At 68.3% G+C, this 214955-nt stretch carries 206 protein-coding genes, 4 tRNA genes, 1 other RNA gene and 1 pseudogene (1 of these 212 cut by a window edge); 91 read left to right on the top strand and 121 right to left on the bottom strand.

Going from position 1 to position 214955, the window contains the following annotated elements; genetic code table 11:
- Window positions 1-272: 272 nt before the first annotated feature.
- From ACZ7KI_RS09160 to ACZ7KI_RS09135, 6 genes are all read right to left on the bottom strand, one after another.
- On the bottom strand, window positions 273-1541 hold the full coding sequence (locus ACZ7KI_RS09160) for a serine hydroxymethyltransferase (RefSeq protein WP_470272635.1): 1269 nt from the start codon (window positions 1539-1541) through the stop codon (window positions 273-275).
- 111 nt (window positions 1542-1652) lie between these two features.
- The gene (locus tag ACZ7KI_RS09155; RefSeq protein ID WP_470272634.1) at window positions 1653-2072 is read right to left on the bottom strand and encodes a CGNR zinc finger domain-containing protein; all 420 of its coding nucleotides are present in this window, start codon (window positions 2070-2072) and stop codon (window positions 1653-1655) included.
- A complete protein-coding gene (gene rplK, locus ACZ7KI_RS09150) occupies window positions 2069-2500 on the bottom strand; it encodes a 50S ribosomal protein L11 (RefSeq protein ID WP_470272633.1) in 432 nt (143 codons plus the stop codon). Before rplK ends, ACZ7KI_RS09155 begins: the two co-directional genes overlap by 4 nt.
- 34 nt (window positions 2501-2534) lie before the next feature.
- Window positions 2535-3056 (bottom strand): gamma carbonic anhydrase family protein, encoded by a 522-nt coding sequence (locus ACZ7KI_RS09145; protein ID WP_037318393.1) that lies wholly within the window; start codon window positions 3054-3056, stop codon window positions 2535-2537.
- An 86-nt stretch (window positions 3057-3142) separates the two neighbouring features.
- The gene (locus ACZ7KI_RS09140; protein WP_470272667.1) at window positions 3143-4369 is read right to left on the bottom strand and encodes a M14 family metallopeptidase; all 1227 of its coding nucleotides are present in this window, start codon (window positions 4367-4369) and stop codon (window positions 3143-3145) included.
- A 115-nt stretch (window positions 4370-4484) separates the two neighbouring features.
- Window positions 4485-5072, bottom strand: coding sequence for a TetR/AcrR family transcriptional regulator (locus ACZ7KI_RS09135; RefSeq protein ID WP_470272632.1), 588 nt, complete (start codon window positions 5070-5072; stop codon window positions 4485-4487).
- A gap of 123 nt (window positions 5073-5195) precedes the next feature.
- On the opposite strand from ACZ7KI_RS09135, the gene ACZ7KI_RS09130 reads away from it, so the two are divergent.
- Window positions 5196-5660 (top strand): GreA/GreB family elongation factor, encoded by a 465-nt coding sequence (locus tag ACZ7KI_RS09130; RefSeq protein WP_470272631.1) that lies wholly within the window; start codon window positions 5196-5198, stop codon window positions 5658-5660.
- Window positions 5661-5730: 70 nt separating this feature from the next.
- Here the strand turns inward: ACZ7KI_RS09130 and ACZ7KI_RS09125 are convergent, their stop codons facing one another.
- From ACZ7KI_RS09125 to ACZ7KI_RS09100, 6 genes are all read right to left on the bottom strand, one after another.
- Window positions 5731-7263, bottom strand: coding sequence for a PstS family phosphate ABC transporter substrate-binding protein (locus ACZ7KI_RS09125; protein WP_470272630.1), 1533 nt, complete (start codon window positions 7261-7263; stop codon window positions 5731-5733).
- A gap of 72 nt (window positions 7264-7335) precedes the next feature.
- On the bottom strand, window positions 7336-8826 hold the full coding sequence (locus ACZ7KI_RS09120) for a flavin-containing monooxygenase (protein ID WP_470272629.1): 1491 nt from the start codon (window positions 8824-8826) through the stop codon (window positions 7336-7338).
- Window positions 8823-9308, bottom strand: a complete 486-nt coding sequence (locus tag ACZ7KI_RS09115) for an NAD(P)/FAD-dependent oxidoreductase (protein ID WP_470272628.1) — start codon at window positions 9306-9308, stop codon at window positions 8823-8825. Before ACZ7KI_RS09115 ends, ACZ7KI_RS09120 begins: the two co-directional genes overlap by 4 nt.
- Complete coding sequence (locus tag ACZ7KI_RS09110; protein ID WP_465506269.1) at window positions 9305-10234, bottom strand: ferritin-like domain-containing protein; 930 nt, start codon at window positions 10232-10234, stop codon at window positions 9305-9307. Before ACZ7KI_RS09110 ends, ACZ7KI_RS09115 begins: the two co-directional genes overlap by 4 nt.
- Window positions 10234-11058, bottom strand: coding sequence for an SDR family NAD(P)-dependent oxidoreductase (locus ACZ7KI_RS09105; RefSeq protein WP_470272627.1), 825 nt, complete (start codon window positions 11056-11058; stop codon window positions 10234-10236). Before ACZ7KI_RS09105 ends, ACZ7KI_RS09110 begins: the two co-directional genes overlap by 1 nt.
- Window positions 11058-11984, bottom strand: coding sequence for an alpha/beta hydrolase (locus ACZ7KI_RS09100; RefSeq protein WP_470272626.1), 927 nt, complete (start codon window positions 11982-11984; stop codon window positions 11058-11060). Before ACZ7KI_RS09100 ends, ACZ7KI_RS09105 begins: the two co-directional genes overlap by 1 nt.
- Before the next feature lie 44 nt (window positions 11985-12028).
- Between ACZ7KI_RS09100 and ACZ7KI_RS09095 the strand changes: the two genes are divergently transcribed.
- Entirely contained in the window at window positions 12029-12667 is a 639-nt protein-coding gene (locus ACZ7KI_RS09095; protein ID WP_470272625.1) for a TetR/AcrR family transcriptional regulator, read from the top strand.
- An 82-nt stretch (window positions 12668-12749) separates the two neighbouring features.
- Here ACZ7KI_RS09095 and ACZ7KI_RS09090 read toward each other — a convergent pair.
- Window positions 12750-12823 (bottom strand) — tRNA-Thr (locus ACZ7KI_RS09090).
- Window positions 12824-12963: 140 nt separating this feature from the next.
- Between ACZ7KI_RS09090 and ACZ7KI_RS09085 the strand changes: the two genes are divergently transcribed.
- Window positions 12964-14649 (top strand): hypothetical protein, encoded by a 1686-nt coding sequence (locus tag ACZ7KI_RS09085; protein ID WP_470272624.1) that lies wholly within the window; start codon window positions 12964-12966, stop codon window positions 14647-14649.
- A gap of 360 nt (window positions 14650-15009) precedes the next feature.
- On the opposite strand, the gene ACZ7KI_RS09080 is transcribed toward ACZ7KI_RS09085, so the two are convergent.
- From ACZ7KI_RS09080 to topA, 7 genes are all read right to left on the bottom strand, one after another.
- Window positions 15010-16218 carry a DNA polymerase III subunit delta' gene (locus tag ACZ7KI_RS09080; RefSeq protein ID WP_470272623.1) on the bottom strand — a complete coding sequence of 403 codons (1209 nt, stop codon included), beginning with the start codon at window positions 16216-16218 and terminating at the stop codon, window positions 15010-15012.
- Window positions 16215-18269: a bifunctional MFS transporter/dTMP kinase gene (locus ACZ7KI_RS09075; protein WP_470272622.1), complete on the bottom strand. Its 2055-nt coding sequence runs from the start codon at window positions 18267-18269 to the stop codon at window positions 16215-16217. The genes ACZ7KI_RS09080 and ACZ7KI_RS09075 overlap by 4 nt, the downstream gene beginning before the upstream one ends.
- Before the next feature lie 146 nt (window positions 18270-18415).
- The gene (locus ACZ7KI_RS09070) at window positions 18416-19030 is read right to left on the bottom strand and encodes a hypothetical protein (RefSeq protein ID WP_470272621.1); all 615 of its coding nucleotides are present in this window, start codon (window positions 19028-19030) and stop codon (window positions 18416-18418) included.
- 13 nt (window positions 19031-19043) lie between these two features.
- Window positions 19044-20267, bottom strand: coding sequence for a hypothetical protein (locus ACZ7KI_RS09065; protein ID WP_470272620.1), 1224 nt, complete (start codon window positions 20265-20267; stop codon window positions 19044-19046).
- Between the two features lie 35 nt (window positions 20268-20302).
- Entirely contained in the window at window positions 20303-21076 is a 774-nt protein-coding gene (locus ACZ7KI_RS09060) for an ESX secretion-associated protein EspG (RefSeq protein WP_470272619.1), read from the bottom strand.
- Window positions 21069-21875 carry an ESX secretion-associated protein EspG gene (locus tag ACZ7KI_RS09055; RefSeq protein ID WP_470272618.1) on the bottom strand — a complete coding sequence of 269 codons (807 nt, stop codon included), beginning with the start codon at window positions 21873-21875 and terminating at the stop codon, window positions 21069-21071. The genes ACZ7KI_RS09060 and ACZ7KI_RS09055 overlap by 8 nt, the downstream gene beginning before the upstream one ends.
- A 201-nt stretch (window positions 21876-22076) precedes the next feature.
- Complete coding sequence (topA, locus tag ACZ7KI_RS09050) at window positions 22077-24989, bottom strand: type I DNA topoisomerase (RefSeq protein WP_470272617.1); 2913 nt, start codon at window positions 24987-24989, stop codon at window positions 22077-22079.
- Between the two features lie 269 nt (window positions 24990-25258).
- Between topA and ACZ7KI_RS09045 the strand changes: the two genes are divergently transcribed.
- The gene (locus ACZ7KI_RS09045; protein ID WP_470272616.1) at window positions 25259-26071 is read left to right on the top strand and encodes a S1 family peptidase; all 813 of its coding nucleotides are present in this window, start codon (window positions 25259-25261) and stop codon (window positions 26069-26071) included.
- 82 nt (window positions 26072-26153) lie between these two features.
- On the opposite strand, the gene ACZ7KI_RS09040 is transcribed toward ACZ7KI_RS09045, so the two are convergent.
- The 4 genes from ACZ7KI_RS09040 to ACZ7KI_RS09025 all read right to left on the bottom strand — a co-directional run bounded on the left by ACZ7KI_RS09040 (window position 26154) and on the right by ACZ7KI_RS09025 (window position 30407).
- The gene (locus ACZ7KI_RS09040; protein WP_470272615.1) at window positions 26154-26765 is read right to left on the bottom strand and encodes a hypothetical protein; all 612 of its coding nucleotides are present in this window, start codon (window positions 26763-26765) and stop codon (window positions 26154-26156) included.
- A 34-nt stretch (window positions 26766-26799) separates the two neighbouring features.
- Window positions 26800-27384: a hypothetical protein gene (locus ACZ7KI_RS09035; protein ID WP_470272614.1), complete on the bottom strand. Its 585-nt coding sequence runs from the start codon at window positions 27382-27384 to the stop codon at window positions 26800-26802.
- 91 nt (window positions 27385-27475) lie between these two features.
- Window positions 27476-28030 (bottom strand): hypothetical protein, encoded by a 555-nt coding sequence (locus ACZ7KI_RS09030; protein ID WP_470272613.1) that lies wholly within the window; start codon window positions 28028-28030, stop codon window positions 27476-27478.
- Window positions 28031-28145: 115 nt separating this feature from the next.
- The gene (locus tag ACZ7KI_RS09025; RefSeq protein ID WP_470272612.1) at window positions 28146-30407 is read right to left on the bottom strand and encodes a sodium-translocating pyrophosphatase; all 2262 of its coding nucleotides are present in this window, start codon (window positions 30405-30407) and stop codon (window positions 28146-28148) included.
- A 317-nt stretch (window positions 30408-30724) separates the two neighbouring features.
- On the opposite strand from ACZ7KI_RS09025, the gene ACZ7KI_RS09020 reads away from it, so the two are divergent.
- Window positions 30725-33196 (top strand): DEAD/DEAH box helicase, encoded by a 2472-nt coding sequence (locus ACZ7KI_RS09020; protein ID WP_470272611.1) that lies wholly within the window; start codon window positions 30725-30727, stop codon window positions 33194-33196.
- A 23-nt stretch (window positions 33197-33219) separates the two neighbouring features.
- On the opposite strand, the gene ACZ7KI_RS09015 is transcribed toward ACZ7KI_RS09020, so the two are convergent.
- From ACZ7KI_RS09015 to ssd, 8 genes are all read right to left on the bottom strand, one after another.
- Window positions 33220-33846 carry a bifunctional DNA primase/polymerase gene (locus tag ACZ7KI_RS09015; RefSeq protein ID WP_470272610.1) on the bottom strand — a complete coding sequence of 209 codons (627 nt, stop codon included), beginning with the start codon at window positions 33844-33846 and terminating at the stop codon, window positions 33220-33222.
- Between the two features lie 409 nt (window positions 33847-34255).
- Window positions 34256-34612: an Rv3654c family TadE-like protein gene (locus ACZ7KI_RS09010; RefSeq protein ID WP_470272609.1), complete on the bottom strand. Its 357-nt coding sequence runs from the start codon at window positions 34610-34612 to the stop codon at window positions 34256-34258.
- Window positions 34609-34977, bottom strand: a complete 369-nt coding sequence (locus tag ACZ7KI_RS09005; RefSeq protein WP_470272608.1) for a TadE family type IV pilus minor pilin — start codon at window positions 34975-34977, stop codon at window positions 34609-34611. The genes ACZ7KI_RS09010 and ACZ7KI_RS09005 overlap by 4 nt, the downstream gene beginning before the upstream one ends.
- Window positions 34977-35150: a DUF4244 domain-containing protein gene (locus tag ACZ7KI_RS09000; RefSeq protein WP_465460094.1), complete on the bottom strand. Its 174-nt coding sequence runs from the start codon at window positions 35148-35150 to the stop codon at window positions 34977-34979. The genes ACZ7KI_RS09005 and ACZ7KI_RS09000 overlap by 1 nt, the downstream gene beginning before the upstream one ends.
- A 16-nt stretch (window positions 35151-35166) precedes the next feature.
- The gene (locus ACZ7KI_RS08995) at window positions 35167-35745 is read right to left on the bottom strand and encodes a type II secretion system F family protein (RefSeq protein WP_470272607.1); all 579 of its coding nucleotides are present in this window, start codon (window positions 35743-35745) and stop codon (window positions 35167-35169) included.
- On the bottom strand, window positions 35739-36479 hold the full coding sequence (locus tag ACZ7KI_RS08990) for a type II secretion system F family protein (protein WP_470272606.1): 741 nt from the start codon (window positions 36477-36479) through the stop codon (window positions 35739-35741). The genes ACZ7KI_RS08995 and ACZ7KI_RS08990 overlap by 7 nt, the downstream gene beginning before the upstream one ends.
- Window positions 36476-37618: a TadA family conjugal transfer-associated ATPase gene (locus ACZ7KI_RS08985; RefSeq protein ID WP_470272605.1), complete on the bottom strand. Its 1143-nt coding sequence runs from the start codon at window positions 37616-37618 to the stop codon at window positions 36476-36478. The genes ACZ7KI_RS08990 and ACZ7KI_RS08985 overlap by 4 nt, the downstream gene beginning before the upstream one ends.
- A complete protein-coding gene (ssd, locus tag ACZ7KI_RS08980; RefSeq protein ID WP_470272604.1) occupies window positions 37615-38688 on the bottom strand; it encodes a septum site-determining protein Ssd in 1074 nt (357 codons plus the stop codon). The genes ACZ7KI_RS08985 and ssd overlap by 4 nt, the downstream gene beginning before the upstream one ends.
- Before the next feature lie 599 nt (window positions 38689-39287).
- On the opposite strand from ssd, the gene ACZ7KI_RS08975 reads away from it, so the two are divergent.
- The 7 genes from ACZ7KI_RS08975 to nicT all read left to right on the top strand — a co-directional run bounded on the left by ACZ7KI_RS08975 (window position 39288) and on the right by nicT (window position 49081).
- Entirely contained in the window at window positions 39288-40085 is a 798-nt protein-coding gene (locus ACZ7KI_RS08975) for an HAD family hydrolase (protein WP_470272603.1), read from the top strand.
- Between the two features lie 619 nt (window positions 40086-40704).
- Window positions 40705-42510 carry a glycoside hydrolase family 3 protein gene (locus ACZ7KI_RS08970; RefSeq protein WP_470272602.1) on the top strand — a complete coding sequence of 602 codons (1806 nt, stop codon included), beginning with the start codon at window positions 40705-40707 and terminating at the stop codon, window positions 42508-42510.
- Window positions 42507-43787, top strand: coding sequence for an exo-beta-N-acetylmuramidase NamZ family protein (locus ACZ7KI_RS08965; protein WP_470272601.1), 1281 nt, complete (start codon window positions 42507-42509; stop codon window positions 43785-43787). Before ACZ7KI_RS08970 ends, ACZ7KI_RS08965 begins: the two co-directional genes overlap by 4 nt.
- A gap of 184 nt (window positions 43788-43971) precedes the next feature.
- A complete protein-coding gene (locus tag ACZ7KI_RS08960) occupies window positions 43972-45747 on the top strand; it encodes a serine hydrolase domain-containing protein (protein ID WP_470272600.1) in 1776 nt (591 codons plus the stop codon).
- A 210-nt stretch (window positions 45748-45957) separates the two neighbouring features.
- The gene (locus tag ACZ7KI_RS08955; RefSeq protein WP_470272599.1) at window positions 45958-46956 is read left to right on the top strand and encodes a MurR/RpiR family transcriptional regulator; all 999 of its coding nucleotides are present in this window, start codon (window positions 45958-45960) and stop codon (window positions 46954-46956) included.
- 17 nt (window positions 46957-46973) lie between these two features.
- A complete protein-coding gene (locus ACZ7KI_RS08950; protein ID WP_470272598.1) occupies window positions 46974-47903 on the top strand; it encodes an N-acetylmuramic acid 6-phosphate etherase in 930 nt (309 codons plus the stop codon).
- A gap of 74 nt (window positions 47904-47977) precedes the next feature.
- The gene (nicT, locus tag ACZ7KI_RS08945) at window positions 47978-49081 is read left to right on the top strand and encodes a Nickel transporter NicT (protein ID WP_470272597.1); all 1104 of its coding nucleotides are present in this window, start codon (window positions 47978-47980) and stop codon (window positions 49079-49081) included.
- Window positions 49082-49177: 96 nt separating this feature from the next.
- Here the strand turns inward: nicT and ACZ7KI_RS08940 are convergent, their stop codons facing one another.
- Window positions 49178-50347 carry an MFS transporter gene (locus tag ACZ7KI_RS08940; RefSeq protein ID WP_470272596.1) on the bottom strand — a complete coding sequence of 390 codons (1170 nt, stop codon included), beginning with the start codon at window positions 50345-50347 and terminating at the stop codon, window positions 49178-49180.
- A 51-nt stretch (window positions 50348-50398) separates the two neighbouring features.
- Between ACZ7KI_RS08940 and ACZ7KI_RS08935 the strand changes: the two genes are divergently transcribed.
- Window positions 50399-50704 carry an ArsR/SmtB family transcription factor gene (locus tag ACZ7KI_RS08935; protein ID WP_470272595.1) on the top strand — a complete coding sequence of 102 codons (306 nt, stop codon included), beginning with the start codon at window positions 50399-50401 and terminating at the stop codon, window positions 50702-50704.
- Here the strand turns inward: ACZ7KI_RS08935 and ACZ7KI_RS08930 are convergent.
- On the bottom strand, window positions 50681-51535 hold the full coding sequence (locus ACZ7KI_RS08930) for an extracellular catalytic domain type 1 short-chain-length polyhydroxyalkanoate depolymerase (protein ID WP_470272594.1): 855 nt from the start codon (window positions 51533-51535) through the stop codon (window positions 50681-50683). The genes ACZ7KI_RS08935 and ACZ7KI_RS08930 overlap by 24 nt on opposite strands.
- A gap of 119 nt (window positions 51536-51654) precedes the next feature.
- Here ACZ7KI_RS08930 and ACZ7KI_RS08925 point away from each other — a divergent pair, with 119 nt between their 5' ends.
- Both ACZ7KI_RS08925 and ACZ7KI_RS08920 read left to right on the top strand, forming a co-directional pair.
- Window positions 51655-52929 (top strand): tannase/feruloyl esterase family alpha/beta hydrolase, encoded by a 1275-nt coding sequence (locus ACZ7KI_RS08925; RefSeq protein WP_470272593.1) that lies wholly within the window; start codon window positions 51655-51657, stop codon window positions 52927-52929.
- A gap of 5 nt (window positions 52930-52934) precedes the next feature.
- Complete coding sequence (locus ACZ7KI_RS08920) at window positions 52935-53519, top strand: nitroreductase family protein (RefSeq protein WP_470272592.1); 585 nt, start codon at window positions 52935-52937, stop codon at window positions 53517-53519.
- On the opposite strand, the gene ACZ7KI_RS08915 is transcribed toward ACZ7KI_RS08920, so the two are convergent.
- The 5 genes from ACZ7KI_RS08915 to ACZ7KI_RS08895 form a co-directional block, all read right to left on the bottom strand.
- A complete protein-coding gene (locus ACZ7KI_RS08915; RefSeq protein ID WP_470272591.1) occupies window positions 53497-55332 on the bottom strand; it encodes a helix-turn-helix domain-containing protein in 1836 nt (611 codons plus the stop codon). The genes ACZ7KI_RS08920 and ACZ7KI_RS08915 overlap by 23 nt on opposite strands.
- Entirely contained in the window at window positions 55329-56645 is a 1317-nt protein-coding gene (locus ACZ7KI_RS08910) for an MFS transporter (RefSeq protein ID WP_470272590.1), read from the bottom strand. Before ACZ7KI_RS08910 ends, ACZ7KI_RS08915 begins: the two co-directional genes overlap by 4 nt.
- Before the next feature lie 23 nt (window positions 56646-56668).
- Window positions 56669-57427, bottom strand: coding sequence for a 3-hydroxybutyrate dehydrogenase (locus ACZ7KI_RS08905; RefSeq protein WP_470272589.1), 759 nt, complete (start codon window positions 57425-57427; stop codon window positions 56669-56671).
- Window positions 57428-57519: 92 nt separating this feature from the next.
- Window positions 57520-58251, bottom strand: coding sequence for a Fic family protein (locus ACZ7KI_RS08900; RefSeq protein WP_470272588.1), 732 nt, complete (start codon window positions 58249-58251; stop codon window positions 57520-57522).
- Entirely contained in the window at window positions 58248-58745 is a 498-nt protein-coding gene (locus ACZ7KI_RS08895; RefSeq protein WP_465460075.1) for a phosphoribosyltransferase, read from the bottom strand. The genes ACZ7KI_RS08900 and ACZ7KI_RS08895 overlap by 4 nt, the downstream gene beginning before the upstream one ends.
- A gap of 115 nt (window positions 58746-58860) precedes the next feature.
- On the opposite strand from ACZ7KI_RS08895, the gene ACZ7KI_RS08890 reads away from it, so the two are divergent.
- The 3 genes from ACZ7KI_RS08890 (at window position 58861) to ACZ7KI_RS08880 (ending at window position 62185) form a co-directional block, all read left to right on the top strand.
- The gene (locus ACZ7KI_RS08890; protein WP_470272587.1) at window positions 58861-59439 is read left to right on the top strand and encodes a GNAT family N-acetyltransferase; all 579 of its coding nucleotides are present in this window, start codon (window positions 58861-58863) and stop codon (window positions 59437-59439) included.
- Between the two features lie 100 nt (window positions 59440-59539).
- A complete protein-coding gene (acs, locus tag ACZ7KI_RS08885) occupies window positions 59540-61510 on the top strand; it encodes an acetate--CoA ligase (RefSeq protein ID WP_470272586.1) in 1971 nt (656 codons plus the stop codon).
- A gap of 168 nt (window positions 61511-61678) precedes the next feature.
- Complete coding sequence (locus ACZ7KI_RS08880; RefSeq protein WP_465506225.1) at window positions 61679-62185, top strand: DUF6319 family protein; 507 nt, start codon at window positions 61679-61681, stop codon at window positions 62183-62185.
- Between the two features lie 104 nt (window positions 62186-62289).
- On the opposite strand, the gene ACZ7KI_RS08875 is transcribed toward ACZ7KI_RS08880, so the two are convergent.
- The gene (locus ACZ7KI_RS08875) at window positions 62290-63588 is read right to left on the bottom strand and encodes an MFS transporter (RefSeq protein ID WP_470272585.1); all 1299 of its coding nucleotides are present in this window, start codon (window positions 63586-63588) and stop codon (window positions 62290-62292) included.
- Between the two features lie 108 nt (window positions 63589-63696).
- Between ACZ7KI_RS08875 and ACZ7KI_RS08870 the strand changes: the two genes are divergently transcribed.
- A complete protein-coding gene (locus tag ACZ7KI_RS08870) occupies window positions 63697-64377 on the top strand; it encodes a DUF2848 domain-containing protein (RefSeq protein ID WP_470272584.1) in 681 nt (226 codons plus the stop codon).
- On the opposite strand, the gene ACZ7KI_RS08865 is transcribed toward ACZ7KI_RS08870, so the two are convergent.
- Window positions 64341-65123 (bottom strand): tRNA(His) guanylyltransferase Thg1 family protein, encoded by a 783-nt coding sequence (locus ACZ7KI_RS08865; RefSeq protein ID WP_470272583.1) that lies wholly within the window; start codon window positions 65121-65123, stop codon window positions 64341-64343. The genes ACZ7KI_RS08870 and ACZ7KI_RS08865 overlap by 37 nt on opposite strands.
- Window positions 65120-65572 carry an AAA family ATPase gene (locus tag ACZ7KI_RS08860; protein WP_470272582.1) on the bottom strand — a complete coding sequence of 151 codons (453 nt, stop codon included), beginning with the start codon at window positions 65570-65572 and terminating at the stop codon, window positions 65120-65122. The genes ACZ7KI_RS08865 and ACZ7KI_RS08860 overlap by 4 nt, the downstream gene beginning before the upstream one ends.
- A gap of 112 nt (window positions 65573-65684) precedes the next feature.
- On the opposite strand from ACZ7KI_RS08860, the gene ACZ7KI_RS08855 reads away from it, so the two are divergent.
- Window positions 65685-66413 carry a VIT1/CCC1 transporter family protein gene (locus ACZ7KI_RS08855; protein ID WP_470272581.1) on the top strand — a complete coding sequence of 243 codons (729 nt, stop codon included), beginning with the start codon at window positions 65685-65687 and terminating at the stop codon, window positions 66411-66413.
- Between the two features lie 101 nt (window positions 66414-66514).
- On the opposite strand, the gene ACZ7KI_RS08850 is transcribed toward ACZ7KI_RS08855, so the two are convergent.
- Window positions 66515-67975, bottom strand: a complete 1461-nt coding sequence (locus ACZ7KI_RS08850) for a peptide MFS transporter (RefSeq protein ID WP_470272580.1) — start codon at window positions 67973-67975, stop codon at window positions 66515-66517.
- A 207-nt stretch (window positions 67976-68182) separates the two neighbouring features.
- Here ACZ7KI_RS08850 and nhaA point away from each other — a divergent pair, with 207 nt between their 5' ends.
- From nhaA to ACZ7KI_RS08835, 3 genes are read left to right on the top strand one after another with little or no spacing between them, the layout of a single operon-like run.
- Complete coding sequence (gene nhaA / locus ACZ7KI_RS08845; protein WP_470272579.1) at window positions 68183-69385, top strand: Na+/H+ antiporter NhaA; 1203 nt, start codon at window positions 68183-68185, stop codon at window positions 69383-69385.
- Window positions 69386-69436: 51 nt separating this feature from the next.
- Window positions 69437-69931: a phage holin family protein gene (locus ACZ7KI_RS08840; protein ID WP_465506217.1), complete on the top strand. Its 495-nt coding sequence runs from the start codon at window positions 69437-69439 to the stop codon at window positions 69929-69931.
- Window positions 69932-69946: 15 nt separating this feature from the next.
- Complete coding sequence (locus ACZ7KI_RS08835; RefSeq protein WP_470272578.1) at window positions 69947-70864, top strand: alpha/beta fold hydrolase; 918 nt, start codon at window positions 69947-69949, stop codon at window positions 70862-70864.
- A gap of 28 nt (window positions 70865-70892) precedes the next feature.
- Here ACZ7KI_RS08835 and ACZ7KI_RS08830 read toward each other — a convergent pair whose 3' ends face one another.
- From ACZ7KI_RS08830 to nth, 4 genes are read right to left on the bottom strand one after another with little or no spacing between them, the layout of a single operon-like run.
- Window positions 70893-72077 (bottom strand): MarP family serine protease, encoded by a 1185-nt coding sequence (locus ACZ7KI_RS08830; RefSeq protein WP_470272577.1) that lies wholly within the window; start codon window positions 72075-72077, stop codon window positions 70893-70895.
- A 6-nt stretch (window positions 72078-72083) separates the two neighbouring features.
- Window positions 72084-72791, bottom strand: a complete 708-nt coding sequence (locus tag ACZ7KI_RS08825) for an NUDIX hydrolase (RefSeq protein ID WP_465506214.1) — start codon at window positions 72789-72791, stop codon at window positions 72084-72086.
- Window positions 72788-73384: a TlpA family protein disulfide reductase gene (locus tag ACZ7KI_RS08820; RefSeq protein ID WP_470272576.1), complete on the bottom strand. Its 597-nt coding sequence runs from the start codon at window positions 73382-73384 to the stop codon at window positions 72788-72790. Before ACZ7KI_RS08820 ends, ACZ7KI_RS08825 begins: the two co-directional genes overlap by 4 nt.
- On the bottom strand, window positions 73381-74064 hold the full coding sequence (gene nth / locus ACZ7KI_RS08815) for an endonuclease III (protein WP_470272575.1): 684 nt from the start codon (window positions 74062-74064) through the stop codon (window positions 73381-73383). The genes ACZ7KI_RS08820 and nth overlap by 4 nt, the downstream gene beginning before the upstream one ends.
- Window positions 74065-74301: 237 nt before the next feature.
- On the opposite strand from nth, the gene ACZ7KI_RS08810 reads away from it, so the two are divergent.
- From ACZ7KI_RS08810 to dnaN, 4 genes are all read left to right on the top strand, one after another.
- Window positions 74302-74553 (top strand): hypothetical protein, encoded by a 252-nt coding sequence (locus ACZ7KI_RS08810; RefSeq protein WP_005166943.1) that lies wholly within the window; start codon window positions 74302-74304, stop codon window positions 74551-74553.
- Between the two features lie 160 nt (window positions 74554-74713).
- Window positions 74714-75388 carry a Crp/Fnr family transcriptional regulator gene (locus ACZ7KI_RS08805; protein ID WP_003081747.1) on the top strand — a complete coding sequence of 225 codons (675 nt, stop codon included), beginning with the start codon at window positions 74714-74716 and terminating at the stop codon, window positions 75386-75388.
- 682 nt (window positions 75389-76070) lie between these two features.
- Window positions 76071-77345, top strand: a complete 1275-nt coding sequence (locus tag ACZ7KI_RS08800; protein WP_470272574.1) for an MFS transporter — start codon at window positions 76071-76073, stop codon at window positions 77343-77345.
- 9 nt (window positions 77346-77354) lie between these two features.
- Window positions 77355-78419, top strand: coding sequence for a DNA polymerase III subunit beta (gene dnaN, locus ACZ7KI_RS08795; protein WP_470272573.1), 1065 nt, complete (start codon window positions 77355-77357; stop codon window positions 78417-78419).
- A gap of 67 nt (window positions 78420-78486) precedes the next feature.
- Here dnaN and ACZ7KI_RS08790 read toward each other — a convergent pair whose 3' ends face one another.
- The 7 genes from ACZ7KI_RS08790 to ACZ7KI_RS08760 all read right to left on the bottom strand — a co-directional run bounded on the left by ACZ7KI_RS08790 (window position 78487) and on the right by ACZ7KI_RS08760 (window position 82846).
- The gene (locus ACZ7KI_RS08790; RefSeq protein WP_470272572.1) at window positions 78487-78738 is read right to left on the bottom strand and encodes a glutaredoxin domain-containing protein; all 252 of its coding nucleotides are present in this window, start codon (window positions 78736-78738) and stop codon (window positions 78487-78489) included.
- A complete protein-coding gene (locus ACZ7KI_RS08785) occupies window positions 78735-79505 on the bottom strand; it encodes an MBL fold metallo-hydrolase (protein WP_470272571.1) in 771 nt (256 codons plus the stop codon). Before ACZ7KI_RS08785 ends, ACZ7KI_RS08790 begins: the two co-directional genes overlap by 4 nt.
- Entirely contained in the window at window positions 79502-80314 is an 813-nt protein-coding gene (locus ACZ7KI_RS08780) for an NUDIX hydrolase (protein ID WP_470272570.1), read from the bottom strand. Before ACZ7KI_RS08780 ends, ACZ7KI_RS08785 begins: the two co-directional genes overlap by 4 nt.
- A gap of 86 nt (window positions 80315-80400) precedes the next feature.
- The gene (locus ACZ7KI_RS08775) at window positions 80401-81549 is read right to left on the bottom strand and encodes a hypothetical protein (protein ID WP_470272569.1); all 1149 of its coding nucleotides are present in this window, start codon (window positions 81547-81549) and stop codon (window positions 80401-80403) included.
- Between the two features lie 38 nt (window positions 81550-81587).
- On the bottom strand, window positions 81588-82217 hold the full coding sequence (locus ACZ7KI_RS08770) for a hypothetical protein (RefSeq protein WP_037318589.1): 630 nt from the start codon (window positions 82215-82217) through the stop codon (window positions 81588-81590).
- Window positions 82217-82672, bottom strand: coding sequence for a RidA family protein (locus tag ACZ7KI_RS08765; protein WP_044853655.1), 456 nt, complete (start codon window positions 82670-82672; stop codon window positions 82217-82219). Before ACZ7KI_RS08765 ends, ACZ7KI_RS08770 begins: the two co-directional genes overlap by 1 nt.
- Window positions 82673-82684: 12 nt before the next feature.
- Entirely contained in the window at window positions 82685-82846 is a 162-nt protein-coding gene (locus tag ACZ7KI_RS08760) for a DUF4177 domain-containing protein (protein WP_005166970.1), read from the bottom strand.
- Window positions 82847-82975: 129 nt separating this feature from the next.
- Here ACZ7KI_RS08760 and ACZ7KI_RS08755 point away from each other — a divergent pair, with 129 nt between their 5' ends.
- The 4 genes from ACZ7KI_RS08755 to bagB all read left to right on the top strand — a co-directional run bounded on the left by ACZ7KI_RS08755 (window position 82976) and on the right by bagB (window position 86445).
- Window positions 82976-83920, top strand: coding sequence for an esterase/lipase family protein (locus tag ACZ7KI_RS08755; RefSeq protein WP_470272568.1), 945 nt, complete (start codon window positions 82976-82978; stop codon window positions 83918-83920).
- A gap of 119 nt (window positions 83921-84039) precedes the next feature.
- A complete protein-coding gene (locus tag ACZ7KI_RS08750) occupies window positions 84040-84288 on the top strand; it encodes a hypothetical protein (protein WP_470272671.1) in 249 nt (82 codons plus the stop codon).
- A gap of 22 nt (window positions 84289-84310) precedes the next feature.
- A complete protein-coding gene (gene bagA, locus ACZ7KI_RS08745) occupies window positions 84311-85315 on the top strand; it encodes an ATPase BagA (protein ID WP_470272567.1) in 1005 nt (334 codons plus the stop codon).
- Window positions 85315-86445 (top strand): ATPase BagB, encoded by a 1131-nt coding sequence (gene bagB, locus ACZ7KI_RS08740; RefSeq protein WP_465506203.1) that lies wholly within the window; start codon window positions 85315-85317, stop codon window positions 86443-86445. The genes bagA and bagB overlap by 1 nt, the downstream gene beginning before the upstream one ends.
- A 63-nt stretch (window positions 86446-86508) precedes the next feature.
- Here the strand turns inward: bagB and ACZ7KI_RS08735 are convergent, their stop codons facing one another.
- Window positions 86509-86826 carry a WhiB family transcriptional regulator gene (locus ACZ7KI_RS08735; RefSeq protein WP_470272566.1) on the bottom strand — a complete coding sequence of 106 codons (318 nt, stop codon included), beginning with the start codon at window positions 86824-86826 and terminating at the stop codon, window positions 86509-86511.
- 350 nt (window positions 86827-87176) lie between these two features.
- On the opposite strand from ACZ7KI_RS08735, the gene ACZ7KI_RS08730 reads away from it, so the two are divergent.
- From ACZ7KI_RS08730 to ACZ7KI_RS08720, 3 genes are all read left to right on the top strand, one after another.
- A complete protein-coding gene (locus ACZ7KI_RS08730) occupies window positions 87177-89345 on the top strand; it encodes a transglycosylase domain-containing protein (RefSeq protein ID WP_470272565.1) in 2169 nt (722 codons plus the stop codon).
- 284 nt (window positions 89346-89629) lie between these two features.
- Entirely contained in the window at window positions 89630-90556 is a 927-nt protein-coding gene (locus ACZ7KI_RS08725; RefSeq protein ID WP_470272666.1) for a metallophosphoesterase, read from the top strand.
- Between the two features lie 28 nt (window positions 90557-90584).
- Window positions 90585-90658 (top strand) — tRNA-Pro (locus tag ACZ7KI_RS08720).
- 425 nt (window positions 90659-91083) lie between these two features.
- Here ACZ7KI_RS08720 and ACZ7KI_RS08715 read toward each other — a convergent pair.
- On the bottom strand, window positions 91084-91785 hold the full coding sequence (locus tag ACZ7KI_RS08715) for a class I SAM-dependent methyltransferase (RefSeq protein ID WP_470272564.1): 702 nt from the start codon (window positions 91783-91785) through the stop codon (window positions 91084-91086).
- A 39-nt stretch (window positions 91786-91824) separates the two neighbouring features.
- Between ACZ7KI_RS08715 and ACZ7KI_RS08710 the strand changes: the two genes are divergently transcribed.
- On the top strand, window positions 91825-93669 hold the full coding sequence (locus ACZ7KI_RS08710) for a S9 family peptidase (RefSeq protein ID WP_470272563.1): 1845 nt from the start codon (window positions 91825-91827) through the stop codon (window positions 93667-93669).
- Window positions 93670-93739: 70 nt separating this feature from the next.
- On the opposite strand, the gene ACZ7KI_RS08705 is transcribed toward ACZ7KI_RS08710, so the two are convergent.
- The 6 genes from ACZ7KI_RS08705 to ACZ7KI_RS08680 form a co-directional block, all read right to left on the bottom strand.
- Entirely contained in the window at window positions 93740-93925 is a 186-nt protein-coding gene (locus ACZ7KI_RS08705) for a 2-hydroxymuconate tautomerase (RefSeq protein WP_181775136.1), read from the bottom strand.
- A gap of 9 nt (window positions 93926-93934) precedes the next feature.
- A complete protein-coding gene (locus ACZ7KI_RS08700) occupies window positions 93935-94561 on the bottom strand; it encodes a TIGR03085 family metal-binding protein (RefSeq protein ID WP_470272562.1) in 627 nt (208 codons plus the stop codon).
- Window positions 94562-94623: 62 nt separating this feature from the next.
- A complete protein-coding gene (locus tag ACZ7KI_RS08695; RefSeq protein ID WP_470272561.1) occupies window positions 94624-95997 on the bottom strand; it encodes a glutamate decarboxylase in 1374 nt (457 codons plus the stop codon).
- A gap of 124 nt (window positions 95998-96121) precedes the next feature.
- Window positions 96122-96598, bottom strand: a complete 477-nt coding sequence (gene dps, locus ACZ7KI_RS08690; protein WP_470272560.1) for a DNA starvation/stationary phase protection protein Dps — start codon at window positions 96596-96598, stop codon at window positions 96122-96124.
- Between the two features lie 54 nt (window positions 96599-96652).
- Window positions 96653-97075, bottom strand: a complete 423-nt coding sequence (locus tag ACZ7KI_RS08685) for an organic hydroperoxide resistance protein (RefSeq protein ID WP_470272559.1) — start codon at window positions 97073-97075, stop codon at window positions 96653-96655.
- 138 nt (window positions 97076-97213) lie between these two features.
- Window positions 97214-97795: an NADPH-dependent FMN reductase gene (locus ACZ7KI_RS08680; RefSeq protein WP_470272558.1), complete on the bottom strand. Its 582-nt coding sequence runs from the start codon at window positions 97793-97795 to the stop codon at window positions 97214-97216.
- Between the two features lie 148 nt (window positions 97796-97943).
- Here ACZ7KI_RS08680 and ACZ7KI_RS08675 point away from each other — a divergent pair, with 148 nt between their 5' ends.
- Window positions 97944-98990, top strand: coding sequence for an alpha/beta hydrolase (locus ACZ7KI_RS08675; RefSeq protein ID WP_470272557.1), 1047 nt, complete (start codon window positions 97944-97946; stop codon window positions 98988-98990).
- A gap of 104 nt (window positions 98991-99094) precedes the next feature.
- Here the strand turns inward: ACZ7KI_RS08675 and ACZ7KI_RS08670 are convergent, their stop codons facing one another.
- Together ACZ7KI_RS08670 and ACZ7KI_RS08665 are read right to left on the bottom strand one after the other, a co-directional pair.
- Window positions 99095-99625 (bottom strand): hypothetical protein, encoded by a 531-nt coding sequence (locus ACZ7KI_RS08670; RefSeq protein WP_470272556.1) that lies wholly within the window; start codon window positions 99623-99625, stop codon window positions 99095-99097.
- Between the two features lie 410 nt (window positions 99626-100035).
- Window positions 100036-101478, bottom strand: a complete 1443-nt coding sequence (locus ACZ7KI_RS08665; RefSeq protein WP_470272555.1) for a catalase — start codon at window positions 101476-101478, stop codon at window positions 100036-100038.
- A gap of 193 nt (window positions 101479-101671) precedes the next feature.
- Here ACZ7KI_RS08665 and ACZ7KI_RS08660 point away from each other — a divergent pair, with 193 nt between their 5' ends.
- Window positions 101672-102814: an MFS transporter gene (locus tag ACZ7KI_RS08660; protein WP_470272665.1), complete on the top strand. Its 1143-nt coding sequence runs from the start codon at window positions 101672-101674 to the stop codon at window positions 102812-102814.
- A gap of 72 nt (window positions 102815-102886) precedes the next feature.
- On the opposite strand, the gene ACZ7KI_RS08655 is transcribed toward ACZ7KI_RS08660, so the two are convergent.
- Window positions 102887-103258 carry a hypothetical protein gene (locus tag ACZ7KI_RS08655; protein WP_470272554.1) on the bottom strand — a complete coding sequence of 124 codons (372 nt, stop codon included), beginning with the start codon at window positions 103256-103258 and terminating at the stop codon, window positions 102887-102889.
- Window positions 103259-103319: 61 nt separating this feature from the next.
- Window positions 103320-104510 carry an RtcB family protein gene (locus ACZ7KI_RS08650; RefSeq protein ID WP_470272553.1) on the bottom strand — a complete coding sequence of 397 codons (1191 nt, stop codon included), beginning with the start codon at window positions 104508-104510 and terminating at the stop codon, window positions 103320-103322.
- A gap of 239 nt (window positions 104511-104749) precedes the next feature.
- Between ACZ7KI_RS08650 and ACZ7KI_RS08645 the strand changes: the two genes are divergently transcribed.
- On the top strand, window positions 104750-106249 hold the full coding sequence (locus ACZ7KI_RS08645) for a M48 family metallopeptidase (RefSeq protein ID WP_470272552.1): 1500 nt from the start codon (window positions 104750-104752) through the stop codon (window positions 106247-106249).
- A gap of 12 nt (window positions 106250-106261) precedes the next feature.
- On the top strand, window positions 106262-107368 hold the full coding sequence (locus ACZ7KI_RS08640; protein ID WP_470272551.1) for a DUF4034 domain-containing protein: 1107 nt from the start codon (window positions 106262-106264) through the stop codon (window positions 107366-107368).
- Between the two features lie 1514 nt (window positions 107369-108882).
- Here ACZ7KI_RS08640 and ACZ7KI_RS08635 read toward each other — a convergent pair.
- Window positions 108883-109920 (bottom strand): aspartate-semialdehyde dehydrogenase, encoded by a 1038-nt coding sequence (locus tag ACZ7KI_RS08635; RefSeq protein WP_470272550.1) that lies wholly within the window; start codon window positions 109918-109920, stop codon window positions 108883-108885.
- Entirely contained in the window at window positions 109920-111185 is a 1266-nt protein-coding gene (locus ACZ7KI_RS08630; protein ID WP_470272549.1) for an aspartate kinase, read from the bottom strand. The genes ACZ7KI_RS08635 and ACZ7KI_RS08630 overlap by 1 nt, the downstream gene beginning before the upstream one ends.
- Window positions 111186-111411: 226 nt before the next feature.
- Between ACZ7KI_RS08630 and ACZ7KI_RS08625 the strand changes: the two genes are divergently transcribed.
- Complete coding sequence (locus ACZ7KI_RS08625) at window positions 111412-112008, top strand: nitroreductase family protein (RefSeq protein WP_470272548.1); 597 nt, start codon at window positions 111412-111414, stop codon at window positions 112006-112008.
- Here ACZ7KI_RS08625 and ACZ7KI_RS08620 read toward each other — a convergent pair.
- Complete coding sequence (locus ACZ7KI_RS08620; protein WP_470272547.1) at window positions 111969-113438, bottom strand: MFS transporter; 1470 nt, start codon at window positions 113436-113438, stop codon at window positions 111969-111971. The two genes, ACZ7KI_RS08625 and ACZ7KI_RS08620, sit on opposite strands and share 40 nt — an antisense overlap.
- Before the next feature lie 104 nt (window positions 113439-113542).
- Between ACZ7KI_RS08620 and ACZ7KI_RS08615 the strand changes: the two genes are divergently transcribed.
- The gene (locus ACZ7KI_RS08615; protein WP_470272546.1) at window positions 113543-114382 is read left to right on the top strand and encodes a helix-turn-helix transcriptional regulator; all 840 of its coding nucleotides are present in this window, start codon (window positions 113543-113545) and stop codon (window positions 114380-114382) included.
- 9 nt (window positions 114383-114391) lie between these two features.
- Entirely contained in the window at window positions 114392-114985 is a 594-nt protein-coding gene (locus ACZ7KI_RS08610; RefSeq protein WP_470272545.1) for a hypothetical protein, read from the top strand.
- On the opposite strand, the gene ACZ7KI_RS08605 is transcribed toward ACZ7KI_RS08610, so the two are convergent.
- Window positions 114978-115871 carry an ANTAR domain-containing protein gene (locus ACZ7KI_RS08605; protein WP_470272544.1) on the bottom strand — a complete coding sequence of 298 codons (894 nt, stop codon included), beginning with the start codon at window positions 115869-115871 and terminating at the stop codon, window positions 114978-114980. The genes ACZ7KI_RS08610 and ACZ7KI_RS08605 overlap by 8 nt on opposite strands.
- A 136-nt stretch (window positions 115872-116007) precedes the next feature.
- On the opposite strand from ACZ7KI_RS08605, the gene ACZ7KI_RS08600 reads away from it, so the two are divergent.
- Complete coding sequence (locus ACZ7KI_RS08600) at window positions 116008-116772, top strand: ANTAR domain-containing protein (protein ID WP_470272543.1); 765 nt, start codon at window positions 116008-116010, stop codon at window positions 116770-116772.
- A 14-nt stretch (window positions 116773-116786) separates the two neighbouring features.
- Here the strand turns inward: ACZ7KI_RS08600 and ACZ7KI_RS08595 are convergent, their stop codons facing one another.
- From ACZ7KI_RS08595 to ACZ7KI_RS08585, 3 genes are read right to left on the bottom strand one after another with little or no spacing between them, the layout of a single operon-like run.
- Complete coding sequence (locus ACZ7KI_RS08595) at window positions 116787-118640, bottom strand: CheR family methyltransferase (protein ID WP_470272542.1); 1854 nt, start codon at window positions 118638-118640, stop codon at window positions 116787-116789.
- Complete coding sequence (locus ACZ7KI_RS08590; protein ID WP_470272541.1) at window positions 118637-119239, bottom strand: chemotaxis protein CheB; 603 nt, start codon at window positions 119237-119239, stop codon at window positions 118637-118639. The genes ACZ7KI_RS08595 and ACZ7KI_RS08590 overlap by 4 nt, the downstream gene beginning before the upstream one ends.
- A gap of 45 nt (window positions 119240-119284) precedes the next feature.
- A complete protein-coding gene (locus ACZ7KI_RS08585; protein WP_470272540.1) occupies window positions 119285-119650 on the bottom strand; it encodes a hypothetical protein in 366 nt (121 codons plus the stop codon).
- Window positions 119651-119894: 244 nt separating this feature from the next.
- Here ACZ7KI_RS08585 and leuA point away from each other — a divergent pair, with 244 nt between their 5' ends.
- On the top strand, window positions 119895-121652 hold the full coding sequence (leuA, locus tag ACZ7KI_RS08580; RefSeq protein WP_470272539.1) for a 2-isopropylmalate synthase: 1758 nt from the start codon (window positions 119895-119897) through the stop codon (window positions 121650-121652).
- Between the two features lie 128 nt (window positions 121653-121780).
- Here the strand turns inward: leuA and ACZ7KI_RS08575 are convergent, their stop codons facing one another.
- Window positions 121781-122407, bottom strand: coding sequence for a peroxiredoxin-like family protein (locus tag ACZ7KI_RS08575; RefSeq protein WP_470272538.1), 627 nt, complete (start codon window positions 122405-122407; stop codon window positions 121781-121783).
- A 58-nt stretch (window positions 122408-122465) separates the two neighbouring features.
- Here ACZ7KI_RS08575 and ACZ7KI_RS08570 point away from each other — a divergent pair, with 58 nt between their 5' ends.
- Window positions 122466-123071 carry a TetR/AcrR family transcriptional regulator gene (locus ACZ7KI_RS08570; protein WP_470272537.1) on the top strand — a complete coding sequence of 202 codons (606 nt, stop codon included), beginning with the start codon at window positions 122466-122468 and terminating at the stop codon, window positions 123069-123071.
- Here the strand turns inward: ACZ7KI_RS08570 and ACZ7KI_RS08565 are convergent.
- Complete coding sequence (locus tag ACZ7KI_RS08565) at window positions 123028-123966, bottom strand: LysR family transcriptional regulator (RefSeq protein ID WP_470272536.1); 939 nt, start codon at window positions 123964-123966, stop codon at window positions 123028-123030. The genes ACZ7KI_RS08570 and ACZ7KI_RS08565 overlap by 44 nt on opposite strands.
- Window positions 123967-124052: 86 nt before the next feature.
- Here ACZ7KI_RS08565 and ACZ7KI_RS08560 point away from each other — a divergent pair, with 86 nt between their 5' ends.
- Complete coding sequence (locus ACZ7KI_RS08560; protein ID WP_470272535.1) at window positions 124053-124976, top strand: EamA family transporter; 924 nt, start codon at window positions 124053-124055, stop codon at window positions 124974-124976.
- Here ACZ7KI_RS08560 and erm read toward each other — a convergent pair.
- Entirely contained in the window at window positions 124879-125688 is an 810-nt protein-coding gene (gene erm, locus ACZ7KI_RS08555) for a 23S ribosomal RNA methyltransferase Erm (protein WP_470272534.1), read from the bottom strand. The genes ACZ7KI_RS08560 and erm overlap by 98 nt on opposite strands.
- A 182-nt stretch (window positions 125689-125870) precedes the next feature.
- A complete protein-coding gene (locus tag ACZ7KI_RS08550; protein ID WP_470272533.1) occupies window positions 125871-126569 on the bottom strand; it encodes an SDR family oxidoreductase in 699 nt (232 codons plus the stop codon).
- An 88-nt stretch (window positions 126570-126657) separates the two neighbouring features.
- Here ACZ7KI_RS08550 and ACZ7KI_RS08545 point away from each other — a divergent pair, with 88 nt between their 5' ends.
- On the top strand, window positions 126658-127221 hold the full coding sequence (locus tag ACZ7KI_RS08545) for a CGNR zinc finger domain-containing protein (RefSeq protein ID WP_470272532.1): 564 nt from the start codon (window positions 126658-126660) through the stop codon (window positions 127219-127221).
- On the opposite strand, the gene ACZ7KI_RS08540 is transcribed toward ACZ7KI_RS08545, so the two are convergent.
- The 12 genes from ACZ7KI_RS08540 to ACZ7KI_RS08485 all read right to left on the bottom strand — a co-directional run bounded on the left by ACZ7KI_RS08540 (window position 127214) and on the right by ACZ7KI_RS08485 (window position 140566).
- Entirely contained in the window at window positions 127214-127855 is a 642-nt protein-coding gene (locus ACZ7KI_RS08540) for an SDR family oxidoreductase (RefSeq protein ID WP_470272531.1), read from the bottom strand. The two genes, ACZ7KI_RS08545 and ACZ7KI_RS08540, sit on opposite strands and share 8 nt — an antisense overlap.
- A 196-nt stretch (window positions 127856-128051) precedes the next feature.
- A complete protein-coding gene (locus tag ACZ7KI_RS08535; RefSeq protein ID WP_470272530.1) occupies window positions 128052-129170 on the bottom strand; it encodes an ABC transporter ATP-binding protein in 1119 nt (372 codons plus the stop codon).
- Window positions 129167-130162 (bottom strand): ABC transporter ATP-binding protein, encoded by a 996-nt coding sequence (locus ACZ7KI_RS08530; protein ID WP_470272529.1) that lies wholly within the window; start codon window positions 130160-130162, stop codon window positions 129167-129169. The genes ACZ7KI_RS08535 and ACZ7KI_RS08530 overlap by 4 nt, the downstream gene beginning before the upstream one ends.
- A 6-nt stretch (window positions 130163-130168) precedes the next feature.
- Window positions 130169-131104, bottom strand: a complete 936-nt coding sequence (locus tag ACZ7KI_RS08525) for an ABC transporter permease (RefSeq protein WP_470272528.1) — start codon at window positions 131102-131104, stop codon at window positions 130169-130171.
- Complete coding sequence (locus tag ACZ7KI_RS08520; protein ID WP_470272527.1) at window positions 131101-132102, bottom strand: ABC transporter permease; 1002 nt, start codon at window positions 132100-132102, stop codon at window positions 131101-131103. The genes ACZ7KI_RS08525 and ACZ7KI_RS08520 overlap by 4 nt, the downstream gene beginning before the upstream one ends.
- Window positions 132103-132188: 86 nt before the next feature.
- Window positions 132189-133862 carry an ABC transporter substrate-binding protein gene (locus ACZ7KI_RS08515; RefSeq protein ID WP_470272526.1) on the bottom strand — a complete coding sequence of 558 codons (1674 nt, stop codon included), beginning with the start codon at window positions 133860-133862 and terminating at the stop codon, window positions 132189-132191.
- Window positions 133863-134454: 592 nt separating this feature from the next.
- On the bottom strand, window positions 134455-134970 hold the full coding sequence (locus ACZ7KI_RS08510) for a uridine kinase family protein (RefSeq protein WP_470272664.1): 516 nt from the start codon (window positions 134968-134970) through the stop codon (window positions 134455-134457).
- A gap of 29 nt (window positions 134971-134999) precedes the next feature.
- On the bottom strand, window positions 135000-135437 hold the full coding sequence (locus tag ACZ7KI_RS08505) for a DUF2304 domain-containing protein (protein WP_470272525.1): 438 nt from the start codon (window positions 135435-135437) through the stop codon (window positions 135000-135002).
- A gap of 12 nt (window positions 135438-135449) precedes the next feature.
- Window positions 135450-136151, bottom strand: coding sequence for a glycosyltransferase family 2 protein (locus tag ACZ7KI_RS08500; RefSeq protein ID WP_061985814.1), 702 nt, complete (start codon window positions 136149-136151; stop codon window positions 135450-135452).
- Between the two features lie 59 nt (window positions 136152-136210).
- A complete protein-coding gene (locus ACZ7KI_RS08495; RefSeq protein ID WP_470272524.1) occupies window positions 136211-138181 on the bottom strand; it encodes a DUF6541 family protein in 1971 nt (656 codons plus the stop codon).
- A gap of 73 nt (window positions 138182-138254) precedes the next feature.
- Window positions 138255-139553: a polysaccharide biosynthesis protein gene (locus tag ACZ7KI_RS08490; RefSeq protein ID WP_470272523.1), complete on the bottom strand. Its 1299-nt coding sequence runs from the start codon at window positions 139551-139553 to the stop codon at window positions 138255-138257.
- The gene (locus ACZ7KI_RS08485) at window positions 139550-140566 is read right to left on the bottom strand and encodes a glycosyltransferase family 2 protein (protein ID WP_470272522.1); all 1017 of its coding nucleotides are present in this window, start codon (window positions 140564-140566) and stop codon (window positions 139550-139552) included. Before ACZ7KI_RS08485 ends, ACZ7KI_RS08490 begins: the two co-directional genes overlap by 4 nt.
- Window positions 140567-140627: 61 nt before the next feature.
- Here ACZ7KI_RS08485 and ACZ7KI_RS08480 point away from each other — a divergent pair, with 61 nt between their 5' ends.
- The gene (locus ACZ7KI_RS08480) at window positions 140628-141740 is read left to right on the top strand and encodes a UDP-N-acetylglucosamine 2-epimerase (RefSeq protein ID WP_037320298.1); all 1113 of its coding nucleotides are present in this window, start codon (window positions 140628-140630) and stop codon (window positions 141738-141740) included.
- A 37-nt stretch (window positions 141741-141777) separates the two neighbouring features.
- Here the strand turns inward: ACZ7KI_RS08480 and recR are convergent, their stop codons facing one another.
- Both recR and ACZ7KI_RS08470 read right to left on the bottom strand, forming a co-directional pair.
- On the bottom strand, window positions 141778-142374 hold the full coding sequence (gene recR, locus ACZ7KI_RS08475; RefSeq protein WP_061981975.1) for a recombination mediator RecR: 597 nt from the start codon (window positions 142372-142374) through the stop codon (window positions 141778-141780).
- A 1-nt stretch (window position 142375) separates the two neighbouring features.
- Window positions 142376-142732 (bottom strand): YbaB/EbfC family nucleoid-associated protein, encoded by a 357-nt coding sequence (locus ACZ7KI_RS08470; RefSeq protein ID WP_007035126.1) that lies wholly within the window; start codon window positions 142730-142732, stop codon window positions 142376-142378.
- Between the two features lie 100 nt (window positions 142733-142832).
- Between ACZ7KI_RS08470 and ACZ7KI_RS08465 the strand changes: the two genes are divergently transcribed.
- Window positions 142833-143669 (top strand): N-acetylmuramoyl-L-alanine amidase, encoded by an 837-nt coding sequence (locus ACZ7KI_RS08465; RefSeq protein ID WP_470272663.1) that lies wholly within the window; start codon window positions 142833-142835, stop codon window positions 143667-143669.
- An 80-nt stretch (window positions 143670-143749) separates the two neighbouring features.
- Here the strand turns inward: ACZ7KI_RS08465 and ACZ7KI_RS08460 are convergent, their stop codons facing one another.
- Entirely contained in the window at window positions 143750-145819 is a 2070-nt protein-coding gene (locus ACZ7KI_RS08460; RefSeq protein ID WP_470272521.1) for a DNA polymerase III subunit gamma and tau, read from the bottom strand.
- A gap of 30 nt (window positions 145820-145849) precedes the next feature.
- On the opposite strand from ACZ7KI_RS08460, the gene ACZ7KI_RS08455 reads away from it, so the two are divergent.
- A complete protein-coding gene (locus ACZ7KI_RS08455; RefSeq protein ID WP_470272520.1) occupies window positions 145850-146683 on the top strand; it encodes a spermidine synthase in 834 nt (277 codons plus the stop codon).
- Window positions 146684-146693: 10 nt separating this feature from the next.
- On the opposite strand, the gene ffs is transcribed toward ACZ7KI_RS08455, so the two are convergent.
- Window positions 146694-146788: signal recognition particle sRNA small type (ffs, locus tag ACZ7KI_RS08450), an RNA gene on the bottom strand.
- A gap of 46 nt (window positions 146789-146834) precedes the next feature.
- Here ffs and ACZ7KI_RS08445 point away from each other — a divergent pair.
- On the top strand, window positions 146835-147725 hold the full coding sequence (locus ACZ7KI_RS08445) for a serine/threonine dehydratase (protein ID WP_470272519.1): 891 nt from the start codon (window positions 146835-146837) through the stop codon (window positions 147723-147725).
- A gap of 12 nt (window positions 147726-147737) precedes the next feature.
- Here ACZ7KI_RS08445 and ACZ7KI_RS08440 read toward each other — a convergent pair whose 3' ends face one another.
- Both ACZ7KI_RS08440 and ACZ7KI_RS08435 read right to left on the bottom strand, forming a co-directional pair.
- The gene (locus ACZ7KI_RS08440) at window positions 147738-149225 is read right to left on the bottom strand and encodes a sensor histidine kinase (RefSeq protein ID WP_470272518.1); all 1488 of its coding nucleotides are present in this window, start codon (window positions 149223-149225) and stop codon (window positions 147738-147740) included.
- On the bottom strand, window positions 149203-149952 hold the full coding sequence (locus tag ACZ7KI_RS08435) for a response regulator transcription factor (RefSeq protein WP_470272517.1): 750 nt from the start codon (window positions 149950-149952) through the stop codon (window positions 149203-149205). The genes ACZ7KI_RS08440 and ACZ7KI_RS08435 overlap by 23 nt, the downstream gene beginning before the upstream one ends.
- Window positions 149953-150115: 163 nt before the next feature.
- Between ACZ7KI_RS08435 and ACZ7KI_RS08430 the strand changes: the two genes are divergently transcribed.
- Window positions 150116-150763 carry a hypothetical protein gene (locus ACZ7KI_RS08430; RefSeq protein ID WP_470272516.1) on the top strand — a complete coding sequence of 216 codons (648 nt, stop codon included), beginning with the start codon at window positions 150116-150118 and terminating at the stop codon, window positions 150761-150763.
- On the opposite strand, the gene ACZ7KI_RS08425 is transcribed toward ACZ7KI_RS08430, so the two are convergent.
- On the bottom strand, window positions 150757-151830 hold the full coding sequence (locus ACZ7KI_RS08425; protein ID WP_470272515.1) for an AAA family ATPase: 1074 nt from the start codon (window positions 151828-151830) through the stop codon (window positions 150757-150759). The genes ACZ7KI_RS08430 and ACZ7KI_RS08425 overlap by 7 nt on opposite strands.
- Window positions 151831-151882: 52 nt before the next feature.
- Between ACZ7KI_RS08425 and ACZ7KI_RS08420 the strand changes: the two genes are divergently transcribed.
- The 3 genes from ACZ7KI_RS08420 (at window position 151883) to ACZ7KI_RS08410 (ending at window position 153991) form a co-directional block, all read left to right on the top strand.
- On the top strand, window positions 151883-153058 hold the full coding sequence (locus tag ACZ7KI_RS08420; protein WP_470272514.1) for a sensor histidine kinase: 1176 nt from the start codon (window positions 151883-151885) through the stop codon (window positions 153056-153058).
- A complete protein-coding gene (locus tag ACZ7KI_RS08415) occupies window positions 153055-153711 on the top strand; it encodes a response regulator (protein ID WP_465460000.1) in 657 nt (218 codons plus the stop codon). Before ACZ7KI_RS08420 ends, ACZ7KI_RS08415 begins: the two co-directional genes overlap by 4 nt.
- Window positions 153712-153778: 67 nt before the next feature.
- Window positions 153779-153991, top strand: a complete 213-nt coding sequence (locus ACZ7KI_RS08410) for a hypothetical protein (protein WP_470272513.1) — start codon at window positions 153779-153781, stop codon at window positions 153989-153991.
- A 1101-nt stretch (window positions 153992-155092) separates the two neighbouring features.
- On the opposite strand, the gene ACZ7KI_RS08405 is transcribed toward ACZ7KI_RS08410, so the two are convergent.
- Window positions 155093-155539, bottom strand: a complete 447-nt coding sequence (locus ACZ7KI_RS08405) for a nitroreductase family deazaflavin-dependent oxidoreductase (protein ID WP_470272512.1) — start codon at window positions 155537-155539, stop codon at window positions 155093-155095.
- 116 nt (window positions 155540-155655) lie between these two features.
- Here ACZ7KI_RS08405 and ACZ7KI_RS08400 point away from each other — a divergent pair, with 116 nt between their 5' ends.
- Complete coding sequence (locus ACZ7KI_RS08400) at window positions 155656-156345, top strand: TetR/AcrR family transcriptional regulator (protein ID WP_470272511.1); 690 nt, start codon at window positions 155656-155658, stop codon at window positions 156343-156345.
- Here ACZ7KI_RS08400 and ACZ7KI_RS08395 read toward each other — a convergent pair.
- Window positions 156329-156949 carry a TetR/AcrR family transcriptional regulator gene (locus tag ACZ7KI_RS08395; protein ID WP_470272510.1) on the bottom strand — a complete coding sequence of 207 codons (621 nt, stop codon included), beginning with the start codon at window positions 156947-156949 and terminating at the stop codon, window positions 156329-156331. The two genes, ACZ7KI_RS08400 and ACZ7KI_RS08395, sit on opposite strands and share 17 nt — an antisense overlap.
- A gap of 9 nt (window positions 156950-156958) precedes the next feature.
- Window positions 156959-157150, bottom strand: coding sequence for a hypothetical protein (locus tag ACZ7KI_RS08390; RefSeq protein WP_470272509.1), 192 nt, complete (start codon window positions 157148-157150; stop codon window positions 156959-156961).
- Window positions 157151-157320: 170 nt separating this feature from the next.
- On the opposite strand from ACZ7KI_RS08390, the gene ACZ7KI_RS08385 reads away from it, so the two are divergent.
- Window positions 157321-158844: a 3-hydroxyacyl-CoA dehydrogenase gene (locus tag ACZ7KI_RS08385; RefSeq protein ID WP_470272508.1), complete on the top strand. Its 1524-nt coding sequence runs from the start codon at window positions 157321-157323 to the stop codon at window positions 158842-158844.
- A gap of 73 nt (window positions 158845-158917) precedes the next feature.
- On the opposite strand, the gene ACZ7KI_RS08380 is transcribed toward ACZ7KI_RS08385, so the two are convergent.
- The 5 genes from ACZ7KI_RS08380 to ACZ7KI_RS08360 all read right to left on the bottom strand — a co-directional run bounded on the left by ACZ7KI_RS08380 (window position 158918) and on the right by ACZ7KI_RS08360 (window position 168035).
- The gene (locus ACZ7KI_RS08380; RefSeq protein ID WP_470272507.1) at window positions 158918-161740 is read right to left on the bottom strand and encodes a PQQ-dependent sugar dehydrogenase; all 2823 of its coding nucleotides are present in this window, start codon (window positions 161738-161740) and stop codon (window positions 158918-158920) included.
- Window positions 161741-161828: 88 nt separating this feature from the next.
- Entirely contained in the window at window positions 161829-164648 is a 2820-nt protein-coding gene (locus ACZ7KI_RS08375) for a PQQ-dependent sugar dehydrogenase (RefSeq protein ID WP_470272506.1), read from the bottom strand.
- A gap of 103 nt (window positions 164649-164751) precedes the next feature.
- Window positions 164752-165402, bottom strand: a complete 651-nt coding sequence (locus tag ACZ7KI_RS08370) for a L,D-transpeptidase (RefSeq protein WP_470272505.1) — start codon at window positions 165400-165402, stop codon at window positions 164752-164754.
- Between the two features lie 94 nt (window positions 165403-165496).
- Window positions 165497-166381, bottom strand: coding sequence for a serine/threonine-protein kinase (locus ACZ7KI_RS08365; RefSeq protein ID WP_470272504.1), 885 nt, complete (start codon window positions 166379-166381; stop codon window positions 165497-165499).
- Window position 166382: 1 nt separating this feature from the next.
- Window positions 166383-168035, bottom strand: coding sequence for an N-6 DNA methylase (locus ACZ7KI_RS08360; RefSeq protein WP_470272503.1), 1653 nt, complete (start codon window positions 168033-168035; stop codon window positions 166383-166385).
- A 77-nt stretch (window positions 168036-168112) separates the two neighbouring features.
- Between ACZ7KI_RS08360 and ACZ7KI_RS08355 the strand changes: the two genes are divergently transcribed.
- From ACZ7KI_RS08355 to ACZ7KI_RS08330, 6 genes are all read left to right on the top strand, one after another.
- Window positions 168113-168859, top strand: a complete 747-nt coding sequence (locus tag ACZ7KI_RS08355) for a PP2C family protein-serine/threonine phosphatase (RefSeq protein WP_470272502.1) — start codon at window positions 168113-168115, stop codon at window positions 168857-168859.
- 72 nt (window positions 168860-168931) lie between these two features.
- Window positions 168932-169016: transfer RNA gene (locus ACZ7KI_RS08350), tRNA-Ser, on the top strand.
- Window positions 169017-169156: 140 nt separating this feature from the next.
- On the top strand, window positions 169157-169417 hold the full coding sequence (locus ACZ7KI_RS08345) for a hypothetical protein (RefSeq protein WP_037320341.1): 261 nt from the start codon (window positions 169157-169159) through the stop codon (window positions 169415-169417).
- Between the two features lie 2 nt (window positions 169418-169419).
- Window positions 169420-169665 (top strand): hypothetical protein, encoded by a 246-nt coding sequence (locus tag ACZ7KI_RS08340; RefSeq protein WP_037320343.1) that lies wholly within the window; start codon window positions 169420-169422, stop codon window positions 169663-169665.
- A gap of 15 nt (window positions 169666-169680) precedes the next feature.
- Window positions 169681-172461 (top strand): FtsK/SpoIIIE domain-containing protein, encoded by a 2781-nt coding sequence (locus tag ACZ7KI_RS08335; RefSeq protein WP_470272501.1) that lies wholly within the window; start codon window positions 169681-169683, stop codon window positions 172459-172461.
- Complete coding sequence (locus ACZ7KI_RS08330) at window positions 172454-172825, top strand: hypothetical protein (protein WP_465499891.1); 372 nt, start codon at window positions 172454-172456, stop codon at window positions 172823-172825. Before ACZ7KI_RS08335 ends, ACZ7KI_RS08330 begins: the two co-directional genes overlap by 8 nt.
- A 94-nt stretch (window positions 172826-172919) precedes the next feature.
- Here the strand turns inward: ACZ7KI_RS08330 and ACZ7KI_RS08325 are convergent, their stop codons facing one another.
- Window positions 172920-175397 (bottom strand): endonuclease/exonuclease/phosphatase family protein, encoded by a 2478-nt coding sequence (locus ACZ7KI_RS08325; RefSeq protein ID WP_470272500.1) that lies wholly within the window; start codon window positions 175395-175397, stop codon window positions 172920-172922.
- Between the two features lie 194 nt (window positions 175398-175591).
- Here ACZ7KI_RS08325 and ACZ7KI_RS08320 point away from each other — a divergent pair, with 194 nt between their 5' ends.
- Window positions 175592-176929: a BNR-4 repeat-containing protein gene (locus ACZ7KI_RS08320; protein ID WP_470272499.1), complete on the top strand. Its 1338-nt coding sequence runs from the start codon at window positions 175592-175594 to the stop codon at window positions 176927-176929.
- A 276-nt stretch (window positions 176930-177205) separates the two neighbouring features.
- Here the strand turns inward: ACZ7KI_RS08320 and ACZ7KI_RS08315 are convergent, their stop codons facing one another.
- Complete coding sequence (locus tag ACZ7KI_RS08315) at window positions 177206-177652, bottom strand: limonene-1,2-epoxide hydrolase family protein (protein ID WP_470272498.1); 447 nt, start codon at window positions 177650-177652, stop codon at window positions 177206-177208.
- 91 nt (window positions 177653-177743) lie between these two features.
- On the opposite strand from ACZ7KI_RS08315, the gene ACZ7KI_RS08310 reads away from it, so the two are divergent.
- Together ACZ7KI_RS08310 and ACZ7KI_RS08305 are read left to right on the top strand one after the other, a co-directional pair.
- Window positions 177744-178298, top strand: coding sequence for a DUF305 domain-containing protein (locus ACZ7KI_RS08310; protein ID WP_470272497.1), 555 nt, complete (start codon window positions 177744-177746; stop codon window positions 178296-178298).
- Window positions 178299-178340: 42 nt separating this feature from the next.
- Window positions 178341-178428 (top strand) — tRNA-Ser (locus ACZ7KI_RS08305).
- 46 nt (window positions 178429-178474) lie between these two features.
- Here the strand turns inward: ACZ7KI_RS08305 and ACZ7KI_RS08300 are convergent.
- From ACZ7KI_RS08300 to ACZ7KI_RS08290, 3 genes are all read right to left on the bottom strand, one after another.
- Complete coding sequence (locus tag ACZ7KI_RS08300) at window positions 178475-178681, bottom strand: CsbD family protein (protein ID WP_007035155.1); 207 nt, start codon at window positions 178679-178681, stop codon at window positions 178475-178477.
- Between the two features lie 84 nt (window positions 178682-178765).
- Window positions 178766-179218 (bottom strand): nucleoside deaminase, encoded by a 453-nt coding sequence (locus tag ACZ7KI_RS08295; protein WP_465460233.1) that lies wholly within the window; start codon window positions 179216-179218, stop codon window positions 178766-178768.
- 23 nt (window positions 179219-179241) lie between these two features.
- Window positions 179242-179724, bottom strand: a complete 483-nt coding sequence (locus tag ACZ7KI_RS08290; protein ID WP_465459980.1) for a tRNA adenosine deaminase-associated protein — start codon at window positions 179722-179724, stop codon at window positions 179242-179244.
- Window positions 179725-179800: 76 nt separating this feature from the next.
- On the opposite strand from ACZ7KI_RS08290, the gene ACZ7KI_RS08285 reads away from it, so the two are divergent.
- The 8 genes and pseudogenes from ACZ7KI_RS08285 to ACZ7KI_RS08250 all read left to right on the top strand — a co-directional run bounded on the left by ACZ7KI_RS08285 (window position 179801) and on the right by ACZ7KI_RS08250 (window position 186760).
- Window positions 179801-181030 (top strand): M20 metallopeptidase family protein, encoded by a 1230-nt coding sequence (locus ACZ7KI_RS08285; protein WP_470272496.1) that lies wholly within the window; start codon window positions 179801-179803, stop codon window positions 181028-181030.
- Window positions 181031-181456, top strand: a pseudogene (locus ACZ7KI_RS08280) (heme-degrading domain-containing protein); the annotation flags it as partial. It lies immediately after the preceding gene.
- A 385-nt stretch (window positions 181457-181841) separates the two neighbouring features.
- Complete coding sequence (locus tag ACZ7KI_RS08275) at window positions 181842-182807, top strand: dihydrodipicolinate synthase family protein (RefSeq protein ID WP_470272495.1); 966 nt, start codon at window positions 181842-181844, stop codon at window positions 182805-182807.
- A gap of 407 nt (window positions 182808-183214) precedes the next feature.
- Window positions 183215-184267, top strand: a complete 1053-nt coding sequence (locus ACZ7KI_RS08270) for a fatty acid desaturase family protein (protein ID WP_465499898.1) — start codon at window positions 183215-183217, stop codon at window positions 184265-184267.
- Window positions 184264-184443 carry an RGCVC family protein gene (locus tag ACZ7KI_RS08265; protein WP_470272494.1) on the top strand — a complete coding sequence of 60 codons (180 nt, stop codon included), beginning with the start codon at window positions 184264-184266 and terminating at the stop codon, window positions 184441-184443. Before ACZ7KI_RS08270 ends, ACZ7KI_RS08265 begins: the two co-directional genes overlap by 4 nt.
- A gap of 9 nt (window positions 184444-184452) precedes the next feature.
- Window positions 184453-184611 carry a DUF6307 family protein gene (locus tag ACZ7KI_RS08260; RefSeq protein ID WP_465459974.1) on the top strand — a complete coding sequence of 53 codons (159 nt, stop codon included), beginning with the start codon at window positions 184453-184455 and terminating at the stop codon, window positions 184609-184611.
- Between the two features lie 142 nt (window positions 184612-184753).
- Window positions 184754-186097 (top strand): diaminopimelate decarboxylase, encoded by a 1344-nt coding sequence (gene lysA / locus ACZ7KI_RS08255; RefSeq protein WP_470272493.1) that lies wholly within the window; start codon window positions 184754-184756, stop codon window positions 186095-186097.
- 168 nt (window positions 186098-186265) lie between these two features.
- Window positions 186266-186760, top strand: a complete 495-nt coding sequence (locus ACZ7KI_RS08250; protein ID WP_061981942.1) for an Lrp/AsnC family transcriptional regulator — start codon at window positions 186266-186268, stop codon at window positions 186758-186760.
- 81 nt (window positions 186761-186841) lie between these two features.
- Here the strand turns inward: ACZ7KI_RS08250 and helR are convergent, their stop codons facing one another.
- On the bottom strand, window positions 186842-189046 hold the full coding sequence (gene helR / locus ACZ7KI_RS08245) for an RNA polymerase recycling motor ATPase HelR (RefSeq protein WP_470272492.1): 2205 nt from the start codon (window positions 189044-189046) through the stop codon (window positions 186842-186844).
- A 190-nt stretch (window positions 189047-189236) separates the two neighbouring features.
- On the bottom strand, window positions 189237-191051 hold the full coding sequence (locus ACZ7KI_RS08240; protein ID WP_470272491.1) for a LamG-like jellyroll fold domain-containing protein: 1815 nt from the start codon (window positions 191049-191051) through the stop codon (window positions 189237-189239).
- 77 nt (window positions 191052-191128) lie between these two features.
- Here ACZ7KI_RS08240 and ACZ7KI_RS08235 point away from each other — a divergent pair, with 77 nt between their 5' ends.
- Window positions 191129-191686 carry a hypothetical protein gene (locus tag ACZ7KI_RS08235; RefSeq protein ID WP_470272490.1) on the top strand — a complete coding sequence of 186 codons (558 nt, stop codon included), beginning with the start codon at window positions 191129-191131 and terminating at the stop codon, window positions 191684-191686.
- Here ACZ7KI_RS08235 and ACZ7KI_RS08230 read toward each other — a convergent pair whose 3' ends face one another.
- Window positions 191687-192151, bottom strand: coding sequence for a DUF6328 family protein (locus ACZ7KI_RS08230; protein ID WP_470272489.1), 465 nt, complete (start codon window positions 192149-192151; stop codon window positions 191687-191689).
- On the bottom strand, window positions 192096-193058 hold the full coding sequence (locus tag ACZ7KI_RS08225; RefSeq protein ID WP_470272488.1) for a DMT family transporter: 963 nt from the start codon (window positions 193056-193058) through the stop codon (window positions 192096-192098). The genes ACZ7KI_RS08230 and ACZ7KI_RS08225 overlap by 56 nt, the downstream gene beginning before the upstream one ends.
- 84 nt (window positions 193059-193142) lie before the next feature.
- Here ACZ7KI_RS08225 and ACZ7KI_RS08220 point away from each other — a divergent pair, with 84 nt between their 5' ends.
- On the top strand, window positions 193143-193691 hold the full coding sequence (locus ACZ7KI_RS08220) for a superoxide dismutase (protein WP_470272487.1): 549 nt from the start codon (window positions 193143-193145) through the stop codon (window positions 193689-193691).
- 9 nt (window positions 193692-193700) lie between these two features.
- Here the strand turns inward: ACZ7KI_RS08220 and ACZ7KI_RS08215 are convergent, their stop codons facing one another.
- Window positions 193701-194102 carry a TIGR03667 family PPOX class F420-dependent oxidoreductase gene (locus ACZ7KI_RS08215; protein WP_470272486.1) on the bottom strand — a complete coding sequence of 134 codons (402 nt, stop codon included), beginning with the start codon at window positions 194100-194102 and terminating at the stop codon, window positions 193701-193703.
- A gap of 43 nt (window positions 194103-194145) precedes the next feature.
- Complete coding sequence (locus tag ACZ7KI_RS08210; RefSeq protein WP_470272485.1) at window positions 194146-196116, bottom strand: DUF2339 domain-containing protein; 1971 nt, start codon at window positions 196114-196116, stop codon at window positions 194146-194148.
- 406 nt (window positions 196117-196522) lie between these two features.
- Here ACZ7KI_RS08210 and ACZ7KI_RS08205 point away from each other — a divergent pair, with 406 nt between their 5' ends.
- From ACZ7KI_RS08205 to phoU, 7 genes are all read left to right on the top strand, one after another.
- Window positions 196523-196900, top strand: a complete 378-nt coding sequence (locus ACZ7KI_RS08205) for a hypothetical protein (protein ID WP_470272484.1) — start codon at window positions 196523-196525, stop codon at window positions 196898-196900.
- 38 nt (window positions 196901-196938) lie between these two features.
- Complete coding sequence (gene dusB / locus ACZ7KI_RS08200) at window positions 196939-198084, top strand: tRNA dihydrouridine synthase DusB (RefSeq protein ID WP_034314478.1); 1146 nt, start codon at window positions 196939-196941, stop codon at window positions 198082-198084.
- A 290-nt stretch (window positions 198085-198374) separates the two neighbouring features.
- Window positions 198375-199208 carry an alpha/beta fold hydrolase gene (locus tag ACZ7KI_RS08195; protein WP_470272483.1) on the top strand — a complete coding sequence of 278 codons (834 nt, stop codon included), beginning with the start codon at window positions 198375-198377 and terminating at the stop codon, window positions 199206-199208.
- 58 nt (window positions 199209-199266) lie between these two features.
- Complete coding sequence (gene idi, locus ACZ7KI_RS08190) at window positions 199267-199878, top strand: isopentenyl-diphosphate Delta-isomerase (RefSeq protein ID WP_470272482.1); 612 nt, start codon at window positions 199267-199269, stop codon at window positions 199876-199878.
- Between the two features lie 65 nt (window positions 199879-199943).
- Window positions 199944-200681, top strand: coding sequence for a GGDEF domain-containing protein (locus tag ACZ7KI_RS08185; protein WP_470272481.1), 738 nt, complete (start codon window positions 199944-199946; stop codon window positions 200679-200681).
- Between the two features lie 846 nt (window positions 200682-201527).
- Window positions 201528-202925 carry an LCP family protein gene (locus ACZ7KI_RS08180; RefSeq protein ID WP_470272662.1) on the top strand — a complete coding sequence of 466 codons (1398 nt, stop codon included), beginning with the start codon at window positions 201528-201530 and terminating at the stop codon, window positions 202923-202925.
- Between the two features lie 92 nt (window positions 202926-203017).
- Complete coding sequence (gene phoU / locus ACZ7KI_RS08175) at window positions 203018-203680, top strand: phosphate signaling complex protein PhoU (protein ID WP_470272480.1); 663 nt, start codon at window positions 203018-203020, stop codon at window positions 203678-203680.
- Window positions 203681-203830: 150 nt separating this feature from the next.
- Here the strand turns inward: phoU and pstB are convergent, their stop codons facing one another.
- From pstB to ACZ7KI_RS08145, 6 genes are all read right to left on the bottom strand, one after another.
- Entirely contained in the window at window positions 203831-204607 is a 777-nt protein-coding gene (gene pstB, locus ACZ7KI_RS08170; protein ID WP_037320403.1) for a phosphate ABC transporter ATP-binding protein PstB, read from the bottom strand.
- 10 nt (window positions 204608-204617) lie between these two features.
- On the bottom strand, window positions 204618-205535 hold the full coding sequence (gene pstA / locus ACZ7KI_RS08165) for a phosphate ABC transporter permease PstA (RefSeq protein WP_470272479.1): 918 nt from the start codon (window positions 205533-205535) through the stop codon (window positions 204618-204620).
- Window positions 205536-205537: 2 nt separating this feature from the next.
- Window positions 205538-206455, bottom strand: a complete 918-nt coding sequence (gene pstC / locus ACZ7KI_RS08160; RefSeq protein WP_470224386.1) for a phosphate ABC transporter permease subunit PstC — start codon at window positions 206453-206455, stop codon at window positions 205538-205540.
- Window positions 206456-206666: 211 nt separating this feature from the next.
- On the bottom strand, window positions 206667-207794 hold the full coding sequence (gene pstS, locus ACZ7KI_RS08155) for a phosphate ABC transporter substrate-binding protein PstS (RefSeq protein WP_470272478.1): 1128 nt from the start codon (window positions 207792-207794) through the stop codon (window positions 206667-206669).
- A gap of 229 nt (window positions 207795-208023) precedes the next feature.
- Complete coding sequence (mshD, locus tag ACZ7KI_RS08150; protein WP_470272477.1) at window positions 208024-208899, bottom strand: mycothiol synthase; 876 nt, start codon at window positions 208897-208899, stop codon at window positions 208024-208026.
- Window positions 208900-208965: 66 nt separating this feature from the next.
- Window positions 208966-209718, bottom strand: a complete 753-nt coding sequence (locus tag ACZ7KI_RS08145; protein ID WP_465499918.1) for a winged helix-turn-helix transcriptional regulator — start codon at window positions 209716-209718, stop codon at window positions 208966-208968.
- Window positions 209719-209861: 143 nt separating this feature from the next.
- Between ACZ7KI_RS08145 and ACZ7KI_RS08140 the strand changes: the two genes are divergently transcribed.
- The 8 genes from ACZ7KI_RS08140 to ACZ7KI_RS08105 all read left to right on the top strand — a co-directional run.
- Entirely contained in the window at window positions 209862-210758 is an 897-nt protein-coding gene (locus ACZ7KI_RS08140) for an LmeA family phospholipid-binding protein (protein ID WP_470272476.1), read from the top strand.
- A gap of 21 nt (window positions 210759-210779) precedes the next feature.
- Window positions 210780-211202, top strand: coding sequence for a TlpA family protein disulfide reductase (locus ACZ7KI_RS08135; RefSeq protein ID WP_470272475.1), 423 nt, complete (start codon window positions 210780-210782; stop codon window positions 211200-211202).
- A 241-nt stretch (window positions 211203-211443) separates the two neighbouring features.
- Complete coding sequence (locus ACZ7KI_RS08130; protein WP_470272474.1) at window positions 211444-211878, top strand: DUF4395 domain-containing protein; 435 nt, start codon at window positions 211444-211446, stop codon at window positions 211876-211878.
- A 21-nt stretch (window positions 211879-211899) separates the two neighbouring features.
- Complete coding sequence (locus tag ACZ7KI_RS08125) at window positions 211900-212736, top strand: sulfurtransferase (RefSeq protein WP_465499922.1); 837 nt, start codon at window positions 211900-211902, stop codon at window positions 212734-212736.
- A complete protein-coding gene (locus ACZ7KI_RS08120; RefSeq protein ID WP_061981918.1) occupies window positions 212736-213047 on the top strand; it encodes a DUF1416 domain-containing protein in 312 nt (103 codons plus the stop codon). Before ACZ7KI_RS08125 ends, ACZ7KI_RS08120 begins: the two co-directional genes overlap by 1 nt.
- 238 nt (window positions 213048-213285) lie before the next feature.
- Window positions 213286-213912 carry a heme-binding beta-barrel domain-containing protein gene (locus ACZ7KI_RS08115; RefSeq protein WP_470272473.1) on the top strand — a complete coding sequence of 209 codons (627 nt, stop codon included), beginning with the start codon at window positions 213286-213288 and terminating at the stop codon, window positions 213910-213912.
- Window positions 213913-213921: 9 nt separating this feature from the next.
- Entirely contained in the window at window positions 213922-214533 is a 612-nt protein-coding gene (gene pxpB, locus ACZ7KI_RS08110; protein ID WP_470272472.1) for a 5-oxoprolinase subunit PxpB, read from the top strand.
- Window positions 214530-214955, top strand: the 5' end (the start) of a protein-coding gene (locus ACZ7KI_RS08105; protein WP_470272471.1) for a 5-oxoprolinase subunit C family protein. Its footprint extends 450 nt past the window's final position; 426 of the gene's 876 nt are visible here — the first part of the coding sequence; it begins with the start codon at window positions 214530-214532; its stop codon lies off the right edge, out of view. Before pxpB ends, ACZ7KI_RS08105 begins: the two co-directional genes overlap by 4 nt.

The raw sequence follows: 214955 nt of genomic DNA, 5'->3' as shown, positions 1-214955 counted from the left end.
CTTGTGTTTTTCTTTGTCGGCGTTTTGTGTTTTTTTTTTTTTTTTCTCCCCCCCCCCCCCCCCCCCCCCCCCCCCCCCCCACCACCCGGACCCACCGCCTCCGGTACTTGCGGTCTTGCTCGCGTGGAGTACGTGAAGGTCGAGTTTCCTCGGCTGGGTCTCGTGAGGGTCTTTCGAACGGGTGAGGGGAACTTTGAGGGACTCTGGGTCCCTCAAGGAGTCCTTCACGGACCGGCCGCTACGCCGAGCTCACCGGCCCACCCGCGCGAGCCCTAGGCCGAGTAACCCGGGATCGGGAAAGGCGAGAGGAATTCGCGGATCTCGGCGGCGATGGTGTCCAAAGCGGACTGTTCCTCGGCCGCCGCGGCGGTGATCGTGCGGTCGATCCAGTCCGCGACCTGCACCTGGTGCTCCGGCTTGAGCCCGCGGGTGGTGATCGCGGAGGTGCCGAGCCGGATGCCCGACGGGTCGAACGGCTTGCGCGGGTCGAACGGCACGGTGTTGTAGTTCAGTTCGATCCCGGCGCGGTCCAGCGCCTGCGCGGCGGGTTTGCCCGGCACGTTCTTGTTGGTCAGGTCGATCAGCAGCAGGTGGTTGTCGGTACCGCCGGACACGAGGTCGTACCCGCGTTCGGTCAGCGCCTCCGCCAGCGCCTTCGCGTTGGCCACGATCGCGTGGGCGTACTCGGCGAACTCCGGCTTCTGCGCCTCGCCGAGCGCCACCGCGATCGCCGCGGTCGTGTGGTTGTGCGGGCCGCCCTGCAGACCAGGGAACACGGCCTTGTCGACGGCCTTCGCGTGGTCGGCGTCGGAAAGGATCATCGCGCCACGCGGACCGCGGAGCGTCTTGTGCGTGGTCGTGGTGATGACCTGCGCGTGCCCGACCGGCGACGGGTGCGCGCCGCCCGCGACGAGCCCGGCGATATGCGCGATGTCGGCCACCAGGACGGCGTCGACCTCGCGGGCGATCTCCGCGAACGCCGGGAAGTCGATGGTGCGCGGGATCGCGGTACCGCCGGCGAAGATCAGCTTCGGCCGGTGCTGGAGCGCGAGTTCGCGCACCTGGTCGAGGTCGACACGGCCGGTCTCCTTGCGGACGCCGTAGCGGACCGGGGTGAACCACTTGCCGGTCGCGGACACGCTCCAGCCGTGCGTGAGGTGGCCGCCGTCCGGCAGCGCCATGCCGAGGACGGTGTCACCCGGCTGAGCGAAAGCGAGGTACACCGCGAGGTTCGCCGGGGAGCCGGAGTACGGCTGGACGTTGGCGTGGTCGACGCCGAAGACCGCCTTCGCGCGCTTGATGGCGAGGTTTTCGACCTGGTCGATGAGCTGCTGGCCCTCGTAGTACCGCTTGCCGGCGTAGCCCTCGGAGTACTTGTTGGTGAGGACGGTGCCGGTCGCCTCCAGCACCGCCTGGGAGACGTAGTTCTCGGACGCGATCAGGCGGATCTTGTCGTGCTGGCGTTTCGCCTCGTCCTCGACCAGTCCCGCGATCTGCGGGTCGGCGGCGGCGAGCGCGGAAAGTTCGGGCTGGTGTGTCATCGGACGTACTCCTGCCAGAGACGGCCGGACCCAGGCGCGCGGTACCGGCCTTGTCGTCGCTTCCCGGTGGTGCTCCACCTCAAATGGCGCCAGTCGCTGGTGCGCACAAGACTAGTGCACTTCGCTCGCGCGGGGCTCGGCGTGCGGCCGATGCCCGGCGCACCAACGGCGGCTGCAGCCCGCCGTGCGATCACAGAACGCCTGTGCGCAGACGGCGCAGCGTTTGATCCGCCGCCAGCCGCCGAACACGACCAGTTCGGCCAGCCCGGAAGCGGCCGCGACCAGGTCGCCGCAGCCCGGCCACGACGTCACCGGCACCACGCGCCAAGCGTTTCCGCTGTGGGAAAGTCGCGGCGCCGCCCCCGTCGCCGCCAGTATCCGGTTGAGCCGGTCCGCGGCCGCGTGTTCGTCGGGCAGCGCCGCCACCACCCCGGCGAGCCACGGATTTCCCTGTGCCAGCAGCCTTTCCGCGACCTCCAGTTCCGGGTCGAGGTCGCGGAAAGGCGGGACGATCACGTGCTTGCGCGTCACGGTTCTTCGATCGCGACGCCCATCGAGCGGGCGGTGCCCGCGATCGTGCGCATGGCCGCCTCGATGTCGCCGGTGTTGAGGTCCGGCAGTTTCCGCTCGGCGATCTCGCGCAGCTGTTCCTGGGTCAGCTTGCCGGCGACCTCGTGCCCCGGCCGGCCGGATCCCTTGCCGCCCAAGGCCTTCTTGATGAGGAACGACGCCGGCGGGGTCTTCAGCCGCAGTTCGAAGGAGCGGTCCTCGAACACCGACACGACCACCGGGACGATGTCTCCGCGCTGCGAGGCGGTCGCCGCGTCGTAGGCCTTCTTGACCTCGACGAGGTTCACGCCGGTCTGGCCGAGCGTCTTGCCGAGGTCGACCACCGGCGCGTTGCCCGCGGTCAGCTCGAGAGTCGCCTGGTGTGTCTTCTTCTTCGACTTCGGTGCCATGCGGCCGAAGCTAAGGTCTCCAGTTACTGGAGAGTCAATCGATCTGCTTGACGCTTTCCGCGTGCCTGCGTGCCAGCTCCTGGTAGATCGCCGCGTTGTGCTCGACCCAGCCGCGGGCGGTGCCGTCGAGCGGGACGTGCTTCTTCGCCGGGCTGCCCATGGCGACGGTCTCGGGCGGGATGATCATGCCGGGTGTCACCGTGGCGCCGGCCGCGACGAGCGCCTTCGCCCCGATCTGCGCCTTGTCGAGCACGGTCGAACCGTTGCCGATCAGCGCCTGCTCACCGATCGTGCAGTCGTGCACGAGGCACTGGTGCCCGACGGTGACGTTCTTGCCGACCTCGGTCACGCCGCCGTTGACGTGGATGACCGAGTTGTCCTGGATGTTGGCGCCCTCGCGGATGAGGATCCGCCCGAAGTCGGCGCGCAGGACGGCGCCGTACCAGACGGAAGCGCCCTTCTCGACGACGACGTCGCCGATCAGGGTGGCGGTGGGGGCGATCCACGCTTCGGGATCCACCTGGGGACGGTGTCCCTCGAATTCGAACATCGGCATGCCTCGCACCTTATGCCGAAAGTCCGTGAAGGCCTCCTTCCCTACCTTGAGAGTAGGGAAGGAGGCCTTCACGGAACGCTGAAGCGTCAGCCGATGGCGGTGTTCAGCAGGAGGTCCACGGCCTTGTCGTTACGCGTGGTCTCCCGGACGATCACCTCGTCGGGCGGGTAGAAGCCGGGGTTGGAACCCCGCGGGTACATCTCGAAGGTGAAGCTCAGGATCTTGTGCGTGCCCCACATCCAGTCGTCGATCGTCCCGTCCGTGATGTACAGGTCGCTCGACTGCTGCGGCGTGTAGCCGTTGGTCGCGGCCAGCTGCCTGCCCAGCGTCTGGAAACGCTGTGCCTCGGCCGCGGTCATCCCGGGCGCGGTGTCGTTGTAGGTGAAGCCGAACGGCCACAGGACGAGCTCCGAATAGGTGTGGAAGTCGATGCTCGCCTTGATCTGCTGGACGCCGCCGATCTTGCGCGAGTTCACGAAGTTGGACACCGCCTTGGTCTCCGGCGCGGAGAAGGCGGAGGGACCGCGGTAGGTCTCACTGGTCGTCGAGCCCGACGAACCGCCGCAGCAGCCCCAGTTGTAACCCCAGTTGCGGTTGGGGTCGGTGCCGTTGCCCTGCCGGTTCTTGCGCCAGTACTTGTAGCTGCCGCCGGAGATGTCGTACTCCGAGCCGTCCGGGTTGACGTTCGGGATCACGTAGATCTCGGTGCTGTCGACGAAGCGCTTGATCGCCGGGTCGGACGCGTAGCCCTGGGTGAACCGGTTCACGATCCGCAGGCACATCTCGGTCGTGAGGTGCTCGCGCGCGTGCTGGTTGCAGGTGAAGAGGACTTCGGGCTCGTTCTCGTCGGTCGCGACGTTGTCGCTGATCTTGAGCATGTTCAGCGCGCGGCCCTGATAGGAGTTGCCGACGCTGCTCAGCCGCGCGATCGAACCGTAGTTGGTCTGCGCGTTGCGCAGTTCCGTCGTGACCTCGGCGTAGTTGTGGAAACCGGAGTCCGACGGCGGGAAGTCGTTGATCGCGTTCGTGCTCACGCCGGGCGAACGGTCGACGACGCCGCGCTGCTCGACGCGGAAGCCGAGCGAGCGGACCTTCGCCGCGTCGGCCGCTTCGCCGATGAACGTCGTGGTGCCGCCCGCGGAGCCGAGGACGTCGACGCCCAGCCGGGAGATCTGCGTGCGCTGCTGCGCGGTGCCGGTCCCGAAGACCTCGTAGATCTGGACCTGCGCGTCTTCGGCCTGCTGGTCGGCGGTCGCCGGACTCGCGGCGACCGGGATGGTGAACGCCGCGACAGCCGCGATCGCCGCGGCCATGCACCGTCTTATGCGCATCGTCGTCTCCTAGCTTGGGGCAGGGGAAGGGAACCCCACCATGGCCGGAGCCGGACGGACCGAACAATCCGTAACGGTACGGATCTAATGCGTATTTCTAGCCGTAGTTCGCGAAGCAGAGCGCTTCGATGTCGCCGCGCAGTGCGGCGAACGGCCGCCGTCGGACGCGCTGCTGGACGATCGCGCCGAGCAGATAGGACAGCAGCGCCCTCGCCCGTGCCCGTGGGTCCTCCACGTCCAACGGCGCGAGCAGCTCCGCGAGCAGTTCGGTGATCGACGTCAGCATGACGTCGATGGCCTGCGGATGCTGCGCGCGGCCGGCGGCGATCCAGTACTCGAACCAGAGGAAGGCCGCGTTCGGGCGGCCGGAGAACTCGGCGAGGAACGCTTCCAGAACGGCGAAGAGCCGCTCATCCGGGTGATCGTGCTCCGCCGAGATTTTGCGCAAATCGGCCGTGAACGTTGTGATGTGCGCCGCCATCGCGCGGTCGATCAGGACGTCGATGTCCGCGAAGTAGTAATGAATCGCACTCTTCGTGAGCGGCCCGGCCTCCGCGATCGCGCGAACGGTGCAGCCGGCGAGCCCGTCCCTGGCCAGCACGATCCGCGCCGCTTCGACGATCTGTTCCTGTTTCTGCAGCTGATTGGGGGAAAGCCGCGGGCTGCGGCCGGGAACGGCGGTCACGAAGTTCCTTACACCAAGTAGTCAGGACACGGGCCCTGAAGCTTAGGGCAGCCGTCCTGGCCGATCACAGCGGGTGAAAAATCGAGGTGGCTCACGGCCGATCTGTAGCGGACAATGCGCGGCATGGTGACCACAGGGGACAACGGGTTCAGCCCGGCGGCACGCCGGCAGCTGGAAAAGGAACTCGCCGATCTGCGTACGCAGCGCGACGCGATGGCGCCGCTCGTCGGCGAACAGGAACGGACCGGCGACGCGGCCGATCAGGCGGAGGTGCTGGACCGCGCGGAGGCCGCCGCCTACCTCGACCGGCGCATCGCCGACGTCGCCGCGAAACTCGAGCACGGCGGGCGCAACAGCAAGGGCCTGCTTCCCGACGGCACCACCGTGACGCTCAGGTTCGCCGACGGCGACGAGGACGAGCTCCACATCGTCACGATCCCCGGCGAGGACGCCGACGCCGCCACGGTCACCTCGGACAGCCCCCTCGGCCTCGCGCTCGTGGGCGCCAAGGAGGGTGACGAGATCAAGTACCGGACGCCGCGCGGCGAGACCAGCGCCACCGTCGTCACCCTGAAGCCGCCTGCCTGACCTCGTTCGCGCGTGAAAGCCCCCTTCCCTCGGCTCCGGTTTTAGCTGACCAGCCGCGGGAAGGGGGCCTTTACGCGCTGGGACGGCAAAGCACCGGATTCGCCAGTTCGGCGCACGGCCGGTGCCCATGGGACCGGACGATGTCCTTGCCGACCTGGTTGGTCAGGTAGCGCAGGAAGCTCGCGACGAGCGAGTCCGCCTTCGGCTCGCCGAACGTGTACGCGTACTCGGTCTCCCAGAACGGGTAAGCCGCGTGGATCGCGCCCTCCAGGGTCGCCTGATGGCCGTCGATCCGGACCGGCAGCACGTCCTGGCGTTTCGTGGCCGCGCCCAGTTCGCTGTAGCCGAGCGCGCCCGGCACCCGCGAGATCGCGTCGAGGACGTCGTTGGTCGACGGCCTCGCGCAACGCACCACACCGGGCTGGGCGCCCGGCGCCTGTTTGAGGCAGTCGTCGGAGTTGTCGCCCGGTTCCCGCTTGCCCGCCAGGAGCCGGACCTCGAACGTCCGCCGCGTGCCGGAGTCGGAATGCCGGTCGACGAGCCGGACGGGCTGGTCCTTGCCGCCGATCTCCTTCCAGTTCGCGATCTTGCCGTCGTAGACGTCGTGGATCTGCGCGAGCGACAGGTCCTGGACGCCCGCTTCCTTGTTGATCACGAGCGTGAACAGCGAGAACGCGACCGGACGCGGCAGCAGCCGCGGGAAACCCTCGCCCTTGGCGCCGTCGGAGAACGCGAGCACGCCGTCGTTCGCGGCCTGGTTCAGGCTGCCGAGCCCCTCCGCGCTCCCCCGCGAGTCGAAGGTGAACGACGCGCCCGGACACGTCTTCGCGTACGAAGCCGTCGCCTCCTTCAGCACCGGCGCGAAGGCCGTCGATCCGGTGATCGTCAGCTTCCCGGACGCGCAGTCCAGCGGCGGCGGCTTGTCGTCGAAGACCAGCGAGCGGGTCAGCTGGAAGATGCTGACCACGACGAGGAAGCAGATCAGCGCGATCACCGAACCCGTCGGCCCGGTGCGGCTCTTGGTCTCGCGGAGGGTGCCGCCCTTGATCTCGCCGACGACCTGGGGATCGTCGAAGTCTTCGGTCGAGCCGTTCGGGATCCGGTCGAGCACGGCGAGGACCTTGTAGTGCGCGCCGCGGTTCAGCGGCACCCTCGGCAGGTCGATCACCCCCACCGGCCGTTCGGGGTTCTCGTCACGCGCGCCGAAACCGGAGTCGTCGCCGAAACATTCGTGCAGATGCGGTGAGCTGAGTTCGGTCACCACCATCCCGGCCACGGTGCGGCCGGGGAACTTCACGCGGACGCCGACGCGGTCGTTCTCGTTGACCGCGTAATCGTCGGTGTCGATGTCGGCGGTGCCGCTGTTCTCGATGCGCAGCAGCACGAACGACGGGTCGACGAGCCGCTCGCCGTTCTCGTGCTGCAACTGCGCCAGCGCGTCGGCCGTCGGCGCGAACCCGCGTTCGGATCCCGTCGGGGTGTCCATCTGCACGCGGTAGCCGAGCCGTTTGCGGCCGACGAGCACGAACTCCCATAGGAAAGCGACGGCCGGGACGGCGATCCCGACCACCGCGAGCAGGACGTCCCAGGGAAAGCCTTCCAAGACCAGCCTCCAGGTTCGGGAAATCGAACCTAAGGCTCATCCAGGCCGGGGACGGCCGACTTCAGCCAGTGTTCACCGGCCGTCCGCGAAGGCGTAGTCGTCGAGGTCGAAGAACCGGCTCGTCACCATCGTTTCCAGTGTCGGTGACGCCCGGAACGGCACGTCCCCGTTCGCGTCGAAGTAGTAGCTGTTGGCCAGCGAGCAGCTGTCCTGGAAGAACACCTGATGCTTGCGGCGGTCCAGCATGCTCTGGAAGTACCGGTCGTTGGCCTCGTTCGTGACCTCCACCCGCGTCGCGCCGGTCTTGCGGGCGTTGCGGAGGCACCGGACGATATGCGCGCTCTGTGTCTCGATCAGGTTGAAATACGAGGAACCGTTGTAGCCGTAGGGCCCGAGAATGGTGAAGAAGTTCGGGAACCCGGGGACGCTGACGCCCTGATAGGCCTGGAACCGGTTCTCCTCCCAGAACTTCTCCAGATCGGTGCCGCCCGAACCGCGCACGGTGAACGCGGGCATGTTGCCCTTCTCGAACACCTTGAACCCCGTCGCCAGCACAAGGACGTCGGCGGCGTGCTCGGTGCCGTCGACCGTGCGCACGCCGGTCTCGGTGATCGCGTCGATGCCCGTGGTCTCCAGCGTGACGTCGTCGCGGTTGAACGTCCGCAGGTAGTCGTTGGAGAAACTCGGCCGCTTGCAGCCCAGGGCATACCGCGGGGTGAGCTTCTCGCGGGTCACCGGGTCTTTCACCGCGCGGCGCAGATGCGCGCGCCCGATCCGCTCCCCCGCGCCCGCGGTCGGCAGGAGATTGTGGAAATGCGCGGCCAGCGGGAAGGTCAGTTCGACCAGCGCCTGGCTGGCCAAGCGGGACACCAGTTTCGCGCCGGGCAACCGCCGCAGCGCGAGCCGCGCGGGCCGGGGCAGGACGGCGTCGGGTTTGGGCAGACACCAGATCGGCGTCCGCTGGAACACCGTCAGATGGCCTGCTTCCGGCGCGATGGACGGGATGACCTGGACGGCCGAGGCCCCCGTGCCGACGACGGCGACGCGTTTGCCGCGCAGGTCGACGCCGTGGTCCCAGCGGGCGGTGTGCATGACCGTGCCGCGGAAGTCGGCGATGCCGTCGATGTCCGGCGGCTTCGGCTGGGTGAGCACGCCGGTGGCGCCGACGACGAACCGCGCCGTCATCGACCAGCCGTCGGCGGTTTCGAGGCGCCACAAGTGCGTTTCGTCGTCGAAGGTGGTGGCGACGACCTTCGATCCGAGACGGGTGCGGCGGCGGATGTCGTACTTGTCGACGCAGTAGTCGGCGTAGGCCTTCAGTTCACGGCCCGGCGCGTAGACCCGCGACCAGCCGGAGATCTGCTCGAACGAGAACTGGTAGCTGAACGACGGGATGTCGACGGCGACGCCGGGATAGGTGTTCCAGTGCCACGCGCCGCCGACGCCGTCACCCTCCTCCAGCATCAGGAAATCGCCGAATCCCGCCTTGTCGAGCAGGATCGCGGCACCGATACCGGAGAAGCCGCCGCCGATGATCGCGATCTCGTGGTCGGGCGTGGTCATGCGGGAAGTCCTTCCTTGGCGAACAGCGAACTCGCACCCACTACGACGACGTCCGCCTGATGCTCGATGCCCTCGGCGGTGCGGATCCCGTTGGCGACGAAGGCGTAGACCGGCCAGGTGATGAGCTTGCAGCCGGGCCGCTTGAGCGCGCCGTAGTAACCGAGACCCGAGGCCGTCCGTCGCGAACCGAAACGGCGGTCCGGCGTCAGCAGCCTGCGGATCCAGGGGTCTTTCACCTGCCAGCGCAGGAAAACGCGGGCGACGGCGATGCCGACGACGCTCGGGCCGGGTACCGGCATCGGCACCACCCAGTCCGGTTCCTCCTGGAACACCTTCACCGAAAGCGCGGTGGCCGCCACCTCGGGCACGATCTGCGCGGCCTCGCGGCCGGGTGCGATGACAGCGACCCGCTGGCCCGCGAAGTCGTGCCCGAACCATTCGGTGCCGCGCAACACCTCACCCCGGAACTCGCCCAAGGTCATGACGCGACCGGTTCGTGGGTGATCTCCTCGGTCCACGACTGCGGTTTGCCCAGCAGCCGCGCGGGGATCAGGCGGGTCACCTTCACCATCGGGTCGGCGAGCAGCCGGTGGTAGACGTGCGAACGGTCGACGATCATCGCCGCCTGCGCCTTGAGCACGTGATACGCCGGGATGCGTTTGGTGAACTCGCCCCGGCCGCCGATGGTGGAGAACCGCTTCACGGCGTTGTACAGCTTCTTCTCCGGCAGACCCATCGCGACGATGTTGTCCCGCATCTTGTTGATCAGCGGCACGAACACCACGATCAGGCCCAGCACGATCTGTGGTTTGAGCGAGCCGAGCGATTCGGTGAGCAGTTTGGTCGTCGAGCCGGCGCCGATCAGTTCCAGCACCTCGAAGTCGGCCGTGATGTGCCGCGACTCGTCCGAGTTGATATGCCGGAAAACCTGATGGCACACCGGATCGGAGACCTCTTCGAGCAGGAACTTCACCAGCGCGCCGTCCAGCGCACATTCCAGCAGCGGGATGAGCGTGGCCAGCGCCGTCAGCGGCAACGTGTCGCCGTAGTCGTCGAGGACCTTGATGGCGAGCTTGACGTTGATGTTCGGCTCGGGCATCGACCCGTGCTCGTCGAGCATGCCCCAGCGCTTCATCAGCGCCAGCTCGGCGTTGGCGTGTTTCTGTTCCTCCGCGTGGAAATAGCGGTAGATCTCCTGGATCACCGGTGTCGGCGCCTTCTTGGCCAGCGAGGCGAACCCGCGGGCACCGACGTGCTCGATCCACACCAGATCGGCCATGAACGGCCGCATCTTGGCGCGCAGTTCGTCGGTCATCGTCTCCGCGCCGGGCGCGTCCCAGTCGATGTCGGCCAGTGACCACTGCTTGTCCTTGATGGTCTGGAGCATCGCGTCGAAGTCGTAGGCCATCACTTCTCCTTTTCGGCGGGCAGGAACCGGCCGAGGAGACCGGCGATCCGCGTGTAGGGGACGGGCACGAACCGTTTGGCGTGCCAGAGAAGCTGAGCGTCGGGCTGCGGCACCACGTACAGGCGCCCGCGATCGTGGGCGTCGAGCGTCATCTTCGCGACCCGTTCGGGTGAGAACCCGACCAGATCGGAGACACGCTGCGCCAGGCCGCGTGCTCCGGCGTCGATGAGTTCACCGCCGAAGATGTTGGTGCGCACGAAAGTCGGGCACAGCACGGTGACCGCGACGCCGGTGCCGGACAGCTCCGCGGCCAGTGTCTCCGAAAGACTGACGACCCCGGCCTTGCTCACGTTGTAGGCGGCCATCCTCGGCGCGGCGGTGAAACCGGCGGCCGAGGCGACGTTGATGACGCCGCCCGCCTTCGCCGCCCGCATGGCGGGGACGAAGGTGTGGCAACCGTGGATCACGCCCCAGAGATTCACGCCCAGCGTCCGCTGCCAGTCGGACAGCGGACTCTCCCCTACGGGCTTGCCGCCTGCGCCGATCCCGGCGTTGTTGACGACGAGGTCCGGGTCGCGGCCGAGCCACGAGCGGGCCTGGTTCGCCAGCTCGGCTACGTCGTCCACAGTGGACACGTCACAGGCGACGGCGACCGCTTCGCCTTTGTTCTTGAGCATTCGCGCGGTTTCCTCGGCGGAAGCGAGGTCGATGTCGGCACACACGACACGGCTACCGCGCCGGACGAGTTCGGCCGCGATCGCCTTCCCGATGCCGCTGCCCGCTCCGGTGACGACGGCGTGCGCCCCGTGAGTCCGCTTCGTCACTATGCCGCCCTCTCGATCGCCGGGAGATTCTCGGTCAGGAACCGGCAAGCCCGGTCCATCGCGGGCCGCGCTTCCGGGACGAACCGGGTCAGCGCCTGGAAGACGTGCATCTGGCCGGGGACCACGTCCAGTTCGCAGTCCGCCCCCGCGCGGCGCAGTGCCCTGGCCAGTTCGATGGCGTCCGCGGCGAGCATTTCGAGACCGCCCGCCTGGATGAGCGTCGGTGGGAAACCCTTGATGTCGTCGAAGGCGAACCGCAGCCGCGTCGACGCGAGATCGGCGTCCACTGTGTACAGACCGACCAGCCGGGCCGCCGCGGCGGCGGAGATCATCGGGTCGCGCCGCATGCGTTCCCGCTCGGCGGCCAAGGAGAACGTCACGTCGAACAGCGGCGAGAACAACGCGAGCGCGGCGGGCGGCGCCTTGTGCTCCCGGATGAGCTGCGCGGCGAGGTCGACCGCGAGATGCCCGCCCGCGGAGTCGCCCGCGACGAGAATCCGTTCGTGGCCTTGTTCGACGAGCCGGTCGTAGGCCGCGCGGACGTCGTCGGCGGCGTTCGGGAACCGGTGCCGGGGCGCGAGGCGGTACTCGCAGGCGAAGACCGGCAACCCGGTGCCGGCGGAAACCCGCGTGGTCAGCCCGCGATGCGTACGGGCAGAACAGAGTGCGTAGCCACTGCCGTGGATGTAGAGGACCACGGCGTCGCCGTCGGTCACCTCGGGACCGCGGACCCACTCGCCCCGGATGCCGGGCTCGATCCGGCTGCCCTTCAGCGGTGGCGAAGCCAGCCACAAACTGCTCGCGATGAAAGCGCGGGAGAACACGATGCCCGCCCGGTTGGCCGGGATCGCGTTGGCGATCGGCCGCACGAAGGCGGACGTCAGCGTGGCGGCCAAACCGGGTCGCAGGCCATTCTGCGGTCGCATGCCCTCAGAATGAATCTGAGGGCACCTGCTGTCGAGATGGAGAGGTGACCACGTCCCGCCGCTACAGCGGCAAAACCGCCGACGAGCGCCGCGCCGAACGACGGCTCGCCCTGCTCGGCGCCGCATTGGACATCTGGCAGGAACAGGGCTGGGCGGCGGTCACGATGCGGGGCGTGTGCGCACGGGCGAACCTGACGGACCGGTACTTCTACGAGAGCTTCGCCAACCGCGACGAACTCCTCGCCACCGCGTGGGAAGAGGTCCGCGACGAAACACTGCGGATGGTCCTCGACGCCGTGGCCGCGCACATCGACAAGCCCGCGCTGGAACAACTCCGGGCAGCTCTCGACGTCGTCGTGCATCACGTCCAGGAGGAGCCGACCCGGGCGCAGATCCTGTTCGGCGACCACGCGGGCAGTGCGGTGCTGGAGCAACTGCGGCGGCAGACCGTCCAGGAGACCACCGGTCTGCTGATCGAACTGGCCCGGCCGCATCTGAAACCGGACGTGGACGGACTGGAGTTCCGGGTCAACGTCCTGCTGGGCATCGGCGGGTTCGTGGAGATCATGCTCGCGTGGCGCTCCGGCCTGCTCGACGCGGACGCGGACACGCTCGTCGAGCACCTCACCGGCGTCGGCACCTCGCTGTCGCGGATGTTCCTCAAGGGTGACACCAACGGGTGAACTTCCGTGCCCGGCGCGGAGCTGCCCCGGAAACGGATCAGGGCCTCATCCGGAGTGTTCCGAATGAGGCCCTGACCTGCGGAGCCGCCTAGGGGAATCGAACCCCTGACCTATTCATTACGAGTGAATCGCTCTGGCCGACTGAGCTAAGGCGGCGGACACCGGGCTCGCACCCGATGACGGAGACAAGTGTAGCGGAGGCTTGAACGTCACCTTCCAGGGCCACCGTCGTTAAGGTCCTATGACGCCGGTCTCAGTCCCCCAAGATCGGCCCATCCCCACTGGAGGACCTGTTCATGCGGCAACGACTGCCCCGTGTGCTGGCGCTTCCGGCCGCCGCGGCCCTGCTTCTGCTGACCGCGGCTCCGGCTATGGCCCAGGACATCCCGACCACGCCGATCCCCGATCCGGCCAACCCGGGACAGCCGCCGATGTCGGCGCCGATCGGGCCGCAGCCGCTCGGCAAGGCGGTCGGTGACGCGGGGGCGGCGCTCGGCGTTCTCCGGCTGCTGCCCAACGCCGTCCCGACGAGCGCGATCCTGCCCGGCGCGGACAAGCTCCTGCCGAAGCAGTCCGCGCTCGAAGCCGGGATGGGGCTTTCCAGCGCGCAGGCCAACTCCGAGGCCTACCTGAACTACGAGAAGTCGATCGCGCAGTCGTCGCCGTTCGGCCTGTCGGCCGCGGGCAACGCGCCGCAGACGCCGGGCAGCCTCGTGCAGACGGCGCTGCCGGACAACCCGAAGCCGATCAGCGGCGGCCTCAACGCGCCGAAGAACCCGCTGTTCAACCTCGGCCTGCTCAACGGCGAGGCGCACGCGCGCTGGAGCCCGACGCTCGGACCGTGCGTCGGCACGATCGCCGACTCGAGCACGTCGATCGCGAACCTCTCGCTGCTGCCGACCATCCCGAACCTCCCGGATGCCGGGCAGCTGACCCAGGCGAGCGATCAGCTCCAGGCCGGTCTCAAGGGACTTCCGGGTCCGCTGGCGAACCTCGGCGGCCTGCTTTCGGGGAACAGCGCCAGCGGTGACGGCAAGGGCGCGGTGCTGAGCCTGCCGAACACGCTGTCGTCGCGGTCGGTCGTGCGGCTGGTCGACATCCCCGGCTCGAAGAACAAGGCCGTCGAATCGACGTCGACCCTGCAGGCGGCCAACATCGAGCTGCTGAAGGGCACGCCGCTCGGCCTGACGATCAAGGTCGCCAGCCAGCCGACGCTGCGGGTCACCTCGACCGGCGACAAGAAGACGTCGAAGGTCGAGTACACCGCTCCGGTGCTGCAGATCATGCGTGGCGACAAGGCTCTGTTCACCCTCGACGCGGCCAACCCGACGAAAGACGTCCCGATCGGCATCCCGCTGCCGTCGCTCAAGCAGGTCCCCGGCTTCGAACAGCTGAAGAACGTGCCGGTCGTCGGCGGGCTCGCCGAGCTGGTGAACGGTGCCACGAAGCAGCTTCCGGGCGGTGAGGCCGGGAACGGGCTCACCCTCGACCTCGGGGTGCTGAAGCTGTCGATCGCCGGGCTGAACCAGAAGTCGAGCGACATGACGTCGCCGTTCAAGGGTTTCCAGATGGGCGCCTCCGCGCGGCTGCTGGACCTGCAGATCCTGCCGACCACCGCGCTGCAGAAGGCGCTGCCGCCGGATGCCGCGAAGAAGCTGCCTTCGTCGCTGGCCCAGGTCTCGCTCGGTGAGCAGATCGCCAGGGCGTACGCGCCGGCAGGCGGCGTCGAGTGCGGCACGGCGACTCCGCCGCCCGCGGGCAACAACGGTGGCGCGGCGCCGAAGGGCCCGGTCAAGAACCTGGCCTACACCAACGCCGCCTACGACACGGTGCCGATGTTCTGGACGGGTACCGCGATGCTGCTGCTCGGTGTGGTCCTGGTGGCCGCGATGCCGGGACGGCGTCGGCTTGTGCCGGTTCGCGTTTCGCCTTCGCCGAAGGACGATCCGGACTTCAAGCCTTCGCCGCGACCGCGCACCTAGACGGGGCGAGGAGGGTGATGAACGGTCCTTTCGCGCCTTGCCCCCGCGTGGAAGGTCCGTTCGTACCGGCCTCGGCTTCCCTTCGCTGACGCGCGTGTCATGAGGGGTCCCCATAGGACACTTTTCGTCCTATGGGGACCCCTCATGACGTTCCCGGGTACCACCCATTGACGTTCCCTGGGTACGGCTCGACCCCGAATCCGTTCACTTACCCACAGCACTTGTCCACAACCACCCCAACCTGTGGACAACTCCCACTACCAGCCCTTTCCACCCCGCACCCCCGGTAAACTGGACTCGGGGTCGCCCCCCTGGGACGGGCGGGGGCTGGGGTAGGCGCGTACGGAAGAGGAGCCCGGGTCAGCCTTGGCGCAGGGTGGTGACCATGGCTTCGACGGCGATTCGCGGTTTCACGTTCAGGTCGATGGCCTCACGGCATTCCAGGACGGCTTCGAGCCGGCGCAGGATCGAGTCCGGCGCCCAGGCGGAGGCGGCCTGGGCGATTTCCGACGCGTGGTCGGGGTGGTTCAGCGTCGCGTTCGCGCCGCTCGCGGTCACGAGCACGTCCCGGTAGAACGCGGCGAGGTCCACCAGCGCGAGGTCGAGGGTGTCCCGCTGGGTCCGGGTCGCCCGCGACTTCTGGCGCTTCTCGAGTTGCTTCACCGCGGCCTCGGCGGCCCGCTTCGCTCCGGCGACACCCTTTCCGATGCCGTCACCGCCCATCGCGGTGCGGATTTCGGAACGCTCCGCTTCGTCCCGGACCTTGCTCTCTTCGCCCGCGTCGGCCTCGGCCGCGCTGATGAGCTGGTCGGCGCAGGTGAACACATCGGCCGGACGGCGCAGGCCCAGCGGGATCCGCAGCACCGTCGCCCGCCGCTGCCGGGCAGCTTCATCGGTCGCGAGCCGCCGTGCGCGGCCGACGTGTCCACTTGAGACGGCCGCGGCCCACTGCGCGCGTTCGGGATCGATGCCGTCCCGTTCCACCAGCACCTGCGCGATCGCTTCGGGCGGCGGCGTCCGCAGGGTGACAAGGCGACACCGGGAACGGATCGTCACCGAGACGTCTTCCGGGTGATCGGAAGGCGCGCACAGCAGAAAAACCGTGCGGTCCGGAGGCTCCTCGACGGCCTTCAGCAACGCGTTCGACGCGCCTTCGGTCAGCCTGTCGGCGTCCTCGATGATCACAACCTGCCACCTCCCGGTGGTCGGGCGGCGGGCGGCTGCCTGTACCAGCGCACGCATTTCGGCGACGGAGATCGAGAGGCCCTCAGGCGCGACGAGCTTGACGTCGGCGTGGGTGCCGGCGAGCACGGTGCGGCAGCCGGGGCATTCCCCGCATCCCGTGCCGGTACTGCACTGCAACGCCGCCGCGAAAACCCTGGCGGCGGTCGAACGTCCCGATCCGGGCGGTCCGGTGACCAGCCACGCGTGGGTCATCGCGCCGGGCGCGACAGGCTGGTTCTCGATGATCCGCGCGGCCGCCGTCGACGCCGACGAAAGGATGCGCGCGGCGGGATCCTGGCCGACGAGCTGCTTCCAGACACCGATCAGCGCAGGGGATTCCGTCATCTCACCTCGACCTTTTCCTCCGCCGGGACGAGCCCGGCGAGTTTGCCGACGAACACCGCCCGGACGGCGGCGCGCACTCGCTCGCACACTTCGTCCTCGGTGCCGTCCGCGTCGACCACCACGTACCGGTCCGGGTCGGCGGCGGCCATCTCCGAGAGCAGATGCTGCACCCGCCACTGCGCGTCCAGCGCCTCCGACTTCCGCATCACCGTGCCGGGATCGGCGTCGAGCAGAACGGTGATATCGGGCCGCAGCCTGCCGGTCGCCCAGTCGGCGAGGCCTTCGAGTTCCTGACTGTCCAGCCCGGCGACCGCGGACAGATGGGCCAGCGGCGAATCCACGAAGCGTTCCATGACGACGACGGAACCGGCGTCGAGCGCGGGCTGGATGTCCCGTTCGACGATGTCCGCGCGCACCGCGGCCGCCGCGAGCGCCTGCGCCCGCGCACCGGACAGCGAAGCGCCGGAGACGAGCTTCGCGAGCCGCTGGTCGTCCAACGCGGGGTCGGCGGCCAGCACGACGGGACGCGTACCCGCGCGCAGCCATTCGGCCAGCCGCGCGGCCTGCGTCTCGGTGTTGATGGCCCTGGTGCCTTCGAGCGCGATCAGCAGCCCGTTCACGCGGCGGGGGCTGCGGCGCAGGGCGTTGCGGAGATCGGCGAGGATCGGCTCGGCACGCCTGTCGTCCATCTGCCGGTAGGCGATGATGCCGGCGAGCAGGGCGAGGACACCGCCGCCGACCATCACCGGCCGCGTGCCGTCGATCGTGATCGTGCCGCCCCACAGGGTGAGCTCGGTCTGCTGGACCGCGCTGATCAGCACCGGAACCAGGATCGTCGCGCCGAACAGCACGATCTTCATCAACGACTGGTAGATCGCGTTGATCCGGCCGCGGATGGAGTCCTCGATCCGCGAACCGATGATCGTGACACCGGTCAGGAACGCTGTCCCGGCCCAGACACCGACGGCGGCCACAGCGACCAGCGAAACGGCGAGGTGCGGCGACAACGCGACGACGATGAGGCACAGACCAGCCGCGACGATCGAGATGCCGAACAGCCGATCGTGAGCGAGCCGTCGAGCGAGCTTCGGCGCCACGGCCATCCCGGTGGCGAGCCCGAGGAAGACGGCGAGCACGAGAAGGTTGAACGCCGCGTCACCGGCGAGCAGGCTGGACGAGTACGGCTTTGCCGAACCGATCACCGCGCCACCGGCGGCGAACGCGCCGAAAGCGCCGATCATCAACCCGCGCACCAGCGGCGTCGTCCGCACGAACCGGGCGCCGTCGGAGATCATCTGGCGGAAGCCGAACTTCTCCTCGTCGGCGGACTTGACCTTGGGTTTCTCGACCGCGTGGACATTGCGCAGCGAAAGTTCGGGGATCCGGGTGGCGATCACGATCGCGCTGGTGAGGTACAGCAGCCCGGTGATGACGACGGCCACCTTCGCGATACCGAGCTGGGCGTCGCCGTCGAAGAAGTGGAACGTGGTGTTACTACCGGTGAGCAGGGCGTTCGCCCCGGCCGCGGTGACCACCGCGAGGCCGTAGGTCATCACCATGCCGAGCTGGTTGGCTGTCTCGACCTGGTCCGGGCGGCGCAGCAGGTTCGGCACCGCCGCGTCCTTCGACGGGATCCACATCATCGAGCAGCAGCCGACCAGGAAGTTGCCGACGAACACCCACCACGGCGTACCGACGAACGCGATCGACAGCAGGAACCCGCACCGGCCGAGGTCGCAGAGCACCATCACCTTGCGACGGTCGAACCGGTCGGCCAGCAACCCGCCGAGCGGGGCGAACAGCAGACCGGGCAGCAGCGACGTCAGCACGACACCGACGAACGCGAAGTTCTGCGCGGCGTAGTTGGTGGTCAGCTTGGTGACCAGACTGGTCAGTGTCAGCAGGTTCAGCCAGTCCGCGACGCTGCACAGATAGGTGACACCCCAGAGACGGCGGAACGGCTTGATCGCCAGCACCCGCCGCACGCGGTGCATGGTGGAAGAATCACGGCCCGCCGAACCACTCGTGCCCGCTTCGGGCACCGATTGCACGCCCTCGCTGATACGCCCACCCCACTAGTCACGCGGCGCCGAGGCGTGACCCGGGTGTACGCCGAGTCCCCCGACCGTATTGGCCAGGGTATCCCGATGGATGAGGTGAGGACGGACGGGCCCGTCCGGCGCTACCGCCGGACGGGTTACCCGAAGATCCCCGCGATGCTGTTGAACAGGCTGGCCAGCAGCTGAATGGCGAGGATCGCGAAGACGATCATGAGCGCGATCGCGATCATCACACCGGTGGTATTCGACGACGGCTTGCCGAGCCTCGGAAGCTGCATCGAACGCTTGGCACGCCGTACTTCGACCTCGGCCTCTTCGTCGACCTCGACCGGATCTTCCTGCTTCAGACGGCGAGGCTGCCGAAGCAGCTGCGGCGGCCTCGTGGGCCACGTGCGCTGCTGGGGCAGGATCCCGATCGGCGTAGCACCTTGCTCACCGACCGTGCTGATGATCCTGGGAGACGGAAGAAGGGCGGACTGCTCCGCGCCCGGCGTCCGGGCGGGCTGATCTTCCGCCAGCATGGCCGCGTTGACCATCCGGGTCACGTATTCGGGGTCGGGCTCGACCGGCCCGGGGACCGGCAGATGAACTTCGTCGGCGACGGCCGAAGAGTCCAGCTGGCCCGCCGTACCGGTCGTGACCAGCCCGGACACCGGGTCGGCGAACTTGTCGCCCGGAGGATCTGCCTGAGTGCCGTCGCCTTTCACGAAGTCGGGGGCATCGAAGAAGGGTGTATCGCCCTTCCCGCTCATGGTGACCACCTCACTACGGAATGTCCTCTGCTTCAAGGGTAACCACCTCGGCCCGGCGCACATCCGCCCAATGGGCCAGATAAATGTCACGCGCGGCGAGGCTGATCTTCACATCCTCCAGCAAAGGTTCGAAGAAAGAACGCCGGTACCGAGCATCTGTCGCGGTTGATGCGGCGAAGTACAAACCGGAGAAAACGGCAAGGAAAAGCGACACATTGATGAGCGCGGAACTCACCGGAAGGGGGACACCCAGCAGTGTTCCGGGTGCCGATTGGCGGCCGGCGAACGCCGTCACGACCTCCGGCTGGAGGATCAGCACCCCGAACACGACGAAGAAGGCGAACACCAGCACCCCGAACGCCACGATCTGCACCGCCTGGGCAAGGAACAGCACCAGGGCGATGTTGAGCCGCTCCACCCTCGACAGGGCACGCCGTCCCGGCGTCGGGGTGTCATCGTCGTCGAAGGGCGTCCCGCGCAGGACGGTCGCCCCGGGCTCCACGGTCCAGGACTTCAGCTCCTTGATCTCGTCGGACAGCATCGACGCCAGGAACACCGCGCCGATCAGGACGAGGAAGCCGGCCACCAGCCACAGCCGCCCCGGGCTCAGCCGTTCCACGGCCTGCCACAGCTCGGCGGTGAAAAAGCTGAACATCACCACCAGCAGGAGCAGCGGCAACGCCCGCGACGCCAGCGTGCCGATCGCCCGGACCTGGGCGACCGCGCTCTCCGCCGCCCAGCTCAATATCGAGCCGATCCCGGTCCGTACCAGCAGCATCAGCACGACCAGGGCGACGATGTTGGTGAGCACGGCCCTCCACAGCGGGTCGTCCCACGACACCAGCCCGGTGAGCCGCTCCCCGAGTGGCAGCAGCGCCATCCAGAACAAGAAGGTCGCCGCCATCACCGCCAAGCGGACCCGCGTGCGTCTCAGCACCCGGAGCAACTTCGCCATCAGACGGCCGCCGACCAATGGCAGGACGAGCACGGCGAGCGCCAGTGTCAGCGCGCCGAGGACATAGACGAGCCCGCTGTCACGCATGCGGGCCTCGATCACTTCCGCGGGGACGTCGAGCAGCTTCAGCAACCCGGCCAGGAGCAGGTCGAGCAGGCACAGGAACACCACTCCGGGCGTCGAGCGGCGCAACATGCCCGATCCGCGCCTTCGCCGGTGGATGACCATCGGCAGCCCTCGCCGCCGGAACCACGCGTCGGCCGCCCGCCGGTCCAGGTCCATCGCCGTCCCCCTCGTCCGTCAACGCCCAAAGGCGGCTACGTCCGGCTCAAGTCCACCGCCTCGTGCAGCCAGCCCGCCAGTGCCCGGCGGTCCATTCCACCGAACATGAGCCATCCTTCGGAAGGGGCTACGTACAAAACGAACCTCCCCAAATCGTTGTCGATGATCACGAACCCGTAATCCGGGTACTCGGCGTTCAGCCCGCCGAAGGCGACCAGGTCGAGGATCGCCGTCCCGGTCCGCGGACGGCTCACCATCTCGGCGACCAGGCCGATCTCTTCTTCCTGGCCCGGCAGCGGCACGCCGTGCTCGTCGATGCGGACGCGCAGCGGGGCGCTCTCACCGGCGGGAACGTGGGGGAGCCCGCCGAAGACCCGGGCACCCAGTTCGCCGAAGTCGCTGAGGCTGAACGTGGTCCGCCGCCCGGACCGCATCCGCCACACGACCGCCTGGTGCCCGTCTCCGTAGCAATCGACCCGCACCGCACGGGGAGCAGAGGCGAAGACGCCGGTGAGGACGCCGCGCACCGAACCCCGCAGCATCACGCCGTGCAGCTGGACCGCGGCGGGATGGATCTCGCCGTTCTCCATCAGCCCGGCCTCTTCGAGCATCGCCGCCTTGGCCGCGTATCGCTCCGCCTGCGTGACCAGATCCGCCGGCTCGTCATAGGACGGGCACAGGCGGCGGATCTCGTCGTCGGTGACCTCGGGGTCGTAGCCCAGGTACACGCTCCGGCGCTCGGGCACCGCGCGCAGCACCGGCTCGGCGGCACGCTTCATCAGTTCCCGCACCGTCGTCGGCTCACGCATGGTTCTGCACCGCCTTCACGATCCACTGTTCGGCCATCGACCGGGTGGCCGGGCCCCAGGTGAGCGTCCATCGACCGGCGCCGTCCATCGCCGCGCTGAACTGGTAGCGGCCGCGGTCGTTGTCGACCAGACCGAAGGCGCCGTGCGGGTATTCGGCGAGGATGGCGTCCCGCACCGCGAGGTCGACCAGGACCGTGCCGTGACGGGGCCGCGAAGCACCCTCACGGATCACCCCGAGCGCCTCGCGGGCCTGTGCCGGGATCAACCCGCCCGTGTCCGTCTCGATGCGCACCGTCTCGCCGGCGCCCGGCGGATGGTCCGGCAGCCCGTCGAACACCCAGCCCGGCAGCGCGCTGAGGAAACCGGACCGCAGCCGCGCTCGCCTGCCGAGCTTGTTCAGCACCGTCGTGTAGTCCTCGTCGCCGAAGAACCGGACCTCCCACGGGTCCCGGCGCGACGGGAAGACCCCGGTGACCACACCGCGGATGAACCCGCCGCGAAGCGCGCGATACAGCCCGACGGCCTCGGGCGTGACCTCCCCGCCGGGGGCCAGTCCGATCGCCGTCATCCCGCTCACGAAGCGGGTGTACTGCTCCACCTCCTCGGCGAGGGTGAGCCCCGGAACCGGCTCCTCGTCGGCCAGTACCGGTGGCACGGAAAGGTCCGGATCGTAGAACTCCATCACCGAGGGACGCTCCGGAACCTCGGCGGCCAGCGGGGCGATGACCTCGTCGATGACGTCAAAGACGGAAGTCGTTGAAGAACCGGTCGTTGAAGTGCTCACCTGACCATTGAACACCCTGGTACCGACAATTTTTAGAACTTTTGTTCGAACGGGTGAGGTCGGTCGGCGAGCGGTCGGCGAGCGGTATCAAGGGACCTTTGCTATCGCTTCCCGCCCCGCCCGCCTCACCTCGCGCCGAACGTCATGAGGGGTCCCCGTGGGACGAAATTCGTCCGATGGGGACCCCTCATGAAACTTGGGCCGAGCTTGAGCGCGCTACTTCGTCTTCGTGGCCGTAGAGCGCGAAGCGGGCTTCTTCGCCGCGGTCGACTTCGCAGCCGCAGTCTTCGTCGTCGACGTCTTGGTCGCGGTGGTCTTCTTCGCCGCGGCCGTCTTGGTGGCCGTCGTCTTCGACGCGGCGGGCTTGCGCGCCGGAGCCTTGCGCTTCGGCGCCGGCCCCTTCGCACGCTTCTCCGCCAGCAGTTCGGCACCGCGCTCGGCGGTCAGCTCCTCGATGCTGTCCGACTTCCGCAACGTCGCGTTGTACTCGCCATCGGTCACGTACGGACCGAAACGGCCGTCCTTGACCACCATCGGCTTACCGGACACCGGGTCGTCGCCCAGCTCCTTCAGCGGCGGCTTCGCGGTCGCGGAGCGGCCACGCTGCTTCGGCTCCGAGTAGATCTTCAGCGCCTCTTCGAGCGTGATCGAGAACAGCTGGTCCTCGGTCGTGAGGGAACGCGAGTCCGTGCCCTTCTTCAGGTACGGCCCGTAGCGCCCGTTCTGCGCGGTGATCTCGTCGCCGGACTCCGGGTCCTTGCCGACCACACGCGGCAGCGAGAGCAGCTTCAGCGCGTCTTCGAGGGTCATCGTCTCGATCGACATCGACTTGAACAGCGAACCCGTACGCGGCTTCGGCTGCTTCGCCTTCGCGGCCTTCTTCTGCGCGGCGGTCGCGTTCTCGGGCAGCGGCTCCGGCTCCGGCAGGAGCTCGGTGACGTACGGGCCGAAGCGGCCTTCCTTCGCCACGATCTCGTGCCCGCTGACCGGATCCGTGCCGAGCACGCGGCCTTCCTGCGGCGTCGCGAACAGCTTCTCCGCGACCTCCGGGGTCAGCTCGTCCGGCGGCAGCTCCTCGGGCAGGTTCGCCCGCTGCGACGTCCCGTCGACCTCACGCTCGAGGTACGGGCCGTAGCGGCCGACACGCACGACGACGGTGTGACCGTCGGCGTCGCTGAACAGCGGGATCGAGTTGATCTCGCGGGCGTCGATGTCCTCGACACCGGAACCGACCAGCTTCTTCAGCCCGCCGAGGCGGCCCACGGAGCCGTCGACACCCATGTCGCCGCCGAAGTAGAACTTCGACAGCCATTGCGTCCGGTGCTCGTCACCGGCGGCGATGCGGTCGAGTTCGTCCTCCATGCCGGCGGTGAAGTCGTAGTCGACCAGCCGCTCGAAATGCCGCTCCATCAGGCCGATCACGGCGAACGCGACCCAGGAGGGCACCAGCGCGGAACCCTTTTTCCACACGTAGCCGCGGTCCTGGATGGTCTTGATGATCGACGCGTACGTCGACGGGCGGCCGATGCCCAGCTCTTCGAGCTTGCTGACCAGGCTCGGCTCCGAATAGCGCGCCGGGGGCGACGTGGTGTGCCCGTCCGGGCTCAGCTCGGTCGCGGTCAGCGCCTGGTCCTTGACCAGCCGCGGGAGACGGCTCTGCTTGTCGTCGGCCTCGCCACCGCTCTCGGTGTCGACGGCCTCGACGTACGCCTTGAGGAACCCGGCGAAGGTGATCGTGCGGCCCGACGAGGCGAACGTGACTTCCTCACCACTGGTGGCGGTACCGACGATGCGCACCGACATCGTGGTGCCCTTCGCGTCCGCCATCTGCGACGCGATCGTGCGCTGCCAGATCATCTCGTAAAGGCGGTACTCGTCGGTGTCCAGATCCTTCGCGACCTGGCCCGGCGTGCGGAAGACCTCCCCCGAGGGACGGATCGCCTCGTGGGCTTCCTGCGCGTTCTTCACCTTGCGGGTGTACTGGCGCGGCGACGGCGAGACGTATTCCTTGCCGTACAGCTGCGTCGCCTGGCTGCGCGCCGCCGAGATCGCCGACTCCGACAGCGTCGTGGAGTCGGTACGCATATAAGTGATGTACCCGTTCTCGTACAGCTTCTGCGCGATCCGCATGGTGCGCTCGGAGGTGAACCGCAGTTTGCGGCCCGCCTCCTGCTGCAGGGTCGAGGTCATGAAGGGCGCGTACGGCTTCCGCGTGTACGGCTTCTCTTCGACGCTCGCGACCTTGAAGTCGCGGTTCTTCAGCGCCTCGGCCAGCCGGACGGCGTCGGCCTCGGCGAGCACGCGGATCTCGTTGTTCGAAGCCTTCAGCTGCCCGTCGGACCCGAAGTCGCGGCCCGTGGCCAGCCGTGCGCCGTCGACGGCGATCATCCTGGCCGGGAAGTTCCGGGGCGACGCCTCGGCACCGGCGTCCATCGTCGCGGAGATGTCCCAGTACGACGCCGAGGTGAAGCGCATGCGCTCGCGTTCCCGCTCGACCACGATGCGGGTCGCCACGGACTGCACGCGGCCCGCCGAAAGCTTCGGCATGACCTTCTTCCACAGCACGGGCGAGACCTCGTAGCCGTAGAGACGGTCCAGGATGCGCCGGGTCTCTTGCGCGTCGACCAGGTCGCCGTCGAGTTCACGGGTGCTGTTGGCCGCGGCACGGATCGCCTGCTCGGTGACCTCGTGGAAGACCATCCGGCGGACCGGGACCTTCGGCTTGAGAGTCTCCAGCAGATGCCACGCGATGGCTTCGCCCTCGCGGTCGGGGTCCGTGGCGAGGTAGAGCTCGTCGACGTCCTTCAACAAGCCCTTCAGCTCGGTGACCTTGGACTTCTTGTCCGGGGTGACGACGTAGAGCGCCTTGAAGTCGTTGTCGACGTCGACACCCAGCCGCGCCCACGACTCGCCCTTGTACTGGGCCGGCACGTCGGCCGCGCCGCGGGGAAGGTCACGGATGTGCCCGACGGAGGACTCCACGACGTAGTTCGCGCCGAGGTACGGGGCGATCTTGCGGGCCTTGGTCGGCGACTCGACGATCACCAGCCGACGGCGCCCCGCGCCATCGTCCGACGCCGCGGTCTTCTTCGTCCGTGCTCCTGCCACGCTGTCCTGCTCTCCGCTCATCTTCGGCGCCTTCGCGCCGCCTCTCGACCCGTCAGTGTGCACGCTCGCACCACCCGGACCACGTCTAGGTGGGGCAACACGCCGCCGATCGTGTGTCCAGCGCATCGCCGCTGACCTCGTCGATGTTTCCTTTCAACACCTAGCACGTGATGTCGGACACGTCCGCCTGGGGTACCGCGTGACGGGGTGAACACCCTCCGTTCGACGGTGGTGGCTTCCCCTCCGCCAACGCTTCACTTGATATCCACGCCGACCCGAAAGGACTCCACGTGACCCGACGACTCCTCGGCACGCTGTTCGCCATGCTGACCGCATCCGCCCTGGTCGGCGCCGTTCCCGCGGAAGCGGCGACGACCACCTTCGCCGGAACGGTGGCGTTGTCGAACTGCTCCGGGTCGGTGGTCAAGCCGCCCGAGGCGAGCCTCGACGACCCCGCCCTCGTCCTCTCCAACGGGCACTGCCTCCAGGAAGGTTTCCCGGACCCTGGAGAAGTAATCGTCAACAAGCCCTCGTCACGGACCTTCAGCCTGCTGTCCAAGGACGGCCGTTCGTCACTGGGCACGCTCAAGGCGAAGAAGCTGCTCTACGCGACGATGACCGACACCGACGTCTCGCTGTACCAGCTCAACACCAGCTATTCCCAGATCCGAGCGACCTACGGTATCGCCCCGCTGACACTCTCGCCGACCCGTCCTTCGGCCGGCGTCGCGATGGACGTGGTCTCGGGGTACTGGAAGAAGATCTACTCGTGCAACATCGACGGCTTCGTCCACGAGCTGCATGAAGCGGACTGGGTCTGGAAGGACTCGATCAGGTACACCTCGGCGTGCAAGACGATCGGCGGGACCTCGGGGTCGCCGATCATCGAGACCTCCACCGGGAAGGTCGTCGGCGTCAACAACACCGGCAACGAAAGCGGTCAGCGGTGCACGATGAACAACCCGTGCGAGGTCGACGCCGCCGGGAACGTGACCGTGCGGAAGGGCATCAACTACGGGGAGCAGACCTATCAGCTGACCTCCTGTCTTTCGCGTAGTGAACTGGACCTGGCGAACCCGAACTGCAAGGCGCCGAAGCCCTGACTCCCCTCACCTCGAGTGCTATGAAAGGTCCTTTCCTTGCAAAATTTGCAAGGAAAGGACCTTTCATAGCACTTTGGCAAGCTCACCCGGCGCGGACGACGGGCACCAAACTCGGCCAGGCGGGCTCCGCACCGACGGGCGCGTCCCCGATCAGCTCCAGTACGTGCGCCAATCGCCGGCGGCCGGTGATCCGCAGCAACGCCTCTTCCCCCTTGAAGACCTTCGCCGGGACACCCAGCTGGGCCAGCGCCGTGACCAGCCGCTCGTGCGTCTCCGGCGCCTCCGGATCGAGCGCGAGCAGGTAGCCGTTGCCCTGCGGGCTGCCCGCCGCCAGCGCCCACATCCTCAGCATCGCGCCGTCGAGCCGGAACCCGTCCGGCAATACCTTTTCTTCACCTCGGTTCCAGCGCCGTTCCAGTGGCAGCAGATCGACGCGGAACGGCGTTCTCACCAGCGGCCGTCCGCATTCGGCTGCCGAGACCTGCGCCTCCGCGCCGCGACGACGGCATTCCCTGGCCAGTGCGCGCGCTCTCCACGGCTCGTCGACCACGGCGGACAGCCGCGCGGCCGTCCGGCCGAAGCCCGCCATCCGCCCGGGCCCGCACAGCACCCCGGCGAGGTCGGCGAGCCCAGGCCCGCTCGCCTCCGCCGAGAAGAGCGAGATCGTCCCGTCCACCCGCACAGAATAGAACACAAGTTCGACTCATGGCCAGTGATGGACCGCTGACTCACCGCGATTGCTTGACCAAATTCTGGCAAGCGGGGATCCGGCTGGCCGCCGCGGCGAGCTGAGGCACGTCGTTAAGGCCCCTGAGAAGGTCGAGGCGGTCGAGTTCGTCGAGGGACGTCCTCGCGTCGCGAAGCGCCGCCTTCGTCGCCTCGGGATCACTTGAGGAGTCCAGGCGTTGACGTACATCGTCGGCGCGAGCGCGAATGCCGTCGAGCTGGGCTATGGCGGCGCTTCGCGAGGCATCGCCGCCGGCGACCGGGGACGGTCCGAGGGTCCCGAGCGCGGCGGACGTGCGGTTCAGCCCCTCGACCACCGAGGCCATCAGGTCGCTGGAGGTCCGGGACGCCTGCTGCGGCGTGCTGGGGTCGACGCTGGGCAACGTCGTCAGTGCACGCACGAAACTGCCCGCCGCGCCGCAGTATCCCTCCGCCCAAGCGGAGGCGGGGTCGGCCTGCGACGCGCTGACCGTCGCGAGACCTTCTTGTCTGGCGTGGGAAGTCACCGCGGGCTGCTGCCCGCACCCGGCGAGGCCGAGTCCGATACCTGTTGCTAGCGCGGCAAGGACGGTGAACCGCGGCCGCACGAAAACACCTCCCGACCTGACGACTTCCCAGTTGGCCCCCGACGGTACCGATACCGGTGGGCATTGCAAATCAACGTGACGTCAAGAACGTTCAGGAAGGCAGCTTCTTGCAGTTCGGGGCCTGCCCTGCCAGCGCTTTCAACGAAGCGTTCGTTTCCAGCTGCTGGAACGGGTCGGGCATGTCGTTGATGTCGGAGCCGATTTGCCGGAACGACACCGCCGCGGCCGCCGCGGCCATCTTGTCGTCCTTCGGTGCGGCGTCCAGTTTGGTCTTCGCCGCGACGACCTTGTCCCGCAGCGGTGTCAGCGCGTCGACGATGCTCTCGCGCGCGGTCTCGGCTTCCGCGCTCGGCGCCGGGCCGAGTCCCTTCAGCCCGGTGACGGCGTTGTCGAAACCGGGAGCGAAGACGGCGAAGGCATCGTCCATCGCCTTGCGCGCGCTCGAGACGTCGCCCTGTTCGACAGCGGGCATCTTGAAGTCACCGATCTTCGCGAAGTCGATCAGCGAACCGCAGAAGCCGTCCATCCATTGGCTTCCGGCCACGGCGGCGGGAGAAGAAGAAGGTGCCGGCGCGGCGGGCGGCGGCTCGCCCGCGCAGCCGGTCAGCAGGAAGGCGGCGGCGAACAGGGTCAACGAACGCCTCATGGCAGCGACTCCCCGGGTCAGGATCGGTGTGACGCGCAGAGATTAGCCTGCCCCGGAAAAACGCCGGGCCCGCCACGGAAAACGTGGCGGGCCCGGCGGGTGGGATTTCTCGGCGTTACGCCTTCGCTTCCGCGGGTGTCTCGGAGAGAACCGATTCACGCCGCTTGGAGACGACGATCGCGGCCACGATGATCGCGACGGCGACCAGCGAGATCCCGATGCGGATGCCGACGTTGGCGTCCGGGCCGATCGAGAACTGCACGACCGCCGGGGCGATCAGCACCGACACCAGGTTCATCACCTTGATCAGCGGGTTGATCGCCGGACCGGCGGTGTCCTTGAACGGGTCACCCACGGTGTCACCGATGATGGTGGCCTCGTGCGCGTCCGAACCCTTGCCTCCGTGGCTTCCGTCCTCCACGAGCTTCTTCGCGTTGTCCCAGGCGCCACCGGAGTTGGCGAGGAAGATCGCCATCAGGGTGCCGGTCGCGATCGCACCGCCCAGGTAACCGGCGAGCGCGCCGGTGCCGAGACCGAAACCGACCGCGATCGGGGCGAAGACCGCGAGCAGGCCGGGAGTGGTCAGCTCACGCAGCGAATCGCGCGTGACGATGTCGACGACACGGCCGTACTCGGGCCGCGTAGTGCCCTCCATGATCCCCGGGATGTCGCGGAACTGGCGGCGCACTTCGTAGACGACCGCGCCGGCGGCACGGGACACCGCGTTGACCGCGAGACCGGAGAACAGGAACACGACCGCCGCGCCGATGATCACACCGACGAGAGTCTCCGGGCCGACGATGTTCGCGATGAACTCCTTGCCGTCGCCGATCGCCTTGGTGATCGCGTCCTGATAGGACCCGAACAGCGCCGTCGCCGCGAGGACCGCCGTGGCGATCGCGATACCCTTGGTGATGGCCTTGGTGGTGTTGCCGACCGCGTCGAGCTCGGTGAGGATCTGCGCGGCGTCCTCGTCGACGTCACCCGACATTTCGGCGATGCCCTGCGCGTTGTCCGAAATCGGGCCGAAGGTGTCCATCGCGACGATGACACCGACGGTGGTGAGCAGACCCGTACCGGCCAGCGCCACGGCGAACAGCGCGACGCCGCCACCGACCAGGAAGGCTCCGAAAACGGCCGCGCCGATGACCAGCGCGGTGTACACGGCGGATTCGAAACCGACCGAGATACCGGCCAGGATCACCGTCGCCGCACCGGTTTCCGACGACTTGCCGACTTCCTTGACCGGCTTGTACTCGGTGCCGGTGTAGTACCCGGTGAGCTTGAGGATGACCGCGGCGAGCACGATGCCGATGATCACCGAGAGGGTCGCGATCAGCGCCGGATTGCCGGACTTACCGGCGAATGCCTGGCCGAACTCGGAGAACGAACCGGGCAGGTAGACGAATGCCGCGATCGTCGAGAGCACCGCGGAAATCCCCGCGGAGATGTAGAAGGAGCGGTTGATCGTGACCAGACCGCCTTCGCCCACCTTGGCCTTGGTGATGTAGACACCGATGACCGCGGTGATCACGCCGATGGCGGGAACGATGAGCGGGAAGATCAAACCGTGCACGCCGAAGGCGGTGCTACCCAGGATCAGCGCCGCCACGAGCATGACCGCGTACGACTCGAAGAGGTCCGCCGCCATCCCGGCGCAGTCGCCCACGTTGTCACCGACGTTGTCGGCGATGGTGGCCGCGTTGCGCGGGTCGTCCTCGGGGATGCCCTGTTCGACCTTGCCGACCAGGTCCGCGCCGACGTCGGCGGCCTTGGTGAAGATACCGCCGCCGACACGCATGAACATCGCGATCAACGCGGCACCGAAACCGAAGCCTTCCAACACCTTCGGGGCCTGTCCGGTGTAGACCAGGACGACCACCGCGGCGCCGAAAAGGCCGAGACCGACGGTGATCATGCCGACGACGCCACCGGTGCGGAAGGCCAGGCGCATCGCCTTCTCGCGACCTCCGGCCTCACGCGAAGCGGCCGCGACCCGCAGGTTCGCCTGCGTCGCCAGCCACATGCCGAGATAGCCGATCGCGAAGGAGAACCCAGCGCCGACCAAGAAGAAGAGGGACCGGCCGATCTTCTCGTTCCAGTCATCGGCCGGCAAAGCGAAGAGCAGCACGAAAACGATCGCACCGAAGATCGCGAGAGTGTTGCGCTGCCGTTTGAGATAGGCAGCCGCGCCTTCCTGCACTGCCTTCGCGATGTCCTGCATCTTGGAGGTGCCCTGGCCTGCGGCCAAGACCTCCTTCATCAGAACGTAGCCGATGACCAGTGCGGCAAGGGCGACCACGGCGACTACACCGACGATGGTGTAGCCACCTCCGGAGAGCGTGAGATCGCTCGCCGCGAGGAACTGCCGGGACATTCGTCCTCCTGGAGACGTCGCCGTTGGCCAACGACGATCCGCCGATGGAGCCGGCGTGTCGACGTTGGCATGGAGATCTGAGCCGAACGTCACGCTAGTCGCACTGCAAGGCACGTCTCACATGACGCTCGCCACAGACGGTGTGGATTGCGGGAGTGTATTGGTAGTGGGATGGCGGGCGGCAAGGCGTCCCCGCCACCGTACGTTCCGTTACCTTGTGAGGCTGATCACTGTATCGATCATCCGCGGCCCGTCCCGGTGCTCGACCTGGTCGGCGGCGGCCGTTTTCTGTCGGTGCGCTGTGCGAAGCTCTGGAGGTGGACGGCACGGCGGAATCCGGCAAGGGCCGACGGCTTCTCGACCGCGCGACGGCGGGGATCCCGGCTTCGCTGTACCCGGTCACCCATGTGGCGGAACTGCCCGCTCGCCCAGCGGATTCGGTGGACTGGCCGGAGTGGGTGGCGGCGCCGGTCGCCGAAGCGCTGACGGCGAACGGGGTCAAGGCGCCGTGGCGGCATCAGGCCGAAGCCGCGTCGCTGGTCCGCGATGGCAGGCACGTCGTGATCTCCACCGGCACGGCGTCGGGGAAGTCGCTCGCGTACCAGTTGCCCGTGCTCTCGACCCTTGTCGAGGACGAGCGGGCCTCGGCGCTGTACCTGTCCCCGACCAAGGCACTCGGCGCCGATCAGCTGCGCTCCGTTTCCTCGTTGGAAATCAAGAAGGTGCGCGCGGCGTCGTTCGACGGTGACACTCCGCTGGAGGAGCGGGACTGGGTACGCGCGCACGCGAACTGGGTGTTCACCAACCCGGACATGCTGCATCGCGGGATCCTCTCGTCGCACGCACGGTGGTCCCGGTTCTTCCGGCGGCTCTCGTACGTCGTCATCGACGAATGCCACAGTTATCGCGGCGTCTTCGGTTCCCATGTGGCGCTGCTGATGCGCAGGCTGCGCCGGGTCGCCGCGCATTACGGCGCTTCACCGGTCTTCGTCCTCGCGTCGGCGACGACGGCGGACCCGGCCGCGTTCGCCTCGAAGCTGTCCGGGCACGACTGTGTCCCGGTCACCGAGGACGGCTCGCCGCGCGGCTCCCGCACGGTCGCGTTGTGGGAACCCCCGCTGTTGTCGGAACTTTCCGGTGAGAACGGGGCACCGGTGCGGCGCTCGGCAGGCGCCGAGGCTTCGCGGATCCTCGCCGAACTGGTCATCGAAGGCGCCCGTTCGCTGGCTTTCGTCCGGTCGCGGCGAGGCGCGGAACTGACCGCGCTCGGGGCGCGCCGGATTCTGTCCGAAGTGGACGGTTCCTTGGCGGAGTCCGTCGCCGCGTATCGATCCGGATACCTGCCGGAAGAACGCCGTGCCCTCGAAGCGGCGTTGTTGTCCGGCCGGTTGCTCGGTGTGGCGACGACGAACGCACTCGAACTCGGCGTCGACATCGCGGGCCTCGACGCGGTGGTGCTCGCCGGTTATCCCGGCACACTCGCGTCGTTCTGGCAGCAGGCCGGGCGAGCCGGGCGCGCGGGTGACGCGGCGCTGGTGGTGTTCGTGGCCCGCGACGATCCGCTGGACACCTATCTCGTGCACCATCCGGCCGCGATCCTGGACCGGCCGGTGGAAGCCGCCGTCCTCGACCCGTCGAACCCGTATGTGCTGGCACCGCAGCTGGCCTGCGCCATCGCCGAACTCCCGCTGACCGAACCGGAGGTCGCGGCCTTCGGCGGTGACGCGGCGCGGGCCGTGCTCGCCGATCTGGTGAAGGAGAAGATCGTCCGGCGCCGGACGAGCGGCTGGTACTGGACTTCACGCGACCGGCCGCATGCCGACGTCGGCATCCGCGGTACCGGCGGCGAGCAGATCGCCGTGGTGGAGGCCGATTCCGGGCGGATGCTCGGCACGGTCGATCCGGGTTCCGCCTGCTACGCGGTACATCCCGGCGCGGTGTACCTGCATCAGGGTTCGTCCTATGTGGTCGACGAACTGGATCTGGAGACCGGTCTGGCCATGGTGCACGCGGAGGATCCGGACTGGACCACGTCGCCGCGCGAGATCGTCGACATCAGTGTGCTGCGCACCGAAGAGACCAGGGTGTACGGCGGGGTCACGGTGAATCTCGGCGAGGTGTCGGTGAGTTCGCAAGTAGTCGGCTACTTGCGGAGGCGACCCTCGGGTGAGGTGCTGGACCAGACACCGCTGGACCTGCCGGAGCAGAGCCTGCACACCCGCGCCGTCTGGTACACGATCTCGGCGGAGCTGCTCTGCCCTTCCGATGGCATGGCGGGGACCGGGGGCCATCGGTCGGGGACCGAAGTTCTGGAGCCGGTGGGGACCGGAGGCTCCAGGGTGGGGACCAAGGATCTTGGCGGGACACCGGGGACGGGCGCCGAGTTGGATCCGGCGCGCGTCCCCGGTGCCCTGCATGCCGCCGAGCACGCGGCGATCGGCCTGCTACCGCTGTTCGCTACGTGCGACCGCTGGGACATTGGCGGGGTGTCGACCGCGTGGCACGAGAACACCGGGGAGGCGACGGTGTTCGTGCACGATGGCCATCCCGGGGGTGCGGGATTCGCCGATCGCGGATTTGCCGCGATTGTCCCTTGGCTGGCCGCAACGCGGGAGGCGATCGTTTCCTGCGAGTGCCCGGCCGGCTGCCCGTCCTGCGTCCAGTCGCCGAAGTGCGGGAACGGCAACGATCCGCTGGACAAGGCGGGGGCAGTGGCCGTTCTGGACACCGTGCTCGGGGCTTTGCGTCAGCACGGGCCGCAGTCAGGCCACTTGGTGGTTCAGAAGTGAGGTGGCTTGAAGTTGTGGGTTGATCAGGCGGCGGTGGTCAGGGTCGCCACGGGGGTGGCGGCCTTGTCACCGGCCAGCGCACGGACGAGTACGTCGTGCACGTCGGCGGCCGCGGGCAGCTGCCAGCCCCAGACCTCGGGCTTGACCCGCCAGTGCACGACACCGTGCTGGAACGGCGACGGGGGCAGCGGGATGTAGTCGTTCGCGCCGTGCCACTGGATCGAGGCCTGCGCGGCCAGTTCCTGCGGGATGCTCGCGGCGACGGTGGTGAGGAACAGCCAGCGGCCGTTCGGCATCGCGACGATCGGGGCCGGGTGACCGGTGGCGCGCAGCAGGCGGGCGGCCCGCTTGCCGAGCTGGTCGTCGACCTCGACGGCGTCCAGCACGGTGCCGGTGGCCACGAGCAGGCTGTGGGTGTCGTCACCGAACCAGGTGGCGACCTCGTGCGGGTGGGTCTCGATCAGTTCACGCCAGTTGTCCTGTGCCGGGACGGGACGCCGCCAGGTGAGGTCGTCACCTTCCGGGGTGAGCGCGGCGGGCTCCGCACCCGGGAGCACCGGCCAGCCACGCCAGGCGAGGCCGATCGCCTCCGCCCGCATCTCGATGCGGAAGGCGCCCCGCCAGCTGTCCGGCCAATTCGCGTCCAACATTACTGCCCCTGCCTCAGGTCAACTCTGTCCTGTGTCCGTGCCACCCGGCGACCTTCTCGAAGTGGCGCACATCTCAATAAACGGCAAGTTGCACATCGGGAGAAGCCCTCACGCGACAACCGGCGGTTACTTAGCGATGAACGCGCGGTGATCCGACAGGACGGACCGAACGCCGCACGTCCGGTGAACGGGCGGACGCGACCGGTGCCGCACCGTTCGTCGCAGCTGAGCAGGGCATCTCGCCCAGGTGAGCACGGTCGCGACGGACGGCGCGCGACCGTTCGGCGGGGCGCTGATCATGACTTCGACCGCTCGCCGCGCATCAACGACCGCTGCTCGCGCCCGGTGGTTACTCGCCCGTACTACCGGCCGGTCACCCTTTGGCCGACCGTTCACCGTGCGACGTCCGTCACGGTGGCCGGTCGACCGGGCCCGCCCTCGCCCTCGCCTCCGCCTGTCCCAGGGTCGCCAGGTGTCCCGGCACCGCCGACCGCACCTCGACCAGCGCGTCTCCTCGCTCCCAGCGGCAGGTCAGCAGCGTGACCGACATCCGGACGGTGACCTGCCGCGCCCGGTCGCAGGCCGCGCCGGGACCTTCCGTCGCGTGCGAGGCCGCGGCGAGCGCCGCCAGATCGGCGGCGGCCTCGGTGTGATGGCGGGTCGTGACGGCGGCGCCGATCCAGAAGGTGAACACGGCGACGGAGATCAGGACGGCGACGATCGAGGCCGTCCAGGCGGTCGCGACTCCGCGATCGTCCGCGCTCACGGCCCGCCGCCCGGCTCGGCGACCGGTTCGGCGACCTGTTCGGCGATCGCGAAGGCGTGAGAGCGCAGCCGGATACCCGGCAGCAGTCCGGCCGCCGGTTCGGCCTCGACACCGACGGTGATGGCGTCGCCGTCGCGGACGACGTCCAGGCGGGCACCGGACGGCGCTATCTCCCGCACCGCCTGTTCGGCGCGGGCGGGGTCGCCGCGGGCGAGGAGCCTGGCCGCCTCGCGGGCGGCGTCGGTGCAGCGGAGCTGATCGGCGGCGACCCCGATCCCGGCCAGCAACAGGGCCGAGACGAACGTCAGCGCGCCGATGCCGAGCGCGGCCTCCACCGTGACGGACCCGCGGTCGCCGCCGGGCATCAGGACTTCACCGACAAGGCCCGCTCGATGAGCGCGGTGAGCCCGGCGACGACGGCGTCGCTGTTGACGATCAGGTAGAGCACACCGGCCAACGCGGCGGCGGCCAAGGTGGCGATGGCGTACTCGACCGTCGCCATGCCGTCGTCCTCGCGGAAGGTAGGGAACTTGTTCATGGCTAACGCCTTTCGGTCAGAGGATTCCGTCGAGACGCCCGGCGAGGCCGAGCACGACGGGCAGGACACCGAGACAAAGAAACGCGGGAAGGAAGCACAAACCGATCGGCGCGGCCAGCAGAACCCCGGCCCGTTCGGCGCGTTCCTCTGCTTCGGCGGAAAGCGACTCGCGCAGCCGTCGCGCGAGGTCCTTCGCGTGAGTCGCCAGCGCGGTGCCCGCCCTCGCGGTGCGCACCGCGGCGACGGACAGTTCGGTCAGACCTGGCCGGTCACGGACCGGCGCCCAGGCCTCGGCGGATCCGACGCCCACGGCGAGGTGGGACGCCACCGAACGCAGTGCCGCGGCGGTCGCCGGTGAGGCGCTCGGCCCGACGGCCTCCAGCGCGACGGGCACCGGCAACCCACCTGCCAGACAGGCGGCCAGCAGGTCGAGGGTGGCCGCCGAGCGGAGAAGTTCGGAGACACCTTTGTCCCTGGACGCTCGTTCCCGCAGCCACGTGAGGAGACGTCCCGGCCGCGCGGCGACGCGGGGCCCGACACGCGGCCAGCAGCAGACGGCTCCGCCCAGCAGGAGCAACGCCGCTCCGGTCAGCACGGCGCCACCCGCCCGGTGAGGGCCCGGCACCAGGCCGTGCCCGCCCAGATCAGCCCGCTGCCCACGATGAGCAGCAGCTGGCCCGTCCCTGTGCCGGTGAGGACGCTGACCGGGCCCGCCCCCATCACCTCGCCGAGCGGCAGGCACACCAGCGGCAGGACGGCGAGCACGGCGGCACTCGCCCGGGGACCGGCCATCTTGGCCTTGAGACGACGGCGGAAGCCGATCTCCGCCTCGGCGTCCCGCCGCGCGGCATCGAGGACGTCGGCCATCGGAAGCCCGTACCGGCCGGCGAGGGCCCACGCGTTCACCAGTGCCGTTGGTGCGTCCGGATCGGCCGTCTCGCCGCCGAGCCGGGCGGCCGCGATCAGTCCGCGTAACCGTCCGGACGACGCGGGCAGCACTTCCGCCGCGGCTTCGGCCGCCGCCACCGGATGGGCGCCCGCCCGGAGTTCCCCGACCATCGTCCGCAGCACGGACGCGGTGAGTTCGGCTTCGGCCAACGCCGCCTTCGCGCGTGCCCGATGCCGGTGCTCCTGGCGAACGGTCAAGGTGAGCACCAGCGTCGCCGTCGCCCAGCCGATCCCGAGAACCGGCAGAACGAGCAACGCCGGCAGGGGCCACCACCTGGCGCGAACGGCCGCGGGAAGGCGCCAAGCGAACGGAGTGCGAGCCACCGCCCTCGGCCAGCAAGCCAGCCCCGCGCCGCAGGAAAGGAGGAGCCAGGGGTTCATGCCGCCATCTCCTCGAACGGTGTCTCGTCGCCGATCCAGTGGCCTTGGCTCCACACCGGGACGACTTTGGCCTCGCCTCGCAGTGACCGCAGTACGCCGACCTCGTCCAGCCGCCGGATGCCGCTCGGCAGGCGGCGCATGTGCAGGACGACCCGCACCGCCGCGGTCAGCTGGCTGTGCAACGCGTCCCGTTTCAGGCCGCCGAGGGCGGCCAGCGCTTCCATCCGGGCCGGGACCTCCGACGGCGAATTGGCGTGCAGGGTGCACGCTCCGCCCTCGTGTCCGGTGTTCATCGCGTTGAGCAACGCGCAGACCTCCTCGCCCCGCACCTCACCGACGACCAGGCGGTCCGGACGCATGCGCAGCGCCTGTCGCACCAGTTCGCCGAGGCCGATCTCGCCGGCGCCTTCGACGTTGGGTGGGCGGGCGATCAGGCTGACGAACTGCGGATGGTCCGGTTGCAGCTCGCCGGCGTCCTCGACGCAGACGATGCGTTCGGCCGGGGGCACCGCGCCGAGCAGTGCGGAAAGCAAGGTCGTCTTGCCTGCCCCGGTCCCGCCGGACACCAGGAACGCGAGCCGTCGCCGGATGACCGAATCGAGCAGGGCGGCACCGCTGCTTCCGAAGACCCCACGCAACCGCAACGCGGCGAGATCATGGGTGGCTGGACGCAGAACGCGAAGCGAAAGGGAGGTTCCGGCGGGCGCGATCGGCGGGAGCACCGCGTGCATCCTGATCCGGCCGTGCGGCCCGACTCCCGGCAGCCAGCAGTCGGTGAACGGTTGCGCGTCGTCCAGCCGCCGCCCGCCGGCGAGGGCGAGCCGCTGGGCCAGCCTGCGGACCGCCTCCTCGTCCGCGAAACGGACGTCCGTCCTTTTGAGACCCCCACCGGTGTCGGTCCAGACCTCGTCCGGCGCGGTGACGAGAACGTCGGTGGTGCCGGGGTTTTCGAGCAGCGGGGCGAGCGGTCCGGCACCGACGAACTCGTCGCGGGCCAGCCGGACCGCTCCGAGGACGGCGTCCTGACCGAGCGCGCCACCCGCTTCGGCGCGGACCGCCCGCGCGACGCTCACGGGATCCGCCGTCACGGCCGATCCGGCCAGCCGCCGCCGTACCCGTTCGACGAGATCGTCGGTCATCGCAAGGCACCGGCCAGATCTCCGCGCGCGGCGGCGAGGACCTCGGCGGCGGCCGTGGCCAGATGTCCGCGATGCCTCGGGACGAACTCGCCGCGGTCGAGCGCTGTCGAAAGGGACCGTTCGCGGCCCATCGACGTGATCAGCGGGGCGCCGACGGCGTCGGCGATCTCCTGCGGGATCAGCCCGGCGGGAGACGGCCCCCGGACGGCGACACCGATCCGTGCCGCGTGGGGTTCGACCCTGGCGAGGACCTGTCTCGCCGCCGCGCAGGCACGCAGTTCCGCGGGGACGACGACCACGACCAGATCGGCCAGGCCGAGCACGGTGGCCGTCTCGGCGCCGAAATACCTCGGCAGATCGCAGACGACCGTCCGTCCCGCCCGACGTCCGGCGCACAACACACCCTCGATCGCATCCGGGCCGGGACCGCGCCCTTCCCTTCCGTAGGACACAAAGGACAGTGCCCCGGTGGCGTACCGTTTTCGCGGCAGGGTTTCACTCAATGCCGTCATGGACACCCGGCCGCCGAGGTCGAGTTCCGGCCAGCGCGGTCCGCGATCGCGTTCGGCGGCGAGGAGGACGTCGACGCCGCCGCCGAGCGGATCGCAGTCGACGAGCAGACCACCGCTCCCCGATTTCTCCGCCCGGTACGCGACGGCGGCCGCCAGTACGGAGGCTCCGGCTCCGCCCCGTCCGCCGATGACCCCGATGACGACGCCGTCGTCCCGCGCCGGTCCGTCGACGACGTCCGCGAACGCGCCGATGAGGTCGCCTTCCTCGTCCGGCAGCGAAAGGACCTTCTCCGAACCGGTGTTGAAGGCGCGCTCCCACGTCACCGGCGTCGGCGCGCCTTTGCAGACGAGCAGGACGTTGTTCCGCCGCAGCAGGCGGTTCGGCGTACTCGCGGCTTCTTCGTCGAGCACGACGAGCGGCGCGCGTGCCCACCTCCCGCGAGCGGCGTCCAGATCGGGCGCGCGTTCGACCTCGCAGCCCGCGGCCGCGGCCACGCGCAGAATCTCGTCGAGCAGGACGTCGTCTCCGGCGACGACGAGCGGATGTTCCTCGGCCATGACTCCCCCGGGGGTTCGGTCGGATTCGGTCTGTGACACCACGGTCGCGCCGGGTCCCGGCAACGCACAACGCCATTCCGCCGTACCTGTGGACAACCGGGGTGTTGTGGACAACTCCGGCACGGGAAACCGATTTCCGATCCGTTTCCGTCGTACCCTTCTGACACACTTTCCGGTTTTTCCACAGCGCGCATACCCGTTTCGTTTTCCAACCTGGACGGAAACGAAAAATGTTGGCAGCAAAGGGAAATTCGCGATCAAGGGCCGATTCGGCGTTGTCTCAGTGAGGTTTTCGTGCGCCGACAAGGTCTGAACCATTGGCGCAACGGGAAGTCAGGCGGCGACCCCCGCCAGGGGGGAGGGACGGGGGCCGCCTGGGGTTCAGCCCCGGGGGGTCGGACTGAACCTGGGCCCGGTGCAACACCGGACAATCTCACTGTAACTCCGGTACCGGCCCGTTGCGGTGCGCACCGGTACCCACAATTCGGTAACGGCACGACGCGCCGGATCCGATGTCCGGTCGTGAATTTTCCACCGCCGTATCCCGATCGTGGTCGACCAACCGGCGAGCCGCCGTCCGGCTCTCCTATCCTTGGCGAGTGGCCCAATCCAGCACGACACCGAGCCCGATCGCGGCGTTCTTCGATCTCGACAAGACGATCATCGCGTCCTCGAGCGCTCTGGCCTTCAGCAAGCCTCTTTTGCGCGAAGGCCTGATCAACCGCCGAGCCGCGCTTCGCAGCGCGTACGCCCAACTCGTCTTCTCGCTCGCGGGTGCGGACGCGGCGAAAACCGAACGCATGCGAGCCGAGGTTTCCGCGCTGTGCACCGGATGGGACGTCGCTCAGGTTTCCGCGATCGTCCGCGAAACGCTGCACGACGTCGTCGACCCGCTCGTCTACGCGGAGGCCGCCGAACTGATCTCCTCGCATCGCGCGGACGGTCACGACGTCGTGGTGCTTTCGGCGACCGGCGAAGAGGTCGTCGCCCCGGTCGCCGAAATGCTCGGCGCGACGCGCAGCGTGGCCACGCGGATGCAGATCGTGGACGGTCGTTACTCCGGCGAAGTCGATTTCTATTGCTACGGCGAGAACAAGGCCGTCGCCGCGAAGCAACTCGCGGCGACCTACGGCTACGACCTCGCGCAGTGCCACGCGTACACGGACTCGAGTACGGACATCCCGCTCCTCGAGGTCGTCGGAAGGCCGCACGCGGTCAACCCCGACCGCGTCCTGCGCAAGCACGCGACCGAACAGGGCTGGGAGATCCTCACGTTCGAGCGCCCCATGTCGTTGCGAACCCGGATCCCGGCCAAGTCGGCGGGCCTGGTCGCGCTCGGAGCCGTCGCCGCGGGCGCCACCTGGTACGGCTACAACCGGCGCAAACGCACCCGCTGAACGCATACCCGCACGGCGGTACCGAGCGGGTTTTCGCAGTCAGGGCCGCGAATTGTCCGTCGCGGAGGGTGCCCGTGTCACTAGATCGAGCCTCTGTACCGGTGCACCCGTCTGCGCACTTGAAGTGACCCGGCTCACGGCGTAGAAAGTAGGTGCGGACGTTCGGTCGGCCAGGGAACAGGTAGAAGAGAAGCCTGTTCCACCCCGGCGAATCTCCGTGTGCGGACACCGGGTACCCACGCGCAGCGCGCCGCGGGAGGCTCGTCGTCTAGGGACTGCGTACCGGGACGCCGGACGCCGAGTCCATGAAGGTACGACCAGAGTTGCACGCTTGGTCGCCCGAGTTGCCCGCACTGACTGGCGGCGCCCGCCGGCTTCGGCCGACGGGCGCCGCCAGTGTTTTGCCCGTCTTTTGCGTCGTGACCGGTCCGGTCACGACCCGGCGACGCCTCCGTTTTCAAGCGTGACCGGCCCCTTCGCGTCCCTTTGTGTATGAACGGACCGTTCGCGGGGGTGGCTGATGGACAAGCAAAGTGCTCGTGGGTAGCTTCCGGATATCAGTGCTTCCGGGTGGACTTCTTTCCACCTGAGAGTCAGGCACGAATCTGGGAGGCTTGAGGTGACGACCCGAACCGCGCACGCCCGTCATCGGAGGATCCATGCGCTCGCCGTACCCCTCGCGGGTCTGCTCGTCCTCGCCGTCTCGGGCGTTCCGGCGACCGCACAGCCGGTGACCGCGGACGTGGAGGCGCAGCGGACGCTGCGCGGGCTGACCCTGGAGCAGAAGGTCGGGCAGCTGTTCGTCACGTGGGTGAACGGGAAGTCCGCCGACGAGGTCAACGCCAAGAACAAGGCCGACTTCGGCGTGGACACCCCCGCGCAGGTGATCGAGAAGTACCACCTGGGCGGCGTCATCTACTTCAACAACGACAGCCGCGACAACTTCGACGACCCGGTACAGGTCGCCAAGCTGTCGAACGGGCTCCAGCGGGCGGCCATCCGCAGCGGTGCCCACATCCCGCTGCAGATCGCGACCGACCAGGAGGGCGGCACGGTCACCCGGATGGGTGCCCCCGCCACCGAACTGCCGAACGCGATGGCGATCTCGGCCGGCCGCGACACCGCCGCCGCGCAGGAGGCCGCCCGGATCCTCGGGCACGAACTCCGCGCCGTCGGCATCAACCAGGACTTCGCCCCCGACGCCGACGTGAACTCCAACCCGGCGAACCCGGTGATCGGCGTCCGCTCCTTCTCCGGCCGCCCGGATCTGGCGAGCGACTTCGTCGGAGCCCAGGTCAAGGGCTTCCAGGACTCCGGCCGCCGCACCGAGACCGTGTCGGCCGCCGCGAAGCACTTCCCCGGCCACGGCGACGCGGCCACCGACAGTCACCTCGAACTGCCCCGGATCGACCGGAGCGAGGCCAGCTGGCGCGAGACCGACGTGCCGCCGTTCAAGGCCGCCATCGCGGCGGGCGTCGACTCGATCATGAGCGCGCACATCCAGTTCCCGAGTCTCGACCCGTCCGGCGAGCCCGCCACGCTGTCGAAGCCGATCCTCACCGGCAAGCTGCGCGGGGAGCTCGGCTACCGCGGCGTCGTCGTCACCGACTCCCTCTCGATGGACGCCGTGCGCGAGATGCACACCGACGCGGAGATCCCGGTACTGGCGCTCAAGGCGGGCATCGATCAGCTGCTGATGCCGGTGCACCTCGACCTCGCGATCAACTCGGTGCTCGACGCGGTCCGCAAGGGTGAGCTGACCGAGCGCCGCATCGACGAGAGTGTCCTGCGGATCCTCAAGCTCAAGCTGAACCGCGGCATCCTGACCTCACCGTTCGTCGACCCGGCCAAGGTGATGTCGAAGGTCGGCGTCCCGGCCAACCTCGCGACCGCGCAGGGCATCGCCGACCGGTCGATCACCGCGATCCGCAACGACGGCGGTGTCCTGCCGCTCAAGCAGCAGCCCGGGAAGACGCTCGTGACCGGCTGGGGTGTGAGCACGACGACCTCGCTGGCCGCGAAACTCACCGCGCACGGCACGCAGGCGACAGCGCTGCAGACCGGCCAGACCCCGACCGACGCGCAGATCGCGCAGGCCGTCGCGGCGGCCGAGAACGTCGACCTCGTCGTCGTGCTGACCAACAACGTCGGCACGTATCCGTTGCAGGGCAAGCTGTTGCAGGCACTGGCCGACACCGGGAAGCCGGTCGTCGCGGTCGCCGCCCAGATCCCCTACGACGCCGGTTACGAGAACCCGATCAAGACGTGGCTCGCCACGTACGGCTACATCTCGCCGTCGCTCGAAGCGCTGGCGAAGGTGATCCTCGGGAAGGTGAAGCCGCAGGGCAAGCTGCCGGTCGACGTCCCCGCCGGCAAGGACGTGGGCACGGTGAAGTACCCCTTCGGCCATGGGCTGACCTGGTGAACCTCAACCGCCGCCACTTCCTCGCCACCGGGGCGCTGGCCGTCCCGGCGCTGACGGCCGCGTCCTCGGTCGCGCAGGCACAACCCCAGGTCGAGGGCCAAGGCGAGAGCAAAGGTCCCCCGCTCACCCGAACCGGGGCGGACGTTCTCGCGGCCATCGGCTGGGCGCCGCTGGCGGGCCGCAAGCTCGGCGTGCTGTCGAACCCGACAGGTGTCCTGGCGAGCGGTGATCACATCGTCGATTCGATGGTCGCCGCCGGAGTCCGCCCGCTCGCCGCGTTCGGCCCCGAACACGGTTTCCGCGGCAGTGCGCAGGCGGGCGGTTCCGAAGGCGACTACACCGATCCCCGCACCGGCGTCCCCGTGTACGACGCGTACGGCGTCGACGCGACGAAGCTGGCCGGGATGTTCACGAAGGCGGGCGTCGACACCGTCGTCTTCGACATCGCCGACGTCGGCGCGCGGTTCTACACCTACATCTGGTCGCTATACACCGCGATGGTCGCGGCGGCCAAGGTCGGCGCGGCGGTGGTCGTGCTGGACCGGCCGAACCCGTTGGGCGGCAAGGCCGCCGGGCCGATGCTGAACCCCGCGTACGCCTCGGGGGTCGGCCGGAAGCCGATCGTGCAGCAGCACGGCATGACCGTCGGCGAACTCGCGCGGTTCTTCGCCGCCGAGTTCCTCCCGGCCGAAGGGGTCACTCCGGGCAGGCTCGAGATCGTCGAGGTGCGCGACTGGCGGCGTGACCAGCTCTTCGCTCGCACCGGGCTGACCTGGGTCCCGCCGAGTCCGAACATGCCGACGCCGGACACCGCGCTCGTCTACCCCGGCACCGGGATGTTCGAAGGCACCGTGTTCTCCGAAGGCCGCGGAACCACCAGGCCCTTCGAGATCATCGGCGCGCCCGGCCTCGACTGGCGCTGGCGCGAGAAGCTCGGCGAACTGCGGCTTCCCGGTGTGAAGTTCCGTGAGGCGTACTTCGTGCCGACGTTCGGCAAGTTCGTGAACGAGCCGTGCGGTGGCGTGCAGGTGACCATCACGGACCCGCGGGCGTTCGACGCCATCCACACCGCGGTCACCATGTTCGTCACCGCCAAGCAGGTGCACCCGGACAAGTTCAAGTGGCGGCCTGACAACTTCCTCGACAAGCTCTCGGGCTCCGACAGGCTGCGCACGATGATCGACAAGGGCGCCGGGGTGGCCGAGATCGTCGGGTCCTGGCAGGCCGAACTGGCCGAGTTCGACCGGAAACGCCGTCGCCATCTCATCTATCGCTGAGGGACGGCGGACCTGAAGATGCATCCGAAAAGTGACCGAACGTGTGAACCCGCCCCGGCCGAAGGCCCCGCTATCGCGGTGCCACGGCGCCGTGGCCGCCACCTTGACCTGAAAGACCAGGTCCGCGCCGTGGCGACGTCGATCGCGGCCGCGGGTTCCCCGACTAGCGCTGAGGGGAACGACCTTGCGTGTTAGGAAGATCCTGATCGCGGCTGTTTCCGTCCTGGTCGCGGCGACCACGCTGTCGACGGCGGGAGCACAGGCGATTCCGGGGAACGAACAACAGCGAGACCGTGCGGCGGGCCGGTTCGACAAGCCGCGCGAAGGCTTCGCGCCCGCGTCCACGGTGCTGCGCGACGGGGTGCCCGGTGACGTCGGGCTCGACCCGGCGCCGATCAAGTCGGCCGAGCGGTTCATCGAGAGCTGGACGAAGCCGGACGCCACCGGGCATCCGCACTTCTCCGGAGCGGTCGGCCTGCTGGCGCACGACGGTGTGGTCGTCGAACACCAGGCCGTCGGCGGTGCCCTCCGCTACGCCGACTCGAATGGCACCGAACTGCCGCCCGAGCAGCAGGTCCCGATGCGCGCGGACACGATCTTCGACATGGCCTCGATCTCGAAGCTGTTCACCTCCATCGCGGTGATGCAACTGGCCGAGAGCGGGAAGCTGGACATCTCGGCACCGGTGGTGCGGTATCTGCCGGAGTTCGGGGTGAACGGCAAGGAGGCCGTCACCGTCCAGCAATTGCTGACCCACGTGTCGGGTTTCGCCGCGACGCCGTCCCCCTCGTTGTGGGAGGGGTATCCGGACATCCCGTCACGCCGGAAGGCCGTCCTCGACAGTCCGCTGAAGAACCCGCCGGGCAGCACGTACCTCTACTCCGACATCAACCTGCTGACGCTCGGCTTCCTGGTCGAGAAGCTGGCCGGTGCGCCCTTGGACAAGGTGGTCCAGGACCGCATCGCGACTCCGCTGGGCCTGGCCGACACCGGGTACAACCCGCCCGTGTCGAAACTCGCCAGGGTCGCGGCGACCGAGTACGCCGCGAAGCCGCCTCGAGGGCTCGTACGCGGGGTAGTCCACGACGAGAACGCGTGGTCGCTGGGCGGCGTCGCCGGGCACGCCGGTGTGTTCTCCACGGCAGGCGACATGGCCGTGCTGGCACAGACGATCCTGAACGGCGGCGCGTACCGCGGGCACCGGATCCTGCGCGAGGAGACCGTGCGGGCGATGCTGACGAACTACAACCACAAATTCCCCGACAACTCCCACGGACTCGGCTTCGAACTCGACCAGCCCTGGTACATGGGCGCGCTGTCGGCGCCCTCGACCGCCGGGCACACCGGGTTCACCGGGACGTCGCTGGTGATCGACCCGCTGTCGCGGTCGTTCGCGATCCTGCTCACCAACCGCGTGCACCCGACGCGGAACTGGGGCTCGATCAACCTCGCCAGGGAGAGGTGGGCGAGTTCGCTCGCGAAGGCGATGGCGGTCCGCCCCGTACGGGGGCGGGACGCCTGGTTCAGCGGCGCGGGCGACGTCTCCACGGCCACGCTCACGTCCCCGCCGCTGCCGACCCGTGGCGGGCCGCTCAAGGTCTCCTTCGACACCTTCGTGGACACGGAGGGACCCGCGGATTCGCTTTTCTTGGAAATAAGTACCGACGGCGGAGTCACCTGGAAAACGATTACTCTGCGTGCAAACGGACCAGGTGCTCCCGCTGGAGATCAAACCGGCCTCGGCGGGCATGGCCACCGGGCTTGGTGGCGGGTCGCCGCCGAGGTGTCACAAAGCTCACAAATCACCCTTCGCTGGCGTTACACGACCGACGCTCGTTACACCGGCCGCGGAATTTCTTTGGATGGTGTGAAAGTCACTGAACGCGGCCACATACTGCTGGACAGTGAGCATAATCCGCCTACTTTCGTCGCTACCGGCTGGAAATTGAGCACTAGGTAGCCGGGCCGCTCCGCTGCGCTGACCGGCCTGCCCCGTTGACCGGGACACAGCCCCTTGCATCGCGACACTAAGTTGCCAAGTCGTTAGCTCGACCTCGTTAACGGCCTCGACCTGGTTAGCGACTTTCTGGTCAACGATTAATCGCAAATCGAATCCGCAGACACGGATAGGTTGCGATCTTCCTGAAGGGTGTGGGTAGCCTTGTCGCAGATGCCAACGGTTAGTAACTTTCCCACGGTGGGCGATACCGAATCCGTAATCGCGGCCGCACCGTCCGAGGCCGTGCCGGCGCAGCCGACACGGGACGCTGACGCGAGCCCGCTTGTCCGGATCCGCTCACTTCTGCCTGGGCTCGCCCGGGCGGAGCAGCGCGTCGCGAAGGTGGTCCTCGAGGACCCGGCGACGGTCGCGCGGCGCAGCATCACCGAGGTCGCGCTCGCGGCCAACACCAGCGAAACCACCGTCACGCGATTCTGCAAGGCTGTCGGCGTCGGCGGATACCCGCAGCTCAGGATCGCCTTGGCGGCCGACACCGCCCGCACGGAGGCCCGGTCGAGCCGGAACCTCGGCGGCGAGATCGGCCCGGAGGACGACCTGGCCGCGGTCATCGGCAAGGTCAGCTTCGCGGACGCGCGTGCCGTGGAGGAGACCGCCGACCAGCTCGACATCCCGTCGCTACAGCGTGTGATCGATGTCCTGGCGGGTGCGGGCCGTGTCGACGTCTACGGCGTCGGCGCGAGCGCGTTCGTGGCCGCGGACCTGCAGCAGAAGCTGCACCGCATCGGCCGGGTCAGCTTCGCCTGGTCCGACACGCACATCATGCTGACCTCGGCCGCCGTGCTGAGCCCCGGAGACGTCGCGATCGGCATCTCCCACACGGGCGCGACCACGGACACCGTCGAGGCCCTGCGTGTGGCGCGCGAGCACGGCGCGATCACCGTCGCCGTGACGAACTTCCCCAGGTCGCCGATCACCGAGGTCTCCGACCACATCCTGACCACGGCGGCGCGTGAGACGACGTTCCGCTCCGGTGCGACGGCCAGTCGCATCGCGCAGCTGACCGTCATCGACTGCCTGTTCATCGGTGTCGCGCAGCGGCACATGGACGCGTCGGTCAACGCTCTCGACGCGACCAGGGACGCGGTTGGTTCGCACCGGCTGGGCGTACGGCCCGACGGCAGGCGGCGGCCGCGGGAAACCGGCAAATGAGCGAAAAAGTGAGGCGCATGATGACCGTCCCACGCCAAGTGGTGCACGTCGACTCGCCAACCGAACAGCGCAATCCACGGACGACCGACATCGATCTGATGTCGACCATGGGCATTCTCGGCGCGATCAACGCCGAGGACCGCCGGGTCCCCGAAGCCGTCGCGGCGGTTCTGCCGCAGGTGGCTGGGGCGGTCGACTTCGCCGTGGAGGCGCTGCGGTCGGGGCACCGCGTGCACTACTTCGGGGCAGGTACCTCCGGCAGGCTGGCGACGTTGGACGCGGCGGAACTCGTGCCGACGTTCAACGTGCCCTCCGACTGGTTCATCGCGCATCACGCGGGCGGCGCGCGCGCTCTGCGCCAAGCCGTCGAGGACGCCGAGGACGACGCGAAAGCCGGAGCCGCCGAAGTGGCCGAGGATGTCGCGCCCGGTGACTTCGTGCTCGGGCTGACGGCTTCCGGCCGGACGCCCTACGTGCTCGGCGCTCTGGCCGCGGCCAGCCGTCGTGGCGCCCGTACCGCCCTGGTTTCGGGCAACCCGGCCGCGGTGCTGCCACCCGGTGTCGATGTCCTCATCGCGGTGGACACCGGCCCGGAAGCGATCGCCGGGTCGACGCGGATGAAGGCGGGCACGGCGCAGAAGATCATCCTCACCGCGTTCTCCACCGCGACGATGATCAAACTCGGCCGGACGTACTCGAACCTGATGGTCAGCATGCGCGCGACCAACGCGAAGCTGCGCGGACGGACCATCAGGATCCTGCGCGAGGCCACCGGCATGAGCATGGCGGACTGCTCCGACGCGCTCACCGAGGCCGACGGTGACCTGAAGGTCGCGCTGGTCCATCTGCTGTCCGGCGAGGACGTCGCGAACGCGGCGAAGGCGCTGGCGGCCAACGATGGCCACGTACGCAAGGCTCTCGACTCCCTGCGGGTGCGCGCGAGCTGAATCACCACCGATTGCCCATCATCTGCTCGGCTGCTTAGGCTCTCAGGTATTCGTGACTGAGAGGTCGGGTGGTCGTGAGCACCGGCGGACGAACCCGTTCATCCCGACGCCTCGCACTCACGCGACGCGAACGGGTGTCCGTCGCCGGAATGGCCGGATTCATCCTGCTGCTCAACGTCGTGGGCTGGGGGGTCCTGACGCTTTTTGTGGCGCCGCGCGGCTATGAGCTCGGCGCCACGGGCGTTTTCGGGATCGGCCTCGGCGTCACCGCTTTCGTTCTCGGGACGCGGCACGCGTTCGACGCGGACCACATCGCCGCGATCGACAACACCACCCGCAAACTGATGGCCGATGGCCAGCGGCCGCTTTCGGTGGGTTTTTGGTTCTCCCTAGGGCATTCGACGATCGTCTTCCTGCTGTGCCTGTTGCTGTCGCTCGGTGTCCGCGCGCTCGCCGGCGCCGTCGAGGACGACTCTTCGGTGTTGCACGAGGCGACCGGGCTGATCGGCACGTCCGTTTCGGCGGTGTTCCTGTACGTCATCGGGATCATGAACCTGGTGGTGCTGGTCGGCATCGTGAAGGTGTTCCGGCGGATGCGGCGGGGCGAGTTCGACGAAGCGGCGCTGGAACGGCAGCTCGACAACCGCGGCTTCATGAACCGATTGCTCCGTGGTGCGACGAAGGCCGTGCGCAAGCCTTGGCACATCTACCCCATCGGCCTGCTGTTCGGCCTCGGCTTCGACACCGCGACCGAGGTCAGCCTGCTGGTGCTCGCCGGCGGCGCGGCCGCGTTCTCCCTGCCCTGGTACGCGATTCTGGTGCTGCCGATCCTGTTCGCCGCGGGAATGACGCTGTTCGACACCGCCGATGGTTGCTTCATGAACTACGCGTACGGGTGGGCCTTCGCGAAGCCGGTGCGGAAGATCTACTACAACCTGACGGTGACGGCGCTTTCGGTCGCGGTCGCGCTGCTCGTCGGGACGATCGAGCTGATCTCGATCCTCACCGAACGACTCGGGATCACGACCGGACCGCTCGCGGCGATCGGGGCGCTGAGTCTGGACTACGTCGGCTACGCGGTCGTAGCGCTCTTCGTGCTTACGTGGCTCTTCGCGCTCCTCGTATGGCGCTTCGCGCGTATCGAGGAGCGTTGGTCGGCCCGGCTGCCCGCGAAGTAGGCCCCTGACCTGCGAAAAGAGAGCAAGGGACCTTTGCTGTCACTTACTTAGCGTACCCACACTAACGATAGCAAAGGTCCCTTGCTCTCCTTTTGATCAGGCGGGCTGGACCACCGCAGCCCGCGAAGGCAGCGAAAGCGCGAAGGCGAGTAGAGCGACGAAGGCGGCCACGGGACCAATCCACCAGACGCCCGCCGAGGACAGGACGACCCCGCCCAGCGCGGCACCGAGAGCACCGCCGCCGTAGATCGCGGAACCGTTGAGCCCCAAAGCGACCGTCGGCGCGTCCGGCGCCAGCGAGAACAGCCGGTGCTGCTGCGGCACCATCAGCATTCCGCCGAAGACCCCCGAAGCCAGCGCGAGAACCAGCGAGCCGGGCAGGCTCAGCACGGCGACGTCCAGCAGCGCTAACGTCACGACCGTGCCGATGAGCGAGATCGAGCGGACGCGTGCGGGGCCGAGCGAGTCGGTGGCCCGGCCCGCGAAGGCGTTGCCCGCGATCTGCCCGATCCCGAAACCGACGAGCAGCCACGAGATCATCGCGCCCGCGGCCACGGGAGCGACCAAAACGGGCAGGTACACGAAGGCCGCGAAGCCCGCAGCGGTGCCGAGAACACTTACGCCGAGCACGCGCGCGATCGGCGGCCGCCCGACGACGGCGACCCTGTCGCGCAACGACACCGTCGGCATCCGGACTCCCGGCAGAAGCGGCACGAGCAGCATCACGACCAACGCCACCGCGCCGATCCCCCACATCACCGCGCGCCAGCCGAACCAGTTCCCGGCCAGCACCCCGATCGGCACGCCGAGCACCATCGACACGCTCATCCCGTTGGAAACCGTCGCCAGTGCGCGGCCACGCCGCTCGTCGGAAGCCAGCGCGCCGGCGAGAACGTAGGCGTTGGACTGGAACGCGGCGGCGCCCAGTGCGGCCAGCACACGAGCGACGGCGACCACGGCGAACGAGTCGCCGATCGCCTGACCGGCCATGCCGATCGTGAACAGCACCATCCCGGCCCCGAGCACCCAGCGCCGGTCCAGCCGTCCGGTGAACGCCGCGATGAGCGGCGACGAGATCGCGTAGGTCACCGCGAAGACCGTGGTCAGCTGGCCCGCGACGGCTTCGGAAACACGCAGGTCGGTGGCGATGATGGGCAGCAGCCCGTTCATGACGAACCCATCCGTGCCGACGGTGAAGGTACCGACGGCGAGTATCAGAAGAGCCCCCAGAGCGAGCCGATCATTTGATGATCGTCGAATCGTCATGAGAGGTATAGTGGCCGGATCATTCGATGGCTGTCAAACAGTTGGAGCGAAGTGAGCAGCACGCTGCCGCAACCGGCGACCGACGAGATCCAGATCGTGCCGGTGCTCCAGGCGCTCGCGGATCCCGTGCGCCTGGAGCTGATCCGTGCCCTGCGAAGCAATCCTTCGCCGCGAAGCTGCGCCGTCACCGAGTACGACGTCGAGATCAGCGCGCCGACGCTCTCCCACCACTGGAAGGTGTTGCGCGAGGCCGGCCTCACGACGACGTTCGTCGAAGGCCGGACCCGCTGGGTCGAACTACGGACCGAGGACATCCACAAGCGGTTCCCGGGGCTACTGGACGCCGTCCTCGCCTAACCGCCACTTCGCCGCGAGTTCTCCCGCCGCGCACACGCCGACGTCGAGCAGGTACGGCCCGGCCTGGCCGCAACCGGCCCCGGGCGCGATCGGCTGACCGTGCCCCATCCCGTTGATCGCGTGGGTGTCGACGGCGGCACCGACGTCGGTCCACTGCTCGGAAAGCTCGCGCATGTTCATCGGGGCGACCGTGTAGTCCGCGGTCCCGTGCCAGACGCTGACCGGCGAACGCGAACCCGTGCCCGCGGCACGCACCTTGTCGCCCCACTGCTTCGGCGTCAGATCCTTGCCGGGATTCATGCACGAGTACGCGTCGATCATCGAAGCCGCGCAACCGTACGGCAGCCCGGCGACGACACCGCCGCCCGAGAACAGCTCCGGATACGCCGCGAGCATCACCGAGGTCATCGCCCCGCCCGCCGACAGCCCGGTCACGTAGGTCCGGCTTCCAGCCGCGAAGCGCGCCATCTGCGCGATCGATTCGGCCTCCCCGGACCCGCGCTTGATGTCACCTGCCTGGAACCAGTTGAAGCACTTCGAGAAATTGTTCGCCGAAACCTGTTGCGGCAGAACAAGTTTTAAGCGCAGCTTGTCCGCGAGACCGACCCAGCCGGAGCCTCGCGCGTATCCGGCCGCGTCCTGGGTGCAGCCGTGCAGCACGACCACCGCCGGACGTCCGGACGGCAGCCCGTCCGGAACGTATTCGAACATCTGCAACGCACCGGGATTGCTCCCGAACCCGGTCACCGGGCGGATCGTCGCCGCCTGCGCCGGAGCCGGAAAGAGAAGGGCCACTGTCGAAACCACCGCGCCGATGAGGAGTTTTCGCATCACCCGAGGCTAAAACCGGCACCCGCCGGTTTTCCACGTGGCAGACCACCACAGCGGCGGCCCGTTTTGTGTGGTCACGCCGGGTACCGGCCCCTGGAGGCCCCGCTTATCGTCGGCCGATGCGGCTCATTCTGGTCCTCGCGACGATGCTGGCCCTGATCACTCCCGCCGAAGCGGCGGCGAGCGGATGCGCGAACGTGCGCGTTCCCGGGGCCGCGAAACAGCAACTGTCCTGTTTGGACGATCTGACCACCACCGGCACCCTGGCCACCGGTCACACCGTCCAAGCCGACTGGGCGGGGCTGACGTCGGCTGGGTTCCCCGTCCCCAAAGGCGTTTCAGGCATCCAGATCGACGGCTATTTCCCGGACACGTCGACGGGCAACACCGCGCACGGCTGGAACCACGACGCCCAGTTCGTGCTGCGCCTGCCCGACCGCTGGAACGGCGGCCTCGTGGTCTCCGGTTCGCCCGGCGTGCGACGGCAGTACGCGAACGACCGCGCGATCGGCGACCAGGTCCTCGCCGCGGGCTACGCGTTCGCCGCGACCGACAAGGGCAACACCGGCGCTGACTTCCACACCGACGGACGCCGCCCCGGTGACGCGCTCGCGGAGTGGAATTCGCGGGTCACGCAGCTGACCGTCGCCGCGAAGGCGGCCGTGGCCCATCGCTACGGACGCCTGCCGAGCCGCACCCTCGCGGCCGGGATGTCGAACGGCGGCTACCTCGTCCGCTGGCAGCTCGAGAACCGGCCGTGGCTCTACGACGGCGGGATCGACTGGGAAGGCACGCTCTGGCACGAGGACGGCCCGAACCTGTTCACCTTCCTGCCGCCCGCGATCGAGGCCTACCCCGCCTACGCCGCCGGTTCCGAGGCAGCGCACCGAAAGATCCTCGACGCCGGTTTCGCGCCGGGCTCGGAATTCCTTTGGCCGTACCACAACGACGTCTACTGGGGACTGACGCAACGCATCTACCAGGCCGAATTCGATCCGGCGTTCACCGGGACCGACTACGACTACGCCACTCGCCCGCCGTCGGTCCACCGCGCGGTCGAACGGATCTCGCTGACCGGCCGGATCGGCAAACCGCTGATCACCCTGCACGGCACCCTCGACACCCTCCTGCCGATCACCCGCGATTCCGACGTCTACCGGCGGATGATCACCGAGCAGGGCCGTGCCGGGCTGCAGCGCTACTACCGGATCGTCGACGGCAACCACGTCGACGGCCTGTACGACGCCTATCCGGACAAACTGCGCCCCATCGGGCCGTGTTTCCGCACGGCCTTCACCGCGCTCGAAGGCTGGCTCGACGGCGTCCTGCCGCCCGCTTCGGCGACGATCCCGCGCGCGAGCGGTGACCTCGCGACCACTTGCGCCCTAAGCTGATCAGCATGGAATTCCAGGACGTCGTACGACGCCGTCGCATGGTCCGGAAGTTCACCGACGAGCCCGTGGCCGAGGAGAGCCTGCGGCGCATCCTGCGCAACGCGCTGAAGGGTCCCTCGGCCGGTTTCTCACAGGGGCAAGGATTTCTCGTCCTCACCGGCGAAGAACTCGCGAAATTCTGGGAGTTCGGGGCGAGCTGGGCGCCGGAATCGGTGACCACGGCGCCGGTCGCGATCGTGCCGCTCTCGGTCAAGAACGCCTACCTCGACCGTTATGCCAAGCCCGACAAGGGTGTCGCTGATCGCGACGAGTCGTGGTGGCGCGTGCCGTTTTGGGACATCGACACCGGGATGGCGACACTGCTGCTCCTCCAGACGGCCGTCGACGAAGGTCTGGGCGCGGTGTTCTTCGGTCTCTCACCGGAAAGCGTGGAGCGCGTCCACCGCGACTTCGGCGTACCCGAGGATCACAACCCGATCGGCGTCGTGGCACTCGGCCACAGCGACGAGCCCGGTCCGTCGCCCGGATCGTCGGCGACCACGATCGCGCGGCGCGACTTCGACGACGTCATCCGTTTCGGTCACTGGTGAGGCGGTGCAGCCTGAGCGCGAGCTGGAGTTCCAGCGCGCGCTCAGGCGCCTGCCAGTCCTCGCCGAGCAGCGACGCGATGCGGTCCAGCCGCTGCACGACGGTGTTGACGTGCACGTGAAGCAGGTCTTTGGCGCGCGTCAGATTGCCGCCGCAGGCGAAATACGCCCGGAGGGTGCCGATCAGGTCCGTGCCACGGCGTTCGTCGTAGTCGAGTACCGGGCCGATCGTGGCCGTCACATAGGCGCCGAGATCGGCGTGTTCACCCAAGAGCAGTCCGACGAAGCCGAGGTCGGCCATGCTCGCACCCTCCCCGGCTCGCCCGAGGGCCAACAGCGACGCGACACACCGCGCGGCTTCGGCGTGTGCCTCGGCCAGCGCCCGCGGCGAGTCGGCGGGGCCTGCCGCGCCCACTGTCACCGTACAGTCCATTGTGGACGCGAGTTCGGCGGCGACCGATCGGGCCAGCGCACCGGGATCCGCACCACGGACCAGCAGGACGACCTCGTCGGCGTGGACACCGACCAGATCGGCGTGCCGGGCGGCGGCCATGGCCAGCCGACGACGGGAGACGTCGTCGGAATGCGCGACCAGCACCGCGTGGGATGTCGACAAGTCGACCCCGAATCGACGGCCTCGCGCCAGTAACGCGGCGGGATTGCGGCCGGGCGCGGTGAGCAGGTCCGACAGCAGCTCCCCGCGTACCTCGTCCTCGGCGCGTGCCACGGAACGCCGTTGCATCAGCAGGACCGCGGTGACCACGCCCGCCCGCTCGAACAGCCGCCGATCCGCCTCGCCGAGTGCCGGCCCGCCGCCCAGCACCAGACTGCCGAGGAACTCCTGCCCCGCTTGGACCGCGCACAGCCAACCGTCCTCAGTGGACACAGCGCGTCCGCTCGCCCTGGACGCCGAGACGGCGGCTCGCGAAAGGACCGAGTCCCCGCCGGTCCTGGCAAGGACAGCGCCGTCGGCGTCGTAAACGGCGATGGCCCCGCCGAGGACGTCCGCGACCGCGGCGGCGACCTCCGCGAGGTCACCGCCGCGCAGCACGAGATCCATCAGCCGGTCGTGCGCGTCTTCGGCGCGGCGCATCGCGTCGTTGTGCGCGCTGATCGTCGCGTTGGCGGCGTTCAGCTCGGCGACCGCGCGGCGGGTCTCGTCGAGCAGATGCGCGTTGTCCAGCGCGATCGCCGCGTGGTCGGCCAGTGACGACAGCAGCGCGACCTCTTCCGGGCTGAACTCCCGCGTGGTCCGGTCCGAGGCGAACAGGACGCCGATGACCTTGCTCCCGATCGCCAGCGGCACCCCGAGGATCGCCGTCAGACCCTCGTCGCGCACGCCGGTGTCGATCGACGACGTGTGACGGAACCGCTTGTCGTCGAAGTAATCCGCCGTCGCGTACGGCCGCGCGGTCTGCGCGACCAGCCCGCCGAGCCCCTCACCCATCCCCAGAACGATGTCCTGGAACAGTGCGGAAACCGACCCGTCGGTCACGCGGACGTAGGTGTTGCCCTCGGTCTCGTCGTTGAGGCTGAGGTACGAGACGTCCACGCCGAGCAACGCCCGCGCCCGCCGCACGATCGACCGCAGGACGGCGTCCGGATCGTCCAGCCGCGCGAGGTCACTCGCCGTGTCGAACAGCGCGGCCAGCTCCGCCTCGCGCCGCCGGTGCTCGGCGACGGTGTCCCGGATCCGCAGCGCCAGCTCGGTGGCCTTCGGATCGACCGGGACGTGCGCCAGCTGCTCGCTGCCCGCCCCGGAGGCGAGCAGTTCGAGCAGCCGGCGCAACTGCGCGGATCCGTCCACAGAGGTCATGCTGGCACGTGACCGCGCTCCGGGAGAACTTCGGAGTGCAGGGACTCGCCCTTGGTCTCACGAGCCGCGAGCAGCGCGATGACGGTCAGCACGCACATCGCGACGACGTAGAGCGAGACCGGGACCGTGCTGCCGAACTCCCGGAACAACGCGACCGCGACGAGCGGTGCGACCGCGCCGGCCGCGATCGACGACAGTTGCCCGCCGACCGAGAGGCCGGTGTAGCGGACCTGCGTCGGGAACTGTTCGGAGAAGAACGCGGCCTGCGGCCCGTACATCGCGCCGTGCAAGACCAGTCCGATGGTCGTCGCGAGAATGATGACGCCGGAATTCTTCGTGTCGAGCATCGCGAAGAACACGAAACTCCACACCGCCATCCCGATCGCGCCGAACAGATAGACCGGACGCCGTCCGATCCGGTCGGAAAGAATGCCCCACAAGGGAATGCTCACGAAATGCACGGCCGAGCCGATGAGCACCGCGTTGAGCCCCGCCGATTTCGGCAGGCTCAGCCCCGTGGTGACGTACACCAGAATGAACGCGGTGATCACGTAGTACGAAACGTTCTCCGCCATCCGCGAGCCGATCGTGATCAGCACCGCGCGCCAGCTCTTCCGGAACACCTCGACGACGGGGGCATGCGTGGGCTTGTGATTCTTCTGAGCGGCAAGGAACACCGGCGATTCACTGACCGCGAGCCGGATCCACAGCCCGATCACCACGAGGACACCGGAAAGCAGGAACGGGATCCGCCAGCCCCAGCTGAGGAACGCCTCGTCCGACTGCGTCGCGGCGAGCACCGCGAGGACCGCCGTCGCGAGCAGGTTTCCGCCAGGGGCACCGCACTGCGGCCACGACGCCCAGAACCCGCGGCGTTTGTCGTCGCCGTGTTCGGAGACGATCAGCACCGCGCCGCCCCACTCGCCGCCGAGCGCGAAACCCTGCACCAACCGCAGCAGCGTCAGCAGGATCGGCGCCAGGACACCGACGGCCGCGTACGTCGGAAGTACGCCCATCGCACAGGTCGAACCGCCCATCAGCAGCAGGCTCAGCACCAGCAGCTTCTTGCGGCCGACCCGGTCGCCGAAGTGGCCGAATACGAGCCCGCCGACCGGCCTGGCGAGGAATCCGACGGCGTAGGTGAGGAACGCGAGCAGCGTGCCGGTCAGCGGATCGTTGGAGGGAAAGAACAATTTGCCGAACACCAGCGCCGCTGCGGAGGTGTAGAGGAAGAAGTCGTACCACTCGATCGTCGTGCCGATCAGGCTGGCGCTGACGACCTTCGCGATCGAGCCACGGTTCTGCGTGGTCACCGGGGACGTCCTTTCTTGGGGGTTCACGCGGCGGTCCAGCCGCCGTCGAGGGGGATCGAGGTACCGGTGACATGAGCGGCGTGGTCGCCGGACAGCCAGAGCACGCACGCGGCGACGTCAGCGGGTTCGATCAGCCGCTTGATCGCCGACCGGCGCAGCAGGACCTGTTCGATGACGGCGTCGCGTTCGAGCCCGTGTTCTTCGGCCTGCGCCTGGAGCTGCCCGGTGACCAGCGGCGTCCGGACGTAACCGGGGTTGACGCAGTTGCTGGTCACGCCGTGTTCCGCGCCTTCGAGCGCGGTGACCTTGGAGAGGCCTTCGAGAGCGTGCTTCGCGGTGACGTACGCGGATTTGAACGGGCTCGCGCGGAGGCCGTGGACGCTCGACATGTTGACGACGCGTCCCCAGCCGCGTTCGTACATGCGCGGCAGCACGCGGCGGATGAGCAGGAACGGCGCGGTGACCATGAGCGTCTGGATCCGGACGAACGTCTCCGGCGGGAACTCGTGGATGGGCGCGATGTGCTGGAAACCGGCGTTGTTGACGAGGATGTCGATCTCGGCCGGAAAGGTCTCGATGGCTTGGACGTCGGTGAGGTCGATGACGTGCGCGATGCCGTTGACGTCGGCCGCGGCCTTCTCGACGGCATCGTCGATGTCGACGAGATGGACCTTGGCCCCGGCCTCGGCGAGTGCCTCGGCGCACGCCAGGCCGATACCGCTCGCCGCCCCCGTGACCAGCGCGGACTTGCCGGCCAGATCGCTGTGATACGCACCACTCATGCCGGACGACGTTAGGTCGCCGGAGGCGCTTAAGCCATGTGGCTACGCACTACACCTGCTCAAGATCTCGTGTGTGCTCCCCACACCATGAGCTAGCCGGCGGCGTCCGAGATCGATTTCGCCTCGCGAGCGCCGGCTTCGAAGGCTTCGCAGGAGAAGAGCAGCCAAGCCCGGACGCCCTCCGGAGTTCCTTCAGCAAAGGCCGAAGCGGCTTCGATGTACTTCGGCACCCGCCGGAAGTACGCGACCTCGGGAACGGTCAACGCCTTCGGGTCCAGCCCCGTCGCCACCGCCGAAAGCCGGGCCGCCGCCCGCGCGACGACCCCGTCCGCGGAGCCGAAAGGCCGCAGTGCCAACAGTTCCCCGTGCACGACAGCGGTCAGCACCGGTCCAGGAGCCGACGTCGCGCCGGTGATCAGTTGCGCCAGCATCTCCAGCCGCGGCCCGACGTCGGCGGACGACCGCGGCCGTCCCAGCGCGTCGAGATCCGACACCAGATCCGACGCGGCGAGCACGTGCAGCCGCGCCAACGCCTGCAGCGGCGCGCGCCGCCATGCCGGGAGCAGTCCCTCCAACGCTTCCGCGACCCGCAACGCGCCGGCCAGCACCGGATCGGTCACCTCGCCGGATTCCGGCAGTTCGGGCGCTGCGCCCTCGATACCGGCCGATGCCCGCGCCGCCCGCACGGACGCTTCGGAAGCCGTCGCCGCGCCGCCGCGAAGGTTGGCGGGCAGCCGGTGGACGGCGAACACCGCGTCCTGCGCCGATTTCGAGGCCGCCGCGACCCCTTCGAGGTCCAGCAGCGGCTTCAAGGGGTCCGTCATGCGTCCAGCACCTGTCCGGCGCGCCGCACCACGGGCGCCTGCACCGACCACGGGAAGTTGATCCACAGATCCGTGTGCTTCCAGACGTACTCGCATTTGACCTCGGAGCGCGGCTTCTCGTAGACGACCGCGCACCGCACCTCGGCGACGTGGTCGGCGCAGAAATCGCGGACCAGCTTGAGGGTCGCGCCGGTGTCCGCGACGTCGTCGGCGACGAGCACCTTCTTTTTCGTCAGGTCGACGACGTTCGGCACCGGCGGCAGCATCACCGGCAGGTCGAGACGCTGGTCGACGCCGGTGTAGAACTCGACGTTCATCACGTGCAGGTTCTTCACGTCCAGCGCGTAGCCGAGCGCGCCGGCGACGAACAGCCCGCCACGCGCGATCGACAGGATCAGGTCCGGTTCGAAGCCGTCGTCGGCCACGGCCTGCGCCAGATCCCTGCTGGCCGACCCGAACAATTCCCAGGTGAGCTCTTCCCGCTCCTCGGCCATGCCGCCTCGCCTTCTCGATCGTTCCCGCGAGCATAGGCAACGCCCTAGTGGCCTTCTCGAATGCTTCGAAACTGGCTATCCAGCAAGGCCATTACCCGGTCGTACCGTCAAGATCGTGAACGACTGGAATGACCACCCGACCCTGGCCGGCGAACGCGTCCGCCTCGAACCGCTCACCCGCGACCACGCGAAGGGCCTGTTCGAGGCTGGGGATGACCCGGCGATCTGGACCTGGCTCAGCCTCCGGCAGCCGGAGGATCTCGCCGCGGCCGAAGCGATGATCGAGGACATCCTCGCCGACCCGGACCGCCGCGCCTGGGCCCAGATCGACGCGCACACCGGCGAGGTCGCGGGCACGACGTCGTTCTACGCGATCGACGCGCGACACAAGATCCTGTCGATCGGCCACACCTGGATCGGTTCCGCTTGGCAGCGCACCGGACTCAACCGCGAATCGAAACTCCTGTTGCTGCGCCACGCTTTCGACGACCTCGGCGCCAACCGCGTCGCGTGGGAGACCGACATCCGCAACCTCAAGTCGCAGCGCGCGATCGAACGTCTCGGCGCACAACGGGAAGGTGTGCTGCGCGCGCATCGCGTCCGGCCGGACGGAACCGTCCGTGACACCGTCGTCTACTCCCTCACCGGACCAGAATGGCCCGCGGTCCGTACCGCTTTGTCCTCAAGCGTGTGAATGCCGTGCGCAACCACGATGCAACCTTTTACTTCGCGTCGTAACGTCGATAGCGTGCCAACGGGCGTGAAGACACGCGAATCACAGGAGGCATCGCACCATGACCGAGCAGTCGCCGGCGCTGGACAATTTGCTCACGGAGAGCAGGACCTTCCCCCCGAGCGAGACCTTCAGCGCGCAAGCGAATGCCACCGCCGACTTCTACGCCGAAGCCGACGCCGACCGGGAAGCGTTCTGGGCCAAGCAGGCGGAACGCCTCCACTGGGAAACGAAGTGGTCACAGGTACTGGACTGGACCAATGCGCCGGTCGCGAAGTGGTTCGTGGGCGGCAAGCTGAACGTCGCCTACAACTGCGTCGACCGCCACGTCGCGGACGGTCACGGTGAGCAGGTCGCGATCCACTGGGTCGGCGAGCCCGGTGACAGCCGGGACATCACCTACGCGCAGCTGAAAGACGAGGTTTCCAAGGCCGCGAACGCTTTCGAGTCGCTCGGGATCACTTCGGGCGACAGGGTCGCCATCCAGATGCCGATGGTCCCCGAAGCGATCGTCGCGATGCTCGCGTGTGCCCGCATCGGCGCCCTGCACAGTGTCGTCTTCGGTGGTTTTTCCCCGACAGCACTGCGTTCCCGTGTGGACGACCAGGCGGCGAAGGTGGTCATCACCACCGACGGCCAGTACCGGCGCGGCAAGGCCGCCCCGATGAAGGTGAACGTCGACGAAGCGCTCGAAGGCGCCGAGTCGGTCGAGAAGGTCATCGTCGTCCGCCGCACCGGCGACGAGGTGCCCATCACCGAAGGCCGCGACCTCTGGTGGCACGACCTGGTCGACGGCCAGTCCGCGGAGCACGCGCCGCAGGCGTTCGACTCCGAGCACCCGCTCTTCATCCTCTACACCTCCGGCACCACCGGGAAGCCGAAGGGCATCCTGCACACCTCCGGCGGATACCTGACCCAGGCGGCGTACACGCACCACAACGTCTTCGACCACAAGGCGGGCGAGGACGTCTACTGGTGCACCGCCGACATCGGCTGGATCACCGGGCACACCTACATCGTGTACGGGCCGCTGGCGAACCGGACCACGCAGGTCGTCTACGAAGGCACGCCGAACACCCCGCACGAAGGCCGCCACTGGGAGATCGTCCAGCAGCACAAGGTTTCCATCTACTACACGGCGCCCACGCTGATCCGCACGTTCATGAAGTGGGGCAACGAGATCCCGCAGAAGTACGACCTCTCCTCGCTGCGCGTGCTCGGCAGCGTCGGCGAGCCGATCAACCCCGAAGCGTGGATCTGGTACCGCGAGAACGTCGGTGCGAACTCCGCGCCGATCGTCGACACCTGGTGGCAGACCGAGACCGGCGGGATCATGATCTCGCCGCTGCCGGGCGTCACCGCCACGAAGCCGGGTTCGGCGCAGAAGGCGCTGCCGGGCATCTCGGCGAAGGTCGTCGACGACCAGGGCGTCGAGGTCGGCAAGGGTGGCGGCGGCTACCTGGTGCTCGACAAGCCGTGGCCGGGGATGCTGCGCGGCATCTGGGGCGACGAGCAGCGCTTCCGCGAGACGTACTGGTCGCGCTTCGCCGACCAGGGCTACTACTTCGCCGGCGACGGCGCGAAGTACGACGCCGACGGCGACATCTGGCTGCTGGGCCGCGTCGACGACGTGATGAACGTGTCCGGGCACCGCATCTCGACCACCGAGGTCGAGTCCGCGCTGGTCTCGCACCCGACGGTCGCCGAGGCCGCCGTCGTCGGCGCGACCGACCCCACCACCGGACAGGGCATCGTCGCGTTCGTCATCCTCCGCGGCAACGCCGTGGACGGCGGCGACAAGGCCGTGCAGGAGCTGCGCAACCACGTCGCCAAGGAGATCGGGCCGATCGCGAAGCCGCGGCAGATCCTGGTCGTACAGGAGCTGCCGAAGACGCGTTCCGGCAAGATCATGCGCCGCCTGCTGCGCGACGTCGCCGAGAACCGCCAGGTCGGCGACGTCACCACGCTGGCCGACTCGTCGGTGATGGACCTGATCTCTTCGGGTCTGAAGTCGGGCAAGACCGAGGAGTAACCCTCCCCTCGCGCGCCAGGAAAGGTCCTTTCCTCGCAAATTTTGCGAGGAAAGGACCTTTCCTGGCGTCCGACACGCCTTAGCACACCCCAGCGCGCATCACTCGAACGCCTGTTCTAGGATGTGCCGGGTACCACCCCATACCCGGGCAAGGAGACGACACCGACGATGACCGTGGATGCCTTGACGCGCACTGACGCCGCGTCCGAAGAAGCGGCTACCGAAGCGCCCGTCGACTCGACGCCGCAGGCGGAGGCCACCGAGACCCCGGCCGAGTCCAAGGCCGAGACTCCCGAAACGACCGACGCCCCGAAGTCCGACGAGGCCCCGGCTTCCGACGAGCAGGCGGCGGAGTCCCCCAAGCCCAAGCGTGGCCGCCCGAAGGTCGCCACCACGGCCAAGAAGACCCGCACCGTCGAGCTGACGCTCACGGTCACCGGCACCGCCGACGGCGAGTGGCAGGCCGAGCTCAAGAACGGCGCCAAGTGGGTCGCGAAGGGCCTGGAGATCCCGGCCGCCGCCGTGTCCCGCGCCGCCAAGGAGCTGCACGCGGACCTGTCCGGCCCGATCGACGAGGTCATCAACGCCGCACGTGAGCTGCAGGCCGCCAAGGTCGCCCAGCTCGAAGCCGAGCTGGAGAAGGCGAAGCTGGCGCTGGCCGAGCTGGACGCGTAAGACTTTCCTCCCGACCGGGGCGGACGCTGGATATCAGTGTCCGCCCCGGTTTCTTTTACCCGCCGATCAGCGCAGACCCTCCACTGTGGACACTGATATCCAGGTCATCGCGCCGGCTCCAGGACCTCCTCACGGTCCGGGTCGCGAGCGAGGACGACGCCGATGATGCTGACGACGGCCGTCGCGAGCAGGTAGACGCCGATCGCGAGCCAGGTCCCGTAACCCGCGAGCAACGCCGTCAGCAGCAACGGCGCGGGCGCCCCGCCGATGACACCGGCGAGGGTGTAGGCCAGCGAACTGCCGGTGTAGCGCAGACGCGGCGAGAACTGCTCGGTGACGAGCGCGGCCTGCGGTCCGTAGAGCGCGGCATGGATGACCAGCGCGAGCACGATCCCGGTCACCAGCATGACGAACGAACCGCCGCTGACCATCGGGAAGAACACGAACGGCCAGATCCCGGCCGCGATGGTCGCGAACAGGTACATCTTGCGCCGCGAGATCCGGTCCGACAGCGCGCCGAACAGCGGCATCAGCACCAGCTGGAAGGCCGAACCGATCATCACCGCGGCCAGCCCGGCGCCGCGCGAGAGGCCGGTGTGCGTGGTGACGTAGGTGAGGACGAAGACGGTGAACAGCGCGTACAGCACGTCCGGGCAGACACGGATCAGCACGGCCGCGACCAGCGCGCGGCGTTCGGTGCGGAAGACCTCGGAGATCGGCGCCGACGAACGCTCACCGCGTTCCTGGATCTGCTTGAAGACCGGCGTTTCCTCCAGCTTGAGCCGGATCCACAGGCCGAAGCCGACCAGCGCACCCGACAGCAGGAACGCGATCCGCCAGCCCCAGCTGGTGAACTGGTCCTCGGTGAGCAGCGCGGCGAGGACGGCCAGCACACCGTTCGCGAGCAGGTTGCCGGCCGGCGGACCGATCTGCGCGGCCGATGCCCAGAACCCACGTTTGTTCGGATCCCCGAACTCACTCGACAGCAGGACGGCGCCACCCCACTCACCGCCGATGCCGACACCCTGCGCGAACCGGAGCGCGACGAGCAGTACGGCCGCGAAGCCGCCGATGGTCTCGTACGTGGGCAGGACACCGATGAGAAACGTCGCGACACCGGTGAGCACGAGCGTCATGACCAGGATGCGCTTGCGGCCCAGCACGTCGCCGAGGCGTCCGAAGAGGAACCCGCCGAGCGGCCGGGCGAGGTAGCCGACCGCGTAGGTGGAGAACGCCGCCATCGTGCTCGCGAGCTGGTCCTCCGAGGGGAAGAAGAGGTGCCCGAAGATCGTCGCGGCCGCCACCGAGTAGGCCGCGAAGTCGTACCACTCGAGCGCTGTTCCCGAGAGGCTGGCCGCGAAGGCCTTGTGCAACGAGCGCCGGTCACCGGCTGGTGAAGTCATGTCCACATCCCGTCCGTTCGAGGTCCTCAACCCCGCCGGGAGGGGTTGAATTGCGGATATACTCCTTGTATACAAGGCGTATGCGCAACCCCCAATCTCGGAGGACAGATGCCTGAGCTGCGTTTCACCCTTCCCGACGGCCAGGAGCGGCGGACCGAGGTCCACACGCTGCTGAACGCCGGATACGCCGGTCGCAGCCAGGAGGACGTCGCCGCCCACGTGGCCGAACTGGCCGAACTCGGCGTCCCCGCGCCCTCGGTGATCCCGGCGCTCTACCCGGTCGCGCCGTACCTGGCGAGCCAGACCGAAGAGGTCGCCGTGCAGCACGAGCGGACCTCCGGCGAGGCCGAATGGGCCATCGTCATCACCGGCCCCGCACCCGAGGACGTCCTCCTGACCGCCGCCTGCGACCACACCGACCGCGCGCTCGAAGCGCACGGTGTCGCGTGGAGCAAGAACGCCGGACCCGACGTCCTCGCCGCCAAGGCCTGGCGCCTCGTCGACGTCCAGGACCGGCTCGACGACCTCACGCTGTCCGCCTGGGCCGGGGAAACCCTGATCCAGCAAGGAAAACTCGCGGAACTGCTGCCTCCGTCGTACTGGCTGGACGTGCTGCGCGAACGCGGCCTGCACGCCCCTGGCACCGTGCTGATCTCCGGGACGATCCCGATGGTGCACGGCGTCGACCAGTTCGCCGACTCCTGGCGCGTGGAACTGGGCGATCCGGCGACCGGGGAGACGATCGACCTCGCCTATCGGGTGCGGCGGCTGCCCGAACCGATCGGCTGAAGCAGTCCGCCGAGGAAGGCGCGGTACTCGTCCTTCATCGGCAACTCGCGCTCGACGCGGACGCGGCGGCGGGTCGCGGCGACCTCCCGTTCACGCACCGGATCGAACCCCGTGCGCTCGTAGGTCTCCCAGTACAGCCCGACGCCGCGCCGCTGCCAGGCCGGAAGTTCGGTGAAGTTGATGCCGTGCGAGTAGAGCAGCTCGTTCTTCTCGGGGATGCCGGCGCCCTCGATGACATTGCCCGCTTCTCGCGCCGATTTCCCGGTCTTGCGCAGGGTCCAGTAGCACCAGCCGTTGAGCGCGCACCGCGTCGCGTCCGACTGACGCCACGAGAAATAGTCGACGACGTCGTCCGGCGTCGTGCCGAGCCAGATCCGCCCGTCGAAGTGCGCGGGCACCCCGGCCGCGTGCGTGAACGCCGCCGACGCGACCCCGGCGGAGATCGACACGAGCTTCTCGACACCGCGGCCGAACAGGCCGGCGGCGGGGTCGAGCAGGATCGAGATCTCGTCGCTCTCGGTATAGACGTACGGCGCGGCGAATTCCGCCATCAACGCCTGAGCCGTCTCGACCATGAACGCGCTGAATCGCGGATCGAACGGCTTCTCGAAACGCGCTTCGGTGAACTTGGAGAATCCGCGGCCGTCCACGCGGAGCACCGTCCACGAACCCGGCGGCACGGTCAGGCCGTGAAACCACTCCCGTTCGCGTTGCCGCGCCTCGAAACCGACGGCCTCCACAGTCACCTCCGCTCCACGACGAAACCGCCATCGCCGTCGAAACCGACGGTGTACAGCTCGTCGAACCCATCCTCGGCGCCAGGCGGCCGCAGGCGCTTGAGCGTGGCATACAGACCGACGTCCGGCACCCGGGTTTTTCCTGCTCTGAGCGCGTTGCGCCGCTTCGACCCGGCCAGGTCGGGCGGGAACCAGTACCCGGCGACAGTCGCGCCGTGCCGCCTCGCCACCTCGATCAGCGGCGCCCACTCCTCCGCTGAAGGATTGGTGTTGTCGACCACCACCGATCGTCCCTCGCCGAGTGCCTCGGCCAGCATCCTCAGTTGCCGCGCCTGCGGGCGGCGGGCGTTGGGGAAGGTGTCCTTGCTGACGTGGACGTGCGTGCCCGCGAACATCCGCTGGAAGAACGTCGTCTTCCCGGACGCCTGAAGCCCGATCAGGACCACCATCTCGGCCATGGGCACAACTTAGCCGAAGAGTTAGGTAAGGCAATAATGAATAAGGTTTGCCTAGCATCAACCGAAGGGTTTTCCTCTCGCCGATTCCCGTTCTTCGTGTTTCACTGAATAGGTGACCGAAACCATCTCCGATGAATCGGCGGCGCATCCGCACGAACCGCACACCGGCCTCGGCGGCAGGCTGAACTGGCTGCGTGCCGGGGTACTCGGGGCGAACGACGGGATCGTGTCGGTCGCCGGCATCGTGGTCGGCGTCGCGGGCGCGACCACCGACTCCACCACGATCGCGACGGCGGGAATCGCGGGCCTGGTCGCGGGCGCGCTTTCGATGGCGGGCGGCGAATACGTCTCGGTGAGCACCCAGCGCGATACCGAACGCGCGCAGTTGCGGCTGGAAAAGCGCGAACTGAAAGAGATGCCCGAGGCCGAAGAACGCGAACTCGCGGAAATCTACGAGTCGAAGGGGCTTTCCCCGGAACTCGCCGCCGAGGTCGCCCGGGAACTGACCGAAAAGGACGCCCTGCAGGCACACGCGGAGGCCGAACTCGGCATCGATCCGGACAATCTGACCAGTCCGTGGCAGGCGGCGTGGGCGTCGCTGGTGGCGTTCACCGCCGGTGCCCTGCTGCCGTTGCTGTCGATCCTGTGGACGCCGACTTCGGCGCGGGTCTGGGCGTGCGCGGCGGCGGTGGTGGTCGGGCTGGCGCTGACCGGTTTCATCAGCGCGAAACTCGGCGACGCCCGGATCGGCCGGGCGATCGCGCGGAACGTCGGCGTCGGCGCGCTGACGATGGTGGTGACGTACTACGTCGGTGTGCTTTTCGGGACGACGGTGGCGTAGGCACCCACATGCGACGAAAGGCCCCTTCATCGCAAATTTCGCAATGAAGGGGCCTTTCATCGCACGTTCGAGGATCGCTCGTCAGTGCGGCGTGAAGCGCGTCAGTGAACGCCCTTCATGAGCTTGCGGATCATCGGCGTCGCCACCAGGAGCGCCACACCGACCACGATGGCCACGCCGCCGACGATGCTGAAGTACGGCGCTTCGTCGTCCACTGTGTAGTACTCGGCGAGCTTTCCGGACATCGCGGTGCCGAGCGAAATGGACAGGAAGTTCAGCGCCACCATCTGCGTCCGGAACGCCTCCGGCGCGAGTTTGGTCGAAAGCGAGAGACCGACCGGCGAAAGCATCAGCTCCGCCATGGTGAACACGAACAGGATGCCTGCCAGCGCGAGCAGCGGGCTCGCGTTCTTGCCGCTGCCGACCATCGGGAGGAACAGCAGGAACGCGACACCCATGGCGACCGTGCCGAGGACGAACTTGATCGGCGACGACGGCTGCCGCGAACCGAGTTTCGTCCAGATCGCCGCGATCACCGGCGCGAACAGGATGATGAACACCGGGTTGATCGAGTTGACCCACGCCACCGGCATCTCCCACCCGAAGATGGTGCGGTTCAGCCGCTCGTCGGTGTAGGCCGCGACGACGGTGAACTGCTGCTGGTACAGCGAGAAGAACGCCGCACTGGCGATGAACATCGGGATGAACGAGTACACCCGGCTGCGTTCGTCGGCGGTGATCTTCTTGCTGCTGATGATCACCACGAAGTAGATGACCGAGATGACCGCGACGGCACCGACGACGATGTCGACCAGGTTGGCCGGGTTGATGACACCGAAGACGACGAGCAGCACGATCGCCGCGACACCCACCGCGGTGGCGGCGTAGACCACCGGACGCTGCGACGCGGGCAGCGGGTTCGGGATCTCGCTCGCCTTGTCGCCGAGGTTCTTGCGGCCGATCGTGTACTGGATCAGGCCGAGCGCCATCCCGATGGCGGCGAGCCCGAAGCCGACGTGGAAGCCGATCTCGCTCTGCGCGAGGCCGGTCAGCAGCGGCCCGACGAAGCCACCGATGTTCACGCCCATGTAGAAGATGGTGAAACCGCCGTCGCGGCGCTCGTCGCCTTCCGCGTACAGCGTGCCGACGATGGCGGTGGCGTTGGACTTCAGCCCGCCACTGCCGACGGCGACACAGACGAGGCCGACGCCGATACCGGCCAGACCCGGCAGCAGCGCGAGGCTGATGTGCCCGACCATGATCAGGATCGCGCTGTAGAACAGCGTCCGTTCGGAGCCGAGCACGCGGTCCGCGACCCAGGCGCCGATCACCGCCGAGAGGTAGACCATGCCGCCGTACGCGCCGACGATGCCGAGCGCGGAGGCCTTCGGCAACGCCAGGCCGCCCTGGCTGACTTCGTAGTAGAGGTAGATGGGGAGGATGCCGAGCATCCCGTAGAACGAGAATCGCTCCCACATCTCGACGCCGAAGAGGTTCGCCAGCCCTCGTGGGTGCCCGAAGAACCTCGTGTCTTGTTGGACCTCGGTAGAGGTACTCACCATGCCGTCCTTATCGAAGACATCGTTGTCGTTTTCAGCTGACATGCTAGAAGCCCATGATGTGGACGGGACACCGACGTCCGTAGCGATCTTGTGGCAACAGTCATGAAGGCGCGATTTCCCCAGCTAGAGGCGTTAAAATCGTGTCAAGGTGCGCCGGGAAGTCTGGTCGGCAACAGTATTCGTCGTTGCCGAACACCGGAGGATGCCGTGACCAGCGGTCCCACCCGCCCCGCGAAAGCCGTCGTCGCCGACTTCGCCCGCTATCTCCGCACCGAAACCACCGGCGGGATGATCCTGCTCGGGGCCACCGCGATCGCCTTGCTCTGGGCGAATTCGCCCATTGACGACATTTACCGCGCGATTCGCGACTTCCGGCTCGGCCCCGAATTCCTCCACCTGAATCTGACCATCGGCGACTGGGCGAAGGACGGTCTGCTCGCGCTGTTCTTCTTCGTCGCGGGCCTCGAACTCAAACGCGAACTGGTCGTCGGCGAACTTTCCCGGTTCAAGCAGGCGATCCTGCCGGTGGTGGCCGCGATCGGCGGCATGATCGTCCCGGCGCTGGTCGCGCTCGCCGTCGGCTGGGGGACGCCGGGGATCGACCGCGCGTGGGCCATCCCGGTCGCCACCGACATCGCGTTCGCGCTGGGTGTGCTGGCGCTGACCGCGTCGAACCTGCCGAGCAGCGCCCGGGTCTTCCTGCTGTCACTGGCGGTGGTGGACGACCTCGGCGCGATCCTCGTCATCGCGATCCTGTTCACCGCGAAATTCGACCTCGTCGCCGCGGGGGTCGCCGTCCTCGCCCTCGCGCTCTACGCCTATCTGCAGCACCGCCGCGTCCGCAGCGCCTGGATCTACGTCCCGCTGGCGTTGATCACCTGGGTCGCGGTGCACTCGGCCGGTGTCCACGCCACCATCGCCGGCGTCGCGCTCGGCCTGCTCACCCGCGTCCGCGCCGACGAAGGCGAGGAGCACGCCCCCGCGATCCGGCTCGAACACCGGCTGCAGCCGTGGTCGGCCGCCGTGGCCGTACCGCTCTTCGCGCTGTTCGCCGCGGGGATCACCGTGAACGCCGAATCGCTCGGCTCGGTGTTCACCACGGCGCTGCCGCTGGCCGTGCTGATCGGGCTGGTCGGCGGAAAGCTCGTGGGCATCTTCGGCGCCAGCCTGCTCGCGGTGAAGTTCAAGCTCGCGGAAAAACCTCGCGGGATGGGCTGGCGGGACATCGGCGCGTTGTCGATGCTCGGCGGGGTCGGGTTCACCGTGAGCCTGCTGATCGCCGATCTCGCGCTCGACGGGGAGGCCGTCGAACTGGCGAAGACGGCGGTCTTGATCGCTTCCGCCATCGCCTCGCTTTCGGCCGCCGCGATGCTCGTGCACCGCAGCCGGGTGCATGCCCGGGACGATTGAGAGCGCGACACTCGCCGGTCCGCCGCGCCCGGGATGAGGGCACGTGGCACGATGACCGGTGTGAGCAGCCCCAAGCACGAACGCACCGGCCCCGACGGCGTGGGGGCCGTGCCCTACCTCCCCCTGTCGAGCGATGACGACGTGGTAGCGAGCGAGCAGTCCCTCGGGAAGCTCGTCGGCGATGCCACACAGCACGTCTCGACGCTGATCCGCGCCGAGGTCGAGCTGGCCAAATCCGAGGTCGTCGCGGAGGCGAAGAAGGGCCTCAAGGGCGCCATCTTCTTCCTGGTCGCGCTGGTCATCGGGCTGTACAGCTCGTTCTTCTTCTTTTTCTTCCTCGGCGAACTGCTGTCGGAGTTCCTGCAGCGCTGGGCGGCGTTCCTGATCGTGTTCGGGCTGATGCTCGTCTCGACCGCGGTCGCGGGGTTCCTCGGCTACCGCAAGGTGAAGAAGATCAAGGCGCCGGAGCGCACGATCAACAGCTTCAAGGACACGGCCGCCGCGTTCAAGCCCCGGCACGACGACTCGCCCGCCGACCACAGCTGACGGGTTTTCGAGGCGGTGCAGGCGACGCCGGATCCGTCGATCGTCCGGATCGACGGTCCGTGGACCCATCGTGACGTCTCGGCGAACGGCATCCGGCTGCATGTCGCCGAACTCGGCGAGGGACCCATGGTCCTGCTGCTGCACGGGTTCGCCGAGTTCTGGTGGACCTGGCACCACCAGCTGAGGCCGCTCGCCGACGCCGGTTTCCGCGCGGTCGCGGTGGATCTGCGCGGGTACGGCGACTCCGACAAACCCCCGCGCGGCTACGACGCCTGGACGCTCGCCGGCGACGTCGGCGGGCTGATCAAGTCGCTGGGCGCGCGCAAGGCCCACCTCGTCGGACATGCCTGGGGCGGCATGCTCGCATGGACGGTCGGCGCGCTGCATCCCCGGCTGGTCTCCTCGGTCAGCGTGCTGGGCGGCGCGCATCCGCTGGCGTTGCGCCGGGCCGTGCGACAGCCGGCGCAACTGCGCGCGTCGGGACATCTCTTACGCTTCCAGGTACCGATGGCGCCGGAAAAATGGCTGGTCAAGGACGACGCACTCGCCGTCGAGGAGCTGTTCCGCGCCTGGTCCGGTCCACAATGGACGAAAACTTCGGACTTCGCCGAAACGGTGGGGACGTTCCGGCAGGCGATGCTCGTGCCGGGCGTGCCGCACAGCGCGCTCGAGTACTACCGATGGGCGTTCCGCGCACAGTTCCGCGGCGAAGGTCGCCGGTTCAGCGACGCGCTACGAGGCCGCTTCGCCGCCCGAGTACTGCAGCTGCACGGCGAGGACGATCGATGCGTCCTGCCCGAGACAGCGGCGGCGTCGCGGCGCTGGGCGCCCGACGCGCGACTCGAGCGCTGGCCCGGCATCGGGCACTTTCCGCATCTGGAGGCGCCGGAGCGCACGTCGGGCGCTCTGCTGGACTTCCTCCGCGTCTCCTGACCCCCCTCGCGCAAGGCGTGAGAAGAGGCTAGTTCGCGCAGGGACCGGTCGACGCGTTCGCGCTCAGCGCCGGAGCCGTGTCCACCACCGGCTTGACCTGTTCGGACGTCAGCGTGAACCCGGTCTCCGGATCCTCGACGGCCGCGCCGAAGACCACCCCGATGACCTGCCCGTCCGGGTCGATCATCGGACCGCCGGAGTTACCGCTGCGGACCTGCCCGCGCACGGTGAAGACGTCGCGTTGCACGGTGTTGGCCTCGTAGATGTCCGGTCCGCGCAGGTTGATCCGGCCACGCACTCTGGCGGGCGTCGCGGTGTACGGGCCGTCGAGCGGGTAGCCGAGCACGATCGCGTTGTCGCCTGCCCGCGCGACCCGCGGCGCCAACGGCAGCACCGCCGCCTGCAGCCTCGGCACGGCGAGCACGGCGACGTCGGCTTCGGGGTCGAAGTAGACGACGCGCGCCGCGAACTTGCCCGAAGTGGACTCGATGGCGACCTCGTCGGTGCCCGCGACGACGTGCGCGTTGGTCATCACACGCTGCGGCGCGATGACGAATCCGCTGCCCTCCAGCGCACGGGAGCACGAAGTCGCGTTGCCCCGGATCTTCACGACGCTGCCGTGCACCTGTTTGACGATCTCGCTCGCCTGCAGCGCGGTGTCCGGCGGGCTGGTGTCCTGGACGTTCGGCTTCTGGAACGGGTCCACAATGGACGGGAAGCCGGACGCGTCCAGCAGTTTGCGCAGTTCGCTCGGGAAGCCCTGTGCCGCCTCCGGCATGACGTCGTTGACGCCGCCGAGCACGACCGAGCTGTTGATCGACTTCGCCAGCCCCGGCACCCCGGAGACCGCCGTGAGCGGCGTCGCGATCAGCCACGCGACCACGAACACCACCGCGGCCTGCACCACCGCGCCGAGGGTCTTGTCGACGCCGGAAAGCTTGTCCGGGTTGATCTTCTGGCGCAGCTTCCGGCCGGTCCAGACGCCGAGGGTCTCGCCGAGCGCGACCAGGAACACCACGGTCGCCACCGCGAAGGCGACCTTCGCCGCCGGATGCTGGAACAGTTCGACGACCAGCGGCGCGATCTTGATCCCCGCGAGCGCGCCGAGCACCACCCCGACCAGCGAGGGGAGGGCGATGATCACCCCCTGGAACGCGCCGGACACACCGGCCAGGAGGGCGAGCAGGATCACCAGTACGTCAACCCAGTTCAACGGCGCCTACTCCTTCTCCGGCACTTGCCGCCCGTCGACCCGCGCCTGATGTTCGGCCAACGCTACGTCAAGGTCCCGGACGTCGCCGTGGTCCCATTCGCGTTCCCAGCCGCCGAGCGACAACGTCATCGCGAGCAGCCCGCCCGTGAAACCCCAGACGAACAGGCCGCCGACGTCGAACGCCGGCCCCTTCCAGCCGAAACCCTTGCGTTCGACCTGGAACCGGTTGGCCGGATCGGTGAGTTCGGCGACCGGCACCCTGGCCACCGCCGCCGTCTCGCCGGGGTCGACGGCGTGCACCGGGGACGGCGTCCGCCAGTAGGCGAGCACCGGCGTCACGGCGAAGCCGGACACCGGCACGAAAAGTTCGGGGAAGATCGCCACCGGCAGCACGCCGGAGGGCTCGACGCCGGTCTCCTCCTCCGCTTCGCGCAGGGCGGTGGCGACCGGCCCGTCATCGCCCGGCTCGGCGCCTCCACCGGGGAAGGCGACCTGACCGGCGTGTGAGCCGAGGGTGTCGGCTCGGCGTTGGAGCAGGACGTCGGGCCCCTCCGGGCCCTCGCCGAAGAGCATCAGCACGGACGCCGGGCGATAGCTCGCGTTCGGCGGCACGCTGAACCGGCTGAACGTTTCGGCGCCGACGTCCCGGCTGATCTTGACCAGCGGTTGCAGCCAGGCCGGCACGGCCTCCGGGTCCACGAGAGGGCCGGTCATGGTGTCCCTTCCACTGCGGCTCGCACCTGCTCAGTGTTCATGAAGACGCGTGGGTTCTCGATGAGCCGGACGTCCCCGCCCGCCGTGACCAGGTACGTCGCGGGGAGGGAGGAAGGGACCTTCAGTGCCGTCCGCACCGGCCCTGACTGCCCGTCACCGTCGAACACGGAAGGCAGCCGGACACCCAGCTCGGCCAGCATCGCCAGCCCGTCGGCCCCGGAGCTCGCAACCTGGACGAGAAGCACGCGGGCAGCACCGGGCCGAGCCGCGTACTCCTGAAGCAAGGGCAGCTCGCCGCGGCACGGCTGGCACCACGACGCCCACAGGTTGACCAGCACGGGACCGCCCGAAAGCGCCTTGGCGAGGTCGACGCGGGAGCCGTCGCCGAGGCATTCGACGTCGACCCCGCGCAGCTTCGCCACCTCGCCCGGTCCGGGCGGCGGGCAAGCGGCGAGCGCGGCTTTCGCACGGGCCGCCGTGAGGTCACCCGACGTCTTGACCGGCCCCTGGCCGTCACGGGCCGTGAGCAGCGCGACGATCAGGGCCACCACCAGCACGGCGGCGCCGAGGGCCAGCTTGGTGACCTTGGTCACCGGCGCGCCGCCAGGTCCAGGATGTGCTCGCGTTCCTCACCCTTGACCAGCTTCGCGGCTTCTTCGAACTCCGTCGGGCCGGTTCCGTACGAGGGACACATCTTCGCCAGCGGACAGGCGCCACAGGCCGGTTTGCGGGCGTGACAGACGCGGCGGCCGTGGAAGATCGTCCGGTGCGAGAGGAGCGTCCACTCCTTGCGCGGGATCAGCTCGCCGACGGCGTGCTCGACCTTGACCGGGTCCTCCTCCTCGGTCCAGCCCCAGCGGCGGACCAGGCGGCCGAAATGGGTGTCGACGGTGATCCCGGGGACCCCGAAGGCGTCACCGAGCACGACATTGGCCGTCTTGCGGCCGACACCGGGCAGCGTGACCAGGTCCTTCAGCTTGCCGGGCACTTCGCCGTCGTAACGCTCCACGAGCGCCGCGCCCAGCCCCATCACCGAGTTCGCCTTGGCCCGGAAGAACCCCGTCGGCCGGAGGTACTCCTCGAGTTCGGCGCGATCGGCGCCGGCGTAGTCGGCGGCGGTGCGATAGCGCTTGAAGAGCGCGGGGGTGACCTGGTTCACGCGGACGTCGGTGGTCTGCGCCGACAGCACGACCGCGACCAGCAGTTCGAGCGGAGTGGTGAAGTCAAGCTCGCAGTGGGCGTCCGGGAACTCGTCGTCAAGGCAACGCTTCATCCGCCTGGCGCGTCTCACCAACGCGAGCCGGCTTTCACCCTTGCCCCCCGCACGGGGGGCATTGGTGGGGGCAGGAGGCACCCCGATAGCCTACGGGCGCCATCGGACGAGCCAGTGGGAGCACCCACCGGTCGACGGCCGACACGCCAGAGCACCACCTCGGCGCTTCGATCGAGGACGCCATGAGCGAGGATCTGGAGTAATGCACAGTTTTTCGGAATTCCCAGGGCAGGGCTCATGACAGTCTGGTTCGTCATCCTGGTCCCGTTGGTGATCATGTTCTTCGCGCTGTTCATGGAACGTGTGGAGACCAGGCTCAAGCACGTCGCGGTGCAGGAGAACGAAGTCGAGGAGTTCCTCGAGCAGGCGCAGCCCAACGAGGTCAGGGCCCTTTACGGGCACGGCATCGGGCGCGCGCTCGAGCTGTTCCGGCTGCGCAGGCTGGGCGGGAAGGCGGCCAGGCTACGCGCGCGACGCGTGCGGAGTTAGGCTCCACGTTCGAGCGAGATCGTTCCCGGCACGGACGCGCCTGCGGCGAGCCGACGGGCGATCTCGCCAGCACGCCCTAGACTGACGCGAAAAGTGATCGGCGACACGAGCCCCGGCAACGAGGGGGTCGGCGTCGTTTCTCGATGAGGAGGCACCCGAGGTGGACGAAACCCTGGCCCGAGCGGGCATTTTCCAGGGTGTTGAGCCGGCAGCCGCCGAGGCGCTGGCACAGACCTTGGAATCCGTGGAGTTTCCTCGCGGGCATGTCATCTTCAACGAGGGTGAACCCGGCGACAAGCTTTACATCATCCAATCCGGCAAGGTGAAGATCGGCCGCAAGTCACCCGACGGCCGCGAGAACCTGCTGGGCATCTTCGGCCCGTCCGACATGTTCGGCGAACTGTCCATTTTCGACCCCGGCCCGCGGACGTCCAGCGCGACGACCGTGACCGAGGTCCGCGCGGTGACGATGGACCGCCCCGCACTGCGGCAGTGGATCTCCACGCGGCCCGAGATCGCCGAGCAGTTACTGCGGGTCGTCGCCCGTAGGCTGCGCCGGACGAACAACATGGTCGCCGAGCTGATCTTCACCGACGTCCCCGGCCGCGTGGCACGCGCGCTGCTGCAGCTCGCGCAGCGCTTCGGCAGCCAGGAAGCCGGTCTGCTGCGGGTCACCCACGACCTGACGCAGGAAGAGATCGCCCAGTACGTCGGCGCCTCGCGCGAGACCGTCAACAAGGCTCTCGCCGACTTCGCGCACCGTGGCTGGCTGCGGCTCGAAGGCAAGAGCGTCCTGATCCTGGACCCGGAGCGCCTGGCTCGCCGCGCCCGCTAGTCCCTCGCTTCACGTGCGACTGCCGCAAGTAGAGGACTACTTGCGGCAGTTGCGCATTCAACTACCGCATCCAGAGGACTAAACGCGCCACGCAAGGTGACCGAACGCGCCGCACTAGGCGACCGGCGGGGTCCTGAAGGCGACCGGCGGACTGTCTCCCCGGAAGCGCGTCAGCGCGACGGGGAGACTTCACCCCGCGCGCCCTCTTTTGGGCCGAAGGCCCACGGCAACATTTTGTAGGGCGCCCTCGGCACCCGCGTGACCTGACTTCGGTCCAGCGCCCTGCGAAATGTTTCCGTCAGCGCGCGGCAAAGACAACGAAGAGCCGGGCGCCACCCCCGACGTGGCGCACCGGCTCTTCGCTGTGCGCGGACCATCCCCCGACGATCCGCGCTCCCCGCCCTCCGGAATCAAGGCCCCGACCCGTACGCCGGAGGGAGCTGGAGACTGTGTGCTGTTGTACAACCATCCACGGCCGTCGGCCGTGAACTCAAGTTCTTTCACTCTCAAGGACGCCATTTGGGGCCATTTGTTGCCCCGAATGACCCAAAATCGGCCGACTGTTACCTGATCGAGACGAACCGAGGCGGTTCAACGTCCGAGGTACCCAGAACGCGGGGGTGACAAACCTTACCGCGAGAGATCTGGTACTCGCGTACCAAAGTAGGTCATACTGGTACGCGTGTCCCAGTCTGTGTCCGAACACTCCGAGAGCCATCGCACCTCCCTCGCCGACTACAAGGCCGCGCTGACCGCGCCCGGGTCCCGCGGGGCGGTCATCGCGTCCCTGCTCGCCCGCCTGCCGATCGCGATGATCGGCATTTCCGCGCTGCTCTACGTCCAGCGCGAGACGGGCTCCTTCGCCTCGGCCGGGCTGGTGTCGGCGGGGTCGCTGGTCGGCGTCTCGGTCGGCGCGGTCGTGCAGGGACGGCTCATCGACCGCTTCGGGCCGACGCGGCCGCTGCTGACGACCACGGTGCTCTTCGCACTGGCGATGACCGCCCTGGTGTTCGCGATCGAGGCGCACGCGCCGACGCTCGTGCTGGTCCCGCTCGCCTTCGGCACCGGGATCACCGAGCCGATGGTCGGTTCGGCCTCGCGGGCGCTGTGGACACGGCTACTGCCCGCCGGGCCGACGCGGAACGCCGCGTTCTCCTACGAGGCGATCAGCATGGAGGTCTTCTTCATCCTCGGCCCGGGTTTCGCGGGTCTGCTGATCGCCGCACCGTGGGCGGGCACCGGCATCGTGACCGGCGCGCTGACCATGATCGCGGGCGCGGTGCTGTTCGCGCTGAGCCCGACCGTGCGGGCCTGGGGACCGGCGCCGTCGTCGGGCGGCAAACTGCTCGGCGCGCTGGCCAGCCCCGGGATGCGCACGCTCGCGCTCGCCGCGCTGGGCTTCGGCGCCGTGATCGGCTTCGTCGAGGTCGCCGTCCCGGCGGCCGCCACCGAAGCCGGGAACACCTCGATCGGCGGACTGCTGCTTTCGGCGTGGTCGGTCAGTTCGGTCGCGTTCGGCGTCGCGTACAGCCTCCGCCCGTGGCCGCGGCAGATGGGCCTGCGGCTGCCGGTGCTGCTGGCCGCGTTCGGCGCGTTGGTGGCGTTGCTCGCGCTGCCGGGTTCACTCTGGGGTCTCGCGCTCGCCATGCTCGCGGCCGGCGCGCTCATCACACCCCAGTCGACGACGCATTCGGCCGCGATCGAGATGGCCGCGCCGAAGGGCACGGCGGCCGAGGCGTTCGGCTGGGTGCTCACCGCGGTGACCCTCGGCCTGGCGTTCGGGCAATCGATCAGCGGCTACCTCGTCGAGCACGCGGGCACCGAAGCGGCCTTCCTCGCCGCCGGCGGTGTCGGATTCGCGCTCGCCGCGGTGGTCTGGCTGCTGCGCGGCACCTTCCGCCCGAAGCCGTCCGAGGCCGTCGCCGAGGCGCCGGAACTTGTCGGTGCCGCCCGCTAGCTTGCGGGCATGGACCTGACCGCCGCCACCCGCTCCCTCTCTTCCGCCGTTTCCACCGCCGCGAAACTGCTGTCCACCCGATCCGGCCTGCTTCTGCGCGCCGGGCGCGACGGCCTGACCATCGGCGGCAGCGACAGTGAACGAGCGGTCCGCCTGACCAGTGACGCCACGGTCCACACGGACGGTGAAGTCCTTGTCCCGGCCGGCCCGCTCGCGGAGACGCTGCGCATGCTCGACGACGACCTGGTGCGCCTGGTCGTCGAGGGCCCGCGACTGGCCGTGCGGGTGGAAGGCGGCCGTTTCGCGCTTCCGCTGCTGAGCCGCGAACTGCGACTCCCGGAGATGCCGCCCAAGGTGTCCGAAGTGGACGGATCCGCTTTGGCGACCGCGTTGCGCACCGTGGCTGGCACGGCGGCGAAGGACGACGCGCTGCCGATGTTCACCGGCGTCCGCGTCCAGAGCTTCAGCCGTGAACTGCGGCTGACCGCGTCCGACCGGTACCGGATGGCCGTGGCCACGCTGCCGCTGCGTTCCGGAGGCGAGCCGATCGACGCCCTCGTCCCGGCCGGACTGCTGGCCGAGACGGCGAAGCAGGCGAGGGGCACCGTCGGCCTGCACGGCGACGGGACCCGATTCGGGCTGAGCTGGGCAGGCGTCGCCGTCACCACCGCCGTACTCGACGCGGGATTCCTGTCGGAGAAACTGATCGAGTCGTCCACAGTGGACACGACGGTGGAGGTCGCCGCCGACGCGCTGGCCGCCGCGGTGCGCCGGGTGGGCGTCTACGCGGACGAGCGCCGCGTGCTGACGCTGGAGGTCGGCGACGCACACCTGCGGCTCGCCAGTTCGAAGCAGGACACCGGCGACGCCGAGGAGATGTTGAAGGCCGAGGTCTCCGGCGGCCGGACGTCACCCTCGTTCCAGGCGCGCTACCTGCTGGACGCGCTCCAGGGTTTCTCGGGAGAACGGGTCCGGCTCGACATCCAGCCCGGGATGCGGGCTTGCGTCATCCGGGCGGTCGAGCCGGGCGACGTGGACCTGACGTACTACGTGATGCCGATGCTTCCCCGCTGAAAAGCGCTATAAAAGGTCCTTTCCTGGCAAATTTTGCTAGGAAAGGACCTTTTATAGCGCTCGGGGGTCAGGCGGAAGCGGCCTTCACCGCCGCCTCGATCTCCGCGAACGAAGGGTTCACCATCGCCTTCGAGCCTACGAAGACCGTCGGCACGACCTCGTTCCCGTCGGCCACCGAACGCACGCGCGCGGCGGCGTCCGGGTCCTCCCAGATGTTGACCCGCTTCACCTTGAAGCCGCTCTTCGACAGCGGCCGCTCCAGCGCGGCGCAAAATCCGCATCCGGGCCGCCAGTAGAACTCGACCTCGACGTCACTCATTCGCCGTCCTCCGACCTCAGGTAGTCCAACTGTGCCTGCACACTCCATTCGGCAGGCGCCCACAAAGCCTTGTCGACGTCGGCGTAGACGACCTCGACGACCTGGCGCGGGGTGGCGTCCGCGCCGAGGACCTTCAGTGCCGAACGCACCTGGTCCAGCCGTTCTTCCCGGTGTGCCAGGTATTCGCGTGCCGTCACGGCGAGATCGGGCAGTTCGGGACCATGCCCCGGCAGCCCGATCGTTCCCTCGGGCAACTCGACGAGTTTCCGCAGGGAGCGCAGGTAATCACCGAGGTCGTGCAGCACGGTGGTGCCGCGGCCGAGGATGGTGTCACCGGTCAGGATCTGCCCCTCGGACCGCAGGCAGATCGAGTCGCCGGTGTGCCCTGGCGTGTGCAGCACCGAAATCCGCAAGCCACCGGCCTCGACCACCTCACCGTCCACAAGGGACTTGGCGCCGAGACACAGCGACTCGTCGAAGGCCCGCACCGGAGCGCCGGCCCGTTCGGCGAACCACGGCGCGCCCTCGGCGTGGTCGGGATGATGATGGGTCAGGATGATCAGCTCGACGGCGCCGATCTCGGCGAGCAGCGTCAGGTGTTCGATGTCCTCGTGACCGGGGTCGACGACCACGGAACCGGCCGCTCCCGGCCCGCGCAGCACCCAGGAATTGGTGCCCTCCAACGTCATCGACGACGGATTGTGCTCCAACAGCACCGAAGCCGTCGGCGTGACCTGGCGCAGCACGCCGTACGCGGGGGCGCTCACGCCGGGTCCAGGACGACGCGGACCTTGTCTCCGTCGCGGATCAGCGTCGGCATGATCTTCACGATCTCGCGCTCGCTGGCCTGCGCCTGCGCCGCCGTGTCGAAGGTGCCGAGTTCCGCGAGCGTGATCCAGGTCGGTGGCATGAGCATGCGGCGCCCTTCCTTGGCGTCGGTGAGGGCATCTTCGGGCCGCTGCCAGCCGGAGGCGACGGCTTCGGAGGTGGCACCGTCGGCCTGTTGCCCTTCGGGCAGCACGGCGACGAAGAAGCAGGTGTCGTAGCGGCGCGGTTCCTCGGGCGGGGTGACCCAGTTCGCCCACGGGCGCAAGAGATCCGCGCGCAACGTCAGGCCGTTCGCCGCCAGGAACGCGGCGAGCGAAAGTTCACGGGAGACCAGTTTTTCGCGGGCGTCGTGGTACCGGGTCGCGTCGGTGACGACGGAGTCCCCGAGGCTCGCGAGCAGGACGCCCGACTCCTCGAAGGTCTCCCGTACGGCCGCGCACACCAGGGCGCGGGCCAGCGATTCCTCGCACCGGAAGCGTTCCGCCCACCAAGCAGGCTCCGGGCCCGCCCAGCTGACCGAGGCGTCGACATCGCGGGAATCCACGCCGCCGCCGGGGAAGACGGTCATCCCGCCCGCGAACGGCATGCCCTTGACGCGATGTTGCAGGAAGACCTCGACGCCTTGCTCGCCGTCGCGGAGGAGAATCACGGTCGCCGCGTCCTTGGGCGTCACCGGCGTGCCGCCGGCGTTGGCGCGCGTGCCCACCCCCGCCCCCACCGGGATGTCGAATGTCAGTTCTTCAGCCACACCCGCAACCTAACATCGCGTTTCGTCCTCTGGTTGCGATCGTTGCGCGTGCAACCAACGCAATCAGAGGACGAAACGCGTAGCAGTCAGGAAGACCAGCTCGAGCCGCTGCTGCGCGAAGCCCCGTTCAGCCGGATCTTCGCCGCCTCGGCGCGCTCCCGTTCGGCGAGCTCGGCGTGCAGCTCGCGCAGAAGCGCACGGTCGCGCTCGCTCAGGCTCGGGTCGTCGAGGTCGAGAGCGGGCAGCTCGACGACCTCGTGCATGCTCGGCTTGCCCGTGGCGATCTCGCGACCCTTTTCGGGGTCCTCCTTGAGCGCCTGACGCAGCTGCGCCACCTCGGCCGGGGTCAGGTCCGCCGTGCGCTCGGCACGGGTCTCCGCCCGAGACTTGCGCGGCGTGGCCTGCTCCGAAGACGACACCGAGGAAGACGACGTCGACGAAGACGCCGCGGACGCCTGCTGCACGATCGGCACCACCGGTGCGATCGGCTCGGAACTGCCGACCGGCCGCAGCCCATGCCTGCTCGGCTGCTCCTTGACCGGCTCGGAAGCCGGGGCGGGAGCGGGCGGCGGAGTCACCGGCTCGGATCGAAAGTCACTGGAGTGGGTACTCCCCGTGACCCAGACAGGACTCGCGGCCGACGACGCGGCCTGGTGATACGCGGACCGTGCGACACCGGGGCCCGCGACCTCGACCACCGAACGGATGCCCGCGCGGCGAAGCGCGGTGTCCACGCGGAACGCGACCGCAGGCGGGTTGCCCTCCGGGCCGATCTCGACCAGGACGACCCGCTGCGGCAGCGAGCCGGGCACGCTTCCGGCAGGCGTGTTCCGCCACACCGCGTGCACCGACCGGACGTCCGGCAGCACCTGCAGGGTGCGGTCGAGCGCCTCGGCGAGGCCGAATTCCGGCTGGTTCTCCCCGGTGAACCGGTGCGTGAGCACCGACTCGTCCTCCTCGACGAGCAGGTCGTTCGCCAAGGTGGCGTCGGACCGGCTCATTTCGAGGACGAGTGCCAGTTCACGCTGCTCGGACGAGCTCACCGGGATCTTCCCCGCGATCAGGGTCCCGGTGGTGAGCTCCACCGCTTCGTCGATGTGCGCACGCGCGATCAGCTCACGCGCTTCGGTCAAAGCACTGTCGTCGATTCGACCCGCCAGGGCCAGTAACAGGTTGTGCAGGCGCAGGGGCACCGAGAACCCGTCCATGGGCGGGCCGTCGTGGACCTCCACCATTGCTCTGCTCCCTCCCGGCTCGCCTGGTGGTGCGAGCGTTAAGCGGCGACCAGCCGACTTCCGGTGTCCACCGCGCCCACGCAGACCAGCTCGGAGTTGGCGAGCGCGGTGCGGTGATAGCCGGTGAGGTCGATGCTCGGCGGGAGAACCTCGACGCCGGGCTCCTCGTCACCCAGCACGCGCAGGACGCGCTGCAGTTCACCGGTCAGCCTCGGCAGCCCGTTGAGCGCCGTGACCAGGAGGACTCGTTTCGCCCCACCCTCGCCGACCACACCGAGGTGTCGCCAGCTTTGCCGCACTTCACCCACATCCGGCCGTCCCCGCAACGTCGCGTGGATCAATACGGACACAGAGTCGACGGAGTTCACCCATTCGGGCGCACTCTGCGTGAATGTGTACCTGGTCTCGGTGACGTCGTCTACCCCCAGGGTGGAACTCACCTGATGCCAATCGGCGCCGTGCGGGATGAGCCCGGCGACTAGCAGGCGATACTCGGTTTGGTCCAGGTCGATCCTGTGCTTAAGCAAAGACCTGGGCAGGGTCCGCGCGAGGGTGCCCATCGCGCCCTCGCCCAGCCAGTCACGGAACCGCCAGAGGAGCTGGTCCGGCAGCCGTCCGGCCAGCCGGAGCAGGAGCTCGTGCGAGGACTTCTCGATGTCGGGATCCATCACTTCACCTCCACGATCAATTCGATCTCGACCGGCGCCCCGATCGGCAGCTCGGAGACCCCGACGGCCGAGCGGGCGTGGATGCCCGCCTCGCCGAAGATCTCGCCGAGCAGCTCGGACGCGCCGTTGATCACCGCGGGCTGCCCGGTGAAGCCCTCCGCGGAGGCCACGAACCCGACGACCTTGACCACCCGCACGACGTTGTCGATCCCGACGACCGAGTCGACGGCGGCGAGTGCGTTGAGGATCGAAGTCCGCGCGTATTTCTTCGCTTCTTCGGGGCTGACCTCGGCACCGACCTTGCCGGTCGCTTCGAGCTCACCGGAGACGAAGGGCAGCTGCCCGGCCGTGTAGACGTACGAGCCGGTGCGGACGGCGGGCACGTAGGCCGCCAGCGGAGCGGCGACGCCGGGGAGTTCGATACCGAGTTCGGCGAGCCGATCGGTCCAGGTCATGGCTTCAATCCCCTAGTTCTTGGCTCGTTTGAGGTAGGCGACGTGCTGTTCGCCGGTCGGGTTCGGGAGCACGGTGACGAGCTCCCAGCCGTCCTCGCCCCACTGGTCGAGGATCTGCTTGGTGGCGTGGATCAACAGGGGGACGGTCGCGTACTCCCACTTGGTGGCGCTCATGTGCGGGAGCGTAGCCAAACCGGCGAGCGCGCCCGACACACATGCGGAAAACCCTCTCGCGAGGGGTTCGCCGATTTCCCGTGGATGTGGTTCACTTCACACCTACTCGGGAGTAGATAGGACGTTGACATGCGGACAACGAGGTCCATCGCCGCCGCTTTCGTGGCCGCGGCACTTGCCCTGATCTGCGCTGCACCGGCGAACGCCGACGAGAAGCTGCCCGTTCCGTGGACCCTCGCCGCGGCCTTGCCCGCGCAGGCGGCAACCCCCGGCGGCCCGCCACCGGGTGCGAACGACTTCGACTGCCGTCCGAGCACCGGACATCCGAATCCGGTGGTGCTCACCCACGGGCTCAGCGCCAACCAGACGGTGAACTGGCAGACGTTCGGTCCGCTGCTCAAGAACAACGGGTACTGCGTTTTCTCTCTCACCTACGGCGTCCCCGGCCGGCCGCTGCCGATCTACCAGCCCGGCGGGCTCGTCCCGATGGAACAGAGCGCGAAGGAACTGTCGGCGTTCGTCGACAAGGTGCTCGACGCGACCGGTGCGTCCAAGGTGGACATTCTCGGACACTCCGAAGGCACGCTGATGCCTTCTTATTACGTGAAGTTCCTCGACGGCGCGTCCAAAGTGGACAAGTACGTCAGCCTGACGCCGCTGTGGGACGGGACGACGCTTTTCGGCGCCTCTCACCTCTACACACTCGCCGGTGCGCTGGGGCTGGCGCCCGGATTCAACGGGATCCTCGACCCGCTTTGCGGCTCGTGCCGCCAGTTCCTGCGCGGTTCGGACTTCCTCACGAAGCTGCGCGGCGGCGACGGCATCTTCCAGCCGGGCGTGACGTACACGAACATCGTGACCCGCTACGACGAAGCGGTCGTCCCGTACACGAGCGGGCTCGGCAAGGGACCGAACGTGAAGAACATCGTGCTGCAGGACGCCTGCCCGCTGGACCTGGCCGAGCACGGCGGGGTCGCCGCCGACCGGAACGCGGCCGGGCACGTCCTCAACGCCCTCGACCCGGCGCACGCGAAGCCAGTGCCGTGCGTGCCCGCGACCCCGATCGGGAGCTGACCCGCGGCGATCTCACGTGATTGCGCGGCGATCTCACGTGATTGAACGGCGATCTGGTTGATGTCCGTCTGATCACGCGTGATCGCCGTCTGATCACGCCGGACAGTTACGGTGGGCGGGTGGAGACCTGGCGCGTGGTCGCGACCGTCCTGCTCGCCGCGGCCGGGCTGCCGCTGGTGCTGGTCCTGATGGCGAAGGCACGGGACCGCACGGACAGCTCCGGGACGGTCGCGATCACCGGCGCGGTGGCCTTCGTGGTCCTCCTGCTGCTCGGTGTGGTGATGCTCACGGTGCTGTCCGGCGTCCTGACCTGGGGTGTCGTCGCGGTCGTCGCCGCTGCGCTCGGCGTCATGATGCTGGCGAGCTGAACCCTCAATTAGGGTGGGACCGGTGAGCACTCCCCTTGCCGGCTGGACCGACGAACTCGCGAGAGCCAGGCTGCATTTCGTCAGTGGCAAGGGTGGGACGGGCAAGACCACGCTCGCCGCCTCGCTCGGCCTCGCGCTCGCCAAAGGCGGGCGCCGCGTGCTGCTGATCGAGGTCGAAGGACGCCAGGGCATCGCCCAGCTCTTCGACACCGAACCGCTGCCCTACGCCGAGCAGCGCATCGCGGCCGTCCCCGGCGGCGGGGAGCTGCGCGCGCTGCACATCGACGTCGAAGCCGCGCTGCTCGAATACTTCGAGATGTTCTACAACCTCGGCTTCGCCGGCCGGACGCTGCGGCGGATGGGCGCGATCGAGTTCGCGACCACGCTCGCGCCGGGTCTGCGCGACGTCCTGCTCACCGGGAAGATCAAGGAATGCGTCGGCCGGACCGAATCCGACGGCCGCCACACCTATGACGCCGTCGTCGTGGACTCGCCGCCCACCGGCCGGGTCGTGAAGTTCCTCGATGTCACCAAGGCACTGACCGACCTCGCGAAGACCGGCCCGATCCGCGGCCAGGCCGACGGCGTCGTCCGGCTGCTGCACTCCGGCGAGACCGCCGTGCACCTGGTGACCCTGCTCGAAGAGATGCCGGTGCGGGAAACCGTCGAGGCCGTCGCCGAACTCGACGGCGCCGATCTGCGCCCCGGCGCGGTGCTGGTCAACCGGGTCCGCCCGCCGCGGCTGCCCGCGCGCTCGGTGACGGCGGCCGCGGACGGCCGTGTCGACGCCTCCCGTGTCCGCTCCGGCCTCGCGTCGGCCGGGTTGAACCTGCCCGACAGCACTCTCGACGCGCTCGTCGAGGAGACCGTCGAGCACGCCGTCCGGGTCGCGGCCGAACAGCGCGCCCGCGAGCAACTGGCCGAAGCCGATCTGCCGGGCCTGGAACTGCCGGACCTCACCGACGGGGTCGACGTCGCGGCGCTTTACGAACTCGCCGAAGCACTGACCGAGCAGGGGGTGCGCTGATGTCGGACGTCCTGGAGATCGACAAGCTGATCGACGATCCCGAAAGCCGGGTCATCGTCTGCTGTGGTTCCGGCGGGGTCGGCAAGACGACCACCGCGGCGGCGCTGGCGTTGCGCGCGGCCGAACGCGGACGGCAGACGGTGGTGCTCACCATCGACCCGGCACGGCGGCTGGCACAGGCGCTCGGCCTGCGCGAACTGGGCAATCACCCGAAGCAGGTGCAGGTCGAGGGCTTCGAACCCAAGGGCGAACTCTGGGCGATGATGCTCGACATGCGCCGCACCTTCGACGACATGGTGCGCGTGCACGCCGGCCCGGAACGTGCCGAGCAGCTGTTGCAGAACCCCTTCTACCAGACCATTTCCACGTCGTTCTCCGGAACGCAGGAGTACATGGCGATGGAGAAACTGGGTCAGCTCGCGGCCACCGACGAGTGGGACCTGATCATCGTCGACACCCCGCCGAGCCGGTCCGCGCTGGACTTCCTCGACGCGCCGACCCGGCTTTCGACCGCGCTCGACGGCCGGATGATCCGGCTGCTCACCGGTCCCGCGAAGGCGGGCGGCTGGGGACTGCGCAAGGTCGTAAACGCCGGATTCTCGATGTTCGCGAAGGCCGTCTCGACGATCATCGGCGGCCAGCTGCTGACCGACGCTTCGGCGTTCATGCAGGCCTTCGACAGCATGTTCGGCGGCTTCCGCGAACGCGCCCGCAAGACCTCCGACCTGCTGCGGTCCGGCGGGACGTCGTTCCTCGTGGTGGCCGCGCCGGAGCCGGACGCGCTGCGCGAGGCGTCCTACTTCGTGGAGCGGCTTTCGGAAGAGAGCATGCCGCTGGCCGGGCTGGTCGCGAACCGGACGCATCCGGTACTCGCCCCGCTGTCCGGCCCGGAGGCCGTCGCGGCCGCCGAGCAGCTGGCGAAAGGCGAGAACAGCGCGCCGCTGGCCGAAGCCGTCCTCCGCCTGCACGCGGACCGGGTCGCGCTGGCCGATCGAGAGACACGGCTGCTCGCCAGGTTCACGCGGGCGCATCCCGAGGTCCCGCTGGTGCGGGTGCCCGCGCTCCCCAGTGACGTGCACGATCTCGACGGCCTGCGCGACATCGGCACCCGCCTCGCGACTCAGTCCTGAGACTCCGTGAAGGACCTCTTCCCCACCTTGGACTCGGGGAAGGGGCCCCTCACGGAATCATGATCACGAGACTCGGACGCGTACGTCTTCCTCTTCGTCGATGCCGGCGAACCTGCGTTTCGCTTCTTCCAGCAGATCCGCCCAGCTGGTCACGTCCGGCCGCCGCCGCAGCAGCGCCCGCCGTTCCCGTTCGGTCATACCTCCCCAGATGCCGAAGTTGATCCGGCCGTCGAGCGCTTCGGCGAGACATTCCGTCCTGACCGGGCAACCGAGGCAGACCGCCTTGGCCCGGTTCTGTTCCGCCCCCCGGACGAACAAACCGTCCGGATCGGTGTCGCGGCACGACGCATTGATTCGCCAGCTCGACTGGTTGGTTTCCATACCCCCAGCTCCCTACCCTGGTGTTCGACACACCACGGGGGGACGAAAAGCCTGCGCTCCTGCCCCCATGAGCGTGTCTCCCTTGTGCTCACGTCGGTTGAACCCGGCACCTCCCCGGCGCCGGTGCCTCCGTTCGGACGAATGCGACTGCCGCTCGCACTCACCCGTCTGTCGGCTTTTTCATACGTGAGACGTTGACGGACTGTAAGGGCCCTCGGTTCCCTCCGCCAAGCCCTAGAATGCCTCCAATTACCAGACGTCACCTCATGGGGTCGGTTTTGTAACCGGATTCGCACGCACAGCGAGGTGACGTCACGGTGGGCTAACGGGATCCGCGTACCCTGGTCCGCGTGCGCAAAACAGACGGTCTGCTGAAGCTCATTGGCCTGTGTGTGCTCGCGGGGGTGCTGGTCGCGGGGATGTTGTTCCCGGTGGCCGGCGCCGCGGGTGTTCTCTCCAACCAGGCGAGCGAGACCGTCGACAAGACATCTTCGGACCTCGCGGACATTCCGCCGCCGCTGGTGACCACCATCACGGACAACACCGGCAAGCAGATCGCGACGCTGTACAAGCAGTACCGCATCCCGACGAACGAGACCCAGATCAACGACGCCATGAAGTGGGCGCTGATCTCGGTCGAGGACAAGCGCTTCTACGAGCACAACGGGGTGGACTGGAAGGGCACGCTGCGCGCCGCGGTCAGCAACACCACCGGCGGTGACACGCAGGGCGCGTCGACGCTGACCCAGCAGTACGTCAAGAACTATCTGATCAACGTCGTCTACCGCGACGACAAGCCGGGCCAGAAGCGCGCACAGGAGCAGTCGGTCGCCCGGAAGCTGAAGGAAGCACGCATCGCGATCCAGCTGGAAACCAAGCTGAACAAGATGCAGATCCTGACCGGCTACCTGAACGTCGTCGAGTTCTCGCGCGAGATCTACGGCGTCGGCGCGGCCGCGAGCGCGTACTTCAACACGCCCGTCGAGAAGCTCACGGTGCCGCAGGCGGCGTTGCTGGCCGGTCTGGTGAACAACCCGATCGTCAACGACCCGTGGAAGAACCCGGCGAAGGCGACCGAGCGCCGCAACCTGGTGCTGGACCGCATGGTCGACAACCAGAAACTCGCGAAGGCGGACGCGGAACGCTTCAAGGCCGAACCGCTCGGCGTCGTCGAAGGCGGCCCGCAGAAACCCGCGTCGAACTGCACCGGCGCCGGTACGGAGAACGGTTTCTTCTGCCAGTACGTCGAGGACTATCTCCTCAAGTCCGGGATGACGAAGGACGACCTCTACACCGGCGGCTACCAGATCAAGACCACTTTGGACGAACGGGCGAACCACGAAGCCAAGATGTCGGCCGAAGCCCAGGTCAAGAAAACGCAGGACAACGTCGCGAACACGCTTTCACTGGTGAAGCCGGGCAAGAACCGGCACGAAGTGGTGGCGCTCGCGGCGAACCGTGACTACGGCCTGCACGAAGACCAAGGACAGACGACCTTCGCGCTGCCTTCCGGCGTCTACAACACCGGTGGTGCGGGCTCGGCGTACAAGGTCTTCACCGCCGCCGCGGCTTTGGAAGCCGGCGTGGCCGGGATCAACAGTCCGCTTCCGGTGCCCGACTTCTACACCTCCAGCGTGTTCGCCGGTGGTGGCAACAAATGCGCGCCGACCGGACCGCCGATGCGCTCTCGCTGGTACTGCCTCGGCAACGCGGGTGACTACAACCCGGCCGGCGGGGCCATGTCGATGCAGCAGGCACTCGCGACCTCGCCGAACACCGCGTTCGTGGCCCTCGAGGAAAAGGTCGGGAGCACCGGGCCGATCGTGGAGATGGCGCGCAAGCTCGGCATGCGCGACACCATGGCCAGCAACCTCGGCGGCGGCGCCGTCGACCCGAAGTCCGACAACCCCGGCGTCAACGCCAGCCAGCTGCAGGCCTTCGGCCCCAGGCCCGGCTGGCCCGGAAACGCCTCGTTCACCCTCGGCCCCGCCCCGCTGAGCGGACTGGAACTGGCGAACGTCGGCGCCACGATCATGAGCGGCGGCGTCTGGTGCCCGCCGACCCCGCTGACCGGCGTCACCGACCGGGACGGAAAGCCCGTGCCGGTCAAGGAAGCCGCTTGCGAACAGGTGGTGCCCGAAGGTCTCGCCAACACCCTCGCGGTCGGCCTGAGCCGGGACAGCCAGCCCGGCGGCACGTCGTTCGGCGCCGCGAACGGCGTCAGGTGGACCCGGCCGGTGATGGGCAAGACCGGCACCACGCAGAACAACGGTTCGGGCACCTACCTCGGCGCCACGCCGCAGCTCGCGGGCGCGGCGATGGTGTTCCGCCCGAAGGGTGGCAGCGGTGGTCTCTGCTACCTCGGCCCCGGTAACGTCACCACCCGCGGCTGCGAAAACATGTTCGGCGGGAAGACGCCGGCGCAGACCTGGTTCGGGGCGATGTCGAAGATCCTCGAAGGCCAGGAAGCACCGCCGTTGCCGCAGCCGGACCCGAAGTACATGGGCGGCGGACGCTGACGTCGGAGGCCGCATTCACCAGCGCGAATCACGAAGAGTCACACAATTCTAACTTTAAGTGAGTACCCGGCGGCCTAACGGGGAACAGTGGTCGACGGAATCATGTCGATTGATCACCACACCCCGCGCCGACCACGCAAAGTGAAGAAAAGAGGCCATTCCAGCGATTTTCCCGCATCGCCGGAATGGGGGCGAACGATCACCACAGTCGAGCACGTAAACTGGACATTGTGAGCACGCTCAGTAACAACAACACTTCGAGGGCGACGGTACGGCGCTTGGCCGTGGGAACCGTCGCCCTGGGAGCCGCGACCCTCGGTTACGCGGTCGGCATCGAAAGGCGCCGGTGGACGCTTCGCACGGCGGAGCTCCCGGTCCTCGCGGCAGGGGCCAAGCCCTTCACGATCCTCCACATCTCGGACCTGCACATGCTTCCCGGCCACGTGAGCAAGCAACGCTGGGTAGCCGCGCTCGACGAACTCGAACCGGATCTCGTCGTCAACACCGGTGACAATTTGTCACATCAGCACGCGGTCCCGTCCGTCCTGCGCGCACTCGGCCCCCTGCTGAACAGGCCCGGCGTGTTCATCTTCGGCAGCAACGACTACTACGCGCCGAAGCCGAAGAACCCCGCGCGCTACCTCATGCCGAAGGGCAAGAAGAAGCGGATCCACGGCGAGCACCTGCCCTGGCGCGACCTCCGGGCAGCGTTCATCGAGCACGGCTGGAGCGACCTCACCCACGTGCGCCGCACCATCGAGGTCGCCGACCAGTACGTGTTCACCGCCGGCGTCGACGACGCGCACCTCCGCCGCGACCGCTACGCCGACATCGCGGGCCCGGTGGACACCGCCGCCGCCGTCCGCATCGGCGTCACACACTCCCCGGAACCCCGCGTCCTCGACGAGTTCGCGGGCGACGGCTACGACCTCGTCCTCGCCGGGCACACCCACGGCGGACAGCTCCGGATCCCCGGCTACGGCGCGCTCGTCACCAACTGCGAACTCGACCGCAGCCGCGCCCGCGGCGCCTCCCGCTGGGGCGCCCAGATGTGGCTCCACGTCTCCGCCGGTTTGGGCACCTCGCCGTACGCCCCAGCCCGCTTCGCCTGCCCACCCGAGGCGAGCCTGCTGACCCTCGTCCCACGCGGCACGACCAGCGCGAACCACCGGAAAGCAGCCCCCCGCAAAGCCCGAAACACCGTCCGCTAAACTTCTCCTCGACCCGCTAAGAAGTATCCGGGGTGTGGCGCAGCTTGGTAGCGTGCCTCGTTCGGGTCGAGGAGGTCGTGGGTTCGAATCCCGCCACCCCGACGTAGGTCCCGTAGGGCTCGCGTGTTGGCTGAAAAGCGCCAACCACGCGGGCCCTACGGTGTTTTTTGGGGGTGCAACCCCCAAGCCCCGCCCGGGAGGGCTTCGCCCCCCGGACCCCCCGAGGTGAGTGGGTCACGGATTGCAGGGGGCTTCCGTGAGTGCTGGGTTGTCGTGAGTGATTTGGGTCGTTCTGGCCAACGGTGTTTTGGTTACCTACGGCGGGTGAGCTGGGTAGCGCTGGTCCTTGAGGGACTCCTTGAGGGACCCAGAGTCCCTCAAGGAGTCCCTCACGGACCCGAAACCCCATCACAAACCCCAGCGGCACCACCAGTCACAACAGCGGCGCGAGCAAGCCCGCAGGCCACGAGTAGGTACCTGAGAGAGGGGTCGTTCTAACCGTCATTACCGCTCACGACAACCCTTGGTCAGCGGGTGGCTAGGAGTTCGGTCCAGCATTGGGCGAAGTCGCCGTCGCCGGAGCGGGCCCAGGACCAGGCCGAGCGGGCGGCGGAGGCGAGCTGGTCGCGGTCGGGGGTCGTCGCGGTTTCCAGCGCCGTCACCAGCCGCGCCTCGACGTAGGTCGCCAGCGACCGGTAGGTCGCGTCCGTGCGGTAGCGGGTTTTCATTCGCACGTCATGAAAACCGGCGGCCGTGACCGCGGCGGAGATCGAGCGCCCCGCGAACGGGTCACCACCCGCACGACGACACAGCAGATAGTGCCCACGCAGCGCCGCGTCGACATTCGCCGTCTTCGGCCGCAGACGCGCCCGGCTCCAGTCCGATGTGGACAGTGCGAGCGTTCCGCCGGGTTTGAGCACCCGGCGGATCTCCGCGAGCGCGGCGCCGGGTTCCTTCAGCTGCTCGAAGACGGCGTGCGCGAAGAGCACATCCACCGAAGCTTCGGCGAACGGCAACGCGCGCACGTCCGCGACCAGAAAGTCCACTGTGGACTTTCTGTGTCCGCCATCGATACCGAGGGTGATCGAACCCGGGCCGCAGCCGACGTCGACGAGCCCCATCCCCGGCCCGAACAGCGGTTGCGCGAACACGGCCCGTTCGACCGCTTGGCGCGCAGACCGCGCGGACACCGCATCGCGCGCGGCGCCCGGCGCGTTTCCCTCCAGCACCCCGCACACAGTACGGCTCCGGAGTGGCAGGATCGAGGGGTGAGCACGCAGCCAGGCAACAAATATCCGTCCGCGGCGGTCCCGGACCGCCTGTTCGACGACGCCGAAGCCGAGGCCAGGTGGCGGGCCCGCTTCCACGCACCGCGCATCTCGGTTCCCGAATGGGCCATCGACGCACCGGACGCGAACATCTACGTCTCCAACGCCAGCGGTGTCTGGGAGGTCTACTCCTGGGACCGCTCGACAGGCGAACACCGCCGCGTCACCGACCGGCCGAACGGCACCATGCACGCGACGCCCTCCCCCGACGGCCGCTGGATCTGGTGGTTCAACGACACCGACGGCGACGAATTCGGTTCCTGGGTCCGCGAACCGTTCACCCCGGGTGCCGCCGCCGAACGCGCGGTGCCGGACGTCCACGACGGCTACCCCGCCGGGCTCGAGATCGGCACCCGCGTGGTCGCCGTCGGTGTTTCGACCGACGACGGCAGCGAGCTCTTCGCCCACATCGACGGCGAAACCACCCGCTTCTACCGCCATGACGACGACGCCGGGATCGCGTCGCTGTCCCGTGACGAGTCCCTCCTCGCGATCTCCCATTCCGAGCACGGTGATTCACGACACCCCGCGCTGCGCGTCCTGTCGACCGACGGCTTCACCACGGTCGCCGACAAGTGGGACGGCGACGGCAAGGGTCTCGGCGCGCTGGAGTTCTCGCCGGTCGCCGGTGACCAGCGGCTGCTGGTGCTGCACGAGCGGCGCGGCCGCGAGGAGCTGCTGATCTGGGACACCGCCGCGGACACCGAGCGGGAGATCGAACTCGACCTGCCGGGCGAAGTGGTCGCCGGCTGGTACCCGGACGCGCGGGCACTCCTGGTCGCCCACTTCCATCAAGGCCGCAGTTCCCTTCACCGGTACGATCTCGAGAGCGGCGAATTGTCCTCTTTGGACACTCCGCCGGGCCGGATCGGTGGCGCGGGGGTACGGCCGGACGGGACCGTCGAGTACTCGTGGTCCAGTGCCGCGCAGCCGACGGCGGTACGCGCGCGGACCGCGGACGGCGCCGACTCGGTGCTCCTCGAACCGCCGGGTGAGCGGGCTCCGGAATCCGCCCCGGTCACCGACGCGTTCGTCGACGGGATCGGCGGGCAGATCCACGCGCTGGTGTCGCGTCCGATCGACGCGCCCGAAGGCCCGCTGCCGACGGTCTTCTCCTTGCACGGCGGGCCGCATGCCGCCGACGAGGACCGGTTCTCCGCCTATCGCGCCGTCTGGCTGGACGCCGGCTTCGCCGTCGTCGAAGTCAACTACCGCGGCTCGACCGGTTACGGCTCGGCCTGGCGCGACGCCATCGAAGGCCGCCCAGGCCTGACCGAACTCGAGGACGTCGCCGCCGTGCACGATTGGGCGGTCCAAAGTGGACTTTCCGATCCGGGGAAGTGCGTGGTGAACGGCGCTTCGTGGGGCGGCTACCTGTCCCTGCTGGCGCTGGGCACCCAGCCCGCCCGATGGGCGGCGGGAATCGCGGGAGTTCCGGTCGCGGACTACGTCGCCGCGTACGAGGACGAGATGGAGCAGCTCCGCTCGTTCGACCGGGCGCTGTTCGGCGGATCGCCGGACACGGTGCCGGCGGTGTACCAGGAATGCTCGCCGATCACCTACGTCGAGGCCGTGGCGGCGCCGGTGCTGGTGCTCGCCGGGGACAACGACCCGCGATGCCCGATCCGGCAGGTCGAGAACTATCTCGACAGGCTCGCGAAGCGGGAGATCCCGTTCGAGTTCTACCGGTTCGACGCGGGACACGGTTCGCTGGTGATCGCGGAGACGATCAAGCAGACGGCGATCGAGGTGTTCTTCGCGCTGCGGGCCGTCGGGCTCCGCTGACGTGAGACGCAGGGGCCTTTCATGGCGAATTTCGCGATGAAAGGCCCCTTCATCTCAGCGGGAGGCGGGGTCAGCGCTCGGAGAAGAGAGTCCCGCCCGCGGCCCAGTGTTCGGCGGGGATCTCGTTGATCGTGACCCAGACGCCTTCGGCGTTGCCGCCGCAGGTGCGGACGAAGGCGTCCGTCACCTCGCGGACGAGGGCCTGCTTCTGCTCGGCCGTGCGGCCGGGGAACATCGAAACGCTGATCATCGGCATGGCCGAACTCTAGAGGCCGCGGTCGTGCTTCCGAAGCCTGTCCACCGCGTAGGCGTCACCTTCGAAGGTGAGCCGGACGGCGTCGCGACCGAAGACGAACAGCAGCAACTCGATCGGCGCGCCGATCACGGTCACCGTGTCCGGGCCGTCCTTCACCCGCGCCTCGCGGCCTTCGGGGGTCTTCAGGATCACGCCGACCGGTGATTTCCGCAGGTTCAGCTTGGCCGCCTGCTTCGCCGACTTCCACGCCGCCGCGTCCCGCGCGGGCTCCGCCGGACGCGGCTCCCAGCCGGGCTGTCCTCGGCGGACGTCCTCGTGGTGCACCAGGAACTCCGGCCCGTTCACCAGCTCGTCGAGGGGGCCGATCGTGGTCGGCCAGAACCGGGCCGGGCCGGACCGCACCTTGCCGACGACCTCGGACCAGGGTCGCGCGGCATAGGAGTCCTGCACCCGCTGCGTGTAGGAGGCGAGCGCGGGCACCAGGATCCCCGGCGCCGCGTCCGGCCGCCGCTCACGCACCAGCAGATGCGCCGCGAGATCCCGTGTCTTCCAGCCCGCGCACAGGGTCGGCGCGTCCGGGCCGACCTCTTCGAAAAGCTCGCTCAACGCACGACGTTCGTCTCCGGCGACTCCCATACCCCCCGACGTTACGCGCCGGTAGTGCCGGAGGAAATCCGGCGTGACGCAGGGCACCCGGCTCAGTGATGGAACGCGGTACGCCGTCGCGGGCGATGATCGAGCTCGGGCAGCAGCCGCCGGAGGTCGGCGAGCAGCAGATCGGCGAGGTCGTGCGTGAAACCGTTGCGCACCACGATCCTCAGCACCGCGAGATCGGTCCGGTGTGCCGGGAAGGTGTACGCCGGAACCAGCCAGCCACGCTCGCGAAGCCGCCTTGACACGTCGAAGACGTCGAAGCTGTCGACATCGGCCTTCGTCGTGAAGGCGAACACGGGCAGCTGATCACCGCGCGTCAGCAGTTCGAACGGCCCCAGTTCGGCGATGCCGTCCGCCAGCTGGGTCGCCACATCCCGCGAAGCCTGTTGCACGGCACGGAAACCTTCTCGCCCGAGCCGGACGAACGTGTAGTACTGCGCGGCCACCTCCGCGCCGGGGCGCGAAAAGTTCAGCGCGAATGTCGGCATGTCGCCACCGAGATAGTTGACGTTGAACACCAGCTCCTGCGGCAACGCCTCCTTGTCGCGCCACACGACCCAGCCGACACCCGGGTAGACCAGCCCGTACTTGTGCCCCGAGGTGTTGATCGACGCCACCCTCGGCAGCCGGAAGTCCCAGACCAGCTCCGGATCGAGGAACGGCGCGATCATCGCCCCCGAGGCACCGTCGACGTGCACGGGAATGTCCCAGCCGGACCGTTCCTGAAGCCCGTCGAGCGCCGCGACGATCTCGGCGACCGGTTCATAACTGCCGTCGAAAGTGGACCCGAGGATCGCGACGACGCCGATCGTGTTCTCGTCGCAGCGGGCGATCGCCTCGTCCGCGGTGAGGTGGAAGCGGTCGCCGTCCATCGGCACCAGCCGCGGCTCGACCTCCCAGTATTCGCAGAACTTCTCCCAGCAGACCTGGACGTTCGCGCCCATCACCAGATTCGGTTTCCCGGCGCGCCCCAGTTTCGACCAGCGGCGTTTCAACGCCATGCCGGCGAGCATGCAGGCCTCGGAGGAACCGGTGGTGGAGCAGCCCATGATCGCGAGGGGATCGGGCGCGTGCCACAGATCGGCGAGGATGTTCACGCAGCGGCGTTCGAGTTCCGCGGTCTGCGGATACTCGTCCTTGTCGATCATGTTCTTGTCGACGCATTCGGCCATCAGCTCGCGGGCCTGCGGCTCCATCCACGTGGTGACGAACGTGGCGAGGTTGAGCCGGGCGTTGCCGTCGAGCATGAGTTCGTCGCGGACCAGCTGGAGCGCGGTGTCGGGCGGCAGCGGTTCCTCGGCGAGGCTGTCGTGCGGGAGGCGGATGCTCGCGGCGAGCGCGGGGTACGCGCCGGCGTGCAGCGGGTTGGCCCCGCCCTTGCGGTCCGGATCGGTCGGCTTCCCCTTGTGCAGCACCATGGACCCGAAGGTAGCCCTGGCCGTCCTCGGCGGCACCTCACCTACCCCGGACGTGCAAGGAAAGGTCCCTTCCTTGCAAAATTTGCAAGGAAGGGACCTTTCATAGCGCGCTAGTGGGCAGAGATCAGGCTTGCTGGGCCTGCCACATCCAGTGCGCCTTCTCGAGTTCCTGGGTGATCTCGATGAGGAGGTCCTGGGTGACCAGGTCACTCTTGTCGGTCTCGTCGATGCGCTTGCGCAGGCGCTCGATCAGCGTCGCGAGGATGTCGACGATCGCGGCGACCGTGGACTCGACGGACTGCCAGTTGTCGGGATAGGACGGCAGTCCGGAGCTCTCCACGACGGCCTTCGCCTGCCCGTTCGGCGAGATGCCGATGGCGTTGGCGCGTTCGGCGACCTCGTCGACGTACTGGCGCGCGGTGGTGACCAGCTCGTCGAGCTGGAGGTGCGCGCTGCGGAAGTTCGCGCCGACGACGTTCCAGTGGGCCTGCTTCGCGATCAGCGACAGATCCACCAGATCGACCAGCGTGGCCTGCAAGGCGTTACCGGTGATCTCCTTGTCGGCTTCGCTCAGCGGACTCTGGATCGGAGACTTGCCCATCTTCGGTCTTCCTTTCAGAAATTGCCGGTACGAGTGGACCTGTCGCGAGCGGGATCAGACCGTCGCCGACAGCGCGACCTCGATGTTCCCGCGGGTCGCGTTCGAGTAGGGGCACACCTGGTGCGCCTGCTCGACGAGCTGATCGGCCTGCACCTGCTCCAGGCCGGGCAGCGAAACGTTGAGTGCCACCCCGAGGCCGAAACCCTCGCCCTGCTTGAGCACGCTGACCTCGGCGGTGACGGTCGAGCCGTTCAGCTTCACCTTCGCCTGGCGTGCGACGAGCTGCAACGCGGAGTGGAAGCAGGCGGAGTAGCCGGCGGCGAAGAGCTGCTCGGGATTGGTCTTGTCCCCGCCCGGTCCGCCCATCTCCTTCGGGATCGCCAACGACTCGTCGATGACGCCGTCAGAGGACGTGACCTCACCGTTGCGGCCGTCGCCGCGAGCGGTGGCCACAGCGGTGTAAAGAGCCTCAGTCATTCTTCGCCTACCTCCTGGTCTCAAGACACGCCCCGTTGAGCGTCTCTTCGGTGCCAACGTCCCGCAACCGCGAAACCTTGCCACCCCATGGCAGGCATCACGTCCGGGAACTACCCGGACGACGACCGGAGCAAACGACTAGTGACCGGGGCGACTCAAGGCGAACTCGGCGACCTGGCTTCCGATCAGGCGGAGGGTGCGGACGGTCTTCTCGTCGGAAGCGCCACCCGCCTCGTCGAACTTGGTCTCCGCGGTGTTGATCGAACCACCCAATGGGGTGGCCCAGCCGCGCAGCGCGTGCGTGATCGTGCGCAGCTGTTCCAACGTGGTGACCGCGGCCTGCCAGCCGAACGCGACGGCGGCGAGGCCGACCGCGCGGCCGTCGAGGTACGGGCGGGCGTCGTCGCGCAGGTCTTCGACGTAGTCCAAGGCGTTCTTGACCAGGCCGGACAACGCGCCGTGGTAGCCGGGTGAGACGACGATGAGGCCGTCGGCGCGGCGGATCGCCTCGACCAGCCGCACCGCCTGTTCGTGCCGCTCGTCCATCGCGGTGTCGTAGAACGGCAGCACCAGGTCCGGTCCGGCGATCAGCTCGGTGGTGACTCCGGCTCCGGCTTCGGCCGCACCGTCCAGTGCGATGCGCAGCGCGCGCTCGGACTGCGATCCCTCCCGCAGGGAGCCGCCGATACCGAGCACATGAACCGAGTTCGTCGAAGTCACGCTTTCGAGGCTAACCCCTCTACTTAAGTGGAGGACCAGGATCTGGAACGGAGGCCTGCGTCACACCCGTTCGCCGCAAAAGCGCACCGTCCCGCTGGACGGTCTACCTACTGGTAAGTAACCTGACGGGAAGCCCTCAGGAGGAAGTATGGCGATACCGCTCCAGATCCGTGCCGAGGCCGCGTTCTCGCAGCTGGCGTTCTGGCTCCCGAAGCCGGTCAGAAGGGCCATCGCCGGACCTCCGCTCCGCCTGGACGGCCAAGAACTCGCCCTGGACGCCCAGCTCCTGCTTCGCCTGCAGAAGCTGGCGAAGGCGTCACTGGTGCGGGGCACCGTCGAGGAGTCGCGCAGTCTCCTGCTGGCGAGCAGGCACCTGGTCAGCGGCAAGACCATCGAACCGGTGGCCACGAGGGAACTCCAGATCCCGACGGGTGACGGCGACGTGCCCGCCACGCTCTACACCCCGGCCGGGCTGCCCGATCCGTCCGCGCTGCTGGTGTTCTTCCACGGCGGCGGCTGGGTGGTCGGCAGCCGCGTTTCCCACGACAACACCGTCCGCTACCTGGCGAAGCAGGCCGGCGTGCGGGTTCTTTCGGTGGAGTACCGGCTCGCCCCGGAGACGCAGTTCCCCGGCGCCACCGAGGACGCGATCGCGGCTTTCGAGTATGCCTACGCGAAGGCGCGGGACCTCGGCGCCGACCCGGCCCGCATCGCCGTCGGCGGCGACAGCGCGGGTGGGAACCTCGCGGCGGTGACCGCGCAACAGGCGGTGAAACGCGGCGGTGGTGTCCCGGCGTTCCAGCTGCTGTTCTATCCGGCGACCGATTTCACCGTGCGCCGCCGGTCCCGGGAATTGTTCGCGGAGGATCTGTTCCTCACCGACACGGACATGAGCTGGTTCGAAGGACATTACGTGCCGAAGGGCACCGATTTGTACAACCCGAAACTGTCCCCGTTGCACGGCGACGTTTCCGGTTTGCCGCCCGCGTATATCGCGACGGCCGGATTCGACCCGCTGCGCGACGAGGGCGAGGCGTACGCGGAGAAATTGCGGAAGGCCGGGGTCCCGGTGGCGCTCAGCCGCCAGCCGGATCTGATCCACGGGTACATCAACTTCATCGGCGTCGGTCAGCGGTTCCGTGAGGCCACCGCCGAAGCGGCGGGCGCACTGCGGCTGGGCCTCGCGCCGAAGTAGCGGCGAAGACGGCCAGAGCCCGAGTGAGGAGAAAAGTCCCCACTCGGGCTCCGGCCCCCATATCGTGGCTCGCCGCCCTGCACGGCGAAACCAGACGACTCTCGTTAGGGCGTCGGCAGCGGTACCGGCGGTACCGGCAGCGGCGGGACAGGGAGTCCGCCGAGCAGGCCGCCGAGGATGCCGGTCACGGCCGCGAGCAGGGCTTTCACCAGGTCACTGACGATCTTCAACGGTCCGGGCAGGTCCGGAAGCGAAGGGATCGGCAGCGGCAGTGGCGGCAGCTGGCGCGCCTTGGCCGTCGGGTCGGCCAGCAGCCTGCTGGACTCGTCGGAGCGGCCCTTCGCCAGGTCGCCGAGCTTCTGGGTCTCGGTCTGGATCTGATAGCGCTTGCCGGCGGCGATATCCGCCAGCACCGGGCTCAGCTTGTCCAAGTCCGCCCGGGTCTTGCCGACGTCACCGGCGTAGGCCACCTTCGTGAGGCCGTCTCGCATCTGCAGCACCTGCGCGGCGAGCGCCTGTGTGTTCGACGAGCCCTTCCCACCCTCGGTGCTAGCCGTCGCGGCGCCGGCTGAGGCCACCGCCAACAGACTGCCTGCGGCGACCGCGGCAATCGTCCGGGCAATGTTGCCTTTCATTCCCTTACCTCCTGGCCTCTGGGACCTGACGAGGTAAATCGATACCCGCCGTATCGGCCGAACACCACCCGATCACCGGTTTGAACCGTTTTCTAACCCTTACGTGCCGGATTCAATATGCGGGAAGACTCCCGCAATTGATTAACGTCGAAATCTTGTGCTTCCCCCTGAAGATCATCTTTTTCGATCAGGTTTATGACCATCCGTGACCGCTTTACCCGTTGGTACGCTTCGTTCACCCACAGCGGTGTAAACGGTGAACGTTTCGCTTCATCACTCTGTTGGACAAGCGTGTCGCACTGCTCCACTCGTGTTGTCCCCCACGCACGCCTCGCCACCTGTATGGCGCAACTCGTTTCACATACGGGTGCGTTCCGGTGGTGGGAGCGGCCTCTCGAAGAGAGGTCGTTCTATTCGCGGAAGGCGTCCGCGATCTTGTCGCCGAGGTCCTTGTCGACGTTCCGCCAGTATTCGAAGACGCGCTCGAGCACCGGCCGCGAAACGTCGTTCGAGGCGTGGCCGATGATGTTGCTCGCGAGCCGCGCACGCTGCTCGTCGTCCATCACCTCGCGCACGAGCGTGCCCGGCTGGCCGAAGTCGTCGTCCTCCGCGTGGAGCTTGTACGCCGACCGGATGACCTCGTCCTCGACGCCGTAGCCCGACGCGGTCTCGGAGGCGGTCTCCGCGTTCGCGTGCGGGCCGCCGTAGGAGTTCGGCGCGTACACCGGGTCGCCCGGGTTGTTGTAGCGCATCGCGCCATCGCGCGAGTAGCTGTTCACCGGGGACTTCGGCGCGTTGACCGGCAGCTGGGTGTAGTTCGCGCCGATCCGGTAGCGGTGCGCGTCCGGGTACGCGAACAGACGGCCCTGCAGCATCTTGTCCGGCGACGGGCCGATGCCCGGCACCAGGTTGGACGGCTCGAACGCGGCCTGCTCGATCTCCGCGAAGTAGTTCGCGGGATTGCGGTCGAGCACGTAGCGGCCGACCTTGATCAGCGGGTAGTCGCCCTTCGGCCACACCTTCGTCAGGTCGAACGGGTTGAAGCGGTAGTCCGCTGCCTCGGCGTAGGGCATCACCTGGACGTACAGCGTCCAGCTGGGGTGATTGCCCTGCTTGATGTTCTTGAACAGGTCGCGGATGTAGAAGTCCGAGTCCTCGCCCGCGATGCGGTCCGCGTCGGCCTGCGAGAGGTAACCGATGCCCTGATCGGTCTTGAAGTGGTACTTGACCCAGAACTTCTCGCCGCCCGCGTTCTCCCACAGGTAGGTGTGCGAGCCGAAGCCGTCCATCTCACGCCAGTTCGACGGGATGCCGCGGTCGCCCATCAGCCAGGTGACCTGGTGCGCCGACTCGGGACGCAGGGTCCAGAAATCCCACTGGATGTCGTGGTCGCGCAGGTGGTTGTCGGCGCGGCGCTTCTGCGAGTGGATGAAGTCGGGGAACTTGATCGGGTCGCGGATGAAGAACACCGGGGTGTTGTTGCCGACGAGGTCGTAGTTGCCCTCGGAGGTGTAGAACTTCACCGCGAAGCCGCGCGGGTCACGCCAGGTGTCGGGCGAACCGTTCTCCCCGGCGACCGACGAGAAGCGGATCAGGCTCTCGGTGCGCACACCCGGCTGGAAGAGCGCGGCCTTCGTGAACTGGCTGACGTCTTCGGTGACCTCGAGGAAGCCGTGGGCGCCGCCACCCTTGGCGTGCACGACGCGCTCGGGCACGCGCTCACGGTTGAACTGGGCGTTCTTTTCGATGAGGTAGTGGTCTTGGAGCAGGATCGGGCCGTTGGCGCCCAGCGTCAGCGAGTCGTTGTCACTCGCGACGGGGATGCCCACGTTGTTCGTGGTCGGCAAGGTCACGCCGGTGCCTCCTGTTTCGTGGTGGTCCCACCACCCTCCCGCGTTTTCTGGAATGAGTCAAGAAACCACCCTCAGACTGGGTGAGGGGTCGACGAAATAAAGTTGCACGCGCGTACCAAGTTACGTTCTCATCCCACGTATGGCCCTCGCTCCGTACCGTCGCGTGTTAGCCGTGCCCGGGGTTCCCAGCTCGATGATGCTGATGTTCCTGGCGCGGCTCCCGATGACGGCCATGGGCGTGACGATGACGCTGTACGTGGTCAACGACCTCGGCCGCGGCTACGGCGCCGCCGGGCTGATCGGCGCGGCCACCACACTCGGCAGCGCGTTCGGGGCGCCGCTCGTCGGCCGGTACGTCGACCGCTACGGGCTGCGGCCGGTGGTCGCGATCTGCGGGCTGGCGTCGTCGGCGTTCTGGATCGGTGCGCCGCATCTGCCGTATCCGGTGCTGCTGGTGGTCGCACTCCCCGCGGGGGTGCTGTCGGTGCCAGCCGGGACGCTGGCGCGGCTGGTGCTGACCGCGCTCGTGCCGCTGGAGCAGCGCCGGGCGGCGTACTCACTGGACACGATCTTCGTGGAGGCGTCGTTCATGATCGGGCCGTCGGCCGGGATCATGGCGATCACGCAGCTGCCCGCGGTCTACGCGCTCACCGGCATCGGGGTCTGCTTCGCGATCTCGGCGACCCTGATCTACCTGCAGAACCCGCCGATCCGCGCCGAGGCCGACGCCGAGGTGTTCACCGGGGAGCGCCCGCCGGTGCGGAGCTGGCTCACCGGACGGCTCGTGATGGCGATGTTCATCGCCGCCGGGGCGCTGTTCTGCCTGGTCGGCATGGAGCTCGCGGCGTTGGCGACACTGCGCGCGAGCGGCGACATCACGTGGTCCGGCCTGCTGATCACGTTGATGTGCGTCGCGTCCGTCCTCGGCGGGGCGATCCACGGCGCGGTCCGGCGGTCGCTTTCGCAGGGCACGCTGATGGTGCTGCTCGCGGTGCTCACGCTGCCGGTCGGGCTGATCGCCGAACCATGGTGGCTGCTGGCGATCGTGCTGTTCCCGAGCAACGTGCTGTGCGCGCCGACGCTCGCGGCGAGCACGGAGACGGTCAGCGCGGCCGCGCCGGCGCGGGTACGTGGCGAGGCGATGGGCCTGCTGGACGCGGCCAGCCGGATCGGACTGGCGATCGGGAGCCCGATCATCGGGTTCGTGATCGACCACTCCAGCGCGGGCTGGGGTTTCGCCGCCTCGGCCGTCGGGGCACTGGCGATCGCGGCGGTCGGCCTGTTCTGGCGCCGCACCCGCACCCCCGCCAAGGTGCCCGCGCTGGCTTCTTCCTGACGCGTTTCGTCCTCTAAATGCGGTAGATGCACGCGCAACTACCGCATTTAGAGGACGAATTGCGGCGGTTGGTCAGGCGCAGACCTGGCGGAGGGCCTCGACCCGGTCGAGGTTGCGCTTGGTCCAGGCCGCGACCTTGCCCGCGTCCTGGATGTTCTCCTTCTGGACCTGCAGGTACGAGTCGGCCATGCCGGTGAGCGCGCCTGCCACGTTCTGCTCGCCGACGCTGGTCGCCAGCTCACGCAGGCGCTTTTCCTTGTCCGCGGCCCGCTCCTTGATGGTCGCCGGGTCCGGGTTGAGGTCGACGAGGCTGAGCGCCTCGGCGCAGGCACCGACCTTCGTCGCCGCCTTGTTCGTCTGATCGACCGCGTTCGTGACCTCGCTGCAGCCCGCCAGCGCGAGTCCGGCGGCCGCCAGGAGCGCCGCGATTCCCAACCTCTTCATGAGAACCACAGTAGCGAGAAACGTGGGTGGTATGTCGGGTTCCCCCGGCACCCACCCCGCTTCACCCCTTGACGCAGATGACCTGCTTCAGGTGCGCGACCACCTCGACGAGGTCGGTCTGCGCCTTGATCACCGTTTCGATGTCCTTGTACGCGGCCGGGATCTCGTCGACCACGCCGGAGTCCTTCCGGCATTCCACCCCGGCGGTCTGCGCGGCGAGGTCGTCGGCGGTGAACAGCTTCTTGGCCTTGTTCCGCGACATCCGGCGGCCCGCGCCGTGCGACGCGGACTGGAAGGACGACTCGTTGCCGAGGCCGCGCACGATGTACGAACCGGTGCCCATGCTGCCCGGGATGATCCCGAGGTCGCCCGAACCCGCGCGGATCGCGCCCTTGCGGGTCACCAGCAGGTCGACGCCGTCGTAGGTCTCTTCGGCGACGTAGTTGTGGTGGCACGAGATCGCGTCGTCGAACGTCGTCTGCGGGACGACGTCCTTCAGCGCCTGCTTGACGAGCGCGACCATGGTGGCGCGGTTGCGCGCCGCGTAGTCCTGCGCCCAGAACAGGTCCCGCCGGTACGCCTGCATCTCCGGCGTGCCCGCGACGAACACCGCGAGGTCCGGATCCGGCAGGTCCGCGTTGTGCGGCAGCTTCCGCGCGACGGCCATATGGCGTTCCGCGAGTTCCTTGCCGATGTTGCGCGAACCGGAGTGCAGCATCAGCCACACGCGGCCTTCGTCGTCGCCGCCCTGTTCGAGGCAGACCTCGATGAAGTGGTTGCCGCCACCGAGGCTCCCGATCTGCCGCGCCGCGCGGTCGTGCAGGTCCTGGACGCCGACGTGCAGGTCGCCGAAGGACTTCCAGAACGCGTCCCAGCCACCGACACCGTGCACCTTCGCCGGGTTCACCGGCGTCTTGTGCAGGCCGAAGCCGACCGGGACGGCCGACTCGATCCGGCGGCGGAGCTTCAGCAGGTCGTCGGGCAGATCCGCGGCGGTGAGCGAGGTACGCACCGCGCTCATCCCGCAGCCGATGTCCACCCCGACCGCGGCCGGGGACACGGCGTCGCGCATCGCGATCACACTGCCGACGGTCGCACCCTTGCCGTAGTGGACGTCGGGCATGACCGCGACGCCGTGCACCCACGGCAGGTTGGCGACGTTGTGCAGCTGCCGCATGGCCTGGTCTTCGACCGAGGTGGGGTCCGCCCACATCCGGATCGGAACCCGCGAGCCTTCGACCGCCGTGTACATGACTTTCCCTTCGTGGAAAACGTTTTGTCGCCTTCGAGAATGCACTGGCCGGACGAACCGGACAAGGCAATTACCGTGCTCCACAGTGGACAGTCCACACGCGACCACCAGTGAGCGGGTGATGTTCATCGCGAAGTCCTCGATCGTATTCGAAAAGTGATCGGCCGCCGCGGGTGATTCGGGCACAATGAGCGCTCGGTGTCGGGGGTACACCAACTCTGGGGAAGGTCCGTTTCACGGTGAAGTCTTTTCGTGGGCTGCTCGCTGCCGTCCTGCTCGCCGGGTTTCCGCTGCTCGTACTGGCGTTCGTCGGCGGGATCGTGGCGCTCGAAGTGGTCGCGCTGCGGCACAACGTTTTCGCGGCGGTGAAGCTCGGCATCATCACGGTTCCGGCCGCGTGGATCCTGCTCAAAACCCTGCTCACGGTCGAACGCACGACCGATGACGAGGTACCGGGCATCGAGGTGACGCCGGAAGCCCAGCCCGCGCTCTGGGCGCTGGTCCGGGAGCTGGCGGACGAGGCGGGCACGCGGCCGCCGGACGAGATCTACCTCGATCCGGACGTCAACGCCGCGGTGACCGAGCGGACCTCATGGCTCGGGCTGAGGGTGTTGCGCCGCCGGATGATCATCGGTGTCCCGCTGATCATGGGCCTGCGCCAGGACCAGTTCCGCGCGGTGCTCGCGCACGAACTGGGGCACTACAGCAACAAGGACACCCGGTTCTCCGCGCTGACCTATCGGGGGCGCAAGTCGATCGCGCGGGTGGTCAACAGCCTCGGCCGCGATGACTACTTCGAGCGCTTCGTCGGCTGGATCTTCAAGCAGTACGCGAAGCTCTACTTCGCCGTCTCGATGAGCGTCTGCCGTGCCCAGGAATTCGCGGCCGACGCGGTTTCTGCGCGGCTCGCCGGTACCGAAGCGGCCGTCTCGGCACTGCGGGAGATCGAGGCGCTGGCCGTCACCTGGCAGTTCTTCATGAACAACTACGCCGCGATCGGCTGGGACGCGGGCTATCTCCCCGACCGGTTCGGCGAGGGCTACCGCGCGCTGCTCACCGACCCGACCAGGGCGGAGCAGATGGAGGAGATGCGGCGGAATCCGTCGGAGGAGAAGACCTCGCGGTACGACACGCATCCGGCCACCCGCGACCGCGTCGCGACGCTGGAAGCCGGGGCGCCGGTCCCGGTCCGCGCTCGCGGCGAGCGTCCGGCGACCGACCTGTTGACCGGCGCCGAGACAATGCTCGACCAGGCGCTTTTCACCGTCTTCTCCGACGAGGCACGTGCGAAGCGGCGGACGGACTGGCACTCCTTGGTCGCCATCGGCCGCCGTCACGCCGCCGCCGAAGCGGCCGCCGAGGTCCTCGGGGAACGGACCCTGGACATGGCGCTGGACCTGCTCGACGCGGGTCGGCACGAGGAACTCGCCGACCCCGGGGAGAAGGCGCCCGCCGGTGCCGGGCCCCGCGCGCGCCGTGAGCTCGCCGCCGTTTCCGTCCGCAGGCGGCTGGAGGTCGTGGTCCGCGCGGCGCTCGCCGACGTCGGGGTCGCGCGGTGGTCGCTGTCGTGGTCGGGCCCGGCGCCGTTCACCGTGGACGGAACGCTCGAGGACCTGCTGCCGTCCGCGCTCGACAAGGCCACGGCCGCCGAATCCGACACCGCGCCATTGCGGGCGCTGCTGACGGCCGCCGGAGTGTCCGCCGGCTATCGGCCGTCCGTCACGCTTGTTCGTTCCTGAAGGAGTTCCGAAGTGCTTTGGCTGCTCAAATCCCGTGAACGCAAGGCCGTCTTCGCCCTGATGAAGGAGGCGAAGCGACGCGGCATCAGCATCGACGAACTCACCGACATCATGACGCCGGAAGAGCTCGCCGCGATGTTGCCACCGTCGAAGCCCAAGTTCAAGGGCAAGATCCCGGACGTCACGCGCTGGGGCCTCCCGCCGGACGGCGAGGTGTCGACCAAGGAGTATTGGACCGACGAAGACATCCTCGCCGTCGAGGAATCGACCGCGCGAGGCGACTGGGAGGACGCCGCGGCGCTGCTGACGTCGACCTGGGGGAACTGGGATCGCCGCAATCTGGTGAACGGCGCGCTCGGCGAGGCCGCCTCGAAGGACGACGAATGGCTGCGGGCGTGGCGCAAGGCGCGTCCGGGCGACCCGGGCGCGGCGCTGGTCAACGCGGAATCGCTGGTGCACGTGGCGTGGGAGGTGCGCAGCGGGCTGCAGGCGAAGCACGTCACCGAGGAGCAGTTCGCCGCGTTCTTCCGGATTCTGGAGCAGGCGGAAGAGGCCGCGAACGAGGCTTCCGCGCTCGCTCCCGAGGATCCGACGCCGTGGGTGACCATGCTCGCGATCGCGATGGGGCGGCAGTACGAGAACGACCAGTACTTGCGGGTCTGGGCGGAAGTCGTCGCGCGCGATCCCCAGCACCGCGGGGCGCACACGCGGGCGTTGCAGTATTGGTGCCCGAAGTGGTTCGGTTCGGCCGAGCTGATGTGGGAGTTCGCCGAGACCGCCGCGGCGAAGTCGCCGAAGCTGGCGCCGCTGCTGCTGATCGCCGCGCACGAATCCGAGTTCCAGGACGTGCCCGCGTGGCGTGATTCGCGAGTCACCGGCGCGCTCGACGGGATCGTCGCGTGGCTCAACGGCGAAGGTCGCGACCACCCGGCGACGCGGGGAGACCGGGCGTACGCGGCGAAGGCGCTCGTCGAGAACGGCCGCTTCGACGAGGCCGTCGAGCAGTTCCGGCACTTGGGGACGCGGGCCGATGGCGGGATGTGGGCCTACAGCGGGGACGCGCGGGCCGAGTTCTTGGCGACGCGGTACGCGGCCTGCTTCGGGGCCACGAAGCCCTGAGGCGTTTCGTCCTCTAAATGCGGTTTTCGCCGGGCGCGCGTGCGGCCAGTGTCGCTCCTGCGGAGGCGTTCTTCTGGTAGTGAAGGCCTCCTTGCCTACTCTGAGGGTAGCGAAGGAGGCTTTCACTACCGTCGGATGTGATCCATGGTGACAGTGGGGCGGCTGTGGCCTCGGCGGCCGGTCGTGAAGTACGTGAAGGTCCCCTTCCTTGCGCTAGACGCCAGGGTCGCGGCAAAGTCGAGATCTCGCAGGTCAGGCGACTATTCCTGCACTGTCGCGGGGCCGGGCGCACCGGCGGTGGAGCTTAGCGTCCACAAAGGACAACGTCGGTCGATTGAGTGCCCGATTGATGCTGCTATGTACGTTTCTAAGTGGGGTCGTGAGTGATAATGAGGGTTATTGAGAGGTAACCCAAACGTGGCGTGCCCCGGCGTGGGTCCGGACCGGCTGACGGCAGCGGGGACGGCGCCTGATCTGTCCACAAAGGACCCTATTTGCACGGGTAAGTGTCCAACTTGGGCGGTATGCGTGGTTTCGCGAGCGGGTCGTGAGTGCGAAGTAGGGTTCTATTGAGGGGTAAGGCAAACGTGGCGTGTCGAATGTGGTTGCGAGTGGTGATGCGGGCTAGAGCGAACCCTCTCTTTGGTACCTACTCGTGACCTGCGGGCCCGGCTCGCGGCGAAATGCATGATGGCCCCCTTCCTTGCACCTAGGTACAGGACGGGGTCCTTCATGTACTTGGGGAGCGCGTGAAGGCCCCCTTCTCTCGGCTCAGCCGCAATGCCAGGAAGTTAAGCGACGGTGCCTGAGGTTTCCCTGATCGTCCATAAAGGACGCTTACCGTGGTAAATTGTCCGTTTGAGTAGCATTTGCCCGTATTTCCAAGTCTGTGAAGGCCTCCTTGAGGGACTCTGGGTCCCTCAAGGAGTCCTTCACGGCCCGGCCGTTACCGGACCCATACGCCATATTTGCCTTACTCCTTAATAACCCTCATTAACACTCACGACCCCCTTCGAAACCGTACATATAGGCATCAATCGGACATGAAGTCGTCCAATGGTGTCCCCTGTGGACAGTCAAGGAGGCCCCACTGTCTCAGTGGGGAGTCCTTGATTGCGACCAGTCCGCGAAGGTCTCCTTCGCTACCTTCAGGGCAGGGAAGGAGACCTTCACATCAGCGAGGCGATCACGCCATGTTTGCCTTACCCCTCAATAGAACAACCCAAATCACTCACGACCCTCGCGCAAAACCGTGCAAGTCGCGTAAATCGGGCACATTCGTCTCGAAAAGAGTCCCTTATGGACAGTCAAAGAGCGAGGCCCCTTTTCGTGAGCCCGCTCCCGCCGGGCCCGAGACACGACGCGTTCGCCTTCGTCCTCTAAATGCGGTTTTCGCCGGGCGCGCGCGAGGAAAGGTCCTTTCCTTGCGAAATTTTTAAGGAAAGGACCTTTCATCTCAAGCCACCGAGGTAGAACGCGTTTAGTCCTCTAAATGCGAGGAGGACGAGCGGGCGTCAGGACCGCGCGATCAGTTCGGCGATCTGGACGGCGTTGAGCGCCGCACCCTTGCGCAGGTTGTCGTTCGACAGGAACAGCACCAGACCGCGACCGCCGTCGACGCCCGGGTCCGTCCGCAGCCGCCCGACGTAGGACGGGTCCTTGCCCGCGGCCTGCAGCGGGGTCGGGATGTCCGACAGTTCGACACCGGGAGCGCCGGTCAGCAGTTCCGTCGCGCGCGCGACGGACAGCGGCTGCGAGAACTCGGCGTTGATCGAGATCGAGTGCCCCGAGAACACCGGCACCCGCACACAGGTGCACGAAACGCGCAGTTCCGGGATGCTCAGGATCTTGCGGCTCTCGTTGCGGAACTTCTTCTCCTCGTCCGTCTCGAACTCACCGTCGTCCACAATGGACCCGGCCAGCGGGAGGACGTTGTGCGCGATGGTGCGCGCGTACTTCTTCGGCTCGGGGAAGGTCACCGCCGCGCCGTCGTGGGTCAGCGCGCCCGCGTTCGACGCAGCCGCGGCGAGCTGGCCTTCCAGCTCCTCGACACCGGCGAGCCCGCTGCCGGACACCGCCTGGTAGGTGCTGGCGACCAGCCGCACCAGGCCGGCTTCGGCGTGCAGCGGCTTGAGCACCGGCATCGCGGCCATCGTGGTGCAGTTGGGGTTCGCGATGATCCCCTTCCGCGCCTCCTTGACCGCCTCCGGGTTGACCTCGCTGACCACCAGCGGGACGTCCGGATCCATGCGCCAGGCCGACGAGTTGTCGATCACCGTGGCACCGGCTGCGGCGAACCGCTCGGCCTGCGCCTTGGAAGTCGAGCCACCGGCGGAGAACAGCGCGATGTCCAAACCGGACGGATCCGCGGTCGTCGCGTCCTCGATGACGATTTCCTCGTCCTGCCAAGGAAGCTTCGAACCGGCGGACCGCGCCGAAGCGAAGTACCGCATTTCCGCGACCGGGAAACCCCGTTCGGCCAGCAGACGGCGCATCACGCCACCGACCTGGCCGGTCGCCCCGACGACGCCTACCCGCACTCCGTTCGCCATCAGCGACCACTCCCCGCGTAGACGACGGCTTCTTCATCGCCGCCGAGTTCGAACGCCTCGTGGATCGCGCGCACCGCTTCGTCGAGCTGCGCGTCCCGGATCAGCACCGAGATCCGGATCTCCGAGGTGTTGATGATTTCGATGTTGACGCCCGACTGGGCGAGCGCCTCGCAGAACGTCGCCGTGACACCGGGGTGCGAACGCATTCCCGCGCCGACCAGCGACACCTTGCCGACATGGTCGTCGTAGAGGACCGACTCGAAGCCGATCTCGGCCTTGATCTTCTCCAGTGACTGCACGGCCTTCGCCCCGTTGGCCTTCGACAGCGTGAAGGTGATGTCGGTCCGGCCGGACACCGTGCTGGACACGTTCTGCAGCACCATGTCGATGTCGATCTCGTCGTCGGCGATCACCCGGAAGATCCTGGCGGCGGCGCCGGTGTGGTCCGGGACGCCGGTCACCGTGATCTTGGCTTCGGAGCGGTCGTGCGCCACACCGGTGATCAACGCTTGTTCCACGGGGATCTCCTCGATAGAACCGGCCACCGTGGTGCCCGGCTTGTCACTGTAGGAAGAACGGACTCGGATCGGGACGCCGTAGCGGCGCGCGTACTCCACCGACCGCAGGTGCAGGATCTTCGAACCACTGGCCGCGAGTTCGAGCATCTCCTCGTACGGGATGGTCTCGAGCTTCTTCGCGTCCGGCACGATCCGCGGGTCGGCCGAGTACACACCGTCCACATCGGAATAGATTTCGCAGACGTCGGCGTTCAGCGCCGCGGCCAGCGCGACGGCGGTGGTGTCCGAACCACCGCGGCCGAGCGTGGTGATGTCCTTGGTGTCCTGTGACACGCCCTGGAAGCCCGCCACCAGCGCGATGTAGCCCTGGTCGAGGGCTTCGGTGACCCGGCTGGGGCTGACGTCGATGATCCGCGCGTTGCCGTGCACCGACGTCGTCACCACGCCGGCCTGCGAACCGGTGAACGACCACGCCTCCGCACCCTGCGCCGAGATCGCCATCGCCACCAGCGAGTTGGAGATGCGCTCACCGGCGGTGAGCAGCATGTCCATCTCACGCTCCGGCGGAGCCGGGTTGACCTGCTGCGCCAGGTCGAGCAGCTCGTCCGTCGTGTCTCCCATGGCGGAGCAGACGACGACGACGTCGTTGCCCGCCTTCTTGGTGGCGACGATGCGTTCCGCGACGCGTTTGATCCGGTCGGCACTTTCCAGCGACGAACCGCCGTACTTCTGGACCACGAGGGCCACGCCCGAACCTCCTCGACGGGCCGGGCGGCTCCTGGTGGGCACCGAGGAGCCCCCGCGTCCCTTATTTGGGCGAAAGCCTACCGGGGTCGCGCACGCCCGCCACCCTCGTAAGTGGTCCTGACCACCGCTTCGAGGACTCCGGGAAGTAAATCTTCCTTAACACCAACGAAATAGTCGGAGGGCTTTCACTTTAGTGACGGAGAGCACCCCTTGTTAGAGTCCGGCGGTGCACAAGCCCGCCGAGACGAGTACCCCGATCGCGCCGATCCTGGCCGCGAGGTGGAGCCCTCGCGCCTACGACGAGTCAGCCGTCGTCACCGAAGAGCAGCTCCGCGCACTGCTCGAGGCGGCCAGATGGGCCCCGTCGTTCGGCAACACGCAGCCCGCCCGCTACCTCGTCGGCCTGCGGGACACGCCGTCGTTCGACCGGATCCTCGCGACGCTCAACTCGGGCAACCGCGCGTGGGCCCGCCGCGCCGGGCTCCTGCTGATCGGCGTGATGGTGACCACGAACGAGAAGGGCGACGTCCCCTACGCCGAGTACGGCCTGGGGCTGGCCAGCGAGAACCTCGTGCTCCAGGCCGTCGACCTCGGCCTGGTCGCGCACCAGATGGCGGGCTTCTCGGCCGACGCCGCGAAGGACTTCTTCGGCCTCCCGGACGACGTCGTCCCCAAGGTCGCCATCGCCGTCGGCTCGCCCGCGGACCCGTCGGTGCTCGAAGAGGACTGGCGCGTCGAGCGCGAGAAGGCACCGCGCGAACGGGTTCCGCTGGCGGAGTTCGCCTACTCGGACACCTGGGGCACGAGCGCTTTCGCCGACTGAGGGAGCCAGCGCAGCGCGAGTGCGCCCAAGGCGACGTGCAGCAGGCTCAGCACCACCACGGCCGTGTGCAGCCCCGAAACGAAGGCCTCCTTCGCGTCAGCGGCGGCCGCGGGCGCGATTCCGGGCAGCTGGAGGGTTTCGTCGAGGGTGGGCGCTAGCTCCGGTCCGGCCACGCGGAACACGACCGCGGCGAGCGAGCCCATGAGCGCGATCCCCAGCGCGTTGCCGATCTCGTTGCTGGTCTCGGCGATCGCGCCCGCGGCTCCCGCCCGCTCGGCGGGCACCGCGGCGACGGCCGTGTCGGCCACCACGCTGAACGAGATGCCGTAGCCGACACCCGCGACCACCGTCGAGGCGACGTACCAGCCCGCCCCGCCGGAGACACCGGCCATCAGCAACAGCAGCAGGCCGACGGCGATGGAGAAGTGGCAGAGGATCAGCGCCGTCTTCTTGCCGACGCGGTCGACCAGCGCCGGGGTGACGACGCACATGGTCGTCAACACCGCCGCCCCCGGCATGGCCAGCAGCGCCGCGTCGGACACGGCCAGGCCGAGGACGGACTGCAGGTGGATCCCCGCCAGGTAGGCGGCCGCCGACCACGCCGCCAGCGGCAGCAGACCGGTGACGATCGCGATGGTGAAGACCCGGTCGCGGAACAGGGAGAAGTCGATCAGCGGCTGGTCGAGGGTCCGCTGACGACGGGCGAACCACCCCAGCAGGACCACCCCGGCGATCCCCGCGGCCACCCCGCCGACGGACAGGCCTTCCGCGGCGGTGTGCTTGACGCCGTAGATCGCGAGCAGCAGACCGACGGCGGAGAGCAGCACGCTCGGCACGTCGACCCGGCCGGTCCCCGTGGCCCGGACCTCGCGGAGCAACACCGGCGCGAGCAGCAGGAAGACCGCGATGACCGGCAGGTTGACCAGGAAGACCGACCCCCACCAGAACCGTTCCAGCAGCGCGCCGCCGACGATCGGGCCGATCGCGAAACCGGCGGCGAACGCGGCCGCGAAAACGCCGATCGCCTGCGCGCGGCGCCGGGGATCGGTGAAGAGTTCGCTCAGCACCGCCAGCGCCGACGGCAGCAGCGTCGCACCCGCCAGGCCCATCAGCGCGCGGAACGCGATCAGCAGTTCCGGGCCCGAGGCGCAGGCCGCGCCCGCCGACGCGGCGCCGAACACCGTGGCCCCGATCATCAGCAGCTTCAACCGGCCGTACCGGTCGCCGATGGCGCCGAACGCGATCAGCAGCGAACCGACGGCGAACCCGTAGACGTCCAGTAGCCACAGCTGCTGATCGGCGGTCGGGCTCAGTGCTTGGCTGATCCTGGGCATCGCGAGGAACAGGATCGACCCGTCCATGGAGACCAGGAGTACCGGGCAGAGGATCACCAGTAGGCCGAACCAGGACCGTTTGCTCTCTCGTGTCATGACGTCGACGGTGTGACACCGCCCGTCCGGCAGCCATCCACCTGTCCTGGGTACCCCTGACAGGTACACCCACGGACCGGCCCGGCGCGCTTAAGCTCGCGGTCGTGGAGAGCCTGGGGATGTTCTTGAAAAGCCGCCGGGACCGGGTGACGCCCGCCGAACTCGGCCTGCGCACCTACGGCACCTCACGTCGTGTGCCCGGCCTTCGGCGGGAAGAACTCGCCCAGCTCGCCGGGGTGAGCGCCGGGTATTACACGCGGCTCGAACAGGGCCAGGCCGAGACCGCTTCACGCCAGGTCCTCGACGCGCTCGCCAGGGCGCTGCGGCTCGACGACGTCGAGACCGGCCATCTGCACAACCTCGCCCGGCAGACCGCGCTCCCCAGGTTGGCCGACCCGGGACCGGAGGAGCCGCACCCCCGCGTCCTCGCACTGCTGGAGAACCTCGGCGAGGCCGTGCCCGCGCTCGTCTTCGGCCGTCGCGGCGACGTGCTCGCGTGGAACCACGCCGGGAACGCGCTCATGGCCGAACATGTCACGTTCGACGCGCCGCGGGATCCGGAGCGGCGCCCGTCCCTCCCGCGGATGTTCTTCCTCGACCCGCTTACCCGCGACCTGTACCGGAACCGCGCCGAACTGGCCCGCATCCACGTCGCCTACCTGCGGTTGACCGCGGGCCGCCATCCCACCGACGCCCGGCTGGCCGGCCTCATCGGCGAGCTGACCATGCGCAGCGACGACTTCGCCGCGCTCTGGGCGACCGGTGACGTCGCCGACTGCACCGTCGGCGCCATGCATCTGCGGCACCCGACGGTCGGCGCGGTGAGCGTCGACTACCAGGTGTGGCTCCAGCCGGACAGTCCCGATCACCGCTTGGAGATCTACACGCCGAAGGATCCGGGTTCCGCCGACGCACTGAAGATCCTGACCCAGTTCGAGCACTAACCTGGGGATATGGGGGCTTTGCGCAGTTATTTCCGGAACGAGGCACGCACCCTGGCCGGCCTCTGGCTGTATCTGAGGCGCCGCAAGGACGGCATCGACGGCGACGGGGTGGCCGTACCCTACGGAGCAGGCGGCAAAGCGATCTTCATCATCTTCGCCGTGGTGAGCCTGGTCGAAGCGGGCCTGTTCTGGTTGATCGATTTCGGTCTGTTCGCCGACCTCTTGCTCCTCGTCCTGGGGATCTACTCGGTGCTGCTGGTCTTCGGGGTCTACGCGGGCACCGTCGTCCGGCCGCACGTGATCTCCTCCCGTGAGGTGCGAGTGCGCTACAGCTCGTTCTACGACGTGCGGATACCGAGGGAGAACATCGTCAGCCTGCGGCAAATGAAGGAGAGCCACGATCCCGCCAAGGCGAGGGCCTTTCGGGACGGGACTTGGCTCAGCTACGACAACTACTACGAGACCAACCTCGTGGCCGAGCTACGTGAGCCGATCACGGTGACCAGACCGCTCGGGAAGACCGAGTCCGTCCGCGTCGTGAAGTTCACCGCGGACGACCCGAAGGCCGCCGTCGAGGCATACGGACGGCTCGCCGTCAGATGAGCCGGTAGGCCCTGGTCACGATCGCCAGCGCGAGCTCGGTGACACTTTCGTTCCGGGCGAAGGCGTGGCCGCGGATCAGGGCGAGCGCGTCCGAGACCGAGCAGTCTTGGGTGGCCATCACCACTCCAGCCGCCCGATGCACCACGGCACGGAGATCGACGTCGCCGAACAACGGATGCACGGGAAGACCGTCGGCGCCGTCGAGCCGCACGGCCGGGTTCAACGCGGTACCGGTCAGCGCTTCGGCGACCGCGCCCACGGATCGGCCCACCTCGGCGTCCGGTTCGGGCTCGGGCCGATACGCGATGAGCCTTCCCATCATCACCGCGGGCAAGCCCACCGGCGCCGAAATCACGGCGCGGACGCCGAACTCCCGCGCGGCGGAGCCGAACTGGGGCCACCGGCTCAGAAGCTCCGGCTCACCACAGATACCCGGGGTCAGTGCCGTGCCCCGCGACGGGCCTTCGCCCAGTACGTCTTCGAGATCGCGTACCCGGGCGGCGACAGGGTCGGACACCACGACCGCGGCCTCGCTTTCGGCGGCGCCGAACAAGGTCAGCGCGAGGCTGCGGAGGCCGGACGACTCGGCGACCGCCGCCATGAAGGCCGGGGGCCGATCGGCCGGTTCGTCCGGCCGGTCGGCCCAGCGCCCCACGGCGTCGAGATAGTCCGCGTGCAGCTCGGCCGCGGCACGGTGCTTGCGCTCGGTCGCGCGGTGCAGTTCCGCCATCCGGAGGTGAAACGACCGCATGGCTTCGCTGGCCGTGCCCAGCAGACTTTCGTGCCGCAGCGCCACGGTCGCCGCGCGATCCGCGCGTCCGCGCTCGGTTTCGATCAGTCCACGCAGAGCCGACGGGTCGTACCGGCCACCGGTGCCGTCCCACATGCGGCTGAGCGTACGCCCGCACCGGGCTCACCGGACTGCCCCGAATGGTTGAGCGGGTGTCCTGTCCTCCGGCAGGCGACTACCGTTGACAGCCCAGCGCCCCCCGAAGCTCATGCCGCAGGAAGGCCGCATTCTGATGCTGAATCGTGAAAGATGGGTCGCCGACACGTTGCTGGAGCTGGCCGACACACTGGTTCCCGGCCTCGATCCGACGAATTACTGGCTCTGTGTGGCGGATCGCTACGCGCACCTGATCGCGTCGTCGTCGGTCCGGCTGACCGCCGTCGGTGACCGCGCCGCCCGGCCGGTCGTGGTGGTCACGGACGATCGGCTCGGTGAACCGCCGCTCGACGGCCTTTTCGCCGAGGAGGGTCCCGGGATCGAATGCGGTGAGAGTGGCGAACCGATCGTGGACGTCCGCCTCGACCAGGCGACCACTCGCTGGAAGCGACTCGCCCCCGCCACCTTATCCCTCGGCTTCCGGTCCGCGCACGCGTTCCCGTTCAGCCGCCACGACGACGTCCTCGGCGCGGTGACGATCCTGACCACGGAAACCACCCCGCTGCCGGAACCCGACGTGCGCGTCGCGACCGCGCTCGCGGACGCCGCGACGATCGGCATGCTCAACCACCGGGCGATCGCCGGGCTGACCGCGACCTCCGAACAGCTGCAGGGCGCGCTCAGCAGCCGCGTGATCATCGAGCAGGCCAAGGGTCTGTTGTCCGCCCGGCTGGAGATCGGCCCGGACGAGGCGTTCCTCCTGCTTCGCCGCTACGCGCGCAGCCACAATCAGCGGATCGGTGAGCTCGCCGAGAAGCTCGTCAGCCGCAGCATGACCGCCGGCGAGCTGGTGACCTCACTTCCCAAACAAGCAGCGCTGCGGACGAATCGCCGCGGCTGAGTCCCTTCGGACGATCACTTGCGCAGCCGCTTCTCGATCAGCAGCACGACACCGCCGCCCGGCCCCCGCAGCGGCGAACAGCTGATCGAGGCGACGAGCGGCCTTCCCCGCCGGTCCATCGCGTCGATCTCGACCTGCTCCGCCCGGCGCCCGGTCTCGTTGCAGGCATCGACGACGTCGCGGAGTTCGGTGGTCGGCAGACCGAAGTCGAGCTCGAAGAAGTCCTGCCGGTACACCTCGCCGGTGCGCAGGCCCCACAGCTCTTCCGCGCCACGGTTCCAGCTGCGCACCTGGAGATCGCCGTCGAGGACGACCACACCCGCCTCGACGCTGGACAGCACCCCTTCGAAGAACATGCGCGTCTCGTCGAGTTCCGCGGTGCGGGTGCGCATCTCCTCGTTCATCGTTTCGAGTTCTTCGTTGCCCGCCTGGAGTTCCTCATTGGTGGTCTCCAGTTCTTCGTTCGTGGACTGAAGTTCCTCGTTCGTCGTCTCCAGCTCCTCGATGCTCGACTGGAGTTCCTCGTTGACCGTCTCGAGTTCCGAGTTGGTGGACTGGAGTTCGGCGTAGGCCGTCGACAGGTCTTCCTGCACCCGTTTGACCTCGTGCTGGAGCCTGGTGGATTCCGTGGTGTCGACGAACGTGATCGCCGCGCCGATGTCCTCGCCGTCGCTGGTGATCAAGGGACGGACGATGACCTCGAAGTACTGCGTCTCGCCCGAATCCCGCTGCCGCCGCACGGAATCGAGCCGGATGGCGTGCCGCTCGCCGTGGGCCTGGTCGATCACCGCCCGGAGTTCGACCGGCCGGTAGGAGATCTCCAGATCGTGGAACGGCCTGCCGACGTCCTGCGCGGTGAGCCCGAACTGCAGTTTCGCCGAGCCGTTGATCAGCGCGACCGTGCCGTCGCGGTCGAGGCCCAGCACGGAATCGGGCGAGGACGCCAACGCGAGTTCACTCACGAGCCGCCGCCGGTTGTTGACATCTCGCACGCCGAGCCCCGCGCGGACGTCGAACCGTCCGGCCTTCGCCGTCGTTCCACCCGCCCGCAGCTTGAACACTCGGTTGCGGATGTCGGCGACGTCGAACCGGACCCCGTCGGAAAGCAGCATTTCGGCCTTGCCGAGGAACAGATGGCCGCCTCCCTTGAGTGCGAAGTGGAAGCGCTCGATGATCTTCGCCTGTGCTTCGACGTTGAAGTACATCAAGGTGTTCCGGCAGGCAAGCAGATCGACGCGGGAAATGGGGGCGTCACGCGTGATGTCGTGCCTGCCGAAGATCACCCGGCGGCGGAGATCGCGCCGGAAGGCGAACATGTTGCCTGTCGGCTCGAAGTACTTCTTCTTCAGCTCGCCGGGAAGCCGTTCCATCGACTTCGCCGAGTACAGCCCCGTCCTCGCATCGCGTAAGGCTTCGTCGTCGACGTCGGTGCCGTAGATCTTGACCCGCCTGGTGCTTTCTTCGATGCCGAGGTGTTCCGCGAAGACGATCGCGAGGGAGTACGCCTCCTCCCCGGTCGAGCAGCCGGCGCTCCAGATCCGGATCTCCTCGTCGTCGCCGACCCTCGCGACGATTTCGGGTACGACCGTCGCCTGCAGATAGCGCCAGGCTTCGTCGTCACGGAGGAAACTGGTGACGTTGATCAGGATGGTGTTGAACAGTTCCTGGAATTCGTCGGCGTTGATCTCCAGAAAATCCCGGTACTCGCGGTACCCGGTGATCTTCACCGTCTGCATCCGCTTCTGGATCCGGCGGGCCAGTGAAGTCCGCTTGTAGCCGGTGAAATCGAAACCGCGGGAGTCCCTGATGAACGCCAGCAGGATTTCGAGGTCCCGGCCGTCTTCGATTTCGCCGTCCGGCGCGTTCATACCGTCCTCGTTCCGTTGACCAGGCCGACGAGCGCACCGGCGATTTCGCCCAGTGGCAGCACCAGGTCCACCGGCACGGCCTTCGTGACGGCTTCAGGCATTCCCTTGAACTCGGCGGTCTCCGGATCCTGGGAAACAACGGTACCGCCCTCGGCCTTGATCGCACCGGCGCCCACCGCGCCGTCGGAGCCTGTTCCGGTGAGGACGCAGGCGAGTGCCGCGGGGCCGTAGATCGAGGCGACGGATTCGAAGAGCAGATCGGCCGACGGCCGGACGAACTTCACCTGTTCGGTCGTCGACAGGCGGAGGACGCCGCCCGGCTTCACCAGCAGGTGACGATCCGGCGGCGCGACGTAGGCCACGCCTGGCGCGATGACGTCGCCGGTCTCCGCCAGTTTGATCCGCAGTTCGGATCGGCGGTCGAGGATGTCGCCGAGCATCGTTTCGTGCCGGGGGTCGAGATGCTGGACGAGGACCAGGGGCACGGGAAAATCGGCGGGCAGGGCACCGAGCACCTCGATGAGTGCCTTGACCCCGCCCGCCGAAGATCCCACGGCGACGATCTCGTAGGCCACCTCGTGACGGTCGGGGAGGCGCATTCTTCGAGCGTAGTGCTCCCGGGGCCGCGCCGTGTGTTGGTCGTCCTAGGCCGAACCGCCGACGCGACGGATGATCTTCGCGAGGATGGCCGAGACGACCATCCAGAAGACCGCCGCGATGCCGTGGTTGATCAGCACGCGCAGCTTGGCGTCGGCCGGCATGAAGAGGTCCTTGAAGCCCAGCAGCAGTCCGTCGGCCCAGCCGCGGACGAACGAGACGATGCCGTTGTCGGCGTTGGCCTCACCGATCACGAAGACGATGTGCAACACCAGGATCGCCGCGAAGATCAGCCCGATCCAGCGGACGACACCGGCCAGCACACCGGCCGCGCGCCCGCCGCCCGCGCGCCAGTCGATCTTGCGCCTGGTCGCCTGATCTGCGGTTTCCTTCTCTTCAGCGTGCTCGCCCATGCCGGGCAGTGTGGCACGCCCCCAGGTCCGATTGCTACCCGCGAGTAACCCAAATGGGCGCCACTTGAGTCACGGTTCGATCGCGGCCCGGGTTTCCTTTCGGGAGATCTCGTGGTTAAGGTGGCGTCGTGGCTCGAGCTCTCCTGCTTCGCTGCCGCGACGGGGCCTGATCTGACCGGCTCCCCGTCGCGGGGCTTCGTGGTGCCGGTCGTCGCACCCGATTCTTCAGGAGAACCGTCTTCTCATGAGCATCCGTAAGCCCACGCGCCCGGCCCCGTCCGAACAGGCTTCGTGGAACACCCAGCGCGGCACTTCGATGCCCGTACATCGCTATCGCCCCTGGTACCAGCTGGTCGAGGACATCGAGCTGCCCGACCGCACCTGGCCGGACAAGCGCATCGACACCGCACCGCTGTGGTGCGCCGTCGACCTGCGCGACGGCAACCAGGCCCTGATCGACCCGATGTCGCCCGCACGCAAGCGCAAGTTCTTCGATCTGCTGGTCCGCATGGGCTACAAGGAGATCGAAGTCGGCTTCCCGGCGGCGTCGCAGACCGACTTCGACTTCGTCCGCGAGATCATCGACGAGGGCGCCATCCCGGACGACGTCAGCATCCAGGTGCTGACGCAGTGCCGCCCCGAGCTGATCGAGCGCACCTTCAAGGCACTCGAAGGGGCGCCGCGCGCGATCGTCCACATCTACAACTCGACGTCGATCCTGCAGCGCCGCGTGGTGTTCCGCGAGGAGCGCATCGGCATCACGAAGATCGCTTCGCAGGCCGCTGAACTGGTCGTCGACTACGCGGCGAAGCAGCCGGACACCGACTTCCGCTTCCAGTACTCGCCGGAGTCCTACACCGGCACCGAGCTGTCCTACGCGCTCGAGGTCTGCAACACGATCACCGAGATCTGGCAGCCGACGCCGGAGAAGCCGGTCATCCTGAACCTGCCCGCCACGGTCGAGATGGCGTCGCCGAACGTCTACGCCGACTCGATCGAATGGATGCATCGCAACCTGGACCGGCGCGACTCGGTGATCCTGTCGCTGCACCCGCACAACGACCGCGGCACCGGCATCGCCGCCGCCGAGCTCGGCTTCCAGGCAGGCGCGGACCGGATCGAAGGCTGCCTGTTCGGCAACGGCGAGCGCACCGGCAACGTCGACCTGGTCGCGCTGGGCATGAACCTCTACAGCCAGGGTGTCGACCCGCAGATCGACTTCTCCGACATGGACGAGATCAAGCGGACCGTCGAATACTGCAACCAGCTGCCCGTGCACGAACGCAGCCCGTGGGCCGGTGACCTGGTGTTCACCGCGTTCTCCGGCAGCCACCAGGACGCGATCAACAAGGGCCTCGACGCACTGAAGGCCGCCGCCGACAAGGCGGGTAACCCGGTCGACGAGCACCCGTGGGAGGTCCCGTACCTGCCGATCGACCCGAAGGACATCGGCCGCAACTACGAGGCCGTGATCCGGGTGAACTCGCAGTCCGGCAAGGGCGGCGTCGCCTACATCATGAAGGCCGAGCACCAGCTCGACCTGCCGCGGCGCCTGCAGATCGAGTTCTCGAAGGTCGTACAGCGGCACACCGACACCGAGGGTGGCGAGGTCGACCCCACCACGATGTGGAACGCGTTCTCGGCCGAGTACCTGGAGCTGAAGACGCCGCTGGAGCTGGTCCGCCAGCACGTCAGGGACAACGGTGACGGCGAGTACGACATCACCGCGACCGTGCGGGTCGAAGGTGACGAGCACGAGGTCACCGGCCGCGGCAACGGTCCGATCGCGGCGTTCTTCGACGCGCTGTCGACCGTCGGGTTCGACCTGCGGCTGCTGGACTACAGCGAGCACACGCTCTCGCCGGGCGACGACGCGCGGGCGGCGTCGTACATCGAGTGCGCGATCTCCGACCGCGTGTACTGGGGCATCGGGATCGACCCGTCGATCGTGACCGCTTCACTGCGGGCCGTCGTGTCCGCCGTGAACCGGGCCAACCGGTAAGTCACCGAACCTAGTGTCGCGTGATCCTGCGAGAACACACGTGACCTCCGTCTGATCACACGTGACTTCCGTCTGATCACACGTGATCGCCGCAGGATCACGCGCCACTAGAGGACTACTTGCGCCGATTAGAGGGCCTTCACGGCGGCCAGGATGTCGGCCGGGTCGGTGCGGGTGGTGTAGTCCGGATGGACGTCGATGAAGCGGATGACGCCTTCGCCGTCCACCACCAGGACGGTCGGATACGGCAGCTCCCATTCCTCCGCACCATTGATCTTCTCGACGTCGCCGATGAGCGTGTCGAACGCCGGCTTCGTCGCGGGGTCGAGGCGGAACGTGATGCCGAGCGCGCGCCCGAGTTCGTTGCCCACATCGGACAGGACGGTGAACTCCAGATCCTTTGTGGACAGTGAGTCGTCCGGGAGCTGCGGGCTGACCGCGATCAGCTTCGCACCCAGATTCTCCAGCTCCGGCAGGACTTCCTGCTGATACGTGCGCAGCGCCAGATTGCAGTACGGGCACCACGCCCCGCGGTAGAACACCACGACGGCCGGCCCGTCCGCGACCCGGATCCGGTCACCGTTCGCGTCCGGCAGCGTCAGGTCCGGCATCGCCGTCCCCGGCTTCGCGGCGGCCTCGGCGATCACCCCGACGAACCCTTCACGATCGGCCTTGAGCACTTCGGCGATCTCCGCCGGGACGTGGCTCGCGACGTTGGCCCGCAGCTCGGCGAGGTCGGTGTTGAGATCCCCCATGGTCAGCTCCTTGGATTGTACTGATCGGTACAGTGTGCCCGACTGTACTATTCGGTACATGGATGGTCAACCGGCGAAAACCCCGCGCGGACGCCAGACGCGGGAGGCGATCGTCGACGCGGCGGCAAACCTGATGTACGTCCACGGCGTCGCCGGGACGAGCGTCGACAAGGTGCTGGCGGCGAGCGGGGCCGGGAAATCGCAGATGTACCACTACTTCAAGAACAAGGACCAGCTGGTCGAGGCGGTGATCAAGCGCTACCTCGAAGCGATCCTCGGCAACCAGCCGACCATCTTCGAACTGCGTGAATGGGCCGACTTCGAGCAGTGGACCCAGGAGATCCTTGCCATCCAGAGCACGCCGAAGGGCCCCATCGCCTGCCCGCTCGGCAACCTCGCCGGCGAACTCGGGGACGACCCGAAGATCGCGCCACTGCTCGACAACGCCTACCGCGAATGGGAGTCCCATCTCCAACGTGGACTGGAATCCTTGCAAGCAAACGGAAAGCTGGCCGAAGACGCCGATCCGGCCCGGCTCGCGCAGGCCGCGATGACCTGCGTCCAGGGCGGCCTGCTGATGGCGCACCTGCGGCACGACGTCACGCCGATCGCCGACGCGCTCAAGATCGCGCTGGACCACCTGAAGCGTCACGCTCGCCCGTGAGCGCGGCGACCTCGTCCGCGAGTGCGTCGAGCACCTTCGCGACCGCGGGCCGCGAGGAGGCGCCAAGCCGGTAGACCGCTTCGACGTGCCGCGCCGCCTTGATCCCGGCGAGCGGACGGCACACCAGACCACTGCCGCGCCGGGTGTCCATGGTGTACCTGGGCAGCAGCGCGATCCCGTGTCCGGCGGCGACGAGCCGTTCGGTGATGCGGAAATCGTTGATGCGCTGCACCACCTGCGGACGCACACCGGTGCGGATGATCAGCGACTGGAGGATGTCGTCGACCGGGAAGCCGGCGTTGACGCTGATCCAGCGTTCGTCGGCCAGTTCGGCCAGTTCGATCCGGCGTTTCTTCGCGAGCCGATGCCCCGCGGGAAGCGCGACGTCGAGCGGTTCGCGCAGCAGATGTCGCGTCTCCAGCCGTTCCGAACCGAGCGACGGCGCGTGCTCGTCGCGGTGCGCCACCACGATGTCGTAATCCGCGACGAGGCCCGGCACCTCCGGCGGTGTCATGTCGACGTCGCGCACGATGACGTCCAGCCCCTCGTACTCCGCCGTGCGGCTCAGCAAACCGGGCAGGAGCATCAACCCGGCCGACTGGAAGATCGCCATCCGGACCCGGCCGCGCGGGGCACTGCGATAAGTGTCCAATTCGGACTCCGCGCGATCGAGTGCGGCGAGGACGTCGTCCGCGCGGCCGACCAGGGCGCGGCCCGCGTCGGTCAGCCGGAGCCCCCGGCCAGCCGGTTCCGTCAACGCGAGCCCGACGTCGCTCTGCAAAGCGCGCAGTTGCTGGGAAACCGCGGACGGGGTGCAGTGCAGTGCCTTCGCGGCCGCCGTCACGCTGCCGCGGTCCGCGAACTCCCGCAGGGTCCGCAACCGGCCGATGTCCATGCCACCACCTCTGTGAAGCCAAACTGAACGGTCACTGAAAATATTATCGCTTGTCCTTCACGATATGCCCCCGTAAGAGTGAAGACATGCCCGCCCGCGACCGTTTGCTCGCCCTGTTCGTCGCCGTCCTCTGGGGCTGCAACTTCCTCGCCATCCACGCCACCCTCGGGCAGTTCCCTCCCGTCTTCGCGGGCGGACTGCGCTTCGCCGTCATCGCGCTCCCGACGATCTTGTTCGTGCCGTGGCCGAAGGTGAAGATCCGCCACCTGCTCGGCTACGGGCTCGGATTCGGCACCGGGCAGTTCGCGTTCCTCTTCATCGCAATGGACACCGGTATGCCGACCGGTCTCGCGTCGCTGGTGCTGCAGGCGTCAGCCCCGTTCACCGTTCTGCTCGGCGCCGTCTTCCTGCGGGAACGCGTGTCCGGGCGACAGCTCGCCGGCATCCTGCTCGCCGTCGCCGGGATGGCGACGATCGCCTGGCAGCAGGCCGGGAACGCCGCCCTCCTGCCGGTGATCCTGACCCTGCTCGGCGCGCTGAGCTGGGCGTTCGGCAACCTGAGCACGCGGCAGGCGGCACCGGACAACCCGCTGAATTTCGTCCTCTGGATGTCCGTGGTGCCGCCGCTGCCGATGTTCGCGCTGTCGCTGGTCATGGAGGGGCCGGCGGAGATCGGCCACTCGCTGAGCACGCTCGGCACCACGACCGGGTTGATCGGCCTCGGCGGACTCGCCTACGTCGTGGTGTTCGGCACGATCGTCGGCTCCGGGATCTGGACCTCGCTGATGCGCCGAAATCCGGCGGGCGTGGTCGCGCCGTTCTCCCTGCTGGTGCCGGTGGTCGGGCTGTCGATGGCGTTCCTGGTCCTCGACGAGCGGCCGTCCCTGCTCGAAGTCATCGCGGCGGCCGTCGTCATCGGCGGCGTGCTGTTCGGTTCGACGAAACGCCGGAAGCGCGAACCGGAGTTCCTCGGTGAAGCCGAAACGCCTCAGCCCACTGGCGTGCGGTGAGGTTCTTGGGCAGAGCGGTCGGCGCGATCCCCTCCGCCCGGAGCCATCGTCCGGCGTTCCGCAGTCCGGCCGCGGCGAGGATCTCGGCGATGCCACGGCCGCGACCGGTGAACACCCGCCGCACGAAGTCCTGGTAGCGCTCGCGGTCCGCGTCCGCGACGAGCGAAGACGGCCGCCGGGTCATGGTCAGGAGGCCGCCGTCCACGCCGGGCGTCGGGCGGAACGCCGTCGCCGGAACCCTGCTGACCAGCCGGAACTCGAACCACGGCCACCACTGCGCGGTCATCATGGTCGCGCCGCCGACGCCCGCCCGGCGACGCGCCACCTCCCACTGCACGAGCAGCACCGCTTCGATCCAGCCAGGAGCGGACAGGACGCGTCGCAGCATCGCGGTGGTCAGATGGAACGGCAGGTTTCCGACCAGCACGTACGGCGTCACCGGAAGGGGGTGGCGCAGGAAGTCGGCGGTGACGATCTCCGTCGGCGGCTCGACCCGGCTCGCCAGCCGTGCGGCACGCCGTCCGTCGAGTTCGATGGCTGTCAGGCGCCTGCCCAGCCGCCGCAACGGAAGGGTCAGCGCGCCGTCACCGGCGCCGATCTCCACGATCGGCCCGCCGGTGTCGGCGACGAGCTCCACGACGGTTTCGATGACCGTCCGGTCGACAAGGAAGTTCTGGCCGAGTTCGTGACGGCCAGGACGCTGTGTGCGCAAGGGATCTCCGCGGCTTCGAGGGGAGCCGGGCAGCTTGAAGCAGACCCGGCGACGACTCACTCGGGCAGCGGTTCCTTGCGATGGACGAGGAGCCGCCGCTAGGCGCGGCGGGTCCTGGTGAATGCGGCTGCACACATGGCGGCGAAACTACCTCGGCCCGGAGACCTTCCGCCAACGATTTTCTACGCGCTGATCCGGCTGGTGCCGAGGTGTTCGACCGGACCGGACAGCGCGGCCTTGACCTGACGGGTGAGGTCGTCGGCGAGGACCTCGGTCTCCCCCTTTTCGAGCCCGTCGACGACCTGCCGGGCGACGTCGCGCGGGTCGTTCTTGGGGATGTCGAGGCCCTGGGTCATGTCGGTGTCGGTGTAGCCGAGGTGGACGCCGACGACCTGGGTGCCCTGCTCGGCGAATTCGATGCGGAGCGAGTTGGTGATCGACCAGAAGGCCGCCTTCGACGCGCCGTAGGAACCCGAGCCGGCCGCCCACGACAGGACCGAGTGGACGTTGACCAGCGCCCCGCCGTTTTTGAGCTGCGGCGCAAACGCTTGCGCGATGCGGAGCGCGCCGAAGACGTTCGTTTCGAAGACCGGCCGATGCGCGTCCACGTCGTCGGTGAGCAACGAGCCGAGGCCGAGGATCCCGGCGTTGTTGAAGACGATCGTGGCGTCGCTCGCCTTTTCGGCAAGGGCGCGGACGGACTCCGGATCGGTGGCGTCCAGCGGGAGCGGGACGATCCGGGGATCGCTCTCCTCGCGCGGCGTCCTGGCCGTGGCGTAGACCTTGGCGGCGCCACGGTCGAGCAGTTCGGTGACGAACGCCTTGCCGAGTCCGCGCTGGCCGCCGGTGACCAGGACTACGGCGCCTTCGATGGAGGTCATGACAGTGCTCCTTTGACAGAAGTGTTTGGCTTTTGCCTCTGTCATCAGAGTGGAGACGGAGTTCGACAGAGTCAAGTAGACTTGACCTATGTCATGGACCGCGACGGACCGATACCGGTTGCGCGCCGCCCCCTCGGGACTGGCGCTCGTTCAGGACTTCCTCAACACGAAGGCCATCCAGACCTACGGCCTGGACCTGCTGAGTGACGCCGATCTGGCGCTGTCTTGGGCGGCCGAGGCGCTGACGGAATGGTCGCGGGCACGCGACGCCGAAGTGCCCGAAATCACGCTGAACTCAGGGGACCTTCGCGCGCTTCGCGACCTGCGGGAGTCGTTCGGTTCACTCGTGGACGGACAGGACACGGCCGTCGAGAAACCGATCAAAGCGGAACTGGTCCTGCGGGACGGCGTCGTCCGGCTGTTCCCGTCCGGCACCGGGCGGCAGTGGCTCACTTCGGCGCTGTGGACGGAGACGCTGCTCGCGCAGCAGTCCGGGATCTGGCCGCGCCTGAAACTGTGCCGACTCGACGGCTGCCGTTCGGCCTTCTACGACGTCTCCCGCAACAACAGCGGCGTCTGGCACGACGTGCGCACCTGCGGGAACATCGCGAACCTGCGCGCGTCGCGGGAACGGAAGAAAGCGCTCAGCTGAACGAGGACAGGGCCGACGGAATCGGGATTTCGCCGCCGATGACGTCGAAGCCCTGGTTCTCGGTCAGCGGTTCTTCGAGGGTGGCGACCATGACGGCGGCGACGTCGGCGCGACAGATCCGGCCGGGTTCGAGGTGGCCGGCGACCTTGACGTGCCCGCTGGGCGGATCGTCGGTGAGCGTGCCGGGCCGGACGATCGTCCAGTTCAGGCTGGAGCGGCGGAGGACACTGTCGGAGATCTGCTTCGCCATCAGGATCGAGCGCACCAGCCGGTCACCCTGATCCGGCGAATCCGCGAACTGCGCGGAAAGCTGCACGAACCGCGAGACACCCGCCTTCTCCGCGGCGCGGATCGCGGTGATCACGCCGTCGCGATCGACGAGGTCGACCGACGCCTGATCCGGATCGGGCGCGCCGATCGCGCTGAGCACGACCTCGGAACCGGCGAGCGCCTCGACGAGGTCGTCCGCGTCGGCGGTGACGTCCGCGACCACCGTTTCGACGCCGAGCCCAGCGACCTCCTCGGCGCGGCGACGACTCCGCAACCCTGCCCGCACCTGATGTCCTCGCCCTCGAAGAAGCCGGACCACGTGAATCCCCGTCCGCCCCGACGCACCCAGCACTGTGACCCGCATAACAGAAGTCTGCCTGAAAGCGGCGGGCCGTGCCGGGCTCTTCAAGTCCGTGAAGGCCTCCTTGAGGGACTCTGAGTCTCTCAAGGAGGCCTTCACGGACTTCCGATACTTCTCCGCCGGTGCCCAGTTCCGCACCGAACGCGTTTAGTCCTCTAGATGCGGTAGCGCGTGAAGGGGGCCTTCACGTACTTGCAACCTAGAGGATCTCCGCCGCCGAGCCGACGTCAGGCAGGCCGCCGATGTCGGGGTTCAGTTCCCCGGCCTCGACGAGTTCCGCCTTGACCTCGTGCGGTTTGATCCGCCCGTCGCGGATGTCCTCCGCGTAGTGGCAGGCCACCCGGTGCCCGGCGCCGATCTCCCGCAGCTGCGGGCGGTCGGTGGAGCACAGACTCTGCTGCTTCCAGGGGCACCGCGTGTGGAACCGGCAGCCGGACGGCGGCCGCGCCGGCGAGGGCAGGTCACCGGCGAGCAGGATCTGCTCCCGGGTGTCCTCCACCGTCGGGTCCGGCACGGGGATCGCCGAGAGCAGCGCCCGCGTGTACGGGTGCAACGGGTTCTCGTACAGCGCGTCGGCGTCCGCCTCTTCGACCAGCGAGCCGAGGTACATCACGCCGATACGGTCGGAGATGTGCCGCACCACCGCGAGGTCGTGCGCGATCACCAGATAGGTGAGCCCGAGTTTCTCCTGGAGGTCTTCCAGGAGGTTGACCACCTGCGCCTGCACCGAGACGTCCAAAGCGGACACCGGTTCGTCGGCGACGATCAGGTCCGGCTCGACGGCGAGTGCCCGCGCGATGCCGATGCGCTGACGCTGACCGCCCGAGAACTCATGCGGGTACTTCCGCAGCGAGGACTCCGGAAGACCAACGGCGGACAGGAGTTCACGCAGCCGCCGGGCGGTCGCTTCCTTGTCCTTGTCGAGGCCGTGCGCCTTCATTCCCTCCAGCAGAATGGATTCCACCGACTGCCGAGGGTCCAAACTGGACATCGGGTCCTGGAAGATCATCTGCATCCGGCGGCGGGCCTTGCGCAGATCCTCACCCTTGAGCCCGGCGACGTCCGTGCCGTCGAAGACGACGTTGCCGTTCGTCAGCTCGGTCAGCCGGAGGATCGCCCTGCCCAAAGTGGACTTGCCGCAGCCGGATTCCCCGACCAGACCGTAGGTTTCACCCTTGCGGATGGCCAGGTCGACACCGTCGACGGCGTACACGTGCCCGACCGTCCGGTCGAACACGACGCCGCGTTTGATCGGGAAGTGCACCTTGAGGTCGTTGACCTCGAGCAGCACTTCCTGCGGCGGTACCGTGTGCGTCATCGGGCCCCTCCTCGTGCGGCCACGGCCGGGACCACCGGGTTGTGGCAGCGCAGCAGACCGCCGCGATCGGGCGTCAGCTGCGGTGAAACCTCCCGGCACACGCCGAGAGCGTTCGGGCAGCGGGGCGCGAAGGCGCACCCGTTGTCCCATGGGATGTTGTCGGACACGGAACCCTTGATCGGGATCAGTTTCTCGCCGCGGCCCGCGTCGAGCCGCGGGATCGACGCGAGCAGGCCGTGCGTGTACGGGTGCCGGGGTTCGGCGAACAGCGAGTGCCGCTCCGCCCGCTCGACGATCTTGCCGCCGTAGAGCACGTTGACCTCGTCGCACAGACCGGCGACGACACCGAGGTCGTGCGTGATCATGATCAGCGCGGTCCCGGTGTCCTGCACCAGTTCCCGCAGCAGCGCGAGGATCTGCGCCTGGATCGTCACGTCGAGCGCGGTGGTCGGCTCGTCGGCGATGAGCAGCCTGGGACGGCAAGCGAGCGCGATCGCGATCAGCGCGCGCTGCCGCATTCCGCCGGAAAGCTGGTGCGGGTACTCGGAAAGCCGCCGCGTCGGGTCGGGGATGCCGACCTTGTCCAGCAGTTCCGTCGCTTCCACCGACGCCGCCTTGCGCGACATCCCGCGGTGCCGTTCCAGCACCTCGGTGATCTGGAGCCCGATCGGGATGACCGGGTTCAGCGACGACAGCGGATCCTGGAACACCATGCCGAGGTCACGACCCCGGCGGTCCCGCATTTCCTTGTCCGACAGGCGAAGCAGATCCGTGCCTTCGAACGACACCGAACCACTGACCTGGTTGCCGCGCTTCGCGAGCAGCCGCATGATCGCCAGCGAGGTCACGGACTTGCCGCAACCGGACTCGCCGACGAGACCGACCGTCTGGCCGGGTTCGACGTCGAAACTGATCTCGTCCACCGCGGTGAACGGCTTCTCACCACGTCGCTGGAAAACGACCTTGAGGTCGCGTACTTCAAGGAGAGCCATGAAAGATCACCGCCTGTTCTTCGGATCGAGGGCTTCCCGCAAGGACTCGCCGAGCAGCGTGAACCCGAGCGCGACGATGATGATCGCGATGGCCGGGTAGTACGCCAGCTCGGGGCGGATGTCGAGGAACTGCCGAGCACTGCGGCTCAGCATGATGCCCCATTCCGCCCGGTTCGGGTCCGGGTCGCCGAGACCGAGGAACGACAGCGCCGCCGCCTCGAGGATCGCGGTCGCCAGCGTCAGCGTGGCCTGCACGATGAGCGGGCCGAGCGAGTTGGGCAGCATGTGCCGCAACACGATCGCCCAACGTTTGACGCCGAGCGACGTCGCCGCGAGCACATGGTCGCTGTTTCTCTGCGCGAGCATCGAACCGCGCAGCAATCGCGCGAAGATCGGCACGCCGACCATCGACACGGCCACGATCACGGTCCACTGGCTCGGCTTCTGGAACAGCGCGGCGACCGAGATCGCCAGCAGCAGCGACGGCACCGACAGCATGACGTCGACGAGGCGCATCAGCACCGTGTCGACCCAGCCGCCGAACGCGCCGGCGAGCCCGCCGATGATCATGCCGATCACGACGCCGATGACCGTCGCGAGCACACCGACCAGCAGCGTGTTCTGCGCGCCGACCAGCAGCCGCGAAAGGTAGTCGCGGCCGAAGTCGTCGACACCGAGCGGGAAACCGGCCTGCGCGCCGGGGATGATGCCCTGGCCGAGGATGACCTCGCTCTGCAGATACCGCTCGTAGGGGTCCTTCGGCGCGATGAACGGCGCCAGGATCGCCAGCAGCAGGAACAGCAGGGTGATCACGCCGCCGGTGATCGCCACCGGGCTCCGCAGCATCCGGCGGACCGCCTCGCCACCGAGGCTGCGCCCCTTCGCCGACGACGCGGCGAGCTTGTCGATCGGCTCCTTCTTCTTGTTCAGCAATGTGTTCATCGGACACGCACCCTCGGGTCGATGAGCCCGTACGAGACGTCGACCAGCATGTTCACCAGCACGTAGACCAGCGCGCCGAACAGCAGCAGCGCCTGCAGCCGCGGGTAGTCACGCCGTTCGATGCCTTCGGCGAGCAGGAAGCCGAGGCCGCGGAAGTTGAACACCCGCTCGGTCAGCACGGCGCCACCGAGTAGCGCGCCCGTCTGGAGGCCGATGACGGTGATCACCGGCAGCAGGCCGTTGCGGAGCACGTGACGGCGTCGCACGATCGGCTGGGTGAGGCCCTTCGAGTTGGCCGTGCGGATGAAGTCCTCGTTCAGCACGTCCAGCACCGACGCGCGGGTGATCCGGACGATCACCGCGAGCGGGATGGTGGCGAGCGCGAACGCGGGCAGGATCAGGTGGGTGACCGCGTCCCAGGCGGCGTCCCATTCCTGGGTGATGATGCCATCGAATACCGCGAAGCCGGTGACGCTGGTGGCGTCGAGACCGGCCATCTGACGGCCCTGCGACGGAAGTCCCAGCGGTGCGGCCAGCGCGTCTTGCATCATGTAGCCGAGGAAGAACACCGGCACGGCGACGCCGATCAGCGAGAGCACGATGATGACGTTGTCGACGACCCCGCCGTGGAAGCGGGCGGACAGGTAGCCGAACGGGATGCCGAGCCCCACCGCGATGAGCATCGCGCAGAAGCCGAGCTCAAGGGTGGCGGGGAGGAAGTTCCCGATCTCCGACATGACCGGCTGGGCGGAGACCAGCGAGTTGCCGAAGTCGCCGGTTATCGCCCGGCCGAGGAATTTGAAATACTGGACGAAGATCGGATCGTCGAGGCCGAGGATCCGGTTCAGGTCGGCGATCTTCTCCGGGGTCGCCTTGTCACCCAGGAGGGCGCCGGCGGGGCCACCGGGCAAGGACCGGAGCCAGGCGAAGATCAAAATGGACAGGATCAAGAGCGTCGGTATCGCTTGTAGCAGCCGACGCACGAGAAAACGGAGCACGTGCGTTCCTTTGTTGCCAGCCCGGGAATGGGCTTCAGGGGGTGGGCGCGGTAGCACCCACCCCCTGAGCCGCTAGTGGTGGTGGATCAGTTGACCGTGACGGTGTAGAAACGCTCGTCGGTCAGCGGGCTGGCCACCAGACCCTTCACCTTCGGGCCCACGACGATCGCCGGGGGGCCGTAGGAGATCGGGATGGCGGGCAGGTACTCCATGATCTGCTTGTTCACTTCCTGGTACGCCTTGGTGTGCTGCTCACCGGCGGGCGCGGCGTCCGCGGCCGAGATGGCCGAGAACAGCTCCGCGTTGGTGAAGCCGAACTCCGGCTTCTCGCGGCCGAAGAAGGTGCCGACGAAGTTGCCGGCGTCGTTGTAGTCACCGGTCCAGCCGAGCAGGTGAACGTCCTGCTTGCCTGCCTTCTGGACGTCGTCCTTGTAGCCACCGTTCCACGGCTTGGCGATCGGCTCGACCTTGATGCCCATGGCCTTCATGTCCTCGGACAGCGACGTGAAGATGTCGGCCGGGTTCGGCATGTACGGCCGGGTGACCTCGGTCGGGTAGTAGAACTTCAGCGTCATGCCCTCGGCGCCGGCCTCCTTCAGGAGGTCCTTCGCCTTCTGGAGGTTGTAGTCGTACTTGGTGACGTTCTCGTTGTAGCCGTCGATCGCCTTCGGCACGAACTGCGTCGCGGTTTCGGCGCCCTCGGGGAGCTTCGACTTCACGAACTGCTCACGGTTGAGGCCGTAGGCCAGCGCCTGGCGGACCTTGAGGTCCTTCAGCTTCGGGTTGTTCTTCTGGTTGATGCCCAGGTACAGGATGTTGAACGACGGGCGGATGAGCACCTGCTCGCCGTCGTTGCGCAGCAGGCCGTAGTCCGCGGGCGACGGGTAGTCGTAGCCCTGGATGTCGCCTGCCTTGAGCGCCTGCTTGCGGGCGTTCTCGTCCGGGATGACCTTGAAGACCAGCTTGTCGAGCTTGGCGGTCTGGGTCGGCGAGTCGGTGGCCTTGGAGAGCGTGATCTCACCCTTGGCCTGGTCCCAGCTCTCGAACTTGAACGGGCCGGTGCCGGTCGGGTGCTTCAGCGCGTACTCCGGGTAGGAGAACGAGTCACCGCTCTGGGTGACGGCGTCTGCGTTGTACTTCTTCAGCGCGTCCGGGCTCTGGATCGAGAACGACGGCAGCGTGAAGGCCGCCGGGAAGGCACCCTTGGCCTTGTTCAGGTTCAGGACGGCTGTCGACTCGTCCTTGACCTGGCAGTCCTTGAACACCGGGGCGCCGGAGGCGTCACCCTCGTTCTTGGCGAAGCCTTCGAAAACGTCGCCGTAGTAGATCATCTGGCTCTGGGCGGCGGCGCCCTTCATGTTGAACATGCGGTTGAAGTTGAAGCAGACCGCTTCGGCGTTGAACGGGGTGCCGTCGTGGAACTTGACGCCCTTCTTCAGGGAGAAGGTCCACGTCTTGCCTTCGTTGCTGCCTTCCCACTTCTCCGCCAGGCCGGGCTCGAGGTCCGCGGTGCCCGGCTTGTTCATGATCAGGGTGTCCATCATCTGGCGGATGATGCGGAAGGTCTCACCGTCGTCGTTGAACAGCGGGTCGAAGGTCTTCGGGTTACCGGCGGCGCCGAAGACCATGGTGCCTCCCGAGCCACCTCCTGCGCCCTCTTCACGCTTCGACTCGGCACAAGCGGAAATGGTGACCGCGAGTGCGCCGGCAAGCCCGATCAGGGCCACACGGCGCGCTCTGGTCGCCCGCAGTTGCTGCATCTGGCACCCCTTGAGGAGATTTTCGGTGTTTTAGTCACCGTCCGGTCGGTCGGAAACTCGAACTCCGCGGACGATCGGTGTGCTCGCCGACACTAGCGGGAACTCGGCCCGCACTTAAGCACGTGAGGTTACGATCGCGCTACGCGAAGGCCAATACGACCGCAAAGTGTCCGCAATTCCAGACGGAGCGTAATCAATTCTCGACCACTAACGCGCAGAGTGCCGGGTCACTAACACAAATGGGTGTCCACCACTACGCTCTTTGGGTCACCGTCAAAACAGGACATCGGCGGGTGGTTGAGGGCCTGTAGTCATCGTGTCTCGTGAGTGGTAATGGCGGTTGGAACCCTCTTTAGGTACCAACCGGCGGGCGAGCCCGGCCGTGAAGGACTCCTTGAGGGACTCAGAGTCCCTCAAAGTTCCCCTCACCCGTCGCGGACGACCATCACGAGCCTCAGCCGCGACGGCTGCGCCATGAAGGCCCCCTTCCCTGGGCTCAGCCGAGGAAACTCGACCTTCACATCTTCCCCAGTACATGATGGCCCCCTTCTTTGCGCCTAGCGCAAAGAAGGGGGCCATCATGTACTTCGCTCTAACCGTCATTACCACTCACGACAGTGGTGGCCGCCGCCCTGGTCCCGTCCACGGCGAACCAGCCCCGCTCGAACAGCTGCCAGCGGCGTAGTTCCGCCCGGGATTGCGGGCCGTCCCGCCCGACGGCGCGGTCCAGGCGTTCGGTCTCGGTCCCGCCGTCCAGCCAGACCAGCAGGGACAACGACGGCCGGATCCGTGCCCTGCCACTGGAAACACCCTCCAGCACCAGGACCTCGGGGACGTCGATCTCGACTTCTTCACCCGGCTGGGGGACTCCACTGGTCCAGTCCACGCGCCGGTACCCGCCCGGCTTGCCCGCGCGCAGCGGCTCCAGGACCCCGGTTTCCAGCCGTGACCACCACGAAACGGGTTCGTCCCAGGTGGCGAATTCGTCGGTGCTGACCAGTGCGGTCCGGATCCCGCGACCGGCGAGCTCCGCGACGATCTTCCCTGCCAGCGTGGACTTCCCGGAGCCGGAAGGCCCGTCGATGGCGAGGACGCGGACGGCGCCCAGCCTCGGCGGAGCCGCCAGAACGGCGTCGATCAGCGTGCGCGTGCGGGACTCACTTCGGGGAGCCCTTTGACGTTGTCGGGGGTGGCCGTCCTGGCTTCCAGCGCGGCGACGCGTTCTTCCAGTTCGCGCTGGGCATCGGTGAGTTCGCAGCGGAGCAGCGCGATCTCCTCAACAGAGGTCCGGACCTCTTCTTCGAGATGTCCGACCTCGGTGGACAGATGCAAGGCGACCAGCGCCAGAACCACGCCTGCCAAGAGGAATACGAAGTTCGACGGCGTCTGTACGCCGGTCACGCGAGCCATGAAGTCGGCGGCCTGCGGAACGAGCGCGAGCACCATCACGCCGATGGCGAGGACGAGCCAAACACCCGCGTACTTCTCACGCAGTTTCCGCCGTCGCATCATCTCGAGGACGACGAACAGCACCAGACAGGCGACGACGATACTGAGAATGCGCCAGCCGTCCATGATCAGCTCCTTTTACGCCGAATCCGACGAGTCGACGGCGGGGCGGCGGCGCACCAGCGCCAGCAGCAGGGCGAGTCCGGCGCGACCGAGGTAGACGGCCGATTTCACCGGCGAATGGCTCGGCGTTCCGGCCGCCCGTTCGCGCATGATCACCGGGATTTCCTTGATCTTCAGTTCGGCCCGGATCGCCATCACCAGCGACTCGACCGTGTCGCCGAGGTATTCGGCCGGGTAGTACGCGGCGAACAGTTTGATCGCGCGCGGACCCATCGCCTTGAACCCGGAGGTCACGTCGGTGAGCTTGGTCTTCCCGAGCCGGGAGAAAACGAGCGAGAGCACGACCATCGCGTATTTCCGCGGGCCGCTCGCCTTGTACGAGCCCTTGCCCGCGAAGCGCGAGCCGATCGCGATGTCGGCGTCGTCGAGCGCGTCCAGCAGGGCGCCGACCTCTTCCGGGTCGTGCTGCCCGTCCGCGTCCACCTGGACGACGACGTCGTAGCCGCGGGCGGCCGCGTACCGGAAGCCGGTGCGCATGGCGCCACCGACGCCGAGGTTGACCGACAGGCGGGCCACCTCCGCGCCCGCGGCACGGGCGAGCTTGGCGGTGTCGTCGGAGGAGCCGTCATCGACCACCAGCACGTCCATGCCCGGCAAGGACTGCTTGACCTGGGAAATGACCGCGCCGACGCTGGCCTGCTCGTTCAAAGCAGGCATCACGATGAGTACGCGACGAGTGGTCACGGACGTACTGGACACTGGATCACTCTATCTTCTTACTGGCCGTGAGCGGTGTCGGACCCGGTGCTGGCGCCTGCGGCGACCACACCTTGCTGACCTTCGATTTCGTAGATCGACGCGTCGGAGTTGTGGAAGACGCGCTTGAAACCCGGAGTGATGTCGAGGCGCTGGAGCCCCACCGCCGGCTTCGACGCGGGCGCCACCTTGCCCTTGCCGACGATCACGTAACGCACTTTGAGCTCGTCGAGCGCCTGGCGGACCCGGGGCTCCCGGTTGATGTCGTTCAGGAACACGCTGAGCCAGCCCGGCTTGGTGGTGAACTCGGCGCCGTAGTTGGTCCACTCGACGGGCTGAACCCCCGCAAGGGCGTACATCCACACCGAGCCGTCGGCCCGGTCGTTCATCACCCGTTCGCCGGGTACGACGTGCTGACCGAGCCAGGTGTAGGCGGCTTCCTCGGCCTTGCTGACCGCCGGACCGTCGCCGTACTTCATCGCGAGCGTCGAGGAGTTGCGGCCGATGTAACCGCCCTTGCTCAACGCCACGACCAGGAGGCCGATCAGCACGGCGCCGGCGACCGCCGTGGTGAACGGGTTCAGGTTCGGCTTGCGCTCACCGAGTTTCCCGGCGAACTTGCCGGAGGCGGTGTGCACGAACTCGCCGAACGCGACCGCGCCGGCCAGCGGCACGAGCGCGCCGATCCGCCAGTGGTCGTTGTAGAACACGCCGGTCAGCGTGTGGATGAGCGGGGTCTCCAGCGAGATCGTCGCGGCGAACAGGCCACCGAGCACGACGTACGCCCCGACCATCCAGAGCATCCGCCGGTGCCGGACCAGGAAAAACACGCCGATGATCGCCGGGACGCCGATCCACCACTGGGGGAAGGCCGCCATCGGGGAGAAGGTGAGCGTCTGCCCCAGCGCGCCGGAGACGGTGGCCTCCGACGCCCAGGACGCACCTGTCACGCCACCCGCGTTGTAGAGCGCGGGGAGAACCTGCGGCACGCCCAGCACGACCGCCGCCACGATCGTGGCCACCAAGGAGGCCGCGCTGCGGCGCCAGCCGATCTTCTCGAAGCGGAACAGCACCGCGAGCAGGATCAGCAGGAAGTAGACCATGATGACGAAGATCAGGCTGGTGTGCAGACCCGCCAGCCCGGCGACACCGACACCGATCGCGACCGGCCCGGCGATCCCGCGCGGTTTGAGCAGCAGGTGGGCGAGCGCGAGCATGGCCGGAACGAGGGCCACACCGGCGACATACGGCCACAGCGGACCGCGCCACAGCGAGTCGTACGGGAACGCGGTGAACCAGGTGGACACGGCAGCCGCGGCGGCGATCCCGAGCACCGGCATCCGCCAGGCGCGGCACATCGCGGCGACGCCGAGCGGGATGGTCAGCACGACCATGAGCGCCGCCAGGTTCAGCGTCGGCATCATCGTCAGGCCGCCCTTGCCGAAGACCAGGGCGAGCAGCGCGTGATAGGTGTCCGGATAGAAGTAGTCGGTCTGGTTCGGCAGGTTCGCGATGGTGCCGACCGTCGACGGCCGCGCGTCGCCGTGCTCGGCGATCCAGCGCACCAGGTTGCCGTGGAACGGGGCGTCCCAGTCCTGCTGGACGTTCTCCAGCGAATGCGAGCCGCGCAGGAAGGTCACCGCGCCGACGCCGAGGCCGACCACGACGCCCGCGCCGATGAGCAGGTGGTCACGCAAAGAGTGCTTCGGGGCGTCGTCGTCTTCAGCCCAGTCGGGGTGCCGCTTCGCGGTGAACCGGAGTACGAGGAACGACAGCGCGAAGCCGACGATGGACAGCGCCAGTACCCACAGCCCGACGTTGAGCATCGACCAGCGGATACCGAGCCCGCCGAGGATCGGGATGGCGATCGCGACGAGGCCGAAGGTCAGCAGCGGGGCCGCCGCGGCGAGGGTCCAGCCGCGCAGCCTGATCGCGGCGCCGAAGACGAGCCCCGGCAGCCAGAACGCCAGTACCACCAAAAGAACGTTCATCGAATTCGCTGTCCAACCCTATTTCGGCGTGAGAACGCCATCGCGTTTCGCGGCGCGTGATGGCGCGGCCACACTATCGAGACGTTTCGGACGGCTGTGCGTTGCCCGTCTCGGGCGTGCCCCGCACCACGAACGCCATCACGACCAGCAGGCCGACCGTGGGTCCAGCGGCGAGGCCGACGACGGCGCGCACGACGGTGTCGCCGGGGAAGAACAGCAGGACCAGCGCGGTCGCGACGACGACGGCGGCCCAGGTGATCAGCACCTTCTCGGCCTTGGCCTGCGCGACCAGCACGGCGGCGAGCAGCTGCATCGCGGCCAGCAGCACCGACGACCAGACCAGCCCGGCCATCCACCAGGCCTCTGGGTCGTTCTTGGCGCCGTAGACCAGGCGGACGACCCACGGGCCGATCAGGTAGCCGATCAGCGCGCCGAGGGCCGCGAGCGCCAGCGCGCCCGCCGAACCGAGCGCGAGCAGCCTGCGCAGCCGGTGCTTGCCCTCTTCGGTGCTGGACAGCCGCACCACGGTCGGGACCGCGAGCGCCTGCACCGGCGCCATCAGCGTCAACGGCGTCCTGGCCACGAACAGGGCGAGGAAGAGCACGCCGAGCTTGTCCTTGTCGCCGCCGGGCGCGAGCAGGCTGACCAGCGCCGGGTAGCCGGTGATGACGCTCGCGGTGAGCCCGGCGCCCGCGAGGAGCATCAGCATGTTCGTGACGATCGGCTTCGCGGGCTCGTCCGCGTCGAGGTGAGGGTCGACCAGCCGGGCGGCGCCGCGGGCGAAGAGCAGCCAGGCGAACGAGCCGGTCGCGGCGGCGATGGCGAACCAGTACAGCTGGGTGAGCCCGGCGACCACCAGCGCGGCGACCACGAGGATCCGCACGGCCGCCTCGACGAGGATCAGCCAGGAGTAGGACCGGACGTGGTTCTGGCCGATGAGCAGGCCGCGCGCGGCGAACTGGAAGGCGAACGAAAGGCCGCCGGCGAGCACGATCACCGCGAGCGCGAACTGGCCGCCGTAGACCTTCGCGGTGATCGGCGGGAGCAACGTGACCAGCCCGACGACCGTCACGGCGATCGCGCTGGTGACGAAGGCGACCACCGCCGGGCGCCCGGCCTTGCGGCCCTCGAGCGCGGCGTGCGCGGACTGGCGGGAGATCTCCTGCTCCAGCGGGGACAGGGCGGCGCCCAGTCCCATCAACATGCCCCAGAAGGAGAGCAGGACGGCGTTGTCGGCCTGCGACAACGTCCGGCCCCAGACCACGGTGAGCGCGTAGCCGAGCGCGATCGCGATCAGCAGGTAGACGCCGATGCGGCCGGCGGACTTCCCGGTGTCCTTGGCCAGTTCTTCGCTGCTCACCGCGTTGCTCATCGACGCAGCTTGGCCCGCAGTGCCATGAAGAGGCCGCGGAGCGCTCCGGCGCCGAAACCGGCGGCGAACACCGGCGCGAGCTGGGCGACCGCCTTGGCCTCGGCCTTCGTGGCGCCGAACTTCGTCACCGCGAACCCGGCGGCCGTCGACCCGGCGGCGGCCAGCGCGACGGCGGTCTTCGGACGCTTCGCGGCGACACCGAGTCCGAGCACGCCGACGGCCATCGCGGCGAACAGGCCGTTGCGAGCCGGGCCGGGCGACGCGAGATACGAATCGACGAACGTGGTGCCGCGGAAATACGACTGCCCGATGAACTTCTTGAACGAATCCCGGCCGTGGTAGGTCGCGGAGAACTCGGGGGCGAGGAAGATACGGTGCCGTTCGGCGATCCAGCGCAGAACACCGGTGTCGTCACTCGCGAAACGAACGTCTTCGAAGAGCGACTCGAACGCGTTGGACGAATCCTCGAGAACGTCCTTGGGCGCGGAAAAGAATCCGGTGCCTTTCGGGAAGACGTCGAACTCTTCGATACCGAAGGACATCAACCGCGGGTTCGCGCAATAACGGCGCCACGGGATCTTGACCAGACCCGCCATGAATCCCGCATACGGATTGTGTTCGGACGCGACGTTGACGTGACCGTTCCACACCGTGCGCTCGGGGTGGTCCACGAGCTGGTCGCGAAGGAAGGCGAGTGAGCCCGGGTCCACGATCACGCGGCTGTCGAGCAGCAGGATCTGCTGTCCGGACGCCTTCGCGATCCCCGCCCGGCGTGCCTCGAACCGGCCGCTGTTCGGCTGGGTGAGGACCGTGATGCCGTACAGTTCCTGCAGCTTGGCGAGCTTGTCGCCGGTGCCGTCGGTGCTGCCGTCGTCGACCACGACCACCTCGACCGGCCAGTTCGCCGCCTGTGCCGACGCGATCAGCGCGCCCACACTGCGGTCGATCCAGTTCTGCTCGTTGTAGACCGGGATCACCACGGACAGGGCCGGGAGGAGCGAATTCGCACTCACCCCGGCGAGGCTACCTTGCGCGGGCCACCAGTATCCTTCGGGCACCGCAGACCCCGACAGAATGGCCCTTCCGGTGATTTCCTTCATTCTCGGCACCACGGCGGAACTGATCAAAATCGCGCCGGTCTACCACGGCATCCTCGAACGCGGGGTCCGCCCGAAGATCTGGTTCACCGCACAGCACGTCGACGAGGTCTCGGACGTTCTCGCCGACCTGAACCTCCCGGAACCCGACGTCTGGCTGGTGCCGAAGGAGAAGGCGCACAACCTGGAGTCGCCCGCGCAGGTGCCGGGCTGGGCCGCGCAGGTGCTGCGCACCGCGTGGAGCCGCCGCGCCGAGCTGAAGGCCGCGCTGGTCGAGGACGGGCGTCCGCCGCTGGTGCTGGTGCACGGCGACACCTTCACCACGCCGTACGGCTCGCTCATCGGGAAGCGGATCCTCAAGTCGCGGGTCGGGCACGTCGAAGCGGGTGCGCGGTCGGGCAGCATCATGTCGCCGCTGCCGGAGGAGCTGAACCGGAAGATCGCCGCGAAGATCGTCGACATGCACTTCGCGCCGAGCGCGCGTGAGGTCAACAACCTGCGCAACGCCCGCGGCGTCGTCGTCGACACCGAGGCGAACACCGCGATCGACGCGATGCGGCTGGCCATCAACGGGCCGCTCGACATCGAGGGACTGCCGGAGAAGTTCGGTCTCGCCACCCTGCACCGCTTCGAGCTGGTCTCGCGCGCGGACAAGTACCGCGAGGCGCTGGAGATCCTGCGCGAGCAGAGCAAGCAGATGCCGATCCTCTACATGGCAGGCGCGCCCGAGCGCGAGAAGATCCGCTCGCTGGGCCTGGCGAATCTCTTCGACGAGAAGAACTTCATAATCCAGCCGAAGATGAGGTACCTGAAGTTCCTGCCGCTCGTCGCGCGCGCCGAATACGTCGTCACCGACTCGGGCGGCCTGTCCGCGGAGTGCTACTACCTCGGCCTGCCGTGCGCGGTGCACCGCGAGCGCACCGAGACGCCGCAGCACCTCGGCGAGACCGTCGTGCTGACCGAGATGCGCGGGGACAAACTGCAGAACTTCCTCGACACCTACCAGAACCGCCGCGGTGAGTCCTGGGTCGACAAGTTCCACCCGTCGGAGATCATCGTCGACACCCTGGCACGCCTGGGCTACTGCTGATTCTTATCCCGGCCTTCACGGAGTGACATGAAGCCGGCTAGAGCGCTCGCCGTCCCGAGAGTGCCCGTCCCAGCGTCAGCTCGTCCGCGAACTCCAGGTCACCGCCCATCGGCAGCCCGGACGCCAGCCGCGTCACCCGCAAGCCGGGGAAGTCGCGAAGCATCCGCACGAGGTACGTCGCGGTCGCCTCGCCTTCGGTGTTCGGGTCGGTCGCGATGATGATCTCGCTGATCTCCGCGCCGCCGATCCGCGCGAGCAGCTCACGCATGCGCAGCTGTTCCGGTCCGATCCCGGACAACGGGTCCAGCGCGCCGCCGAGTACGTGGTAGCGGCCCTTGAACTCGCGCGTCCGCTCGACCGCGAGCACGTCCTTCGGCTCCTCGACCACGCAGATGACCGTGAGGTCGCGGCGGGTGTCCCGGCAGATCCGGCAGGTCTCCTGTTCCGAGACGTTGCCGCAGACCTCGCAGAACTGCACGCCTTCCTTGACCTTGCCGAGCACTTCCTGCAAGCGCGAGATATCCGCGGGATCGGCCGCCAGCAGGTGGAAGGCGATCCGCTGCGCGCTCTTGGGACCGACGCCGGGCAGCCGCCCGAGCTCGTCGATCAAATCCTGGACGACACCCTCGTACAAGCTAGCCGCCGAGCCCGGGGAAGCCGCCGAGATCCGGCATCCCGCCACCGAGGCCGCCCGCGAGCGGGCCGAGCTTCTGTTCGGTGAGCTTCTGCGCGTTGGCCGAAGCGTCCCGCACGGCCGCGACGACCAGGTCGGACAGGGTCTCGACGTCGTCGGGGTCGACCACCTTGGGGTCGATGGACAACGACTTGAGCTGGCTGTCGCCGGACACGGTCGCGGTGACGAGGCCACCGCCGGAGGTGCCGGTCACCTCCGTGTTGGCCAGTTCTTCCTGGGCCTCGACCAGCTTCTGCTGCATCTGCTGTGCCTGCTGCATGATCTGCGACAGGTCGAAGCCGCCACCGGGTTGCACCATGATCCGATCGGTCCTCTCCTGGAAAATCCGTGCCGCCTACCAGCCTAGCCGCCACTCGTATGGCACCGTGGGCGCAGTGCGACGACGGCTAAGCCTGGTGATGGCGATCGGATTGACGCTCTTCGCGGCGTGTGGTGTCGAAACCCCCGCGTCGCCGCCGTCGACCCCATCCGCTCCCGGCACCACCACCGTCTTCACCACCCTTCCGCAGCCGCCGCAGCAGACGCGGCCGAGCGCGCCGCCTTCGAGCGTCCCCCAGCCGCCGCCCGCCACCCAGCGGCCGCCGACGGGCAAGGTCGTCGTGCTGGATCCCGGTCACAACGGCGGCAACGCGGGCAGGCCCGGCGAGATCAACAAGCAGGTGCCAGCCGGACGCGGCAAGACGAAACCGTGCAACACCACCGGAACCTCGACGAATTCCGGCTACTCAGAGCACGCGTTCACCTGGGATGTGTCACAGCGGATCTCGGAAGCCTTGAGCGCCAAGGGAATCCGGGTCATCCTTACCCGGCAGAACGACAACGGCGTCGGGCCGTGCGTCAACGAACGCGCCGCGATCGGGAACGACGCGGCGGCGGACGCGGTCGTGTCGATCCACGCCGACGGTTCGAATTCCGCCGGTGCGCACGGTTTCCACGTCGCCTACTCGGCGCCGCCGCTGAACGCGCAGCAGGGCGAGCCCTCGACGAAACTCGCGACGGCGTTGCGGGACGGCCTCCGCGCGGGCGGCTTCCCGACGTCGACCTACCTCGGTTCGAACGGGCTCGCGCCGCGTGCCGACCTCGCCGGGCTCAACCTCTCGACCCGGCCCGCCGCACTCGTCGAATGCGGGAACATGCGCAATGCCGCCGAAGCCGCGGCGATGGCGAGCGAAGAAGGACGTCAGCAGTACGCCGCCTCCATCGCGAAGGCCATCGCGGACTACCTGGCGGCCTGACCATCCCCCCGCATTTAGTCCTCTAAACGCGGTAGTTGGTATCACGAACTACCGCGTTGAGAGGACGAAATGCGTTCTGGTCAGCGTTCGTCGAGCGGGCGGGCGTTGAGGTGGTCGGTGAGCAGCTTCCGGGCGATCTCCTCCGGGTCCTGCTCGGGCGGGAGCGGCGGAGGGGGCGGCGCGGGGCTCGCGTCCTCCGAGTAGAGCTCTTCGTCGTCCTCGACCGGCTCGGGCGGGAGCGGGATGTCCGGTTCGGTCGTCGCCACCTTGGGCCGCTGAGGCTCCGGCTTCGGCGGCGGAGGCGCCGCGGGGGCGCCGGACGCCTCGGCGGACCGGCGGGTGAACGATCGCTCGGCGGTGGGCGGCGGCGCGGCGGCCTTGGGAGCGGCGGTCTGCCGGGCCTGCGCGGCGCCGTGAACGCACCGCACCTGCCAGTCGCCGCCGAAGACCTCCTTGAACGCGGCCGCGATGCGCTCCGTGTGCTGCGGCTCGGAAAGCCTGAGCGCCACCGGTTCCGCGTTGTGCGTGAGCGTGACGGCGTTGCCTTCGACGCCCACCACACTCGCCTGCGTGAGCATCGCCCCAGTCACGGCGCCACCCGGGATCTTGCGGATCGCGGCCTGCACCTGCGGCCAGCGGCCGCGGATCCCGTCCGCGTCCGACCCGCCACCCGAAGCCGCCGCGGGAGCCGAAGCAGCCGCGGGAGCCGGAGCGGCAGTGGGCGCGGACGGACGTGGGGGAGCGACCGGCTCCGGCCGCGCGGCGGGCTGAGCGGCCGGGGCGGGCTGCTCTACCTGTGCGGCCTGCTGAGCGGGAGCCGGTGCGGCGGCGCGACGTGACGGCCGCTGGAACTCGCGAACGGGCTCGCCGGCGGGAGCGACAGGGGTCGGCGCCGTGCCCACCGAAGCGACCGGGGCCGTCTGGGCGATCGGAGCAGCCTGGACGGCTTGGGAGGCTTGCGCGGCACCACCGGCGACAGGCGCGGGTGCCGAAGCGGCGCGGCGCTCGAGCCGTTCGAGCCGGGCGAGCAGCGCATTGGCGCCCTCGGCGACCGACGGCAGCAGCATCCGCGCCGTCAGCAGCTCCAGCACCAGCCGCGGCGAGGTCGCGCCCCGCATCTCCAAAAGTCCATTGTGGACGATGTCGGCGTAACGCGAGAGCGTGGCCGGCTCCAGTTTGGCGGCCTGCTCCTGCATCTTCTTGAGCTCGTCGTCCGGCGCGGCGACCAGTCCGCGCTCACCCGCGTCCGGCACCGAACGCAGCATCACCAGGTCGCGCAGGCGGTCGAGCAGGTCGGTGGCGAACCGGCGCGGGTCGTGCCCGGCCTCGGCGAGCTTCTCGACGGTGCCGAACACCGCGGCCGCGTCGTCCGCGGCCAGCGCGTCGACCATGCCGTCGATGAGCGCCACGTCGGTGACGCCCAGCAGGGACACCGCCCGCGAGTAGTCGACGCCGTCCGGCCCGGCCCCCGCCAGCAGCTGGTCCAGCACCGATTGCGTGTCCCGTGCGGAACCGCCGCCCGCGCGGATGACCAGCGGGTACACGGCGGGCTCGACCGTCGCGCCCTCGGCGGCGACGTTGCGTTCGAGCAGTTCGCGCATGGAACTGGGCGGGATCAGCCGGAAGGGGTAGTGGTGCGTCCGCGACCGGATGGTGGGCAGCACCTTGTCCGGTTCGGTGGTCGCGAAGATGAAGATCAGGTGCTCAGGCGGCTCTTCCACGATCTTCAGCAGGGCGTTGAAACCCTGCGTGGTGACCATGTGCGCCTCGTCGATGATGAAGACGCGGTAGCGCGAGTCCGCCGGGGCGTAGAAGGCCCTGTCCCGCAGTTCGCGGGCGTCGTCGACACCACCGTGACTGGCGGCGTCGAGTTCGGTGACGTCGACACTGCCGGGCCCCTCGGGGGCGAGGTTGCGGCACGAGTTGCACTCGCCGCACGGATCCGGTGTCGGGCCCTTCGCGCAGTTCAGCGACCGCGCCATGATGCGCGCGCTGGAGGTCTTGCCGCAGCCGCGCGGGCCGGAGAAGAGGTAGGCGTGGTTGATCCGACCGGCCGCCAACGCGGTCCGCAGCGGATCGGTCACATGCTCCTGCCCGACGACCTCGGCGAAGGTAGCCGGACGGTACTTTCGGTACAGCGCTAATGCCACGGCCGCGAGACTACCGGGAGGGCCCGACAGGTGGGATCAGCACCGACCCCAGGCACCTACCCGGTCCGCTTCGGCACCGCCGAACTGCTCCGCGACGCCGACCGCCCGAACGCCTGGATGATCACCGTCGACGGGGTCGCCCAGTCGCACGTCAACCTCGACGATCCCACGGACCTCGAGTTCGACTACGTCCGCCGGATCGCCGACGTCGTCGACTGCCTCGGCGAAGGCCCGCTCGACGTGCTGCACGTCGGCGGAGCGGCCTGCACCCTCCCGCGCTACATCACGGCGACGCGGCCGCGCTCACGTCAACTGGTCTTCGACGCCGACGGCGAACTCGTCGCGCTCATCCGCGAGCAGCTGGGTCTGAAGGGACTGAAGGTCCGTGTCGGCGACGGCCGCGAAGGCGTCTCCGGCAGGTATGACGCTTCGGCCGACCTGGTGATCGTGGACGCCTTCGAGCGCGGAGTGTTCGCGGGCGGGCTCGCGACCGTGGAGTTCACGAACGAGGTCGCGCGAGTGCTCCGACCTGGCGGTACCTACCTCACGAACGTCTCGGACGGCCCGAACCTGCCGTTCCTCCGCCGCTTCCTGGCGACACTGGCAACGTCGTTCCCGCACCTCGCGCTACTCGCGGAACCGGGCGTCCTGCGGGGCCGCCGCTTCGGCAACATCGTGGTCGCCGCTTCCCGCGTCGAACTGCCCGTCACCGACATGACCCGCCGGGCCGCCTCCGCCACCTATCCAGCGCGCTGCGTCGCCGGCGAAGACCTCAGGCAGCTCCAAGGCAAAGCGCGCCCCATCACCGACGCAGACGCCCTACCGTCCCCAGTCCCCCCGAAAGACGTCTTCGGGATCTTCTAGCCCCGGAAATGAAAGGGGACCCCGCGCACCCGTCAGAGCTTGCTTATCCTTGCTGCCTTCCGGCCCTGGGGAGGTTCACAAGATGGACGCCGCGCGGGGTCCGGGGACCAGTGTAGTCACTCCCGTCCCGGCATGGAGGACAGTGGGGGGTATGAGTACTCCGACCTGGGAAGATGTCCGCAAAGCCGCCGAAGCCGTCCATCCGTTCGTGCGCCGGACGCCGGTGCTGCGCGCCGAAGTCGACGGGCGGCCGCTCGTCCTCAAGCTGGAGCATCTGCAGCGGAGCGGGTCGTTCAAACTGCGGGGCGCGGTGAACGCGCTGGTGAGCGGTCCGCTGCCGGAGCGGGTGCTGACGGCGTCCGGTGGCAACCACGGCCTGGGTGTGGCGACGGCCGCTTCGCTGCTGAATCTGCCTGCGACGGTGTACGTGCCGGAGTCCGCTCCGCAGGCGAAGACGGATCGGATCGAAGCCACGGGCGCGAAGCTCATCCGGCACGGCACGACGTACGCCGAGGCGGCCGCGAAGGCGCTCGAAGCCGCGTCCGAGCCGGGTACGCGATACCTGCACGCGTACGACGATCCCGCCGTTGTCGCCGGTCAGGGCACCGTGGCCGCCGAGGTGATCGAGGACGCGCCGGACGTCGACGCGTTCCTGGTCGCGGTCGGTGGTGGCGGCCTGGTCGCCGGGACGTCGCTGGCCGGGCTGCCGACGTTCGGTGTCGAGCCGGAGCGGTGCCGTGCGCTCAACGCGGCGCTGGAGGCTGGCGCGCCGGTGGACGTGGACGTCGACTCGGTGGCGGCGTCCGCGCTGGGCGCCACCAGGATCGGGAGCGTCCCGTTCGAGGTACTCCGGACGCGGGTGACGTCCGTGCTGGTCAGCGACGCGGAACTGCTCGGCGCGCGGGACCGGCTCTGGGAGGAGTTCCGGCTCGCCGTCGAACCGGCCGCGGCGGTCCCGTTCGCCGCCTGGCTGGCCGGGCGGACCGGCGGCGAACTGCCCTGCGTCATCCTGTGCGGCGCCAACAGCGAGTGGACACCGTGAAACGGCCCTGACTCAACCCTGGTTCGGGGCGGACCGGAACTGAACCCGGAACTCCGTCCGCCCCGGACGGCTGACCACTCCGACCTGCCCGCCGTGCGCGGCGACCACGGCCGCGACGATGGCCAGCCCGAGTCCGGTGCTGCCCGCCGCCCGCGATCGGGAATCGTCGCCGCGGGCGAACCGTTCGAAGACGTCCGGGAGGATCTCCGGCGGGATTCCCGGGCCGGTGTCCACAATAGACAGTTTCACCACCGAGTCCACTGTGGATAGAGAAGTGGTGACCTCGGTGCCCGCCGGGGTGTGCGTGCGCGCGTTGCCGAGCAGGTTGATCACCACCTGGTGCAGCTGACCCGCGTCGCCGAGAACGGTGATCGGCTCGGGCGGGACCTCCAGCAGCCACTTGTGTTCCGGCCCGGAGACGTGCGCGTCGGCGACGGCGTCCGCGACCAGCCGGGAAAGATCGACCGGCTCGTGCACCACGGGGCGGCCGGAATCGAGGCGCGCGAGCAGTAGCAGATCCTCGACGAGACCGGTCATCCGCGTGGATTCCGACTCCACCCGCCCCATCGCGAACGCGATGTCCGGCGGCACCTCGGAACCGGAGCGCCGGGTGAGTTCCGCGTAACCGCGGATGGCCGCGAGCGGCGTCCGCAGTTCGTGGCTGGCGTCCGCGACGAACCGGCGCACCCGGCTCTCACTGGCCTGGCGCGCGGACAGGGCGGCCGCGATATGCCCTAGCATGCGGTTGAGCGCGAACCCGACCTTGCCGACCTCGGTCCGCGGATCGGTGTCCACTTCGGACACCCGTTCCGACAGCGCGACCTCGCCGCGGTCCAACGGGAGTTCGGCGACCCTGGTCGCGGTGGCGGCCAGCCGATCGAGGGGTTGCATGGTGCGCCGGACGGTCACCGCGCCGAGCGCGCCGGCCAGCAGGATACCGCCGATGGCGACCCCGCCGAAGATGAAACCCAGGTTCCACAGGGTGTCGGTGACCTCTTTGGTCGGCAGTCCGGTGATCGCGATCCCGCCGCCGGGCGTCACCTTCGCCACCACCCGGTACTCCCCGAGCGCCGGGCCGAGGTCCACGTCGCTCGGTTCGCTGCCCGGCCGCGACCGCAGCAGGGTGTCGATCTGTGTCCGGGTGATCTCGTCGTGCGGGAAGGGGTGGGAGACCTTGGCGTCGTAGCTCGAACGCAGCACCGCCGCGAGCACGCGCCCGTCCGGGAACACGTTCACGAACAACGAACCGGTGCTCTGGCCATAGGCGCGCAGGCCTTCCGGAACCCCGTCGCCGCCTGGGCGACCCGACGGCGGCGGACGGCTGGCACGTTCACTGGTTTCGGCGATCCGCGCGTCGAGCTGGCCGAACAGGAAGTCCCGCAGCGCCAGTTCGGTCACCACGCCCACCACCAGGCAGACGAGCGCGAGCAGCCCCGCGACCTGCGCGATCAGCCGCCGTCGCAGGGACCATGGCCGCCTACCCCGCGGGCTTGAGGACATACCCGGCGCCGCGCATCGTGTGGATCATCGGTTCCCTGTCGGCGTCGATCTTCTTGCGGAGGTAGGAAATGTACAGCTCGACGATGTTGGCCTGGCCGCCGAAGTCGTAGCTCCACACCCGGTCCAGGATCTGCGCCTTCGACAGCACTCGCTTCGGATTGCGCATGAGATAGCGCAGCAGTTCGAACTCGGTCGCGGTCAGCGGCACCAGATCACCGCCGCGGTGCACCTCGCGGCTGTCCTCGTCCAGGGTCAGGTCGCCGACGACCAGCGTCGAACCGCTCGGCCCGGCGACCCCGCCCGTACGCCGCAGCAGCGCGCGCAGCCGCAGCGCGACCTCCTCCAGGCTGAACGGCTTGGTGACGTAGTCGTCGCCACCCGCGGTGAGCCCGGCGATCCGGTCCTCCACCGCGTCCTTCGCGGTCAGGAACAGCACCGGCAGGTTCGGCACCTCGGAACGCAGGCGGCGCAGTACTTCCAGGCCGTTCATGTCCGGCAGCATCACGTCCAGAACCACCGCGTCCGGCCGGAACTCCCTGGCGACCCGGACCGCCTCGGTGCCGTCGGCGGCGGTGCGGATGTCCCAGCCCTCCATGCGCAGGGCCATCGACACGAGTTCCGACAACGTCGCCTCGTCGTCGACCACCAGCACCCGCACTGGGCTGCCGTCGGCACGGCGCAAGCCTGCCTTCCCGGAACCGGACGAAGGGACGTTCACACTGGTCATGCTGCCATCCTTGGCACCTCCCTTGAGGCTTCCCTGTGCCCGGCCTGTGCGTTTCCTGTGAACGATCACCCGGCCGAGTCACAGCGCGTCCCCACCGGCGGCACAGCTTCCGCACAGCGACGGCGCCGAGCATGGCCGCAACCGAGTACACGGAGGCGACCAGATGACCGAACCGACCAAACCCGGCGAGCCCGCCGGGCCCACCGAGCCCGCGACGGCGGAAACCGCCGCCTGGGGCGCGCCCATCCCGCCCGGTACCCCCAAGAAAACGTGGTCCGGCCGCAAGACCGCGGTCGCGGCCGGGGTGGCGGTGGTGATCGCCGCCGGCGGCGGCGCCGCGATCTGGGCCGGGACCGTCGCGAACGGGGCGGAACGGGCTCAGGGCGGGATGATGGGCGGCCCCGGCGGCGGCCGGATGATGGTCGGCCCTGCCGGGGGTATGCCGCGGGACGCGCTGCACGGCGACTTCGTCGTCCCGGACGGCAACGGCGGCTACCGCACGGAGCGGCTGCAGACCGGGGAGGTCACCGAGATCAGCGCGACGTCAGTCAGCCTGACCAGCAAGGACGGCTACAAACAGGTCTACACGATCGACGCGTCGACGAAGAAGACCGGCGACCCCAAGACAGGCGAGACGGTGACGGTGACCGCCAAGGTCTCCGGGGACACCGCGACGGCGACGACCATCGGGAAGGCCGGGCAGAACCAACGCGGTCAGACCGGCGGCCAGCCCGGTCAAGGACAGCAGGGTCAGCAAGGGCAGCCGGGTCAGGGGCAGCAGGGTCAGGGCGGTCCACGCCTCGGCTACTGACTCACGGCGGCGCGTAGTGCGGCGGCCGTCTCGGCGGGCTCCTGTCCGGAGGTGTCGAGGACGACGCGGTCGCCGCGATGCGCCCGCATCCGCTCCGCCTCGGTGACCGCGCGGGCGGCCACCCGGTCCCGCACATCGGGTGGCGCACCACGGAGTTCGTCGCCTGCCAGCAGCGCGGATTCGCCATCCGCCCGGAGCCGGACGCGGTCGGCGAGCGTCGCGGCGTCCGCGTCGAGATGGACGACGCCGACCTCCTCGAAGACCCGGCGGTGCTCGGCGTGGAATTCCCTGGCCACGACGAGAAGTCGCCGCGCTCCCGCCTCGCGGTAGCCGCGCCAGAGCGCCGCGAGGTTCGCCGCCTCCAGCGCCGGATCCGGGCCGGGACGCGCGAACCCGAGCTGCGCGAGATCGACGTAGGCGACCGGCGCCTCCTGCTGCCAGAAGTCCCGCAGCACGCGCCACGCGGCCGTCGACTTGCCGACCGCCGTCGGACCGGTCACCACGGTCACCGGACCGGGCAGAGGCTCGACGGGGTCCGGCCGCCGGACCGGCCCGTCGGCCACGACACAGCGCCGGAACAGGGCCTCCACGGTCTCCTCCGGCCGCTGTCCGGTGGTGTCCAGCTCCTCCCCGAAACCGGTGCGGTCGTAGGCGTCCGCCACCGCGAGGAGGTCCGGGAGCGCGGTGGCCGGCGAACCACGGCCGAGGAAACGGCTCCGGAGTTCGTCTCGGTCACACGTCAGCCGGACGAGCGTGAGATCGAAGTCGCGGCCCTCGAACTCCCGCTCTACGCCGTTCTCGGGGTCCACCACTCCGGAAACGACGACCTGCCTGGCGCCCCGGTGGCGCAGGATTTCCAGCACCCGCAGCAGATTGGCCGCCTTGATCGCGTGCGAGGCCTCGCCCCCGCCGGGCGGCGGGCCGATGAGGCCGAGCTGATCGATGTCGACGTAGGCGACGTTGCCGCCCGATTCCACGGCGCGGGTGTACAAACCCCAGGCGGTGGTCGATTTCCCGGCCCCCGGTGCCCCTGTCGTCCAGAGCACGGGCGTCTTCGCGGCCATCATGGCTTTCGATCTTATGAACCCCTGTCCACCGAATTAGGGCAGAGTTGGGCGCGTGCGGGACATCAGTGGTTCGCTGGCGAGACAGGCCTGGGCGGTCGCGGCCGTCTGCCTGGTCTGCGACGCCGGGCTGTACCTCATCGCCGGGCCGCCGCTCTCCCTCGGCTGGCAGGCGTGGGTGGTCCTGCTCGGCGGGATCCTCGCCAACGCCGCGCTCGCCGGGCCGTCCCGGTACTCGGGCTGGGTTTCGGCCGCGCACGCCGCGCTGCTCGTCGCCGCGCCGCTCCTGCTGTTCCCCTACGACCACTACCTGCAGGCCACCAACGCGGGCGTGCTGATCGCGGGATACCGCGCGGGCGCCTGGCTCGCGACCAAACCCGCGCTGGCCGCGCTCGGCGTGATGCTCGCCGGGTTCGTCGCCTGCAACCTCATCCCGGTCGACCGCGGCGACCGGGACTGGCGATTGCTGCTCATCGACGTCGGGGTGAGCGGACTGCTCCCGTGGATGGTCGGCCGCTACACGACCGCGCGGCGCGCGTACATCGCCGATCTTCAGCGCGCCGAGGAACAGCGGCAGCAGCACGAAGCCGAGGCGGTGCGCCGTGCCGTCATCGAAGAGCGCACGACGATCGCCAGGGATCTGCACGACGTGATCTCCCACCACGTCAGCGCGATCGGCGTGCACGCCGGAGCCGCGCGACTCGGTTTGCCGGACGGGGAACCCGCCGTACGTCGCTCGCTCTCCGCCGTCGAATCGTCGAGCCGGGCCGCGATGGCCGATCTCCGGCGTCTGCTGGATCTGTTGCACCGCAAGGAGAACGGGGACGCGCAGCGACAGCCGGGGCTGGACAATCTCGACGAGCTGCTCGAAAATCTCCGCACCGCCGGGCTGCCGACGCGGATGACCAGTCACGGCGGACCGCGTGAACTGCCGGGCTCGGTGGACGTCGCGCTGTACCGCATCGCGCAGGAGGCGCTGACGAACGCGCTCCGGCACGGGTTGGACAGCGTTGTGGAGATCGACCTCGCCTACCGGCAGACCGAGGTCGTCCTCACCATCACGAACGAGATCGGCCGCCCGAGCGGGAGCCCGTCGGCCGAGTCGACGAAACGCGGTCTCGCCGGGATCAGGCAACGCGTCGCGTTGTTCGGCGGGCACGCGGAATGCGGGCCGCTGGACGACGGGCGGCATTGGCGGGTACGAGTCGGATTTCCCTTGGAGGCCGAGTGATCCGGGTTCTGCTGGCGGACGACCACGCGATGTTCCGGTCCGGGATGCGCGCGGTGCTGGACACCCAGGCGGACTTCGAATGCGTCGGCGAGGCCGCGGACGGACGCGAGGCGGTCGCTCAAGCGGCGGCACTGCGCCCGGACGTCGCGGTACTCGACGTCCGGATGCCCAAACTGGACGGTCTGGCCGCGACCGAGGCGATCATGTCCGCGCCGGGCAACGACACCCGCGTCCTCGTGCTGACGACCTACGACTCCGACGAGTACGTCTACCGCGCGCTGCGGGCCGGCGCGAGCGGATTCCTGTTGAAAAGCCTCGCGCCCGAAGAACTCGTCTCGGCCATGCGGGTGGCCGCGCGCGGCGACGCGCTGATCGACCCGACGGTGACCCGGCGGCTGGTCTCGACCTTCGCCACCAGCATCGAACCCGTCGCCGCCGAACCGGCGGAGCTGGAACGGCTCACCTCCCGTGAACGCGAGGTCCTCCTGCTGGTCGCCGACGCCTCCAGCAACGCGGAGATCGCCGCGCATCTGCACGTCGGCGAGGAGACGGTGAAGACGCACGTTTCCCGGATCCTGGCGAAGCTCGGGCTGCGGGACAGGGTGCACGCCGTCGTCTACGCCTACCGCAACGGTCTCGTCGGCGGCCGGTGATCAGTTCGCCGGACGCGGCCGCCGGTGACAGAATCGCCACAGGGCACGTCGAGGCGGGGAGCTGCGAATGAAGCGCTGGATCACGCTTACGATCGGGCTGGTCTTCCTGCTGGTGGGCGGCGTTTGGGTGCTCCAGGGCGCCGGCGTGCTGACCGGCAGCTTCATGACCGGGCAGAAGCTGTGGTTCCTGATCGGACTCGTCGCGTTCCTGGTCGGGGTGGTGCTGGTGGCGGCCACCGCCCGGCGGAGCAGGCGAGCGCGCACCGACGACCAGTCGTGAGGAGTGGTCGAGGCTGCGAGGGCGGTCGTGAGTGATTTGTGTCGTTCTATTGAGGGGTAAGGCAAACATGGCGTGATTGCGGGCCAGGACGGTGGGCTGGGTGACGCGACACCGCACCCGCCTTACTGAAGTACATGAAGGTCCCCTTCCTTGCGCTAGGCGCAGGGTCCCGGCAAAGTCGAGGTAGAGCTTGATCAACGGAAGATCAGGGACACTCAACGTCCCTGATCTTCCGTTGATCAAGGGCGAGCCGAGGTAGGGCGGGCCTGATTCTGGATGCCGCGGGGCTCCAGGTGCGGTTTCGGAGGAAGGGCGTGAGTGGCGATTCGGGTGAGGGCCACTGGTGTCTTAGGTACCTACCCTCGGGCGACACGCGTGATCCGACGGAGGGCACGCGTGAGTGAACGGAGAACACGCGTGTCCAGCCGGACGACACCCGACGAAACCCGACGAAACCTGCCGCTCCCGCGTGTCATCCATCCAGTCACACGTGTCCTCCGTCTGATCACACGCGCCATCCATCCAGCCACGCGAAACCGTGCAAGATACCCAAATCGGGCATTTCTGTCTCGGACAGTGTCCCTTATGGACAGTCCGGACCCGGGTGAGGCCCCTTGTGTGGGCCCGCTCCCGCCGTGTCCACCACGACGCGTTCGTCTTGTCCCGCTATAGAGGTGCAGCCGACCAGCATTGATGCGACTTTGCCGGAACCCTGGCGTTAGGCGCAAGGAAGGGGACCTTCATGTACTTCACGACCGGCCGCCGAGATCACATCCGACGGTAGCGAAAGCCTCCTTCACTACCGTCAGAGTAGACAAGGAGGCCTTCACTACCAGAAGAACGCGTACTCAGGACCGACACCGGCCCCACACCACGACACGTTTTGCCTTTCCCCTCAATAACCCTCGTTAACACTCACCACCCTATGCAGAAACGTGCATAGAGACATCAATCAGACGCGCAATCCTGCGGATATGTCCCTTGTGGACACTGAAGTCCGGCCAGGATCCAGAACCAGGCCTCCCCACCTCGACTTTGCCGTGACCCTGACGGCTGCCCCCAGAGAACGAGGCTGTTCACGTTCGGAGCGTCCACAAGGCATCAGCGGATCTTGAAGATCGGGTAGCCGGGCGCGATCTCCCGGAGCTTTTCGTCGGACGCCTTCGCGTCGACACCATCGAAGAACACGCCGACCTCGAACTTCCAGCGCTTGAGGTAGGCGCGCAGGATCTCGGGCTTCTCGTCGTCGGCGAGTTCGGTGAAGGTGAACGTCTCGGTGCGGCGCCCGACGGTGAGCCGCCCCTCGCCCGCCACGCGCAGGTTCCGCACCCATTGCGTGACGCCGCGGGGTGCGACCAGGTAGCGCTCGCCGTCCAGCTTCAGCAGGTTGACCGGGACCGAGCGGAGTTCGCCGCTCTTGCGGCCGCGGACCGAGAGGACCCGGCTACCCAGGACGCTCACGCCGAGCTTCGTCAGCTTGAGCACGAACTCGTTGAACGCGTTGGTCGCCTTCGCGGGCTTGATGTAGCGGGTGGCAGCGGCGGTCATCTCGGCTCCTGAAGTTTGCGAGAGCAGTGCTCTCTGTTAAGAGCAGTGAACACCAGAGCGCTGCCTCATGTCAAGAGCAGTGCTCTCGTTTAGGTGCGATGCTCTACAGTGAGGGCGTGCCCGCCACCCAGACCGCACGTGAACGCGCCCGTGCCGAACTCACCCGTGAGATCAAGGACGAAGCCCGCCGCCAGCTCGCCGAGGTCGGCGCGCTCGGCCTTTCACTCCGCGCCGTCGCGCGGGAACTCGGCATGGTCTCGTCGGCGCTCTACCGGTACTTCTCCAGCCGTGAGCAGCTGCTGACCGCCCTGATCATCGACGCCTACAACGCTGTCGGCGAGGCCGCGGAGGCCGCGGACGACCCCGGGAAGAGTCCGCTGGAACGGTGGGAATCGATCTGGCGAGCGGTCCGCGCCTGGGCGAAGGCGCGTCCGCACGAGTACGCGCTGATCTACGGTTCGCCGATCCCCGGCTACCAGGCCCCGCAGGACACCGTCACCCCGGCGGGCCGGGTGGCGTTCGCACTGGTCGCCGTCTTGCGCGACGCGAACCTGCATATCGAGACCGAGGTCGGCGAGATGCCGCTCGAGCTGCTGCGCCAGCTCGACGCCGTCACCGAAATCCTCAGCGTCAACCTGGCCCCGGAAACGGCGTCCCGGCTGATCATGGCCTGGACCCAGCTGTTCGGAATGATCAACTTCGAGCTGTTCGGCCAGTACGTCGGCAGCGTCGACCCCTCGGACGCGTTCTTCGCGCACGGAACCCGGCAGATGGCCGAGTTCGTCGGGATCAAGATGACCGGCTGAGCGCGGTCCACGAACGCATCAGCAGCTGGACGGCGTCCACCACGTCCTCGTCACCGGTCCCCTCGGGACTGAGGAAGCGCTGCAGCAGAAGGCCGTCCTCGAGCGCGTGCAGGATCAGCGCCAGGAAGGCCGGGTCGGCGGGAGGCTCCACGCCGCGCGCGGCGAGCTCGGTCTTGACCGAGGTCTCCAGCAACGCCCTTGTCGACTTCTCGCCTTCACCGACGAGCGGACGCGCGTCGGGATTCCGCAGGGCGTAAAGGGCAAGCTCGGTGCGCAGGGTCAACCAGCCCGCGAGATGTTCGGCGCGCTCGACGTTCCAGGCGCGCAGCCGGTCCATCATCTCGGCGAAGGAACCGACGTCCTCACGCAGCGCGGCGACCTCCTCGGCCTCGCGCTGGGTCCGGCGGCGCAGCAGTTCGACGACCAGCTCGTGTTTGCCGTCGAAGTTGCCGTAGAAGGCACCGCGCGTGAACCCGGCCCGTTCGGCGATCTGCTCGACCGACGTGCCGTTGACCCCGCGTTCGGCGAACAGCTCGGCGGCCGCCGCGAGCAGGCGTTGCTTGGTCTGCTCGCGACTTTCTTCCCGCGTCAAGCGCTTCGCCACATGGCGATCCTAGAGTTCGCGGTTTTTACGCCCGCTCAGCCACACCCCGCCCGCGAGGACGGCGACGGCGACCACGACGGCCAGGGCGGTGAGCGGCCACAGCGCTTGGCTCGCGAAGAAGGCGGCGACGGCGCCGAAGAGCACGGCGACGAGAAGCAACGGCGTGGTCCGGACGGCTGCGGCGGCGGGGACGGTGGCCATGGGAGGTTTCCCTTCGGGGCTGGTGCGCGGAACACTCGGTTTTCGCGGATGGGACCGCGCCGGGTGGGTGGCCTTACGCCGTGGGGGGCACGGATCACCCTTCCGGGCGAGATATCCGGGTGGCGGCTAACGTCACGCTTGGGACGACATCGAGGGAAAGGCGGCTCGCGGTGGAGAAGTGGGCGGAGCAGGTCGGCAGGATCCGGGTCATCGGAACCGGGGTGATGGGCCGGGGCATCGTCCAGCTCGCCGTGACGGCGGGGCTCGAAGTCGAGCTCGCCGACGCCCAGCCCGACGCCGTCGAGAAGGCCATCGACCACGTCGGCGCGATGCTCGGCAAACTCGCTTCGAAGGGCAAAATCACCGAAGACGCCGCCGCGTCCGCGAAGGAGCGGCTGATCGCGGTCACCGATCCGCTGGCCCCCGCCGACGGCGTCGACCTGGTCGTCGAAGCGGTCCGCGAGGATCTGGAGATCAAACGCGCGCTGTTCGCCGGACTGGAACGCGTCTGCGGCCCGGACACCGTGTTCGCCACCAACACCAGTTCACTCTCGGTCACCGAGATCGCCGCCGCGCTGACCGATCCCGGCAGGCTGCTCGGCCTCCACTTCTTCAACCCGGTCCCGCTGATGCGGCTGGTCGAGATCGTTCCCGGCGCGCGCACGCACGCCTGGCTGCCGCCCGCGCTGACCGAACTCGTCCGCGGCTGGGGACACGAACCCGTGCTCGCCCGCGACGCCCCTGGCTTCCTGGTCAACCACGCCGGTCGCGGGCTGGGTACCGAAGCGCTGCAGATCCTCGCGGAAGGGATCGCTAGCCCGGCCGAAGTCGACCGCGTCGCGCGTGACGTGCTCGGCTTGAAACTCGGCCCGTTCGAACTGCTCGACCTCACCGGTCTCGACGTCTCGCACGCGGTGCTGGAGAGCATCTGGAGCGGATTCCACAGCGAACCGAGGCTGCGGCCGTCGTGGCTGACGCGTCCGCGCGTCGCCGCCGGGCTGTTCGGACGCAAGAACGGCGAAGGCTTCTACCGCTACGTCGACGGTGCGCAGCAGGCCGAGCCCGAACCGACGGCACCGGAAGCCCCCACGACGCCGGTGTGGGTCGAAGACGAACGCCTCGGCACCTTGCTGTCGTCGGCGGGGATCCAGGTGGTGCACACGGCCTACCCGGACACCGTCCTGATCGTCAGCCCGGTCGGATCGTCCACTGTGGACACCGCGTTGGCTGCCGGCCTTCCGGCGGAACGGGTCGTCGGGGTCGATCCGCTCGGCGGCTACGGGAAACGCCTGACGCTGTCGATCCACCCCGCGCTCGACCCGGCCGCCGGCCGCACCGCCTGGGGCGCGCTCGCCGCGACCGGGCTGCCGGTGACGGTGGTCCGCGACGGCCCCGCGCCGATCGCGCAGCGGCTGCTGGCGTCGATCGTCAACACCGCCTGCTTCATCGCCGGACAGGGGCTCGCGACGCCGGAGGACATCGACACCGCCGTCCGGCTCGGGCTCGGCTACCCGCGCGGACCGCTGACCTGGGGTGAAGAGGCGGGCGCCGAGCTCGTCCTGCGGGTCCTGCGGGGTCTGGTCGCGAGCACCGGTGACCAGCGCTACCGGCCGAGCGGCTGGCTCACCGAACGAGTCGCGCTCGGCCTGCCGCTCACCACCTCCGGCACCTCACCGGCCGACCTGCTCCCCTGACCCCGCCGCATTTCGTCCTCTGGATGCGGTAGTCGCACACGCAAGAACCGCATCCAGAGGACTAAACGCGGGACTACCAGCGGCCGTCGGTCACCGCCCCGTTGGAGGCGTTCCAGAACACGTAGCCGCCCTGGAAGTTGTTCTGCCGTCCGCCGGAGACCGCGAACTCGTCGGTCGTCGGGTACCTCAGGTAGCCGGCCTCCCATTTGAGCGCTTCCCAGCGCTGCCGGATGGCCCCCCAGACGCCGTGCGCGTCGGTCTGCATCGTCCAGTAGATGGAGCCGGCCTTGGTGAAGTGGACGTACCGGCCGATCCCGTCCGGTGTCGTCGCCTCTTCCATGGTCGGGTACCCCATGGGCCCCGCCTCCCAGCCGAGCGCTTCCCACCTGACGCGGATCCGGCCCCAGATCGCCCTGGCGTCGGTCTGCACCGTGTAGTAGATCGACGCGTTCTTGCTGAAGTGGTTGAACCGGCCGATCCCGTCGGGGGTCGCCCGTTCGTCCGTCGTCGGGTAGCCGAGCTCACCGGCCTCCGCGCCCAGCGCCTTCCACTTCACCCGGATCTTGCCGAACACCGCGTGCGCACCGGTGTTCACCGTGTAGTAGATCGACGACTGCAGCTTGCCGGGCCACATCGGGAAGTCGTTGTAGCGACCGGTGGTGTCCGGCGTGATCAGCTCGTCGGTGGCGGGCGGGCCGAATTCCTTGTGGCCGCCGAGGGCGAGGTACTGCTTGAGGATCTCGCCTTCGATCTGCTTGACGCCCGTTTCCTTCGACCAGTACAGCCGTCCGCGTTCGTAGGTGCGGAACCGGACCGTGCCGTCGACCGCTTCGGGCGCGGTCGGCGCGCCGAGTCGTTGCGCGAGCGCGGGTTCGTCGCGGTAACGCTTGTCGATCGGCGTGATGTAGTTCGCCGTGATCGTCTGATCGGTGGCGCCCATGGTGATTTGGGTCAGCCGGCCGGTGGCCCCGTTGGACCAGCCGGTGAAGGTCGACGAACCGTCCGAAGCGACCTCGGCCGCCTGGATCTCGACGGTCGCGCCCTCGACCACCATCGCCGAAGTGGCACCGCCTTCCGGCGTGATGCCGAGTGCCGCGGCGACGTTGCTGGTCAGCGTGAGCCGGTGCTCACGGGGCTTCGCGATGTAGGTCTTCGACACCTTGACACCGGCGCTGTCGGTCGCCGACGCGGTGAACTCCAGGTTGGAGTCCGTGTGGTCGGTGAACGGCATGGTGAACTCGGGCCCGGTGGCGCCTTGGTCCGGATGCGCGTGGCAGACCGCGTTCTCCGGGCAGTGCCGGATCAACGTGGTCCAGGTGACCGGCAGTTCACCGTCCTCGACGTCGGTGATCGTCGCACCGACCTTGACCTCCTCGCCGATCGCGAACAGGCGCGCACCGGGGTCGGTCATGGTCAGTTTCGGCGAGTGGTTTCCGGGCGCCACGGCGATTTCCGTGCTCCCGGCGGCCAGTAGCCCGTCCTTCACCGTCAGCTTGGCGGTGAACTTCTCCACCCCCGCCGCGTAGGTGTGGCTGACCTTCGCGCCGGTGCCGGTTTTGCCGTCACCGAAGTCCCACTCGTAGGTCAGCAGGTCGTTGTCGAAGTCGTATGAAGCGGTGCCGTCGAAGGAAACCGTGCGGGTCTCGGCGTTCGTCTCCGAGGTGGCCACCGCGACCGGCGCCTTGTTCCCGGTGGCGTAGCTGAGCCGCCGCAGGTTCCCGCTGACGATGTCGGCGTACACGATGTCGCCGTTGGCCGCGGCCGCGAACTTGACCGGGCCGCCGATGCCGGTGAACTTCGGCGGCGTCTCCTGGGGGCGGACGAGCCGTCCCTGCGTGTCGTACTTGGCGGTCCACAGCTTCTGCGTGGCGTAGTCGCCGAAGAAGTAGGCGCCGCGGTACTCCTCGGGGTACGACTCTCCGTTGTAGACAATGCCGCCGGTGACGCTGTTCCCGTTGTCGATACCTTCACCGTGCCGGATCGCCAGCACCGGTGGAGTGTTCACCGCCGAAGCGCACTGCGCCATCGCGGAGAAACCGTCGGTGGGCTGGTTGCCCTCGAAACACGGCCAGCCGTGGTCCGCGCCCTTCTGGACGAAGTTGATCTCTTCCCAGGTGCCCCAGCCGACGTCGCCGACCACCGGGAGGCCGGTAGCCGCGTCGAGGCTGAACCGGAACGGGCTGCGGAAGCCGCTCGCGAACACCTTCGAGCGCAGGGAGTTCGGGTTGGCGGCGGTGTAGTAGGGGTTGCTCGGCACGCCCGCGCCGTCCACGGTGACGTGGAAGATCTTGCCGAAGATCTTGTCGAGGTCGCGCACGTTCAGCGCGAACGGGTCGGCCTTGTTCTGGAACTCGGAGCTGTCGCCGGTCGAGATCCACACCGTGCCGTCGGGGGCGGCCTCGATACCGGTCATACCATGGATGCTGGTGTTCCCCGCACCCTCGACGAGCACCTTCTCCGCGGTCAGCCCGGTCGGCTGCGCGGTGCCGGACACCGTCCAGCGCGAGGCACGCATGACGAAACCGCCGCCCGCGACGTCGACCGCGCGTGCGGTGTAGACGGTGCGGGAGGTGGCGTAGTCGGGCGCGACCGCGATCCCGATCAGACCGAGGTCGACGGTGGTGCGCACGGGCAGGTTGGCAATGGTCTGGACCTGACCGGTGGTGGACACCCAGGCGACCTTGCCCCCCTTCCCGGTGGTCAGGATCGATCCGTCGGGCAGGTACGCGAAGTCGGTCAGGTCGAGCTCGGCCTGGCCGCTCGGCTGGTCACGAAGGACGAAGCCGGGTGGCAACGTGGGCGCCGCGGACGCCGATGTGGACGTCAACGGCACCAGCAAGGTCACTATCAGCAACGTCACGAAGGCGTGACAGAGCGCACGGATTCTCGAAGGCATGCAGAGGGCCCCTTTCCCCAGTCGAACGTCTCATCGACGGGGTCTACGTGGGCATTTCACACTTTCGAGTGCCTTTATGGAACTGTGATCACCAGCGCCGGTCGATCACCTGGCCCGTGGTCCGGTTCCAGGTGACGTAGCCGCTCTGGAAGCTGTTCTGCCGTCCGATGGGGATGGTGAACTCGTCCGTCGTCGGATAGCGCAGGTACGACCGCTCCCAGCCGAGCGCGGCCCAGCGCTGCCGGATCGCGCCGTAGACGGCGTGCGCGTCGGTGGCCATCGACCAGTAGACGGAGCCCGCCTTCGTGAAGTGGTTGAACCGGCCGACGCCGTCCGGAGTCGCCGTCTCGTCGGTCGTGGGGTAACCGAGCGGTCCTGCCTCCCAGCCCAGCGCCTCCCACCTGGCACGGATCCGGCCCCAGATCGCCCTGGCGTCGGTCTGCACCGTGTAGTAGATCGACGCGTTCTTGCTGAAGTGGTTGAACCGGCCGGTCCCGTCGGGGGTCGGCAGTTCGTCCGTCGTCGGGTATCCGAGCGGCCCTGCCTCCCAGCCCAGTGCGGCCCACTTCACCCGGATCCGCCCGTAGACCGGATGCGCGCCGGTCGTCATGGTCCAGTAGATCGACGACTGCAGCGTTCCCGGCCGGTTCGGGAAGTGGTTGAACCGGCCGGTGCCGTCCGCGGTGGCCGTCTCGTCGGTCGCGGGCGGTCCGAACTTCCGGTGCCCACCCTGCGCGAGGTACTTCGCCAGGATCTGGCCCTCGATCTGCTTCACACCGGTCTCGGCGCTCCAATAGAGCCTGCCGCCCGTGTACGGCCGGTAACGCACGGTCCCGTCGGTGACCTCGGGTCCGGTCGGGGCGCCGAGTCGCTGCCGCAGCGCGGGTTCCGCCTGGTAGCGCTGGTCGATCGGCGTGAGGTAGGTGGCGGTGAGCGTCAGATCGCGCGGCGGGACGGTGATGGTGATCGTGCGCGACGTCCTTCCGTCGGACCAGGCGGAGAAGGTCGAAACACCGTCCGTGGCGACCTCGGCCGCGACGACCTCGAACGTCGCGCCCTCGGTGACCATCGCGGTGCCGACCCCGCCTTCGGCCGGGATGCCCAGCGCCGCCGGGACGTTGCTGGTCAACGTCAACAGATGTTCGCGCGGCATCGCGACGTAGGTCCTGCTCGCCGTCACCCCGGCACCGTCGGTCACCCTCGCGGTGATCTCGACCCGGGAGTCCTGGTGCTCGGTGAAGGGCATCGAGAACGACGGCCCGGTGCCGGACGAGCCGGGATGCGCGTGACAGGTCGCCTCTTCCGGACAGTGCCGGATCAGCGTGATCCAGGTGATCGGCAGCGCGCCGTCCTCGGCGTCGGTGGCGCTCGCGTCGACGACGACCGGTTCCCCGACCGCGAAGGTGTGCGCGCCGAGATCCGTCATGCCCAGTTCAGGTGAGTGGTTCGCCGGGACCACGACGACGTCCGTGCCGCCGGTGGCGCCGAGGCGGTCGGTCACGGTCAGCCGCGCGGTCACCGTCCCCACTCCCGCGGCGTAGGCGTGGCTCACCCTGGCTCCGGTCTGGCTCGTGCCGTCGCCGAAATCCCAGTGATAGGTGAGTGGATCGCCGTCGAAGTCGTAGGAGCCGGTGCCGTCGAAGGTCACCGTCCTCGTCGACGGCTCGGTGCTCGACGTCGCCACCGCGACCGGTTCCGCGTTGGTCCCCGGATAGCTGAGCCGCCGCAGGTTCCCGGTGTAGATGTCGGCGTAGACGATGTCGCCGTTGACCGCGGCCGCGAACTTGACCGGACCGCCGACGCCGGTGAACCTCGGCGGCCGTTGCGGCGGCTGGACCAGCCTGCCCTGACTGTCGTACGTCATCGTCCAGATCTTCTGCGTGACATAGTCGCCGAAGAAGAACGCGCCCCGGTATTCGTCCGGATAGGACGATCCACTGTAGACGATCCCGGCGGTGACGCTGTTGCCTTCGTCGGCACCGGAACCGTGGTGGTACGCGGTGATCGGCGGGGTGTTGACGACACCCGAGCAGCCGGCGAGACCGGAGTACCCCGGCGTCGGGAAGTTGCCTTCCCAGCAGGGCCAGGCGTGGTTCTCGCCCGGCCGCACGACGTTCACCTCTTCCCAGGTGTTCCAGCCGACGTCGCCGACGACCGGGAGTCCGAGGCGGGGATCGAGCGAGAACCGGAACGGGCTGCGGTAACCACTGGAGAAGATCTTGGAGCGGTTCGAATTCGGGGTCGCCGCGGAGTAGTACGGGTTGCCGGGGACACCGGCGCCGTCCGTGGTGACGTGCAGGATCTTGCCGTACAGCTGATCGAGGTCGAGTGCGCGCAACGCGCCGGGATCCATCCTGGTGAAGTCGGCGGCGTCGCCGATGGAGATCCACAAAGTCCCGTCGCCCGCCGCGACGAGTCCCGTGACGCCGTGGACGTCGTGGAAACCGGGGAGGTCGACGAGCACTCGTTCGTTCGCGAGGCCCGTGGGGACGTCCGTGCCGGTCACCGTCCAGCGCGCCACCCGCATGGTGAACCCGCCGCCGGTGTTGAACGACCACGCGAGGTAGATCTGGCGCGACGTCGTGAAATCCGGGGCGACGGCGAGGCCGACGAGGCCGAGGTCGCCGTTGTCGTGGACGGGGAGTGCCGCGACCGTCCGCGTCTGGCCGGTGCCGGACACCCACGCGACCTTGCCGCTCTTGCCGGTGCTCAGCACGGAACCGTCCGGCAGATAGGCGAAATCGGTCAGGTCGAACGCGGCCTGTCCGCTCGGCTGATCACGAAGGACGAACCCGGACGGCAAGGTGGGCGCCCCGATCGCTTCCGGAGCGCCCACCCATCCCGGGAGAAGCAAAAGTGAAACCGACAGCGTGACGAGCACGCGAGTGAGTACCCGGTTTCCGATCATGCGCACTTCCCCATTTCCGGCGTGTCATGGACACGTCGCCGGGAACGGGCGAGTCATTGCCGCCGGGGGCTTTCATTTATCCCAACGAAACCGAACCGCAACCTCAGGCCACGACCTGCACCACGTCGCCACTCTGCAGAGTCGTGAAGTACTTCTGCGAAGCCGCCGCGGCCAGGTGGATGCAGCCGTGCGAGTACACCGACAGGCTGCCGGTGTGGAAGGCGATACCCGGCAGGAAGAACACCGAGTTCGGCATCGGCGCGTCGAACTCCCTCGAGTGGTAGTTCTTGACCTTGTTCGAAACGTGGAAGACCCCGGTCGGCGTCGCGTGACCCTTCTTGCCGGGCAGCTGCTTGACCGGACCGTAGATGACCTTGCCGTCCTGCAGCAGCCAGGTCTTCAGCGCGGAGAGGTCCACACAGGCGCTCACGCCCGGTGAGGCCAGCGCGGCCTTGCACGGGACGTCGGCGACGTTCGCGGCAGGCTTGGCCGCCGGTTTCGGCGTGGGCTTCGGCGTCGGCTTGGGCTTCGAAGACGTCGGCTTCGGGCTGGAGCTCGAGCTGCTCGGCGTCGGTGTCGGTGACGACGACGTGGCGGGTGTCGAGGACGGCGCCGAAGTGGTCGTGGTCCCGGAGGCCGGGTCACCCTGCGCGACAGCGCCACCACCGGGCGCGCCGCCGCCGGTGTTGCCGGAACACGCGGTCAGCACCAGCGCGGTGGCCAGTGCGGTCACCCCGACCAAGAACCTCTTCACGACCCTTACCCCCGTTTGTCCGTAGTTCGTCTGACATGGGTAAAGACGGAACTCACCCGTCCGGGGTTGTTGGTCGGAAGGTCACGATCACGTCTCAGGGCACGCGGCCGACGACTCTCGCGTACATCCGGCCCGGGTTGGCGCCCTCGTCCAGGTAGCCGGGCAGGGGCGGCAGGTCCCTGGCGAACACGGCCAGCCGTTCGAACAATTCGTTCGCGTCCGCGGGACGTCTTTCCGGGTCCTTCTCCAGCAGATCCGCGAGCAGGACGTTCAGTCCACTCGGTACTCCGTCCACTTCGGCCGGACTTTCCTTGACCTGCTTCTCGAACACCGCGTACGCCGTCGGCCCGGTGAACAGCTGTCTGCCGGTCAGCATTTCGTGCAGGACGCAGCCCAGCGCGTACAGATCGCTGCGCGGTCCCGCGATCCCGCGTTGGATCTGCTCGGGCGCCATGTACGCGGGCGTGCCCAGGATCTGGCCCGCGCGGGTGAACTGGGCGACGTCGGTCTCGCGCAGCATCGCGAGCCCGAAGTCGAGCACCTTCACGCTGCCGTCGGGACACAGCATCAGGTTGGTGGGCTTGAGATCGCGGTGGCAGATCGAAAGCGCGTGCGCGCCCGCCAGGACGGCGCACGCCTGCGCGGCGATCGCGGCCGCCCACGGCACCGGCAGCGGGCCGTGTTCGGCGGCGAGATCGGCGACGGTCACGCCCTCGATGAACTGCATGACCTGGTACAACCGCTCGTCGTAGGTGCCGAAGTCGTACAGCGTCGGCGCACCCGCGTGCTCCAGCGTCGCGAGGATCCGCGCCTCGCGGATGAAACGCTGTTCGAGTTCGGCGTCCGGACCGCCGGGCAGCCCGAGGAACTTCACCGCGACGCGGCGGCCGAGATGCCGGTCGTGGCCCGCGTAGACCGCGCCCATCCCACCCCGGCCGAGCGGCAGCTCGTCGAGTTCGTAGCGATCCGCGATCAGCAACCTAATTCTCCGGCTTGAGCTGTCCTTCGGTGAGCCCGGCCAAGCCTAGTCTCACCAGCTCCATGCCCGATTCCGCCGCCTCGCGCAGTGCGTCCTCGAACGCCGCGAGCCGGGTGAAGGCCTCCCCCCGCGCGCGCTGCGCCTCGATCGGGAGGCGCGGGATCCGGGTGCGCTTGAGGTCGATCCGGGTGGAGGAGGTCGGCGCGATCTGCCCGGCCGCGCGCAGACAGCCGGCGAGGAACGCGGCGTCCAGCCGTTCGGGATCGGTGCGGTACTTCGACATCGACGGCTCCACCGTCATCGGTGCTCCACTGTGGACATACGCGGGTACGGCAGGCGACGCGACGACGTCGCCGGCCTCCACCGTTTCCGGCACGCTGAGCACCCCGGACTTCAGCAGCTCGCCGATCGTGGTGAACGCCGGTTGTTCCTCGGAAACCACGAGCGACGGCAGTTCCGGCCGGATCCCGTCGAAATACCGCCGGACTTCCAGGAACGCCTCACCCGCGTGTTCGTCACGCGCTTGATGCCGGGCGGGGGAAAGGTCGATCTCCTCGTCGAGCAGGTCGATGATCCGGACGGCGCCCGGTACCTCGTCACCGCGCAGATGCGCCGCCCACTGATCCTCCACAGTGGACGGATCGGCCAGCAGGAGCAACCGGGAGGGCGGCCGCTCACCGGGTTCCGGGCGCCTCAGCAGCCAGACGTCCGAGCCGCTGACCGTCACCACCGCGCGCAAAGCCCCGGCCCGCAACAGGTTCCCGCGGATCCGCCGTCCGGTGCGGCGACCGGCGGCGGCCAGCGGCATCCGGATCGCCACCAGCCCGCCGGGTTTCACATGCGCGAGACAATGCTGCACCCACGCCAGTTCCGGCTCGCCACGCGGCGGCTGGCCGTACTCCCAGCGCGGATCGCCGACGAGTTCGTCGTAACCCCATTCCCGTTCGTTGAACGGCGGATCGCAGACGACGGCGTCCGCGAGGACCCCCGCGTAGGAGTCCATCGAAAGGGCGTCCGCGCCGTACATCTCCATGTCGGCCCCCGCGAGCAGCAGCCGGTACGCGGCGATGCACGAGTTCGCCGGATCGTCGGCCTGGCCGAGCAGCCGGGTCCCGCCGGAGGCCAGCAACAGCGTCCCGAGCCCGCACGCGGGGTCGAGCACGACGCCGGGCTCGGGACCGATGAGGCGGGACATCAGCGCGGCCACCGGTTCCGGCGTGACGGAGAGCTGACGCGAGTGCGCCTCGACGTAGCGTTCGCACAGGAATTCGTAGGCCTCGCGCGCGCCTCGCTCGCCCGCGAAGCGGTCCAGCAGGCCGAGCAGTTCGGCGTCGTCGTAGCGGGGTGAAAAGGACCACTCGCCCGGCCGGGTCAGATACGACCCCACCCGGCCGACCCGCAGGCCGAGCGACAGGTCGTCGCCGAGGTTCCGCAGCCGTTGCCAGATCCGGTCACCGAGCGAGATCTCGAACGGCTTTCCTCGCTCACGCAGCCAGTTTTCGACGGTGACCAGCGAAAAGAGGGGGCTCGACGCCGTGCCGCCGACGGGCGGCGGAAAATCACCGTAACGTCGACGCCAGTTGCTCACCGCGGCGCGGCCGACGCCGGCGATCCGCGCGATGTCCGCCGCGCTGACGGTGGCTTGCTCCTCCATCGGCGCATCGTAACCGACAGCTGACCTTTCCAGCCCTTTGTTTGTGAACTCAGTACACAGCTGCTTTACTGGGGCCCATGAGGTACACCCTTCGGTACGCCGCCGGCTCGGACGTCGGGCGGCGCCGCCAGGTCAACCAGGACTCGGTCTACGCCAGCCCCAGGATGCTGGCCGTCGCCGACGGCATCGGCGGCCAGCCGCACGGCGAGGTGGCGAGCGCCGAAGCGGTCGGCGTCCTGTCCCGGCTCGACGCGGACCTCGGCGGTTTCGACCTCGCGGAGGTCGACCTGATCGAGGTGCTCTCCGGCGGCCTGCGCACCATCGACGACAGGCTCGCCGCGACGGCCGAGCAGGAGCCCGAGACGCGGGGCATGGGCACCACCCTGACGGCGTTGCTGTTCGACGGGTCGCACTTCACCGCCGCCCACATCGGCGACTCCAAGGGATACCTCCTCCGCGGAGGAACGCTTCAGCGCTTCACCCGCGACCACACCCTCGCGCAGGCTCTCGCGGACGACGGCCGCATCGACCCGTCTGAGGTCGAAGGGCACCCTCGCGGCTCACTGCTCATGAAGGCGCTCCTGAGCACCGGCAGCGGCGAAGCGGACATCTGGACCTTCGACGCGGCCCCCGGGGACCGTCTCCTGCTGTGCTCGGACGGGTTAACGGCAACGGTTGTCGAAACCGTTATCAAGGACGTCCTCGGCGCCTTCCAAGATCCCGCCGAGACCGTCCCGCACCTGATCCACCTGGCCAACGAAGGCGGCGGACCGGACAACATCACCTGCGTCGTCGCCGACGTTCTCGCTCCGGGGCACGCCTGAGGCGACCGAGCCGGAAACCCAGGTCAGACCCGCCTTCGAGGGGCCACTGAGGCATCCGGTAAAGTTCCCCACGGAGGATTGGCCGAGCGGCCTAAGGCGCACGCTTGGAAAGCGTGTTGGGTTCACGCCCTCGCAGGTTCGAATCCTGTATCCTCCGCCGTCAGCAAGGCCCCGGACGTTCCGACGTCCGGGGCCTTGTTGATTACTTAGCAGGACCTTCACTTAACAGAGTCAGTTGATCACGCTAAGTTTAATGGTGGTCGTTCCAGCCCCCGACGTCCCAAGGAGTCCGCCAAAATGGCCGGAGTCGAAGAGATCCGCGCTGGTATCGCGCTCGCGAACGAGAAAGCATCCGCGGGTATCGCCGCACTTCAGCAGGCAGCGCAATCTCTTGAAGAAGCCCAGCTCTCGCTGTCCCAGGCCACGCAGGGCAGCACCCAGCACGAGGTGAGCCAGGCTCACGGGCTTCTCGCCGAGGCCCTGCAGGGCATCACCGGTATGCAAAGCACCATCCAGGCCGGCATCTCGTCGGCCGAGTCGTACTCGACCCGACTCTGAGCATGTACCTCGAGGAACTGCACCAGCTGCTGACGGCCGTCCAAACCGGCCTCGCCGACGGACGAACCCACGCCGAACGGGCCAGAAGCCTGCTCGAAGAGGCCCGTCGGGCCATCGTGGATCCACAGGCTCAAGCCGTGCCATGGGTGCCGTCGCAGCTGGCGCAGGCCGACGAGGGAATAGAGAACCTCCTGACGCGCCTTTCCGCCGCTGACGACCTGGTCAGCGGCTACCAATCACGCCTCTGAGATCGGCGAGCCGGTATGGGCAGCAAAGCGAGTGAACAGCGCAATCGCGTCGCCACGGCGCTGGAACGGGTCCGGCATCAGATCGGGCTCGTCCTCGGAGCCGCCGCCGGCGCCCGCCAGGCCGCCGAGGCGGAACTGGCCAAACTGCAACTGGAACAGCACATCGTCCGGGTGGGGATGAACAACTCCACCTCGGATCAGTACGCCGAATGGTCGCGGCATCCCGCCGCGGGCGAGGTGTTCGGTCTGCTCGGCAGCGTGCGGAACCAGTTCTACGCGGGCTGGGAAGCGGGTCCGGACGCGCTGCGCGACCTCGTCACGAACAACGCGCCGGGCCCGGCCGGGCAGCAGCCGGGCAACTGGCTCGGCCGCGTCGGCGGGAATCCCGGCATCACCGCGCCGGGGTTGTGGCGGGTCGGCTCGGCGACCGTGCCGGGCAAGGACGTCCCGCGCACGTTCGACGTCGCGATACCCCTGCTCGACGAGTCGCATCTGTCCATCACCTCGGCACCGAAGACCCGGGCCGCGGTGGACGGCATCGTGCAGAACCTGCTGATGCGCGTGCTGAGCACCTTCGAGCCCGGCGCGGTGCGCGTCCACCTGTGGGACGTCGGGCAGCTGACCGCGATCCTGCCGGACCTCTATCCGCTGAGCCGCACGAGCGCGCTCACCCTGTACGACCCAGGGCGGCTGGAGGACCTCCTCGACGAACTGGCCGGGCACATCCGCCGTATCCACGCGACCGGCATGCAGGCGGGCCACACGTCGCTGCGGGAGATCCGGCAGGCGAGCGGCCAGCGCGTCGAACCGTTCCGCGTCGCGGTGCTCTACGGCAACGGGGAGACCCTCGAACCGGAGCGCGCCCGCGAGCTGAAACGCGTCGCCACCGGGGCGCTCGCGGCCGGGATCTGCCTGATCCTCGTCGACGTGCCGACCACCTTGTCGACGTCGGTCGAAACCCTGAGCCTGTACGACGACCGGCGCGCGACCAGCAGCATGACCGGCCCGGATCTGGTCGTGGACCTCGATCCGCCGATGCCGTCCGCGCAGGTCATCCGGGCCGCCGGGCGGATCGCCGAGGCCCTGATCGCCAAACAGGGCGGGCCCCGTTCGTTCGCCGACCTCCTGCCGACCGAACTGGGCAAGGAGAGTTCGGCGCGGGAACTGCGGGCGCCGGTCGGGTTCTACGAGGGCGAGCCGGTGGAGGTCGTCATCGGCGACGCCAGCCCGCACGCGCTCATCGGCGGGCCGAGCGGTTCGGGGAAGACGAACTTCCTGTACTCGCTGCTCGGCAGCCTCGCGGCGCGGTACTCACCGGACGAACTCGCGCTGTATCTGCTGGACTTCAAGGAAGGCGTGTCGTTCGCCGGGCTCGCCCCGGGACGGCGCGACGCCAGCTGGCTGCCGCACGCCAAGCTCATCGGCGTCAACGTCAACACCGACCGCGAGTTCGGCCTGGCGCTGCTGCGCTTCCTCGCCGACGAGCTGCGCCGTCGTTCGGCGGCGGCGAAACAGCACGAGGTCACCAATCTCGCGGATCTGCGCGAGCAGGATCCCGGCGGGCACTGGCCGCGGATCGTCGCGGTGATCGACGAGTTCCAGTACCTGTTCGCCGGCCGTGACGGCGTGACGTCGACCGCGACCCAGCTGCTGGAGGACATCGCGCGGCGAGGCCGGTCGCAAGGCATCCACCTGGTGCTGGCGAGCCAGGACGTCGCCGGGATCGAGGCGTTCTGGGGCAAACCGGCGGTGTTCGAGCAGTGCACGCTGCGGATCGCGATGCCGAAGGCGCGGCGAGTGCTGTCCGAGACCAACAACGCGGCGGTTTCGGCGCCGAAATGGCATGCGGTGATCAACCACGATTCCGGTATCGCGCACGGGAACCAGCTCGCCCATGTGCCGGACGCGAGCAGCAAGGACGTCTTCGTCAAACTGCAGCACCGGCTGTGGGAGCGCTACTCCGCTTATGCCTCCTCGGCGGGAAAGAGTGCCTCGGAGCGTAAGTCGTTCAAACGGCCTCGGCTGTTCGACGGCGCGCATTCCCCGGTGCTGGAACAGTTCCCGGTGTTCAACGACCTGAAGCCGACGAAGAAGCCGCGAGCCCTGTTGGGTCAGTCCATCGACGTCGACGAGGCCGCCTGCGGGGTCGATCTGCCTAAGGCGCCCGGCCGCAACATCGCGGTCTTGGGCGCCGCGACGGCGGAGGCACTGTCCATCATGGACTCCGCCGCGCGATCACTGGCCCGTCAGCATCCGCACGGTTCGGTGGAGTTCGTGCTTTCGTGCCCGATCGAGGCCTCCGTCCCGGCGGTGGCCGAGCTGGCCGAGCGGCTGCGCGCGGAGGGACACCACGCGTCACTGGTCGACGATCTGCCTGCCCGGGTAATCGATATCGCGGAGAATCTGTCCTCTTTGGACAACGCGAAGGTGCTGCTGCTGTACGGCGTCGACGCCTCGATCCCGTCACTGGAGGCCAAGGCCCCCGGGCAGTTGAAGAGCGGTTTGGACCAGCTGCGGGTGCTGCTGAAGCAGGGTCCGACGCACGGCGTCCACACCATCGGCTGGTGGCGCAGTGTCGCGCGGCTGAAGGACACCCTCGGTTTCGCGGGCACCGACGACATCGGCACCTGGGCCGCGCTGGACGTCCAGGGCAACGAACTGTCACCGTTCGCCGCCGGACAGGTCGTGCACTGGTCGCCGCGACCGGGTCGCGCGCTGTTCTTCGACCGCACGACCCACGGCGCACCAGAGGTGATCATCCCGTTCCAGCGGCCGGAAGGGCTTCTCGATGGATGACGGCATGACCGCGGCCATGCGGTACAAGGAGATCGTCGGCCTCGCCCGCGCTTCGGCGGAGAACCTCCGCGACTGGGAGATCGGCCGCGCGGACGAGCTGGAGGCCCGGCTCGCGGAGGCCCACCAGGCGGTCGCGGACGCCGCCGAACGCGAGCAGCGGGCGATCGACCGGTGCACGCGCTGGTGGAAGATGGCGCAGCACAACGTCGAAGGCCTCGCCTGGCTGCCGGACGACGAAGACCCCCAGCCGGTGCCGACCGCGCGCGCCGGCTACCTGGAGCGGTACCTGGAAGAGGTCAAGCCGAGCTACCAGGAACTCGTGCAGGCCGTCCTTTCCCTCGGCTGGCGCGCCAAACGCTCCTGACCCCGCTCCCCGCCCCTCCCGCGTTTCGTCCTCTAGTTGCGGTAGTACGTGGCACGAACTACCGCGTTTAGAGGACGAAACGCGGGCAAGTGGGTTACGGAGTGGGCAGGTAGGGGCCGAAGACGCGTTCCAGGTGGTCCGCCAAGTCGTAGAAGGCGTCCTGGATGGGGTTGCCCGCGCTCGGCCGGAACCGCAGCACCTGCGGGTCGTGGTCGCTCGCCTGCTTCGCGAACTCCGCGTTCAGGTGCACGACGTCGTAGTCGGTCCCGCGCGGCGCCCGCGACGCCAGGATGTGGTCGAGCACCTGCGACTGGCCCTCGAAAACGTAGCTGTACCGCTCGTTCTCCGCAAGCGACGCGATGAGGTCCTTCAGCGCGCCACCGGCGGTCAAGGTCTGCACCGCGGGCGAGAACGGGTAGTCGTTGAGGTCGCCGGCCACGACGATGTTCGCGTTCTTGTCCGACGCGAGCACCTTGTCGATGAAGCCGCGGAGCACCGTCGCCTGCTTGGCCCGCTGCACTTCGGAACTCCGGACCGGCGGCTGGTTGCGGCCGTGGGTCGGCTGGTCGCCGCCCTTGGAGTTGAAGTGGTTCGCGATGACGAACACGGTGCGGCCCTGGAAGACGAACTCACCGGCCAGCGGCTTGCGGCTGGATTCCCACGCCTCGTCGGCGGGTTCGACCCGGCCGGGCGACGCGGTCAGGTGGGTCTTGCCGCGTTCCTTCACCACACCGACCGGGGTGGTCGCGTCGCCACCCGGTCGATCCACAAAGGACACACGAGCCGGGTTGAACAGGAACCCGACGCGGATGTTGCCGCCGGGCTGCCCGCCGTCCTTGCCGTTCTCCGGGTCGATCTGCCGCCATTCGTAGCGCGGGCCACCGGCGGCGACGATCGCGTCGACGAACTTCTGCAACGTCTGGTCCGCGGCGACGGTGCCGTCGTTGGTGGGCCCGTTGTTGTCCTGGATCTCTTCCAGGTTCAGGATGTCCGGCTTCGCCAGGTTGGTGGCGATGGCCTTGGCCAGCTCGCCGAACTTCTCCGCACTGTCCAAAGCGGACAGATTCTCGACGTTGTAGGTCGCCACCGACAGCTCACCGCTGCGCTGCTTACGGGTGCTCTCGCGCTGCAGGCCGTTGTCCTTGGCCGCGCCCAGCTTCGTCGCGAACAGCGTGTAGCCGCCGAAGTTGCTGTACTCGACCGGGCCGGAGGTCTCGCCGGTGAGCACGTCACCGGTGTTGACCTTCGGGAAGGGTGTCTCGGCGAACGGGATCAGCGACGCGACCTTGAGCACGCCGGTGTTGAGCCGGTCGTAGTCCAGGTACACCGTGCCGCCGCGGACGCTCGGGTTCTGCTCCGGCTTGGTGGTCACGTAAAGCTCGTTGAACGACGACGTCGGGCCGACGACGCGCGCGTCGGAGACGCTGACCGTCTCGCTCTCGTGCGCCTCCCAGAAGTCCAGCGAGTACTTCGACGGCTCCAGCGGCAGCGGTTCGATGTTGCCGCCCGGCGCCGGGGCGACGGTGTCCGGGACCGACGCCGGCGTGACGACGGTCGGCGCGGGCACGGCGTTTCCGCTCGAATCGACCGTCCACTGTGCACTCGTCAGCTCGGTGAGCGACTGGTACGGCGAGGTCGCGGGCGCGTCCGGATAGAACTCGCGGACGGTGCCGGTGGCCGTCACCGCGTCACCGACGGCCACGGCGGGGGTGGTCGAACCGGTGAAGACGAACAACCCCTCGCTGGTGCGCGGGTCGGCGTCGGGGGCGGTGTCGGTGATCCAGAACCCGCGTGCCGAACCGAAACTCCGGATCGCGGTCACGACACCGGTGACCCCGGCGACCTTCCGGTCCTTGAACGGCGAGATCCGGGTGGTGCCCTGGATGTCGTGGATCTTCGCGGCGACCGGCGGCGGACCGGTGTCGCCCGGCGTCTCGCCCTTGCTGTTGGTCGGCGTCGGCGCGCCCGCGGTGAAGTCGGCGGCGTTGTCGTCGGTGTCCGCGAGCGTCGCCGCTCTGGCGACGGACGCGGTGTTGGACGGCGCGGACGCCGCGGTCCCCTCCCGGATGACGGCGGCCGAGCCGAAGCCGACCAGATCCTTGACGCGGGTGTCCGCCGCACAGTCGGCGGCGGTCTTGCAGGTCAGCGCCGTGGTGCCCTGGACGAGCGCGATGGTGCCGGCGGTCGCGGACAGGGCAAGCGAGCCGGTGGCGTCCGGTGTCGGCAGCGCGACCGTGCCGCCCGCGCCCTTCGCCTGCGCGACGAGGTACCGCGCGCCCGGCGCGACACCGCCGGTCAGCGGCGTGACCTGCCAACTGCTCCCCGACGCGGGCGCGTACTGGACGCTGAAGCCGTCGAGGCTCACGGCGGCCGCGCCGCGGTTGGCGAGTTCGACGAAGTCGTTGCTCAGCGTGGCCCCCGAGTTGCCACCGCCGCCGTATACCTCGGCGATCACGGCGTCGGCGCTGGGCGCGGCGAGCGCGGCCGGAGCGGCGACACCGCTCACGACCAGCCCGGAGGCGACGGCCGCGGTCAGGGCCCTTCTCCGGGCAGCACGTCGGGATGTGGTCACGCTGAGTCCCCTCTTCGCAAGATCGGTCGAGGAATACTCCCCCGAACAAGTGAAATGAGGAAGACGGCAAGACAACGATTCGTCACCGCTAGCCCGTTCGGACCCGTGCTTTCGTCGCTGCCGAGGCTGGTTTCTCCGTGTTCCTTCGTGGGAGGATCAAGCTCCGCCGCCTGCAGACACCAGGAGGCGTTTTCATGCGCGGACTTCTTTGCGCGCTCGTCCCTCTTCTCGCGGCGGGTCTCGTGACCCCGGTATCCCCGGCGGCCGCCGAACCACCCGGAAAGGCCGCGTTCGAGGTGATGACCCCGGCGAGCTCGGTCGCGTCCCGCACCGATCGGCGGCCTACCGCGGGCGGGATCCACGACCCGGTCGCGCGCAAGACCTTCATCTCGTGGTCCGGCAAGGCCGCGGACACCTACGTCCAGGCCTACGACCACCGGACCGGCACCTGGACCGCGCCGAAGAAGATCGCCGACGGCGAGTCCGATCCGCACAACTACCCGACGATGCTGCTCGCGGGCGACGGGCATCTGCTGATCTTCCGCGGCATGCACAACACGCGCACCGTGATCAGCCGCGCGCCACTGGCCCACTCCCTCGACGGCACCTGGACCGACACGGAGGTAACGGCCGGTGACTCGGCGAGTTACCCGATGCCGGTCAAAACCGCCGACGGCACGCTGTTCATGTTCTACCGCGAGACGACCAACGAACTCGATCCGGCGGCGAACCCGGACTTCCGCCCGATGAAGTACATCGTCTCCCGCGACAACGGGAAGACCTGGAAGAACTCCGTGGAGCTGACCGGGAAACAGTGGGCGTTCGGTTCGCTGGGCCGCGCCGACCACATGGACGAGATCTACGTCGGCCAGTTGCGGTACCTGCCGTCGTCCGGACGGATCCAGTTCGTCTACACCCTGGCCGGCGGTGGCCCTGCGCAGCACAAGCACGACGTCTACCACCGCAACGTCTACTACCTGTCTTTCGACGTCCGGACCCTGCGGTTCTTCTCCGCGGCGGGGCGCGACCTCGGCACTCAGGTCGACGACGCCGAGCAGGAGCGGTACCTGAAGGTCGTCGAGACCCCGCTCGAACTCCCGGGCGGGCTCAAGTCGCCGGACTACATCCTGCAGGTCGGCACGCAGCGCGACGGCAAACCGTTCGTCACCTGGTTCCAGTTCGACGCCGCGGGTTCGCCGCGCGATTTCGCGGGCGCGTGGAACGGCAGGAACTGGGAAGTGCGCGAAGTCGCGAACGGACTCCGATTGCGCGAGATCGAACCGCTCAACGGAGGCACTTGGCGCGTTTACGGAACACGTGACGGACAGCCGGGCATCGAAACGTTCTTGCTCGGGAACGGACGCGTCTGGAAGCCGGAAACCGTGATCACCACACCGAAGCCGGTCCAGCGGGTCGAGGTGATCACCGGATTCCGGGATCCCGCCCGCATTCTGGCGACCGGTGCGTCCAGTGCGCGTGACGTCGCCGTGGCCGACGGTGACATTTATGTCGCGGGAATGCCGCGCACATAGACCATTGGTGTTCCCCTGCCTTAAATGAACCTCAAGTCCGGGTACAACCCGGCGTTTTCGGAGTTACCTTTGCGACGTGAGCGAGGACACACTCCTCCCTCACCTCGCCGGAGCCGATCTCGCGCCAGACGAGGCGAAGATTTCCGACGCTCACCGGGGAGAGTGAGCGGGGGGAACTGGGGAAATGGGGGGCGCACCGCCGGTGCACGGGACCCGTCAGGGGAGGACGGAGCCCGTACACCGGCGGTGCGTCATGTCCAGCCCTCGTGAGGCGGATCAGCGTTCCAGTTCCTGCCGCGCGCGGTACTTGCCGATGAGCGACTTCGCCCCGGCGACAGCGGCCTTCCCCGCGCCCTTCGCGCTCGCCGCGAGGAATGTCGTCCAATCGAAGTAATCCCGCCACAGCACGATGCGGCCGTCACGCACTTCGAAGGTGCCGCACACCCAGAACTCGGCCTCCCAGGTGCCGCGGCGCAGGACGTCGGTGCGCTCGGTGAGCACGATCGGGCCGTCGGCGGCGATGTGGTGCGTGCGCGCCTCGAAACCGCTGCCGTAACGAGCCAGGGTGCGCAGCTGTTTCTCCACCGCCCCGAGGCCGCGGGCGGCGGGAAGCGGGACGTTCTGATAGACGATGTCGATCGCCAGGAAACCCAGCGCGCGATCGATGTCGAGCTCTTCGAGGGCCTGAAGGAAACCGGTCACCACGGTCTTCGGATCCGTCATGCCTGCCAAGGCTAATCCGATTTTGAACCGCCGGAAGGTCACAGCCGTATCACAGAGCGGGGGCCAGTTCCCCATGACTACGGAGGTCTCAATGCGACGGCGACTGCCGATGGCCCTGCTCGGACTGCTCGTCTGGGTGCTCGCGGCCTGCTCGACCGCCACGGGTGCCGCTCCGGCGGCGCAGGGCGGACCGGGCGCCAACCAGGCCGACATCACGTTCTCCCAGCAGATGGTCCCGCATCACCAGCAGTCGATCCAGGTCGCGAACCTGGCGTCGGAACGGTCGGCGTCCGAGTTCGTGAAGTCCGTCGCGGCCAAGATCATCAAGGCCGAGTCGGCCGAGGTACAGACGATGACCGGCTGGCTGCAGTCGTGGAACGCCGCCGTGCTCCCCGCGGCGGGCCACGCCGGGCACTCGATGCCGGGGATGATCACCTCGGGGCAGGTCGCCGCACTGCAGAACCTGACCGGCGACGAGTTCGACCGGACTTGGCTCCCGTTGATGGCCGAGCACCTGCGCAACGGCGTCACGATGGCGAAGACCGTGCTGTCATCGGGCGAGCACGCCGAGACCAAGGCGCTGGCACAGGAGATCGTCGAGAACCAGACGGCGGCGATCGACGAGATCACCGCGGGGATTTCTTGACCCCCTGAAGGGCCTCCAACGCCCTCCGGTATTGTTCTCGGCGGTGGCGTGTCCGAGCGGCCGAAGGAGCACGACTCGAAATCGTGTGACGGTTAATACCCGTCCGTGGGTTCAAATCCCACCGCCACCGCAGCGAAGAGCCGGTCTCCACGGAGACCGGCTCTTCTGCGTGAGGGCTACTTGTTGAACTTGTCCTTGAGGTCCTGCACGCCGCCTTCCGCGCGATCACGCAGATCGTGCCCGGCTTCCTTGACCTGGCCCTCGGTCTGGTCGGCTCGACCGGAGTTCGCGAGGTCCTGGTTGTCGGTCTTCTCGCCGAGCTTCTCCTTGGCGGCGCCGATGGCCTGCTCGGCCTTGTCCTTCGCCTTGTCGAAAACGCTCATGGCGGACGTTCCTCCTTCGACTGCGGCCGCCGTTTGCGGCCGCCTGTCTCCGGAGTACCCGGGGAGCGGAAAGCGACACATCTGTCACCCGGTGCGGTTACCCCGTTGCCCGTGGAAGAAGTCTTCGAGCAGGGCCGCGCACTCGGTCTCCAGCACCCCGCCGACGACCTCCGCGCGGTGGCTGAGCCGCCGGTCCCGGACGACGTCCCACAGCGACCCCACCGCCCCGGTCTTCGGCTCCCAGGCGCCGAAGACGAGCTTCGCGACCCTGGCCATCACGAGGGCTCCGGCGCACATCGTGCACGGCTCCAGTGTCACCGCGAGCGTGCAGCCTTCGAGCCGCCAGCCGTCGCCGTAGATCTTGGACGCGGCCCGTAACGCGAGGATCTCCGCGTGCGCCGTCGGGTCGCCGTACTCCTCACGCGCGTTGCGCGCGGACGCCAGCGGGGTGCCGTCCGGTGCCAGTACGACGGCACCGATCGGCACGTCGTCGCCCGCACCCCGCGCCGCTTCGATCGCCGCCTGGACGGCGGCGATGTCGGCGGCGGAGGCGGAGGGGCTCAGATCTCGTCCAGGATCTTGGAGAACTCGGCGGCGAATCCGCACCGCTGCGCGACCATCTGCAGCTGTTCGTCCGGATAGAGGTCGACCTCGCCGACGATCACCTCGAGTTCGGCACCCGGCAGACCGAGATCGGTGAGGATCTCCAGGTCGCCTTCCGGCCAGACCGCGTCGTCGTCCTCGTCCGGCGGGTCGACTCTCAGCACGTCGAGGACGTCGGCGGCGATGTCGTAGTCGAGCGCCGCGGCGGCGTCGGACAGCAGCAGCGAGGGACCTCTCGGACTCGGCCGGACGATCACGAAGAACTCGTCGTCGACCGCCAACAGCCCGAAGGCGGCACCTGTCGAACGCAATTTCCCGAGCTCGGTGATCGCAGCGTCGAGTTCCGCGAGCGCCCCTGGATCAAGAGAGCTGCACCGCCACCGACCGTCCTCCCGCACCACGGCCACCGCGAACCCCGTGATCGGCTCTTGCACCGCCATGCGCACACCGTATTCCGCCCGCATTCGGAACGCACGCACGGTGCGCCCGAAGCGCCTCATGCGCCACTATCGAGACATGACCGGACCCACCGACCTGCCCACTCTCCCCGACGCGCGCTTCGCCGGTTTGCTGGACGAAGCCCGCGCACTCCAAGCGAAAACCGTAGAGCTCCGCCGGGAGATCCACCGGAATCCGGAGATCGGACTGCACCTGCCGAAGACCCAGGCCGCGATCAAAGCGGCGCTGGAGGGTCTCCCGCTGGAGATCACCGAGGGCAAATCGACCACTTCGCTGACCGCCGTCCTCCGTGGCGGAAAGCCGGGGCCGTCGATCCTGCTCCGCGGCGACATGGACGCGCTGCCGCTGCAGGAGGACACCGGCCTCGACTTCGCCTCCGAAGACGACGGCTCGATGCACGCGTGCGGACACGACACCCACGTCGCGATGCTGGCTTCGGCGGCGCGGCTGCTGAGCGAGCACGTCGACGAACTGGCCGGTTCGGTCGTGTTCATGTTCCAGCCCGGCGAGGAAGGCGAGCACGGCGCGCGCCACATGATTCACGAAGGCGTGCTCGACGCCGCGGGCGAACGGGTCGAGAAGGCGTTCGGCCTGCACATCTTCACCCAGGTCGAATCCGGCATCGTGCAGACCCGGCCGGGGCCGATCATGGCTTCGGCGAACAGCTTCCACGTCAAGGTCACCGGCCGGGGCGGGCACGGCTCGGCGCCGCACCAGGCCATCGACCCGGTGCCCGCGGCGGCGGCGATGGTCGGCGCGCTGCAGACGATGGTGGCCCGCAAGGTGAGCGTGTTCGAGCCCGCGGTGGTTTCGGTCACCCGCATCGAGGCGGGGACGACGACCAACATCATCCCGGAGACGGCGTTCCTGGAGGGCACCATCCGCACGCTGTCCGAGCGGACGCTGGCGTTCGTGCGCGAGGAAGTGCCGAAGGTGTGCGAGGCGATCGGTGCCGCGCACGGCGTCCGGGTGAGCGCCGAAGTGGTCTCCGGTTACCCGGTCACGGTGAACGATCCGCAGGTCGCCGGCCGGGTGCTGGAGCTGGCCGCCGAGGTGCTCGGGGCCCGCAACGCCGAGGGCATGGAGAACCCGGTGATGGGCGCGGAGGACTTCTCCTACGTCCTGCAGCGCGTCCCGGGGGCTTTCGCGTTCCTCGGCGCCTGCCCACCCGGCGCCGACCTGGCCACCGTCGAGGCGAACCACTCGAACCGGGTGATCTTCGACGAGGACGCCATGGCCAACGGCGTCGCGATGTACGCCGCCTTCGCCCTGGACGCACTGCGGTAGGAGGAGCGACTCGTCTTCCGCCGGTTCGACAACGAGACCGCGCTGCAGCTGGGCCTCCACCTGCTCGCCGCGGCACGGGACCGCACCCTTCCGGTGACGGTCTCCGTGCGCCGCGGCGGGCAGCGGCTGTTCCACGCGGCGTTGCCGGGCACTTCCGCCGACAACGACGCGTGGCTCGACCGCAAGAGCCGCGTCGTCGATCGCTACGGGCACAGCTCGTTCTTCGTCGGTGAGCAGTTCCGCGCGAAGGGCACGACGTTCGAGGCCGAGTCACGCCTGGACCCGGATCTGTACGCCGCGCACGGCGGCGTGTTCCCGGTGATCGTCGAGGACGTCGGCCCGGTCGGGACTGTCGGCGTCTCGGGCTTGCCGCAGGCCGACGACCACGCGTTCGACGTGGAGCAACTAGAGGCATTTCTGTCGTGAGTGATTTGGGCCGCTAGAACGAACCCTCTCTCAGGTACCTACTCGTGGCCTGCAGGCTTGCTCGGAAGGTGTGAGGGTCGAGTTTCCTCGGCTGAGCCGAGGGAAGGGGTCCTTCACGCGCCGCTGTTGTGACTGGTGGTGCCGCTGGGGTTTGTGATGGGGTTTCGGGTCCGTGAAGGACTCCTTGAGGGACTCTGGGTCCCTCAAGGAGTCCTTCACGGACCAGCGCTACCCAGCTCACCCGCCGTAGGTAACCAAAACACCGTTGGCCAGAACGACCCAAATCACTCACGAGCCCTAGGCCGCACGCCCCAATTCCCAGGACACCCGTCCCGATCCCCGCCTCATGCTACCGTAGGACGTCACATCATATATCAGATCGGACATGCCAGTGACGATCGCTTCTTCGTTCGACGAGCTGAAACGAGCGCTGTCCGGGGTCGTGGCGATCCCGGTGACCCCGTTCGACGCCGACGGCACCGTGGATCCGGAGACCTACGAGAAGCTGGTGGACCGGCTGATCACCGGCGGCATCGACGTCGTGACGCCGAACGGCAACACCGGCGAGTTCTACGCACTCGACGAGGCCGAGGCGCGGCACTGCCTCGAACTGACGGTCAAGACCGCGGGCGACCGGGCGACCGTGGTCGCCGGTGTCGGGCATGACGTCGCCACGGCGATCCGCGCGGCACGGCACGCGCGGGAGGCGGGCGCGGAGCTGATCATGATCCACCAACCGGTGCATCCGTACGTCTCGGCGGAGGGCTGGGTCGAATACCACCGCGCCATCGCGGCGTCGGTGCCGGAGCTGGGTGTCGTGCTGTACGTGCGCAACGCGCTGATCGGCGGCGAGCAGCTGACCCGGCTCGCCGACGCCGCGCCGAACGTCGTCGGCGTGAAGTACGCGGTGCCGGATCCCGTGCGGTTCGCGTCGGTGGCACGGGACGCCGGGTTCGATCGGTTCACGTGGATCGCCGGACTGGCGGAGCTGTCCGCGCCCGGCTACTTCGCCGTCGGTGCGACCGGGTTCACGTCGGGACTGGTGAACGTCGCGCCGTCGATCTCGCTGGAGATGTTCCGTTCGCTACGGGACGGTGACTTCCGCGGCGCCATGGCGGACTGGGAACGCATCCGCCCCTTCGAAGAGATGCGGGCCGCGAACAGTAACGCCAACAACGTGAGCGTCGTGAAAGAAGCGTTGGCACAGCTGGGTTTGTGCCGCCCCGACGTACGACCGCCGAGCCGCCCGCTCCTACGCGGCGAACGCGAAGAAGTCGCGTCACTGCTGGAAAGCTGGGGCCTGCGCCAGAAGTTTTCTGACCGTGTTCACGCCCGTCAAGGGCGGGCGTGAACACGGCGACAGGTCAGAGGTCTTGGCCATCGATGATCGCGGCGTGGCCCATCTGGGCGCCTCGGGGCGCGCCTTGCGGCGCGGCGGGCGGCTGCTCACCGGACGAGGCCGGCGGGACCATGAGCGCGAAGGGATCGATGTCTGGCCGGTGCTCCTGCCTCCGGTCGGATCTCGGACCGGACGGAACCGGGGGAAGTTTCCCTCGATGTCCTTGACTGTACGCCAGATCGTGCTGTTCCGGTGAATTGCTTCCGCTGGACCGGCATGGGACGATGGTGGTAGACCACGGAGCTACCGTGGCGTGTTGTGGGGACCAGTGCCACTCTCGGCCGAACCAGACCCCTTCGGTGTTCCGAAACCCGTTGCTGGACTGACCACTCTCACAAACCAGAACGGTGTGATTTCTCATGACTTTCGCAACGCCGCTGGATCAGCCGGCGTCGCCGTCCAAACAGGGCACCGACTTCGCCGAGTTGTCCAAATTGGTCAAAGACGCCGGCCTGCTCAAACGAAGGCGCGTCTACTACGCGCTCAAAATCTCCCTGAACCTCCTCGCTTTCGCGGGCGGTTGGGTGGCCTTCGCGCACCTCGGGGATTCCTGGTGGCAGCTGTTCCTCGCCGCCTTCTTCGCGATGATGTTCACGCAGCTGTCCTTCATCGGACACGACGCCGGGCACAAGCAGATCTTCTCGAGCCGCAAGGCGAACGACGCCACCGGATTCGTCCACGGTGGACTGACCGGGTTGAGCTACGGCTGGTGGATCGGCACACATAACCGCCACCACGCCAACCCCAACCACGAGGACGAAGACCCGGACGTCAACCTCGCGGCCCTCATCTTCACCAAGGCCCAAGGTGCCGAACGACGCGGTTTCCTGCGCTGGATGGCGAAATACCAGGCGTACCTGTTCTTCCCGCTGCTGTTGCTGGAAGGCCTGAACCTGCACGTGTCGAGCGTGACGGCGATCTTCCAGCGCGGCTTCAAGCGGCGGAAGCTCGAATCGGCGCTGATGCTGGCCCACATCGCCGCGTATCTGACAGCGGTGTTCGTGGTCCTCTCGCCCGGTGTCGGCTTCGCCTTCATCGCCGTGCACCAATGCCTCTGGGGCGTGTACATGGGCTGCTCGTTCGCCCCGAACCACAAGGGCATGCCCACGCTTTCGGCCGGTCACAAGCTCGACTTCCTGCGCAAGCAGGTGCTCACCTCGCGCAACGTGCGCGGCGGTCCGGTCGTGGACTTCGCCCTCGGCGGGCTCAACTACCAGATCGAGCACCACCTGTTCCCGAGCATGGCCCGGCCGAACCTCAAGCACGCCCAGGTGATCGTGAAGGAGTTCTGCGCGAAGCACGGCATCGACTACGCGCAATGCGGTTGGGCGGCGTCCTACGGGTACGTCCTGCGGCATCTGCACGAGGTCGGGGCTCCGCTGCGCGCCCAGGCGACGGCCGGTGCGCGATGACCGCCGTCCAGTCCCTCGGTGACGTCGCCGAACCCGCCGCCGACGACCGCTGCCCGAGCTGCCCGCATCCGATGTCCGCGCACGACGCGATCGCGCGACGGTTCTGCACCGCGACCGCGGCCGGTGGCTTCAGCCGCGGCTGCACCTGCGCCACGAAGCCCGAAACAACCGAATAGAGGTTCACCGTGAACGCCGAAACCATCCCCGTCTCCCGCTACGAAATGCGGGTCGACACCGTGAAGAAGATCGTCGCCGAACACACCACCCTCGACAACGAGGCGGCGTTCTCCCTGGCCGTGCACATGGTGCGGGCCCTCGACACCGTCCCGGAGCCCGTGCGCTGAGAAGTGTGGCCGGGGTTACTCGCGCGTTAACAACGCGTCAGTGACCCGCCCGGCGACGTCAGGGAGATGTTGGCGGAGCGGCCGCGGCCGGTCGATCGGAGTTGTGCTGGCGGAGCACTGACCGATCGACGCGGAGGTACCCGTGACGCTCAGCGAGCTCCTGCCCAGCCTCGGTTGCGAGGCCGCCGACCATCTCGAACCCGGGGTCTGGCCGAGGAGCACCCGCCTCGGCCCCGGCGGGGAACTGCTCTTCGCCGGCGCGCCGGTGTCCCACCTCGCCGCCCGGTTCGGGACACCGGCGTACCTGCTCGACGAAGACGAGGTCCGGCAGAACGCCCGCGCGTACCGGAAGGCGCTGCCCGACGCCGAAGTGGCGTACGCGAGCAAAGCGCTGTGCACCCGGGCGGTCCTGCGCTGGATCGCCGAGGAAGGCCTTTCCCTCGACACCTGCTCGGCGGGCGAGATCGCCGTGGCGCGGTCGATCGGCTTCCCGCCCGAGCGGATCCTGCTGCACGGCAACGCGAAGACCCCCGAAGACCTCAAAGCCGCGTTGTCCTACGGCGTCCGCCGGATCGTGGTGGACTCGCTCGACGAGATCGAGCAACTCGGCGCGCTCACCACCGGCGCGCAACAGGTGCTGATCCGCGTGACCCCCGACGTCGCGGCGGGCACGCACGCGGCGATCACCACAGGCACCGAAGGCCAGAAGTTCGGCTTCTCGCTGCGCGGGGAGGTCCGCGACAACCTCGACCGGGCCGTCTCCGCCGTCCTCGCCCAACCGGGGCTGCGCCTCGCCGGGTTGCATTGCCACATCGGCTCGCAGGTGTCGCGGGTGGATTTCTACGAACTGGCCGCCCGCAAAATGGTCGGGGTGCTCGTCCGGCTCCGTGAGAGCCACGGCATCACCCTGCGCGAATTGGACCTCGGCGGCGGGCACGCCGTCCGCTATCTGCCCGGCGACACCGGTTTCGACATCGACGGCTACGTGCGCCGGCTGCGGATCGCTCTCGCCTACGAATGCACATCGCACGGCTTCCCGCTGCCGAAACTGACGATCGAGCCGGGCCGCGCGATCGTCGGCCCGGCAGGCATCACCGTGTACCGGGTCTGCGCGGTGAAACGCGGATCGCGCACCTTCGTCGCCGTCGACGGCGGCATGAGCGACAACGCCCGCCCCGCGCTCTACGGGGCGGCGTACACCGCCCGGCTGATCGGCAGGCGCAGCCGCGCGGCCAGGCGGCCGGTGACGGTGGTCGGCAGGCACTGCGAATCGGGCGACATCCTCGCCGACGGACTCGCGCTCCCCGACGACGTCCACCCCGGCGATCTGCTCGCCGTGCCGTGCACCGGGGCCTACCACCACTCGCTCGCGTCGAATTACAACCTCGTGGGCAGGCCGCCGGTCGTCGGCGTCTCACGCGGTACGGCGACCCTGCTCGTACGGCGTGAGACCGAGGAAGACCTGCTGAAACGCGATCTCGGCTGACCCGGCTTCCGAAAACCTCGGCCCTCTCCCTGTCGCACGACAGAATCCTGCGCAAGACAACGTCTTGAAAGAGAATCGCGACAAACAACTTAACGGCGGTAGCATTACGGGCATTGATCGATACGCTGCGCGACAAGAATCGCATGCCGAAACAAAGGGAGGGACGGCATGGGTGACGAACCACGCGCGCAGATGGAGCAGCGCACACCTAGAGGTTTGGACAATACCGATCGCACTCTGATCGCCCTGTTGCAAGTCGACGGGCGGGCCTCGTTCACGGCGCTCGCCAAGGCCGTCGGCCTGTCGGAGGGCGCCGTACGGCAGCGCGTCCAGCGACTGCTGCGGGACGAGACGATGCAAATCGTCGCGGTCACGGATCCGGCGAACGTCGGCCTCGGCAGGCAGGCGATGGTCGGGGTCAAGGTCCACGGTGATCCGCGGGCGGTCTCCGACCAGCTCTCCGGATTGCCGGACGTCCATTACGTCGTCCTCACGGCGGGAACCTACGACCTGCTCGCCGAGGTCGCCTGCCGGGACGACGAGCACCTCTTGAGTGTGCTGAACGACGACATCCGGCCCATCCCGGGTGTCGTCAGCACCGAGACCTTGGTCTACTTGAAACTGGCAAAACAGACATACGCCTGGGGCAACCTGACCCGATAACAGTCTCGCCCGGTGCCATGAGAGGTCCTTTCCTTGCAAAATTTTGCAAGGAAAGGACCTTTCATGGCACTCGGGGGAGGGTCAGACGCAGCGAAGGTACGCGTCCGGAGTCCGCTGCCCGGAGTCGAGCCCGCGAAGGACCTTCGGCAACACACCGCTGTACAAGACCCCGAGCCGCTGGGTCGCCCGAGTCAGCGCGACGTACAGTTCCGCCTCGCCGCTGGGGCCTTCCGCGAGAATCCGCTCCGGCTCCACCACGAGGACGGAGTCGTACTCCAGGCCTTTGGTCGCGGACGGCGCGATCGCACCCGGCACGTCCGGCGGCCCGATGACCACCGAAGTACCCTCTCGCCCCGATTCCTCGCGGCCGAACTCCGCGACGGCGTCCGCGAAGTCCACTTCGGACAGTCGACGCGCCCATGGCCGAACCCCGCACGAACGTACCGAGTCCGGCGGCACGACGTCCGGGGCGAAACTCGCGAGGAGCGAGGAAGCCACCGCCATGATCTCCGACGGCGTCCGGTAGTTGACGGTCAGTTTCCGGTACACCCACCGGTCGGCGACGTACCGGGAGAGCATCGCGTCCCACGACCGCGCACCGGACGGCGACCGCCGTTGCGCGAGATCCCCGACCACGGTGAACGACCGGCTGGGGCAACGCCGCATCAGCACCCGCCAGTCCATTTCGGACAGTTCCTGCGCCTCGTCGACCACGACGTGGCCATAAGTCCATTCCCGGTCGGCGGCCGCACGCTCGGCCAGATCACGGTCGTCACGCTTCGCGAAGCGCTCCGCCAGATCGTCCGCCTTCAGCACGTCGGTCGCCCGGAGCGCGAACTCGTAATCGTCGTGGTCCTCTTCGACCTCGATGAGTTCCAGTACCCGCTCCGCGTATTCGCGCTGGGCCAGCTGCCGCCGTTCCGCCGCCCGGCGCTCGGCGGCGTGGTCCCAGCCGAGCAGCTCGACGGCCTCGTCCAGCAACGGCACGTCGGACACCGTCCACGCCGCCGCGTCCTCGCGGAACAGCGCCGGATCGGCCCCTGCCGCCCGCAACCGCTCCGGCGAGGAGTAGAGATCGGCGAGCAGCCGCTGCGGCGTCAGCACGGGCCAAAGGCGATCGAGCACCGCACCGAGCCCCAGGCTGACTTCCAGATCGCGCCGGATGTTCTTCATCATCTCCGGGCGGGTATGCGCGTCGTCCTTCGGCAGCCAGCCGTCCCCGAGCCGGTCGACAGCGCGTTCGGCGAGCGCGGTGATCACCTCGCGTTCGAAGACGGCCTTCGCCTCGTTGTGCAGCAGCCCGGTGCCCCTGGCCACTTCGCGGGCGGCCACCGCGACCTCCGTGTCGAGCGGCACGGTGACGTCGTCGAGTTCGATCGGCTCCGGTTCGGACGGCACTTCCTGCCGGTCCGTCACCGCCGCCGCGAGCACGTCCAGCATCGCCAACGAGCCCTTGAGCCGCTGAACGGCCGGCGGATCCTCGCGTTCGGTGCGCAGACCGGGGAAGAGGTCCCCCGGCGTCGCGAAAACGGCGCTGGTCTCGCCGAGCGACGGCAGGACGCGGCCGATGTGGTCGAGGAAGCCGCTGCTCGGGCCGACCACGAGCACGCCGCGGCGCTCCATCCGCTCCCGTTTCGTGTACAGCAGGTACGCCACGCGGTGCAGCGCCACCGCCGTCTTGCCGGTGCCCGGGCCGCCCTCCACGACCACGACACCAGGGTGCGCCAAGCGGATGATCTCGTCCTGCTCGGCCTGGATCGTCGCGACGATGTCCCGCATCCCCTCGCCGCGTGGCGCGTTGACCGCGGCCAGCAGTGCGACGTCGCCCCGTTCCCCCGCCGATTCCGGGCGGCCGAAGACCTCGTCGGTGAAGTCGAGGACCTTGCGGCCGAGAGTGCGGAACTGACGCCGCCGAGACATTCCCTCCGGAGACGCGCCCGTCGCGCAGTAGAACGCGCGAGACGCGGGCGCGCGCCAATCCAGCAGCAAGGGTTCGTAGTCGTTTTCGTCGTCGAAAAGACCGACCCGGCCGACATAGAGGCGGTCGCCCGAAAGGGCGTCCAATCGGCCGAAACAAAGGCCCTCGTCGGCGACCTTCAGCCGGGCCATTTCGCGGGCCTTCGTGCCGACGGAGACTTCCCGGTCCGAAAGCGCGAACCCTTCTCCCCGCAGCGCACCGGCGTACGCTTCGCTCACCCGCACACGTTCCGCGTCCAGTCGCCCGTAGAGCGACGCGATGTACTCCCGTTCGGATCGCAATTCCTCGTCGTACCCCTGGTTTGACAAGTTCCCCTCACAGCGGTTAGACTACTGACACATTCGGCGTACTGATCAGACATTCTGATTCGGGCGCCGATTTTTTATTGTCCACCACTTGTCAAGGGAGACCCGGTATCACTCCGGAAATGATCGTGCGCGATAATGGGGACCACAGCCCACCATTACCGCGCACGATCCGTGCTGCCGCCGATGCCGCTCAGCCGAGCATGAACTCGCGGGGCTCCAGTGCCCTTCCCACCACGCGGACGTCGCCGAGCCAGCCGTGGAACGCCTGCTCGACGATCGAGTCGTAGGCGTAGGCCCCGATCAGCCAAGGGCCACCGGGATTCGCGATCCCCGCGGCCGCTGTCTTCGGATTCCGCAGTACCGGGCAACCGTCGACGTACAGCGTCGTCCGCCTGCCGTCGTTGACAGCGGCGACGTGGATCCATTCCCGCAGTGCCAGTTCATGACCCCAGCAAGTGGAAATCCCGTTCTGGTTCACCGGGAACACCGCCCACTGGAACGCCGCACCGTCCGAAAGGGACAGTGTCGCGGCGGGCTCGCCGGGGTCGTCGCCGGTCTTGCCCGCTTTGCCGCCCGAGCCCTGCCTGCCGAAGAGCGCGGCCCAGGAATGCTTGCCGTCCTTGAAATCGGCGGGCAGCTTCACGAATGCCTCGACGGTGTAACCGCGCGCGAACGTCTCCGCGTTCATCGGCGCGGAGTCCGCGGTGCGCAGGTAACCGCCGCGCGCGGGCTTCTTGCCACCATCGAAGCGGAGGCTCGACCTCGACGGCTGCCGTGCGGAGAACTCACCGGAGAACCGCACCGCGTCGGGGGCGCTGCCGGGCAGGGTCACCCGCACCAGGTCGTTGCCCTGGCCGGACAGGTCGCGGACCCCGGAGACCGGCGTGCCGTCCCGCCCTTCGAACCGCCAATACGCCACGGTGCCGCGGATCAGCTGCCGTTCGGCCGGCCGCGCGGGCGGAACCGGGACCGGCGCGAAACCGGCGAACCTCGCCTCGAAATCGATCTCCATGCTGAAGTAGTCCACCGGGCCGGTGCGTTCGATCTCCTGTCGCTGCAACTCGTTCAGCCGCGGCGCCTGGTCGGCCAGCCACGGCGAGAACGTGCGGACGTCGATGACGTTCCGCGCGAGGTCGAACCGGTAGAGCCGGATCATCGCGCTGCCGCCGTAGTACCGGTCCTGGTAGTTGGTGATGTGCAGGTGGACGTCGTTGCCCGCCTTGTTCCGCTTCACCGCGCGGCCCGGTGGCCAGTAGTGCCCGTTGAGCGTCAGGAAGATCTGGTCGTTCCCGTCGACCAGCTCGTCCCACACCTTCTGCCCGAACTCCGAAAGCCGCGCTTCGCCCGCCTCGTCGGCCCATACCAATTCATGGATGGTCAAAATCGCCGGTAGCCGGGGATTTCCGGCGAGTACCGACCTCGCCCACTCCAGTCCGCCCGCCGACGGCCGCCAGTCGAGCGCCAGCAGCAGCCACTCCCGGCCACCCGCGCGGAACACGTGGTGGCTGTTGTAACCGTCCGGGCTCGCGCCGCGGAAGGTCCGGGATCCGCGTTGCCGCTGCGGACCGAAAGCGTCGAGATACGGCGTTCGGCCGCGCTGATCGTCGGTGGAGGACTTGATGTCGTGGTTGCCCGCCAGCGTGCTGTACGGGAACCGGCGCCGGTCCAGGTGCTGGAACGACCGGCTGATCTGGTCGAACTCACCCGGCTGGCCGTTCTCGGTGAGGTCACCGAGATGCGCCAGGAAGACGATGTTCTCGTCACCGCCGGTGACGTACCGCAACGTGGCGTCCAGCGGCGCGGGGTCGCCGCGGTCGGCGTCGAAGAGGTACTGGGTGTCGGGCAGGACCGCGAGGGTGAAGCGGCCGTCTTCGGTGTCCAGGCCGTGCCGGCCGGGGGTCGCCGAAGCCGCCGGTGCGCCGAGGGAGGGCAACGCGGACACCGCCGCACCGGCGCCGAGCAGGCCGGCACCACGCAGGAAGGTCCGTCGGGAGGAGTCGTTCACGGCCGCAACCTACGGTCGCGGAGGCAACGCTTCCCGAACCGCGGATGAACACTTGCTCCGCTCGGTACCTTCATCGTATGGGGGAAACCGAGACACCCGGACGGGTCAAACGCTGGCCGGTGCTCGCCGGGGTCGGCGTGGTGGTCGCCGCGGCGGCCTGGTGGATCGTGGACGAGATGCCGTCGGTGGACGAAGCCGTCGCCAGGGAGGCGCTACCCGGGATCGACGAGCATCTGCGCGCGTGGACGACGGCGACCGCCCGCTCCGGCGACCCGGGCATCCGCTGGGTGTGCACGCAGAAGGTGATCGAGACCCGGCCGGACGGGGATCTCGTCGACATCGGCCTGGTCGCGAGCTGCGACGAGGTCGCGAAAGAACGCGACGGGCTCGTCACGCGCGGCGGATTCCGGCGGCAGCCGATGGTCTACCGCATGGAACGGACCCCCGGCGGATTCCGCGTGCTCGACCGGAAGTTCGCGGAGGACGGCGCCGGCTACTCACGTTCGGTCAAGGAGATGTTCTCGTGGGTCGGCGCCCGCCGGGTGCTCGACGGCGCGAGCCCGGACGACCCGAAGTCCGTGTCCGCCGCCGCGTTCGGCCTGCCCGAAAGCACGCCGGTGCGCACGGGCCGGTGATCAGTCGCCGTTGCGGTCGATCATCTTCGGCACCACGAACCACATGACGACGAACAGCACCGCCGACACCACACCGACGATCGCCATCGCGATCGGGCCGTAGACGACCTTGGCGATGAGCGAGACCGTCGTGGTGATGGCGGCCGCGAGGCAGCCGAGCCCGACCAGAACGGACCGGTTGCCAACGGTGAGGATGCGCTCACGATTGCCGGTCCGGAACAGCAATCGGTGCCACGCGGCGGGCGCGGTGAGCAGCACCGTCGAACAGACCGTGAGCAGGACCGCCGTCAGGTGAACGGATTTCTCGAACCCGCTCGCCTCGTGGAACTCGTCGGTGAACACCACCGTGAGCAGGAAGCCGAAGAGGATCTGGACGCCCGCCTGCGCGACCCGCAGCTCTTGCAGGAGCTCACTGACGTTGCGGGTCAGGCGTTCGTTCTTCGTCTCGCCGGTGTGCTCGACCATTCAGCGGCTCCAAGACCATCGGTTGACGCCTGACCTTTTCATGCCAGCCGAGCGAAGTCACTGACACGACCACCACGGCGAGGCCCAGCCACTGAGTACCCGACAAATCGGCGTTCAAGCACAATACGCCGATAACGGCCGCCGTGACCGGAAAGGCCAGTTCCGCCAACGTCGCCCTGGCGGCGGGGGTCGACCGCAGGCCCCAGTAGTACAGGCTCAGCGCCAGCAACCCGGGGACCAGTGCGAGCAGCCCGAGTCCGAGCGCGTTGTCCCAGCCGACCGCGAACCGGCCGCCCTGATACGCCACGATGCCGGCCGCGACCGGAAGCCCGACCGTGAAGCGCAGGGTGGTGACCTCCTTCGGTGCCAGTTCGGTGGAGAGCAACCGGCCGAGCACCGTCCCCGCCGCCCACAACGCCGCCGCGCCGATCGCCAGCAGCGCCGCCTTCGCCGCGGCGAGCTGGATGTTCAGCGGATCCTTGAACGCCAGCAGCCAGGCACCCAGCAACGCCGGGATCGCGAAGAAGGCGTATCCGGCACGCACACGCTCACCGAGGACGAAGAACGCCGCGAGGACGGCGAAGACCGGCTGAAGCTTCTGCAGCACCAACGGCGTCACCGGGTCGCCCAGTTTGAAGGCGGCGGTGAACATCGCCGTCGCCAGCGCGGACGAGCCACCGCCGATGGCGAGCACGGCCAGCCATTCCCGCGGGCCGCACCGGCGCAGCGCGCGGAAGGCGCCCGGGATGAGCGGGCTGAGGACGAGCACCACCAGCAGGTGCTCCCAGAAGACGACCGTGGCCGCCGGGAGCGCCTCGGCGAGCGGAAGACGCAGAAGGCCGTCAGTGCCCCAGAGGGCCGCGGCGACCGCGACCAGCCAGGTGCGATCCGGAGGATTGGTACTCACATTGCCTGCCCATAGTTTGAGAATGATCGCCCGACCGAGTGACCCGTCTGGCGTGCCCGATGTCCGGCGGACTAGGCAGGGGACATGCGCCTCGTCCCCCTCATGACCGCTGTCGTGTCCACTGCCGCGTTACTCGCCGTCGGCGGCGCCGGAACGGCCGCCGCCACCGAAACCCCGGTGCACGTCATCACCGCCAAGGGCAAGCTCACGACGTACAAACCCGAACTGGTCCCCGCTGGAGCCCGTGCGCACGTCTTCGGGTTGACCTCCAAGGCTTTCGGCACCTCGACCGCGGTACTCGTGACCGGCCTGCTGCCCAACCGCGAATACGGTGCCCACGCGCACACGAAGCCCTGTGGTGCCACCGGCGACCTGGCCGGACCGCACTACCAGAACATCGAAGACCCGGTGAAGCCGTCGGTGGATCCGGCCTACGCCAACCCCCGAAACGAGATCTGGCTGGACCTCACCACCGACGCCACCGGCCGCGGCGTCGCTGTGTCCAAAGTGGACTGGACGTTCACCGATCGGCGGGCGAATTCGATCGTGATCCACGAAACGCATACGCACACCGACCCCGGCCACGCCGGGACCGCGGGCGCCCGGCTGGCCTGTATCACCGTCGGCTTCTAGAAGCCCGCTTTAGAAACCCCAGCCGCGTTCCGGCCGGATCCTGATCCGGACGCTGTACTCCCGGTCGAATTTCGGGACGTCGTAGTCGATCGCGGGGTAGTGCTTCTCGTACTTTTCGAGGAAGCCCGGCTGCTCCGACGCGAGACCGTCCGGCAGGATCTCGGCCTTGCCGCCGACCACCAGGATCGAGCCACCGTGCTCGTCGCTGTTGAAGTGGATGCTGACCTCGGGGTTGGCTTCGATGTGCCGGGTCTTCGCCGTGTCCGGCTGGCTGAAGACGATGAAGTCTTCGCCGTCCAGCACGAACCACACCGGGCGGGGCGAAGGCCTGCCCTTCGGGCTGATAGTGGTCAGCCAGGCGATGCTTTCCTTCGCCCGCTCGGCGAGCCGCGGGTCGGGTCGGTAGCTCATGAACCGACCAACCACGACCCGACGGCTTTTCTTCCTCATCCGCTCAGCGAGACGCGACGAGTTTCGCGTAGCGCGTCCCGGCACCGAGCAACACCAGGCCGGCGAGGAGGAAGGCGGCGACCCTGGCGAGACCGTCGAGCGCGGAGAGGTCGAACAGCACCAGCTTCAGCACCGCCGCCCCGACCAGCACGAAGCCGATCACCCGCAGGCTGACCGCGGAGATGCCGCGGATGAGCAGCACCAGCGCGGCGACCGTCCAGGACACCGTGATCACCACGTGGCCGACCAGGAAACCCGAGCGGCCGGGGACGGCCAGCAGCGCGCCGCACAGCACCATCGCGCCCGCGCCGTAGAGCCCGCAGACCCCCGCGAAGAGCCACGGCACCACGTTGTCCGACGCCGCCTTGAACAGTCCGAGCCGGTGCGCGACCCACGGAAGCGTGATCGAGACGGCCAGAATCGCGACGGCCACCAGCAGAGCGGCGGCGAGGTCGGCGTCCGGACGGCTCCGGATCAGGAAGAAGAGCGTCGGCGGGACGTCGAAGGCCAGTGCGATCATGCCGCCGATGACGGCGAAGCCCAGGCCGCCGAAGAGCGCCACGTGCTTCTTCGTCCACAGCGCGACCAGCGCCAGCAGAACACCCTCGCCGATGAGGATCGCCGACCGGGCACTGCCGTCGAAGAGGGTCATCGTCGTCTGCAGGGCCGCGAGGAGCCCGGCGGCGCCCGCGAGGTCACCCGTCCAGCCGCTGAGCCACTGTCCGGCCGCCCACACCGCGAGCAGCACCAACGCGACCGACGCGGTGACGAGCACGGCCGGGGTCTTCGGCAGGAACAACGCGGCGAGCAACGACGGTGCCGGAGCGACAGCCAGCAGGGCGAGCGCGGCGGCGTCCCCCGGTCGTTTGGTGGTGACGATCAGGGCCAGCGCGAGTCCGACACCGCCGGCGGCCAGCGCGGCGGCGGTGTTGGCCGTGCTACCACCGAAACCGGTGAACGCCGTGCTGAAGACCGACGCGACCAGCGGCGGAATCCCGGCCGCCACCGCGACCGACGGCCACGACTGGCGCAACTGCACCGGCGTCGAAGCGACCTGGACCACCAGCAGGAACGCGACCAGTTCGGCGGTGAAACCCTGCGTGATGATCGGCGCGCAGACCACACAGCCGAGCACGACGGCCGTCGCGAGCAGCGACGACTTCCACCGCACGGCCAGCAGCAACCCGCCGACCGCGATCAGCAGCCCGATCGCGAGACCCGCGTAGGCCGGGAGGTACTCGTACATCGTCGTCGCGGCGATGGCGTCGAGGTACAACGCCCCGATCCCGGTCGCGGCGAGCGCGAACGCACCCGTGCGACCCGCAGGCGTGCGGTGCAGGCGAAGCCCGATCCCGACCAGCGTCGCGCCGAGCACGGCACCCCCGAGCACCCGCGGCAACGGGCCGAACCAGCCACGCTGGATGGCGAGCACGAGGAACAGCACGACACCGAGCAACGTGACCGCGCCACCGATCCAGGCCAGCAGCCTGCTGCCGGCGCCTTCCTTGCTCAGCTTCTCGCCCAGCGTCACCTTGGGGGCCGGCTGATAGGGCTGGTAGGGCTGCTGCGGCGGGCGGGGCTGCTGGTACGGCTGCTGATACGGCTGGCGGTATTGCTGCTGGTACTGCTGCCAGCGCTGCTGAGCCAGTGCCTGGGCCTGCGCGTACTGGGCTTGCTGGTATTGGGCGTGGTGGGGGTACGGGTACACCGGCTGCTGCGTCTGTTCAGGGGTCGGCTGCGGCTGGGTCGCCTGAGCCTCGGGCTCCGGCTGCGCTGCGGGTGCCGGCTCCGCTGAAGGCGCCTGCTGCTGTGCGGGCACCTGCTGCTCTGCGGCTGCCTGCTGCGGCGTTTCGGCAGGCGTCGGTGGCGCGTCGGCCTGGACGGTCCGCAGCTCGGTCCCGACCCGCGCGAGGCGGGCCCCAAGATCGTCGATCTCCCCGGCGAGCCTGAGGAGCACATCCCCATCGGTGGTCATGGCGCTCAGCATGCGTCCCGAGGACCGCTCAGGGATCCGTAGCACTACTCAATCGTGATGACGATGTGGTCAGACCGGGTGAGCGTGCGGTCACTGTGTGGCGCGCCGGCAAGAAGCAGCGAATATCCACCTCATCGCAGGGATCGTCTGACCCCGCCATTGACAGTTGCGTCTGTACCTCCTAGACACCCTCTGGGAAGAGACGGGAAGTCATCAGGAAGATCGCCGTTGCCGCCAGGCGGCGACGGGCAGCGTGGATCCTCGAACGAGAGGGCGCCAACCACACCATCTACACCTTGAACGGACTGGTGGTTCCCATTCCACGACATACCGAACTGGGAGAGATCTTCGCTGTCGAGATCTTCAAAGAATGCGAGGACGTCCTCGGGAAAGGATGGTGGAGGAAGTGAAGACCTACCACGCCGAAGTCACCCGTGACGGCAAGTTCTGGCTCATCCGCGTCCCTGAGATCGGCCGCTCGACACAGGCGCTTCGCTACAAGGACGTCGCGACCATGGCGAGCGAACTCATCGAGATCTTGGAGGGCATCCGTGGCGACGAGTACGACCTCCACCTCAAGGTGCGGCTGCCGAATTCGGTGACGGACCATCAGGCTCGCGCCGAGGTCTTGCGCGAAGAAGCCCAGCGCAAACAAGCGGAAGCAGCCGCGGAGCACCGAGCCGCAGTACAAGAACTGCTGGCTCTCGGGGTTTCGCAGCGCGAAGCCGGCGAAGTACTCGGCATGTCGTTCCAACGTGTCAGCCAGCTGGCGAAGTCGTCCTGACCTGGCCCACCTGCGAGTGACAGACACCACAGGCGACAATGGAGGACGTGACTGCCACCCTGAGCAAGCCCAGCCTGAAGATCGGCCCCTACGAGGTCGATCCCCCGGTCGTGCTCGCTCCCATGGCCGGCATCACCAACGTCGCCTTCCGCCAGCTGTGCCAGGAGTACGGCGCCGGCATCTACGTCTGCGAAATGATCACCGCCCGCGCGGTGGTCGAACGGCATCCCGGCACGATGCACATGATGACCTTCGGCGAGAACGAAAAGCCCAGGTCCATGCAGCTGTACGGGGTCGACCCCAAGACCATGGCCGAAGCCGTCCGCATCATCACCGGCGAGGGCCTGGCCGACCATATCGACAGCAACTTCGGCTGCCCGGTCGCGAAGGTGACGCGTAAGGGCGGCGGCGCGGCGTTGCCGTTCAAGCGCAAGCTGTTCGCCGACATCGTGCGCGAGTCGGCGAAGGCCGCGGCCGAGGCGGGCGTGCCGTTCACGGTCAAGTTCCGGGTCGGCATCGACGACGACCACCTGACCTACCTCGACGCCGGGCGTATCGCCGAGGCCGAGGGCGCGGCGGCGGTCAGCCTGCACGCGCGCACCGCCGCACAGCGGTACTCCGGCCAGGCCGACTGGACGAAGATCGCCGCCCTCAAGGAAGCCGTCACCAGCATCCCGGTGCTCGGCAACGGTGACATCTTCTCCGCGGAGGACGCACTGCGCATGGTCGACGAGACCGGTTGCGACGGCGTCGTGGTCGGACGTGGTTGCCTGGGCAGGCCGTGGCTGTTCGGTGAACTGGAAGCCGCCTTCGCCGGGCGCCCGCAGCCCACGCCGCCGAATCTCGGCGAGGTCGCGAAGGTTCTGCGCCGCCACACGGAACTGCTCGTCGAGCACGACGGTCACGACAAGGCCATGCGCGACATTCGCAAACACATGGCCTGGTACTTCATGGGTTTCCCGGTCGGCTCCGAACTGCGCCGCGGTTTCGCGATGCTGTCCAGTATGGACGAGCTCGACGACCTCATCGCCAAACTCGACCACGACGCCCCGTTCCCCAGCGCCGCCACCGGACCGCGTGGGCGGCAGGGTTCGCCGGGCAAGGTCACGCTGCCGCACGGCTGGCTCGACGACCCGGACGACGACTGCGTCCCCGAAGCCGAGGACATGCACTCCGGCGGCTGAGACGAAAAACGCTCCCGCCGGACTGTCCGGCGGGAGCGCCTTCGTTCACGACTCAGGTGCCCCTGGTCTTGTAGGCGAATTTCCATTCACCGCGGTGACACCGATTCCACCCGAGAGCGCGACGGAAGCGGCGCCGACGATGAGCCGGCGCCTCCAACTCTTCGACATGTGTTACCCCAGTTTCCCCAGTGCGGCCGGAGATCAGCCGCGGCGCTCATTAGACGATCAAGTGACACTCGTCGTCAATGCCTTGCCGCGCACCTGAAACGGAAGGCCGTAAAGTCGGCGTCGTGATCGAGCAGCTGACCATCCCCACCGACGCCGGTTCCTTCGACGCCATCGCGGCAGGTCCCGAAGACGGCCGCCCCGTCCTGTTGCTGCACGGGTTTCCCGAGGCCGCGGTGGAATGGGAGCACCAGGTCGCGACCCTCGGCGTACTCGGATATCGCGCGGTGGCACCGGATCAGCGTGGCTACTCGCCGGACGTCCGGCCGGAACAGGCGTCCGAATACAACATCGACTATCTCGTCGGTGACGTCATCGCGATCGCGGATCGCTTGGGGTGGAAGGAATTCGACCTCGTCGGACACGACTGGGGCGGCGCGGTGGCGTGGTGGACGGCCGACGCGCGGCCCGGCAGGCTCCGCAGTCTCGCCGTCATTTCGACGCCGCACCCGGCGGCGCTGGCGGAGGCCATGAAGACCGACGAGGACCAGCATCTCCGTTCGGGGTACATGACCGAATGGCGGCAGACCCGCGTCACGGAACGCCGGATGCTCGAGAACAACGCCGACGCGCTGCGCCGCATCTTCGACTGGAAGGTACCGCCGACCAAGGTCGACGAGTACGTCCGGCGACTGTCCGAACCGGGCGCGCTGACGGCCGCGCTCAACTGGTACCGCGCCGGCCGTCCCGACGGGAAGATCGGCCCGATCGAGGTACCGACGCTCTACATCTGGAGCACCGAGGACGCCGCCTTCGGTTCGACGGCCGCGCTCGACACCGCGAACCGCGTCACCGGCCCGTACCGCTTCGAGATGATCGAGGACGCCTCCCACTGGGTGGTGGAAGAGGCGCCGGAGGCCGTCACTTCTTTGCTCGTGGAGCACCTCTCGTCCCACTAACAGGGGTAACTCTGGTCGCGGTACCGGTTACAGCGAGCCGAGTGGTTCAGTGGGCCCGGTGAACAACACGACCGAAGTGGACACCGAACGCATCGTCTACGTGACCGAGGACGGCGAACCGACCGGCGAAACCGCGCCCAAGCTGTCCGCCCACCACGAGCACACCCGGCTACACCTGGCGTTCTCCTGCTATCTGTTGCGCCGCAGCGACCAGGCCCTGCTGATCACCAGCCGTGCCGCGTCGAAGAAGGTGTGGCCGCGGGTCTGGACCAACAGTGTCTGCGGCCATCCCGCACCGGGTGAGCCGATCGAGGAGGCCGTCCGCCGCCGCGCCGCCTTCGAACTGGGACTGCCCCGTTTGGACGAGCTCCGTTGCGTCCTCCCGAAGTACCGCTACCGGACGCCGCCGTTCGAGGGAGTGGTCGAGAACGAGTTCTGCCCGGTCTTCGTCGCCTGGGTCGACGAAGACCCGGAGCCGCATCCGGACGAGGTCGGCGACTGGCGTTGGCTGAGCTGGAATGATTACGCACTGTTGCTGAATGACGATGGGACTGACGTGAGTTACTGGGCAAAGGATCAGTTTTCCCAGCTCAAAGACGTCGAGCCGTTTTCGTCCTTACGGAACGGTACTTCGGTGCGTGACAATGGTGCCGAACCGTCGTCCACTTGAGCGATATTCACTTTGGCCCGTACCGATACCTCAAGAGATCCCTCCTGTACGACGAAAACCAATTCGTGGCGGAGGTGAGCGTGGTAGCCGATGACGAGGCCGCGCTCCCCCCGGGCGCGCCGGGTACGGATCTGCTCAGCATCCACGAATCGATCGCCGGAGTGCTCGCCACCCAGGGCGACTGGCGGCGCGCCTACCACCATCTCAGGTCCGCCTTCGACCTCGCCCGCGCCGGCAGCCTGCGGGACACCCTGACGTCCAGCTACAACCGGCGCTACCTCGACCAATGGCTGCACGGAGCGGCCGTCGAACACCACGGCCCGCCCGGGATGGCGATCGCCTTGGTCGACCTCGACCTGTTCAAAGAGGTCAACGACACGTTCGGGCATCTGGTCGGCGACCGGGTCCTGCGCGAAGTGGCCGACCTGCTGCAGCAAGGACTTCCGCCGGAGGCGTTCTGCGCCCGCTACGGCGGCGAGGAGTTCGCGCTCGTCCTGCCGGACGTCGACGCCGCCCGCGCGGTGCGCATCGCCGACACCGCCCGGATCCGGGTGGCCCGCCATCCGTGGGCGCGAATCCGGCCCGGCCTCTCGGTGACGATCAGCGTGGGACTCGCACACGAAAACCGCGCGGAACCGGGCCGCGCGCGGGAAACGGCGGAACCGGAACGACAGTTGCGCCGCGCCGACGCTTTGTTGTATATGGCGAAACGGGCAGGCCGTAACAAAGTGGCGTATCACGATAACGAATCGTCACGGACGATTCCCCGTTCGATGAACTCGGCGGAGTCCGCGGGGGCCTAGCCACTCACTCGGGCAATGGCACACTCTGCGTAACGGTATCGCCCCTTTTAACGATACTTTAACCAGGACCGCTCACCCGATCGCATGGACCGTTCGGCGCTTCTCGGTACCTTGTGTGCAGAAAATTCCGGGATGGTTGTCGTCACGAACCTGAGGTGTCCGTACGATAACGAAAGAGCTTCGACGCCCGTTGTGAAAGGAGACCGAGTGCCCGACGAGCACCACAACCCGGGGACCGGTCGCCACAGCACCATCGACAGCAGCGCCGGTGCACGCGGGCAGCGCGGCCGCCGCCGCTCGATGGAGACCCACGGCGGGATCAGCGTTTCCGACGTCGTCGCACGTCATACGGGTGAACGGCCGATCTTCGACCCCGAAGCCGAGGCACCGGCTCCGCGTCGCCTCCGGCAGGCCGAACCGACGCCGGAGCCTCCGAGACCCGGTTCGCACGCCGCGAAGGTGGAACCACCCGCACCTCGACGTCCGCGTCCGGCCACCCCGGCCGAAAACCCGGCGTCGGCGCCCCGCGCGGCCCGCCCCGTCGCGCCGCAGGCCCAGGCTGTGACGCCGCAAGCACCGGTACCGCCACGAAACCCGCACGCCGGTGAGACGCCGCGTCCGCCTCGCGCACGTCTGCCGCGCCGCACCCCGCAGGCCGCGCCGAGCCCTGAAGCACCGACGCAGCGCCGTCCGCCGGTGGTGAACCCGGGCGCGCAGCAGCAGCCCGCGGCGCCGTCGCCGCCCCGCCGTCCCCGCCGCCCGCCGCAGCGGCCGATCCAGCAGGCACCGGTCCCGCTTCCGCCCGTCCCGCAGTCGATTTCCGGTGACGTTCCGGACCGGTCCGAAATGGACCGGCTCACGATGACCGACGAACTCGAGGCGATCGACGACGCGACGATCGTCAAGCGCAAGATCGACCACACGCTCGCCCGGTTCTCCGCCGCGCACGACGAACTCGAAGCCGAAGAGGCCAAGAAGCGCGAGCGGCGTGAACGGCTCGCTTCCCGCCCGGCAGCCCTGCTGGAGCAGACCCGTACGGCACTGCAGCGCGTGGTCACGACCACCGACAGCGACCCTGCCGAAGCCGAGCAGGCGCCGCAGACCCGCCTGCAGGAGAAGAAGGAACGCAAGACCAAGCAGAGCGCCAAGGCGGGCCGGATCGCGGCGGCCGTGGTCGCCGCGCTCGTGTTCCTCTCCATCGGCTCCGCGTGGGGTGCGCAGACCTGGTTCGACGCGAAGTTCAACACCGTCGCCTCGCTCGACGAGGACTCGGCCGACATCCAGGACGCCGCCGGCCAGACCGGCGACGAGAACTTCCTGATGGTCGGTTCCGACACCCGCGACGGCGCGGCGGCCGAGGACGGTGTCGGTGACACGGACGGCACTCCGGGTGCGCGTTCGGACACGGTCATGATCGCGCACATCCCGGCCGACCGGCAGCGCGTCGTGATGGTGTCGTTCCCGCGTGACCTCGAGGTCAACCGCCCCGAATGCAAGCGCTGGGACCCGGCGACTTCGTCGTACTCGGACCAGACCTCGCCGGCGCAGAAGATCGCGAAGCTGAACACCGCCTACGCGGTCGGTGGCCCGCAGTGCGTCACGAAGGTCGTCCAGCAGATCACCGGCATGAAGATCAACCACTTCGTCGGCATCGACTTCAACGGCTTCAAGTCCATGGTCGACGCCGTGCAGGGCGTCACCGTGTACAACGAGAAGCCGATCGACGACACGACGCTCGGCATGGTCATCCCGCAGGCGGGCGAGGTCCGGATCTCGGGCGACCAGGCGCTGAACTACGTACGGGCGCGACACGTCAAGGGCGACCCGACGTCGGACTACGGCCGGATCAAGCGGCAGCAGGCCTTCCTCGGCGCGCTGCTGAAGACCGTGATGTCCAAGGACGTCATCCTGGACACCGGCAAGCTGAGCGGTTTCATCGACGCGTTCGCCAAGGCCACCTTCGGCGAGAACCTCGGCATCAAGCAGATGATGACGCTGGCCAAGTCGATGCGCGGGCTGGACTCGGGCAAGGTCAAGTTCCTCACCGTGCCCACCACCGGCGAGGCCAACAACCGCGGCAACGAGGTGTTGCTGCAAAGCAAGTCGAAGGCCCTCTTCGAGGCGCTGATCAACAACACGCCGCTGGAAGAGAAGTCCCCCGAACCCCCGGCGAGCAGCACGGCGTCCGCTCCGACGAGTTCCGCCAAGTCCGGCGGCGCCAAGAAGAGCAGCAGCTCAGGCTGAAGATCCGCCGAGGGATCATTCGTTAGTCCGGGTTCACGTCAGGTTCACTCTGCGATGCGGCTTTTGGCCTCTCTTCCCCGTAGGGTTGGGCCATGCGTGAGGCTTACCATGTCGAACTCGAACAGCTCGCCGAGAACCTAGCGGGCATGTCGCTCCAGGTCGCCGACGCGATGGAGCGTGCGACCAGGGCATTGCTCGAGGTCGATCTCGGACTCGCCGAGCAGGTGATCAGCGACGACGCGAAGGTCGACGACGCGCGCGCTGAATGCGAGGAGCAGGCGTACGCGCTGCTGGCCCTGCAGGCGCCCGTCGCGACCGACCTGCGGACCGTCCTCGCCGCGATCCACGCGGCGGAAAGCCTGGAGCGAATGGGCGATCTGGCGCTGCACGTGGCCAAGGCCGCGCGCCGCCGTCACCCCGACCCCGTGCTGCCCGAGGCCGTGCGGGGCGACTTCGCCAAGATGGGCGAGGTGGCCGTCAAGCTGGCCAGGCAGGCCGAGCAGGTCATCAAGTCCAAGGACGTCGAAGCCGCCCGCACGATCGAGTCGGACGACGACGAGGTCGACGAGATCCACAAGCACCTGTTCACGGTCATCATGGACCGGGACTGGGACCACGGCGTCGCCGCGGCCGTGGACGTCACTTTGCTGGGCCGCTTCTACGAGCGCTTCGCCGACCACGCAGTCTCGGTCGCGCGCCGGATGATCTTCGTGGTGACCGGCAAGATGCCCGGCTACGGCCCGGACGAACTCTGATTTCCCTGCGTTTAGTCCTCTGAATGCGGTAGTTGCACACGCAAGGACCGCATTTAGAGGACTAAACGCGAAAGATCCCCAAGCGTGTGAAGGCCCCCTTCCCCTCGGCTGACCCGAGGGGAAGGGGGCCTTCACACGCAAAAGGGAGGCTCAGCCAAACCGGCCCGAGATGTAGTCCTCGGTCGCCTTCTCGTCCGGGTTCGAGAAGATCTTCTCGGTGTCGTTCAGCTCCACCAGACGACCCGGCTGGCCGACGCCAGCCAGGTTGAAGAACGCGGTCTGGTCCGAGACCCGCGCCGCCTGCTGCATGTTGTGCGTCACGATGACGATCGTGTACTCCTTCTTGAGCTCACCGATCAGGTCCTCGATGGCCAGCGTCGAGATCGGGTCGAGCGCGGAGCACGGTTCGTCCATCAGCAGCACGTCGGGCCGCACGGCGATCGCCCGCGCGATGCAGAGCCGCTGCTGCTGACCACCGGAGAGGCCACCGCCCGGCCGGTTCAGCCGGTCCTTGACCTCGTTCCACAGGTTCGCGCCGCGCAGCGCGCGCTCGGCGACCTCGTCGAGTTCCTTCTTGCCCTTGGTGCCGCCGAGGCGGAGGCCAGCCACGACGTTGTCCCGGATGGACATCGTCGGGAACGGGTTGGGCCGCTGGAAGACCATGCCGATGGTGCGGCGGACCTGCACCGGGTCGACGCCGGCGCCGTAGATGTCCTCGCCGTCGAGCAGCACTTCACCCTCGACGCGGGCGCCGGGGATGACCTCGTGCATGCGGTTCAGCGTGCGAAGCACCGTCGACTTGCCGCAACCGGAAGGGCCGATGAAGGCGGTGACGTTCCGAGGCGGCACCGAGAGGGTGACGCCGTCCACGGCGTGGAACTTGCCGTAGTAGATGTCCACGTCCTTGACGTCGATTCGTTTGGCCATCTCAAACAGCTCACTTCTTCTTCGGGGCGACAAGACGGGCAAAGAGCATGGCGAGGAGGTTCACGATCGCGATGATCAGCACCAGGGTGAGCGCGGCTCCCCAGATCCGGTCGAACGCGACGGTCCCCTCGTTGAACGGGTTGCTGACCCGTTCGTTGTTCATCAGGAGCGGCAGTGCGGCCTGCTCGCCACCGAAGATGTCCCAGTTCACGTAGGCCGAATAGCCGACGAGGACCAGCAGCGGCGCGGTCTCGCCCATGACCCGGGCGAGCGCCATCATCACGCCGCCGACGATGCCGGACAGCGCGGTCGGCAGGACGATCTTCATGATCGTCTTCCACTTCGGCACACCGAGCGCGTACGAGGCCTCGCGCAGGTCGTCCGGAACGATCCGCAGCATCTCCTCGGACGAGCGGACGACCACCGGGATCATCAGCAGCACCAAGGCGAGCGACACCGCGAAACCGCTGCGGGGGAGGCCGAGCGTGGTGATCCACAGCGCGTAGATGAACAACGCCGCGACGATCGAGGGGACACCGGAAAGGATGTCGACCATGAACGTCGTGGTCTTCGCGAGCCTGCCGCGGCCGTACTCGACCAGGTAGATCGCGACCAGCAGGCCGATCGGCACGGCGATGATCGCGCACACCAGGCCCTGCAGCACCGAACCGATGACCGCGTGCAGCACGCCGCCGCCGACCTCGTCGGACAGCACCGAACCGAAGTCCTCGGTCCACCAGTTGCTGTACGGGATCCGCTTGACTCCGTTGATGACCACCGTCGCGAGCAGCCACACCAGTGGCACGACGGCGATCAGGAACGACAGCCAGATCAGGACCGTCGCGAGCGCGTTCTTGCTCTTCCTCGCCAGGCTGACCTGCTGGAAGGCCGGGGTGAGAGCAGGGGTCTTCTCGAGCGTGGTGGACATGCTCAGTCCCCCTTCTTGGCGAGGATGGATCGCGCGAGGAAGTTGACGGCGAACGTCAGCACGAACAGCACCAGGCCCGCCGCGATGTACGCGCCCGCCGAGATCTCGTTGTTGAGTTCCGCGTAGTCCGCCGCGATCTTCGAGGCGAACGTGGCACCGCCGTCGAAGAGGCTCCAGGTGAACTCGCGGCCCACGACGCCGGTCAGGATGATCGCGAGCGCGATCGTCTCGCCGAGCGCGCGGCCGAGGCCGAGCATCGACGCGCCGATGTAGCCCGCCTTGCCGAACGGCAGCACCGTGGTGCGGATGACTTCCCAGCGCGTGGCGCCCAGCGCCAGCGCGCCTTCGATGTGGGGGGTCGGGGTCCGCTCGAACACCTCACGGGACAACGAGGTGATGATCGGCAGGATCATCACGGCGAGCACGATGCCCGCGGTGAAGATCGTGCCGCGCATGTCCGGCGAGACGTTGCCCGCCGCGAAGATCGGGATCCACGAGAAGGTGTCGTTGACCCACTGGGAAAAGGGCTCGATCGTCGGCGCGAAGACCATCAGGCCCCACAGGCCGTAGATGATCGAGGGGACCGCGGCGAGCAGGTCGATCACGTAGGCGAAGGGGCGTGCCAGCCGCTTCGGCGCGTATTGGGTGAGGAAGAGGGCGATACCGAGCGAGATCGGCATCGCGATGATCAGCGCGAGCAGCGCGGAATAGACCGTGACCAGCAGCAGGCCCATGATGCCGAACCGCATGTCGCCCGGATCGGTCTGCCAGACCTGGCTGGTCAGGAAGCTCACGTTGTCCGCCTGCAGCGCCGGAATGGCGCGCACCAGCAGGAACAATCCGATCAGGCCGATCAGCGCGACGACGAAGACGCCGGCTCCGGTGGTCAGGATCTGGAAGATGCGGTCACCGGGCCGCACCGTCCTGGACTTGGGATTCGCGAGGGGCACCGAGGACTTCTCGGGCGGTGACGCGGCGGATTGCGGCGAAATCGGGTCCTCCGGGACGGTCTCGCGGACGGCAGAACGCCCACCGGGGTCGCCGGTGGGCGTTCTGGTCGAAGACGAATCGCTCATCGACTACTTCTGTCCAGCCTGTCTTTACTCGTCAACCTGGGGGTTGGCAACAGGGTCAGGCGATGGCCTTGACAGCGGTCAGGACCTTGTCCTGCAGGCTCTGCGGGATCGGCACGTAACCCTTGTCCGCGAGCGGCTTCTGGCCGTCCGTGGCGGCGACGGTCAGGAACGCCTTGACGGCCTTGCCCACCTCGGCGTCGGCGTACTTCGAGCAGGCGATCTCGTAGGTGGCGAGGATGACCGGGTAGGCACCGGCGACGTTGCTGGAGTAGATCGAGTCCAGGTCCAGCGCGAGGTCGTTGGTGCCCTCCTTCTTGAACTTCGCCGCGTCGAGAGCCTTGGCGACGTTCGCCGCCGTCAGCTCGACACCGCCGGAGCCGCTGTCGATCAGCGCGGACTTGAGGCCGTCCTTCGCGAAGGAGGCCTCGACGTAGGTGATCGCGCCGTCGGTGGACTTCACCGCGTTGGCGACACCGTTGGACTTCTCCGCGCCGTTGCCGACACCGCCGTTGAACTTCTTGCCGTCACCCTGGGTCCAGGCGCCCTTGGACGCGACCTTCAGGTACTTCTGGAAGTTGTCGGTGGTGCCCGACTCGTCGGTGCGGGAGATGACCTGGATGGCCTTGTCCGGCAGGTTGACGCTCTCGTTGCCCTTGACCGCCTTGATGGCCGGGTCGTTCCACTTGGTGATGCCGCCGTTGAAGATCTTGGCGGTGACCTCGGGGGTCAGGGTGAGCTTGTCGACGCCTTCGAGCTTGTAGGCGACCGCGACCGGGCCGATCACGAGCGGCAGGTTCCACGCGTCGGCGCCGCAGCGGGCCTTCGCCTTCTCGGCCTCTTCGCCGTCCTTGAGCGGCGAGTCGGAACCGGCGAAGTCGACCTGGTTGCCGTTGAACTGCTTGACACCGGCGCCCGAACCGCTCGGGTTGTAGTTCACCTTCTGGCCGGAGCACTTGGCGGCGTAGGCCTGCACGAAGATGTCGATGGCGGTCTTCTGCGCGGACGAACCCTCGGCCGAAAGCGGGCTCTTGCCACCGCACTGGACGTCGGCCGTGCCGCTCGGCGCGGCCTGGGCACCGGTGCCACCGGGCTTCGTCGCCGCCGGGTCGGATCCACAGGCACCGAGCACGAGGGCGGCGCTAGCCACGATGCCGATCGCGCCCGCGGGCCGCATGATCTTCACTGCATTTCCTCCACTGGGAGACTTTCGCCGGATCGGTGGAACGGGAACGTTCCTGCCGGACCCGGACATTAGGCACTCACAGTGGACAGGTGACCGTCAAAGGGTGAACGAAAGGTGAACAAGGCGCCCGATGTGAGCAGCGTGACTACTCCGAAAGTGGCCCGTGTCCCGCGCGTGACCTGCGCGTTTGCTCTCCGTGACCGGTCAAGGACCAGACGTGTGAACCTGATTACCGAGCGTATTGAACGTCGACCTCGTACCGGGTGAAGCCGAGCTTCGAATAAACGGTGAGCGCGGGGGCGTTGTCGCCCTCGACGTACAAGATCACCTGGCCAAGCCCGCGATCGCGGAGATACCGCAATCCGGCGAGCGTGAGCGCCTTGCCGAGGCCGCCGCCCTGCGCGTCCGGATCGATGCCGACGACGTAGACCTCGCCGACGGGCTCGCCGCCGAATCGGCCCGGAACCGCCTCGTGGACCTTCGTCCAGTGGAAGCCGATGACCTGGCCGTTCTCCTCGGCGAGGAAGAAGCCCTCAGGGTCGAACCAGGCTTCGGTCTCGGTCGCGCGGACCTCGCCGGCGGTCAGTGCGCCCTGCTCGGGATGCCAGTCGAAGGCGCGCGCGTTGACGCGGACCATCGCCTCCTCGTCCTGGCCGGGGACGAACGTGCGCAGCGTGATCCCTTCGCGCGTCACGGGTTCCGGCCAATCGGCCGTCTCGGCGTCGGCGTGCAGGATCAGCAGTTCCCTGGCCCGTTCGAAGCCCTCGGTACCGGCGAGGTGGACGGCGCCGGGGTGGTCCCCGTGCGCCCAGACCCGCAACGGCTTCCCGTCGACGTGCTCGACAAGCGCCTTGACCAGTGTTCTGCCATGACCAGCGCGACGATGCTCAGGGTGCACGAACAGCTCGGCGACCTGGTTGCCGTGCAAGTCGCCTTCGGTGTTCAGGTGCGCGTACGCGACCAGCTCGCCCTCGAGGCGCCCCAGTAGATGTCGCCCACCGGCGAAACCGGTGTCCTCCGGCTTGCCGTCGGCCTCGCGCACGGCGAGGAGGAAGCGGCGGACGTCTTCCGTTTCCGGTTCACCGGTCCACTGCAGATCGAGCATGAAACCGACCCTACCCGGGAACCCCGTCCCCGCCCGGACGTCTTGTCAGGCAGGAGAGAAGGGGAATCAGTGCGAGGAAAGCTCGGTCGGTTCGTAGACGCTCGCGTCCGGGGCGATGGCCTGCTGCTTGGCCACCGAACCCTTGGCGGGCCGCTCGAACTTGTAGCCGACGTTGCGCACGGTCCCGATCATCTGCTCGTGCTCCGGGCCCAGCTTCGCGCGCAGGCGCCGCACGTGGACGTCGACCGTGCGCGTGCCGCCGAAGAAGTCGTAACCCCAGACCTCCTGCAGCAGCTGGGCGCGGGTGAACACCCGGCCGGCGTGCTGCGCGAGGTACTTGAGGAGTTCGAACTCCTTGTAGGTGAGCTCGAGAGTGCGCTTACGGAGCTTCGCGGTGTACGTCGCCTCGTCGATGACCAGCTCGCCGACGCGAAGCTCGGCGTCGACCTGGGCGGCGCCGCCGTCGCGAGTGGTGACCAGCCGCAGCCGGGCGTCGACCTCGGCGGGACCGGCCGTCGGGAGCAGGATGTCGTCGGTGCGCCATTCCGCGCTGACCGCGACAAGGCCGCCTTCACCGACGACGGCGATGATCGGCGTGGAAGCCTCGTCCTCTCCGGCGCCCTTGAGCAGGCGACAAAGGCTCTTCGCGGAGGCGAGATCACTGCGGGCGTCGAGCACGATGACATCCCGGTGGCCGGCGTCGAGCAGCGCGGTCACCTCGGGTGGACGGACGCGTACGGTGTGGGGCAGCAGATCCAGGGCGGGCAGAACCGCAGTGGCATCTGCTTCCGCAGTCAGTACCAGAAGGTCCAGGCTCATCGCCGCACCGCCTTCACTCGTAGTCGCCTCGAACGTGGCTACAGCCGGTGCTTAGTGAGAATAGCGGGTGAACAGCCGGACACCTACCCCGTGCTGGATCGATCACACCTGCACAAAGGACAACCAGAAGGAGATTCGACGCGATGGTGAGCAGGCCCGTGGCGCGTGACGACCGACCGTCTTCCGGCCGGTCCGCCAAGCGAGGAAAGCGCCGTGGCCGGGGCTGGCTCATCGCCCTCGCGGTACTGGTGGTCTTGCTGGTCGGAGCCGATTTCGGGGCGGCGGCGTTCGCCGAGCACACGATCTCCCAGAAGGCCCGCGAACAGCTGGGCGTGACCAACGATCCGGCGGTCACGGTGCACGGTTTTCCGTTCCTGACCCAGGCCGTCGCCGGTGACTACAGTCACATCACCATCAACGCGCAGGGCGTCCCCGTTCCGCCGAAGCTGCGTGACGTGGACTTCAACGCGGACCTGAGCGACGTCACGGCACCGCTTTCGGACCTGATCTCGGGCAACACCAAGTCGATCGTCGTCGGCACGCTCAAGGGCGAGGTGACGATCAAGGCCGCGGACATCGCGCGGCAGGCGCCGCTGGACAAGATCGAGAACCTGAAGATCGAGCCGGTCACCGAGGACTACGTCCGCAACGGCGACAGCGGGCAAGGCGAGACCAAACCCACGACGACCACGAACGAGAACGGTGAGCCGGTGGATTCCGCCAGTGCCGGGATCCGGGTGTCGGGCAACGTGCAGATCGCCGGTCAGAAGGTGGAGATCTTCTGCTTCGCGATGATCGAACTGGACGGGCAGAAGATCCGGCTGGAGCCGAAGCGGCTGCAGTTCGGGAATGACAAGGAGACCACCGTCGTTCCCCAAGCGGTGCAGGACGCGCTGCTGCCGAACTTCAACGCGACCATCGACACCGGCGCGCTGCCGTTCTCGGTGACCCCGACCTCGGTGCGTGTGAACAGCGGCTCGGTGACCATCAAGGGCGAGGGCAAGAACGTCGCCTTCAGCGGAGCGAAGCCGCAGGGTTGATTTTGACGCGGGAGTGATCGAATGACCGGGGTTTGGGTGCTGCTGGGCGTACTCGTGCTCGGCGGCGCCGTCGGGGCGCTGCTGCAGGCGCGCAACGGACGCATCAGGGCCGCGAAGGCCTCTGACGCGGCCACGCTGCCGGAGCGCGTCTCGGCTGCCCTCGCACCCGAAGGCGTCACCCTGGTCCAGATCTCGACGACGTTCTGCGCGCCGTGCCGCCACACCCGCGCGATCCTGTCGGCACTCGCGGAGAAGACCGACGGGCTGACCCACGTCGATCTCGACGTCACCGAAACCCCGGAAGTCGCCAAGGCGCTTTCGGTATTGCGGACTCCGACGACGCTGGCCTTGACGCCGGACGGCAGGGAGGTCTTCCGCGTCGGCGGCGTTCCCCGAGGTCAGGAGCTTCTCGAAGTCCTGAAGCCCCACCTGGCGAGCGTCTGATCCCGAATTTCGGGAAGCGTCCCAAGGTGTGAACACGGTTCCCAACCTGAGGGAGCTCTGCGTACCCTCGTGCCCGTGAACAGGCTGCCCCGAACCTTGCTGACCCAGCGCCGCGCAGTGGATCTGTGCCGCGTTCGCAGCAGCCTGTGTCCGGCTCGGCCCGGTATTCGCTGAATCACGCCTTCATGCCTGCGCGCCCTCTCGGGCACGCACCTCTTCCGTCGCTCGTGCAGGAGGAACCATGTCCGCAGGACCGGCCGTCGACCCCCGTGGTCCGCGTTTCGCCGCCATCCTGACGACGATCGTGCTCGCGGTCGTGCTCATCACCCAGTGGTGGCCACTGCTCGCGGCGCAGGCGGTGGTGTTCGCGATCGGTGCCTTCATCGGACTGAAGCCGGCGCCGTACTCCCTGGTCTATCGCTACCTGGTCGCGCCGCGCCTCGGCCCGACGTCCGAACGCGAAGACGCCGCCCCGCTGCGGTTCGCCCAAGCGGTCGGTTTCGTGTTCGCGGTCGTCGGAACCGTCGGCTTCGCCACCGGCCTCACCGCGCTCGGGTTCGTCGCGACGGCGTTCGCGCTGCTGGCGGCCTTCCTCAACGCGGCGTTCAACTTCTGTCTCGGTTGCGAGATGTACCTGCTCATCAAGCGTTTCAGTCCCAGCCCTCGCGCGTCCTAACCCAGAAAGAGAGTCAGCTCCATGAGCCGTGAAGACGTCCTGGTCACCACCCAGTGGGCCGAGGAGAACCTGGACACCCCCGGTGTCGTGTTCATCGAGGTCGACGAGGACACGACCGCGTACGACAACGGACACATCCGCGGTGCGGTGAAGTTCGACTGGCGCAAGGACCTGCAGGACGGCGTCCGCCGCGACTTCGTCAACAAGGAGGGCTTCGAGAAGCTGCTGTCCGAGAAGGGCATCTCGAACGACGACCGCGTCGTCCTCTACGGCGGCAACAACAACTGGTTCGCCGCGTACGCCTACTGGTACTTCAAGCTCTACGGCCACGAGAACGTGCAGCTGCTCGACGGCGGCCGCAAGAAGTGGGAGCTCGACGGCCGTGAGCTGAGCTCGGAAGAGGTCAAGCGCGAGCCGACCGAGTACCAGGCCAAGGAGCAGGACCTCTCGATCCGCGCGTTCCGCGACGAGGTCGTCTCCGAGATCGGCAGCAGCAACTTCGTCGACGTGCGTTCGCCCGACGAGTTCTCCGGCAAGCTGCTCGCCCCGGCGCACCTGCCGCAGGAGCAGTCCCAGGTCCCCGGCCACATCCCGGGCGCGCTGAACGTCCCGTGGGCGAAGGTCGCCAACGAGGACGGCACTTTCAAGACCGAGGAAGAGATCAAGGAGCTGTACTCCGACGAGGGCCTCGACGAGTCGAAGTCCACGATCGCGTACTGCCGGATCGGTGAGCGTTCGTCCATCGCGTGGTTCGCGCTGCACGAGCTCCTCGGCTACGACCAGGTGAAGAACTACGACGGTTCGTGGACGGAATACGGCTCGCTCGTCGGCGTGCCGGTCGAGTTGGGAGCGAAATGATGGCGGCAGACGACAGCTGCGGCGCGCCGGTCCAGGAGGCCACGCCCGCCGATTACGACACACGTGGCCAGGTCGTGCTGGCAGGCAAGGTGACCGGCGCGGAAGGGCCCGTCGGCGGCGCCTTCGTCCGGTTGCTGGACGGCGGCGGCGACTTCACCGGCGAGGTGGTCTCGTCGGCTGACGGCGACTTCCGCTTCTACGCGGCTCCCGGCGACTGGACGGTGCGCGCGCTGCACCGCTCCGGCAACGGCGAAGCCTCCGTCACGGCTCAGGGACCCGGCGTCCACCAGTTGGCCATTTCGGTCGCCTGACGAACAAGTACGTGAAGGCCCCCTTCATTGCGTCTAGCGCAGTGAAGGGGGCCTTCACGTACTTGCGGGCACGTGTGGGCACGGCCACGCGACCTCGGCAGGCCTGTCCGGGCAGGTAGCGACTAAAGTGCGTGGCGTGGAGATCCTGTTTACGACCTTGCTGGTGCTCGCCGGCGTCGCGATCACGTGGTTCGCCGTGTACGTCGTCTACCGGCTGTACGCCGACCAGCGCTGACCCATGACGGCTAGTGGCGACGAGGCCATCCAGGCCGCGGAGAAGCGCGCGGAGAACACTCGCGAGCGCAACCTCCCCCAGTTCGACGACATGCCCGTCCCGGGCGACACGGCGAACCTGCGCGAGGGACCGAACCTCAATGACGCCTGCCTGGCGCTCTTGCCGCTCGTCGGCGTTTGGCGCGGCGAAGGCGAGGTCGACTACCCGACCATCGACGGCCCGTACCGGTTCGGCATGCAGCTGACCATCGCGCACGACGGCCGTCCCTTCCTCACGCACGAGGCCCGTGCCTGGCTGCTCGACGAAGACGGCAACGTCATCCGTCCCGCCGCGCGGGAGTCCGGCTTCTGGCGTCCGCAGGCCGACGACACGATCGAGCTGCTGCTGACCCACAACACCGGCATCGTGGAACTCTTCTACGGCAAGCCGCGCGGCAAGGCCGCGGTTCCGGCTTGGGAGCTGGGCACCGACGCCGTCGTCCGCACGTCGTCGGCCAAGGACGTCACGGCGTCGCAGCGCCTCTACGGCATCGTCAACAACGGCGACCTCGGGTACGTCGAGGAACGCGCCATGATGGGCCAGGACCTGCAGCCGCACACGTCGGCGCTGCTGCGTCGCGTGGTGGGCTGACCGTTTCCCGTGCGGTGGCGGGCCTACGGTGAGCACGCCGCCCTGCTCGACTGCGATTCACTGACCCAGGCGATCGCGGCGCACGCCACGATCGCGGCCGCGCGCCCGGACGGCGTCGCCGAACTCGTTCCCGGCGCCCGCAGCCTGCTCGTGGTGGAAGCCCCGGGCTCGGGCGCCCTCGCGGCCGTCCGTGAACTCCTGTCCGGCGCCGATCTCGAACATCCACCCGAGGGCGAATTCCGCGAGATCACCCTCGACGTCACCTACGACGGCGAAGATCTCGAACTCGTCGCACAGGACGCCGGAGTGTCCACAAAGGACGTCGTACGGTTGCACACCGATGCCGTCTACACCGTGGCCTTCACCGGATTCGCCCCCGGTTTCGGTTACCTGACAGGACTTCCCGAACCACTCCGACAGCCGAGGCTGTCGACTCCGCGCACCAGGGTGCCGCCGGGTTCGGTCGGGATCGCGGGCGAGTTCACCGGGGTGTATCCGCGCGTCTCGCCCGGTGGCTGGCGGCTGATCGGCCACACCCGGACCGTCCTTTTCGACCCGCGCGCCGACCAACCCGCGTTGCTGGCGCCCGGCGACCGGGTGCGGTTCCGGAGCACCGGATGAGGGCACTCGAAGTGCTCGAGAGCGGGCCGCTCGCACTGGTACAGGACCTCGGCAGGCCCGGATACGCGCATCTCGGCGTCCCGCCGTCCGGTGCGCTGGACGCCCCGGCGCTGAAGCTGGCCAACCGGCTCGTCGGCAACGACGAATCCGCCGCAGGCGTCGAGAGCCTGCTGGGCGGCCTGCGGCTGCGCGCGGAGACGTCCTGCACGTTCGCCGTGACCGGTCCGCCCGTCGCCGTCAGGGTGGACGGCCGCGACGTCGGCTCGCACGCGCCGGTGCGGCTGGCTCCCGGCCAGGTCGTGGCGATCGGCGCACCCGCCACCGGATTACGGTGCTACCTGGCGGTTTCCGGCGGGATCGCGGTCGACGCCGAACTCGGCAGCCGGTCGCGCGACGTCCTCTCGGAGATCGGACCCGCTCCG

It is taken from the genome of Amycolatopsis sp. NPDC039088 (assembly GCF_055598845.1).
Note: the sequence above shows the minus strand (reverse complement) of the source record. Positions and strands in the feature narration are given on the sequence as shown.

Bases quoted from the DNA above. Each gene is read 5' to 3' on its own strand.
- ACZ7KI_RS08345 (WP_037320341.1), top strand. From the start codon at position 169,157: ATGGCCGGAGTCGAAGAGATCCGCGCTGGTATCGCGCTCGCGAACGAG.
- ACZ7KI_RS08700 (WP_470272562.1), bottom strand. From the start codon at position 94,561: ATGGGAGTCGCCGGAGACGAACGTCGTGCGTTGAGCGAGCTTTTCGAA.
- ACZ7KI_RS08810 (WP_005166943.1), top strand. From the start codon at position 74,302: ATGACAGTCTGGTTCGTCATCCTGGTCCCGTTGGTGATCATGTTCTTC.
- phoU (WP_470272480.1), top strand. From the start codon at position 203,018: ATGCGTGAGGCTTACCATGTCGAACTCGAACAGCTCGCCGAGAACCTA.
- ACZ7KI_RS08955 (WP_470272599.1), top strand. From the start codon at position 45,958: ATGCCAACGGTTAGTAACTTTCCCACGGTGGGCGATACCGAATCCGTA.
- ACZ7KI_RS08660 (WP_470272665.1), top strand. From the start codon at position 101,672: ATGATGCTGATGTTCCTGGCGCGGCTCCCGATGACGGCCATGGGCGTG.
- ACZ7KI_RS08230 (WP_470272489.1), bottom strand. From the start codon at position 192,151: ATGGTCGAGCACACCGGCGAGACGAAGAACGAACGCCTGACCCGCAAC.
- ACZ7KI_RS08760 (WP_005166970.1), bottom strand. From the start codon at position 82,846: ATGAGCGCCACCAAGTGGGAGTACGCGACCGTCCCCCTGTTGATCCAC.
- ACZ7KI_RS08525 (WP_470272528.1), bottom strand. From the start codon at position 131,104: ATGAACACATTGCTGAACAAGAAGAAGGAGCCGATCGACAAGCTCGCC.
- ACZ7KI_RS08545 (WP_470272532.1), top strand. From the start codon at position 126,658: ATGTCATGGACCGCGACGGACCGATACCGGTTGCGCGCCGCCCCCTCG.
- ACZ7KI_RS08770 (WP_037318589.1), bottom strand. From the start codon at position 82,217: ATGGATCCCGACATCGAGAAGTCCTCGCACGAGCTCCTGCTCCGGCTG.
- ACZ7KI_RS08360 (WP_470272503.1), bottom strand. From the start codon at position 168,035: ATGGAGGAGCAAGCCACCGTCAGCGCGGCGGACATCGCGCGGATCGCC.
- ACZ7KI_RS08915 (WP_470272591.1), bottom strand. From the start codon at position 55,332: ATGACCTCTGTGGACGGATCCGCGCAGTTGCGCCGGCTGCTCGAACTG.
- ACZ7KI_RS09080 (WP_470272623.1), bottom strand. From the start codon at position 16,218: ATGACGGAATCCCCTGCGCTGATCGGTGTCTGGAAGCAGCTCGTCGGC.
- ACZ7KI_RS08610 (WP_470272545.1), top strand. From the start codon at position 114,392: ATGGGGGCTTTGCGCAGTTATTTCCGGAACGAGGCACGCACCCTGGCC.
- ACZ7KI_RS08685 (WP_470272559.1), bottom strand. From the start codon at position 97,075: ATGACTGAGGCTCTTTACACCGCTGTGGCCACCGCTCGCGGCGACGGC.
- ACZ7KI_RS08120 (WP_061981918.1), top strand. From the start codon at position 212,736: ATGGCGGCAGACGACAGCTGCGGCGCGCCGGTCCAGGAGGCCACGCCC.
- ACZ7KI_RS08310 (WP_470272497.1), top strand. From the start codon at position 177,744: ATGCGACGGCGACTGCCGATGGCCCTGCTCGGACTGCTCGTCTGGGTG.
- ACZ7KI_RS08825 (WP_465506214.1), bottom strand. From the start codon at position 72,791: ATGACCGGCCCTCTCGTGGACCCGGAGGCCGTGCCGGCCTGGCTGCAA.
- ACZ7KI_RS09145 (WP_037318393.1), bottom strand. From the start codon at position 3,056: ATGCCGATGTTCGAATTCGAGGGACACCGTCCCCAGGTGGATCCCGAA.
- ACZ7KI_RS08990 (WP_470272606.1), bottom strand. From the start codon at position 36,479: ATGAACCCCTGGCTCCTCCTTTCCTGCGGCGCGGGGCTGGCTTGCTGG.
- ACZ7KI_RS08655 (WP_470272554.1), bottom strand. From the start codon at position 103,258: ATGAAGAGGTTGGGAATCGCGGCGCTCCTGGCGGCCGCCGGACTCGCG.
- ACZ7KI_RS08480 (WP_037320298.1), top strand. From the start codon at position 140,628: ATGGCCCTTCCGGTGATTTCCTTCATTCTCGGCACCACGGCGGAACTG.
- ACZ7KI_RS08275 (WP_470272495.1), top strand. From the start codon at position 181,842: ATGCCAGTGACGATCGCTTCTTCGTTCGACGAGCTGAAACGAGCGCTG.
- nth (WP_470272575.1), bottom strand. From the start codon at position 74,064: ATGAAGCGTTGCCTTGACGACGAGTTCCCGGACGCCCACTGCGAGCTT.
- ACZ7KI_RS08790 (WP_470272572.1), bottom strand. From the start codon at position 78,738: ATGAGTGACGTCGAGGTCGAGTTCTACTGGCGGCCCGGATGCGGATTT.
- ACZ7KI_RS08410 (WP_470272513.1), top strand. From the start codon at position 153,779: ATGAAGCGCTGGATCACGCTTACGATCGGGCTGGTCTTCCTGCTGGTG.
- ACZ7KI_RS08870 (WP_470272584.1), top strand. From the start codon at position 63,697: ATGCCTGAGCTGCGTTTCACCCTTCCCGACGGCCAGGAGCGGCGGACC.
- ACZ7KI_RS08650 (WP_470272553.1), bottom strand. From the start codon at position 104,510: ATGTACACGGCGGTCGAAGGCTCGCGGGTTCCGATCCGGATGTGGGCG.
- pstA (WP_470272479.1), bottom strand. From the start codon at position 205,535: ATGTCCACCACGCTCGAGAAGACCCCTGCTCTCACCCCGGCCTTCCAG.
- ACZ7KI_RS08465 (WP_470272663.1), top strand. From the start codon at position 142,833: ATGGCGATCGGATTGACGCTCTTCGCGGCGTGTGGTGTCGAAACCCCC.
- ACZ7KI_RS09025 (WP_470272612.1), bottom strand. From the start codon at position 30,407: ATGTCCCGGCAGTTCCTCGCGGCGAGCGATCTCACGCTCTCCGGAGGT.
- dps (WP_470272560.1), bottom strand. From the start codon at position 96,598: ATGGGCAAGTCTCCGATCCAGAGTCCGCTGAGCGAAGCCGACAAGGAG.
- ACZ7KI_RS08570 (WP_470272537.1), top strand. From the start codon at position 122,466: ATGGATGGTCAACCGGCGAAAACCCCGCGCGGACGCCAGACGCGGGAG.
- ACZ7KI_RS08505 (WP_470272525.1), bottom strand. From the start codon at position 135,437: ATGGACGGCTGGCGCATTCTCAGTATCGTCGTCGCCTGTCTGGTGCTG.
- dusB (WP_034314478.1), top strand. From the start codon at position 196,939: ATGGAGGACGTGACTGCCACCCTGAGCAAGCCCAGCCTGAAGATCGGC.
- ACZ7KI_RS08515 (WP_470272526.1), bottom strand. From the start codon at position 133,862: ATGCAGCAACTGCGGGCGACCAGAGCGCGCCGTGTGGCCCTGATCGGG.
- ACZ7KI_RS08435 (WP_470272517.1), bottom strand. From the start codon at position 149,952: ATGACCAGTGTGAACGTCCCTTCGTCCGGTTCCGGGAAGGCAGGCTTG.
- ACZ7KI_RS08140 (WP_470272476.1), top strand. From the start codon at position 209,862: ATGGTGAGCAGGCCCGTGGCGCGTGACGACCGACCGTCTTCCGGCCGG.
- ACZ7KI_RS08250 (WP_061981942.1), top strand. From the start codon at position 186,266: ATGGGTGACGAACCACGCGCGCAGATGGAGCAGCGCACACCTAGAGGT.
- ACZ7KI_RS08590 (WP_470272541.1), bottom strand. From the start codon at position 119,239: ATGCGCCTCCCCGACCGTCACGAGGTGGCCTACGAGATCGTCGCCGTG.
- ACZ7KI_RS08180 (WP_470272662.1), top strand. From the start codon at position 201,528: ATGGACCGGCTCACGATGACCGACGAACTCGAGGCGATCGACGACGCG.
- ACZ7KI_RS08950 (WP_470272598.1), top strand. From the start codon at position 46,974: ATGATGACCGTCCCACGCCAAGTGGTGCACGTCGACTCGCCAACCGAA.
- ACZ7KI_RS08495 (WP_470272524.1), bottom strand. From the start codon at position 138,181: ATGAACGTTCTTTTGGTGGTACTGGCGTTCTGGCTGCCGGGGCTCGTC.
- ACZ7KI_RS09030 (WP_470272613.1), bottom strand. From the start codon at position 28,030: ATGAGGCGTTCGTTGACCCTGTTCGCCGCCGCCTTCCTGCTGACCGGC.
- ACZ7KI_RS08670 (WP_470272556.1), bottom strand. From the start codon at position 99,625: ATGAAAGGCAACATTGCCCGGACGATTGCCGCGGTCGCCGCAGGCAGT.
- ACZ7KI_RS09140 (WP_470272667.1), bottom strand. From the start codon at position 4,369: ATGGCCGCGGCGATCGCGGCTGTCGCGGCGTTCACCATCCCGGTCGCC.
- ACZ7KI_RS08620 (WP_470272547.1), bottom strand. From the start codon at position 113,438: ATGACACGAGAGAGCAAACGGTCCTGGTTCGGCCTACTGGTGATCCTC.
- ACZ7KI_RS08440 (WP_470272518.1), bottom strand. From the start codon at position 149,225: ATGTCCTCAAGCCCGCGGGGTAGGCGGCCATGGTCCCTGCGACGGCGG.
- ACZ7KI_RS09110 (WP_465506269.1), bottom strand. From the start codon at position 10,234: ATGGCCTACGACTTCGACGCGATGCTCCAGACCATCAAGGACAAGCAG.
- ACZ7KI_RS08550 (WP_470272533.1), bottom strand. From the start codon at position 126,569: ATGACCTCCATCGAAGGCGCCGTAGTCCTGGTCACCGGCGGCCAGCGC.
- ACZ7KI_RS08860 (WP_470272582.1), bottom strand. From the start codon at position 65,572: ATGGCCGAGATGGTGGTCCTGATCGGGCTTCAGGCGTCCGGGAAGACG.
- ACZ7KI_RS08145 (WP_465499918.1), bottom strand. From the start codon at position 209,718: ATGAGCCTGGACCTTCTGGTACTGACTGCGGAAGCAGATGCCACTGCG.
- bagB (WP_465506203.1), top strand. From the start codon at position 85,315: ATGTCGGACGTCCTGGAGATCGACAAGCTGATCGACGATCCCGAAAGC.
- ACZ7KI_RS09005 (WP_470272608.1), bottom strand. From the start codon at position 34,977: ATGCCCGGCGGCGACCGCGGGTCCGTCACGGTGGAGGCCGCGCTCGGC.
- ACZ7KI_RS09065 (WP_470272620.1), bottom strand. From the start codon at position 20,267: ATGGACCTGGACCGGCGGGCGGCCGACGCGTGGTTCCGGCGGCGAGGG.
- ACZ7KI_RS08315 (WP_470272498.1), bottom strand. From the start codon at position 177,652: ATGACGGATCCGAAGACCGTGGTGACCGGTTTCCTTCAGGCCCTCGAA.
- ACZ7KI_RS08135 (WP_470272475.1), top strand. From the start codon at position 210,780: ATGACCGGGGTTTGGGTGCTGCTGGGCGTACTCGTGCTCGGCGGCGCC.
- topA (WP_470272617.1), bottom strand. From the start codon at position 24,989: ATGAGCGGAGAGCAGGACAGCGTGGCAGGAGCACGGACGAAGAAGACC.
- ACZ7KI_RS08445 (WP_470272519.1), top strand. From the start codon at position 146,835: ATGAGTACTCCGACCTGGGAAGATGTCCGCAAAGCCGCCGAAGCCGTC.
- ACZ7KI_RS09115 (WP_470272628.1), bottom strand. From the start codon at position 9,308: ATGACCTTGGGCGAGTTCCGGGGTGAGGTGTTGCGCGGCACCGAATGG.
- ACZ7KI_RS08705 (WP_181775136.1), bottom strand. From the start codon at position 93,925: ATGCCGATGATCAGCGTTTCGATGTTCCCCGGCCGCACGGCCGAGCAG.
- ACZ7KI_RS08330 (WP_465499891.1), top strand. From the start codon at position 172,454: ATGGATGACGGCATGACCGCGGCCATGCGGTACAAGGAGATCGTCGGC.
- dnaN (WP_470272573.1), top strand. From the start codon at position 77,355: ATGGACCTGACCGCCGCCACCCGCTCCCTCTCTTCCGCCGTTTCCACC.
- leuA (WP_470272539.1), top strand. From the start codon at position 119,895: ATGAGCATCCGTAAGCCCACGCGCCCGGCCCCGTCCGAACAGGCTTCG.
- ACZ7KI_RS08905 (WP_470272589.1), bottom strand. From the start codon at position 57,427: ATGAGTGGTGCGTATCACAGCGATCTGGCCGGCAAGTCCGCGCTGGTC.
- ACZ7KI_RS08925 (WP_470272593.1), top strand. From the start codon at position 51,655: ATGCGGCTCATTCTGGTCCTCGCGACGATGCTGGCCCTGATCACTCCC.
- ACZ7KI_RS08380 (WP_470272507.1), bottom strand. From the start codon at position 161,740: ATGCCTTCGAGAATCCGTGCGCTCTGTCACGCCTTCGTGACGTTGCTG.
- ACZ7KI_RS08675 (WP_470272557.1), top strand. From the start codon at position 97,944: ATGGCGATACCGCTCCAGATCCGTGCCGAGGCCGCGTTCTCGCAGCTG.
- ACZ7KI_RS08405 (WP_470272512.1), bottom strand. From the start codon at position 155,539: ATGACCGCCGCTGCCACCCGCTACATCAAGCCCGCGAAGGCGACCAAC.
- ACZ7KI_RS08600 (WP_470272543.1), top strand. From the start codon at position 116,008: ATGCTGAATCGTGAAAGATGGGTCGCCGACACGTTGCTGGAGCTGGCC.
- ssd (WP_470272604.1), bottom strand. From the start codon at position 38,688: ATGGCCGAGGAACATCCGCTCGTCGTCGCCGGAGACGACGTCCTGCTC.
- ACZ7KI_RS08210 (WP_470272485.1), bottom strand. From the start codon at position 196,116: ATGACCACCGATGGGGATGTGCTCCTCAGGCTCGCCGGGGAGATCGAC.
- mshD (WP_470272477.1), bottom strand. From the start codon at position 208,899: ATGCTCGATCTGCAGTGGACCGGTGAACCGGAAACGGAAGACGTCCGC.
- rplK (WP_470272633.1), bottom strand. From the start codon at position 2,500: ATGGCACCGAAGTCGAAGAAGAAGACACACCAGGCGACTCTCGAGCTG.
- acs (WP_470272586.1), top strand. From the start codon at position 59,540: ATGACCGAGCAGTCGCCGGCGCTGGACAATTTGCTCACGGAGAGCAGG.
- ACZ7KI_RS08595 (WP_470272542.1), bottom strand. From the start codon at position 118,640: ATGAACGCGCCGGACGGCGAAATCGAAGACGGCCGGGACCTCGAAATC.
- ACZ7KI_RS08270 (WP_465499898.1), top strand. From the start codon at position 183,215: ATGACTTTCGCAACGCCGCTGGATCAGCCGGCGTCGCCGTCCAAACAG.
- ACZ7KI_RS09160 (WP_470272635.1), bottom strand. From the start codon at position 1,541: ATGACACACCAGCCCGAACTTTCCGCGCTCGCCGCCGCCGACCCGCAG.
- ACZ7KI_RS08300 (WP_007035155.1), bottom strand. From the start codon at position 178,681: ATGAGCGTTTTCGACAAGGCGAAGGACAAGGCCGAGCAGGCCATCGGC.
- ACZ7KI_RS08605 (WP_470272544.1), bottom strand. From the start codon at position 115,871: ATGTGGGACGGCACCGGTGGCCGGTACGACCCGTCGGCTCTGCGTGGA.
- ACZ7KI_RS08115 (WP_470272473.1), top strand. From the start codon at position 213,286: ATGACGGCTAGTGGCGACGAGGCCATCCAGGCCGCGGAGAAGCGCGCG.
- ACZ7KI_RS08125 (WP_465499922.1), top strand. From the start codon at position 211,900: ATGAGCCGTGAAGACGTCCTGGTCACCACCCAGTGGGCCGAGGAGAAC.
- ACZ7KI_RS08900 (WP_470272588.1), bottom strand. From the start codon at position 58,251: ATGACGGACCCCTTGAAGCCGCTGCTGGACCTCGAAGGGGTCGCGGCG.
- ACZ7KI_RS09100 (WP_470272626.1), bottom strand. From the start codon at position 11,984: ATGCGACCGCAGAATGGCCTGCGACCCGGTTTGGCCGCCACGCTGACG.
- ACZ7KI_RS08535 (WP_470272530.1), bottom strand. From the start codon at position 129,170: ATGACGCACACGGTACCGCCGCAGGAAGTGCTGCTCGAGGTCAACGAC.
- ACZ7KI_RS08130 (WP_470272474.1), top strand. From the start codon at position 211,444: ATGTCCGCAGGACCGGCCGTCGACCCCCGTGGTCCGCGTTTCGCCGCC.
- ACZ7KI_RS08340 (WP_037320343.1), top strand. From the start codon at position 169,420: ATGTACCTCGAGGAACTGCACCAGCTGCTGACGGCCGTCCAAACCGGC.
- ACZ7KI_RS08335 (WP_470272501.1), top strand. From the start codon at position 169,681: ATGGGCAGCAAAGCGAGTGAACAGCGCAATCGCGTCGCCACGGCGCTG.
- ACZ7KI_RS08500 (WP_061985814.1), bottom strand. From the start codon at position 136,151: ATGCCTGCTTTGAACGAGCAGGCCAGCGTCGGCGCGGTCATTTCCCAG.
- ACZ7KI_RS08565 (WP_470272536.1), bottom strand. From the start codon at position 123,966: ATGGACATCGGCCGGTTGCGGACCCTGCGGGAGTTCGCGGACCGCGGC.
- ACZ7KI_RS08735 (WP_470272566.1), bottom strand. From the start codon at position 86,826: ATGGAAACCAACCAGTCGAGCTGGCGAATCAATGCGTCGTGCCGCGAC.
- ACZ7KI_RS08285 (WP_470272496.1), top strand. From the start codon at position 179,801: ATGACCGGACCCACCGACCTGCCCACTCTCCCCGACGCGCGCTTCGCC.
- ACZ7KI_RS08540 (WP_470272531.1), bottom strand. From the start codon at position 127,855: ATGCGGGTCACAGTGCTGGGTGCGTCGGGGCGGACGGGGATTCACGTG.
- ACZ7KI_RS08940 (WP_470272596.1), bottom strand. From the start codon at position 50,347: ATGACGATTCGACGATCATCAAATGATCGGCTCGCTCTGGGGGCTCTT.
- ACZ7KI_RS09000 (WP_465460094.1), bottom strand. From the start codon at position 35,150: ATGAACAAGTTCCCTACCTTCCGCGAGGACGACGGCATGGCGACGGTC.
- ACZ7KI_RS08775 (WP_470272569.1), bottom strand. From the start codon at position 81,549: ATGGTGGAGGTCCACGACGGCCCGCCCATGGACGGGTTCTCGGTGCCC.
- ACZ7KI_RS08430 (WP_470272516.1), top strand. From the start codon at position 150,116: ATGACCGAACCGACCAAACCCGGCGAGCCCGCCGGGCCCACCGAGCCC.
- ACZ7KI_RS08320 (WP_470272499.1), top strand. From the start codon at position 175,592: ATGCGCGGACTTCTTTGCGCGCTCGTCCCTCTTCTCGCGGCGGGTCTC.
- ACZ7KI_RS08895 (WP_465460075.1), bottom strand. From the start codon at position 58,745: ATGGCCGAGGAGCGGGAAGAGCTCACCTGGGAATTGTTCGGGTCGGCC.
- ACZ7KI_RS08850 (WP_470272580.1), bottom strand. From the start codon at position 67,975: ATGGTGAGTACCTCTACCGAGGTCCAACAAGACACGAGGTTCTTCGGG.
- ACZ7KI_RS08765 (WP_044853655.1), bottom strand. From the start codon at position 82,672: ATGACCTGGACCGATCGGCTCGCCGAACTCGGTATCGAACTCCCCGGC.
- ACZ7KI_RS08840 (WP_465506217.1), top strand. From the start codon at position 69,437: ATGACCGGTGTGAGCAGCCCCAAGCACGAACGCACCGGCCCCGACGGC.
- ACZ7KI_RS08470 (WP_007035126.1), bottom strand. From the start codon at position 142,732: ATGGTGCAACCCGGTGGCGGCTTCGACCTGTCGCAGATCATGCAGCAG.
- ACZ7KI_RS08490 (WP_470272523.1), bottom strand. From the start codon at position 139,553: ATGAGCAACGCGGTGAGCAGCGAAGAACTGGCCAAGGACACCGGGAAG.
- ACZ7KI_RS08635 (WP_470272550.1), bottom strand. From the start codon at position 109,920: ATGGCGAACGGAGTGCGGGTAGGCGTCGTCGGGGCGACCGGCCAGGTC.
- ACZ7KI_RS08265 (WP_470272494.1), top strand. From the start codon at position 184,264: ATGACCGCCGTCCAGTCCCTCGGTGACGTCGCCGAACCCGCCGCCGAC.
- ACZ7KI_RS08880 (WP_465506225.1), top strand. From the start codon at position 61,679: ATGACCGTGGATGCCTTGACGCGCACTGACGCCGCGTCCGAAGAAGCG.
- ACZ7KI_RS08290 (WP_465459980.1), bottom strand. From the start codon at position 179,724: ATGGCGGTGCAAGAGCCGATCACGGGGTTCGCGGTGGCCGTGGTGCGG.
- ACZ7KI_RS08390 (WP_470272509.1), bottom strand. From the start codon at position 157,150: ATGGCCACCGTCCCCGCCGCCGCAGCCGTCCGGACCACGCCGTTGCTT.
- ACZ7KI_RS08215 (WP_470272486.1), bottom strand. From the start codon at position 194,102: ATGAGCTACCGACCCGACCCGCGGCTCGCCGAGCGGGCGAAGGAAAGC.
- pstB (WP_037320403.1), bottom strand. From the start codon at position 204,607: ATGGCCAAACGAATCGACGTCAAGGACGTGGACATCTACTACGGCAAG.
- ACZ7KI_RS09130 (WP_470272631.1), top strand. From the start codon at position 5,196: ATGGTGACCACAGGGGACAACGGGTTCAGCCCGGCGGCACGCCGGCAG.
- ACZ7KI_RS09085 (WP_470272624.1), top strand. From the start codon at position 12,964: ATGCGGCAACGACTGCCCCGTGTGCTGGCGCTTCCGGCCGCCGCGGCC.
- ACZ7KI_RS08375 (WP_470272506.1), bottom strand. From the start codon at position 164,648: ATGATCGGAAACCGGGTACTCACTCGCGTGCTCGTCACGCTGTCGGTT.
- ACZ7KI_RS08875 (WP_470272585.1), bottom strand. From the start codon at position 63,588: ATGACTTCACCAGCCGGTGACCGGCGCTCGTTGCACAAGGCCTTCGCG.
- ACZ7KI_RS08585 (WP_470272540.1), bottom strand. From the start codon at position 119,650: ATGGGCGAGCACGCTGAAGAGAAGGAAACCGCAGATCAGGCGACCAGG.
- ACZ7KI_RS09015 (WP_470272610.1), bottom strand. From the start codon at position 33,846: ATGTTGGACGCGAATTGGCCGGACAGCTGGCGGGGCGCCTTCCGCATC.
- ACZ7KI_RS08425 (WP_470272515.1), bottom strand. From the start codon at position 151,830: ATGATGGCCGCGAAGACGCCCGTGCTCTGGACGACAGGGGCACCGGGG.
- ACZ7KI_RS08530 (WP_470272529.1), bottom strand. From the start codon at position 130,162: ATGGCTCTCCTTGAAGTACGCGACCTCAAGGTCGTTTTCCAGCGACGT.
- ACZ7KI_RS08560 (WP_470272535.1), top strand. From the start codon at position 124,053: ATGCCCGCCCGCGACCGTTTGCTCGCCCTGTTCGTCGCCGTCCTCTGG.
- ACZ7KI_RS08575 (WP_470272538.1), bottom strand. From the start codon at position 122,407: ATGGGGGATCTCAACACCGACCTCGCCGAGCTGCGGGCCAACGTCGCG.
- ACZ7KI_RS09120 (WP_470272629.1), bottom strand. From the start codon at position 8,826: ATGACCACGCCCGACCACGAGATCGCGATCATCGGCGGCGGCTTCTCC.
- ACZ7KI_RS08235 (WP_470272490.1), top strand. From the start codon at position 191,129: ATGGGGGAAACCGAGACACCCGGACGGGTCAAACGCTGGCCGGTGCTC.
- ACZ7KI_RS08755 (WP_470272568.1), top strand. From the start codon at position 82,976: ATGCGGACAACGAGGTCCATCGCCGCCGCTTTCGTGGCCGCGGCACTT.
- ACZ7KI_RS09070 (WP_470272621.1), bottom strand. From the start codon at position 19,030: ATGAGCGGGAAGGGCGATACACCCTTCTTCGATGCCCCCGACTTCGTG.
- ACZ7KI_RS08985 (WP_470272605.1), bottom strand. From the start codon at position 37,618: ATGACCGACGATCTCGTCGAACGGGTACGGCGGCGGCTGGCCGGATCG.
- ACZ7KI_RS08695 (WP_470272561.1), bottom strand. From the start codon at position 95,997: ATGGTGCTGCACAAGGGGAAGCCGACCGATCCGGACCGCAAGGGCGGG.
- ACZ7KI_RS08355 (WP_470272502.1), top strand. From the start codon at position 168,113: ATGAGGTACACCCTTCGGTACGCCGCCGGCTCGGACGTCGGGCGGCGC.
- ACZ7KI_RS08220 (WP_470272487.1), top strand. From the start codon at position 193,143: ATGCGCCTCGTCCCCCTCATGACCGCTGTCGTGTCCACTGCCGCGTTA.
- ACZ7KI_RS09060 (WP_470272619.1), bottom strand. From the start codon at position 21,076: ATGCGTGAGCCGACGACGGTGCGGGAACTGATGAAGCGTGCCGCCGAG.
- ACZ7KI_RS08920 (WP_470272592.1), top strand. From the start codon at position 52,935: ATGGAATTCCAGGACGTCGTACGACGCCGTCGCATGGTCCGGAAGTTC.
- ACZ7KI_RS08930 (WP_470272594.1), bottom strand. From the start codon at position 51,535: ATGCGAAAACTCCTCATCGGCGCGGTGGTTTCGACAGTGGCCCTTCTC.